Raw genomic sequence first — 219,373 nt, 5'->3', positions numbered from 1 at the left:
TCTGGGTAGAGCCCCTTTTTTAGCAGGCTTGCCGCCGTCCGGTGCGCCTTGAGGTGGGTGGCGTCGATCATCAGCTGATCGGGCTTTCCGCCCTTGGCGGCGAGCTGGGCAAAGATCCTGTTGAACACGCCCAGGCGGCTCCAGCGGATGAAGCGATTATAGATCGTCTTGTGCGGGCCGTAGCCGGCAGGCGCATCACGCCAGCGCAATCCATTCCTGATCACGAAGATGATACCACTCACAATCCGCCGGTCATCGACCCGTGGGATCCCATGCGACAACGGAAAATAGGGCTCAATCCGGCGCATCTGCGCCTCGCTCAACAACCACAGCCCGGACATCGGCAGCACCTCCTTGCTGCCGCTATTGAATCAATCGACTGCCGCCAGCGCAAGTGATTTAATGGGTCCTGAGCCTAGTTCAGGCCCCATGGCCTCGCTTGCTCCCTCGCATTCGATCTCGGTCGATCGGCACCACGCGGAACTGCATTTCGCGATCAGCGGGCTGTGGGCCAAGGCGAGCATGCAGGATTTCCTTGATGAGCTGCTGGGCAAGGCCAAGCCATTCCTGCGGGATCGCGCGCCATTCAGCGCGCTGGGCGACCTGCGCGACTTCGTGCCGCAGGACCGCGAGACCGCGCAGGTGATAAGGGATTCGATCCTTGCCGGGCGTGACAACGGCCTGACCCGCTTCGCCGTCGTCTCCTCCGCGCCGCTGGTGCGCATGCAATATCGCCGCATCGCCGACGGAGTCGAGGTCAATTTCTTCGACGCACCCGACGAAGCGCGGCGCTGGCTGCGCAGCGCCTAGCTCTCCGCCAGCCGGTCGCGGAAGGCATCGATCAGCCAGCTCGTCGCCGGACCCAGCCGGGCATTGCGCCGCCACAGCGCGCTCAGCCGGTAATGCGCGCCGGGCCGCTCGGGCAGATCGAGTTCCACCAGCCGCCCCCGTTCGAGATCGCCCGCCACCATCGCGCGCGGCATGTTGCCCCAGCCCAGCCCTTCGAGCAGCAGCGTGTGCTTAGCGCCGAGATCGCCCAATCGCCAGGTGAGCGGGCTCAGCACGGAGAATTCGCGCCCCTCGGTCAGTTTCGAACGGTCTGCCAGGACAAGTTGCAGATGATCGCGGCTCTCGTCCGGCCCCGCGCGGCCTTCGCGCGACAGCACCGCGAGCGGGTGATCGGGCGCAGCGACGGGGACCAGTTCGACCTCGCCCACCGCCTGCCGTTCGAGCGCGGGATGTTCACCGATGACGGGGCCGCCGATGGCAAGGTCCGCGTCCTCGTCCAGCAGGCAGGCCGCGACCGCGCCCAGCCCCTCGATATTCAGTGTCAGCGCCGAAGTCGGGAATATCCGGCGAAATTCGCGCAGCACGCCCGCCGTGACTTCGCCCGGCACCATCACGTCGATGACCAGCCGGACCGAGGACTCAAGGCCCGCATGCAGGCTTTGTGTCTTTGCCAGCAGCGCATCGACCCGGTCGGCGACGCCGCGCGCCTCGGCGAGCAGGCCCTTGCCCGCCTCGGTCAGGACCGGGCGGCGCGAACCTTCGCGTTCGAACAGGGTCACGGCAAGCTGCGCTTCGAGTTGCGCGATGCCATAGCTGATCGCCGAAACGGCGCGCCCCATGCGCCGCGCTGCGCCGCCGAAGCTGCCTTCCTCGGCAACGGAGAGAAAGATGCGGATCTGGTCGAGACTGGGTTCGCCGAGCTTCATCGCGGCTGTGTTCGATTTTTCCGAACATCTTTGCAAGTTTTATCGCACTTATCCGTCTGAACCGATCCCCCTATCTGCCGTTCCAACAGGCGAGCCCTCACCCCGGGCCCGCCGCGAACAGGAGAATGAGCAATGATCGAACTGCGCCCCTTCGAAAGCCTCGGCGCGGCCAATCACGGCTGGCTCGATGCACACCACCACTTTTCCTTCGCCGGCTATCACGACCCGGCGCGCGTCCACTGGGGAGCCTTGCGTGTCTGGAACGACGACGCGATCGCCCCCGGGACCGGCTTTCCCACCCACCCGCACAACGACATGGAAATCATCACCTATGTCCGCAAAGGCGCGATCACGCACCGCGATTCGATGGGCAATGAAGGCCGCACCGAAGCGGGCGACGTGCAGGTGATGAGCGCCGGGACCGGCGTGCGCCACTCCGAATACAACCTCGAAGAGACCGAGACGACGCTGTTCCAGATCTGGATTATCCCCGACACCCGTGGGGGAGAACCCGGCTGGGGCGCGCGGCAGTTTCCCAGGGGCGAACGCAGCGGCGCCTTCGTTCCGCTTGCGAGCGGGATGGAAGGCGACGGCGACAAGGCTCAGGGGGCCCTGCCGATCCGCGCCGATGCCCGCGTGCTGGGGGCGACGGTGAAGGCGGGTGACTGCGTCACCTACCGCCCCCGCTCGGCCGGGCGCCATCTCTACCTCGTCCCTGCCACCGGCAAGGTGCGGGTCGGGGACGTCGAGGCGAAGGCGCGCGACGGCATCGCGATCACCGCGATGGACGAAGTGAGCGTCACTGCGCTTGAGGATGCCGAACTCGTGCTCGTCGACGCGGCCTGACATTCCCACGGAGCCGGCCGGTCCCCCGCGGCCGGCTCCACCCCTCCATCCATTTTCCGGCAAAGGAGCCATCAAATGAGGAATATCCTGCACATCAAGGCCAGCATTCGCGGCGATGAAAGCATCTCGAACCAGCTCGGCGACCGGATCGTCGCCGGGCTTCGCGAAAAGGGCGACAGCCGCCTCGCCATCCGCGACCTCGCCGCCGAGGAATTGCCCTTCGTCAGTGCGGAGCGCTTCGCCGCGAACCTTGCCCCCGCCGACGAACGCACCGCCGGGCAGGCCGAACTGGCAGCGATCTCGGACCGGCTGATCGAGGAACTCGAGAACGCAGACACGATCGTGATATCGACCCCGGTCTACAATTTCGGCGTGCCGGCGAGCCTCAAGGCCTGGGCCGATCTCGTCGCGCGCGCCGGGCAGACCTTCAAATATACAGAGAACGGCCCCGTCGGCCTGCTGACCGGCAGGAAGGCCTATATCGCCGCCGCATCGGGCGGGACCAAGATCGGCAGCGAGATCGACTTCATGAGCCCGTGGCTGACCTTCTTCCTGGGTTTTCTCGGCATCACCGAAGTCGAAATCGTCGCCGCCGACGGGATCATGGGCGCAGACGGCGAAGCGGTGATCGCCGCCGCGCAGGAACAGGCAGAACGCATCGCTGCGTAATTCAGGGCTGCGTAACTCAGGGCTGCGTAATTCAGGGCTGCGTAACTCAGGGCTGCGTAACTCAGGGCTGCGTGATCCCCCGACCTAGCCGCGCCGTTCCCTCGGGACCGGCGCGGCGCTGTCGAACACCATCGCCGCCTCCGCCTGGCGGGCGTAATATTCCGGGCGGCGCGGATACCGGACCGCCAGCAGCAGCGCGAGAGCCACCGCGCAGCCCGCGCCCACGACGAGAAAGATCGAGGACAGACCGCCCATCGCGTCGGTGCGGCCCAGCATGAACGCGCCGAAGGATATGCCGAAATTCGACACCGCCATGTAGATCGTGAACTGGGTCGCCGCCACGCTCGGATCGCACAGCCGCATCGAAATCGGCAGGAGCGCCACCGTCAGCAGCAGGTCGAGCGAGACCCAGCCGATGACAAAGGCGGTGAATACGGCCGGATTGCCCCACAGACTTTGTGAGAAATACATCGCCGCCAGACCCGCAAGCTGGACGCACAGCCAGACGATCCCGATCCGCTTCGCCCCGAACCTGTCGCCGAGCCAGCCGCCCAGCGTCATCGCCAGCACGCCTCCGACAAGTCCCGCCATGGCCGTCAGGCTGGAAATCGCGCTCGTGTCCCATCCGGCGTAATTCGCACCGATCAGCGGCGTCGCCCCGGTCATCCCGCCATAAAGGATGCCGCGGCCGAACAGGACAGGCAGCCAGAGCAGGCTGACGAGCTTCGTCAGCGATCCGAAGGTCGATTTGAGCAGCGGGCCCCAGGCCTCGAGCTGGATCGCGAGATTTCGCTCATGCGAGCGCCCCTCGCTCCACGGCAGGCGCTGTTCCCCCTCGCGTTCGGCGAACGCGGCGATGTAGCCGCACAGCGCGGCAATCAGCGCGGCGATCACCATGAAGGCGGCGGGCGCGCCGTAATCCTCGATCACGAAACCGCAGATCGCAGCCGCAGCGGCGATCCCGATCGCCTGCCCGCCGAACATCATCCCCGCACCCCGCGCGCGCTCGTCCTCGCTCATGATGTCGACCGCGAGGCCATCGACGGCCACGTCCTGAAAGGTCGTAGCCATGTTCACGGCAAATCCGATCGCGGCGAGGAAGGCGACGTCGTTCGCCTCGGGCGCGATTCCGGCGGCGACCAGAAGGCTCGCGATCATCACCCCCTGCGCACCGAGCAGCCAGGCTCGCCTGCGGCCCATCGGCAGGTAGGTGTAGCGATCCATGATGAAGCCGTTCACCAGTTTCAGCGACCATGGCAGCGCGGTGAAGCCGGCGACCGTTCCGACATCTCCGGCCGAAGCTCCGTTCACCGCCATCCAGGCGGGGACGGCGAACCAGAACAGCCCGATCGGCATGCCCTGACCGACATAGAGGATGAAGAGAGTGAACAGCCGCAAGGGACGGCTGTGTTCGAGCACCAGCCCGGATGCGGGGTGTGCAGTGTCCATATGTTTCGCCCAACCGCAATTCCGTGCGGTCCGGGCGACCCGATGGGCGGAAGTGTAACGGCCTTGCGGCGGTATGCCAAATCGGGGGCAGCTAGAGCCTCGGGCGCACCAGCAGCGGTTTGAACAGCGCGCGGCTCGGCCTCAGCACGATGATCGCCACCCCGGCGAGCGCCAGCCCCGCGCCCACCAGCAGCCGCCAGCCGATCGCATCGCCCGTCAGCCACGCGCCGAAACCGATCGTGAGCAGCGGGGTGAGCAGCGTGAAGGGCACGATCATGTTCGCGTCATAGCGCTGAAACAGCCGGTAATAGCTCGAATGCGCGCCGACCGAGACGACAAGCCCCGCGAACAGCATGCAGGCCGCCGCCGCGAGCGGTTCGGCAGCGAGCGCGGCCCCCTGCCCGCTTTCCAGCGCGAAGGAGACCGGAAACAGCACGGCGACCGAGGACAGCCCGGCCCACGCCTGCATTTCGACCGCACCGATGCTGAGCCGCTTGAAGAAAACCGAGCCCAGCGCCCCGATCAGGGCCGAGGCAAAGACGAAGGCGAGCCCCCAGCCGCTTTCCAGACCCGATGGCGAACCGATCGCCACCGCCACTCCGATGAAAGTCAGCGCAATGCCGATGCCGCGCCGCCAGCGCACCTGCTCCTTGAGGAACAGGATCGCGAACAGGACGGTGAGCGGCGCGCCCGACAGGCTGACGATCCCGGCGGCGGACGGAGAGGCTGTCTGGAGGCCGATGAAAAGAAGCGCGAAGGACCCGCCGCTGATCGCCAGCCCCACGGCAAGCACGCGCGGCAGCTTTTCCGGCACGCGCCGCAGCAGGGGAGCGAGCGCGAGCACGACCAGCAGCGAACGCAGCGCGGCATAGAACAGCGGCGGCAGCGCAAGGTCATCGACCGCGATCTTCGAGACGACGACATTGAGCGCCCACAGCACGTTGCAGGCGACGAGGATCAGGACAGCGGAAAAAGGCAGCGAACCGGGCAGCTTGCTTCAGTCCCTTGCCGGAAAGGTGTCTTCGGGCAGGCTTTCGCGCAATTCCTCGACCCATACGTCCGCCACCGCATCGGACGGCGCGCGCCAGTCGCCGCGCGGGCTCAATGCACCGCCCGATGACACTTTCGGCCCATTGGGCAGCGCGCTGCGCTTGAACTGCGAGAAGCCGAAGAAGCGCCGCGCGAATTTCTCCAGCCAGTGCGCGATCGTCGCCAGGTCGTATTCGTTGCGGTTGTCTTCGGGGAAGGCGACCGGCCACTCTCCCTCGTTCCGGTCCTTCCACGCATGCCAGGCAAGAAAGGCGATCTTGGAGGGGCGCTGGCCGAAACGCACCGTGTGGTGGAGGAAGAAATCGTTGAGTTCGTAGGGGCCGATCATGTCCTCGGTCGACTGGATCGCGCCGTCCTCGCCCGCGGGCACCAGTTCGGGGCTGATGACGGTGTCGTGCACGGCCTGCAGCACCGCGTTGCATTCGCCGAGGAACTGCTCGGTCTGGATCGTCCAGCGGATGAGATATCGGATCAGCGTCTTGGGCACGCCCGCATTGACCCCGTAATGGCTCATCTGGTCGCCCACGCCATAGGTGCACCAGCCCAGCGCCAGTTCGGACAGGTCGCCCGTCCCGATCACGAAACCGCCATGCAGCCCTGCAAGGCGGAAGAGATAATCGGTCCTCAGGCCCGCCTGCACGTTCTCGAAGGTGACGTCGTAATGCGCCTCGCCGTCCGCAAAGGGGTGGCCCATGTCCTCAAGCATACGCTGCGCGGCGGGGCGGATGTCGATTTCCTCCGCCGTGATGCCGAAACTCTCCATCAGCTTCCAGGCATTGGCCTTGGTCTCTTCCGAAGTGGCGAAGCCGGGCATGGTGTAGCCGCGGATAGTGGTCCGCGGCAGGCCCAGCCGGTCGCACGCCTTGGCCGCGACGATCAGCGCGTGGGTGCTGTCGAGCCCGCCCGAAATGCCGATGACGAGGCTCTTCGCCCTGGTCGCCTGGATCCGCCGCATCAGCGCATCGACCTGGATGTTGAAGGCCTCGTAGCAATCCTCGTCCAGCGTCTTGGGATTGTTCGGCACGAAGGGAAAACGCCGCACCGGTCGGATAAGGCCGACATCGCCCTCGCTATAGGCATGCTCGAACACGATCCGGCGATAACGGTCCTCGGGCCGGCCATGCGCCTCGGCGGCATCGGCAAAGGTCTGGTTGCGCATCCGCTCGAGCGCGATGCGATCGGTGTCGACATCGACGACGCACAGCGCCGGTTCGAGATCGAAGCGCACGCTTTCGGTGAGCAGGTCGCCCAGTTCGTAGACCACCCCCTGCCCGTCCCAGGCGAGGTCGGTCGTGCTCTCCCCGTGCCCGCTTGCCGAATAGACATAGGCACAGATCGCGCGGCTCGACGACGAACGACAGTGGAGGTGTCGGTCGTCCGCCCGCCCGATCGTTATGGGAGAGGCGGACAGGTTGCACAGGATATGCGCCCCGGCGAGCGCGGCCATGTTGCCCGGCGGCAGCGGGGCCCAGTAATCCTCGCAGATCTCGACGCCGAACGTGAAACCGGGAAGGTTCGCCGCGCCAAAGACAAGATCGGTCCCGAACGGCACTTCCTCCCCGTTCACCGCGATCCACATGTCCTCGCAGCCGCGGCCATGCGCGAAATAGCGTTTTTCGTAGAATTCGCGGTAACTGGGCAGGTAGCTCTTGGGAATAACGCCGAGCAGTTCGCCCCCCGCGATGACGAGCGCGCAATTGTATATCTTGTCCCCTCGCCTCAGAGGCGCGCCGAGCACAAGGACGGGGGTGAAATCGTCCGATGCCTCGACCACTTCGGCGACCGCCTGCTCCACCCTTTCGAGCATGGCCTGCTGGAGGTGCAGGTCGTCTATCGCATAGGAAGACAGCGTGAGTTCGGGATAGACCACTAGGTCGACATTGGCTTCGTGCGCGCGCGCCGCCTCGGCCAGCACGCCGGCGGTATTGAAGGCGACGTCGGCGGTGCGTGTCGCAGGCGTTGCGGTCGCCACCCGGACGAGGCCGTGGGCATGCATGTCGAAGAAAGGATGCGTCGTGTCTGCCATGGTGGCGGTATCGTCCTTCGCCTGTTGCGGCCTCTTGCCTTGGCTCCTAGCCGCTCTCGCGCGCTCTTCCTAGGGATTGCGGGTGAAAGCGGTTCTATCCCCGCCCACAGGAAAGCCATGCGCCGAGGTGCTTGCGCTTGAAGAGACGCTGCGCCACTTGGAGCGGCGACAAATGGGCCCTGCCCGGCGCCGAAGGAGATGCGAGACATGGCCGACCCCACCTACACCCCGCCCAAGGTCTGGAGCCCGGACACCGTTTCTGGCGGACGCTTCGCCAGCATCAACCGCCCGACCGCCGGAGCGCGCGAGGAAAAGGACCTGCCCCAGGGCGAACATCCCTTCCAGCTCCACTCGCTCGCAACGCCCAACGGGGTGAAGGTGACGATCATGCTCGAGGAATTGCTCGAGAAAGGCCATGCGGGCGCGGAATACGACGCCTACACGATTAATATCGGCGACGGCGAACAGTTCACCAGCGGCTTCGTCGAGATCAATCCCAATTCCAAGATCCCCGCGCTCGTCGACCGCAGCGGGCCGGAGCCCTTCCGCGTGTTCGAAAGCGGCGCGATCCTCGTCCATCTCGCGGAGAAGTTCGGCGAATTCCTGCCGAGCGACCCGGCGAGCCGCGCCGAGGTTATGTCCTGGGTGTTCTGGCAGGTCGGCACCGGTCCCTTCATCGGCGGCGGCTTCGGCCATTTCTACGCCTATGCGCCGGAGAAATACGAATACCCGATCAACCGCTACGCGATGGAAGCGAAGCGCATCTTCGATGTGGCGGACAAGCGGCTCGCCGAAACGCGCTATCTCGGCGGCGAGGGCTACACGATCGCCGACATGGCAAACTGGCCGTGGCTTGCGCCCTTCGTGGCGGGGCAGATCTACAATGACGCGAAGACCTTCCTCGCGATCGACGAATACGAACATGTCGCCCGCTGGGCGCGCGAGATCGCCGCGCGTCCTGCGGTGAAGCGCGGGCGGATCGTCAACAAGACCTGGGGCGAGGACGACGAGAAGCTCCTCGAGCGTCATTCAGCAGCCGATTTCGAGGGCAAGAAACTCGACTGGAGCTTCTGAAGCGCCCCCTTCACATTCGGGAACAAGGCGCTATAGAGCGCCGCTCCTGCTGGGGTGTAGCCAAGCGGTAAGGCAGCGGTTTTTGGTACCGCCATGCGCAGGTTCGAATCCTGCCACCCCAGCCACCCTTCCTTTCCTGTCATCTTTCAATATCTTCCAGGGCGTTTGGTTGGCGCCGGGGGGGCGGTTTCTCCACAGAAACGGCTGCTTAGCTCCATCGCCCGCAGTTCCCGAAAGCCGTCGTAGCCGCCACGTCCCATGGGGTCTCTTTCCGAATTTCAGCTATACGGCTTTCAGGAGCCGTCATAGCCTTTTTTATGACTGCAAGTGATTAGTTTACCGACAAAAAATTGCGAAGACCCCGGTTGCGGCTTGGCGTTGATCGAGGCGGGTGGCCACCCGCCACCGCATGAACGGGTGCCGATGGCTACCGCGATGCTGCGGCTCGATCCCGAAACCAACTGGATGTATCGCGCGAAGCCTAGGAAGGCTCGACGCGGCCTGCGCGACGGAAAGAGTTTTGTCCCTCGCGGCAAGATGCTCGGTGGGTCCTTAAGAATGAGCTACATGGCCTATGTCTGCGGCCACCCAGGCGATTTTTACAAGTGAAGTCAATGGGTACAGCCAGCTGCTCTTACAGACAACGACGAAAAAAGGCCGCTGTAGCAGCACCTACCACGCTCTTGTCGAAGACGAGCCCGGAGCGCGCGCGATCGAGACGACCCATTCTCGCGCGCATCGCTACAAACGCGCAAGAAGGTCCGATCAGCGTTGCTGCGCCTTCGTCTTTTCCAGTTCTCGGCTAGCCTTCACGGTTTTACAGAGGCCAAAGGCCGGACCCGACCCGAAAATAATGAGATTGCGAAGAAACGTGGATTTACCCTTGCGGTTTCTAAGCCTTTTCTTGTGCACAAGCCGCGTATCGGCGCCGACGCAATGTGAGCCCTAGGGTCAGTCTTGCAACGATTCAAATACGACTATTAAATAGCTAATTCTAAGTCGGGCTCTCGCGCCGCAAGGCACGCCGGAACAATGAGCCAGACAGAGATCGCCTCCAGGAACGTATTTGAGAGTTTCTGAAGCCCGTGCGCGGGGCTTTCATTCCAGACCGTGATATGTAATCGGTCAGCACTTTGTGTTTTCCAACTTAAAACAACATAAATGCTAACAAGATATAAAATTTCATCTACGTACTTCCACGCGAAGTCGTCGCAATAATTTAGAATGGATCAGAAGCAAGCCTCTGATAAAGCAATCCTGTTCTATCAGACGGAAGTTCTTCCCGGCACTAGTTCCCCGAGGCAACAGCAAAATGATCCAACGCATCTCACCCGATCAAGCACGGCTCGGTATGTTTGTCACGAGCGTCGGCGGCTCGTGGCTCAGCCATCCCTTCTGGCGGTCCCGTTTCAAACTCACCTCGCAGCGGGAAGTCGATCGGCTCCGCACGAGCAGCGCCGAATTCGTCGAAATCGATACCGACCTAGGGTTTGGCCCGGTTGAGAAAGAAGCCACGCAGCTGAAAAGCGGAAGGGGCCGTGTGGGACGGATCGGAGAAAACGTCGAACGAAGTCTTCCGAGAAAGGCGCTCTCTTTCGCTGCGAACATGAACGCCGAATTCCGGGCTGAACATGCTCGCGCTAACCGCACAGTCGCGCGAGCGAAGAGCGTGGTTTCCGAGATCTTCAGTGCGGCAAGGCTTGGCAAAGACGTTCCCGTGGCTCAAGCGCTTGCGCTTGTTGCGGAAATCAATCGACTGTTCGATCGGGGAGAACACCTGCTGATCGAGATGGTGCGCATGAAAACCGCGGATGAATACACTCATCTGCATTCTGTTGCCGTATGCGCCTTGATGCTTAAATTCGCCCGTCACCTTGAGATGACGGAAGCCGAAATCCGGGAATGTGGATTGGCAGGCTTGATGCACGATGTGGGCAAGATGCACATCCCCAGCGCGTTGCTGCACAAGCCTGGAGCTCTCAAGGACGATGAGTTCGAGCTGATCAGGTCACATGTTACTAAGGGTCACTCAATCCTGAAAGGCGTTGCGAGCCTCCCGGCTGGAGCGGTCGAAGTTGCTCATTTGCATCACGAAAGGATAGATGGATCGGGTTACCCATTCGGCCTCAGCGGCGAGCAAATCCCGCAGATCGCGCGAATGGCAGCGATCTGTGATGTCTATGATGCCCTCACTTCAAACCGATCCTACAAGAAGGCTTGGTTGCCTGCGCAGGCGATGCAGGAGATGCTGGCACTGAACAATCACTTCGATGGCGAGCTTACGCAAAAATTTGCAGAGAGCATCGATATCTTCAATTCCCTGCCTCAGTCAGATCAAGACAGCGAGAGACTGGCAAAAGCACGCTAAGTAAGCTTGGCCCGCCGAGGGAAGGTGACGGTTGGATCGAGACCGAGGATAAGAAGCTCTTTAGGACAGCTGAAAATGGGCGCGCCGCCCTTCTTCAAAATTAACCAAAATCAAGAAGAAATTATGAACGAATAATCGCCATCTCAAATAAATCAAATCGGTTTGGGGCCTCTGCAATGTTGACGAACGAGCGCGCGTCCGAGGCAGTCGAAACCGAGCGAGAAGCGCCGGCGAGCGTTTGTGCGAAGGAAGCAGACAATTCAGGCACTCAGGGCGCTGTAACGCTTTCTCGGAACTCTGCCCTGATTGGCACAGCTGCTGCATTGTCGGCGTGCGGCGGCGGGGGAGGCAATTCAAATTCCTCCTCAGCGATAAACTTCGCGCCCCCCACTTCTCTTGCGAGGAAACCCCAATCGGATGCGGAGGCTGCCCGCTTCCTTCTCCAAGCCACTTTCTCGGCTAGTCCCGGTGCCATCAACCAGGTGATGAGCGAAGGATACGAACCGTGGCTTAATCGCGAGATGCGGCAGGCAAACGACTTCACTGCCCAACAATATTTCGAAGCCCGCGGGTTTGATCAGGTCGACGACAACCGGTTCTTCAACGGCACCTCGACCGGCGACTATATGATCTGGTCGCAGCTTCTGAGTGGCGGTAGCGCTGTGCGCAAGCGCTTCGCGCTCGCCCTTTCGGAATTCTTCGTTGTTTCACTCAATGATATCAACCTATCGTGGCGTGGACCAGCAATCGGAGAGTACTGGGACATCCTCAACCGAAATGCGTTCGGCAGTTTTCGTGCGCTGATCGAGGAAATCACTCTCAACCCGGCCATGGGGGTTTACCTGAATACACGCGGCAATCGCCGAGCGGATCCGCGAAGAGGGCGCGTGCCCGACGAGAACTTCGGCCGCGAAATCATGCAGCTGTTCTCGATTGGCCTGTTTGAGCTTAATCAGGACGGCACGCCCCGGCTCAATAGTGGTGAACTGATCGAGACCTACACGAATGACGATGTAACGGAGATCGCCAAGGTCTTCACAGGATACGACCTCGATTATTCGCAAACGACCTTCACACCTGATCCGGGCAATCCAAGCCGCACCATCGCGAGCGTCGATCACGTAAGGCGGCCGATGACGGCTGATCCGAGCAAATGGTCACGATCTCTAAATGACGGGTTTCACGCGACGGAAGAAAAACAATTCCTGGGGCTCACCATACCCGCTGGGACGAGCGCCGAGGAATCTCTTCGGCTCGCGCTTGATCACCTCGTTGACCATCCGAACGTTGGCCCGTTTTTCGCACGCCAGATGATCCAGCGACTGGTCACTAGCAACCCGAGCCCGGGGTACATATCGCGCGTTGCTGCCGTTTTCGCGAACAATGGGCGGGGCCAGCGTGGCGATCTGGGCTCCGTGTTCAAGGCGATCCTTCTCGACGAGGAGGCGCTTGACCCGGCCAAGGTGGCAGATCCCTCCTTCGGCAAGCTTCGCGAGCCAATGCTACGGTTCGTTCAGTTGGCGAGAACCTTCGGCGTGCGATCGGAAAGCGGCAACTTCGAAGTCAGGAATCTTTCAAATCCCGCCAATCAGTTGGGCCAGTCGCCGCTGCGTTCGCCTTCCGTCTTCAATTTCTTTCGCCCCGGATACTTTCCGACTGGATCGCAATCGGCAGCGAACAACCTCCTCGCGCCCGAGTTCCAGCTGGTCAACGAGACATCGGTCGCGGGTTACGTCAATTTTCTCGAGCGAGCCGTTGATACGTCGGCATGGTTTCTCCGCGATCTATCGCTCAGATACTCCGCTGAACTGCCGCTTGCGCATGATGCGGCAGGCCTGGTCGAACATCTCGACCTGGTCCTCACGGCGAACCAGCTTTCCGCCTCGGTCAAGGACACCATTCTCTCCGCGCTGGAGGACATCCCGGTGGAACAGAACAGCCCCGATACCGATAAGTTACGGCGCATTCATGCGGGCGTCGTGCTGGTTATGGCCTCCACCGATTACCTCGTTCAGAAGTAAGGCTGTTCAAGCATGCACATCAGCAGAGAACTCGAGCTTTCCCGCCGCGCCTTCCTTCGGCGTAGCAGCCAGCTTGCTGCTATGGGGGCAGCCTCCTCTTATGCGCTTGACCTTGCGGGTATCGGCGAGGCTGCAGCCTTCTCGTCGTCCGGCGGGTACAAGGCGCTCGTCTGCGTTTTCCTATACGGGGGTAACGATCACGGGAACACACTCATTCCCTTCGATCCGACGAACTATGCTAGGTATGCCGCGATCCGGGGAGGCATCGACGACCAGGGGGGCGGCATCGCGCTTCCCCGTTCCTCGCTTGCCAGTACAGTCCTAATGCCAGCGGGCGGCCAAACGGTGACTGACGACATCACCTATGCTTTGGCCCCGACCATGCCGCGCCTCAAGGCAAGGTTCGACCAAGGGAGCATGGCGCCTATACTCAACGTAGGTCCGCTGCTCGCGCCAATGACAAGAGCGGAGTATGACAACAGGTCAGTGCCGCGGCCTCCAAAGCTCTTTTCCCACAATGACCAGCAATCGACCTGGCAAAGTTCGCAACCTGAAGGCTCGCAGACCGGCTGGGGCGGACGGATGGGCGACCTTGCCCAGTCCGCCAACACCAATGCCATGTTCACTGCCATCAACGCGACGGGGAACGCGGTATTTCTGAGCGGTGAGCAAGCCCTCCCCTATCAGGTCTCTTCCTCGGGCGCGGTGCTATTCAGGCCTTTGGAGCGCGGCCGGTTGTTCCGGTCGGGTGCTGCAACGAGCGCACTCGAAACAATCTTAACGACTGGCTCTGGAAATATCCTCGCGGCCGATTACGCGACCATCAATGACCGGTCGATCAAATTCGGTTCGTTCGTCAACGATGCCCTGGAAAATGCCGCGATCAGCACAGATTTTGGAGACGGCAACCGGCTAGCGGATCAGCTCAAGGCGGTGGCCGGCATGATCGCTGCACGCGGCTCGCTTGGTGTCACTCGGCAGGTCTTCATGGTATCAATGGGGGGCTTCGACAATCATGACGGCCTGATTGGACGGCACGAAGGATTGCTTGCCGAACTCGATTTCGCTCTCGACGCCTTCTATCAAGCGACAATCGAGCTTGGCGTTGCAGACCAGGTCACGACATTCACCGCATCGGACTTCGGGCGCACTCTCGCTTCTAATGGAGATGGCTCCGACCATGGCTGGGGCGGGCATCATTTTGTTCTCGGTGGGAGCGTCAACGGAGGCCGTTTCTATGGCCGGGCGCCCCATGTTTCGGTCGATACGCCGGACCAGGTGGGGCGGGGCCGTTTGCTGCCGACAACGTCCGTGGACGAATATTCCTCGACCCTCGCACTCTGGTTTGGCGTTAGCCCTTCCGATCTACCCTCCATCGCGCCCAACATCGGGCGTTTTGCGTCCAGCGATGTCGGTTTCTTGCGCAGTTCGACAATGCATACCTGATCGCTACGCAAGCACTTTCTGATCTGTTGAAGGATGTACTTGCGAGAAGCGGGCGATGTCACCTTGAAATTCAATTGCGCGGTTCGTCCCGGCTCGAAACCGAAAACACGCTCTGGCAAGTACTGCTGCCTTCGCGCACTCGTTGCTTAGCGACCTTTTGAATTTCTAGCGAAGCGCGGTGATCCCAAAATCGGCCGCAACTTCCTAACGCGCTCGGTCTCTGGGCAATTAGCCCAAGAGCATTTGGCCAGGCTCCAGAGGGCATTTTCGCAGCGAGCCCGCGATTTCGAGCGGCCTCACTACGGTTATCGCTAAACGCGTTAGAAAGAGGGATGAGTCGAGGCTAAAAATTAACGCTTCTTTCGCGGTGCCAGCCCTAGGCATGCGCAATGTTGCGACTGATGGGATTTTTACTACCTACCAGCTCACCTTGGGAGCTGCGCGAGCAGGTGGTGGAGAATTTCAAAAATCTGCGCAAGCAAATCCCGCTCCTATATGCGGCAGCTCTGGTCAATCTGATCGGCTTGCATATCGCAACCGATGGACAGGACCTTACACCCTTCTCTGCGGTGAATTTCCTGACAGCGCTTTTGGCGTGGAGAATGACAGTCTGGATATTCTTTCAGCGCGATTCCGATGACTTCGATGAGATAGCCCCAAAGTTAATCACAACGGTAGTGCTCACTGTTGTCCAGTGTATCGGTTTCTCGATTTGGGCATTGTCACTGATCGATGGGCATCCGGACAAGGCAATTAGCATCGTCCTGTTCAGCATTCTGGCTGCCCTCGGAGCTGCTTATGGCCTCAGTAGCTTTCCCCGGGCAGCAATGGTGCCGTTGACGATCCTTGGGTTGCCCATGGCCATCAGGCTGCTGTTCATAAAGGATGCTGAGACCACAGGCATGGGGATCAGCCTGTTGCTCGTGATCCTGCTGCTGATGCGCCTGTTGCAAACGCATAGCGGCGTGATGGCAGAATTGGTCACAAGCCGGCTAGCTGTCGCGAAGGAGCGAAACCGCGCAATTTCTGCTGAGGTAGCTGCCATCAAGAGAGCTGACGAAGATTCGCTGACCAGGCTCGCCAACAGGTCGAGGATGTTCCGAGAAATCGAGCGCACGATGGTACAAGGGCCACCGGAGGGAGGAGGCAGCCTTGTCGCGATCAGCGATCTCGACGGCTTTAAAGCCGCCAACGATGTCTTTGGTCATGCTGCTGGCGACGCGATCCTTAAGACCTATGCTAGCCGCCTGCGGGAAGCGTTTGGGGATCGAGCCCTTGTCGCGCGGACCGGAGGCGATGAATTCGTCCTGTTTTGGCGCGACGGCCTCACCCGCACCGAAATTGAGGCTATCGGGCACGAGATCTGCAGGCTGGCCAGCGTTCCGATCGATTGGAAGGGGAAGCACCTCCATGTAGGAGCGTCTTGCGGCCTGACAGAAGCTGGCCCCCTGTCAGAGACTGTCAGCGAGTTCCTTCGCCAAGCGGATTCAGCCCTTTACCGGGCGAAAGCCCGCGGAAGAGGTGTCTGGCAAATCTACGATCATGGGTTGCTAGAACTGGACCAGCGCCGAGCTGGTCTGGAGAGAATTCTACTCAACCGCGAAAATTACGGTGAAATGACGGTAGAGTTTCAACCAATCGTTTGCCTCGATACGAATTCGACCGTGTATGCAGAAGCCCTTGCCCGTTGGAATAACCCTGGGTTTGGCTTTATTCCCCCGGACGAATTTATTCCAGTTGCAGAGCAACTTGGCGCGATCACCGAGCTGAATGGGGTTTTGCTGCGAGAAGCGGCAAACCTCGCAAGCTCTTGGCCGGTCGACCTTGGCGTTTCGTTCAACTTAAGCGCGCTGGAGATTAGCGAACGAGGATCCTCGATCCGGCTGCTGGGGCTGATCGAAAGCGCCGGCATCTCGCCAGGACGAATTCAGTTCGAAGTGACCGAAACCGCGTTTCTCGCAGATCTGTCGACGGCCAAGCAAGAGTTGGAGAGGCTCCGGGAAGCTGGCTGCATGATTGCTCTCGATGACTTCGGCTCAGGCCATGCATCTGTATCATATCTTCGTGATCTCGTATTCGACGTCGTTAAGCTCGACGGTTCATTAACGGCCGAGATCGAGTATAGTGACCGCTCGCGTCAGATTCTGCTCGGGCTCATCGACCTCTGTCATGCAACGGGAGCGAAATGCGTCGCCGAGCACGTCGAGACTTTGGAACAGTTGATGCTCATAAAAGCGATGGGCTGCGATTTCGCACAAGGCTATTACCTTGGAAGGCCAGCGCTTGGCATGCCCGATCTTGGCGGACAGCGGATGTCATCGCCGCGAACGTCGACCGTTCCAGCAACGCAAATTGGCGGCTCAAACAACTTGTTAAGGTAGGAACGCTGTAGACTTCGGTACGGCGATAGCATGCAATAGGCGAAAGGTCGCACTCTGTACGAAAGCCCAAGTTGGCTCTCCTTCATTACCGAGGCTCGGTGCTATCGCGCGCAGGAAGCAAGCGCCGCGACATCACGGGGGAGTAATCCGCGCTATCGATCAAGATGTGTTCGAAATGATCGGCGAGCGAAACGAAATCGCCCTCGGGATCGAGTACGACCTGCTGCACTTCACCGGCGCTTCCTCGAGCAGACGGCGCACGGTTTGTGATCTGCCTGAGCCCGAATTGCCCTGCACCGGTGGGCGCGGGGCACGCAATTCCTTGGGATCTATGGGTATGGTCAGCCGGCAGGAATCCCGGCCAATGTCGATTTGCGCTTTATGCTCCCAAGCCTAGGCGCAAAGACGAGAACCGCAAAGGCTATCAGCGAGTTTCGCCACGAAAGGGGATGTGAGCGTGGCCGCGTGTACCGCACCAAGTCACACCGTGCCAGCGACCGTCAGGCACTGTCCGGTCACCCATTCGCCTGAATCGCCGACGAGGTAGAGCACGCAGGCCGCGATATCGCGCGGCGTGCCTAGCCGCCCAGCGGGCAGATTGAGCTGTTCGAGTAGCGGGCCGAAATCCGCATCGGTCATGTCGAGCGCCTTCTTAACCGTATCGGTCGGCACGAAGCCGGGAAGGATCGCGTTCACGCGGATCCTCTTCTCACCGAGCTCGAGCGCGAGCGTCTTGGTGAGCATGTTCACTCCGGCCTTGGCCGCACTATAGTGGCCGCTGCCGGGAAACGGGTCGCGCCCCGCCATGCTGGATGTGTTAACTATGCTGCCGCCCTCGCCCATTTGCTTCACGGCCGCGCGCACGCCGTGAAAGACGGAGGAGAGATTGACCGCTAGCGTCCTTTCCCACTCCTCCGGATCAAGTTCGACGATTGGCGCGGAAACAAGCGATCCTCCGGCATTATTCACCCAGATGTCGAGCCGCCCAAATTCCTCCGCCGCGCGGGCCGCGAGCGCGCTCATCGCATCGGCGCTCGACACGTCGGTGACCTTCGCGATGGCGCGGCCGGGCGCGTCGGAGGCGTTGATCGCGGCGGCCACGCTCTCAATCTGGTCGGCCGAACGTGCCGCGCAAACCACGTTGGCGCCCGCTTCGGCGAGCAGGGTGGCGATCCCCTTGCCGATACCGCGCCCCGATCCGGTGACTACAGCGGACTTGCCCGATAGGTCGAAAAGGTCATGCATTGTCTCTTTCCCCGCAGCTCTCACTCGCGCGGGCTACGCGGCGCAGGGGCTGTGGGTCCACTAGCCTTTTCGCGGCCTCTCAGCCATGGACGAGCACGCTTTTGGCGAGTGCGAGGCCCGATAGGAATGCGCCTTCGACGCGGGGGGAATGCAGCCAGTCGCCCGCGATGCCGATACGCGCCTGCGCGTCATACCGGGCCGCTTCGCCGCCTAGGCTCGCCGGCATGGCGTAGAGCCAGCGATGCGCAGCGAGGTGGAGCGGCCTTGCGGACGCAGCGCCGCTTGTCACGAAAAAATCGGCGAGCAAGCGCTCGGCTACCTCTTCCTTTTCCGCCTCCAGCAATTCGCGGCTGCGGGCTGTGCTTGCATGGATCACCCAGTTCTCCGCACCGGTGCGGCCGGGTTTTGCTGAATTGCGCGCGGCCCAGGCGATCGGGCCATCCTCCCTGCGAAAAGTGTCAGCGGTGATGTCGAGCCTTTCAGCGAAGCCCGCCATTACCGCCCAGCACGGCTCGGAGACCACTTCGCTCGCCAGCCCGGCAAGGTGGGCGGCCGGCTCTGTCAGCAGGTCGACGGCCTGTTCTGCGGGGATCGCGACCAGCACGGTGCGCGCGGCAAAGGCCTCTTCCCCCGCCTCCACCCGCCAAGCATCGCCACCGCGCAGCAGGCTTGTCGCTCGCACCGACCAGCTGACAGACACCTTGCCCGCCATGGCCTTGATAGGGCCGTTCATGCCCGGCGTGCCGACGAAGGCGTCTTCGCCCGCTTCGGGCCAGCGCGCGGCGGCGCCAGCCGCTTCCCAGTCTGCCACGGCCTCGACGAAAACGGGGTCGCGGGCGGTGAAATATTGCGCGCCATGATCGAAGGAAACGGTTTCGCCGCCGATCTCTGCCCGGCGCGCGGCCATGCGCCCGCCGGGGCCGCGGCCCTTGTCGATCAGGGCGACCTCGCGCCCCGCTGCGGCGAGGCGCGTGGCGCAGGCGAGGCCGGCCATGCCGGCGCCGATGACGAGAATGTCGTGGGTGCGCGTGTTCATCCGAGCCCCAACGCGCGGTGCCGCACGGGGTTTCCGGCTTGTGGCACGCAATGCCTTTTCGTCACGGCGCGGAGCGCGTTTTCGTCACGGCGCAGAGCGCGGGGGCCGGGCTTCGGCGAGGATCATCGAGAAGCGCCCCTCCGCATCGAGCCAGCGCTGGACCGGCTCCCAGCCGCCGGCGAGCAGCAGCATGTTCGAAGTGCGGCGGTTGAACTTGTGGCTGTTCTCGGTGTGGATCGTCTCGCCCTTCTCCATCCCGAATGCCTCGCCGCTGACCGTGAAGCCGATCGCCTCCTCGGCGACGAGATGCATCTCGATCCGGGCATAGTCGTCGTTCCAGCGCGCTTCGTGGTGAAGCTTGTCCAGCGGAATGTCGCCTTCGAGTTCGCGGTTGATCCGCCGCACGAGGTTTGTGTTGAACTGGGCCGTCACCCCGCCCGCATCGTCATAGGCGGCGACCAGCACCTCCTCGTTCTTGATGAGGTCCATCCCGATCAGCAGCTGCGCTCCGGTGCCAAGCGTCTCGCGCATCGAGCGCAAGAGGTCCACAGCGGTGCGCGCGACCATATTGCCGATGGTCGATCCGGGGAAGAAGCCCAGTTTGGGCTGGTCCGCGACTTCGCCCGGCAATTCGACGCGGCGCATGAAATCGGCCTCGACCGGATGGACCGGCAGGGCCGGGAATTTCTCCGCGAGATCGGCAGCCGCCGCGCGCAGGAAATCGCCCGCAATGTCGAGCGGCACATAGGAGGCGGGCTCGATCGCGGAGAGCAGCAGCGGCGTCTTGACCGAGGAACCCGATCCGAATTCGACCACGGCCCGGCCCGATCCGATCATCTCCGCGAATTCCCCGGCGCGGGTCTTCAATATCTCGGTCTCGGCGCGGGTCGGGTAATATTCGGGGACCTTGGTGATGTCCTCGAACAATTGCGAGCCCGCATCGTCATAGAGCCAGCGCGCGGAGATCGCCTTGGGCGAGCCGCGGAGGCCTTCGAGCACGTCGGCGCGGAAGGCGAGATCGATCCCGCTTTCATCGCGTTCCACCAGCGCGAGGCCGGTCTTCGTGGCCCCCTTGTTCTTCGTCATGCCTTACAGATCCCTTGCGAGCCTCAACCCGGTGAATTGCCATTGCTGGTGCGGGTAGAAGAAATTGCGGTACGAGGCGCGCGAATGGCCGCGCACCGTGGCGCAGCTTGCGCCTTTCAATACGAACTGCCCGCTCATGAACTTGCCGTTGTATTCGCCCACCGCGCCGGCCGCCGGGCGGAAGCGGGGATAGGGCAGATAGGCCGAGCGGGTGAATTGCCAGCAATCGCCGAACAGCTCCTTGCCCCCGCGCGGGGCCGGCGCGGCGGCATCGTCGAGCTGGTTGCCAGCGCACGCATCGTGGGCCGTGGCACTGGCCGACCCGTCCTGCCCGCGCGCGATCGCTTCCCATTCGAATTCGGTCGGGAGCCGCATGCCTGCCCAGCTCGCAAAGGCATCGGCTTCGAAATAGTTGATGTGGGTGACAGGGGCGTGCGGGTCGCGCTTCTGCCAGCCGGCATGAGTGAAGGCCTCGCCTTCGCGCCAGTAGAGCGGTGCGCGCGCACCCGTTTCCCCGACCCAGGCCCAGCCGTCGGAAAGCCAGAGCGAGGCGGTATCATAGCCGCCATCGGCGATGAATTCGGCCCACTCGCCGTTCGTCACCAGCCGGTCCGCCAGCGCGAAGGGTTCGAGCAGCACGCGGTGGCGCGGGCCTTCGTTGTCGAAGGCGAAGGCCTCGTCGGGAGCCGACCCGTCATGGCCGACCAGCGCGATGCCGCCGGGGTGTTCGTGCCAGCCCTGCTCGCCTGCGGGCGCGGACGGTCCGGGTGCCGCATCCCACATCGCCGGGCCAAGGGGGTTGTGCCAAAGCGCGTGCTTGATGTCGGTGAGCAGCAATTCGATGTGCTGCTGTTCGTGCGCGATGCCGAGCCGGATGAGATCCTTGCAGGCCGGGTCGGAGAGCAGCGGCTCCATCGCCTCGTTCACCGCCGCGCGCCAGTCGAGCACCTCGCCCAGCGTCGGGCGCGAGAGCAGCCCGCGCGAAAAGCGCGCGATGCGCGCTCCTTCCGCCTCGTAATAGGAATTGAACAGGAACGGCCAGTCCGCGTCGTACCTTTCGTATCCCGGCACGTGGTCGCGCAGCAGGAACGTCTCCCAGAACCATGTCGTATGGGCGAGATGCCACTTGGCCGGGCTTGCATCCTCCATCGACTGGATGGTGGCATCGGCATCGGACAGCGGTTCGACCAGCGCCTCGCTCAGCGCGCGGGTGGCGGCAAAACTCTGAGCAAGAGGGGTTTCTTCGCTGCTTGCGGCGGGAACGGACGACGCCTCGGTCGGCATGGATCGGGTCAAGCGGGACCTCCTCGCATCGGCCGGGCCGCAGGTAAGAGGGCCCGTTCGGATGCCGACATGAAGCAAACGCGATTGGAATGAAAGGGTTGCAACAGCATCGAACGGCGAGATGCACCGTGCCTGCCATAAGCCGGATCGAGTGCGCGTGCCGGTCCGTCTATACGCCCCGATCCGCTCGCAGCGCCTCGAGCCGGGCCTCGATCTCGGCATGCATGCGCCGCGAACGTTCCCGCGCCGCGCGCGCTGCCGCGCGGGCTTCGCGGCGCGCGGCGAGGATCGGGCGCAGCGCACCGAGCGCAGCGCAGCCGATCGCGATACTGGCGGCAAGAAGGAACGGGTCGGCAGCAGGCATGGGGCGCGATCCTGCTCCGATCATGCCTTAACAAGGACGAACGCGCCCCCGAGCAGCTTTGCCTAGGCCGCGTCGGCCTTCGCACCTGCCCCGCGCTCGTTCGCCGCTTCGTTAAGCATTTCGGCGATGAGGAAAGCGAGTTCGAGCGATTGCTCGGCATTGAGCCGCGGGTCGCAATGCGTGTGGTAGCGATCGCCGAGCCGTTCCTCGGTGATCGCGACCGCGCCGCCGACGCATTCGGTCACGTCCTGCCCGGTCATCTCGATATGGATACCGCCGGGGTGCGTGCCTTCCTCGCGGTGGACCGCGAAGAAGCCCTTCACTTCCTTGAGGATGCGGTCAAAGGGCCGCGTCTTGAAGCCGGTGTCCGATTTCACGACATTGCCGTGCATCGGGTCGCAGCTCCACACCACCGGGTGCCCCTCGCGCTTCACCGCGCGCACCAGCCGCGGCAGGCCGTCCTCGACCTTGTCGTGGCCGAACCGGGTGATGAGCGTGATCCGACCTGGCTCGCGCTGCGGGTCGAGCGTGTCGAGAAGGCGCAGCAGGTCGTCGGGTTCGAGGCTGGGCCCGCATTTCATGCCGAGCGGATTGGCGATCCCGCGCGCCCATTCGATATGCGCGCTGCCCGGAAAACGGGTGCGATCGCCGATCCACAGCATGTGCGCGGAGGTCGCATACCACCGGCCGGTGAGCGAATCCTGCCGCGTCATCGCCTGTTCGTAGGGCAGAAGCAGGCCTTCATGGCTGGTGTAGAAGCTCGTGCCCTGCAATTGCGGCACGGTGGCGGGGTCAATCCCGCAGGCTTCCATGAAATCCAGTGCCTCGCCGATCCGGTCGGCGGTCTGGCTAAATTTCTCGGTCCACGGCGTGCGGCCCATGAAATCGAGCGTCCACTGGTGGACCTGGCGCAGGTTCGCATAGCCCCCGCCGGCAAAGGCGCGCAGCAGGTTGAGCGTCGCCGCCGCCTGCGAATAGGCGCGCAGCATGCGCTGGGGATCGTTGCGGCGCTGTTCGGGGTCGAAATCGATGCCGTTGATATTGTCGCCGAAATAGCTCGGCAGCGTCATGTCGCCGATCGTTTCCGTGGGCGAGGACCGCGGCTTGGCGAACTGGCCCGCCATCCGGCCGACCTTCACCACCGGGCGCTTGCTGGCGAAAGTCATGACGACCGCCATCTGCAGCAGCACGCGGAACGTGTCGCGGATGTTGTTCGGGTGGAATTCGGCGAAGCTTTCGGCGCAGTCCCCGCCCTGGAGCAGGAAACCGTGCCCGTTCGCGACATCGGCAAGATCGGCCTTCAGCGCCCGTGCCTCGCCCGCGAAGACGAGCGGCGGATAATTGCCGAGCGTCTGCTCGGCCGCGGCCAGTTCGCCTGCATCCTCGTAATGCGGCAGATGCCGCGCTTCATGGGCCTTCCAGCCGTCGGGTTTCCAGTCCTTCGCCACGTTCAACTCGTTCACATCCGTCATGTCACTTTGCCAAGGGCAGCGCGCCTAGGCCCGCGTATTCCATCTGTAAAGCCGCAAGGGGCCTTGCGACAACAATGTGTCGCGCCCGATTCAGGGCTCGATCACCGTCCGATCACCTGTACGCGCTCTCGCTGCGCCGCCGTCGGAGCGGGCGCCACGTCGGGGATCGCGCTTGCCGGGGGCGTTTCGGCGAGGTCCTGTCCTTCGGGGATGATCGCCAGCTTGAGCGGCGTCTTCTGCACGAAATACCGATCCGCGAGAAGCAGCATGATCTCGGGCGTTGTCTGCGAATAATCCGCCAGCAGCGAACGCAGGAACCGCACCCGCGCCGGATCGGTGGTCGCGCCTTCGAGATTGTAGAGCCAGAACTGGTTGCCGGTCGAGGCCCGCCGGATCCGCTCGGCAAGCGGTGCGGTGACGCGTTCGAGCTCGTCCTCGGTCGGCGGATTGGTCGCGAGATCATCGGCGATCTTGTCCGCCGCGGCGAAGAAGAACGGCACGAATTCCGGCTCGAGCTGAGCAAGCGCGGTGATCCGCCCGCCGCTCGAAAGGTCCTCGGGCCACTTGGAGAAGACCTGCGGTGAATAGCTGGCGCCGGCCTGCTCGCGCAGCGCGTCCATCAGACGGTTGTTGAACACCTGCGTCAGGATTTCGAGCTGGCGCGCCTCGCGGATCCGGGCCGTGCCGCCCGCGCTCGGCCAGGTGACGACCGCCGCGGCCTGGTTTTCATCGCCGCGATGAAAGCGCACCACCGGCTCGCCACCGGTGACCGGGAAATCGGGCACGCGCGCGGCAATTTCGGGCGCGATCGGCTCACGCTCGGGCAGCGCGCCAAAAGTCCTGCGCAGCTTCTCGACGATCGCTTCCTTGTCGAACTGGCCGAACACCAGCACTTCGACCGGGCCTTGGGCAAGCAGCGGCTCCCACACCTTGCGGAAACCCTCGGGCGTGACGCTTTCGAGTGCCTCCGGGTCGGGGGTCGCAAAGCGCGGGTCCATGTCGGTCTGGATATATTCGAGATCCCGGGCGAGGATCCCGCCGGGGCTCGTGGCGAAGGTGTTATAGGCAAGCTCGGCCGCGGCCTTGGCGCGCTTCACCGGGTCCGGGTCCCAGCGCGGCATGCCGAGCTTGGCGGCGAAGAGATAGAGCTGGTCGGCGACATCCTCCGACCGGGTCTGTGCGGTGAAGGTGAAGACCGCATCGTCGATGCCGAATTCGAAGCCGATCTTGCGCCCGGTCGAAATCCGGTCGAGCTCTTCCTGCCCCAGTTCACCAAGGCCCGAGCCGACCAGCGCGACTTCGCCCAGCGGGGCGTAGACCGCGCTTTCCTCGTCGAAAGCGCGGTAGCCTGCGCCGAAGCGCACGCGCACTGTCACCCGGCCCGGCTCCGCATCGTTCGCCCAGATCAGCGCCTTGACGCCATTGTCGAAATCGATCCGCTCGATCTCGAGCACGCCGAGCGGTACGCGGCTGACGATCGTGCCCGGCTCGCCGACCGGCGGGAGGTCGCCGAATTCGATGGTCTGCGCAGCGAGGCGGGCGCTGCCGTCCACTTCGACCTCGCTCGAAAGGGCAAGCTTGAAGCGACCCTCGTCGGCCTCGCCCAGTTCGGGCGTGACATAGACCGAACGGATCACGCTGCCTTCGAACAGGCCTCGCGTGCGTTCGAGCACTTCGGCCGGATTCAGGCGGTCCTTCATGCCGCGAAAGACCTCGAGCACCACTTCGGGCGCGGCGACGGTTTCGCGGATATCGACGGCATTGACGAGATTGTCGGCGAGTTCGCTGCCCGCCTGCACGCTGCGCTGTTCGACCTGGTTGGCAAAGACGACATCGAATTCGGCCGCCTCGCGGTCAATCTCCTCCTGCGTGGGCGGACTGGCTAGAGCATCGGCGATGACGGCGCGGACCTCGGCAAGCGCGGCCTGCCAGTCATCGGTGAGCGGCGCGAGGCTGACGAACGTCGCATCGGTCGAACGCGAGATGTCCTCCTGCCTGACCGCAGCGTAGAGGAAGCTGCCCCCGGCGCGTGCGCGCGCCTCGAGCCGCCGGTTGATGATCGCCTGCGCCACCGCGTCGAGCAGCAGGCCTTCATTGTAGACGATCGTGTCGTCGACCTTCCGCCACGGCCGCATCACGGCATAGGTGAGATTGCGCGGCAGGTCGGGTTCGGTCGCGATGCCGAGATCGCCGATCGGCGCGCTGAGCACCGGGCTGGCCTTGGCGCCTTCGGGGGCCGCGGGATCTCCAAAATCGGGCGGCGTTCCGGCTTCGCCCTTGCCCTGCCAGTCACCGAACCATTGTTCGACGAGGCCCGCGAGCACTTCGGGCTCGGCATCGCCAGCGACGACGATGACGGTGTTCTCGGGCCGGTACCAGCGATTATAGAAGCCCTGCACGCCTTGCGCATCCGCCGCTTCGAGAGTTGCCACCGTGCCGATCGGATTGCGCGTCGCAAGCCGCTGGCCGGCGAAGAAGGTCCTCCGCGTCAGGTCGGCGACGCGCTGTCCCGCCCCGCCCCGCTCGCGTTTTTCGGCAAGGACGATCCGGCGTTCAGCGGCCACGTTCTCTTCGCTCAGCACCGGCTCGCGGATCATGCCGGAAAGCAGTCTGAAGCTTTCGACCAGTTTCGCCTGGTCGATATTCGGGATGTCGAGCCGGTAGGCGGTATGCGTCGGGCTGGTCTCGGCATTGGCATCGCTGCCGAACGTCGCGCCCAGCCGCTGCCACGCCGCGATCGCCTCGGCCTGGCCGAGATATTTGCTCTCCCGGAACAGGAGGTGTTCGAGAAGGTGGGCGAAGCCCTGTTCGTCGTCGCGCTCATGCAGGGAACCCGCATCGATCCGCACCCGGATCGAAACCTGGCCGGGCGGCACGCCGTTGCGGCGCACCGCATAGCGCAAGCCGTTATCCATCGCGCCGAACAGCCATTCGCGGTCTACGGGCACATTGCTGCCTTCGTAGAGCCACGGCGTTTCATCGCCCGTCTGGATCGCGGTGGGCGCGGGAATGGCGATCTCTTTGGCCACGGCCGCCTCGGCCGGAGCCGCCTCCTGCGCGAAGGAAGGGGCGGCGAACGCGAGCGGGGCGAAGAGAAGCGAAAGGGCGGCACTGGCCCGGACGAGGACTTTCATGACTGTCCTATAGGGGTTCGGGCCATGAAGGACCAGTGAATGTCCCGTCATGCCGGCACGAAACTTCGCAAATCTCACAGTTGGCAGGGCCACGCGTCGATACTATATCTCAGTTATGTTCATCGAAACCGAAACCACCCCGAACCCCGCCAGCCTCAAGTTCCTGCCGGGCCGCACCGTCATGCCTTCGGGCACGCGCGAATTCGCTTCGCCCGAAGCGGCGGCCGCAAGCCCGCTGGCACAGGCGCTGTTCGACACGGGCGAGGTGGTGAACGTGTTCTATGGCTGGAACTTCATCACCGTCACCGCCGCGCCGGGCGCGGACTGGGGTGCGTTGAAGCCGCAGGTGGTCGCGATCCTGCTCGATCACTTCGTCTCGGAGGCGCCGCTGTTCCAGGGCGGCAGCGCGGACGGGATCGCGGTCCCGGCCGAGGACGAGCCGGTCGTCGAAGAGGACGAGGCCGATGCCGAAACCGTCGCGGCGATCAACGAATTGCTCGAAACCCGGGTGCGCCCCGCCGTCGCGGGCGATGGCGGCGACATCGCCTATCGCGGTTTCAAGGACGGCGTCGTCTATCTCACCCTGCAGGGCGCCTGTTCGGGCTGCCCGTCGAGCACGGCGACACTCAAGCAGGGAATCGAAAGCCTGCTGAAACATTACGTCCCCGAAGTCGTTGAAGTGCGAGCCGCCTGACTCTCGCTTTCATCTACCGGGGCCTTTCATGACCAAGCAGTTCCACGGGCACGTCCTTTCGGACCATGCGCTCGACCAGATCTTCAACGAAGCGCGCACGTATAACGGCTGGCTCGACAAGCCGGTCACCGACGAACAATTGCACGCAATCTGGAACCTCGTGAAGATGGCGCCGACTTCGGCCAACATGCAGCCTGCCCGCATCGTCTGGGCGAAGAGCGACGAGGCGAAGACGAAGCTCGCCGAATGCGCGATGGAGGGCAACAAGGACAAGATCCGCGCCGCTCCCGTTACCGCGATCATCGGCTATGACATCGACTTTCACGAGGAACTGCCTTGGCTGTTCCCGCACACCGACGCGAAGAGCTGGTTCGAGGGTGACGAGGAAAGCCGCAGGGAAGGCGCGTTCCGCAATTCCTCGCTCCAAGGGGCCTACCTTATCCTCGCCGCGCGGGCGGTGGGGCTCGATTGCGGACCGATGTCGGGTTTCGACGCCGAAGCGGTGAACAAGGCCTTCTTCGCCGACGAGCCGCGCCACCGGGCCAATTTCCTGTGCTCGATCGGATATGGCGACCCGGAAAGCATCTTCGAGCGCAGCCCGCGCCCCGATTTCGACCGGTTCAACCGCATCGCCTGATCGTCCTTTTCCGGGCGCTCTGGCATCTTGCGCCTAGTATCTTGCGAAGGCGCGCGGCTTGGGGCATCGGCTCACCCATGTCCGGGCCGTCACGCATCCTTGCCATCGAGACCGCGAGCGAGGCCTGCTCAATCGCCCTATTCAAAGGCGGTTTCGAGGACGGCGCGCTGCTCGCCCACGACCATGCCGTGCTCGGACGCGGCCATGCCGAACGTCTCGTGCCGATGATCGCGCAGCTTCCCGAAAGCGGCCGAGCCGGTCGGATCTGCGTCTCGCGTGGGCCGGGCAGTTTCACCGGGGTCCGCATCGGCATCGCCGCGGCGCGTGCGCTCGGCCTTGCCTGGGGCGCCGAAGTGCTGGGTTACCCCACCCTCGCCCTGGTCGCCGCAATGGCCCGCCGCGAGCATCCCGGCGAGCCGGTGACGGTGTGCATGACCGGCGGGCATGGCGAATGGTTCCTCGCCGATTTCGATGCCGACGGCCTGCCGCAGGGCGCGTTCGCTTCGCTCACCCCCGATGCCGCGCGCGAATGGCCCGCCCACCCGCTCGTTGCGGGCAGCAAGGCGCGCGAATTCGTCGCGGCGCGCAAAGGCGACACCAGCCGCGCGCTGGACCTGCTGCCCGATGCGCGCGCCCTGCCGGCGCTGCCGCCGGAACTGCTGACGCACGACGTCGGCGCGATCTACGGCCGCCCGCCCGACGCCACCCCGCAATCTCCCGCCAACCCAGACACGGGCACGCCGCGATGAGCCCACGCGACCAGCTCGTCGATCAGATCATGGAAGTGATGGAGGCCGCCTTCGACCCCGCTTTCGGCGAGGCGTGGAACCGGCGCCAGGTCGCCGATGCGCTGGTTTTGCCGAGCACCCATGCGCTCGTGCTCGACGCGGGCGGCAACATCATCGCATCGAGCGACCGGACCGGGCACGGCGAATGGAGCGCGCAGGACGACGCCGGATCGCCAGCGGGCTTCGTCCTCACGCGCCATGCCGTCGACGAGGAGGAATTGCTGCTGATCGGCGTCGTCCCCGCGTGCCGCCGGCGTGGGCTCGGCCAGATGCTGATCGACCGCCTGTTCGATGCCGCCCGGGCGCGCGGGGCAACGCGCATTTTCCTCGAAATGCGGCGCGGCAATCCGGCGATCAATCTCTATCGCAAGGTCGGCTTTGAGCCGATCGGCGAACGCCCCAACTATTACCGGCTCGCCAATGGCAACCGAGTGGACGCCATTACTTTCGGCCGTTCGATCTAATTTTATCTGACCCTGTAATTCGCACAATAAGAACGCTGCCTGCTTGCAATGCGGGCAAAGCTGCTTCATTGCGCAAAAATCGGCACGACGCCGGCAAAGGGGAAAACCCGATAAACAATGAGGAACTCATGCAGGATCTGGAAAACGACATGAAGGAAACACTGATCACGCTGACGAGCGATATTGTCGCCGCTCATGTCAGCAACAATGATGTCGCGGTGGGCGATGTCCCCGCACTTATCACGAGTGTCTTCGGCGCGCTTTCGCAGCTCGGACAGGAACAGGAAACGCAAACCGAACCGCCCGAACCAGCAGTTTCGATCCGCGCTTCGGTCAAGCCTGATTACATCGTCTGTCTCGAGGACGGCAAGAAGCTCAAGATGCTCAAGCGCTATCTGCGCACCAATTACAACATGACCCCGGAAGAATATCGCAAGCGCTGGAATCTCCCCTCCGACTACCCGATGGTCGCGCCCAATTACGCCGAAACCCGCCGCGATCTGGCCAAGAAGATCGGCCTCGGGCGCAAGCCGGGTTCGGGCCGCGGGCTCAAGAAAACGTCCTGATCGTCCGCTGACGGACCGCGAAGCGGGCGGGAGGTCGTCCTTCGGGTCGCACCGTCCTTCCGCCGCTTTCGGACCTGCCCTGCTTGAGCATTCTGCCCGGTCCCGGTAAGGTCTTACCCAGATAAGTCCGGGTGCGAGCCTTCTTGCAGGCGCGGCCTGCCCCGTGGCGAGGGAGATACGCTTGAACCAGAAAATCGATCTTGAACAATTGTGCGCGGAAAAAGGCCTGCGCATCACCGAACAGCGCCGCGTCATCGCCAGGGTGCTTTCGGAAAGCGACGACCATCCCGATGTTGAACTGCTCCACAGCCGGGCCAGCGCGATCGATCCCAAGATCTCGATCGCGACCGTCTATCGCACCGTGCGCCTGTTTGAGGAAGCGGGCATTCTCGACCGGCACGATTTCGGCGACGGCCGCTCGCGCTACGAACCCGTGCCAGAGGCGCATCACGATCACCTGATCGACGTCGAGACCGGCAAGGTCGTCGAATTCGTCGATCCCGAAGTCGAATCGCTCCAGCGCCAGATCGCCGAAAAACTGGGCTACCGCCTCGTCGATCACCGCATGGAGCTATACGGCGTTCGGCTCTCGCGCGATGACTGACGGCGATGACTGACAGCCATGACTGACGGTTCGTTCGAGGCCTATGCCGGTGCGTCCGGCGATGCGGCGCAGTGGGAATTGCGCCAGGCCGCCGCGCGCGGAGAGGCGACGCCGATCACGGCGATGGGCTGGGTGCGGATCGTGCTGCGCTCGATTGCGCTGCTCGTGCTGATGCTGGTCTTCGTGCCGCTCCATTACGCCTATCGCGTGTTCGCCTATGGCTCCCCTTTCCCGATGCTGTTCCTGCGCTATGCGGCGCGCGTGTCGGGGGCGAGGGTCGAGGTGGTCGGCACCCACCTGAAACGCGACGTTTTCTATGTCGCGAACCACGTCTCCTGGATCGACATCCTTGCGCTTGCCGGTGCCTGCGGAACGGCATTCGTCGCCAAGGCTGAGCTCGCGCAGGCGCCGCTGGTGGGCTGGCTCTCCTCGCTCAACCGCACCGTCTTCGTAAAGCGCGAACACCGCATGGGCGTCGCCGAACAGATCAATGCCCTCAAGGAAGCTCTCGCCGACAACTGGTCGGTCACGGTCTTCCCCGAAGGCACGACCACAGACGGGCAATCGCTGCTCCCGTTCAAGACGAGCATGCTGAGCGTGCTCGAACCGCCGCCGCCCGGCGTGCTCGTGCAGCCGGTGCTGCTCGATTACGGTTCGGTCGCCGAATGGATCGGCTGGATCGGCGAGGAAGGCGGGCTCAACAACGCCAAGCGGGTGCTCTCGCGCAAGGGCAGCTTTGTGCTGCGGATCGAGTTCCTCGAACCGTTCAGCCCGGAGGACTTCCGCGGCCGCAAGGCGATAAGCGTCGAAGCGCGCCGCCGGATCGAGGAGGCGCTGCGCGAGGCGCTCGGCAAGCCGCTGCGCGATTTCGCCCACGACGTTCCGCCGGTGCGTTACCAGGGCCGCCGCGAAGCGACCCCCGAAACGCTGCAATAGCGCCTAGAGCCCCGCGCGCACCAGCCAGTCGTGAAACAGTCGGACCGGCCGCATTTCGAGCGCGGTCGGCTTGCACACGAACCAGTAGGAATAAGGGCTCTGCACCTCGGCGCCCGGCAAGTTGGTGAGCCGGTTGTCCGCCGCCCGCCGCAGGTGGTCGTCGTGCATAATCGCAATGCCCAACCCCTGCGCCGCGGCCTCGAGCATGAGCTGGCCCGAATCGTAATGGTCGATCGCGGCCGGATCCATGTCTTCCAGGTCGTTCGCTTTCTTCCACGCGACGAAGCTTTCGGGCAATTCGTTATGGATAAGGAAGGTCTGGCGCGAGAGGCTTTCGGGCGTGATCGCATCGCCAATCGCATCGGCCACGTCCCTGGAGCAGATCGCATGGACGAGATTGTGGTCGAGCCGCACGGCGTGGAGCCCGCTCGCCGGCCCCCGCGACAGGATGATCGCGGCATCGAGCGTATCGCCCACACGGTCTTCGAGGTGCGGCGCGGTGTCGATATCGATATGAAGCAGCGGGTGGCGCTTTCTCAGTTCGCCGAGCCGCGGGAACAGGCGCTGGCTGCCGAACATCGGCAGGACGCCGAGGCGCAAGCGCAGCAGCGAGACATTGTCCGACTGGCTTTCGACCGCCCGCGCGAGTGCTTCGAGATGCGGGTTCACCGCTTCGTAGAAGGCCTGCCCCTCATCGGTTAGCTGCATCGACTGGCGCGCGCGCGTGAACAGCTTCTTGCCGACGAATTCTTCCAGATTGGTGATCCGGCGGGAAAGCGCCGATGGGCTCAATCCGATCTCCTCGGCCGCGGCGCGGGCGGAACCGAGACGGACAGTGCGCATGAACGCTTCGAGCGCACGAAGGGGAGGCAGACGGCGTGACGGCATGGACGAACTCCTTGGTGGGAGGAGATACGCATGTCGAGCGGATTGGATGCAAAAAATCGAAGCGAAATCGATTTTTCTGGTGGGAATGTGCGATTATTGCACGCCGGCCGGCTGGGGCAGAGGCTCGGTCGGGCGCGTATGCGGCGCATGGAGCCGGAGGCGCTTCACATGGGTGTCGTCGCCTTCGGTGACCTCAATGCGCCATCCGCTCGAATGTTCCAGCACCGCGCCGACCGGCGGAACCGCCTCGCCCAGCACGAAGGCGAGCCCGCCCAGCGTGTCGACCGATTCCTCGACCTCGGCAAGGCGCGGGTCGACATGTTCGGCGACATCGTCGAGCTCGGCGCGCGCGTCGCAATCCCACATGCCGTCGCCGATCGGAACGATCAGCGCCTCGGGCGTCTCATCGTGTTCGTCCTCGATTTCGCCGACGATTTCCTCGACGAGGTCCTCGATCGTTATGATGCCGTCCGTGCCGGAGAACTCGTCGAGAACGATGGCGAGATGGACCCGGCGCGCGCGCATGTCGGCAAGCACGTCGAGCGCGCCGCGCGCCTGCGGCACGTAGAGCGGCTGGCGCATCAGCACCGTCCAGTCGCGCGGCGGCTTCTTCCCGTTCGCAAGATAGCCGAAGACGTCCTTAATGTGGATCATGCCGATCACGTCGTCGAGCGTGCCGCGATAGACCGGCATGCGCGAGTGGCCGTGTTCGGAGAAGGTCGCGACAAGCTCGTCCCAGCCGATCCCCGCCTCGACCGCGACGATCTCGCCGCGCGGGACGGCGACGTCGTCGGCATCGTTGTCGGAGAAATGCAGGAGGTTGCGTAACATCTGCCGCTCGACCGGCGAGAGGTCACCATTGCCGCCCGCGGAGCTTTCGTGCTGTTCCTCGTCCTCGTTTTCGTCCTCGTGCTCGTCGATCGCCTCTTCGAGCTGTGCGCGCAGGCTGCGGTCGCCTTCGCCGAGTCTCAATGCTTTCCGGATCGCGGGCCCCAAATTGGACCACAATCCGCCGCTACTCTCCGCTTCTCCGGAGGGGGATGGGGAATCGGGCATGGCCCTTGCTCTAGGCTCCTTTACGCTCCTGGCGTTTCGCGATCCCCATATGGGTCCGCGATGCCCATTTTTGCAAGGGCTGCGATTTCCAGCGCCTCCATCGCCTCGGCCTGTTCGTCGGAATCGACGTGGTCGTGTCCGGCAAGGTGAAGCAGTCCGTGGACGATCAGATGCGCTGCGTGGGCCTCTAGACTCGCGCCCTTGGCCTCCGCTTCGCGCATGCAGACGCCGAGCGCCAATGCGATGTCGCCGAGGAGGACCGGCGGGCCGTCGGGCGCAAGGCCAAGCAGTTCGGCGCGCTCCAACATGGGGAAGGAGAGGACATTGGTCGGCTTGTCGCGCCCTCGCCATTCGCGGTTGAGTTCATGCACCTCCTCGTTGGAGGTGAACAGCACGCTCACCGCGAGTCGCGCATTGGCGAGTTCGCGGGCGACCTTCCCCGCCGCCCCGGCCGCGCGCGCGGCTAGTGCCTCCCAATCGCCCGCCGGCCATTCGTCGATGTCGATGTCGAGCTGCATGACGCGGGCCCTTAGCGCGGATCGGTCCCCGCCGGAAAGAAGGGAGTCGGAGAGGTGCGAGCCGTCAGGAAGGAGCGGGTAATCGACCGATGGCGATTGACCGGGCGTGGGTGCTCAGTGGACGATCAGGATTGCCGTGAATGTCCTGAACGAACCTTCAGAAGCGCCGGCTCAGCGAAAACCGACCCTGGACGTAGTTGTAGTTATCGGTTTGAACGGCATTGTTTCCAGGAGTGTCTGTGTAGATCACCTCGGCCGCCGCACGCCATGGTCCTCGCGCAGGGCCCTCCACCTTGAGTTCCGCGTAGTTCGCCTGCTGCCAATCCGAACCCGTGAAACGCTGCGCTCCGATCCCGCCTACCGCGAGAAACTGCCAGCCTCCGATGAAGCGGCGTAACTGCACCACGGGGAGGACCTGTCCAAAATCCCGGGGCGAGAAATAGTCGAACTCGCCCGGGGCGGTGCTGTGAAAATACCGGCCACGTAGCTGAACACTCAATCCGAGTTCGGGCTTGACGACGTGCACGAAATTCGCGCGAAGATGAACGCGTTCATTTTCGCCGGAAAACTCCTGCAATCCAGCAAGCACGGTGAAGATGTTCCTATCATTCACAGGCAGATCGACTGCCGCACCGCCGAACGTGGTATAAAGTTCGCGCTCGAGCCCGAGCGGGGTTTCAATGACGTCGCGCTCGATGAAAAACTCCTTGCGGAAGCGGGAGTCGTCATAAACCGACGCGGACCCTATGACATCGTCACCATCAGTGCCGACCCGCGCTGACCAGGTCCAGCCGTCCGAGCGGTCGCCAACTTGCAAGAACACACGCTGACGTTGTTCGGTCGGTTGCCCCAGCGGCTGATACCAAGCGTTCTCTATTCTGATGCCTAGACGCTTAGCATCGCCGTCATTCCGCAAGTCCAGATCAACCGCAGTGCGCACGATCGTATTTTCGTCGCTATCGTCGGAGACGAATATCTCTGTGCCGATAGCCGGTCCGGGGCCGTTCACGTCTTGCGCTTGGCCTGGCACGCCGACCGCCATTGCTCCGCTTACCAGCAGCATGCACTTCAGGCGGTTCAACCCCATTGCTTGGTCCTTCCGAAAAATTCCGAGATGTAACCCCAAACAGAAACCGGTTGCATCACGACAGGATAAAAGAATGCAAAAAGGACAAAGCCCAAAGCGCTCTTCTCCATCGCGATACCTTCTCGCTTCATCATGCGGGTCTGGATGCGATAGATGATGACATTCCACAGCGCTGCGAGGGGTAGCACGAACAACGTGATTGGCCCGGCAAGCCAGAAGATGCCAAGGAAGGCTAGCACGATCCCCGGCAGGAACGCGAAAGTGAAAGCCAGGTCGATCGCGATGAACAGCAGGTTCCAATAAATAAACATGGTCCCGAGCCTCGGCATGATCAAAAGGCGCTTGTGCAAATTGAGCGCCTCGATCATCCCTCGCGCCCAGCGCTTGCGCTGCCGGGCGAGCGCGGAAAAGCTCTCGGGCGCATGGGTCCAGGCGATCGCATCTTCGGCATGCCGCACCCGGTAACCCCGTCGCAGGAAGGACCAGGTAAGGACGATGTCTTCGCCGACGGTATCAGGCCAACCGCCGGCTTCGATCAGCGCCGCTTTTCGATAGAGCGAAAATGCACCTTGGGCGACCAGGGTCGAATTGAACATCCCCTGCATCCGTTTAACCGCCGCGATGCCGTGGAAATAATCCCATTGCTGAGCTGCTGTTACGAGGGTCGCCTTGGGGTTATCGACCAGCACGGTTCCTGCAATGGCGGCGGTCTGGGGCGGTGCGGCATAAAGGTGCGCAACGAGCGCCGAGATCGCCCCCGGCTCCAGACGAGTATCGGCATCAATAGTGATGACGAGATCGTGAAAGGCCTTTGCTAGCCCGAAATTCAGAGCTGCCGCCTTTCCACTGTTCTTGGCCAATCTCAGAGGAATCAGGGAAAAGTCGTCCCGCGCCTCGCACAGGCTCTGGCAAGAGGAGGCGACGGCGAAGGTGTTGTCTTGCGACCCGTCATCGATCACGATCACTTCCAGCGGTCCCTGATAGTCCAGTTCACTAAGAGAGCGCAGGGTCTGCGAGATCATCTCCTCTTCCTGGTAAGCGGCAATCAGGATTGAGATGCCCGGCCACACCGGAGGATCGGCGCGCAGCGACGAAGGGCGAAGCACGAGCGAAGCGAGCAGAAAGGCATTCATGAAGCCAGGGATGTAGGCGATGAACGTCAGGACCGTGATGGCGAGGGTCGGATGTGTCAGTTCGCTGAGATCGGCCAGCCAAGGAAGCGAAAGCCAAAGCGAAAAGAGCATCCAAACCAAGGCGAAGACCAGGCTCGTTGCGTATACGGCGTTTCGTCGCCGAGCCCGCCCGACCCAATAGGGACGTCCTCGCCGGAGACCGAAGTCCCGGCGTTCAGGCAGATTGTGCAGTGCAGCGGTCATTCCTGCCGCCTCCGGGTTCGTCATCGTATTACGCTTCAATGCTGATCGCCGCAGGTGCCGCGTGAGATGGGTGAATGGTGCGTTAAGACTATCCTGAAATCTCTTCTGAAAGGTTCAGCCGCCAGACCCTCTCTGCAACGATGGAGAGCTGCAAGATGGCGCAAGAGACTGTTACCCGTGCAATCGACTTCGCGCTGCTGATCAGCCTCTTCGCAGGCAAGGCAGCAGTCGCCCTCGTCGCGATTTAGTCGAGTAGGTTGTAAGCTTCAGGCCCGGGCGGCTGGATGATCCAGCCGCTATCGATAGCCGTCGAAAGCGCCTGCTCTACTCCGACGACCACGAATACGGCTGCCGCGGCGGCAAGAATGCCGATCGCGAGGACCGTGAGCTGGCTGTCAGCTGCGAAGTGATGGTCCTCAGTTGGCCCACTTGTTTGGGCGAAAATGGGGAGAATGTCTTCATCGCCCTCAATGGCGCGGAGCGCTTCGGGAGGATACGTTTCCTCACGCTGTCGCTCATCCCAAATCCTGACTTCTCGATACATATTCACGGGTCCAGAAAAGCCATCAAAAGGTTGAAATTTAGACAACGTTAGGGTTGCGCGATGATGCGCCGGCGGTGCTTAGCCGATAATGGCAGGACTACTACCTGAATGATGCGATCAGTCTGATCGATTTTATGCGCGGCTTGAGGACTACCGGCCTCGATCCGCGGGGCGTTCAGCAAAAGAGGAAGGATCGTGGGACAGTCAGCCGTGCGATTGCATGCCTTGCTACCGGTCAAGGGATCCGCATTTCGCCCTCAGCTTAGCCGGGCAGAGTCAAGCTTGACCGGATGGCCGGAACGGGATCGCAAGCGGTAAGACTGCTTATGGGTTCAAACCGGCGAAACCAGACATTCGCCTGCGGGCTTACGCCCCCTCGCCCTCATAGGCCTCGACGATCCGGCCCACGATCGGATGGCGCACCACGTCGGCGGCGGTGAAGCGGATCGTGCCGAAGCCGTCCACCCCTTCGAGCCTTCCGACCGCATCGTTCAGACCGCTCATGTTAGGGCCGCCCGGAATGTCGACCTGGCGCGGGTCGCCGCAGATCACCATCCGGCTGTTCATGCCGAAGCGGGTCAGAAACATCTTCATCTGTTCGCGCGTCGTGTTCTGCGCCTCGTCGAGGATGACGAAAGCATCGGCCAGCGTGCGCCCGCGCATGAAGGCGATGGGCGCGATCTCGATCTCGCCGCTCAAGATCCGCCGCTCGACCTGTTCGGGCGGCATGCAGTCGTAGAGCGCGTCGTAGAGCGGGCGCAGGTAGGGATCGACCTTGTCCTTCATGTCGCCGGGCAGGAAGCCGATCTTCTCGCCCGCCTCGACCGCGGGGCGCGAGAGGATCAGGCGCTGGACGCTGCCGGTCATCAGCTGGCTCACCGCCTGCGCGACGGCGAGATAGGTCTTGCCGGTCCCTGCCGGGCCCAATGCGAAGATGATGTCGTCGCGCGCAAGGGAGCGCATATAGGCGATCTGCGTCGCCGAACGCGGCACGATCGTCTTGCGCCGCGTGCGAATCATGATCGGCGGCTCGTTCGTCTCGCCCGAAATGATGCCTTCCAATGTCGGCTCGTTCGACATCGCAATGAGCGATTCGATCGCGCCCGCGTCGAGGTCCTGCCCCATGGCGAGGCGATCATACATGGTCTGGAGCGTGTCGCGGGCGCGGGCGACATTGTCCTCCGGCCCCTCGATCATGACCTTGTCGCCGCGTGCATGGATGAAAACGCCAAGGCGGTTTTCCACCTGGACGAGATTCGCATCGAACTGGCCAAACAGTGGGCCGAGCAGCGACTGGTTGTCGAAGGAAAGCTCCGCCTGCGCGCGCCGGGGGACCGCAGTGCGGGGGGGATCGGGCGAGATCGCCGGATCGGCTGCGCGGGATGGTCGTCGGCCCATATGCTCCTTCGCGGTTGGCCCTTTTGCGGTTGGCCGTTCCTCGACTCGTCAAGGTAAGGTGCGCGGGGCGCAAAGCAAGCGCGCCCCCTTTCCAAGACGGTGGAAAGTCACGGGAACGCCGCGGGTCCGTCGCGATTTCGTAACGGGTCGCAGCGTCAGGCGAGCGCGGTTTCCCGCAGGAGCCCGCGCATCGAATTGGGTCCGGCCTCGGCGAGTTCGACGCTCACGATGTCGCCGATCTGCGCGGCTCCCTCGAACCAGACGCTCTGCAGCCAGGGCGACTTGCCGAGCCACTGGCCGGGATGCTTGCCCTTGCGCTCGACGAGGACGGTGCAGGTCCCGCCTACGCTCGCCTCGTTGAAGGCGAGCTGGTCGCGATTGAGGCGCGCCTGCAGGCGCTGGAGGCGTTCGTCCATGACCTCGCGCGGGAGCTGGTCCGCCATTGTCGCGGCGGGCGTTCCGGGACGCGGGGAATACTTGAAGCTGAAGGCGTGGGCGTATCTGACGGCGTCGACGAGCGCGAGCGTTTCGTCGAACTCGGCCTCGGTCTCGCCCGGAAACCCGACAATGAAATCGCCCGACAGCGCGATGTCGGGCCGCGCTTCGCGAAAGCGTTCGAGCAGTTTGAGATAGCTATCGGCGGTGTGCTGGCGGTTCATCGCCTTGAGCACCCGGTCGCTGCCCGCCTGCACGGGCAAGTGGAGATACGGCATGAGCTTGCCGACCTCGCCATGCGCGGCGATGAGGTCGTCTTCCATGTCGTTGGGGTGCGAGGTGGTGTAGCGGATGCGCTCGAGCCCGTCGATTTTTGCGAGCGCGCGGATCAGGCCCGCAAGGCCGACCGCGCGGCCCCTGTCGTCCTCGCCGCGCCAGGCATTGACGTTCTGGCCGAGCAGGGTGATTTCCATCGCGCCCGCATCGACCAGCCTGCGCGCTTCCTCGCCCAGATCATGGAAGGGCCGCGAGATTTCCGCGCCGCGCGTATAGGGCACGACGCAATAGGTGCAGAACTTGTCGCAGCCTTCCTGCACGGTGAGGAAGGCATTGGGCGCGCGCCGCCTGCGTTTCGGCAGCGCGTCGAACTTGGCGATCGCGGGCATGTCGGTGTCGGTCGAGCGCTCGCCGCGCGCCGCCCGGTCGAGCATTTCGGGCAGGCGGTGATAGGCCTGCGGGCCGACCACCATGCTCACCGCCGGAGCGCGCGCCATGATCTCCTCGCCCTCGGCCTGCGCGACGCAGCCCGCGACCGCGATCATGGGCTTGCGGCCCGCTTCCTCGCCCGCCTTCACCAGCCTGCCGATGTCGGAATAGACCTTTTCAGCAGCCTTTTCGCGGATGTGACAGGTGTTGAGGACCACGAGATCGGCCTCATCCCCTTCGGCCGCGGGGGTGATGCCGCGCTCCGCCAGCAGCTCGGCCATGCGCTCGCCGTCATAGACGTTCATCTGGCAGCCGAAGCTCTTGACCCGGTAGGTCCTAGGGGGATTCTGCGGTTTCATGAGGCGCGCGCCTTAGCGCCGATGGACGGCGGGTTCAACAAGGCACACGCTCCCACGAAGGGGCCCCGACTTCGTGGGGCCCTGCCGGTTCATTCGCAAGATATCGTCAAGTCCGCCGAGATCTTCTGCTCACGGCCGAGCGGCGTATCGACCCGCACCGTGCTGCCATCGAAGGATTCGTAACTGACGAGGCCGTTGTAGATCGTCTCGCCATCCTTGCTGTATCGAAGGGCCGAGCGGACTTTGCCGTTCATGTTGACGACGTTCAGGATGAGATACTGCCCATCGCCCGTGGTGTCCCGCGCGTTGGCGAAATCGGTCCCGTCGGTCCAGAAATCGAACGATTGGGTCGAAGTCGCACAGACCCCTTCCGCTTCGACCGGATTGCCCGCGATCATGCCGGAAACAGAGCCCGGCCCCTTGCCCTCGCTCAGTTCGGGAAACGCCGCGTCGGCCCCGCTGCCTTCGCTCGCCTCGGGCGCGGATGCGTCGGTCTCCGCCCCGCTTTCGCCGCCACAGGCGGCAAGCGTCAAGGCTGCGCCCGCTGCAAGCGCGGTGATGCTGGGATTTCTCATGGTTCCTCCTTCGCAGGCTCCGTTCGTCTCGCCGGGCGGCGTGCTTGCGTTCAGGAAACGCTCGCCTTCACGATCTTGCCCGGATTGGCCGGCGGCTCGCCCTTGGGCAGCGCGTCGACGTGTTCCATGCCGCTCTGGACCTCGCCCCAAACGGTGTATTGCTTGTCGAGGAAGGTCGCGTCGTCGAACACGATGAAGAACTGCGAATTGGCGCTGTCCGGGTTGGGCGTGCGGGCCATCGAGCACACGCCGCGCACGTGCGGTTCGGCGCTGAATTCGGCCTTGAGGTCGGGCCTGTCGCTGCCGCCCGTTCCGGTCCCGGTCGGATCGCCGCCCTGCGCCATGAAGCCGGGGATCACGCGGTGGAAGACGACGCCGTCATAGAAACCCTCTTTCGCAAGCTCGGTGATCCGTTCGACATGGCCGGGTGCGAGATCGGGCCGCAGCTTGATAACGACATCGCCGCCCTCCCCGTTTCCGGTGTCGAGCGTGAGGGTAAGCGTCTGGTCTGCCATGCGTGAATCTCCCGTAATGGTTGGCGTGTCGGTATAGTGGCTTGAGCCGCCGAGTCACCCCTGAGTGCGCGCGCCCGGCTTGCTTTTCCTCGGCCCATCCCTAGACCGGGCGGCATGGTCGAACCCGCCGATAAGGACGCCGTGCTGCTTGCCGATGCGCTCGAGGACGACGTGCGTCCCGACGACCGCATCGACGACGAACGCCACGACGAGGAGAACCGGCTCAAGCCTGAATATGTGAGCGCGGTGCGCGAGGCGCTCGAAGAAGGCGAAAAGGGCGCGGTCTACGACCTGGTCGAGCCGCTCCACCCGGCCGACATCGCGGACCTTCTGGAACTGCTGGACCGCGACGAACGCGAGCAGCTTGCCACCGCCATCACCGACCTGATGACGGTCGATGTCATCGCCGAACTCAACGACTTCGTGCGCGGCGAGATGATGACGGCCCTGCCCGCCCAGGCGGTCGCGCTGATCGCGCAGCAGCTCGAAACCGACGATGCGGTGCAGCTTCTGGAGGACCTCGACGAGGAAGACCAGAAGGCGATCATCGCCAATCTGCAGCCCGAAACGCAGGTCGTGGTCAATTCGGCGCTGTCCTATCCGGAAGAGACCGCCGGGCGGCTGATGAACCGCCACGTCATGGCGGTGCCCGAACACCTGACGGTCGGCGACCTCATCGACTATCTGCGCGAGAACGGGGATTTCACGCACGATTTCCACGAGGTATTCGTGATCGACGCAGCGCATCACCCTGTGGGGTCGTGCGCGCTGAACTGGATTCTCACCGCCCCGCGCTGGGTCAGGCTCACCGACATCATGAAGCGCGACCAGACGCTCATCCCGGTCACGATGGACCAGGAGGAAGTCGCGCTGATGTTCCAGAAGTACGCCCTGATCTCCGCCGCCGTCGTGGACGAAAGCGGGCGGCTGGTCGGCCAGATGACGGTCGACGACGTCGTTCACATCATCTCCGAGGAAGCGGGCGAGGACGCGCTGCTGATGTCGGGCGCGGGCGACGGCGACATCAACGAACCGATCCGCGAGGCCTATTCGAGCCGCGTGCGCTGGCTGGTCGCCAATCTTGGCACGGCGGTGGTGGCCTCCGGCATCATCGCCCTGTTCGGCGCTGCGATCGAGGAACTGGTGGCATTGGCCGTGCTGATGCCGATCGTCGCCAGCATCGGCGGCAATGCGGGGACGCAGACCATGGCGGTTTCGGTCCGCGCGATCGCCACCAACCAGCTGACCCGCTCCAACACCAAGCGCATCCTGTGGCGCGAAATGCGCGTCGCGATGCTGAACGGGGTGACGGTCGCGGTGCTGATCGGGATCGCGGCGGGCCTGCTGTTCTCGCCGATGATGGGCGCGGTGATCGCAGCGGCCATGGTCATCAACATCGCGGTCGCGGGGCTTGCGGGCGTGCTGGTCCCGGTGATCTTCGAACGGCTCGGGCAGGACCCGGCGGTCGCCTCCAGCGTGTTCGTCACGATGATCACGGATTCGATGGGCTTTTTCGCCTTCCTAGGTTTGGCAGTGGCAAGCGGGCTCGCCTCGCTCTAGCTCCTTTCCCCGACAGGAAGAGGGAGAGCGGGAATGGGACGGGTTTCGGGCAAGGTCGTGCTGCTGACGGGCGGCGCCATGGGCCTTGGCAAGGCGGCGGCAAAGGCACTGGTGGCCGAAGGCGCACAGGTCGTCATCACCGATATCGACGAGGATGCCGGCCGGGCCACGGCGCAGGAGGTTGGCTGCAGCTTCATCGCTCAGGACGTGACCGACTGGGACCGCTGGCTCGCCGTGATCGCCGAAATCGAGCGTGACCATGGCCGGCTCGACGTGCTCGTGAACAACGCCGCGATCACCGTCTTCGGTTCGGTCATGGACATCAGCGTCGAGGATTTCCGGCGCTGCTACACCGTCGATGTCGATTCGATCTTCATGGGCTGCAAGGCGGCGATCCCGCTGATGGCCAGGTCCGGCGGCGGGTCGATCGTCAATTTTTCCAGCGCCGCCGCGAACAAGCCGAGCGCGGATCTAGCCGCCTACAACAGCGCCAAGGCCGCCGTGCCCATGCTGACCAAGTCGATCGCGCTGTGGTGCGCGCGCGAGAAGAACGGCATCCGCGTCAATTCGGTCCAGCCGGGGACGATCCTGACCCCTAATGTCGAAAGCGTCATCGCCGGAACGCCCGATCCCGACGCGACGCGCGAAGCGTTCAGCGTGGCCCAGCCGGTCGGCCACATGGGCGAGCCCGAGGACATTGCGCATCTCGTCGTCTATCTCGCCAGCGACGAAAGCAGGTTCGCCACCGGCGCGCCCTTTATCGTGGACGGGGGCCTGTCGATCGCTTGACCGCGCCGGGCGAGCCGCCACATTGGCAGGCATGCCGCTCCACATGACCAAGATCGCCTTCGGGGCGAAGAGCTATGCCGATCTCGCGGGCTGGTACGAAGGGCGCAAGCGCATCGCGCTGACCACCCGCTATTGCCCGAAGCGCCACGAGGAACTCGTCGGCGGGTCGCTCTACTGGATCCTCAACCACCAGCTTGTCGCGCGTTCGCGCATTCTCGGCTTCTCGGAGACGAGCGACGGGCGCTGGAACATCGATCTCGAACCGGAGTTGATCCGCGTCCACCCGGTGCGCAAGCGCGCGCATCAGGGCTGGCGCTATCTCAAGGGCGATCCTCCGCGCGACCTCGCCGAGGGCGAGGATATCGGCGACACCCTGCCCGGCAAGCTCGCGGCGAAACTCGAAAGGCTCGCGCTGATCTAGTCGCCGCTCACGCCCGAGCAGCAGACATAGGACACGCCCGAAAAGATCAGGTTGACGCCGACAAGGATGCCGAGAAACGCGATCGATATGCCGGTCGCCATGCCGAAGAACAGCATCACCCCGATCAAGAGGGACAACAGCCCCGATGCGAGGAACAGCCACCAGGCGCGCTCGGGCCGGATGCGCAAGGCGAGCATCAGCCGCGCGACCCCGTCGGCTGCGAAGAACGCGCCGAGCATGATCGCGAGCGTGAACAGCCCCGCGAGCGGATCGGCGAGGAAGAACAACCCGCCTGCCAGATAGAGCAGGCCGATGAGCGCGGTCAGCGCGCGGCCTTTCCAACCCTTGGCCCTGATCGCGTGGACAAGCGTGAGAATCCCGCCAACGAGCAGCGTGATCCCGACCAGCAGATTGACCGACAGCGCCATGGCAAGCGGGAATACCAGCGCGCCGGCCCCGGTCAGCACCAGCAATATGCCGAGCGCGATGAACCAGCCGCGGCCCAGTTCCCCCTGCGCGGGGATGACGCGGCTCGAATCGGGCATCGCACCGACCACGGGATCGGTGGTGTCGGTGTTCGGAACGGGCGTCGGCCCGCCTCGATTGGCGGCCGTGCCGTCCCTTGCATCGCTGGCGGTCGTGTTCATGGCTCTCCTCCCATGTTTTCGGCTCCGCGCGCTTTGTTGCGCGGTACGCGGCTATGTCTGCCGCTTGGCATATTTCCTGAACGCATGGACGCGGCGAATGTATCCGCGGCGATCGGCTTCGGAACATCGCCCCCGCCCCGCCCATTGGTCTGGTAAAGGAGAAACATCATGCCCAAACGCCAGAGCCGCCATCCCGACAACGACCTAATCGACCGCATGACCGAGGAAAAGACACCCTCGCAGCAAAGCTCTTCCGGGGGTGAGGTCAATCGCCGCGTGGGCAAGCGCGACGAGACGAAAAGCGCGACCGATCCCGACAATCGAGAGCCCGAGATCGGCTCCGACAATCCCGAAGACGATGCGCGCAAGGGTCCAAAAACGATGAACAAGATCAAGCAGGGCAAGCAGGACGGCTGACGCCGGACCGACGCCATGCTGCTCGCCCGGCTCTTGCTCACCGCGACGGCTCTCGGTTTCGGCCTTGCGCCTTTCGTGACCGACCTTTCGATGAGCCATGCCTTCAACGAGGCATGGCCGCCGCACGCCCGTTTCCACACGGTGTGGCTGGTGCTTGTGCTGGGCGCGCTGGCGCTTGTCATGCTGGTGATGACTTGGCGCGGCAAGCCCGCCGAGGCGCGCGTCAATCTCGCCGTTGCGGCCGCATTGGGCTGGGTCGCGCTCGCGCCCTTCGGGCTCGCCGCGCTGGCCATGCCAGGCTATGACGGATCGCTTTCGGGCGTCGGCCACGGAATCTTGATATTCGGCGTGAACAGCAATCTTGCAGGATTTGCCGCAGCGGCGGCCATGCTCGCCGCCGCCACCTTTCTCGTCATGCGCCGGAACTAGACACGGGTCGGGGGCTAAGGTATCTTATCCGCAAGGCGCGACCGGGAAGGAGCCGCGCCGCTCCTCCCGATCCCGCATTTCCGTCAAGCTCAGGTACCCGACTTTTTCTCCACCCACTCCGCAAAGCCCTTCGAATAGGCATCGCGCAGCTCTTCCTGCGCGGCCGCCACCATCGTATCGTCCTTGGGCGGGAAGTTCTCTAGCGGGTTCTTGACCTGTCCGATGCCTTTCGAGACCAGCCTGTCTCCATTGACCACGCGGTACTGCGCCGGATCGAGCCCGAGCCGTGTGACATAATCGAGCTTTTCGAGCTCGGCCAGCTGGATTTCCGGCCTGAGATACTCGCGCATCAGGGTCTTCACGTTGGTGACGCCCTTCTTGTTCGCCGCCAGGTCGGCGACTGCGCCGATCCCTCCGAAGCCGCTCAGAAGCCCCATCTTCACGCCGAGATAATTCTCGGTCGGCCAGACATGGAGTTCGCAGGGCTTGCCCGGCTCATCGGTCATAGCCTCGGCTTCGTGCTCCGGGGCGTCCGTGTCCTGTTCAAAGGCGGTCGGATGCAGAACGAACGCCGTCGCCACGACGCCGAGCGCGAAAAGATCAATCTTCATATGTTTTGATGTCCCCCGGGAGCGGACCCGCGAGATTGCGCCGCCCCGTGATCGGACAATCCGTCCGAATTGGGCGGCGCGCAAGCAAAATCCCGGGAAGGGCAACAATAATTTACTTTGGATTACTTTGCCTCGCAGTAATCGCGCGCCTTTCCCGTGCTGTCTATCCCGCTGCTCGGCTCTTCTCCGCCACCCGGCGCAGCGCGTTGACGTAGGTCTCGGGGGCCTGCGCGCCGGGGATCAGGAACTTGCCGCCCACGATCATCGCTGGAACGCCGGTGATGTTGAGGTCCCAGGCCTGCCGCTCCTCGGCGATGACGCGCGCTTCCAGATCGGCATCGTCCAGCGCCGCCTTCGCCGCCTCGCGGTGGAGGCCGACGCCAGCGGCAATATCCAGCAGCGTGTCCCGGTCGGAAAGGTCCGCGCGGTGATTGAAATGGGCCTTGAACAGCGCAAGCTTGAGCCGCGTCTGCACCTGCGGCCCCGCCTGTTCGAGCGCGAAGCCCAGCAGCTTGTGGCAATCGCGCGTGTTCCACATCATCGCGGGCGGCGCATCCCCCTCCCCTTCATAGGACAGCGAGACGCCTGCGCCCGCGGCAATCTCCTTCATCCGCCCGCGCATCGCCGCGCCTTCCTCCATCGAACGGCCGTATTTGCGCTGAAGGTGCGTTTCCTGCTCCTCGCCTTCGGACGGCATGTCGGGATTGAGCTCGAAGGGGCGCCAGCGCACCTCGGCCTCGATCTCTCCTTCGAGCTGCGCCAGAGCCTTCGTCAGCTGGCCGTATCCGATCGCGCACCAAGGGCAGACCACGTCGGAATAGATGTCGATGGTAAGTCGGTCGGTCATCTGTCGAGCCACCATGTGATGAGCCTGTGGGCGATCGCGAATTTCTGCGGGAAGATGAGCGTCTCGTTGCCATCGGGCCCGGCGCGGCGGGCGTCCTCCAGTTCCTCGCGGGTGAACCAGCGCGCATCGTCGAGTTCGGTCCGGTCGATTTCGAGTTCGGGACTGTCGGCAACGCTCGTGCAGCCGATCATCAGCTGGCTCGGGAACGGCCAGGGCTGGCTCGCCAGATAGCGCACGTCGCGCACGGTGATGCCCGCTTCCTCCTGCACCTCGCGCGCGACCGCTTCCTCGATCGTCTCGCCCGGTTCGACGAAGCCCGCGAGCGCGGAATACATGCGCGGGGGGAAACGCGGCTGGCGGCCCAGAAGCAGTCGGTCTTCGTGTTCGACCAGCATGATCGTGACCGGGTCGGTGCGGGGAAAATGCTGCGCGCCGCAATTGCCGCAATTCCTCTGCCAGCCGCCCTTGGCGATTGCAGTGGGCGACCCGCAATTGGCGCAGAAGCGGTGGCGCGCGTGCCAGTCGACGAGGCTCCTCGCCCCGCCATAAAGCGCGAGATCGTCAGGCTGCAGCATCTGCATCGCCTGCCACGCCCGCGGCATGGCCGGGCCCGAAGCGCCCTCCTGCGGGACGGGCGCGAAATGGGCCTTGTCGTCGAGCAGGCCCAGAAAGACGAGTTCGGTATCCTCGCCAACATCGGCCAGCGTGTGCCAGAGCAGGCGGCCCTCGTCGTCGAATTCGGGCAGCAACCCGTCGAGGTTCAGCACCCGAGCGCGCCAGTTCATCAGATTGCCGAGCGCTGCGGGATCGGTGCGGATGTGGTCGGCGCGGTCGATCGGCGAACCGGCAAAGGCGATCGGCGCGCCAGCGATCGATCGGGCGGGCGAACCGGCTTTTGCGGGATGGCTCATGTCATGGGCCATCAGGCCGCCTTGCTTTCGCGCATCCCGGCGAGATCGGCTTCGAGCGCGGCGAGGAATTCCTCGCGCACCGGATAGGCCTCGCTCGGCATGTACTGGGTGAAGAGCGTCGTGCGCAGCCCCATGCCGTAATCGACCGCGGCGAGAGTGCCGGCCGCCCCGCCCCAGCCAAAGGTGCGCCCCTGCACCCGACCGCCTGCGCCGTGGCCTTCATTCTCCGACCATGAGCCCTTCTTGTCGACCGTGGCGGGGATGAGGTCGGATGTGCCCACGCGCACGGCGAGTTCGCTCATCACCCTTTTGCCCTCGAAGACACCGTGGCCGAGGACCATGGCGAGAAACCGGTCGTAATCGCGCGGGCTGCTGACGAGGCCGGATCCGCCCCACAGGATCGGCGGCGCCTCGGTAAAGATCGAATTGCTCGCAAGGTCGAGCGGCAGCGGCATGCCGTTCAATATGCCGTAATTGGTGGTGAGCCGGCCGGCCTCGCTTTCGGGCACTTCGAAGAAGGTGCTGGTCATGCCCAGCGGTCCGAAGAAGCGCTCCTGGAGGAAAGCATCGAAGCTCTGCCCCGAGGCGACCTCGATCACCCGGCCCAACACGTCGAGCCCGAAGGAATAGCTCCATTTCGTCGCCGGCTGATACATCAGCGGGATTTCGGCCAGCCGTTCGGCGAAGGCTTCGAGGCCCGGCGCGGGGGTAACGTCGGGAAAGCCGGGGATCGGCATCTTGCTGACCCGCCCGCTGACCACGCCCGCTTCCTGGTAAGCCTTCTGCAGCGGCCCCTTGGAGACGATGTCATAGCCGAGCCCGGACGTGTGCGTCATAAGCTGGCGCACCGTCATCGGGCGGATCGCCGGTTCGACCTCGTCGAGCGGCCCGTCCGGATCGACCAGCACCTGCATGTCGCGGAATGCGGGGATGAGATCGTGAACAGGCTGGTCGAGACCGAGCTTTCCTTCATCGACCAGCATCATCGCCGCCATGCCGGTGATCGGCTTGGTCATCGAATAGATGCGGTAGAGCGAATCCGCATCGACCTCGCCGCGCGCGCCCACGCTCGGTGCGCCGCGCGCGATTATGTGGGCGTGTTCCTCGCGTCCCCAGCCGAAGGTCAGCATCATGTTCGCGACCTTGCCCTGCGAGACATAGCGTTCGGCGAGCGCGGCGACATTCGGCCAGGCCTCGGACACGTCATGCGCCATCAGGGCGCGGCCGAACGGCAGGCCAGAAAGCGCTGCCGCAGCGGCACCCAGGCCGCCGAGGCGCAGCAGCGAGCGGCGCGAGAAATCGGGGGTGTCGAGGTCGCGGAAAGCCATGGGCGAAAAATCTCCGGCAGATGGTCTGAAAGGGTCGGTTCGCTGTGTGCGTGACTTGGGCCGCAGGGTCAATCGGGCGCTTTGGCGTTGCGGGTTCTTGCAGCGGCAAAGTGTGCTATCTATATAACACACATGCTCAACGCTCTTGCCTATCTCGTCGGGCTTCTCAGCCTCGTCATCGTCATTCCGGCGCAGCTGCCGCTGCTCGGCGCCGCCAACTGGGTCGCGCTGCCGATCATCGTGATCGGCGTGGTGCTCGGCGCGCTCTCATCAAGGGACGGGGGACGCAATTTCTGCCTCATCGTGCTGCTGATCGCGGTCGTGCGCCTGATGCTGGGCGGCGGGATCCTCTAACTTTCCCGGGCCAGCGCGAGTCGCGCGGCCTTGGCATAGAGGGTAGGCAGCCCCGCCTCCTCCAGCCGTTCGATCGGCCACCATTCGCCCTCGCCCCCCGGTTCGCCCGAGATTTCGGCCCGCCTTAGGCCAAGGGTGAGATGCGCGTGGGTGAAGGTGTGGCGCACCGCGCCCAGGTCCTCCCACACGCCCGCCCACATGCCCTCCGGATTCCCTCCCCATGGCGCGGCACCCGAACCGTCATCGCGCGCCGACCAGCCGTCGTCCGGCAGCGCGCGCATCCCGCCTAGCATCCCGGTGCCCGGCCGCTTGACGAGCCAGACCTCGCGCCCCGGCCCGTTGATGCGCTCGATCCAGAAAGCGGTGCCGCGCCGCTCGGGCTTGGCCTTCTTCGCGGGCTTGATCGGCAGGCTTTCAGCGATGCCCTTTTCGCGTCCCTCGCAGTCGGACGAAAGCGGGCACAACAGGCAGCGCGGGGCTTTTGCGGTGCAGACCTGCGATCCGAGATCCATCATCGCCTGCGCGAAATCGCCCGCGCGCATTTCGGGCGTGATCGCCTCGGCCTTTTCGCGGATCGGCTTGCGCGCCCCCGGCAGCGGCTGGCGAAGCGCGAACAGCCGCGCCACCACCCGCTCGACATTGGCATCGACCACCACCGCACGGCGCCCGAAGGCGATCGCGGCGATCGCAGCTGACGTGTAGGCACCCAGGCCCGGCAACTCGCGCAGTCCGGCCTCTTCGGCGGGAAAGCCGCCCCGCGCCGCGACTGCGCGCGCGCATTTCACGAGATTGCGGGCGCGCGAATAATAGCCGAGCCCGGCCCATGCCGCCATGACGTCATCCTCAGGTGCCGCGGCAAGGTCCTCGACCGTCGGCCAGCGCCGGGTGAAGGCCTCGAAATAGGGTTTCACCGCCGCCACCGTCGTCTGCTGGAGCATCACTTCCGACAGCCACACGCGATAGGGCCACGCGGCGTCATCTGGCAGCGGCGCGCCGGGAGGATTGCGCCACGGCAGCGCGCGGGCATTGCGGTCATACCAGTCGAGAAGCGCGTCGGAGATGCTGGCGGTCACGCCACGCCTATGGCATGGCTCGGCGCGTCATGGGAACAGGCAGCGATAAACCGAAGTCGAGCGGCAGAGGCAAGAAGGGGACCGCCACGCCCTATCAGCGCCCGCGCGGCGGCGGGGCGAAGCCGATCGGCGATCTCATGCCCGAAATCGGCCGCACCGCATTTCGCCGCTTCGGCTTCGTGCAAAGCTCGGTCGTCACGCGCTGGCACGAAATCGTCGGTCCTCGGCATGCAAGGGTGTGCAGTCCCGAGGCGATCCGCTTTCCCCCCGGAGAGCGCGCAGAGGGGACGCTCCACCTCGTCGTCGCCCCGGCCCATGCCCCGCTTATCCAGCAGGTGACGCCCGAAATCATCGAACGGGTGAACCGCTTCTTCGGCTACCGGGCGCTTGCGCGGGTTAAGATCCGGCAAGGCGCGGTTAAGGCGCCGCCTGCTGACAGGCCCGCCAAGCCGCCGCCTTCGCTCAAGCCGATCCCGATGGAACTGGGCGACAGCTTGCGCGATATCGGCGATCCGGAACTGCGCACCGTGCTCGAATCGCTCGCACGCAGCTTCGACGCGCAGGAACAGACGAAAAAGGACGAGACGTGAGAACAGCATTCGTCGCGCTTTCGGCCGGCCTTGCCGCCGGCCTTGCCGTTCTGGCCGCCCCGGCAGCGGCGCAGAACCAGGACCTTTCCAATCCCGACAGCAATTTCGTCGACACGACTCCGACCAAGGTCTGGCAGGCGGAAATCGCGCAGACCGAGCGCGGCCACCTGATCGGCAATCCCGAGGCCGAGGCGCAGCTGATCGAGTTCATGAGCTACACCTGCCCCCATTGCGCCGAATTCGCCAAAGAAGCGGGGCCGTCGATGGACCTTGTGCTCATCGCGCCGGGCAAGCTCGGAGTGGAGGTGCGCCCGGTCATCCGCAACTGGCTCGACATGACGGTCAGCCTGCTTGTCCAGTGCGGCGATGTCGCGGGCTTCAAGGACCGCCACCGGCTGTTCCTCTACACCCAGGACGAATGGCTCGGCCGGGCGGCCAATGCGCCGCGCAGCCAGCAGGCCGCCTGGGCGCGCGGCGATGCGGCGGCGCGGCTGAGCGCGGCGCGCGCTCTCGATCTCGACGATACGCTGGCGAAGAAAGGCATGAGCCTGTCGGAGATCGATGCCTGCCTGAGCGACGACGCGGCGGCGAAACGGATCGCGCAAAACAGCCTCGCGGACAAGACGGACCTCGGCATTCCCGGCACGCCCAGCTTCGCGCTCGACGGCGAATTGCTCGACAAGGTGCACAGCTGGGGGGCGCTGCGCGGCGTGCTCGCGGCGCGCTACGCCCCCGCGGGAGCCCCCGCAGCGGGCGAATGACGCGCGCCCTGGCTGCGCCTGCCCACATATTTGTGCACAAGCACGCCCCGCGCGGCTATTGAGCCCCGGAACCGAGCCTGTAACTTCTCCCATCGATCCGAAGGACAAGACCGAAGATGATCCCGACCCGCTTTCGTTACGCATCGAAGCCCATGGCCGCGCTGATCGCAGCGCCGCTTGCCCTCGCCCTTTCCGCATGCGGGGGCGAGGAAGCCGATGTCACGACCGATGCGAGCGGGCCGATCGATCCGATCGCCGCGCCCGAAGGCACCTCGTGGACCGACACCGTCACCGTCTCGGAGGAAGGCGGTTACGTGCTCGGCAATCCCGATGCGCCGCTCAAGCTGGTCGAATACGCATCGCACACCTGCGGAGCTTGCGCCGCCTTCGCGATGCAGGGCAAACCGGAACTCAAGCAGGAATACATCTCGACCGGCACCGTCAGCATCGAACAGCGCGAGGTATTCCTCAATACGTTCGACGTGGTGCTCGCGGCCATGATCCAGTGCGGCCCGCCCGAACGGGTCCATGCGCTTTCGGACGAAGTCTGGGGCAATCTCGGCCAGGTCATGAACGGAGTCCAGCAGAACGGCGAGGCGATCCAGGCGGCAGGCAATCTGCCGATGGAGCAGCGCTTCGTACGGATGGCGGAACTGGCGGGGTTCATCGACTTCTTCGCCGCGCGCGGGCTTTCGGCGGACGAGGCGCGCACGTGCCTGTCCGATGCCGCCGCGATCGAGGACATGGTCAAGGGTGCCGATGCGCTCGCGCAGGAAGACGAGGTGACGGCCACTCCCACCTTCTTCATCAACGGCAGCAGGGTCGACGGCCCGCAATGGTCCTCCGTCGAGCCCGCGCTGCAGAACGCCGGCGCGCGGCCGGCCGAGTAAGCGGATACGCGCATGCAGATCAGCCGGCTCAAGCTCAGCGGATTCAAGAGCTTCGTCGAGCCGGCCGAACTGCGCATCGAGCCGGGCCTGACCGGGGTCGTCGGCCCGAATGGCTGCGGCAAGTCCAACCTGCTCGAAGCGATCCGCTGGGTGATGGGCGAAAACAGCCCCAAATCCATGCGCTCGGGCGGAATGGAAGACGTGATCTTCGCGGGGACCTCTACCCGTCCGCCCCGCGCCTTCGCCGAGGTCGTGCTCCACGCCCATGACGAGGATGGCGAGGATCTCGTCGTCACCCGCCGGATCGAACGCGGCGCGGGCAGTGCCTACCGCGTCAACGGGCGCGACGTGCGGGCCAAGGACGTGGCGCTGACCTTCGCCGATGCCGCGACCGGTGCGCATTCCCCCGCTCTTGTCAGCCAGGGCAAGATCGCGCAGGTGATCGCCGCCAAGCCCGCCGAACGCCGCGCCATGCTGGAAGAGGCAGCCGGAATCGCCGGGCTGCATGTGCGGCGCAAGGATGCCGAAAGCAAGCTGCGCCAGACCGAGGCCAATCTCGCCCGGCTCGAAGACCTCATGGCGGGACTCGATGCGCAGATGAATTCGCTCCGCCGGCAGGCAAAGCAGGCCGAGCGCTACAAGGCCCTGACCGACGAAATCGGCACCGCCGAGGCGCGGCTACTCTTCGCCCGCTGGCGCGATGCGGCGCGTTCGGCCAAGGAAGCGCGCGCGGCGGCCGAAGGGGCCGAGGCGCGCGTCGCCGAAGCGCAGGCCAAGGTCGCCGAGGCGCAGAAGGAACAGGCCGCAGCGGCCAAGACGCTTGCCGCGGCGCGCGACGAGCTTGCCGATCGCCGCGACGATGCCAGCGCGCACGGGCACCGGATGGCGGCCCTGTCGGAAAAACTCGAAGCGGCCGAAGCGCGGCTCTCCGACCTCACTCGCCAGCGCGAGCGGCTCGAGGCCGACCGCGAGGATGCCGACCGGCTCACGACCGATGCGGTCGACGCGCTCAGCCGCCTGTCGCGGGAACTCGAAGCGAGCCGCAAGGCGGTGGAAGAGGCCGAGAAGGAGCGCCCCGCGCTCGCCGATGCTGCCGAGAAGGCCGAACGCGCAAGCCGCGCCGCCGAACTCGCTCTGGCGAAGGCGACCGCCGACCATGCCGGGGTCGAGGCCGAATGGCGCGTGGCCGAGGCCGCGATCGAACAGGCCGAAGCGCGTCTTTCGCGGCTGACGGCGGAACGCGAACGGCTGGAGCGGACCCGCGCCGAGCTTGAAGAAGCACAGGATACCGAGGCCGCTGTCATCGCCGCGCGCGAGGCTGCGCAAGAGGCGGCGGGAGACGTGGCCCGGCTGCGCGAACGGCTCGAGACCGAGCAGGCGCGCAAGGCCGAACTGCAATCCGCCCGCGACGAAGCGTCGGCACAGCTGGCGGGCGCGAAGGCCGAACTGGCCGGGATCGAACGCGAATACAACGCCCTCGCCCGCGACCGCGATGCTCGCGAGAAGCGCGAGAAGGGCCGCCACGGCCTGCCTGCGGCGCTCGACCGCGTGAGCGTCGCCAAGGGCTATGAACGCGCGCTTGCCGCGGTGCTGGGGCGCGATGCGAAATCGCCGCTCGGCGCGCCCGAAGCCGGAGCCGAGGGACGCTTCTGGAGTGGAAGCGAGACGCCGCGCGAATTGCCTGACAGCCTCCTTGCCCATGTCACCGATTGCCCCGCTGAACTGCGCGCGCGCCTCGCCCTTGTCCATGTCGCCGAGGAGGATGACGGGCGCGACCTCGCGCCGGGCGAATGGCTGGTGACGAGCGCCGGGCATCTGCGCCGCTGGGACGGCTTTCTGGCGCGCGGCGAAGGCTCCGCCGAGGCGGCGCGGCTCGAAGCGGCCAACCGGCTGGCGGAACTCGAAGAACAGCTCCCCGCCCTGCGCGCCGCCGCCGGGAACGCCGCCACGAGCGAGACCGCCGCGCGCGAGGAACTCTCCGCACTGCAGACCGCCCTCGTCGCGCTCGAACGCGAACTTGCAGGAACCGTCGAGACCGAACGCCAGGCATGGCGCGCGCTCGACCAGGCCGAGGCCGCGAGGGAGCGGATCGCTGCGCGCCTGGCAGAATTGTCGGACAGCGAAGACGATCTCGCCGAACAGCTCTCCGCCGCGACAAGCGACCTTGAAGCCGCAAAGGCGAAACGCGCCGAACTTCCCGCCCCCGATGCGGGCCGTGCCGCGCTAGAGGCGGCGCAGGCGAAGAACGAGGCCGCCCGCTCGGCGGTGCAGGCAACGCTCGCCGAACTCGCCTCGCACGACCAGTCCCTCGCCGTCGCGCGCGAACGGCTTGCGGCGCAGAAATCGGACCATGCGGGCTGGCAGGCGCGCTCTTCCGATGCCGAGCGGCGCATGTCGGAAGCGGCGAGCCGGCTCGAGGAAATCGAGGAGGAGCGCGCGATCCATGCGGCCAAGCCGGCCGCGCTGATGGCCGAGATCGAACAGGGCGACACGCTGCGTGAGCGGCTGGCGAAGGAGCTCGCCGAAGCCGAGCAGACGATGCAGCTGGCGCAGGACGCCCTCGGCGATGTCGAACGCGTGCTGGCCGAAGCGACGGAGACGCTGGCCCAGGCGCGCGAGGGGCGCGCTACGCTGGCCGCGCGGGCCGAGAACGAGGAATCGCGCCGCAGCGAAATGGCGCGCGTTTCAGGTGAACGCTTCCAGTGCCCGCCCCCGCTGCTTTCCGAACGCTTCGCTTTCGCCGAGGACGAGGTGAAGCCTGCCAGTGAGGAATCCGAAGCGCTCGACAGGCTCACCGCCAGCCGCGAGCGGATCGGCCCGGTCAATCTCGTCGCCGCCGACGAGCTCGCCCGGATCGAGGAGGAGCACGGCACCAATGCGAGCGAGCAGGCCGAACTCGCCGAAGCGGTCGCGCGCCTGCGCGGATCGATCGGCAATCTCAACCGCGAAGGCCGCGAACGCCTGCGCGCCGCTTTCGAGGAAGTGGACGGGCATTTCCGGGTGCTGTTCACGCGGCTGTTCCAGGGCGGGCAGGCGCATCTCGCGCTCGTCGATTCGGACGATCCATTGGAAGCGGGGCTCGAAATCTATGCCCAGCCGCCGGGCAAGCGGCTGCAATCGCTTTCGCTCCTGTCGGGGGGCGAACAGGCGCTGACCGCGACCGCACTGATCTTCGCGCTGTTCCTGACCAATCCTGCGCCGATCTGCGTCCTCGACGAGGTCGATGCGCCCCTCGACGATGCCAATGTCGAACGGTTCTGCGACCTGCTCGATTCGATGGTCCGCACGACCAGCACGCGCTATCTCATCGTCACTCACAACGCCGTCACGATGAGCCGGATGCACCGCCTGTTCGGCGTGACCATGGCGGAAAAAGGCATCTCGCGCCTCGTCAGCGTCGATCTCGGCGAGGCGGAACTGATGGCGGCAGAATAGCTTTCAGGCTTCCAGCGCGCGGGCGAGCCTGTCGCGCACCCGTTTCAGCCCGGCCAGCGTTTCGGCGAGCCTGCGCGCGCGTTCCGTGGCATTGCCGGGCGCGGCACTGTCGGCTGCATCGACGCGGCGGTCGCCTGAGCGGCGCTCCCCGCTCAGGCGCCGATCGTGTTCGGATTTCGCCTCGGCCCGCAGTACCGTTTCGGCGCCCTTCAGCGTGTAGCCCTCATGGTTCACCAGCCGGTCGATCCGTTCGACAAGGGCGATGTCGCTGGAGCGGTAATAGCGCCGCCCGCCGCTGCGCTTGAGGGGTTTGAGAAGGCTGAATTGCTGTTCCCAGTAACGCAGGACATGCGGCTTGATATCGAGCGCCTCGGAGACTTCGCCGATCGTGCGCAGCGCGCCGTCGTCCTTGCCGTCGTCGAACTGCGCCATCGCGATCAGGCGCCTTTCGCGATCCGTTCCTTGAGCAACTGGCTCGCCCGGAACGTCATCACCCGGCGCGGGGTGATCGGGACCTCTACCCCGGTCTTGGGATTGCGGCCGATCCGTTCGTTCTTGTCGCGCAGCACGAAGCTGCCGAAGCCCGAGATCTTGACGTTCTCGCCATCGGCGAGCGCATCGCACATCTTTTCGAGAATGGCCTCGACAAGGTCGAGCGATTCCGCCCGGCTCAATCCCATCTTGCGATTGATCGTTTCAGCCAGATCGGCGCGGGTAAGGGTGCCCACCGAACGCATCATGCCCAAACTCCTCCGCGGCGCGACCCTGACGAGCGTTGTATCATAAAGGTTCGCGCGGTTTTGGCAATGCAGGCGCCGCCGCCGGCACGGCGTTATAGCCGGACGAGACTCGCCCCCCAGGTGAACCCGCCGCCCATCGCCTCGAACATGACCAGATCGCCCGGCTTGATGCGCCCGTCCCTGCGCGCCGTATCGAAAGCGAGCGGGACCGAGGCGGCCGAGGTATTGGCGTGTTCGTGAACGGTGACGATCACCTTTTCGCGCGGAATGCCGAGCTTCTTCGCCGTTGCATCGAGAATGCGGGCATTGGCCTGGTGGGGCACGACCCAATCGATGTCCTCGGCAGAAACCTTCGCTTCTTCAAGCACTTCCTTGAGGACATCGGACAGGTTCACGACCGCATGGCGGAACACTTCGCGGCCTTTCATGCGCAGGTGTCCGACCGTCTGCGTGGTCGAGGGACCGCCATCGACATAAAGCAGGTCGTGGCTTGCCCCATCGGCATGAAGCCGTGTCGCGAGCACGCCGGGAGCCTTGTCGCCTTCGCTTGCCTCGCCCTGAGCTTCGAGGACCACCGCACCCGCGCCGTCTCCGAACAGAACGCAGGTCGTGCGGTCGCTCCAGTCGAGAATCCGGCTGAAGGTTTCCGCCCCAATCACCAGAGCGCGCCTGCCCATCCCGGTGCGCAGCATCGAATCGGCAACGCAAAGCGCATAGAGAAAGCCCGAACACACCGCCGCCACGTCAAAGGCGATCCCGCCATTGCAGCCCAGCGCATGCTGGACCTTGGTCGCGGTGGCGGGAAAGGTGTTGTCGGGCGTCGCGGTGGCAAGCACGATGATATCGATATCGGCGGGCCCGAGCCCGCAATCGGCCAGCGCCGCGCGCGCCGCATCGGTCGCGAGGGTCGCCGTGGTTTCGCCCTCGCCCGCGATGTAACGCTGGCGGATGCCGGTACGCTCGACGATCCATTCGTCGCTCGTATCGACCCGGGCGGCGAGCTCGTCATTGGTGACGACGCGCCGCGGCAGGGCCGAGCCCGAGCCGAGCAAGCGCGAACCGATCACGCAGCCGCCTCGTCCGGACTGTCCTTGCCCGTCGACTGGCGGCCGTTTTCGCGCCCGTTTTCCTTAAGCGCATCCTCGCCCATCGCGGCAAGGTCATGGGCGATCCGTTCGGTCAGCTTGTTCTCGAGCAGGCGCGCGGCGACCGCTACCGCATTGGCGACCCCGCCCGCAGTCGCGCTGCCATGGCTCTTCACCACCACACCGTTGAGGCCGAGAAAGACCGCGCCGTTGTGGTTGTTGGGGTCGAGATGGTGCTTGAGCAATTCGGTCGCCGGGCGCGAGACGAGAAACCCGATCTTCGAACGCAGCGAGGAGGTGAAGGCCTGTTTGAGCAGGTCGGTGACGAAGCGGGCCGAACCCTCGATCGCCTTCAATGCGATATTGCCCGAAAAACCGTCGGTCACGACGACATGGGTTTCGCCCCGGTTGATCTTGTCGGATTCGACGAAGCCATCGAATTCGAGGGCGAGATCGCTGTCCTCGCGCGCTGTGGCGGCGGACAGGCGGGCGGCGGCATCGCGCAGCGCATCGGTGCCCTTGATCTCCTCGGTGCCGATATTGAGCAGGCGCACTCGCGGTTTTTCAAAGCCGTTGACGATCCGCGAATAGGCTGCGCCCATGACCGCGAACTGGACGAGATTGCGCGCATCGGCCTCGGTGTTGGCACCGAGGTCGAGCATCACGACGTCGTGTTCCTGCAAAGTCGGAAGCAGCGCGGCGAGTGCCGGGCGGTCGATGCCGGGCAGCGTGCGCAGCGCGATCTTGCTCATCGCCATCAGCGCGCCGGTATTACCGGCGCTGACCGCGGCCCCCGCTTCGCCCGATTTCACAGCGCCCACGGCCAGGCCCATGCTGGTCGTCTTGGCGCGGCGGATCGCGCGGCTGGGCAATTCGTCGCCGCCGACCACGTCCTCGCAATGGAGGATTTCGGATGCGCCGGCCATGCCGGGATGGTGTTCGAGCGCCTGTTTGATCCGGCCTTCATCGCCGACCAGCAGGAACTGGAAATCCTTGTGCCGACGGCGGGCGATGGCGGCGCCCTCGACCATGACGCGCACGCCTTCGTCGCCGCCCATCGCGTCAACGGCGATACGCGGGAGGCTCATGCGCTTGATCCTTCAGTCAAGGGTGGGTCAGATGCCCTTGGGCACCATCACTTCGCGGCCGTTATAGAACCCGCAGTGACCACACATGTGGTGCGGACGCTTGAGCTCGCCGCAATTCGGGCATTCGTGGAACGCCTCGACCTTGAGCGAATCGTGGGCCCGGCGATTGCCGCGGCGATGGGGCGATACTTTTCTCTTGGGGACAGCCATGGCTACGCCAATTCCTCAGGTAAAATCGTGTCTTGCGCAGGTTCTGCGCCGTTTGTTCAGCTGCCGCCCTTACGGCAAGGCGCGCGCGCGCACAAGCATGCCGAGCGCGCGGGTCCTCGCTGAAATGGCGGGAAGGCGCGCGCTATAGCGAATATCTCGGGCGTTGCAAGCCTTGCGCTGTGGCCCTAGCACGGCGGGAACAGGACAGGGGATCGGTTCATGACAATTCTACCCGTGACGCTCGCAGCCTGCGCGGCGGCGGCCGTGCTCAACATCTGGCTTTCGATCCGCATCGGAGCAATCCGGCAGGCGGCGGGGATCAGCGTCGGCGACGGCGGCAGCGAACCTCTCGAGAGACGCATGCGCGCGCAGGCGAATTTCGTCGAGAACACGCCCTTCGTGCTGCTGCTGGTGGGCTTCATCGAGCTGGCGGGCGCGGGCAGCTGGTGGCTGCAATGGGTCGCGGGGGTCTACATCGTCGGCCGGATCGCGCACGGCTTTGGCATGGACGGCGGCTCGAAGCAGGCCGGGCGCATGCTCGGCACGCTCGTGACGATGCTGACGCTGCTCGGGCTTGCGGTGGTGGCGGCGCTGGTCGCGGCGGGAGTGCTGTAGGCCGGATCGCGCGACCCGGCGGCGGAACAACCCCGACGACTTCGCTCCAGCAGGCGAACCCACCCGACAACCGGCGCAGCCGCAAGCGCGACCGCGCGCCCGCAGGTGCCCCGAAGCGAAGCGGAGGGAACAGCACCGAGGAGTTCGCCCGGATGGGCGAACACATCAAGACAAAGCGTAATCGCTCACGAAGGCGTTGGTCTTGCGCTCGATCCCGAAGGTGCTGGTGGGGCCGTGTCCGGGGATGAAGGTGACGTCCTCGCCCAGAGGCCAAAGGCGCTGGGTTATCGAATCGATGAGGTCCTGGTGATTGCCCATCGGGAAATCGGTCCGCCCGATGCTTCCCTTGAACAGCACGTCGCCCACGATCGCGAAGCGGCTGGGCCGATGGAAGAAGACGACATGGCCGGGCGTGTGGCCGGGGCAGTGGATGACATCGAGAGTCAGGTCGCCCACCGTCACCGTGTCGCCGTGCCTGAGCCAGCGGGTCGGCTCGAAACTCGCCGCCTCCATGCCGAAGCGGCCGCCATCCTCGTCGAGGCGCGCAATCCAGAAGCGGTCATCCTCGTGCGGGCCCTCGATCGGGAGGCCGAGTTCCTCGGCGAGCATCCCGGCCTGCCCGCAATGGTCGAGATGGCCGTGGGTGATGAGGATCTTTTCCAGTTCGACGCCCGCCCTGGCGACGCCGTCCTTGAGCTTGTCGAGATCGCCGCCCGGATCGATCAGCGCGGCCTTGTTCGTGGCGGTGCACCAGATCAGCGAGCAATTCTGCTGGAGCGGTGTCACGGGAAGGATCGCGGCCTTCATCGGCGGAGTCTTGGGAGCTTCGGTCATGGTGAGAGATGTGCCGCTCGCGCGGGCCGATTGCAAGTGGCGCGGAGCGCGCTATCGCTGGGGCCATGCAGGGCCTAGCCATCCGCGACGCGCGCGAGCGCGACCTCGATTTCGTCACCGGCCTGATCACCGACGATGCGGTGGCGGTCGCTCGCGATACCGTCACGGGCGAAGAACAAGCGTACCAGCGCGAGGCATTCGAGGCGATCGCGGCCGATCCGTGCCACCGCCTGCTTGTCGCGGAACTGCACGGCGAGAGGGCCGGCAGCTTCCAGCTCAGCTTCATCCCCGGCGTCGCGGTCGGCGGAGCATGGCGCGGGCAGATCGAATTCGTGCGCGTCGCAAGCCCCCTGCGCGGGCGCGGCATCGGCGAGGCGATGATGCGCTGGGGAATCGAGGAATGTCGGCAGCGCGGCTGCTACCTCGTCCAGCTGACCAGCGACCACCAGCGCCCGGCCGCGCACCGGTTCTACGAACGGCTCGGCTTCACCGCGAGCCATGCGGGGTTCAAGCTGCGGCTTTGAAGTGCGCGGTTTTGCCGCGTCGGAACGCGTCCGGTGACAGCACGGCGAACAACACCGCTGTGACCGCGCCCATGGCAGCGGTGAGCGCCATTGGTTCTGGCGTCCATGCGAACATCAGCCAGCCCACAGTTCCGCCGGCGAAGACGAAGGCCACTTTCGCCGCGATACCCTGCACCCGTCGCGGGATCGCGAAGGACATGACCGCGGCCAGGAGGCTTAATCCAAAGGCCGTGACGATGAAGACGAAGAACCAGACCAACAGGATTTCACCGAGGCGCCAGTAATTCGGGTCGACCAAACCATCGCCTCCCGACACCCAAACCGCAAGCAGCGCCATGTTCCCCAACGACGCCGCGAAAGCGACAAGAAGGATGCGGCCGGCGTTCTGCATGGCGCGCGAGGCTAGATCCGCCCCCCCTTCCACACAACCCGGCCGATGATCTCGACATCCTCCGCCGCCACGCTGACCGGAGGATAGGCGAGGTTCTGCGAGAGCAGCGAAAGCCGCCCTCCCCCGGCGCTCGCAACGCGTTTCACCATCAGCGTGTCGCCCATCCGCACGACGTGGATGCCGTCGCGAAAAGGCAGCGATCGGCGGTCGACGAGGATTTCGTCGCCGTCATTGAGGAGCGGCTCCATCGAGTCCCCCTCGACCGTCATCGCGGACTTCGACGGTTCCGAGGCAGTCCGGGCGGGCGAGGAATTCATCGACGAACTGCCCGACCACGAATTCCGCATCCCCGGCCAGCTCGTCGCCGACGCGACCGTGCGCGAGGTCGACCACCGCTTCGGCGCGGATGAGCGAATGGTGGTGACGGCGGTCCTGCTGCTGCTGGAGGAGGGTTGAGGACACGGCGCGCGAGTACCGGCCGCTCTGCGGCCGGCAAGCGCGACCGCGCGCCCGCAGGTGCCCCGCAGCGAAGCGGAGGGAACAGCACCGAGAACACGGGCCCGGATGGGCCCGTGCAAATCAGGAAGTGCGCCGCACCACCAGATTCCGGATCTCGCTCATGTCCTCCATCGCGAAACGGATGCCTTCGCGGCCCAGCCCCGAATCCTTGACCCCGCCATAGGGCATGTTGTCGACCCGGTAGCTCGGCACGTCGTTCACCACCACGCCGCCGACATCGAGCCGGTCCCACGCGTCGAGCACCTGGAACAGGTCGCGAGTGAAGATGCCCGCCTGCAGGCCGAATTTCGAATCGTTCACCGCGTCCAGTGCCGCGCCGAAATCGTCGAATGGCGCAAGGATCGCGAGCGGTCCGAAGGCTTCCTCATTCCGGGCCGCGCAGTCGTCGGGGACGTTCTCGAGCAGGGTCGCCTCCAGCATGTTGCCGTTCGTGAGGCCCCCACCGACGAGCAGGCTCGCCCCCGCGTTGACCGCCTCGTCGATCCAGCCCTTGAGCCGGCTTGCCTCCTTGTCGGAGATCATCGGGCCGATGAAGGTTTCGCGGTCCTTGGGATCGCCCGCCTTCAGCGTCTTCGTCTTCTCTACCAGCATCGCCTTGACGCGCTCGTAGACCTCGGAATGGATCAGGATGCGCTGGACCCCGATGCAGGACTGCCCCGACTGGTAGAAGGCGCCGAAGATCACCCGTTCGAGCGCGTCGTCGAGATCGGCGTCCTTGTCGATCACCACCGCCGCATTGCCGCCGAGTTCGAGCACGACCTTCTTCTTGCCCGCCTTGGCCTTCAAATCCCAGCCGACGCCCGGCGAGCCGGTGAAGGAAAGCAGCTTCAGCCGATCGTCGCAGGTGAAAAGGTCCGCCCCGTCGCGGCTGGCGGGCAGGATGGAGAACGCGCCTTCGGGCAGGATATCGCATTCCGCCAGAACCTCGCCCATGATGATCGCGCCCAAGGGCGTCTTGGAGGCGGGCTTCATGACGAAGGGGCAGCCGATTGCAATGGCCGGCGCGATCTTGTGGGCGGCGAGATTGAGCGGGAAATTGAACGGCGAGATGAAGCTGCACGGCCCGATGGGCACGCGCTTCCACATTCCCATGTAACCCTTCGCGCGGGCCGAGATGTCGAGCGGCTGGACCTCGCCGTAATTCCTCACCGCTTCCTCGGCCGCGATGCGGAAGGTGTCGATCAGCCGCGTGACCTCGCCCTCGCTGTCATTGATCGGCTTGCCCGCCTCGACGCAAAGCGCATAGGCAAGCTCATCGAAGCGTTCGCGGAAGCGCGCGACGCAGTGCATCAGCACGTCCTGGCGTTCATAGCTCGCGAGCTTCGCCATACCTTCGGCCGCGCGCACGGCCCCGGCGATGCCCTCCTCGATGACGTCCGGCGTCGCCAGAGCGGTGCGGAAGGCGACCTCGCCGGTGAACTTGTCGGTCACTTCGAGATCGGTGTTGGGCTGCGCCGCCCTGTTGTTGAGGTAGAGCGGGTAGGTGTCCTTGAGCTCGGGCATCTCTCTCTCCTGTCGAAGGGGCTCTACAGCTCGGCGCTCAACCGCTTGATGTCGTGATTGAGGATCTGGTCGTTCTCGCTGTAATCGACCGGGCAGTCGATCAGGTGGACGCCCGGCGTATCGCGCGTCTCGGCGAGGACGTCGGCGAGGTGTTCGGACGAGGTCACGCGGTGACCCTTCGCGCCGTAGCTTTCGGCATAGGCGACGAAATCGGGATTGCCGTAGGTGAGTCCGAAATCCTTGAAGCCCATGTTCGCCTGCTTCCAGCGGATCATGCCATAGGCATCGTCACGCAGGATCAAAACGGTGAGATTGAGGCCCAATCGGACGGCGGTCTCCATCTCCTGCGAGTTCATCATGAAACCGCCGTCGCCGCAGATCGCCATGACCTTGCGCTCGGGATAGAGCATCGCGCTCATCATCGCCGAGGGCAGCCCCGCGCCCATCGTCGCAAGAGCGTTGTCGAGCAGCACGGTGTTCGGAAGATACGCCGTATAACCGCGCGCGAACCAGATCTTGTAGACCCCGTTGTCGAGGCAGATGATGCCGTCTTCCGGCATGCAGTCGCGCACCTGTTTCACCAGATGCGGCGGGAAGATCGGGAAGCGCGCATCGTTCGCCAGCGGCTCGGTATGGGCGAGCTCGGCCTTGCGGTATTCGAACATGCGGGCGAAGTCCCACTTGCCCTGCGGAACGATGTCCTCCTTGATCTGCCAGATCGCGTTGGCGATGTCGCCGATGACCTCGACCTGCGGAAAGTAGACAGGGTCCACTTCGGCGGTTCGGTTCGAAACGTGGATCACCTTGGGCGGGCTGTCCGAGCCTATCGGGCCTTCCTCGTCATTGTGCATGAAGAAGGGTGGTTTCTCGATCACGTCGTGGCCGACATTGACGATGCAGTCCGCATCCTCGATCGCCCGGTGGCAGAAATCGCCCGCGGACAGCGCCGCGCAGCCAAGGAAAAGCGGGTGGCGTTCGTCGATCACGCCCTTGCCCATCTGCGTGGTGACGAAGGGAATTCCGGTTTTCTCGATGAACTGGTGGAGCATGCGCCCCGTCATCTTGCGGTTGGCCCCTGCGCCGATGACGAGGATCGGGCTCCTCGCCTCCTCGATCGCGCTCACTGCCTGGCGCACCGCCTTGGGCTCTGCCGATGGGCGCCGCGCGAGCGAGGGCGCGATCGGGCGGCTGGTGGTCTTTTCCTCGGCGATGTCCTCGGGAAATTCGAGATGGACCGCGCCCGGCTTCTCCTCCTCGGCCAGCCTTATCGCCTCGCGCACGCGGCTCGGTATGTTGTCGCCGCTGGCGAGCTGGTGGGTGAATTTCGTGATCGGCCCCATCATGTCGACCACGTCGAGGATCTGGAAACGGCCCTGCTTCGATTTCTTGATCGGCTTTTGCCCGGTGATCATCAGGATCGGCATTCCGCCAAGCTGGGCATAGGCGGCCGCGGTCACGAAATTGGTAGCGCCCGGGCCCAATGTCGCGATGCACACGCCGGTCTTGCCGGTATGCCGGCCATAGGTCGCAGCCATGAAGCCCGCGCCCTGTTCGTGGCGGGTGAGGATCAGCTTGATCTGTTTCGAACTCGACAGGCTTTCGAGGAAATCGAGATTTTCCTCCCCCGGTACGCCGAAAATATATTCGACGCCTTCCGCCTCGAGACACTCGATGAACAGGTCGGATGCCTTTTTCGTATCGCTCATGATCGCTTTCCCCCCAGATGGCGGCGTGCCGGTCCCCGCGTCACCGCCGATAGCGCCACCTTATGACCGCCCCGTGATGCCGCACAAGGGCGGGTTTGGATTGCACGAATGCGCCAGATGCGCCCGACCGGCCGGTCGCAGGGGCGAATAAACGACGTTCCGGGATGCGGCTCAGTAACCCCGGCGCGGATCGAAGATCGGGGAAAGCGGCTTTCCCGCGCGGTAGTTCGCGAGGTTTTCGAGGAAGCGGTCGGCGCTGCGGATGAACATCTTGTCCTGCGAGCGGCCCGAGACGTGCATGGTGATATGCGCGTTATCGAGTTTCCAGAGAGGGTGCTGCTCGGGCAAAGGTTCGGGCGTTGTCACGTCGAGGAAGGCGGCATGGATCGCCTTCGCCTCCAGCGCCTCGATGAGAGCCGGCTGGTCGACCACGCTGCCGCGCGCGATATTGACCAGCACCGCCTCGCGTTTCATCGCCGCGAGTTCATCGGCACCCATCATGCCTTCGGTTTCGGGCGTCGCGGGAACGGCCAGGATCACCCAGTCGAACTCACCCAGCCGCGCGCGCCATTCGTCTGGGCCAAGCACGGCCGCCTTGCCCATGGCTCCACCCCCGGAACGGCGCACGACGCTGACCTCGACGTCGAAGGCTTCGAGCCGGGGCTGGATCCGCTTGCCGATCGCGCCATAGCCCAGCAGCAGCGCGCTGGAGCCTGCCAGTTCGCGCTTGCCCGGGCTGTCGGTAAGCCATTCGTAGCGGTCCTGCGCGCGCACGACCTCGCGATAGCCCTTGGCGATGTTCAACATCCCCATGACGACATATTCGGCGATGGCGACCGCGTTGATTCCCGCCCCGTTCGTGACAGTGATCCCGCGCTCGATCAGCAGGTCCATCGGCAGGAAATCGAGCCCGGCATAGATCGAATTGAGCCATTTGAGATCTTTCGCCTCGCGCAATGTCGCGACCATCGCATCGGTATCGTTCATGTCGAACCAACCGATTTCGGCGCCCTTCACCGCCTCGATCGCTTCGTCGTGGGTCATGAACCAGCGCACGTCGATATCGCCGGGCAGGCGCGGTTCGAGCAGCGGGCGGATGAGGCCGGATATGGCGAGAATCGTCTTGTGCGTGGTCATGCCTGTTCCCCCAGTGTCCACTCCCAGCCGAGCGGGTCGCCGTCCATCACCTCGACGCCCCTTGCAGCGAGCCGATCGCGGATCGCATCGGATCGCTCGAAGTCCTTCGCGGCGCGCGCCTCCCTGCGCTCGGCAAGCTCGGCTTCGATCTCTTCCTCGGTGATCGCGGCGGAGGCGGGCCGCAGGCGCAAATCCCTGCGGGTGAGCGCGAACAGGCCGAAACCGAGCACAGCGTCCATGCGCTCGATCACCGCGCGCTTGATCGCGGGGTCGACCTTCTTCACCGCCAGCGCATCCTCCAGCGCGGTGAGCGCGATGGGAGTATTGAGGTCGTCCGAGATCGCCTCGTCGAACTTGGCGAGCACTGGCGCAAATTTCGGGTGATCGTGCGCGGCGCCTGCGGGCGCATCGGAAAGCTGTTCCACCGCCATCACCATGCGCTTCAATCGGGTCAGCGCTGCTTCCAGCCCCTCCCACGAGAATTCCAGCTCGCTGCGGTAATGCGCCTGCAGGCACATCATCCGGTAGGCGAGCGGGTGATACCCCTTCTCGATCAGCAACGGCAGGCGCAGGAATTCGCCGCTCGACTTCGACATCTTGCCGGAGCGTTCGACGAGGAAGTTGTTGTGCATCCAGATGCGCGCGCCCGAATGGGTCGCCTCGTCGAGCGAACCGCACCCGCAGAAGGCTTGGTTCTGGGCGATCTCGTTGGGGTGGTGAATTTCCCTGTGGTCGATCCCGCCGGTATGGATGTCGAAGGGAAAGCCCAAAAGCTTCTCGCCCATCACCGAACATTCGAGATGCCAGCCCGGCGCGCCTCGCCCCCAGGGCGAATCCCATTCCATCTGCCGCGTCTCGCCCGCGGGCGTGGTGCGCCAGATCGCGAAATCGGCGGCGTTGCGCTTGCCTTCGACCGTGTCGATCCGGCCCTCCCCGTCTTCGGTCACCGCCCGCGCAAGCCGGCCATAGTCCGCGACCGTGGAGACGTCGAAATAAAGCCCGCTTTCCAGTTGGTAGCAGTGCTTGTCCGCGATGCTTTTCGCAAAATCGATCATCTCGGCGATGTAATCGGTCGCGACCGACCAGCGCGCGGGCTGACGGATGTTGAGCGCCCTCACATCGGCCTTGAACGCATCGGTGTAATGCGCCGCGATTTCCCAGATCGAACGCTGCGATCCGGCCGCCGCCTTTTCCAGCTTGTCCTCTCCCGCATCGGCATCGTCGGTAAGGTGGCCGACATCGGTGATGTTGATGATGTGGGTGAGGCCATAACCCTTCCAGCTCAGCGTCCGGCCCAGCACGTCGGCGAAGACATAGGCGCGCATATTGCCGATATGGGCGTAATTGTAGACCGTCGGCCCGCAGGTATAGACCCGTGCTTCCCCGGGGTGGACCGGAACGAAGTCCTCCTGTGCCCGGTTGAGTGAATTGAACAGTCTGAGCGGACGATCGGTCATGGCGCGCCCATGCGACAATCCGGGAAAAGGCGCAACCGGGACGAACGGGAGGGACAGATCTTCGATACGAGCGAGAGCGGCAGCATTCCGAGAGTCCTTGGCGGGATCGTCATCGCCGGGTGCTTGACAGCGATCGTGCTCGACCTCGTCGGCCTCGGCCTGTCGGACCGGGTCGGCATGATCCGCGACACGATCAGCAATCTCGCGGCGAAGGAGGGCGATAACACCCCGGTCGACGAGCTTGCCGATACCGGCCTCTACGCCTTCGCAGCTGCGGTGCTGGCGACGACCGCGGGGCTGGCGCGCTGGCGGATCGACCGGCTCGACTGGAAGATCGGCGCCGTGCTGCTCGTCGTGGTGGCGGTCTGCGTCGCGCTGATCGCGGGCTACGAAGCCTATACGAGCGGCGAGGGAACGGTGATCCATTACCGGCTGGTCTACGTGCTGGGCGGAGCCTTCCCGCTGACCGTGCTGCTCACCGCCGGGCAATTCTACGAAATCCGCAGATGGCTCGGAATCGCGCTCTATGCAGGCGGCGCGGTGTGGGCGATCGCAGCGCCGTTCCTGTTCCTTGTCCCGACCGCGTGGGACGGAGGCTATGAACGCCTGCTCGCCGCCCTCATGCTCGGCTGGTTCCTGACGATGGGAGTTATGATCTGGCGCGATCCCGACACGAAGCGGCACATCCCCGAGGACGAACGCAGCTAGGCGGTCTCCTTCGCCTCTTCCCACCCCATGAAACGCACCTGTTCTTCAAGCGGCACGCGCTCGCGCTCGAAATTGTTGAGCGGCGCATGCGGATCGCGATAGCCGATCGCCATGCCGCAGAAGAACATCGTCTTGTCATGGTCGAGCCCGAGGAAATCACGGATCACGTTGGCATAAAGCGCCATGAATTCCTGGTAGCAGGAATCGAGCCCCTCCTCGCGCAGCAGCAGAGCGACGGTCTGGAGCCACATGCCGGTGTCCGACCACTGCGCCTCCTTCATGAAACGCGGGAAATAGCACAGCAAGAGGGCGGGCGCGTCGAAGCTGGTGGCGTTCCTCGCCATCGCCTTCATGCGCCCTTCCTTGTCCTCGCGCGCAATGCCCATCGCGCCGAACATGCCCTTCGAGACGCCATTGAGCCGCTCCTTGTAGCAATCGACATTGCCGGGCGCGGTCCAGTCGTACTCGGCCTCCTGCGGCGGGGTGGTGGTGATTTTCGCCTGCAGGTCCTTGAGCGGCTGCCCGGTGAGGATCGTCGCCTCCCATGGCTGGTAATTGCACCCCGAAGCGGCCCAGCGCGCGGTGTCCATGACGCGGCGGATTTTCTCGAACTCGACCGGCTTGTCGAGAAACGCCCGGATCGAGCGGCGGGTGGTGACGGCTTCGGTAACGTTCATGAAGGTTTCCCAGTTTTCCTGTGGGCGAGCGCGGAGCCGACCTGTGCGGCCGCCATCGCCGGAAGCGCCAAGAAGGCAAGAAGGATGACGCCGAGCACGATCAGCGGACCGACGCCTGTTGCGACGAGCATGACCGGCAGCATGGCGAATATGACCGCGGCGCCCGCAAGCCAAGCGAGCCGCTCGGCAAAGACCCCGAGCATCGCGGACAGCGCGAGTGCGGTCACGTAAAAAATCCAGAAACTGCGCCCGTCCCACGGCTCGCGGACACCGTCGACGAACCCCGCGAGCGTCCACAGCACGACGCCGAGCGCAAGCGCGAGGATCGACAGGAGGCTGGGCTTCATCGTGCAAACCCCGCGAACATCGCAGCAATTCCGAGCGCCAGCCCGGCCGCTCCGAGAATGCGAAGCGTGCGGTGAGAAAGGTCGAAGCGCGGTGGGTATGCTTCGAGTTCGCGACGCTCCTCGAAAAAGGCCTCCGGCGCGCCCGCGTCGAGTTCACGCAGGCGGGCATCGCGATTGCTGCGCGATTCCTTCACGAGCAGGTCCGGTCGAAGGATCGCGCCCAGCGAGGTTCCGGCCACCATCAGGCCCAGCCCCAGCATCAACCCGTCGACATCGCTCACCGCCGCCGCGCCCCCCGCTTCGGCCCCTTCTCGTCCTCGAATAGTTCGGCGAGCTGTTCCATGATCGTGCCGCCGAGCTGTTCCACATCCATGATCGTCACTGCACGGCGATAGTAGCGGGTCACATCGTGCCCGATGCCGATGGCGACCAGCTGGACGGGCGAGACCTTCTCGATCCAGTCGATCACGCCGCGCAGATGCGCCTCGAGATATCCCGCCGAATTCACCGAGAGCGTCGAATCGTCGACCGGCGCGCCGTCCGAAATCACCATCAGGATGCGCCGTTCCTCGGGCCGGCCCATCAGGCGCGAATGCGCCCATAACAGCGCCTCGCCGTCGATGTTTTCCTTCAGCAGCCCCTCGCGCATCATCAGCCCGAGATTGCGGCGTGCGCGTCGCCACGGCTCATCGGCCTGCTTGTAGATGATGTGGCGAAGATCGTTGAGGCGCCCGGGGTTCTGCGGCTTTCCGTCGGCGAGCCATGCCTCGCGGCTCTGCCCGCCCTTCCATGCGCGGGTGGTGAAGCCGAGGATCTCGGTCTTGACCCCGCAGCGCTCTAGCGTGCGCGCGAGGATATCGGCGCTGATCGCGGCGATAGAAATGGGCCGGCCGCGCATCGAGCCCGAATTGTCGATCAGCAGCGTGACCACCGTATCCTTGAACTCGATGTCGCGCTCGACCTTGTAGCTCAATGCCGTGCCGGGCGAGACGATCACGCGCGACAGGCGGGCTGCGTCCAGCACGCCTTCCTCCTGGTCGAAATCCCAACTGCGGTTCTGCTGGGCCATCAGCCGCCGCTGCAGCCGGTTGGCGAGCCGCGTCACCACGCCCTGAAGCCCCGTCAGCTGGCTGTCGAGATAGGCGCGCAGCCGGTCCAGTTCCTCGGCGTCGCACAATTCGGCCGCCTCGGTGATCTCGTCGAATTTCTCGGTAAAGGCCTTGTAGTCGAGACCTTCCGGAATGTCGGCCTGCGGGCGGTTGGGCTTTACCGGGGCGTTCGAGGCATCGCCCTCCTCGCCCGGTTCGCCGTCCTGCATTTCGTCCTCGGCCGAAAGCTCGCTCTCGGCCTCGCCCTCGCCTTCGCCCTCCGCCATGTCGCCGGCCATTTCGGTCGACTGCGGCTCGTTCGAGCCGTCCTGCTCGTCCTCGCCTTCCTGGTCCTGCTCCTCGCCCTCGTCGTCCTCGCCGTCCTCGTCCTCGTTGTTCTCCGGCTGGTCGGTCGGGCGGGTGAGGTCGAGATCGCGCAGCATGTCGAGCGCGAGCTTCTGGAAGGCTTCCTGGTCGGAGAGGCTGTCGGACAAGGCGGCGAAATCATTGCCCACCTTCTCCTCGACGAAATCGCGCACGAGATCGACGCCGGAGCGCGCCTTTTCGGGGATCGCCTCGCCGGTCAATTGTTCGCGCAGCATCAGCGAGAGCGCGGTCTGGATCGGGACCTCGGAGGAATTCTGGGCGCGCACGATCTGGTCCGACGCGGTGCGCATCTCGGTCGCGGCGTCGAGATTGCGCCGGATCCCGTCGAAACGGTTCGCGCCCAGCGCCTCCCAACGGACCTGCTCGATCGCGTCGTAACAGGCGCGCGCGACCGGTTCGGGCGGAGCGCCGGTCGCGTGCAGCCCGGCATCGTGATGTCGCAGCTTGAGCGCGAAACTGTCGGCAAACCCCCTCGCCTCGGTAACCTGGTCGGGCGGCAGGTCGCGCCCCGGCAGGGGCACGCGGAAGCGGTTGCCGCTCTGGCCCGGCACGTCGGCGCTCCAGGCGACTTCGACTTCGGGGTCCTTTGCGATGGCGCGCGAGGCGCCGGTCAGCACCTGCTTGAAACGATCGAGGGGAGATTCTTCGGACATGAACGCGCCAGATAGGGATTACAGGATCGGCATTACAGGATCGATTGGCCGGTCTTTTCCCAATCCTTGAGGAAACCCTCAATCCCCTTTTGCGTGAGGACATGGTCGAACAGCGCGAAGATCACCTTGGGCGGCGCGGTCATCACGTCAGCGCCGATCCGCGCGCTTTCGAAGACGTGGGTGACGTGCCGCACGCTCGCGACGAGGATTTCGGTATCGAAGGCGTAATTGTCGTAGATGAGGCGGATGTCGCGGATCAGGTCCATCCCGTCCGTGCCGTTGTCATCGTGGCGGCCGACGAAGGGCGAGATGAATGTCGCCCCCGCCTTCGCTGCGAGCAGCGCCTGGTTGGCGGAAAAGCACAGCGTGACGTTGACCATCGTTCCATCGCCCGTAAGCGCCTTGCAGGTCTTGAGCCCGTCGACCGTCAGCGGCACCTTGATGCAGACATTGTCGGCGATGCGGCGGAGCTTTTCGGCCTCCTTCATCATCGTCTCGTGATCGAGCGCGACGACCTCGGCCGAGACCGGCCCGTCGACAAGATCGCAGATCTCCTTCGTCACTTCCATGAAGTCGCGCCCCGATTTCGCGATCAGCGAGGGGTTGGTCGTCACCCCGTCGAGCAGCCCGGTCGCGGCAAGCTCGCGGATGGCATCGATCTCGGCGGTATCGACGAAGAATTTCATGGGTTTGTCCTTTTCGATTGTCCGCCCGCAACAAACAAATGATGGTGGTCTTGCGACCCGGCGGAGCCTAAGCGCCCCGCCCATGAAACACCTGCCTATGGAACGGGCCCGTATACGTGTCGCCGCGCTGATTGCCTGCTGCGCTGCCGCTTGGCAACCGTCGATCGCGCGGGCCGCGGACGAGAACACGCAGCTCTGGCTGATCGGCGCGGTGCGGACCGATCTCGGCGAGGATACGCATGCCACGCTCGACGGTTCGCTGCGCCTGCGCGAGGATGCACGCGGCGGGGACGAAAAGACCATCCGCCTCACGCTCGAACAGGAAGTCGCCGACAATGTCCTTGCAGGGGGCGGCGCAGGGGTGTGGGACACCGAGACCGGCGAAACCGAGGTGCGGATCTTCCAGCAGCTGACGATAACGCGCGGCGCGTTCGCCGCCCGCACGCGGCTGGAGGAACGCATCTTCGACGGCGCCGACCGGGTCGAGCTGCGCTTTCGCCAGAGGATGCAATACACTCTCGAACTTTCGGGCAGCGTGAGCGCGAGCCTCGACGGCGAATGGCTCCACCTCGTCCAGACGCGCGACCGGCTCGGCCCCCAATATCGCGACCAGTTCCGCAGCCGGGCGGCAGTGACCGCGGACCTCGGCAACGGCCTCACCGCAGGGATCGCCTATCTCGCGATATACGACCAGCGCGGGGCGGCACGCGATCGCTATGCCCATGTCCCGCAGGTCTCGCTCGACTGGCGCTTCTGACGCGTTAACGCGCGCGCCGCGTTTTCCGGCACAGCCCACAGGTCCGCGCTGACGGCCCGTTCGCCCCCCGGCGGCATAGGGGAAGGCGCCGGGCTTCTACCTGCCGCTTTTCGCGTCATCGGGCGCGAGGGCTGCGGGCGAGTTGGGCCAAGGGAAGGGAAAACGACAATGATAAGAACGATTCTCGCGTGGCTGCCCGCGCTGCTCGCCGCCGCGCTCTGGCCCGTTGCCGCCTCGGCGCAAGAGGAAGACACACAGCTCTGACCCAGCACCAGCGCGCGCGGCACGCTCGACACCAGGACCTTCGTGACGCTCGATGCGAGCCTTCGCCTGCGCGATGACGCGGTGCGCGGCGGGGACGAACGCCAGGCGCGCATCACCCTTGAGCGCAAGATCGCCGACGGCGTCTTTCTCGGTGGGGGTGCCGGCGTCTGGGAAGGCGACGGCGGCTTCACCGAGTTTCGCCCGCACCAGCAACTGATCGTCATTCGCGAGCCCCTGCTCACCCGAACCCGGCTCGAACAGCGCGTGTTCGACGGCGCCGACCGGGTCGAGATCCGCTTTCGCCAGCAGGTCCAGCTGGCGCAGGGCGTTGCGCCGCGCACGCAGGCGGTCGTCTCGGGCGAATGGCTGCGGCTGCTGCAGAAGCGGTGTGACGATCCGATGCTTTTCCGCACCGAATGGGCCGGACGCGCGGCGCTGGTGACGCAGGTCGGCGAACGCATGTTCCTGGGCGCCGCCTATATCGCGATCCTCGAGCCGCGCCGGGGCTTTCCCGACCGGCTCGCCCATGTCCCGCAGGTGACGGTGGATTTCGTGTTCTAGCCCGTCACACGCGGCCGCCCGCGCCGAACACTCCGATCAGGACCGGCTCGCCCGTCGCACCCGGATCGGCGCGAATCGCGGCTTCCTCGTTGCCGATCTCGGCCCAGATCGCCGCGTCGACCTCGCCTGCCAGCCGCTGCGCCACGCCGCCGATGTCCGTCCCGGTCGCGGCGTTCAGCAATTCGGCGACGAGCGGATCGGAAGCGACGCGGATCGCCTCGCCCAGTTCGGGGACCATTTCCTCGATCAGCCTGCCGCCGAGTTCACCGCGCAGCGCCTGCGTTGCGGCGCGCGGCCCGCCGCGCACGAGATCGACCGCATTGGCGATCCCGATCACCCGCACCGCATCGGTCACGATCGGCGCGGCGCGGAAAGAGGCTTCGATGGCGAGGTCGGCAAAGGCATCCTCGAGCCGCCGCTTGAACAGGGTCGAGGTGAGGATGCGGGTCAGCACGTCGCCGCGCACGCCAAGCGTATCGCCGAGCCCGGCGCTCGCGATCCGTTCGTCCCAGTATCCGCCCGGCTCGGTCAGGCGATAGAAGGCGTTCTCGCTCGCCTGAAGGAGCAGCCTGCGGACTGCCTCGGTCAGGCTGTAGCCGGGATAGGTGGCGCAGGCCGGCAGCACCAGCGCGAGCGCGGCGACGCCGCCTGCGCGAAGGGCGCTGCGGCGCGACAGGTTGGTCGAGGGGGCAGAGACCATGGACAAGTTCCTTTCGCATTGTTCCGAATGAGAACGAGCGCGTCTATGCTTGGCTCCAGATGAACCGCGTCCGTATCCTCGTCCTCAACGCAGCGCTCGGCCCGCTCGACTATACCGTGCCCGAAGGCGTGGACGCGGTGCCGGGCAGCGTGGTGATCGCGCCATTGGGGCCGCGAAGGGTGACGGGGATCGTGTGGGACGAAGGCCGTCTTCCGGGAACGGAAGTCCCGGCGGAGAAATTGCGCCCGCTGCTCGGCCTCGTGCCGGTCCCGCCGCTCGCCGAGCCGCTGCGCCGCCTTGTCGAATGGACCGCCGATTATTACTGCGCCGCCATGGCGAGCGTCGCGCGCATGGTGCTTTCGAGCGGCGGGGCGCTGGGCGGGCCGACGACGACGACCGAATACCGGCTGGCAGGTGGCGAACCGGCGGGAAGGCTTACCGCCCAGCGCAGGCAGGCGCTCGACAGGCTGGCAGGAGAACAGGGCACGATCCGCGAACTCGCGAGCGCCGCCGAAGTCTCCGAAGGCGTGCTGCGCGGCATGGTGGGCGCCGGGCTGATCGAACCGGTCGAAGTCGCGATCGACCGCCCCTACCCCCTCGCCGATCCCGACCATGACGTGCCCAGCCTCTCCCCCGACCAGAGCGAAGTCGCCGGGCGGCTGGTCGAAGCGGTGCGCGCGCAGGCATTCGCTCCCTTCCTGCTCGACGGGGTCACGGGTTCGGGCAAGACCGAAACCTATTTCGAACCCGTCGCCGAGGCTCTGCGCATGGGCCGGCAGGTGCTCGTCCTCCTGCCCGAAATCGCGCTCACCGAAAATTTCCTCGCCCGGTTCGAGGACCGTTTCGGCGCGGCCCCGGTGCTGTGGCATTCGTCATTGAAATCGACAGAGCGCCGCCGGGCATGGCGCGCGATTGCGCAAGGGTCCGCTCAGGTCGTCGTCGGCGCACGTTCGGCTCTGTTCCTGCCCTATGCCGATCTCGGCCTGATCGTCGTCGACGAGGCGCACGAGATCAGTTTCAAGCAGGATGACGGCGTGCGCTACAACGCCCGCGACGTGTCGGTGATGCGCGCCCGGTTCGAAGGCCTGCCCGTGGTCCTCGCCAGCGCCACGCCCGCGCTCGAAAGCCTGCACATGGCGGAAATCGGCGTCTACGAGCGCCTCGAATTGCCGAGCCGGTTCGGCGGCGCGCAATTGCCCGACATCCACATCCTCGACCTCACCCGCGAAAAGCCGCCGCGCGGGCGCTGGCTGGCGCAGCCGCTGGTCGACAGGTTGGCGCAGCGGCTGGAGCGCGGCGAACAGTCGCTGCTGTTCCTCAACCGCCGCGGCTATGCCCCGCTGACCCTGTGCCGCAATTGCGGGCACCGTTTCAAATGCCCCCATTGCAGCGCGTGGCTGGTCGAACACCGCCTGTCCGCGCGCCTTGCCTGTCACCATTGCGGGCTGGAGACGCAGGTGCCCGAGGCCTGCCCCGAATGCGGCGAGGGCGATTGCCTCGTCGCCTGCGGGCCGGGGGTGGAGCGGATCGCCGATGAAGTGGCCGAGCTGTTCCCCGAAGCGCGCGTCGCGGTCGCGACCTCCGACACGCTCGGTTCGCCAGAACGCGCAGCGCAATTCATCGCCGAGGCGGAGGCGAAGGCGATCGACGTGATCGTCGGCACGCAGCTCGTCACCAAGGGGTTCCATTTTCCCGACCTCACGCTGGTCGGCGTGGTCGATGCCGATCTCGGCCTCGAAGGCGGAGACCTGCGAGCGGCCGAGCGGACCTATCAGCAGGTAGCCCAGGTCGCCGGGCGCGCCGGACGCGGGAGCAAGCCGGGCGAAGTGCTGATCCAGACCCGCCACAAGGACGCGCCGGTCATCGCCGCGCTGGCGGACGGGGACCGCGACGCATTCTACGCCGCCGAGACCGAGGCCCGGCGCGATGCGGGCGCCCCGCCCTTCGGTCGCTGGGCAGCGATCATCCTGTCTTCGGAAGACGAGAAGGAAGCGCGCGAGGCCGCGATCCGGCTCGGCGACGTTCGCCCGCATCAGGGGGACCTCATGATCCTCGGCCCTGCCCCCGCCCCGCTCGCGCTGCTCAGGGGCCGTTATCGCTACCGTTTCCTCGTCAATGCATGGCGCAGCGCGAACCTGCAGGCGGCGCTGCGCGACTGGATCGGGCGGGCCGAATTCGCCCCCGGCGTGCGGGTCGGCATCGACATCGACCCCTATTCCTTCGTCTGAAGGCACCAATCGCGCGTTCGGTCATTGTCGCCGTGATGCCCGAACCACACGACCAGCCGATCCTCGTTCCCGTCCTCGGCGACCAGTTGACCCGCACCCTCGCGAGCCTGCGCGGCCGGACCAAGGACGACACTGTCATCCTGATAATGGAGGTCTGGGACGAGGCGACCTATGTGAAGCACCACAAGCAGAAGATCGTCCTCATTTTCTCGGCCATGCGCCATTTCGCGAAGGAGCTGCGCGAGGCCGGATGGACGGTCGATTACGTGAAGCTCACAGATGAGGGCAATTCGGGCAGCTTCACCGGCGAGGTCGCCCGCGCGGTCGAACGCCATGATCCGCGCGCGATCCATGTCACCGAGGCGGGCGAATGGCGGGTCCAGCAAGGCATCGAGGAATGGCCGGACAAGTTCGCCTGCGAGGTCGAGATCTTTCCCGACGACCGATTCCTGTGCCCCATCGCCGATTTCCGCGACTGGGCCGAGGGGCGCAAGCACCTCACGATGGAGCATTTCTACCGCGAGATGCGGCGAAAGACCGGGCTGCTGATGGGCGAGGACGGCAAGCCCGTGGGGGGCGACTGGAACTATGACAGCGAGAACCGCCAGCCGCCCAAGGAGGGCATGGACCCGCCCGCAGCCCCCGATTTCGAACCCGATGCCATCACCCGCGAGGTGATCGAGCTCGTCGACGAGACCTTCGGCGACCATTTCGGCGATATCGAACCCTTCCGCTGGCCCGTCACCTCCGACGAGGCACAAAAGGCCGCCGACGCCTTCTTCGCCCACAGGATCGAGAAATTCGGCCCCTACCAGGACGCGATGGTGCACGGGCAGGACGACCTTTATCACTCGATGCTCTCGACCAGCCTCAATTGCGGCCTGCTCGATCCGCTCGAGATGTGCCGCCGCGCCGAGCAGGCCTATGAGGACGGCCGCGCACCGCTCAATTCGGTCGAGGGCTTCATCCGCCAGATCATCGGCTGGCGCGAATATGTTCGCGGCTTCTACTGGCTGCTGATGCCGGGGCTTGAAAGCGACAACGCCCTCAATGCCCAGCGCGCGCTGCCCGAATTCTTCTGGACCGGCGAGACCGACATGCGCTGCCTTGCCGACTGCATCCGCTCCACCCGCGAGGACGCCCATGCGCACCACATCCAGCGGCTGATGGTGCTCGGCAATTTCTGCCTGCTTGCAGGGATCGATCCGCGCGCGGTGCAGGACTGGTATCTCGTCGTCTATGCCGACGCCTATCAATGGGTCGAACTGCCCAATGTCTCTGGCATGATCCTTTATGCCGACGGCGGCAGGCTCGCGACCAAGCCCTATGCGGCGTCGGGCAATTACATCAACAAGATGTCGGATTACTGCCGCGAATGCCGCTATTCGGTCAGCAAGAAGACCGGCGAGGATGCCTGCCCGTTCAACCCGCTCTACTGGCATTTCATGGACCGCTACCGCGAACGGCTGGAAAGCAATCACCGCGTCGGGCGGATCTATGCGACCTGGGACCGGATGGGAGAGGACAAGCAGCGCGCCTATCTCGATACCGCACAGGGCTTTCTCGACAGCCTGACCCCGGCGCGAAAGGGCTGGGCGCGGGCCGACGACTGATTCGGCCCCGATTCGCGCCAACCGTCGCTGGGCGAGAACGCTGCGGCGAATTCAGCGGAAATTCATGCCGGCCAAATGCGACGGCGCGCGCCGGTCAACCGGGCAGGACGTTGCCCGAACGCGACGAAACCGGCCCCGGATTCAGTATGGGTTAAGGCATCAAGTGAGTGTTGCAAGCAACTGAACATAATATGCAATTTCCTTACACTGCTTCCGGCATCGGGCGCAATGTGATACATACTTTCCCCGGAGCGCTCCTACCTTTCCACCCCCTCACGTAGGAGTATCAAAGTGGCCTTACCTTCATCCCGGTTCACCGCCGGGCTAGCCGCCGCTGCGCTGGCCGCGACCGCCGCGCCCGCCCATGCCTATGACTTTCCGTGTTTCGAGGACGGGATGGTCGAATCCGCCCGGATCCACGACCTGCGCGTCATGCTGATGGTCTCCGCGCTCAAATGCCGGTTCGACAATCCGCGGACCCTGCGCGAATATACCGGCCTGCTGGAACAGCGCGAGGCCGAGTTCAGCTTTCACGGCCAGCGCGTGCGCGAGGATTTCATCGACCGGCTCGGCGCGGGTCGCGGCAATTCCGAATTCCAGAGCTACAACACGCGGCTGTCGAACTACCATTCGCAGGTCCAGCCGACCCGCGAATTGTGCGCGGATTCGAGCGCGTTCATGCGCCTTGCCCGACGGGCGAACAATACCGAGCTTGCGACCCTGTCGAAGCTCGTGACCAATCGCGCGGTGCCGACCTGCGCGGTCCCCGCTAGAGGCGCCGAGGCGCGTTTTGTCCCTCCGGCGCGCGAAAGCGACCCGTTCGCCGATGTCCCGGCCCCGCGCTGGGAACAGGCAGCGCCCGTACCTGATGCCGAAAGCGCGCCGGAAATGATGGACGGCGTGCCGACCTACACCGCGCCCGGCGCCATGCGCGAAACCCGGCCCGAACCGCTCGAGACGGTCGACGTCCCGGCACAGTCGGACAATGCCCGGATCGCATCGGCCGAGGATGCCGCGAACGTGGCCGCCGATGCCGCCGCATCGGGCGATGATGCCAAGATCGACCAGGCGATCGCCGCGCTTTCCGCCGCGGCAGAGGCACTGCGCGAGCTCAAGACCGCGCCGTGACGCGGCCATGCGCCCAAGGGTCCATGGTGGAGGACCCCGGGCGGCGCGCGGGCCACAGGCTCCCGCAAAAGGGCCGGCCAAAGCGAAGACTGGATGCAAGGGGGGTTGGTGGCCCTCTTTTTTTCGCCCCTTTTCTTGCGGCTTTTCCTTTTCCAATCCCCCCTGCCTGCCCTAGGACGGCGCGCGAGCGGGCCTCGGCCCAAGGGGAGACACACCATTCTTACGATCCATCACCTTCGCATCTCGCAATCCGAACGCATCGTCTGGCTGTGCGAGGAACTGGGGCTCGACTACGAGCTCAAGCTTTATGACCGTGATCCCGAAACGCGGCTCGCCCCGCCTGAATTGAAAGCGATCCATCCGATGCAGATCGCGCCGGTGATCGAGGACGGCGACGTGAAACTCGGGGAAAGCGGGGCGATCGTCGAATACATCGTCGGCAGATACGCGCCCGACAGCGATCTTGTCCCCGGCCCCGACGACCCGGATTTCGCCGATCATCTCTACTGGTTCCACTTCGCCAATGCGACTTTCATGACCAATGGCATGATGCAGATCGCGGTCGGTTTCGTCGGGGCAGAGATGCCCGCGCCGCTGATGAAGCGGGTGACCAATGCGTGGGACCAGATCGAGCGGCGGCTGGGCGAAGCGGACTATTTCGGCGGCCGCCGGCTGACGACGGCCGACATCATGATGGTCTTTCAATTGACCACCAGCCGCGCCTTTCGCGAACAGCCGATCGACGACAGGCCCAATCTCAAGGCCTATCTGAAGCGCATCGGCGCGCGCGATGCCTACCAGCGGGCAATGGCCAAGGCAGAGCCGGGTTTCCCGCCCAAGCTCGATTGAGCGGGCCGGCCGGACGGGAACGCTCCGGCGCGCAAACCGTCGGTCCTGCATGACCTATTCCTTCGACACGCCGTGCCGGGTCGAGCAGCAGGTCCGCGCGATCGCCGATTACCAGATCGGCGCAGCGCTCGGTGAGCTGGATCGGGACGAGGAAGACCGCGAGGACATCGTCCATGACGTGCGCCTGCGGTGCAAGAAGCTGCGCGGGCTCATCCGCCTCGTGCGGCCCGCCTTCGCCGGTTACAAGGCCGAGAACGCCGCCTTTCGCCACATCGCCCACCTGTTCGAGGACATGCGCGATGCCAAGGTCATGCAGGACACCTATGATGCGCTGATCGCCGCCTTCGAGGACCAGGTCGACCGCAGCGCCTTCGCCAGCGTGCGGCGCGAGATGACGAGCCGGCGCAAGGCCGTGCTCGCCCGCGCGGACTGGGATGCGCTGCGCGGCAAGGCGCGCGAGGCCCTTGTCGAAGCGCGCGATCGGGCGCGCGGCTGGAGCCTTGAGGCCGAAGGGTGGGACGCGATCGAAGACGGGCTCGCCAAGACGCACAAGCGCGCGGTGAAGGCGATGGACAGGGCCGTGCGCGATCCCACCGGCCCCAACCACCACGAATGGCGCAAGCGGGCGAAATACCACTGGTATCACACGCGCCTTCTCAAACATGCCTTCCCGCAGGCGCTCAAGCCGCGCGCGGCGACGATCAAGGACCTGTGCGACATGCTGGGCGACCATCACGACATGCATGTCTTCATCGAGACGCTCGAGGGCGAACCGGGCGCATTCGGCGAAGCGGAGACGATCGCGCTGCTTCGCGCCATGGCCGAGCGCCGCAGCGAGGAACTCGAAAACGAGGCGCGGGCGCTCGGCGACAGGCTGTTCGCCGAAGGAACGGGCGCCCTCACCGCGCGGATTGGTGCGTATTGGTCGGCCTGGGAAACGCAGGCGCAGCCGGCCGACGCCGCCTGAAACCGGCGAGGCCGGTATGCCGCCCGCTATCGACTAACAAAAATCATCATTATCAACACTTTGCCAATCCTACCTCACGGCTCGTCGGAACATGCGGAGGAATTCGGAACGGATCTCCCCCCGCATGACTTTCATGAACCAAACCCCGGACGAAAAAACGAGGAGAGGATGAACATGACCGACCACACGACCACTGGCACCAACCGCACGCAGGAAGCAGGCGGCGTCAAGCACACGCTCAACAAGGCCGTCGATGCGGCCGGCGGAATGGTGGGGCAAGCGGGAGCCGCGACCACCGACAAGGCGCCCGATTTCGTCGAAAGCGCCGCGATCAGCGACATGTACGAAATCCAATCGAGCCGCATCGCGCTCGATCGGACGCAGAACCCGGCCGTGCGCGAAGCGGCGCAGAAAATGATCGACGATCACACCGACAGCTCGGCCAAGCTCGAGACCGCGGTGCAGCAATCGCCGAAGGTCGAAACGTCGAACGTGCCGAACGAACTCGACAAGCGCCGCGAGAAGATGATCGAACACCTGCGCGAGGCGCCCGCCGATGCATTCGACCGGACCTATCTCAAGCAGCAGGTCATGGCGCACGAAGAGGCGACGAAGCTGATGCACACCTATCGCGACGACGGCGATTGCCAGGTCCTGCGCAGTTTCGCGACCGAGGTTTCACCGGTGATCGAGAGCCATCTCGACCACATGAAACGGCTGGAGACCAGTATGCCGCGCTGATCGGCGAACCGAATGAAAGAGCGCAAGGGCGCGGACCGTCGAACGGCGTTCCGCGCCCTTTTCGCATGAATCAATCGCCCCGTTCGCGGCGCAGCAATTCGCGCTTGATCGCCTCGCCATAGGCATAGCCGCCAAGGCCCCCGTCGGCCGCGATCACCCGGTGGCAGGGGATCAGCACCGCGACCCGGTTTGCTCCGTTCGCCCCGCCCACCGCACGCGCCGCGCCCGGCTGGCCCAGGGCAGCGGCGAGTTCGCCGTAGGAGCGCGTTTGGCCCGGCGGTATTCGGCGCAGTTCCTCCCACACACGGTGCTGGAAAGCGGTGCCATGCACGTCGAGCGGGATCGAGCGCGCGTCTTCGCCGGGCTGGTCGATCGCGGCCACGGCGCGGTCGAACAGCGCGCGCTCGCGCGCACCGGCTGGCATGAGCTGCGCTCCCGAAAAGCGGCGTTGCAGGCCGTTTTCGCTGTCTTCGAAAGCAAGGCAGCAAATCCCGTTTTCGCTGGCGGCGAGCAGCACCGGCCCGAGCGAGGTGGAGCGCACCTGCCAGCCGATCGACCGGGATCGCCAGTGCCGTGTCACTGCGGCGAGATCGCGTTCGCCACGCCGCGACTGCGCGCCCGGAGCGCATCGACGCTCTCCCCGTCGGGGCGGTAATCATGGGTGTGAACCGCGAAGCTCGCCGTCCCAACAAGCGTTATGCAGCTTCCCGCAAACGTCGTGGCCATCTGCTGCCCGGCAGCGACGTCGAGCGTCCCGGACATGTAAGCGCAATCCTCGTCGTAGCCGGCATAGCCGTAATTCCTGCCATCCACCTTGAGCTTGCCATCACTCATGGTTTCGACGTCGCGCGCGCCGACCTGCTTGCCTTCCTCGACCGCATCGCCGTTGAGCTGTTCGGCAATGAGCCTGATGAAGGTCGATTTCGGCAGGTTCATGGCGGGAACTGCCCGCGGGGTCTTGATCAGGATGTAATGGCCGGACGGCTCTTCGCAGTTCCTGAGATGGAGCACGGTTTCATTCTGCGAATCGCCTGCGGCCATCTGTTTCGACATCGCCTGATATTCCTTGCCGGGCAGGCAGAACCCCTCGGGAATGGCGAGCGAATAGGCCTTGCCCTGCCATGCGAACTCGGCACTTTCGGCCTCCTCGACTGATTGAGCCGCGGCAGGCAGCGGGGCGGCGGCGATCGCGAGGATTGCGGTCAGCATGCCAAGTCTCATGAACGGTTCCATGTTGCATCGTAGCGGAAGAAGGAGGAAGCGCCGTATGTGCCTCTGAAGGCGACATTCCATCACGGCCCTGGCGAAAGCAAGGCTGCAGACAGGCGAAGCATGCTCTACCGCGCGACCATGAACGATTCTCTGGCCATTTCCCGCCTGCTGCGCCGCGCCGCGACGGCGTTTGCAGCGCTCGTGCTGGCCGCTGCGCTCGCCGTGCCCGTGGCGCCTCTTTCAGCCCCGGCCCGCGCCGATGCCGGGGACATCGAAGCCGCCGCCCGCGGCGTCGTGCGGGTCGTGCTGATCGCGCGCGACGGGGAAGAGCTCGTGCCGGTCACCCATGGCAGCGGCTTTGCCGTCACGCCGACGATGATCGTCACCAATGCCCATGTCATTCGCGAAGCGCTGCAGGACGACAGCCTGCGCATCGGCATCGTCCCGAGCGAAGGCGATGACGGGGCCTATGCCCGCGCCGTCGCCGTGTCCCCGCGCAACGATCTCGCGCTGGTCGAAATCGTCGACGGCTCGCTGCGCCTGCCGCCGTTGACCCTGTCGGGCGAAGCGCAGCGCGGGCTCGGCGAGGTTTCGGCGGTCGGTTATCCGATGAATGTTGACCTCGCGCAGGGACTTGAACTGGGCGACATCTTCCGCGCCCAGCCGCCGGTCAAGAGCCGCGGCTTTCTATCGGGCGAACGACCGAGCAGGCAGTTCGACACGATCCTCCACACCGCCCCGATCGCGCGCGGCAATTCGGGCGGGCCGCTTCTCGATGCCTGCGGGCGGGTTCTGGGGGTGAATTCCTTCGGCGCGGATTCGAACGGGTCGGATGCGGAATTCTACTTCGCGGTCTCGCTGCGCGAACTCATCCCCTTCCTGCGCGCGAACGAGATCGACCCCCGGGTCAATGCCCTGCCCTGCCGCTCGATCGACGACCTGAACGCGGCAGAGCGCGCCCGCTTCGACGCCCAGCGGGCCGAGGCACGGGCGAAACTGCAGGCGCGCGAGCAGGAGCTGCGCGAAACCCGTGACAAGGCGCGGATCGCCGCGCTGCTGGCGGTGAGCGAGGAACGCGAGAACGCGATGGCGATCGCCGCGGTGCTGCTGCTCATGGGCGGCGGCGCGGGCTTCATGGCGGCGCAGTTCCGGCGCAGGGCGCTCACCGGCGAAGCCAGCCAGACCCCGGCGCTTCTCGTCGCCGGCCTTGCGGGTGCCGCGCTGATCGGCGCGGTGCTGGTCTGGATCACGCGCCCCGGCTTCGCGGAGGTCGAGGACCGCGTCGCCGCGGCGATGGAGGCGCAAGGCGCCGCTTCGGGCGCGGGGGAAGATGAAGGCGCCGGACCGCCCGCCAGCCTCGCGCGCGACGGGACGCTGATCTGCTCGCTGGTCCCGGACCGCAGCCGCATCGTGACCGCGCGCACCGACGACGTACAGTTCGACTGGGCCGGCGACGGCTGCGTCAATTCGCGGACGCAATATGGCCTGATGGATGGCGAATGGACCCGCGTCTTCGTTCCCGATGACGAGGAAGCGGTCGCGATCAACATCTACGATCCCGACAGCCGGACCTTCCGCACCGACCGCTACCTCCTAGGGCGCGAGGCGATGGCCGAAGCGCGCCGGGTGCGCGACGCCTACGACCCGCCGGCCTGCGGACTGACCGATTCCGGGCGGATCGTCGCCGAGCAGCAATCGGCGGTGATGGCGCTCCTGCCCGACCGCCCGAACGAACGGCTGATCTTTTCGTGCAGGCCCAAGGGCGCCGGCGGCTCAAACACCGGCGGGTAAGGCGGCTGCCCGGCTTCAAGCTGCTGTGATTGCACGCCCTGCAATCTGTTCACCGGCGCAAATCGTGGTATGATGTCACATCCGGGGGCCAACCTTGGAATAAGGAGAGCTTGACCATGAAATTCGCCTCCAGCCTGCTCATCGCCGCTGCCGCGCTCGGTCTTTGCGCCCCGCCCGCAGCCGCCGCTCAGCAAAGCGAAGATGCGAAGCGCAGCAGCGTCAACCTGCGCACCGAGGGTGTAGGCGAGCCGATCGTCGTCGTCGGCGACCTCGAGCTCGAAGAGGATCGTGTGCGCGACGCGGTGCGCGACATCGCGATGCGCGGTCGCTCGTTCGACGAACCGCTCATGAAATACCAGGATCCGCTTTGCGTGACCGTGGCGGGATTCGGCGCGGTGCTGGGTCCTCGGATCGAGGAACGGATCAGGATGCAGGCGCGGGTCGTCGGCGCGAAGGTCGCCGAGCCGGGCTGCGCGCCCAATGCGACGGTGATCATGGTCGACCGGCCCAAAGTGCTGATCGAGCGGATGCGACAGCAGCGGCGCGACCTTTTCTCCCCGGGGGCGCTCCGCCAGATCGACACGGCGCTTAACCGGGGCGATCCGGCGATCCACTGGTTCGTTGCCGAACGCCGCAATCTGTATGGCGACGCCATGGAGAATTTCGCCGGTGTGGGCGGTCTCGGCGCGCCCGGCATCGCGGGCGAACTTCTCTTCCAGCGCGACGCCCGCTTCGCCTCGCGGATCGAGGTGCCCTTCAGCATCGCGCGGACTGGCTCGGTCGTCGTATTCGATGCCTACAAGCTCGACAACGTTCACCTCGACCAGGTCGCCGATTACGCGGTCATGCGTATTCTCGGCCACCCGCAGCCGCAGGCGGCGCTGGCAGAGGATCAGCCGGACACAATCCTCAACCTTTTCCGGATGGACCCGCTCGAAGCCTCGCACGGCCTTACGCTCATGGACCTCGCCTATCTGCGCGGCCTTTATGCCATGAAGCCGAACGAATCCTCCACCCGGCTCGAAAACTTCACCATCGCGGCCTATCGCGACCTCGTCGAGCTCGGCTGCGAGGAGGCGGGCAATTGCGAAACGGAGCGCGAGCCGGGCTGATGCGGCGAAGGCGGTGGCCATGAAAACGCGGCGGAGGCGGCACTCGAGCAGGAACCTGAGGACATGAAAACTACCTGCGTCTTTCTCGTGGCTGCGATCGCGGCGCTCCTTTCTGGCGCCGGATCCGAAGCCTACGCGCAGGATCGCAGTGCGCCCCGGTCCGGGGACGTCAGCATACGCACCGATGGTGTCGGGGAGCCGATCGTGGTGGTGGGCGACCGCAAGCTCGATGAGGACCGCGTTCGCGAGGCGTTGCGTGACATGGCCAAGCGCGGACGCTCCGCCAGGGAACCGCTCGGGCGTTACCACGATCCGCTCTGCGTGACGGTGGCAGGCTTTGGCGACGTTCTGGGGGCACGCATTGCCGAACGCATCGCCGCGCAGGCACGCATCGTCGGTGCGAACGTCGCCGAACCCGGCTGCACGCCCAATGCGACGGTGGTCATGGTCGACAAACCCGTAGTCCTGCTCGACAGGATGCGGCGCGAGCGGCCGGGCCTTCTTGATGCCGACAGCCTGCGCCGCATCCGCGCAACGCTGCGCAGCGGCCATCCCGCGATAAGCTGGGCTTCGACCGAAAGGCGCGACCAGTTCGGCCGCCAGCTTGCGCCGGGCAATCCCTTGAGCGGATACGAACAGGACAGCCTGTTCAATGAGATGATGTTCGCACGCGACAACCGCTTCCCGTCGCAACTCAACGTCGATTTCAGCATCGCGCGCTCGGGCGCGGTCGTCGTGTTCGACGCCTACAAGATGGACGGCGTCCATCTCGACCAGCTCGCCGATTATGCGGTGATGCGTATCCTCGGCGACCCGCGGCCCGGAACCGATCCCGCGGCGGAGGGGCCGCGCACGATCCTCGACCTTTTCCATGCGGGTCCCGACGCTGCCCCGCCCGGCCTGACACTGGTCGATCTCGCCTACCTCAGGGGAATCTACACCATGAGTCCGACCGAGCCGGCGAGCCGCTTGGAGAGCTTCGCGCTGACCGCCTACGCGGAATTGGCAGGTGACAGTAAGGAAGCGGAGGATGACTGTGCCGAGGAACCGGATGACGCCTGCATTCCGGGCTGAAATCCCGCTGGACCTCTAGTGTGACGCTGCCGGTAGTGTGATGCTGCCGGCGGCTCGGACATCAGGATGGTAGGGCTCGTCTTGGCCATGGCGGCCACAAACCGTCCACTGCGCCGGACCACCGTTTTCGAATGGGCCGACTGGCCTGCGTGTCTTCTTCGTCGTGCGAAAAGAGCGAGACGCCGATCTCGACGCTGCAATTCGGGGCCATCGGGCGCATCTCCATCGATCCCCCCGCATCACCCGGCGCAATGGGGCGTTTTCGCCTTGCCGGGGCAGCCGGCCGCTTGTGCGAAACGCTGTCCAGAGAATCGCCGCCCCATGCTTGCAACATCCCACCCCCGGTGCTAGGCGCGCGCCAGCCTTGCGGCAGGGGTCATCGACGCCCCCTTTTCGCGCGAGGCGCAGCATCGTTTTCTCGGACCTCCAAGAGGATCTCAAGCGCGTGGATATTTCCGCCGGTATACAGGCCAGCCTAGCGGGGCGTTATGCCGCTGCCCTTTTCGAACTGGCGAGCGAGAATGGCACCGTCACCGCCGTCGAGCGTGATCTCGAAACGCTCCGGCAGGCGCTCGCCGAATCGCCGGAGCTGCGCGGAGTGACCAGCACTCCGCAGCTCTCGCGCGGGGCACAGGGCGAAGCGATCGCGGGCGTCGCGAAGTATCTCGGCCTGTCCGATCTCACCACGAATTTCCTCGGCGTGCTGGCGGAAAACCGCCGCCTCTCGAAGCTCACCGACATGATCACCGCGTTCAAGGCCATCGCCGCCGCCCAGCGTGGCGAAGTCAGCGCCAAGGTCACCAGCGCGCATCCGCTTTCGGACGAACAGCTCGCCAGGCTCAAGGATAAGCTGACCGCGCGCGAAGGCCGCACAGTCATGCTCACCGCCGACGTCAATCCGGACCTGCTCGGCGGTCTCGTCGTCACGATCGGTTCGCAGCGCATCGACGCCTCGATCCGCACCCGTCTCAACTCGCTTTCGCAGGCCATGAAGGCCTAACCAGACAGCCATAAGGGCTCAAAGGAACACGAAACATGGAAATCCGCGCCGCAGAAATCTCCAAGGTCATCAAGGACCAGATCGCCAATTTCGGCACCGAAGCCGAAGTCAGCGAAGTCGGCTCCGTGCTCAGCGTCGGCGACGGGATCGCCCGCATCCACGGCCTCGACAAGGTGCAGGCCGGCGAGATGGTCGAATTCGTCGGCACTGACGGCGCAGCCAGCATCCAGGGCATGGCGCTCAACCTCGAAGCCGACAATGTCGGTGTCGTGATCTTCGGGTCCGACAGCACGATCAAGGAAGGCGACACGGTCAAGCGGACCGGCACCATCGTCGACGTGCCCGTCGGCAAGGGCCTCCTCGGCCGCGTGGTCGATGCGCTGGGCAACCCGATCGACGGCAAGGGCCCGATCGAAGCCGCCGAACGTCGCCGCGTCGAAGTGAAGGCGCCGGGCATCATCCCGCGCGAATCCGTTTCCGAGCCGGTGCAGTCGGGCCTCAAGGCGATCGACGCGCTCGTGCCCGTCGGCCGCGGTCAGCGCGAACTCATCATCGGTGACCGCCAGACCGGCAAGACCGCCGTCGCGATCGACACCTTCATCAACCAGAAGGGCATCAATGCGGGCGACGACGAGGGCAAGAAGCTCTATTGCGTCTATGTCGCCGTCGGTCAGAAGCGTTCGACCGTCGCGCAGATCGTCAAGCAGCTCGAGGAAAACGGCGCGATGGAATATTCCATCGTCGTTGCCGCGACCGCTTCGGAGCCTGCCCCGCTGCAATATCTCGCGCCCTATACCGGCTGCGCGATGGGCGAATTCTTCCGCGACAACGGCATGCACGCCGTGATCGTCTATGACGACCTTTCCAAGCAGGCCGTCGCCTACCGCCAGATGTCGCTCCTGCTGCGCCGTCCTCCCGGCCGCGAAGCGTATCCGGGCGACGTGTTCTATCTCCACTCCCGCCTGCTCGAGCGCGCCGCGAAGATGAATGCGGACAACGGCTCGGGCTCGCTCACCGCGCTGCCGATCATCGAAACGCAAGCGGGCGACGTGTCAGCCTACATCCCGACCAACGTGATCTCGATCACCGACGGCCAGATCTTCCTTGAAACCGACCTGTTCTACCAGGGTATCCGCCCCGCGATTAACGTCGGCCTTTCCGTGTCGCGCGTGGGCGGTGCGGCCCAGACCAAGGCGATGAAGAAGGTCTCGGGTTCGATGAAGCTCGACCTTGCTCAGTACCGCGAAATGGCGGCCTTCGCGCAGTTCGGCTCCGACCTCGACGCCGCGACGCAGAAGCTGCTCAATCGCGGCGCGCGCCTGACCGAGCTGCTCAAGCAGCCGCAGTTCTCGCCGATGCCCTTCGAGGAACAGACCGTGTCAATCTATGCCGGCACCAACGGCTATCTCGACAGCGTGCCGGTCGACCGCGTGACCGATTACGAAGAGCAGATGCTCGCCTATATGCGGTCCGAACACGGCGCCGTGCTGGAGGAAATCCGCACCACGCAGAAGTTCGAGGATTCGACGCGCGACAAGGTTGTCGCCGCGCTCGACGCCTTCGCCAAGCAGTTCGCCTAAGGAGCGCGCCAGGTGGCCAGCCTCAAGGAACTCAAGGGCCGGATCAACTCGGTCAAGTCGACCCAGAAGATCACCAAGGCCAAGCAGATGGTCGCGGCGGCCAAGCTGCGCCGCGCGCAGGCCGCGGCCGAGGCCGCGCGTCCCTATGCCGAGCGGCTGGCGGGCGTCATGGCGAGCCTCGCGGGGCGCGTGTCCGGCGACAACGCGCCGAAGCTGCTCGCCGGGACCGGATCCGACCGGCGCAACCTGATTGTCGTCGTCAACACCGACAAGGGCCTGTGCGGCGGTCTCAACGCGAACCTCGTCAAGGCTGCCAAGGCCAAGGCGCGCGAATTGCTGGCGCAGGGCAAGGAGATCGAATTCTACCTCGTCGGCAAGAAGGGCCGCGCGCCCTTGAAGCGCGATTTCGCCAAGCAGATCGGCGGCGGCTTCGACACGAGCGAGGTCAAGACGCCCGGTTTCGAGGAAGCCGACGCGATCGCGGCCGAACTGATCGAAATGTACGAAGCGGGCAAGTTCGACATCGCGCATCTCATCTACCCGACCTTCAAGTCGGCACTGGTGCAGGATCCGACCGTCAACCAGCTCATCCCGGTCCCCTCGCCCGACAGCGCGAACACGGACGAAGCCATGGTCGAATACGAACCGGGCGAGGAGGAAATCCTCGAGGAACTGCTCCCGCGCTACGTCAAGACGCAGCTCTTCGGCGCGCTGCTCGAACGCGAGGCGTCGGAACAGGGCGCCTCGATGACCGCGATGGACAATGCGACGCGCAATGCGGGCGAGCTCATCAAGGATCTCAACATCGAGTACAACCGCAGCCGCCAGGCCGCGATCACGACCGAGCTGATCGAAATCATCGCCGGCGCGGAGGCATTGTAATGCGCATCACCCCTTCCCTCTTCATCGCCCTCGCCGTGCCGCTGGCCCTCGCCGCGTGCGGCGACCCGGTCGATCCCGACAAGCTCGAGGAAGTCGCCGCCGAGCCTACGACGCCCTCGATCCTCGAAGCGGAACCGGGTGAGGAAGAGGCGCTCGGCGAGACCGCCGAACTCGAAGCGGACGAGAACGTCCCGAGCCTCGCCGAGGTCCAGCTCGCCCTCGCCCAGTGCGAATACGAGGACGAAGTGATCGAGGCGACCTGCACCACCGGCGACAATGCCGAGCAGTTCACCTGCCGCTACAAGCTCGAAAGCGACCTGCCCGAAACCGACCGCGAGCTCACCATGGCCGCAGACGGCACGTCCTACAGTCTCGTCGAAGTCCCCGAAGACTGCCCCATCCAGTAATTAAACAGCCATAGGAATTCACGAAATGGCCACCGCCCCCGCATTGAACCAGACCACGAACGGCACGATCAGCCAGGTCATCGGCGCCGTCGTCGACGTCCAGTTCGAAGGTGAACTGCCGTCGATCCTCACCGCTCTCGAAACGAAGAATGGCGACACCACGCTCGTCCTCGAAGTCGCCCAGCACCTCGGCGAGAACACCGTGCGCACCATCGCGATGGACGGCACGGACGGCCTTGTTCGCGGCCAGGAAGTGGTCAACACCGGCCGGCAGATCAGCGTGCCCGTGGGCCCCAAGACGCTGGGCCGGATCATGAACGTCGTTGGCGAAGCGATCGACGAGCGCGGCCCGATCGGTGCCGACCAGACCATGCCGATCCACGCTCCGGCTCCCGAATTCATCGATCAGTCGACCGAAGCGAGCATTCTCGTCACCGGCATCAAGGTCATCGACCTCCTCGCCCCTTACGCCAAGGGCGGAAAGATCGGCCTGTTCGGCGGCGCGGGCGTCGGGAAGACCGTGCTGATCCAGGAACTCATCAACAACATCGCCAAGGGCCACGGCGGCGTGTCGGTCTTCGCGGGCGTCGGTGAACGCACCCGCGAGGGCAATGATCTCTACCACGAATTCCTCGACGCGGGCGTCATCGCCAAGGATGCCGATGGCAACGCGACGAGCGAAGGCTCCAAGGTGGCGCTCGTCTTCGGCCAGATGAACGAGCCTCCGGGCGCGCGTGCCCGCGTGGCGCTTTCGGGCCTGACCATGGCCGAATATTTCCGCGACCAGGAAGGCCAGGACGTGCTCTTCTTCGTCGACAACATCTTCCGCTTCACGCAGGCGGGTTCGGAAGTGTCGGCGCTGCTCGGCCGTATCCCGTCCGCGGTGGGCTATCAGCCGACGCTGGCGACCGACATGGGGAACCTGCAGGAACGCATCACCTCGACCACCAAGGGCTCGATCACCTCGGTCCAGGCGATCTACGTGCCTGCGGACGACCTTACCGACCCGGCGCCCGCCACCTCCTTCGCGCACCTCGATGCGACCACGACGCTGTCGCGCGCGATTTCGGAGCTGGGCATCTACCCGGCGGTCGATCCGCTCGACTCCACCAGCCGCGTTCTCGAACCGCGCGTCGTCGGCCAGGAGCATTACGAGACCGCTCGCCGCGTTCAGGAGACGCTGCAGAAGTACAAGTCGCTCCAGGACATCATCGCCATTCTCGGCATGGATGAACTGTCGGAAGAGGACAAGCTGACGGTCGCGCGCGCGCGCAAGATCCAGAAGTTCCTCTCGCAGCCCTTCCACGTGGCCGAAGTCTTCACCAACATCCCGGGCGTGTTCGTCCAGCTCGAAGACACGGTGAAGAGCTTCAAGGCGGTCGTCGAAGGCGAATACGACCATCTGCCCGAAGCGGCCTTCTACATGGTCGGCGGGATCGACCAGGCCGTCGAAAAGGCCGCCAAGCTCGCCGAGGACGCATAAGCGCGATGGCACTCCACTTCGAACTCGTCACTCCGGCCAAGCTGGTTCGCTCCGAGGACGTCCACATGGTCGTCGTGCCCGGGGCAGAAGGCGAATTCGGCGTGCTCGAGGGCCACGCGCCCTTCATGTCGACGATCCGCGACGGCGAGGTGCGGGTCTACAAGAGCGAAGGCGCGGCGCCCGAGACGATCGAGGTGCGCGGCGGTTTCGCCGAAGTCGGCGCGAACGGCCTCACCGTGCTCGCGGAGCATGTCGAGGGCTGAGCGCTCGATCCAGCGAATGAAGAACCAAAGGGCGGCCCTGCAAGGGGTCGCCCTTTTTTGATTCTTCCCCTTCACATCGAGGCGGCATCCGGTCACATCTGCGTCAAGCAATTCCGTTCAGGAGAGGACACTTGAAGCTTGTATCAACCCTTCCACTGGCAGCCGCGATGACCCTGACCTCGATGACCGGCGCGAACGCGCAGAGCAATTCCGAAACCGCCCCGGGCGTACCCGGTCCCGAAGAGGACCCTTACATCTGGTTGGAGGAAGCGCGCTCGGAGACGGCGCTCGAATGGGTCGAAAAGGAAAACGAGCGCACCCTCGCCGCTCTCGAAAGCGACCCGCGCTTCGAACAGTTAAAGGCCGAAGCGCTCGCCATCTATGACAGCGAGGACCGGATCCCCTACGTCTCCTTCCGACCGGACGGGCTGTACAATTTCTGGCAGGACAAGGAGAATCCCAAGGGGCTCGTCAGGCGCACCACCCTGGAGAGCTATCGCAGCGACGAGCCCGAATGGGAAACCGTGCTCGACATCGATGCGCTCGCCGCCGCAGAGGGCAGGGAATGGGTCTACAAGGGTTCGACCTGTCTGCCGCCCGCTCTCAACAAGTGCATGATCGCGCTCTCCGACGGAGGCGAGGACGCCACCGTGATGCGCGAATTCGACACTTCGACCAAGACCTTCGTCGAAGGCGGCTTCGTGCTCAATGAAAAGAGCCAGGGCGGCATCTCGTGGATCGACGAGAATACCCTGCTGGTGAACCGCGATTTTGGCGATGGCACGCTGACCGAGAGCGAATATCCCTTCACGAGCCGCGTCTGGAAGCGCGGCACCCCGATTTCCCAAGCCGAGGAAATCTTCCGCGGCGAGCCCTCCGACGTGTGGGCCGGCGCTAGCCTGTTGCGCGATGCCAGCGGCACGATCCAGGCGCGCACGGCGTTCCGCGGCGTGAGCTTCCACGAAAGCGTCTATTACGTCTGGAAGGACGGTGAATGGCTAGAACTCGACATCCCGAAAAAGGCCTCGCCCTACGGCATCGTTGACGGGCACCTGCTGTTCTCGACCGATGTCGAATGGGAGACGCAGGGGCAGAGGTTCCCGGCCGACAGCCTGATCGCGGTCGATCTCGAGGAGTGGAAGGCCGATCCCAATGGCGCCGCAAGGACGCTGGTGTGGGCACCCGGCGAGCGTCAGACCAAGCGTGGCGGGTCGGTCACCGCGCAGGCACTCTATGTCGGCCTGCTCGACAATGTCGTCGGCAAGGTGCTCAAGTTCAATTACGCAGACGGTGCATGGATCAGCGAGGAAGTCGACCTGCCTGACAACGCGACGGTCGGGATCGCGGCGAGCTCGAACGAGACCGACCAGGTCATGTTCACCGTCACCGATTTCCTCAACCCGACGACGCTCTATTACTCGGACGGCGATAGTGCTCCCGAGATCATCAAGACCTCGCCCTACTATTTCGACAAGGCGGGCATGGAGGTCGAACAGCATGAGGCGTCGAGTGCGGACGGGACGAAAATTCCCTATTTCATCGTCAAGCCCGCAGGGATGAAACTGGACCGCGCGACTCCGACATTGCTGACCGGCTACGGCGGCTTCCAGATTCCGCGTCTGCCCGGCTATCTCGGCACGACCGGCAAGCTGTGGCTCGAACGCGGCGGGGCCTATGTCCTTGCGAACCTGCGCGGCGGAGGCGAGTTCGGACCCGGCTGGCACCAGAGCGCGATACGCGAGAACAAGCAGCGCACGTGGGATGATTTTCTCGCGGTGGCCGAGGACCTTGTAGAGCGCGGCTTCACCAGCCCCGACCATCTCGGCATCCAGGGCGGCTCGCAGGGCGGCCTTCTGGTCGGGACCGCATTCACCCAGCGACCCGACCTGTTCGGCGCGGCGATCGTGCAGATCCCGCTGTTCGACATGCTGCGCTATCACCTGATCGGGCGCGGCGCTTCGTGGATCGGCGAATATGGCGACCCGCGCATCCCCGAACAGCGCGCCTGGATCGAAGGCTATTCGCCCTACCAGATGATCGCCGAGGAGGAGGACTACCCTGCCCCCTTCCTGTGGGCATCGACCGCCGATGATCGCACCCACCCCGCCCATGCGAGAAAGGGCGCGGCCAAGCTGAAGGCGCAGGGGCACGATTACTATTATTTCGAGGACATGACCGGCGGCCATTCGGGCGGGGTCGACAATGAACAGCGCGCCAAGCTCGAGGCGCTCCAACATGTCTACCTGATGCAGCGCCTGATGGACGACCGCTCGGGCGGCTGATTCGCCCGTCCGCATGAAGCGCCAAAGGAAGGGCGGCCCGCTTCATTGCGGGCCGCCCTTTCGCTTTCTTCCGCCGCCTTTGTAAGGCATTCCGACAATCGCTCTTCGCTTCGTCGCAGATGGCGCACGAGGGGTGTCGGCAACGCTGTCTTAACCACCTTTCGAAAGTCGGGCTTAAGCCTGAGAGCCGCTCTCTTGCGTCACACAGGGGCGAGAAGGGAGTGAGACATGGCTTATCCGAAAGACATTTCCATCGCCGAGGCGATCAAGCGTTACGGCCTGCCGCCGAGCCACCGGGTCCATTGGTCCCCCGCGCGCAAGGCGGGCGTGGTGCGAGCCGTGCGCGAACAGGCGATCAGCTTCCACGAAGCGCGCGAGCGATACCTGCTCAGCCGCAGCGAATTCGAACAATGGGAACGCGATTTCGTGGGGACGAGCGCGCGCGAAAGCAACCTCGAAGAGGCGTGATCGCCTATTCGCGCGGTTCCTCGACTTCGATCATGACCTCGTTCCGGCGCAGGGGCCCGGGCACCATCGGGGCATCGTAGAAAGCGTATTCAAAGGTGCCCTTCGACCGCAGTCCCTGCGCCTCGATCCATTCGGCGAGCATCTGCTCCATGTCAGCAAGATCGGCTGCCGACCCGTTTCCGGCAAAGCGCACCGCTGCCATGCGGCGGGCCGGGATCTCGGTCAGGGTGATGTCGGAGGGCGGTTCGGGCAAGGTGCCCAGCGTGTACTTCGCGGGCATCACGAAGCGCATGCGCCAACTGTCCTTGGCGACCTGTTCCTCCATCACCGGCGCGGTCATCGCGATCTTCTCGTCCTCGGCAACGCGGTCCTGCAGCACGGGCGAGGTCATGGCGATCCGCTCGCCCCCGGCCGGCCGATCCTGCGCGAAGATATAGGCGGCAAGGCGGCGGAAGCTGCGCGAACTCGCCGCCTGGCGGGTACCGATATGGGTGATCTCGGCCACAACGAGCGCCGGATAATCGCGCAGTTCGAATGCCCCGTCGACAGCCACTGAGGCATAATCGGGCTCTTCGGTGTCGCGATACTGGGCGTAGGCCATGGCGGCTCCGGCAAGGGCGAGCGCGCTGCCCGCGGCGATCCAGAATGTCTTTCTCATGCCGGTAAAGCCCCCTGGGACTGCGAAGGTTCCCGCGCCCGCTTCACGTCCGCGTCGGCGCGTGAAAATCGGGCGGCCTGGTGCTGATCCAGCGCACGAACTTCGCGATTTCCGGCTTCGCGCGGATCAATTCGGGCGCATCGCCGATCCGGGCGAGTTCGGCATTGGTGAAATTGGCGTGGATGGTCTTGTGGCAGATCGGATGAACCGGGACGGTGGTGCGCCCCTTTTTCGACCTCGGCACGGGGTGATGCCACTGGATGCGCGTCGCGAAGGGACGACCGCAAAGCCAGCAGACGCGATCCTCGCCCGCGCTCAAGCCGCTAACTGGGTCAGCGACAGTGTGTTGCCGTCGGGATCTTTCATCCAGCAGACCCTGGCCCCATCGGGAGCCGTCCAGACATCGCGTTCGTCCTGGTCGAGGAAATCGAAACGCACGAAGCGGGCGCCGCGATCGTACAGCCGGTCGCGTTCGGCCGCGATATCCTCGACCAGCCAGCCGATCGCGGTGAAAGGGTGCGGCTCGAATGTCTCGACCTTCTGGACCCGCAGCATCGTGCCGCCGGCATCGAATTCGATCGAGAAGGGATTGTCGTCCTTCAGCGCGAAGCCCATCACGTCCGCGTAGAAGGCCCGCGCTTCCTCGGCGCGGGCAGTGGCGATGAACAGGATCGGGGCCACGCTCACTTCTCCCTTTTCGATCCTTCCTTCTTCTTCTTCATCGTATCATGGAATCGGTCCGCCCAGCCGGGTTTCATCAGCTGTTCGGCGCGCACCATGCGCAATTCGCCCGCCGCCACGTCGCGACTGACGGTGGAGCCGGCGGCGACGATCGCGTCGGGGCCGATATTGACCGGAGCGACGAGAGCGCTGTTCGATCCGATGAAGGCGCGTTCGCCGATATGGGTCTGGTACTTGAAATAGCCGTCGTAATTGCAGGTGATCGTGCCCGCACCGATATTGGCGCCCGCACCCACGGTCGCATCGCCGATATAGGAGAGGTGGCTGGCCTTGGCGCCCTTGCCCAGGACGGCCTTCTTCATCTCGACGAAATTGCCGACGAAGCTGCCCTCCTCCATCACCGCGCCCGGGCGCAGGCGGGCGAAGGGGCCGACCGATGCGCCGCTTGCGATGGTCGCGCCCTCGATATGGCAATAGGCCTTGATGTGGACGTGATCGGCTACGCTCACGCCGGGGCCGAACACGACATGCGGTTCGATCGTCACGTCGCGGCCGATCTGGGTGTCCCAGCTGAAGAACACCGTGTCGGGCGCGATGAGTGTCGCGCCGTCGGCCATTGCCCGTTCGCGCCGCACGGCCTGCCAGCGCGCCTCCACGCGAGCGAGTTCCGAGCGCGAATTGATGCCGGCGACCTCGTCCGGATCGTCGGTGATGACGACCGCGCAGACCCGCCCGTCGGCAATCGCGATGTTGACGATGTCGGGAAGGTAATATTCGCCCTGCGCGTTGTCATTGCCGACCCGGGCGAGCAGCGCGAACAGATCGCCTGCCTTCGCTGCCATCAGGCCCGAATTGCACAGGTGGCAGGCGCGCTCGCCTTCATCCGCGTCCTTGTATTCAACCATCTTGATGATCGCGCCGTCATCGTCGGCGATGACGCGGCCATAGGCGAGCGGATCATCGGGTTCGAAGCCCAGCACCACCACGGCGGGCGCATCTGGTTCGTTCAGTCGTTCGAGCATCGCGCGCATCGTTTCTGCGCGCACGAACGGCACGTCGCCATACAGGACGAGCGCGTCGCCATCGAATCCGTCAAGCAGCGTTTCGGCCTGCTGCACCGCGTGACCGGTGCCGAGCTGCGGTTCCTGCAGGCAGGTTTCGGCCCTGCCCTCCACCGCTTGCTCGATCTGGTCGCGCCCCGCGCCGACCACGACCACCTGCCGAGCCGCGCCCAGTTGATCGACCGCGGCCATGAGATGACCGAGCATCGGCCTCCCGGCGATCGGGTGGAGCACCTTGTGAAGGTCGCTCTTCATGCGGGTGCCCTTGCCCGCGGCGAGGATGATGGCGGCGAAATCGTGCATGCGTCCCCCTTAGGATGGAGCGTGCCTGCCCGCAAATGCTTGCGATTTGAAGTCGTCTCGCGCCGCGTGTCCATGTATGGGAGCGGGCATGACGGATTTTCGATTTTCGGCGGTCGGATTCGACCTCGACGGCACCCTTCTCGACACGTTCCGCGACCTTGGCGCAGCGGTCAATTACGCGCTCTCGCTGGGCGGTTTCGCGCCGGTCCCGGTCGGCAGTTCGAAGGACCTGATCGGCGGCGGGGCAAAGATCATGCTGGCCCGGGCGGTGCAGGCACAGGGCGGGCTCGCCGGGGGTCTGGAGGGCGACGATTTCCGCGCGCTCTACAAGGCGATGCTGCAATATTACGCCGACAACAATGCGGTCCACACCGAGCCTTTCGACCATGCCCGCCGCGTCGTCGACGAGCTCGCCGCCAAGGGCGTCAAGATGGCCGTCGTAACCAACAAGTTCGAGGAATTCGCCCGTTCGATCCTCACCCAGCTCGATTTTCTCGACCCGTTCGAAACGGTCATCGGCGGCAATTCGATCGGCAAGGGCGAAGACGGCAGATACATCTCCAAACCCGATCCTGCCCCCGTCATCGAGGCGCAGAAGCGCTGCGGGATCGAGGATCCCGACCGCTTCGTCTTCATCGGCGATTCGACCTATGACGTGAAGGCCGCACGCGGTGCGGGCGTGAAGGTGGTCGCGGCCGGGTACGGTTATTGCGACCGCCTGCCCGGCGATCTTGGTTCGGATGCGGTGATCGATTCGCTCGATGAACTGATCCCCGCGCTTCAAGCGCTCTGACCGGACTGCCGCTACGGCACGGCTGGAGGCCCTGTTCCCCCTACCGAGGCGGTTGCAAGCCCCGCGCAAAAGTGCCACGCAGCGCGCGCAATCGTGAGTTTACGCGCGCGTCAAGCTGGCGCGCACTCCCAACCAGAGAGGACACACCCATGAGCATCGATTTCAAGGACAAGGTCGCCATCGTCACCGGCGCGGGCGGCGGGCTCGGCAAGGCCTATGCGCTCGAACTGGCGAAGCGCGGGGCGAAGGTCGTGGTCAACGACCTCGGTGGTTCGCGCGACGGCACCGGCACCTCGGACGCGGCGGCCGCAGTCGTCGAGGAAATCGAGAAGGCCGGTGGCGAGGCGATGGCCAATGGCGGCTCCGTCACCGAATACGAACAGATGGAAAAGATGGTGGCCGACGCCAAGCAGAAGTGGGGCGGCGTCCATGTCCTCATCAACAATGCGGGCGTGCTGCGCGACAAGACCTTCGCGAAGATGGACCCGGCCGATTTCGAATTCGTATTGAAGGTTCACCTCACCGGTTCGGCCTTCGTCACCAAGGCGTGCTGGGAAACCTTCCGTGAGCAATCCTATGGCCGCATCCTCATGACCGCATCCTCGACCGGCCTTTTCGGCAATTTCGGCCAGGCGAACTACGGCGCGGCGAAGCTCGGCCTTGCGGGGCTGACCAAGACGCTCCAGCTCGAGGGCGCGAAGTACAACATCAAGGTCAACACCCTGTCGCCGGTCGCCGGCACCCGCATGACCGAAGACCTCTTCCCCGAGGAAGCCTTCAAGCTCTTCGCCCCGGAAAACGTGGTCCCGGCGGCGCTCTTCCTCGTCAGCGAGGACGCGCCGACCAATGCCATCGTCGGCGCGGGTGCGGGCGGTTTCCACTCCTCGTGGGTGGTGATGAACGACGCCGTCTGGCTCAGGGACGAGGACCGCACGGTCGAAGGCTTCGCCGCGCGCTGGGAGGAGATCAATTCCTTCACCAATCTCCAGGCCCCGCAGAGCGGCTCGGAGCAGTCGGGCAACATCCTCAAGGCCATGCAGAAGGTCACCGGCACCGGCCCGAGCAGCGCGCGCGGGTGAGCCGCCCTCTCGCGACGCAATTCGGCAAGGCCCGCCCTCGCAAGGGGGCGGGCCTTTTCGCATTCAAGCGGACAAAGGTTACACCCTGTCAACTTTCCAACGCCTCGAATAATTGCTTTATACCAGATGTTTAGCACCCGTTTCGCCCACCGGACGGACAGGGGGAGCGGAGGCTTTTAGGGAGCGAAGGTCCGCGCGCGGTGTGGTCGACGATGCGAAGGAGCGGCGCGAAGTTTAGCGGGCTCGCCGGATGTAGGAAACGGCAGCGGCAGGTTTTCGGGGAACGCTACCGGAAGCGGACCGACCGTTAACGACCCCTTTCCGGTCAAATTACAAAATGCTAGACTGCTTTCTATGGGCCAAGATGCAAGAAACTCGATTTACGCGTGGCTGACCGTAATAAGTATGTTCGGCTTCGCTTTCGGCTTCGTTTGGGTCATCCACGAATTCGGCGTTACCGGGTTGCTCGGTGAGAATTTATCGGGGTGGCTTTTTTCTTCGCTAGGGATCTTGGCGGTAATCAATTTTTTTCGATTCTGCTCGGGTCTATGGCAGCGGCGGGCCACTAACCAACGAAATCTGCATCTAGACTAGTTTCTAGTCTCCACCCAATTCCAGCCATCGGAACAGGCGGTTCGAGCGTTCCAAAGCTGCCACTTCCGCTGCCGGAGCGTGGGAGCGCGCCTTGTCGGGCCTAGTCCTCGACCGCCTTCACCAGCCGCCGCTCCATCGGCGCGAGTACATTGGCAAGATCGTGGCCGCGCTTCATCACCTGACCGTGTTCTCCGAAAAGCGTCCACATCCCCTGCTTGTTCCTTAGCGCCGGGCGCTTTTCGAGCCGCGCCTGCGGGCGTTCGGCGGTGCGGCGGAAGGCCGCGAAGGTCGCGCATTTCGAATCGAAATCCATCGCGTAGTCACGCCATTCGCCGGCCGCGACCATCCGGCCGTAAAGGTCGAGAATGCGCTGCAACTCCTCGCGTTCGAAGCCGACCTGGCCGGCGGCCCCGCGCGCCGGAAAGGCGACGATCTGTCCGGGGCCGGAGCCGCTGCCGGCCATCAGTCACCCGTCCCGCTCTTGCGGCCGAAATCGAGGCTCGCCTGCCGCGCCGCTTCGTCCGTGCGTGCACGGGCCTGTTCCGCCTTCAAATCCGCGATTTCGGCCTTGAGAAGGTTGAGCTCGTTCTCGAGCTTCTCGATGCAGTCGCTGCGCGGTTCGCACGGATCATCGGACGGCGTGCCATAGGGAATGAATTCGCGAATCCATTCCTCCGCCGGGACCAGCGTCGAGCGTGCCTTGAGGCCGACCATGGTAGCGCCGGGCTGCACGTCCTCGGTCACCACCGCATTCGCCCCGACACGGGCGCGTTCACCCACGGTGATCGGGCCGATGATCTGCGCGCCCGAACCGATGATGACATTGTCCTCGAGCGTCGGGTGACGCTTGCCGCCCTTGCCGTTGGTGGGGTTCGTCCCGCCCAGCGTCACGCATTGGTAGATCGTGACATTGTCGCCGATCTCCGCCGTCTCGCCGATGACGGTGAAGCCGTGATCGATGAAGAAGTTCCGCCCGATCGTCGCGCCCGGATGGATGTCGATCGCGGTGAGCGCGCGGGAGACGTGGTTGACGACGCGGGCGAGGAAATAAAGCTTCGCTTCGAACAGCCAATGGGCGACGCGGTGGAATCCCAGCGCCCAGACGCCCGGATAAAGCAGGATCTCCCAGCGCGAACGCGGTGCAGGATCGCGCGCTCTGATCGAGTCCAGATAGGCCTTGAGCTTATCGAACATGGCTCTTTTACCCTTCCACCAATCGGCGCCTTTTGCAAATCCGCCGCCCGCATGAGCGTTCCCGCCCGCTAGATCAGCCGTCCCTGTTCAGGCCCGTGCATCGCCTCCAGCGCAGAGCGCCAGACCGACATGGTGGCGGGGACCTGCCGTTCAAGGCTGATCCGGTCGATGGTCTCGACCAGCTGTTCCAGCCCGGTAAAGCTGCGTTCGGCCCGGGGAACGAGGTAGTCGGCCGCGCCCTCGGCGAGCGTAAGGCCGCGCTGTTCGGCCAGCGCCTCGATCAATTGCGCCGCCATTGCATCGTCCGGAACGCCGATCTCGAGCTGAAGAGACCCACCGAGACGCGAGGCGAGATCGGGGAGCGCGATGTGCCATGGCTGGCTGTCCGCGATCAGAAGCAAAGGTTCACCCGCCCGCGATCCGCCCTCCTGCCCCGCATTCCAGCGGTGGAACAGCGCGTCCTCGTCCCACTTGTCGGCGCCATCGATCACCGCGATCCCGCGCCCTTCGGCCCATTCGCCGATCAGCGACTTGCCCGAGCGCTGCGGCCCGGTGAGGATGGCCGTGCCAAAGGGCCAGCGCGACGGTTCGGCGAGCGCTTCGATCGCGTGCGCATTGGCGTTGCCGATCACGATCCGACGCGGCGCGCCACCCGCTCCGGGGACCAACGGAAGCGCGATCTGCGAAGGGGAATCGGCGGCTCTGCCCACGGCGCGCGGCCCGGTCAGCGGCTGATGGCGAGAGCGCCCGCCCCGCGATTGACTGCAAAGCCGCGCTCGACCAGCGCTTCGGCGAGTTCGTCGAGGCTCCCGGCATAGCGCACGCTCATCACCGAAGTCCCGCCCATCGCGGTGCTGGTGACGGCAAGCCCGCGCACGCCCGGCACGCCGCGCACGGCGGAAAGCGCGGCATCGAAGGTCGCCGCATCGGGGCTTGCGAACTGGACCGTGATAGCGCGCACCGGCGCGGCGGTTTCGGCCGGGTCGGGGGTTTCCTGCGCCTCTGCCGGGTTCGTCTCCGGCTGGTTCGGCGCCGGGCCTCTTTCCTCGCGTGCCAGATCGCGCTGCTGGATTGCGCGGCCGATCTCGATGAGGCGGCGCAGGGCCGGGTCCATCTCGCCCGAATCACCGCCCTGCAGGGTCGGATCGGGCGTGAGCTTGCCCTGCTCGAGGGCGGTCTCGAACATCCGATCGAACCGGCGCACCGCCTCGGCCAGCATGCCCGGCATCTGTTCGGGGCTTTCGGCGGAAAGCTCGAAGCCACCAAGCAGGGTGCTGTCCGGGCCATAGCGCGCGGTGAAGATGCCGCGCGCCGGGCCACCGGGGAACTGGTAGTCGATCCGCGCGATCGGAACGAGCGCATCGGCCGCGCCATACTGGTCAAGCGTCGTGCGCCACCATGCCCGACTGCGCCTGCGCGTCTGGCCGAAATTGATGAGCAGCGAATCGCCGCCCGCCCCGCTCGGCCTGACATAGTCGATCCGGCTCGTGCCGGGATTGAATTCGGCCCAGGCGCGCTGCCATTCATTGCGCCGCTCGAACGTGGTGTAAGCCCCGCCGCTCGCCATGATCGGGATCAGGAGCATCGGGGCCGACGAACGCTGCTGCGACTGACCGCCGAGATAGCGCCCTGCGCGCTGCCGATCGAACACGACGCCCAGCCTCGCAATATAGCGTCTTGGAGCGATGCTCTCGCGCTCAATCACGATCGCGGAGACCATCGCGGAAAGCTCGCTGTCCGAGACATCGGGGCCGTCGACCTTCTCCCACGCCTTGCGCTGGGCTTCGCGCCAGGCCTGCTGCCGCGCTTCCTCGGCCGAATCGGCCGTCACGTCGACTGCGATTCCGCGCACCTCGATATCCGCGCTCGAAGCGGTGGGCGCGATCCCGCGTTCACCCGAAACCTGAGCGAGGACCAGCGCATAGCCGCCGCCGAGCAGCGCGAGCGCGCCGAGAGCGGCTGCGCCATGGCGCAGCCAGCGCCGCGGCGGGAGCGTGGTCCCGGCTTCGGGCCGGTGCAGGGTGGGAAAAGACGCGGTCATCGTGGAAAGCCTGCGCGCTTTTGCCCAAAGGTGAGTGGAATTCCAAGCGCGAAAGGCTAAGGACGCGGGATATGAACGACCCTCGCCAATCTTCGTCGGGCCCCTATACCTACGAACAGGCCGGCGTCTCGATCGAGGCGGGCAACCGGCTCGTCCGGGCGATCGCCCCGCTCGCGAAAGCGACCGCGCGGCCCGGCGCGACCAGCGAACTGGGCGGCTTCGGCGGGTTCTTCGACCCGAAGGCGGCGGGCTATTCGGACCCGCTTCTGGTCGCTGCCAATGACGGGGTGGGGACCAAGCTCAAGCTAGCGATCGAATACGACCGCCACGACAGCGTCGGCATCGACCTCGTCGCGATGTGCGTCAATGACCTCATCGTTCAGGGCGCAGAACCGCTTTTCTTCCTCGACTATTTCGCCACCGGAAAGCTTGAGGAGGGCGTCGCCGAGCGCGTCATCGCCGGGATAGCCGAAGGCTGCAAGCACGCCGGATGCGCACTGATCGGCGGCGAGACGGCGGAGATGCCCGGCATGTATGCCCCAGGCGACTATGACCTCGCGGGGTTCTGCGTCGGCGCGGTCGAGCGCGGCGAGCAGTTGACCGGCGATCGAGTGGCGCCAGGCGACGTGCTGGTCGGCCTCGCCTCCTCCGGCGTCCATTCCAACGGGTATTCGCTGGTCCGCCGTCTCGCCGCCGATTTCGGCTGGAAGATGGACCGGCCAGCCGTCTTCGATCGCGACCGCCTGCTGATCGACGCTCTGATCGAGCCGACGCGGATCTACGTCGAAAGCCTGCTCCCGCTGATCCGCGAAGGCCATGTGAACGCGCTCGCCCATATCACCGGCGGGGGGCTGCTCGAGAACATACCGCGGATCCTTCCCGAAGGCGCGCATGCGCACGTCGATGCGGACAGCTGGCAGCAGCCGCGCCTGATGGCCTTCCTCCAGGCGCAGGGAAATATCGAACCCGAGGAACTGGCCCGCACCTTCAATTGCGGCGTGGGCATGGTGCTTGCGGTCGCCCCCGATCGGGCAGGCGCCGTCTTCGAGCGGCTCGGAACGGCCGGCGAAACCGCCTTCAGGGTCGGCGAAATCGTCGAGGGGCCGCGCGGCTGCACCGTTCGCGGCAGTCGCGGCACGTGGAGCGCGCGCGAGCCTTTCGAAGCGGTCCACAATGGCTGATACGCCCCGGCCCCGGGCGAAGGTCGCGATCTTCATCTCGGGCGCGGGGACCAACATGGCCGCGCTGCTCTATGCGAGCCGCCTGCCGGGCGCCCCGTATGAGGTGGTGCTGGTGGCAAGCAACGATCCCGCAGCGGAAGGACTGGCGCTCGCCCGGCTCGAAGGCACTCGCACCTTCGCTCATTCGCACAAGGGCATAAGCCGCCAGGCGCAGGACGAGGCGATGGAGGCCGCGGCGCTCGAAGCGGGGGCTGACCACATCGTACTCGCCGGTTACATGCGGATCTTGTCGGAGGAATTCGTGCAGCGCTGGCAGGGAAGGATGCTCAACATCCATCCCTCGCTGCTGCCGAAATACAAGGGACTCGATACCTATGCCCGCGCGATCGAGGCAGGCGACAGCCATGCGGGGGCAAGCGTGCACCTGGTCACGAACGAACTGGATTCGGGCGAAGTGCTGGCACAGGCGCGGGTCGCGATCGCGCCGGAGGACTCCCCCGAGAGCCTCGCCGCACGGGTCCGCATCGCCGAGCACCAGCTCTTCCCCCGCGCGCTGGCCGATTATGTATCGCGCGGGAGCGATCCTGAACACCTGCTCGCACGCGTGCGCGCGCTGGCGCTCGCCCTGCCCGAAACGCACGAGCGCGAAAGCCACGGCGCGCCCGGGTTCAGGGTCGGTCCGGATAAATCGGGCAGGTTCTTTGCCCATTTCAACGATCGTCATCACGGCAGCGGCCATGTCGCGCTGCTCGTCAAGACGAGCGGGATGGACGAATTGCTGAACCTCGTCGAGACGCAGCCGCAGGCCTATTTCAAGCCCGCCTATTACGGCGCGAGCGGATGGGTCGGCCTGATCCTCGACCGGCCGGGGCTCGACTGGGCACATGTCGGCGGATGGCTCGAGCGCAGCTGGCGCAGCGTCGCGCCGGCGCGGCTGACCCGGCTGCACGATGCGGCGGACATGTTCTGATGAAGGTTCCGCCGCGCGAACATCCCCTCGCCCGCGCGCCGCTCGCCGAACGCGCCAGCGCGCTGCTCGGAAATGCTTGGGAAAAGGGACGCCTGCCCGAGCCCTCGCTCGATCCCGATATGATGTGGGAAATCGCCGCCCGGCCGCTCGGCGCCGCTGCCGAGGCTGCGCAGCATGCAGGGCGCGGGTCGGAGGAGGTGGCAGATTTCCGCGAGCGGTTCGAGAGGCTTTCGGCTGCCGTGCGTGAGGAAGCCGATCTCAACCCGCTCGGCCGGGCAATGGCGCATGGCCAATTGGTGCGGGCGGTGCGCAATCGCCTGCGGCTCGGCGCGCTGTGGGCTAAGCGGCCCGAAATGGCGCGAACGCCGCTTGCCGCGCCGATCGTCGTCATCGGCCACATGCGTTCGGGCACGACCCGCATTCACAAACTGCTCGCCGCCGACCCGGCCCATTCGCACACCCGCTATTGCGATGCCTATCACCCGGTCCCCTCGCGCTTCGGAATGAACCGGGCGAAAAGCGCGCTCGACCTTGCGCTTCTCGGTGCGCTCAATCCGTGGCTGCAATCGATCCACCCGATGGCCCCCGCGCGGGCCGAGGAGGAGCTGGCATGGATATCGGCCGCGCTGCACCATTCGATCTACGAATCGCAGTGGCATATCCCGGGCTATTCGGCCTGGAGCGAGGCCCGCGATCCTGCTTCGATCTACCGTGAGTTCGCACGCATGCTGCGGACCGATGCGGCCCATCGCGGCAATGCGGGCCGGCCGCGGGTGATGAAGGTTCCCGCATTCGCCGAGGATCTCGCGACACTCCTGTCCCAATTCCCCGATGCCCGGCTGGTGATCGCCCAGCGCGACCAGGAAGCGGTGCTCAAAAGCGCCATTTCGCTGGCGGCGAACCAGATGGCGATCCAGTCGGATTCGTGCGACCTCGCGCGGATCGAGGCGGTCTGGAGGCACAAGATCGAGCTGCGCGAAGCGCGCATGGCCGAGGCGCTTCGCGACTGGGACGGACCGGTCACGCGGCTCGATTTCGATGCGCTCAACGCCGACTGGCAGGCCGAGATCGCGCGAACCTATGCCGAACTGGGCCTGTATCTCACAACGCAGGCGCTGGCCGCGATGCGCGCGGAAATGGCAAGCAGCGAGCGCGGCACGCATCACGCCCATTCCGACCAGCTCGCCCGGTTCGCCGAACCGCAGGCAAGCTGAAGCGGAAACGAAAAGGGCCGCCCCGGCAGGGACGGCCCTTTCAATTCAATGGCTGCGGGGCGATCAGCCGACAATCTCGTCTTCGCTGAAGAAGAATTCGATCTCGATCTTCGCGTTCTCTTCGCTGTCCGACCCATGGACCGTGTTCTCACCGATCGAAAGCGCATATTCCTTGCGGATCGTGCCGTCGGCAGCTTCTGCCGGATTGGTAGCACCCATCACGTCGCGGTTGCGCTTGACCGCATCCTCGCCTTCGAGAACCTGCACGACAACCGGATCGCTCATCATGAATTCGACCAGTTCGCCGAAGAAGGGGCGTTCCTTGTGGACCGCATAGAAACCTTCGGCCTGCTCGCGCGACATGCGGATGCGCTTGGAGGCGACGACGCGAAGGCCGGCGTCTTCCAGCATCTTGGTGACCGCGCCGGTCAGGTTGCGCTTGGTCGCATCGGGCTTGATGATCGAAAAGGTGCGGGTGACCGCCATGTCTGATGTTCCTTGATCTAGAAAAAGGGGCGCTACTTAGCGCTGCGGGGAAGCGTGGCGCGGAAGGGACTCCCGGCCGGGTTCGTCGCGCGCGCGCTTAAACCCGGCGGCGCGCCAGTTCAAGCCTGATGGCTGGCTTACGCGTTCGATCGCAGTCTATTCGGGCATGCGTCCGATGAAGAGCTGCCCGGTCGTAGTGCCGTCCGCGCCCGTCGCGCTCACCTGGAAGGCGATGGCGTCGGCCTCGTTCTCGCCCGCCACCATCACGCTTTCGCCCATTTTCGCATCCATCTGAAGTTCGATCCCGGCGGCCTCTGCCTGCTTGCGGTAATGGGCGATGATGTCTTCGGGGGTGGCGTCGGCCTCGAACAGGATCATGCTTCCGGTCCGCTCGCCCTGCTCGATCACCGAATTGGACGTCACGCGCGAGCCGGGATAGAGCGAAAAGCCGCCGGGCAGGTCGATCGGCACGTCCTTGCCCGAACGCAGCGTCGCCGTGCCTTCCTCGGTCTCGAGCGACATGCGGGTCTCCCCCGTTTCTCGGTCGATCGTGTATTCGCCCTGCGCGCCGTCCTCGGTGGTGAATTCGCCGTTTTCCTCCTGGCCGCCGCAGGATGCCAGAAACAGCGCGGCGCCAAGCCCCGTCGCGCTCGCGATAATGCGCATGGATTACCCTCCCCTCGCTCCGTCTGCCCGGAAGCATCGCCAATGCACGGGAGGAGTTCAAGCGTTCAGGCGATCTTTGTCCATTTCCCGTCGTCCTGACGGAAGAAGGAGCGCTCGATCCCGTCCCGCCCGTCTAGCGAACGCCAGGTTCCGCGCGCAGCTTCGAGGGTGTCCTCGCCGAACAGCAGGAAGAGCCGATCGAATCCCTCGGCATCGCGATAGGTGCCGTCGGCGAAGACGACATGGTTGGCCCCATTGGGCGCGGCGCATTCGGCGGAAAGCAGGATCGGCTGGCGTTCGTCCCCGGCAGATCCGGCGTGGGCGTTGGCAAGGAAGCTGTCCGGAGCAGCGCTCCACAGGGCATTGGCGATCATCTGGCGCTGCTCGGCATCGTCGCTGACTACGAGCAGCCTCTCGCCCTGCGCCAGCACGCGTGCGGCGATGAGCGCGACGACGCGCGGGGCAGGATCGCGAGAGAGCTGCCAGAAATCGACCTTCATGTCGCTTGGCTTCCCTGCCCCTTGCTGCGCCTGCACCGTTCGGAACAATAGCGCACGTTTTCCCAGTCCCGCTCCCACTTCTTGCGCCAGGAAAAGGGCAGGCCGCAGGTCGCGCAGGTCTTCGACGGCAAATCGGCTTTCCTGCGCATCCTGGCCAAGCCGGGTTACTCCACGTTTTCCTTGACGAAGCGGTCGAGCAGCCGCGCGCCGTAGCCGGTCGCGCCCTTGTCCCAGCTATGGCCGGGCTTGGTCGACCAGACCATGCCGGCGATGTCGAGATGCGCCCAGGGCGTGCCCTTCTTTACGAAGCGCTGGAGAAACTGCGCCGCCGTGATCGAGCCAGCCTCGCGCGGGCCCACATTCTTCATGTCGGCAATCGGGGAATCGATCAGCTTGTCGTATGCGGGCGCCAGCGGCAGGCGCCAGAGCTTGTCGCCCACCCCTTCGCCCGCACAGGCGAGCTGGCCTGCGAGTTCATCGTCATTGGAGAACATCCCGCCATGCTCGTTGCCGAGCGCGATGATCATGGCGCCTGTCAGCGTCGCGAGGTCGACGATCCGCGCGGGGTCGAATTCCTCCTGCGCCCAGTGCAGCGCATCGCACAGGACGAGCCGCCCTTCGGCATCCGTGTTGAGCACTTCGACTGTCTGCCCGCTCATCGTGGTGACGATGTCGCCGGGGCGCTGCGCCTTGCCGTCGGGCATGTTCTCGACGAGGCCGACGACGCCGATGACGTTCGCCTTCGCCTTGCGCCCGACAATCGCGAGCATCGCGCCCGCGACAGCGCCCGCGCCGCCCATGTCCCACTTCATGTCCTCCATGCCGGGCGGCGGCTTGAGCGAGATGCCGCCTGTATCGAAAGTCACGCCCTTGCCCACGAAGACGGTCGGCTTGTCACCATCCGTGCCGCCGTTCCAGCGGATCGCGAGCATCCGGCTCGGCCGCTCGGAACCCTGCCCGACGCCGAGCAGCGCGCCCATGCCGAGCTTTTCCATCGCGTCGTCATCGAGCACGATAAGTTCCGCGCCTGTCCCCTCGAACGCCTTTTCGCACAGCGCGACGAAGCTTTCGGGATAGAGCTTGTTGGCCGGTTCGGTCACCAGCGTCCGGGTGAATTCGACGCCCCGGGCGATCGCCTCGGCCTCGGTCCAGGCCTCGTTCGTGCCCTCGGGCGCGCCGACGACATGGATGGTCTCGAGGCTCGGCCGTTTGTCGGCGGGAAGCTTCGTGCGGTAAGTGTCGAGCCGCCAGGACCGCAGGCGAAGGCCGAACAGCGCGGCGGCCGCCTCCACGCCCGAAAGGTCCGCATGGCCGAGATCGAGCACCATGTCGCTCTCGCCCGAGAGAAGATACTTTGCCGCGAGCGCCGCCCCGGCCTTTTCGATATTGAGCCGACGCCCGGTCGCATCGGTCTCGCCCGCGCCGGCAAGCGCGATCCAGCGAAGTCCGTCATCCTGCATCGCGAACGTCTCGAAGACCTGACCGGCGCTGCCCTTGAAACGGGCCGCATTGGCCCCGTCGACCAGTGCGGCATCGAGGTCGGAAGGCATGTCCCCCTGGTTGAGGATCCGGGCATAGAGCCGGACATTGGCGGGCGGGCTGTCACTGAAACCGATCTTCATGGGGTCTCCCGGTTTGGCTGTCCCGGATGGCTCCGGACGGGGGGAATTGCAATCAGGGCTCGGCCGGTCGAACGCATCAAACGGCTGATCGCTCCCGCTCGCGGACACCTTTACTAAGGCGCATCGACGGGCGGATCGGGCGGTCGGACCGGGCCATGAATGGCGATTGCGATTAGGCCCGAGCGGTGCAATAGGCAAGGCATGACGGCAGGTTTCACGGGGCCTTCGCGCAATCTCGCGCCCGGCGCGATGCGCGCATTCCTGCGCCGTGTCGATTCCCCGCTCGTCTCGGCTCGCGCACTCGCGATCTCGGCATTCGCTCCGGCGGCCCTGCTCGAGGCGGCTCCGGCACACGCGCTCGAACCTATCGCAGGCCCCGTTCTCGCCGCCGCCCTGCAGGAAATCGACCCCTCGCTCGATGCGCCCGGACCGCTCGCGGAACGCGAGGAACTGGCCGGCGAAGACCGCATCCTCGACTTCGAGGCGGACGAACTGGCCTATGACAGCGAAGCCGAGATCGTCACCGCGCGCGGCGATGTCGTGCTGCGCAGCGAAGACCGCTCGGTGCGCGCCGACGAAGTCGTGTGGTACCGCGAAAGCGGCCGGATCGTGGCTTCGGGCAACATCCGTTTCGTGGACGAGACCGGCAACCAGCTGTTCACCGACCAGATCGAGCTGACCGATGAATTCGAAGCCGGCGCGATCGAGGAACTGCTCATCGCCCTTAGGGCAGGGGGCCGACTCGCGGCACGATCGGCGAGCCGGGAGGAAGACGGCACGATCCTGCTCGACCGCGCGGCCTATACCGCCTGCCCGGTGGTCGGCGAGGATGGCTGCGCGAAAGACCCGAGCTGGCGCATCACCGCCGACCGCGTGATCTACGATCCGGACGAGGCGCGGGTGCGGTTCAAGGGCGCGATGCTCGAATTGTTCGGCCAAAGGCTGCTGCCGCTTCCGGGCCTCGCTCTCAACACCGACGGCGAAGCGGTATCAGGCTTTCTCGTCCCCAATATCCGGGTGACGCAGGTCAACGGGCTCGAACTGTCGGGAGATTATTACTGGCGTCTCGCCGACAACAAGGACCTGAGGCTGGGCGCGTATGTCTTCTCGGCGGTGGCGCCGATGGTGAGCGCGGAATGGCGCCACCTGACGGGGAACGGCGCTTATCAGGTGACCGGCTATCTCACCCAGAGCAGCCGCGTCGCCGATCTGACCGGGCAGGCCACGACCGAGAGCGACCCGCGCGGATATCTGTTCGCCAACGGACGCTTTCAGTTCACGGAGAACTGGAGTCTGACCGGCTCGGTCCGCGCGGCGAGCGACCGCACCTTCCTGCGCCGCTACGACCTGAGCCGCGACGACCGGCTTCGTTCCACGATCAATCTCGAACGGATCGACGAGGATTCCTATCTCAGCCTCGCCGGATGGGCGACGCAGACGCTCAGGATCAACGCCGACCAGGGGCAGATCCCGGTCGCCCTCCCCGCCTTCGATTATCGCCATATCCTGGATGACCCGGTGCTGGGCGGCGAGATCCAGCTCCAGGCGAACACGCTCGCGCTGCTGCGGACCGACGGGCAGGACACGCAGCGCGCCTTCGCCGGAGCGCGCTGGGACCTGCGCACGCTGACCGGGCTCGGCCAGGTCGTCACTTTCAGCGCGCTCGTGCGGGGCGACATCTATCACACCTCCGACACCGGCTCGACGCTGACCGAGATCTATCGCGGCAATGAAGGCTGGACCGGTCGCGGAATCGCGATCGGGGCGATCGACGTCGAATGGCCCTTTGTCGGCGAAGCCTTCGGCGGCACACAGGTCCTCAAGCCCCGCATCCAGTTCGTCGCCAGCCCGCCGATCGAGAATCTCGCCGTCCCGAACGAGGATGCGCGCGCGATCGACCTCGAGGATTCGAACCTGTTCGCGCTCAATCGCTTTCCCGGCTACGATCGGGTGGAGGACGGCGCCCGCATCACCTGGGGACTCGACTGGGAGCTGCAGAAGCCCGGCTGGCGGGTGAAGACCACGGTCGGCCAGTCCTACCGGCTCGAGGACAAGCAGGACATCTTCCCGGTGGGAACCGGCCTTTCGGAGCGGGTATCGGATTTCGTCGGGCGAACCGAGGTGCGCTATCGCGATTTCCTCGCCTTCACGCATCGCTTCCGGCTCGACAAGGACAACCTCGCCTTTCGCCGCAACGAGATCGATGCCGCGATCGGATCGCGCCGGACCTATCTCGAAGTTGGGTATCTGCGGCTCGACCGGAACATCCAGACCGTCGAGGACCTTCAGGACCGCGAGGAATTCCGCGCCGCCGCGCGGGTCGCCTTTGCCAACAACTGGGCGGTGTTCGGTTCGGGCGTGTTCAACCTGACGAGCGCGGAGGAAGACCCGGTCTTCGCGCCAGACGGGTTCGAGCCGATCCGCACCCGACTGGGCGTTTCCTACCAGGACGATTGCCTCGAATTCGGCTTCACCTGGCGGCGCGACTTCATCACCGCAGGCGACGCGGCGCGGGGAAATTCCTTCCAGCTCTTCTTCGCCCTGCGCAATCTCGGGTTCCGCTAGACGCGTGCGAATTGGCAGCGGGCCAAAAAGGGGCTACACGGCCCGCCAATCAAACGGGTGGGGCCGCGATCCGGGCCGACCGATTTTCACTCAGCGCAGGTTCAGCCCGGCTCCGGCAGGGTGAACGACCGGCGAGAACGGGCGTGAAAACGGGTGTGGGGCCGCCTCTCGCCGACGAATCAGGACGGAACGAACGAGTGACTTCGACGAACATGATGAAGACAATCTGCGCCGGTATCGCATCGGCCGCGCTGGTCGCCGCACCGCTCGTGCCGGCAGCCGCACAGACGGTGGCCGTGCCGACCGCGGACAATCCCTTCGGCATCCCCGACGACATCCAGATCCTGGGCAAGGAGAATCCCGACACCCGTACCGCGACGGCGGTGGTCAACGGATATGTCATCACGGGCACCGATATCGACCAGCGCGTCGCCCTGGTGACGTCCGCGTCCGAAACCGAGGTTTCCGACCAGGAGCTCGAGCGGCTGCGGGTCCAGGTGCTGCGCAACCTGATCGACGAGACGCTCAAGATCCAGGCCTCGCAAGCGCTCGAAATGCCGGTCAGCCAGGGCGAGGTCGAGCAGACCTATGCCCAGCTAGCGACGCAGAATTTCGGGCAGGAGCCTGAAAAGATGGCCGAATACCTGATCTCGATCGGCTCCTCGCCCGCCGCGCTCAAGCGCCAGATCGAAGGCGAAATCGCGTGGGAGAACCTCCTGCGGCGCAACATCATGCCGTTCGTCAACGTCTCGGCCGAAGAGGTCAACGACGTGCTCGAACGGCTCGAGGAAGCGCGCGGGCAGGACGAATACCGCGTCGGCGAGATCTACCTTTCCGCCACCCAGGAAAACCGCGCCGCGGTGCTCCAGAACGCGCAGCGCATCATGGAGCAGTTGCGCCAGGGTGGCAGCTTCGTCGCCTATGCTCGCCAGTTTTCGGAAGCGACGACGGCGGTCGTCGGCGGCGATCTCGGCTGGATCAGGCTGGGCCAGTTGCCGCCTGCGCTCGATGCGCAGCTCCAGCAGATGCAGGCGGGCCAGCTGAATGGCCCGATCGAGATTCCCGGCGGTTTCTCGATCATCTACCTCATCAACAAGCGCAAGGTGGCGATGGCGGACCCGGCCGATGCCCTTCTCAGCCTCAAGCAGATCGCGATCAGCTTCGCCCCCGACGTGACGCAGGAAGCGGCCGAGGCGAAGGTCAACCAGTTCGCCGATTTCGTGAACAACCTTCGCAGCTGCGCCGATGCCGAAACGGCACGCGATGTGCTGGGGGCGACGGTGGTCTCCAACGACCAGATCCGCGCCGCGAACCTGCCCGAACAGCTGCGCGCGATCATCCTCAACATGCAGATCGGCCAGACCACCCCGCCCTTCGGCTCGCCGCAGGAAGGCGTGCGCGTGCTGATGCTGTGCGGACGCGACGATCCGGAACAGATCGGTGGCCCGAATTTCGACGAGATCATGGACCAGATCGAGCAGGAGCGGATCAACAAGCGCGCCCAGCGCTATCTGCGCGACCTGCGCAACGACGCCTATATCGAATACAACTGATCCGGCTGGCGGGACCTGCGAGCGTTGACACCCGAAGCTCCGATTGCGCTGTCGCTTGGCGATCCTGCGGGTATCGGGCCCGAAATAATTGCCGAAGCCTGGGTCCAGCGTGACAGGACCGCGCCGACGGGAGGCGATCCGCCGCCCTTCTTCGTCGTCGGCGGGCCTGAAGTCCTCAGGGCAGCGATCGAGGCGCGCGGGCTCGATTGCCCGGTTGTGCCGATCGCGGATCCCGCAGAAGCACTGTTCGCCTTTTCCGCCGGGCTTCCGGTGATGGCGGGGCTCGATGCGCCCTATGCGCCGGGCGCGCCGAGCGAGGCGGGAGCGAAGCTCGCGCTCGCTTCTCTCTCCTATGCGACCCGATTTACCATGGGAGGCGTTGCGGCCGCGCTCGTCACCGGGCCGATCGCCAAGAGCGAGCTGGCACGGATCGGCTTCGACGCGCCGGGCCAGACCGAATTTCTCGCCGATGCCTGCCGCCTGCCCTATCGCGACGCGGTGATGATGCTTGCCGGGCCGAGTCTGCGCACCGTCCCGCTGACGGTGCATTGCGCACTCGCCGAAGTGCCCGCGATGCTCACCAGCGATCTCATCGTCCACAAGGCGCGCATCGTTGCCGGCGCTCTCGCGCGCGATTTCGGGGTCGAGCGCGCGCGCCTCGCCGTGGCCGGGCTCAATCCGCATGCGGGCGAAAATGGAAAGTTCGGCGACGAGGAAGCGCGCATCATCGAACCGGCGATCCGTACGCTGCAGTCGGAGGGGTTCGATGTGTTCGGCCCGGTGCCGGGCGATGCGCTTTTCACGTCGCGCGTTCGCGAGACCTATGATGCGGCCCTGTGCATGTATCACGATCAGGCACTGATCCCGCTGAAGGCGCTCGAATTCGACGAAGGCGTGAACGTCACGCTGGGCCTGCCGATCATCCGGACCTCGCCCGATCACGGCACCGCCTTCGACATTGCGGGCAAGGGACTGGCCGATCCGGGCGCGATGTGTGCTGCGATCCGCATGGCGGGCGAATGCGCGGCGCTGCGGGCGGCCGCGTGACCGACCTTCCCCCGATCCGCGAGGTCATCGCGCGCCACGGCCTTTCCGCCTCGAAGGCGCTCGGCCAGAACTTCCTGCTTGACGAACAATTGCTGGGCCGCATCGCCGCCCTGCCCGGCGATCTTTCGGGCAAGGCGGTGCTGGAAATCGGCCCCGGCCCTGGCGGGCTCACGCGCGCGGCTTTGCGCGCCGGGGCAAGGGTGACCGCGATCGAGATGGACCGCCGCTGCCTTCCCGCCCTTGCCGAACTGGGTGAAGCCTTTCCGGGCCAGCTCACAGTGATCGAGGGCGACGCGATGAAGCTCGACCACGCCGACATCATGCGCGGCGAGCCCTTCGCCGTGCTTTCCAACCTGCCCTACAATGTCGGCACCGCCCTGTTCGTGAGATGGCTGTCGGGCGAGGCCTGGCCGCCCGCATGGACCTCGCTCACGCTGATGTTCCAACGCGAGGTGGCCGAACGCATCGTCGCCGAACCGGGGAGCGGCGCCTATGGACGGCTCGCCGTCCTCGCCCAGTGGCGCAGCACCGCGCGGCTCGCGATGAAAGTCCATCGCAGCGCTTTCACCCCGCCGCCCAAGGTGATGAGCGCGGTGGTCCACGTGACGCCCGCCGTCATGCCAGAAGGCGTATCGGCGCGCGTCATCGAACGGATCAGCGAATCCGCATTCGGCCAGCGCCGCAAGATGCTGCGCCAGAGCCTAAAGGGCGTGCCCGGCGCGCTCGAGGCGCTCAGCCGCCTCGGCATCGACGAAACCCGCCGCGCCGAAACGCTGAGCGTCGGGGAATTCACGGAGCTGGCGCGCCGATTGACGGGCTGATAGCGAATCTGGTGGCGCGTTCTGACCGCGCGCCGTATTTTGCCGCGGCCGCCTTTCGGCCCGGAGACCCTTCACATGAAGACTGCTACAGCCTGCGCCCTCCTTGCCTCAGCCCTGCTGTTTTCGAACAATCCGCTTGCCGCCCAGGCCGTCAGCGAACCGGGGGTCACCGAGCCCGTTCCCGGTGTCCGGGTGATCGACGGCAGCAAGGTCAGCCAGCGCCCGGTCAGCTCCAGCGCGCTGCTGACCGCGATCGCGGCCGACCCCGGTTTCAAGGGCATCGCCAAGCTGCTTGGCGGCAAAGGTATCGAAAGCCCCGGACCGCAGGGAACCGTCACCCACATGTACAAGATCCGCGAAACCGACAGCGACACCGACAAGGTCGTCGTGCTGTTCGTAAAGGGCGGCAAGGTGGTCGAACACCTGATCACCTGATCGCGGCGGCAGCGCGCTGGCCCGGCTGATCACTGCCTGAAAGTCTCGCCCCAGATCGTGTAGATGAAAGTCGCCGACCAGGTGATCAGCATGAAGCCGGAAAGCGACAGCATCATCACCATCAGCCGGATCGGACCGTGCGCCGACATGCTCGTATAGCCGAGCGTCGAAAAGGAAATGCCCGCGAAATAGAGATAGTCCGCCGCATCGCTGCCGTTCATCCCGTCGCTCAGCATGCCGTAGGCCGGATTGCCCAGCAGCAGCGCGATGACGGAGGCGGCGATGCCGATCTCGATCATGTGCAGCAGGGCCAGGCCCCAGAACGTCAGCAGCAGGCCGAACGGGCTGTGCTGGTGACGCTTCGGCTTGAGCCAGCGGATAAGCTCGAGTCCGGCGAGATGGATCGCGCCGAAAGCGAACAGCAGGGCGATGCCCCAGACGAGGACGTGGATTTCCGCTTGCGTCATCAGGCGAGACAACGGGCCGCGCGGCGCGGTTGTTCCGATTGCAGGCCTGCTTGCGAAAGGCCCCGTCGACCCGCTGGCTCAGCCGGCCTTCGCCACCTGCCGCCATTGGTGCAGCAGCGGCTCGGTATAGCCTGATGGCTGCTCCACGCCCTTGAAGATGAGATCCCTTGCCGCGCTGAAGGCGGGTCCGTCCTCGTTTCCGATGAGCGGTCGATAGAGCGGGTCATTCGCGTTCTGCCCGTCGACCTTGGCCGCCATCCGGCGAAGCGAATCCATCACCTGATCCTCGCTCACCACGCCGTGATGGAGCCAGTTCGCGATATGCTGCGAGGAAATGCGCAAGGTCGCGCGGTCCTCCATCAGGCCGACATCATCGATGTCGGGAACCTTGGAACAGCCCACGCCCTGATCGATCCAGCGCACGACATAGCCCAGCAGTCCCTGGCAATTGTTGTCGAGTTCCTCGCGCAGCTCGTCCTCGGGCCAGTTGGTGTTTTCGGCTAGCGGGATCGTCAGCAGCGCATCGAGGCCTGGCGCCTCGGGCAGGGTCGCCTGAATCTCGAAGACGTTCTCGCGGTGATAATGCAGCGCGTGGAGCGTCGCGGCCGTGGGCGATGGCACCCAAGCGGTGTTGGCACCCGCGCGCAGGTGACCGATCTTCTCCTCCATCATCGCCGCCATCCGGTCGGGCGCGGCCCACATGCCCTTGCCGATCTGTGCCTTGCCCGACAGGCCGTGCTTCAGGCCGATCGCGACATTCCTCGCCTCATAGGCGCGGAGCCAGGCCGAGCCTTTCATCGCGCCCTTTCGCATCATCGGCCCGGCGCGCATCGAGGTGTGGATTTCATCGCCGGTCCGATCGAGGAAGCCGGTGTTGATGAAGACGATCCGGTCCTTCACCGCGTGGATGCAAGCGGAAAGGTTCGCCGAAGTGCGCCGCTCCTCGTCCATCACGCCGACCTTGATCGTGTGGCGGGGGAGGCCGATGAGGTCCTCGACCCGGTCGAACAGGTCATTGGTGAACGCGCATTCCTCCGGCCCGTGCATCTTGGGCTTGACGATGTAGATGCTGCGCGCGCGGCTGTTGCCGTATTCCGCGTGGCCCTCGACATCCAATGTGCTGATCGCGCTGGTGAACACCGCGTCCATCAGGCCCTCGGGGATCTCGCTGCCATCGGGCAGGCGGATCGCCGGATTGGTCATCAGATGGCCGACATTGCGCACGAACAGCAGGCTGCGGCCCGGCAGGCTGTGCTCGGAACCGTCGGGGGCGGTGTAGGACTTGTCGCCCGCCAGCCTGCGGGTGAGCGTCTTTCCGCCCTTGTCGAAGCTTTCCTCGAGATCGCCGCGGATCACGCCGAGCCAGTTGGAATAGGCGAGAAGCTTGTCCTCGCCATCCACCGCCGCGACCGAATCCTCGCAATCGGCAATGGTGGTCAGCGCGCTTTCGATGACGATGTCGGAAATGCCCGCCTTGTCGGACTTTCCGACCTGCGTCGTGGAATCGAACACGACTTCGACATGGAGGCCGTTGTTGACGAACATTCGGCCCTTTTCCGACCGGCCGACATAGTGCGTTTCATCGACCAGCGCGATGTCATCGGGGCCGGTGATGTCGCTCCAGCTGCCTTCTTTCAGCGCGAACGTCGCATCGAGAAATTCACGGCCCCGTGCGATCACTGCCGCACCGCGTTCCTCGTCATAGCCGCCAGGACGGGCGGGTGGCGCGTCGAGCGCGTCGGTGCCGTAGAAGGCATCATACAGGCTTCCCCAGCGCGCGTTGGCGGCGTTGAGCAGGAAGCGCGCGTTCAGGATAGGCACCACCAGCTGCGGCCCGGCCATCGTAGCGATCTCGGGATCGACGTTCTGCGTGCCGATGGTGAATTCGCCCGGCTCGAGGACGAGATAGCCGATCTCCTCTAGAAAGGCGCGATATTCGGCCTGGTCGTGCGGCTGGCCGCGGCGTTCCTCGTGCCAGGCATCGATTGCGCTCTGCAGTTCCTCGCGCTTTTCCAGAAGCGCGGCATTTCGCGGCGCGAAATCGGCAAGCAGCTTCGCGAAGCCCTGCCAGAACGCCTCAGGATCGCGTCCGAGCGGCTTGAGCACCTCGCGTTCGAGGAAATCCGCCAGCCGCCCGTCGACCGTCAGGCCGGCGCGGGTGATCATCTGTGCCATTGTATTCGTGTCCTCATGACTCGCTTGAACGGGCCCCGGGGAGGAGGACGGCAGGCGCTATGGCGAAGCGCTCCACCGATTGCAACGGCGCGGTGGCGAAAGCGGTTCCGCGCGGGTTGGAACAGGACGGGCCAGCGTCTAGGGAATTGTCATGGACATGCGAACTTCCCCAGCGATCGATGCCGCCGCCATGCTCGAACAGGTCGAGGCGTGGAGCGCGATCAACACCGGCACCGGCAATCTCGAAGGGCTTGCAAAACAGGCGGATGCGCTTGCGCAGGCGTTCCGCGCACTGCCCGGAACCGTCGAACTGGTCGAACCGGCACCCGTCACCGCGATCGCGGGCGATGGCAGCGAATACGAAAAGGCGAATGGAAAGCATCTCGTCGTGCGCGTCCGGCCCGGGGCCAACCGCCGCATCGTGCTGACCGGGCACATGGACACGGTGTTTCCGCCCGACCATCCCTTTCAGGAGCAGCGCTGGCTCGATGATCAGACGCTCAACGGGCCGGGCGTCGCCGACATGAAGGGCGGGATCGCGGTCATGCTCCATGCCCTGCTCGCCTTCGAGCGGACCGCCTCGGCCTCGAGCCTGGGCTATGACGTGCTGATCAATTCGGACGAGGAGACAGGTTCGCTCGCGAGCGCTGCGCTGATCGCCGAACTCGCACAGGGCAAGCTCGCTGCCCTCACCTACGAGCCCGCCGCGCTTCCCGACGGTACGCTTGCACATGAACGCGGCGGGACCGGCAATTACTCGATCACGATCCGGGGCAAGTCCGCCCATGCCGGACGCAATCCCGAGGACGGGCGCAACGCGATCGTGGCGGCGGCCGACCTGATCGTGCGGCTGAAGGCGATGGAGCGCGCGGATATCACCGTGAACCCGGCGAAACTCGAAGGCGGCGGGCCGAACAATGTCGTGCCCGACCATGCCCTGCTGCGCTTCAACATCCGGCCAAGGTCGACCGAGGCGATGGAGAGCTTCGATGCCGCGCTGGACGACGTGCTGGCCGAAATCGGTTCCGCGCACGAAGTGACGGTGCACCGCCATGGCGGCGTCACACGTCCGCCCAAACCGGTCGATGCGCGCGCGCAGGCGCTGTTCGATCTCGTGCGCGAATGCGGGGCGGAACTGGGTCAGGACATTCGCTGGAAATCGACTGGCGGGGTGTGCGACGGCAACAATATCGCCGCCTGCGGCGTGCCCGTGGTCGACACGATGGGCGTTCGCGGCGGGTCGATCCACTCCTCGGACGAATTTCTGATCGTCCCCAGCCTCGCCGAACGCGCGGCGCTGTCGGCAAGGGTGATCGAGCGGCTTGCCGAAGGCGCGCTGGCGGAGCATGGGGCGCGCGAAGGAGAAACCAATTGACCTTTCGCCTGCGCGCAGCGCGCCCCGGGGATCTTGAACATCTCTACGAGATGGCGAAGCTGACCGGCGGCGGTTTCACCAACCTTCCCCCGGATCGCAAGGCGCTTTCCGCAAAGCTGGACGCCGCGGCCAAGGCCTTCGCGAACACCTCGAACGACCTCACCGCCGAGCAATTCGTGCTCGTGCTCGAGAACCATGAAACCGGCGCGGTCAGGGGGACCAGCCAGTTGATGACGCAGGTCGGACAGCGCTGGCCGTTCTATTCCTACCGGCTCAACACGCTGACCCAGTATTCGAAGGAGCTCGACCGCACGGTGCGCGCCGAAATGCTGAGTCTCGTCACCGATCTCGAGGGCGCGGCGGAGGTCGGCGGGCTGTTCCTTCATCCCAATGAACGCGCAGGCGGCCTCGGCCTTCTGCTGGCGCGCTCGCGCTATCTCTTCATCGCGATGCACCGTGCGCGCTTCGCCGACAAGGTGCTCGCCGAACTTCGCGGCATCATCGACGAGCGTGGCGGTTCGCCTTTCTGGGACGGGGTCGCGGGGCGTTTCTTCGGGATGAATTTCCAGGAAGCGGACTATTTCAACGCGATCAACGGCAACCAGTTCATCGCCGACCTCATGCCCAAGCACCCGGTCTATGTCGCGATGCTCGACGACGATGCGAGGAGCGTGATCGGCGTGCCCCACCCGACAGGCCGCGCGGCGATGCGAATGCTTGAGAACGAGGGCTTCAGCTACGAAGGCTATGTCGACATCTTCGACGGCGGGCCGACCATGATCGCCCGCACCGACGAGGTTGCCAGCGTGAAGAACAGCGTGCGCGCGGTCGTCGAGGATGTGGACCTTGCCGAGGGAGAGCGCGCGATTCTCGCCACTGGCCGGCTCGAGACCTTCCGCGCCTGCTATGGCGCACGGGCCCTTTCGGGCGACGCGGAAACCGGCTTCACCATCGCGATCGACAGTGCGGCAGCGGACGCGCTCGATGTCGGCGAAGGCGACGAGGTATGGAGCGTCGCGCGATGAGCAAGCTGGTCGAGATCAATTTCGACGGGATCGTCGGGCCGAGCCACAATTACGCCGGGCTCAGCCTCGGCAACATCGCCAGCGCGAGCCACAAGGGCGATCCCTCCTATCCGCGCGCGGCGGCGCTTCAGGGGCTCGCCAAGATGCGGGGCAACCTTGCAAGGCTGGGCGTGCAGGGCTTTCTCCTGCCGCTGCCTCGCCCGAACGGCGCGCTCGCCGATCGTCTCGCGCTCGACGGGAGCGAGGACCCCGCCCTGCGGGCGGCGCCGTGGTCGGCATCGAGCATGTGGACAGCCAACGCCGCGACCGTCTCCCCCTCCCCCGACACAGCGGACGGTCGCTGCCATCTGACCCCTGCCAATCTGGTCACCATGCTTCACCGAGCGCAGGAATGGCCGGATACGAAACGCCAGCTCGACCTCGCCTTCGCCGACACGGCGCATTTCGCGGTCCACGATCCCGTGCCGCCCACTTTCGGGGACGAGGGCGCGGCCAACCATATGCGCCTGTGCGAGGGGCATGGGTCGCCCGGCGTCGAGGTCTTTGTCTATGGTCGCCCCGGCGGCCGCTTTCCCGCGCGCCAGCACGAACAGGCCAGCCGCCTCGTCGCTCGCGCGCACTCTCTTGATCCGGCACGATGCATCTTCATCGAACAGAACCCGGAGGCGATCGAGGCTGGGGCGTTTCACAATGACGTCGTCGCGGTCGCCAATGAGCGGGTGCTGTTCACGCACGAAGCAGCCTTCGCCGACCGGGAACGCGCCTATGAATCGATCCGCTCCGTCTTCCCCGCGCTCGAATTGGTCGAGGTGCCCGCGAGCGAGATCAGCCTCCTCGAGGCAATCCGCACCTATCTCTTCAACGCCCAGCTCGTCACCTTGCCTTCGGGCACGATGGCGCTGATCGTGCCCGAGGAATGTCGCGAAAGCCCCGCAGTCTGGTCCTGGTGCGAGAGCATGGTCGCATCGAACGGCCCGATCGGTGAGGTGATCCCGGTCGATGTCCGGCAAAGCATGGCCAATGGCGGGGGGCCGGCCTGCCTCCGACTGCGGGTCGCATGCGATCCGTCAACGGTCGATCCACGCTTTCTCCTTGACGAAGCGAAGGCAGATCGGATCGAGCGTGTCATCGCAGAGACCTGGCCCGAACAGATCGATCCAGCCGATATCGGAGGCAATTCCCTCGCCAAGGACGTGGCCGCCGCGCGCCATGCACTGCTCGCCGCGCTCGATATCTCCGAACTGGCCTGATCATGGTTAACGCGTTTGCATGCCCGCGTCGGGTGGGCTTACACTTGGGTCACCATTAACCAGTCCGGCCCGCGCACGCCCGTTCATGGCACGCTGTTTGCAGGAAGCTCCGTTAACGCGAGGGAGAGATCATGCTGCAGAAGATCGGAAGGCTTTTCGTAATCAAGACCAGGTTCGAAGCCTTCGTGATCATCTATGCGCTCGCCCTTGGTGCGATGACCCGCGGCACGGCCTATCTTTCCGAATATCCCGGCATTTTCGGTCAGCTGCTGTTCCTCGCCACAAGCGGGGCGGTATTCCTTGGCGGAGCGAAGATCCTCGACTGCCTCAGGCTAGAGAAGGAACTGGCCGAAGCCCGCGGAGATAAACCCTCAGATACGCGCTCCGCCGACTAAGGCAGCTTGTCTCTCGCAGTCACATGGCGCGGCGCAAATACGAAAAGGCCCCCGCACAGCAAAGTGCGGAGGCCTTTTTTCTCGGGAACCGGCGGCCTTATTCGAGCTCGTCGGCCACCTCGTTTATTTCGTCGGCAGCTTCATCGCCGATATCGTCGATTTCCTCGGCGCGCTCGTTGAGCATGTCCTCGCGCGCATCGGTCTCCGCCTCGTCGGCGCGTTCCTCGAGCGCTTCGGCGCGGTCATTGCCGACGTCCTCGATCGCGTCGGCGCGCTCTTCCATGCGGTCACCCATTTCCTCTCGCGGGGAATCGGGGCCGCAGGCGGCAACCATGGCGAGGGCCGGAAGGGCGGTGAATGTCAGCAGTTTCTTCATATCTAGCGTCTCCTCCATTGCGCCGCCCTTCGCAGCTCACCCGAAGGCGGATGCGTGGCGGCTAGCACCCCACCAACGGGCCCGGGCACGCGAAGTTTCAGGAAAGTTTGGCGACCCTCATCAAGGTGCAGCCGGTTCGCCAATTCGCGGGGGAACATCGAACTCGAATTCGCCGTCGACGATCGCCTCGCCGTTCTTGTCGAAGCGCGGCAGGATCACGATATCCTCGGCTCTGGTCAATTCGATGAAGAGTTTCTTGCGGCGACGGTCTCGCACGGCACCGTCGAAAGCAACCTCCAACCGGGGTTGGCCGCGCACCACAATCACGCGATCGCGGAACATCGAGCGCAGCTTACGGAGCGTCGGCTTGCTGAAATAGCGCATCCTATCGCGTGCAACGACGATATCGCCGTTTTCGTCAACATAGGCTTCGCCCTGTTGCACCGTTCCAGGAACCGGTACGTTTAGCAGATCGAAGAACACATCCGGCTCCATCTCGACAACGATCTCGTCCGGGCCGGTGACCGGGCGATAGGTCAGGGGCGCGCGCTGACCAATCTTTTTGAAGGTAGACGGTCCGCGGCCAGCAACGAGCAAAAACTTGCCGTTCCAGCGGCCTACGAATCCGATTGGGAGCACAGCCGCGACGTGCGAATCTTGCTCACGATCGCCGAAGCGGACAGCGCGCAGTAATGGACGCGGCGCGAGGCAATCTGAGGCACAAATCGCCTTCAACCGTGCGAGCCATGACTCATAAGGCTCCGCGACCGCAGAAGAGGTAGGCGCAAGCAGGAGCGCCGCGCCAGCGAGAAAGCCGAAGAGCATGAAGCGCACATTCACCTCCTGCCAAGACCGCAGGAGACAATATCTGCTTGAAATGGTTGAATCAGTGCTGAACGTGCGGCTCGATACGAAACGAGTCGGGGATGTCGCGGGATGGGTGGGGGATTCTGTTGCTAGGCTCCCCCGGGCCCCCGGAATCCGCTTCTGTTGCCCGGTGGGTCCAACCGCGCTTTAGCTTTGTAAATTCAGGCCGTTAGGCCTTAAAATTACGCAGCGAGAGCGAGTGCTTCGTTATCGTTGGCACTTATGGGTTTTGAGCCTTTAACGGGTTACTCAGCCCGGACGAAAACAACGCTTTTCAGCCCACGTCGATCCTGGTTCGGCCCCGTCAGAACCCCCGGTTTCCCGGGGTTTATGGTGGAGCCGCCGGGTACTGCCCCCGGGTCCGTTGTGCCTATTGCACGCTGCAATTTATCGTCATAGTCGGATCGCTCCGACGCATCCGATATAGGCGTTCTGCGCTTAATGTGAAGTGTATCACTTCTTAAGCGCATCCCGGATCTCGGTCAGCAGCTCGATCTCGGTCGGGCCGGCGGCTTCCTCGGGCGCGGTGACCTCGTCCTTCTTCTCGAAGCTCTCGATCACCCGGTTGGTGTAGCGCACCAGCAGGAAGATAATGAAGGCGAGGATCACGAAATTGATCACCGCAGTCGCGAAGGCCCCATATCCGATCATAGCCGCGCCCACTTCCTTGAGAGCGGCGTAATCGGTCATCGAACCCTCGTATCCCTCGGGAACGGAGAGAAGCACGAAATATTTCGAGAAGTCCGCCCCGCCGAAGATCGCGCCGACCACCGGCATGATGATCTCGTCGGTGAGCGATTTCACGATCACCGCGAAAGCACCGCCGATGATGACCGCGACGGCGAGCTGCATGACATTGCCCTTGGCGATGAATTCGCGGAATTCCGACAGCATTGACTTGTCCCCTGTTTATCCGTGATGCCCCACCTGTCTTGCCCCCTCGCGGACCGCCTGCCAAGCGTCCCGAGAGGCCCTTCCCCCGCTTGAATGGGCGCAGGGGTGTGCTATATCCGCAATACAGGAACATTATGCGCGCCCCGCTTTCCGGTCGGCGCGCCTTTCGGAGGGATTTCGATGACGCTGACCACGCTTTTCCGGGGCGCTCTCGCCGCCATGGCCGCGCTGAGCCTTGCCGCCTGCGGGATCAATTCGGTTCCGGCGGCCGAGGAAACCGCCAAGGCGAAATGGGCCGATGTCGAGGCGCAGTTCCAGCGCCGGGCGAACCTCATCCCGAACCTCGTCGAAGTCGCGCAGGGCGCGGCCGAGAACGAACGTGGCATCCTCACCGAAGTCACCGAGGCCCGGGCCCGCGCGACCAGCGTCAACGTGACGGCAGACGACCTTAACGACCCCGCCAAGATGGAACAGTTCGCCGCCGCGCAGGGCCAGCTCGGCCAGGGCATCGGCCGCCTGCTCGCCAGTTTCGAAGCCTATCCGCAGATCCAGTCGAACCAGAACTTCCTCGCGCTGCAGAGCCAGCTCGAAGGGACGGAGAACCGCATCGCGGTCGCCATCCGCGACTACAACGAGGCGGTGCGCCAGTACAATACGACGATCCGCACCTTCCCCGACACGATCGGCGCGAACATCATCCACGGCGCGGAGCCGCTGGTGCCCTATTCGGCGGTAACCGAAGGCGCCGAAGTCGCGCCTGAAATCGACATGACGAGCAACTGAGCGGGGCGTGGCCCGCTCGACCGACCTTGTCGTCGCGCTTGTGGGAGCGCTGCTCGCACTGCTTGCAGCGCCCCTCGCCGCGCAGGAATTCCCGCCGCTGACCGGGCGCGTCGTCGACCAGGCGGGTATCATCCCGCCCGACGTCGAGGCGCAGCTCACGCAGAAGCTTGAGGTGCTTGAGGCGCAATCCCAGCGCCAGCTGGTCGTTGCGACGGTCAATGATCTCGAAGGCTACGACATCGCCGATTATGGCTACCAGCTGGGGCGCGAATGGGGCCTTGGCGATGCGGAGCGCAATGACGGGGCGCTGCTGCTCGTCGCTCCGAACGAACGGCGCGTCCACATTGCGAGCGGCTATGGCGTCGAAGGCTGGCTGACCGACGCCGTCTCCAAGCTCATCATCGAAAACGCAATCGTGCCCGCGTTTCGCGACGGCGATTATGCAGGCGGGATCGTTGCAGGGACCGATGCGATTGTCGACGTCCTGATGCTGCCCCCGGACGAAGCGGCCCGGATCGCGAAGGAAGCGGGCGAGGCGCGCGAAAAGGACAGCGGCTTTCCGATCGGAATGCTGTTCTGGCTGCTCTTCATGTTCGTCTTTTTCGTCCTGCCCATCATCCGCTCGGGGAAGCGTCGCAAGTATCGCGCGCGCGGCAAGGGTCCGTGGGGCAAGCGCGACGACGACGATGACGATTATGGCGGCGGCTGGGGCCGCACCGCGCGCGACATCATCCTGTGGGAAGTCGGCACGGCAATCGCTCGCGGCGCGATGGGCGGTGGGCGCGGAGGCGGCGGCTTTGGCGGCGGCGGTTTCGGGGGCGGCGGCTTTTCCGGCGGCGGCGGTTCATTCGGAGGCGGCGGCGCCTCCGGGGGGTGGTAGAAATGGCCTATCTCGACGAAGCCGGCCACAAGCTGGTGAGCGATGCGGTCGCCGAGGCGGAGATGCAGACCTCGGGCGAAATCGTGACCGTTCTCGCTGACCGTTCGGACGGCTACACCGATATCGCCCTGCTATGGGCGGCCGGAGCCGCCTTCACCGCGATGAGCCTGTTCGCCGCGCTCCCCCAGCCTTTCCTCGACCTGTGGGACGGCCTTGTCGGAGGGTGGAGCCACGAATGGACCACCGGCGAACTCGCCAGCATGACGATCGCGCTCGGCCTGATCGCCTTTGCCGCGACCTGGGCGGCGCAATTGTGGGAGCCGGTGAAATGGCTGCTCGTGCCCGGCCCCATCCGCACGGCGCGGGTCCATGCCATGGCGCAGCGCCAGTTCAAGGTCGGTGCCGAGGGCCGTACGCATGGCCGCACCGGGGCCCTCATCTACCTTTCCATGAGCGAACACCGCGCCGAAATTGTCGCTGATCGTCCGATTGCCGAAAAGGTCGACGCCGAAGTCTGGGGTGAGGCGATGGGCGACATGCTGGGCCACATAGCGGCTGGCCGCATCGCGAAAGGCCTCGCCGTGGGTGTGCGCGATGTCGGCTTCGTCCTTGCTCAGCACTTCCCGCGCGCCGAAGACGACGAGAACGAGCTTCCCGACCGGCTGATCGAAGTCTAGGCCCCGTCCGCATGACGGACGAAGATCAAGACGGATTCGCCGGTTTCGAGCGCGACAGGGACGCCGACCTGCCCGAGGAAACCCGGTGGGAAGGCCGCTTCATCACCGCCAAGACGCGGGGCCGTTGGGAGTATGTCGGGCGCGCCCGCGGCATCCGCGCCGCCGCGATCCTTGCGCTCGACGAGGATGCGGACGGCATGCGCCACGTCATCCTCGTCAGCCAGTACCGTGTTCCCCTCTCGCGCTTCTGCCTCGAGATCCCCGCCGGGCTCGTCGGCGACGATGCCGGCAGCGAGGACGAGGGCGCGCGCGACGCGGCCGCGCGCGAACTGGAGGAGGAAACGGGTTATCGCGCAGGCAGGCTCGAGGTGCTCGGCGAATTCTATTCCTCGCCGGGCATGGTCTCCGAGGCGTTTACGCTTCTGCGGGCGACCGAGCTTACCAAAGTCAACGAGGGCGGCGGCGTGTCCGAGGAAAGCATCACCGTCCACCGCGTGCCGCTCGCGGGGCTTGCCGATTACGTTGCGAAATGGCGCGAGGCCGGCCATGCGGTCGACGTTCGCATCGCGATGCTGATGACACCGGGATTTCTGGGAGAGAGACTGACATGACGAAACGTTGCGAGGGCAAGCTGGCCCTGGTCACCGGCGGGGCGCAGGGCCTTGGACGGGCACATTGCATCCGGCTCGCACAGGAAGGCGCGCGGGTGCTCGCGACCGATATCAACGGCGCGGGCGCGCAGGAGACCGCCGACATCGTCAATGCCGAAATGGGCGACGGGACCGCTTTCGCGATCGCCCATGACGTGACCGACCCCGCCCAGTGGGAAGCCGCCGTGGATGCCGCGCGCGAACAGCTCGGCGGCCTCAACGTGCTGGTCAACAATGCCGGGATCGGCGTTGCGGGCAATATCGAGGATTGCACGTTCGAGGACTGGAAGCGGTGCTATTCGGTCAATGTGGATTCGATCTTCCACGGCTGCCAGAAGGCCCTGCCGCTGATGCGCGAACACGCGCCCGGCTCGATCATCAACATCTCGTCCATCGCAGGCCTGATCGCCAGCGACACCATGCCGGCCTACAATTCTACCAAGGCGGCGGTGTGGATGCTGTCCAAGTCGATCGCGCTTCATTGCGCCAAGAAGAACATGCAGATCCGCTGCAATTCGGTCCATCCGACCTTCGTCGACACGCCGATCCTCGACGGGACGGCAACGGCGCATGCGCTCGACAAGGACGTGCTCTTGGAAAAGCTCGCGCGGCAGATCCCGCTCAGATTCGTGGGCGAGCCGAACGATATCGCCAATGCGGTGGTCTATCTCGCCAGCGACGAGAGCCGCTTCATGACCGGAGCCGAGATCAAGCTCGACGGCGGTATATCGGCAATGTGATTTCCAATAAAGAGAGGGCCGAACTGGCCCCTCCCGGTTTCGTTTCGGATGATCGACCTCGCGGCCCCATGAAAACCGGGAGCCGCTTTTCCTGCCGCGAGGTCAGTCGGCGATCAGCGCGATAGCGAGATAGATCAGCGCGGCCGTGCCGAGGCTGAAGAAGGCCCCGAGAACGAAGGCGATGCGGACGATCGTCACGTCGACATTGGCGTAGTCCGCGATGCCGCCGCACACACCGGCGAGCTTGGCATTGCGCTTGTCGAGGTGGAAGCCCGGCTGGCCTCCGCCATTGTTGCGGGTGATCTTGTTCATGCGAGGGCTCCTGTGATGAGGGGGGTGGAAGGGCTGGCGGGCACCATCGCCGAGGCCATCAGGACAACGGTGATGATCAGCGACCCGGCCACTGCTAGAGCGCGCTGGGTGCGGCATCCGGCCTGATCGAAGAACGAGTACATTTTTCCTTTTCCTTCTGAACGGGGTTTCGGGGGCGTTTCAAGCTCTGGCGCGATCAGGCGAGGCCGGGGCTGGCCGGGACGATCGCATAGGCGAGGAACGAGGCCGACAGGATCACCGAAAAGGCGGCTGCGGCGAGCTGGTTTGCGAAATTGCTGCGGAACATGAGGGTGTCTTTCATCATCGGGGGTTTGGCGGTGCGCGATCAGGCCATCAGCGTGGGGCTGGCGGGGATGATCGCATAGGCGAGGAAAGCGGCCGTCGCGAACAGCGAGAAGGCGGCGGCAGCGAAGCGGTCATAGGTGTCGGCAAACATTTCGTGTCTCCTTGATTGGTGTTTCGTCTCGTCCCGTTCGGGACATCCGATACTTTGCAGGAGCTATGCCAAACTCGAAAAATGGCGAAATTCCGGGCTTTCACGACTCGCAGCCGGAAGGGGCTTCGTTCATCTTACCGAAAGCTTGGGAAATTTTCCCATCTCTTGGGATCGGGTAATTGCGAAGCTCGCTATGGCCTTTGCCCGCGCCCATGGTAAGCGCGGCCCACACCCATGCCGCTCGCTAGGATCACCCTTCAGGATTTCCGCAACCACGCCCATAGCGAGCTGGTGGAAACCGCGCATTTCAATCTGCTGGTGGGCGCGAACGGGGCCGGCAAGACCAACGTGCTGGAAGCGATTTCCCTGCTTGCGCCCGGCCGCGGGTTGAGACGCGCGCAGCTGACGGAACTGGCTCGGCGCGAACGGCCCGGCGAACCGCCCTCCCCCTTTGCCATCGGCGCAAGTCTTGTCGAACAGGGGCAGGTCTCCGCTCGGCTCGGCACTTACACCAGGCCCGAACAGCCAGGCCGCAGGCTGGTGCGGATCAACGGGGCCGAGGCGAGCGCTGCGGCGCTCTCCGAATGGCACGCCGTCAGCTGGCTGACCCCGGCGATGGACGGGCTGTTCACTGACAGCGCGGGAGCGCGGCGTCGCTTCGTCGACCGGATGGCGCTGGCGATCGAACCTGCGCATGCGCGGGCGGTAAGCCAACTCGAGGGCGCCCTGCGCGAACGCAATCGCCTGCTGGAGGACAATCGGGAGCCGCGCTGGCTCGATGCGATCGAGGCGCAGCTTGCCGAAGCGGGCGCACGAGTTGCCGAAACGCGAGCCCTGCTGGTGAAACTGCTCGGCGAGGAGCTCTCTGCCCTCCCCCCCGAGCCTTTCGCCCGGCCGATCCTCACCTACTGCGCCGGAGGGCCGACCGGACCCGAGGAGCTTGCCGCCACTCTCGCCCGCGAACGTGCACGGGACCGGGCCGCCGGCCGGGCGCTGACAGGTCCGCATCGCGATGAACTGGAAGTCGTGATGATGCGCCCCGACGGCTCACCGGGACAGCTTGCCGCTGCCTGTTCCACGGGCGAGCAGAAAGCCATGCTGATCGCGATCACGCTGGCCCACGGCATCCTCGCCGCCTCGGGCCGGCCGAGCGTTCTGCTGCTCGACGAGGTGGCGGCTCACCTCGACCCGGTCCGCCGGGCCGAACTGTTCAGGCGGCTCGCGGCAGGCCGTGCACAGGTCTGGATGACGGGAACCGAGCTCGCCCCCTTCAGCGAGATCGCGAGCGAAGCGGCGGTGTGGCGCGTGGCGAATGGCGCGCTGGAACCGCTCTAGCCTTCGTCCGTCTCGGGAAGAGCCGCGCGGACGTCCGACAGCGTCGCCTCGACCAGTTCTTCGATCCCCTGCTCTGTCGGATGGATCCGGTCGGCCTGGAACAAATTTTGCTGCTCGTAGATCGATTCGAGCCAGAAAGGCACCAGGTCGGCGCTGTATTCCTGCGCGAGATCGGCATAGATCGCATCGAAATCACGCTGGTAATCCGGCCCGTAATTGGGCGGCGCGCGCATCCCCATGAGGAGGACGGGAATGCCACGTTGCTTGAGCTCTTCGAGCATAGCGGCAAGATTGGCGCGCGTTTCGGCCGGCGAAAGCCCGCGCAGCATGTCGTTACCGCCCAGTTCGAGAATGAAGAGGTCGGGCTTTTCCTCCTGTGCGTCGAGCGTGAAGGCGAGCCGCAGGCGTCCCGCTGCGGTCGTATCGCCCGAAACGCCGGCATTGACGATATCGGCATTCACCCCCTTTGCACGCAGGGCCATTTCAAGCCGGGCGGGATAGCTTTCGCCCTCTTCCAGCCCGTATCCGGCGAACAGGCTGTCCCCGAAGGCGAGGATATTGCGCTCCGGCCCCATGACCGGGATCGGGGGTGGCCCCTCGGCCCCGAGCGTACGAGCTGCGCCGGAAGCAGGCGGGACGGTCGTGTCCTCGGCCACGTCCCCGCCGCATGCGGCGAGCGCGAGCGCCAGCAGTCCCACGCCCGCATTCCTTCCGATCCTGCTTAGAAGCATCATTCCGCCGTGCCCTCGCGTATCTTGTGTGCCCCATCCACCTATGCCATCGAGCCCGCGTGACAAGCCCTTCCCTCGCCCTCACCGCCCGCAATCTCACTTTGACACTCGGTTCCGACCGCAAGCCGGTCGAGATCCTGCGCGGCATCGATCTCGACATCGCGCGCGGAGAGGTCGTCGCGCTGCTCGGCCCCTCGGGGTCGGGCAAGAGCTCGCTGATGGCGGTTCTGTCCGGACTGGAGCGGGCGAGCGGCGGAAGCCTCACCGTTGCCGGGGCCGATTACACCGCATTGGGCGAAGACGGCCTTGCCGCCGCGCGCCGGGGAAGGATCGGGATCGTGCTCCAGGCCTTCCACCTGCTCCCCACCATGACCGCAGCGGAAAATGTCGCGACTCCGATGGAACTCGCCGGGGCGCACGACGCGCGCGAGCGGGCGATTGCCGAACTCGAAGCGGTCGGGCTCGGCCATCGAACCGGCCATTACCCGACCCAGCTTTCGGGCGGCGAACAGCAGCGCGTCGCGATCGCCCGCGCCACTGCGCCGCGCCCGGAACTGATTTTCGCCGACGAACCGACCGGAAATCTGGACGTGGCAACCGGCGAGGAAATCATCGACCTGCTCCTTGCCCGCCGCGCGGAAACCGGCGCGACGCTGCTCATCATCACCCATGACGAAGCGCTCGCGAAACGCTGCGAGCGGGTACTGACGATGGCCGACGGAGTGATCGTCTCCGACACCAAAGCCGCCGCGAAAGGCAAAGCGGCGTGAACGAGGCGGCAGGCCTCTCCTGGGGCGCGGCATGGCGGATCGCCCGGCGCGATCTCAACGCGCGCTTCAAGGGGCTGCGCCTGCTGCTGGTCTGCATCTTTCTCGGCACGGCGGCGCTTGCCGCGATCGGCACGCTGACCGCCGCGATCGAACGAGAACTGGCGGCGAGCGGGCAGGAATTGCTCGGCGGAGATCTCGAAATCGAGGTCTGGCAGCGCGATCTTTCGGAAGAGGAAAAGGCCGCCCTTGGGGAATACGGCACGATTTCGGGCGGCACGAGGCTGCAGGCGATGGCGAGCGCCGGAGAGAATGCGGCGCCGGTCGAACTGAAGGCGGTGGACGCGCGCTGGCCGCTCTACGGCACGCTCACGTTGGAAGAGGGCCGCGAAGCGGGCGCGCCGTCGGGCAATCGGGCATGGCTTGCGCGCGGAGCGATGGACCGGCTCGATATCGAAACCGGCGACACCTTCACCATCGGCACCGTCGAACTGACCGTCGCAGGCGTGATCGAGAACGAGCCTGACAGGTTGTCCGAGGGTTTCCAGCTCGGGCCGACCGTCATCGTTGCCGAGGACGTGCCCGGGCGCGCGGGGCTCCTGCAACCGGGCGCGCTCTACCAGAGCAAGTACCGCGTCGCCTTCGCCGATCAGGGCAGCGATCCCGAAGCCGTCGAGGAATCGCTGACCGAAGCCTTCCCCAATGCCGGCTTTGATTTCCGCACCCGCGACCGCGCCTCGCCCGGAGCGGATCGGTTCGTCGCGCAGATGAGCGATTTTCTCACGCTGGTCGGGCTCGCAGCGCTCGTCATCGCGGGTATCGGCATCGCGGGCGGCGTTTCCTCGTATCTCGACCAGCGCCGCACCAGCATCGCCACCTTCAAGGTGCTGGGCGCATCCTCGCGCGACATCGTGCGGATCTATGCCTTGCAGGTGGCTTTCGCTGCGCTCGTCGGCAGCCTTGCGGGGCTGGCAGTGGGCGTGCTCGTCACACCGCTACTGGGAGCGGCTCTCGAAGGGCTGCTGCCGGTGCAAAGCGGCTTCATCATCGAGCCGGCGCCGCTCCTGCTTGCTGGTTCCTATGGCTTGCTCGTCGCGTTTGCCTTCGCCGCGGCGCCGTTGCTGCGTGCGCGCAGTTTCCCGGCCATGGCGCTGATGCGCTCGCGCGTCACGCCGCTTTCGCGCGACCGCCGTGCGCTCGGCGTGACCGCGGCGGGATTGGCCGCGATCTGCGCGCTCGCGCTTCTCACCACGGCCGAGCCGCGTCTGTCCGCCGGATTCCTGGCCGGGGCGGGCGTGGCGCTCGCCCTGCTCGCCGGGCTTGGCTTCGCTATCCAGGCCGCCGCACGCCGGTTGCCGCGCCCTTCCAATCCGATCCTCAGAAGCGCGCTTGCCAATATCCACCGCCCCGGCGCACCGACCGGCGCCCTCGTGACCGCGCTCGGCTTCGGGTTGGCCGCCTTCGTGCTGCTGGCCGCGATCCAGACTGCGATCGAGGGCAATATCGACAGCCGCGTGCCACGCGAAGCGCCGGACTATTTCGTGCTCGACGTGCCCGTGGCCAAAGAGGCGCGCTTCATCGAACTGGTGGAGGAGCGTTTTCCCGAAGCCGGCCTGCGCCTGGTCCCGACCCTGCGCGGCGCTGTGCTCGCCTATGGGCCCGAGGGCGACATGGTGCGCGTGTCCGAGCTCGAGGAATTGCCCGAAGGCGCGTGGGGCCTGCGCGGCGAGCGGGGCCTCACCTACGCCGACCGCCTGCCGCAGGGCAACCGCGTGGTCGAAGGCGAATGGTGGAGCCCGATGCATTCGGGCGAACCGCTCGTCTCGATCGATGCCGAGTTTGCACGCGCGCTCGATCTCGATGTGGGCGATTACCTCACTGTCGGTATCCTCGGCGTCGAACGGACCGCACGTATCGCGAACCTGCGCGAAATCGACTGGGAGAGCATGGGATTCAATTTCCTGATCGTCTTCAGCCGCAACGCGATCAGCGATGCGCCGCACAATCTCGCCGCCACGATCGACCTGCCGGACGATGCCGGTTCGGGACCGAACCGCGAGGCGCGCGGCCAGCTGCTGCGGGCGCTGGTGCGCGAATTTCCTTCCTCTTCGGTGGTCGAGGTCGGCGAAGTGCTGGGCGAGGCGCGCACGATCCTGCGTCAGGTCGGCCTCGCAACGCTCGCCGCGGCGGCGGTCGCGGTCCTCGCCGGGTTAGCCGTGCTGATGGGCGCAATCGCTGCCGCGCGCGCTTCGCGCACCTATGACACTGTCGTGCTGAGGGTTCTCGGGGCAAGCCGTAAGCAGATCCTGCTGATGCAGCTCGCTGAATACGGCCTGATCGCCGCCGCGCTCGCTTTCGTGGCGCTCGGGCTAGGCAGCCTGCTCGGCTGGGTGGTCATCACCCAATTGTTCGAATTCGACTGGCTGCCCGACTGGGGCGCGGTGCTGGGCGTGCTCGGCCTCGGCCTCGTCATGGTGCTGGCCTTCGCGCTGGGCGGTTCGCTCCCGCTCCTGCGAGCGAAACCGGCCCGCGCCCTGCGCGAACTCTGATACTATTCGAAGACGCTCGGGTCGTAGCCGACCATTCCCGGCTGCCCCTTCACCACGAGTGTCGAAGCAAGCAGATCGTGCAGCCCCTGCTTCTTTTCGGTAAAGGCCACCATGATGTAGCCGATCAGCAGGATGAGGCCCGACAGGATCTTGCCGAAATAGCGCCCCGCCGCCCGTGCATAGGATATGCGTTGCCCCTGCATGTCCGTGACGATCAGGCCAAGGGCCTTCTTGCCCGGCGTCGCCTGCATTTCCGAAGCTTCGAAGCCGATGAAATAGGCAAGACCGATGATGAGGCCGAGAAAATCGGTGATGCCGAGCGTTTCCTGCGCTTCGATGTCGATGATCGCCCCGCCGGAGAGCAGTGCAAGCAGCATTCCGACGACGCTGAGGATTACCGCGTCGATCAGATAGGCAAGAACGCGAATCCAGAAACCGGCATAATCCATGGTCGAATTGTCCCCCATAGGCTGGGCGACATGCCCCGCTCTTTGATGCCTAGCATGACGCTGGCATCGCATAATTCAACTGCAATACTTGCAGATCCCAAAGAAAAGGGCCCCGTGCAGCGGAGCACGGAGCCCTTTCATTGCCCTTCAGGGAAGACGAGGAATCAGAAGCGGAAGCGAACCACTCCGCCATAGGTGCGCGGCGGGCTGGGATAGCCAAACACCGTACCGGACTGGGCCACACCGTCTGCGACCGTCAGGATCCAGCGATCGTCGAACAGGTTCCGAACGAAAGCCCCGATTTCGAGGCCGTTGTTCAAAGCGAGTGTCGTCGATGCGTTCACCGTGTTGACCTCTCGTCGGAAGATTTCCGTCTCACCGCGGGCGAAGTTGAACGTGGGCAGGCCGTTGTTCACGTTCGTATTGCTTTCGTGGTTGTAGTCCACGCGCGTGATGATCCGCGAACCGCTGTCGAATTCATGGGTGTAGGTCGCCGAAGTGGCGATCGCCCAGGCCGGAATACCGCCGGGGCGCTGACCTGTAAGGTCGCCCAAGACCGGGTTCGGGAAGCTATCGAACAGCGGATCGAGATGGGTGACCGCGAACGTCAGCACGAGCCCGTCTGTCGGGTTCGCAGTAGCGTCGAATTCGAAGCCGCGAACAGATTGTTCGCCCGCATTGAGCAGCGTGAAGCCGAGCCCGGTGAAGATGAACGCCTGGAAGTTTTCGATCGTCTGGTCGAACACCGCGAGGTTGAAGCCGAAGCCGTCCCACTGCCCCTTCATCCCGATCTCGTAGACCGTCGCCTCTTCCGGGTCGGCGACACGCGTCCCGTTGCTGAGGTTGGGGGTGGCGATTCCGGCATCGATGATCGGTGAGTCCGGCGCGAGGAAGGTCGATCCGCGGAAATTGTTGCTCCCGTCGGGCGCGGGACGCGGACCGACCCCCGGCTCGAACAGGATGGCGGGCGGGCGACTGTCGCGCGACAGGTTCACCGAGCTCGCCTTAAAGCCCGTCGCATAACTCGCGTATACGTTGAGTTCGGGGGTCACCTGATAGGCAGCGCGCAGGATGTAAGTGAAATCATCGTCGCGCGTCCGGCCCGGTTCGACCGGGTTCGGCACATCAAGAAAGCCTGTCTGGAACTGCAGATCCGCAAGCGGAAGCAGCGGATTCTGCAAGGGATCAAGCGCTGCGGCCTGGAGCTGCTGCTGAACCGCAGCCGGCAGGGCCTGGAACTGCTCTCTCGAGGTAATTGTCGGCAATCCCGGGTTGAGCGCGGTCGCCTGGGTGATGAACTGGTCAATCACGTTGAAGGTTGACAGCGGATCGCCCGGGGTCGTCTGGATCGCGAAGTCCTTGCGGTCGTCGGTGTAGTTGAACCCCGCGGTGAAAACGAGACCATCGACCGGCTCGAAATCGACCGTGCCGAAGACCGACCATGACCGGTTGTCGAGCGTAAAGCGTTCGCGGCTCAGGAAATCGCCGCCCAGCACGCTGCCAACGGGCAGGCCAAGCTGCTGATCGACCTGTGCGAGCAAGGCCTCGCCGGCCCCGATCTGCTGTGCGGGCGTGAGGCCGGGTACGAGCGCACCGGAATTCAGGCGACTTTGCGGCGACGTGGGATCCGGGCTGTTGTAAAAGCCTCCGCTGACTGCGCTGAATGCGGCAAAGTCGCGGAAATCCTCTCCGATCGAGAGCGAGCTATCCTGCTCGATCTGCTCGTCGAAATAATACCCGCCCAGAAGGAAGTTGAGAGGCCCGTCGAAATTCGACGTGATCCGGAATTCCTGGGTGAAGGTATCGACAGACTGGTCGCGCGATTCAGTGGTGAGGTCGGCGCTTGTGAAGTCAACGTCCTGCGCGAAGGAATTGCGCAGCTCGCGATAAGCTGTGATCGAGGTGACGGAGATGTTTCCGAGATCCCAGTCGATCTGGCCCGAAAAGCCGTAGTTCTCGTTGCGATTGCGAGGAACGACATTGAGGAAGTTTTCATCCGCGAAGAAGTCCGTGCCGAACTGTCCGCCCACGGCAGTGATCGCGTCGCGCGTGGTCGGGCCGATCTCGAGATTGCCCGTCTGGCAGCACACCTCATCGATATTGGCATAGTCGGCGATGAGGCGGATCTTGAGGTCGGTCGTCGGCTCGATCAGCAACTGGCCACGAAGGCTGTAACGGTTGCGATCGTTGATTTCCTCGTTGAGATTCACGATCTCGCCGAAGCCGTCGCGCTGCTGATAGCTGCCGTCGAGCGAGAAGGCGATGCTGTCGGTGATCGGACCGGTAATGTCGCCGCGCAGGAAGACCTGATTGAAGTTGCCATAGACCGCTTCGATGTTGCCGCCGAAATCGAACTGCGGCTCACGCGTAACGACGGAAATCACGCCCGCGCTCGCGTTCTTGCCGAAAAGGGTCGATTGCGGGCCGTTCAGGACCTCGATCCGCTGGACGTTGGCAAGATCATTGAGGGCGGACGCGGAGCGCGAGCGGAACACGCCGTCGATGAACACGCCAACCGACGGCTCGACGCCGAAATTGTTGTCGCCATTGCCGAAGCCGCGAATGATGAAGGTCGAAGCTGACGAGGTCTGGAGCTGGCTCACGCGCAGCGAGGGAGTCACTGTCTGGAGATCGAGCACGTCGCGGATCTGCGCAGCCTCGAGCGTTTCGCCGCTGGTCACTGAGACCGAGATGGGCACTTCCTGAAGGGTCTGTTCGCGCTTGGAAGCGGTCACGATGATCTGGTTGTTTGACTCCGGTGCGCTGGGGACGTCGTCCTCCAGAATGAGCTCGTCGGCATCGTCGGAATCGGGCACATCCTGCGCATTTGCCGCGCCGTGCGCGCCCATCGCGAAGGCAGCGGCGCCTGCAAGCAGGGTGAATCGGTACGAACCGGCAGAGCCGGACATGATCGAACGCATGGAAGTTCCTCTCTCTTGAACCCTCTCAGGCCCGGCCTGTTGCTGGAATACGCGTCCCAAACCGCGCTTCCGCCGAGCTGATGGGCAAGGCTGATAGGCGAGCACGGGTGTCGCGACAAGCAGGAACGCCTTCACTTCCCCGGGCAAATCGGGAAATTGTTGCAGGCGAGTCACACTTTTCCATGCGCGGCGCATCACGGCGCCAGCCCGGTTTCGTTTGCTTTTGCCCCGTGCGCTGCCTAAGGCGCGCGAACAAGGGCAAGGCCAGCGCATGACAGCAGGCCGGCCCGCCTCCAGACCCTCTTCGAAAGCCCATTTCCATGTCCGCCTCTCCCACCGGCCCCCGGTCCCTCAGGAACGTGGCGATCATCGCCCATGTCGACCACGGCAAGACGACGCTCGTGGACCAGCTGTTTCGCCAGTCCGGCACGTTCCGCGAGAACCAGCGTGTGGACGAACGCGCAATGGATTCGGGCGATCTCGAAAAGGAACGCGGGATCACCATCCTCGCCAAGTGCACCAGCGTCGAATGGACGCCGAAGGGCGGCGGCGAGACCACCCAGATCAACATCGTCGACACGCCCGGCCACGCCGATTTCGGGGCTGAGGTCGAGCGCATTCTCAGCATGGTCGACGGTGTCATCCTGCTGGTCGACAGCGCCGAAGGCGCGATGCCGCAGACAAAGTTCGTGACCGGCAAGGCGCTCGCTCTCGGCCTCAAGCCCATCGTCATCGTCAACAAGATCGACCGGCCCGACGGCCGCCCGCAGGAAGTGCTCGACGAGGTCTTCGATCTTTTCGCCAGCCTCGATGCCTCCGACGAACAGCTCGACTTCCCCTCGCTTTTCGCGAGCGGGCGCGATGGATATGCGAGCCCGGACGAGAATGCTCGCGAAGGCAGCCTCGAGCCGCTGTTCGAGCTGATCGTGAGCCACGTCCCCGCGCCCGATCTCGATACCGGCGGCAAGTTCAGCTTCCTTGCGACCTTGCTCGACCGGGACAATTTCATGGGCCGCGTGCTGACCGGCCGGGTCCAGTCGGGCACGATCAAGGTCAACGATCCGATCCACGCGATCGACCGCGAAGGCAATGTCGTCGAAACGGGCCGCGCGACCAAGCTGCTTTCCTTCCGCGGGCTCGAACGCGTCCCGGTCGAGAGCGCGAAAGCCGGCGACATCATCGCCCTTGCGGGGCTGGAGAAGGCGACCGTCGCGAACACGATCGCCGATCCGGCAGTGAGCGAGCCGATCGCTGCCCAGCCGATCGATCCTCCGACGCTCGCCATGCGCTTTGCGGTCAATGACAGCCCGCTTGCCGGACGTGAGGGCGACAAGGTGACGAGCCGCCTCATTCGCGACCGCTTGATGCGCGAGGCCGAGACCAATGTCGCGATCCGCGTCACAGAGAGCGAGGACAAGGACAGTTTCGAAGTCGCCGGGCGCGGCGAATTGCAATTGGGCGTCGTCATCGAGACGATGCGCCGCGAAGGTTTTGAACTGGGCATTTCCCGCCCCCGCGTGCTGTTCCGCGAGGAAGACGGGCAACGCATGGAGCCCTATGAGACCGTCGTCATCGACGTCGACGACGAACATTCCGGCACGGTCGTCGAGAAGATGCAGCGCCGCAAGGCCGACCTCACCGAAATGCGCCCCTCGGGGCAGGGCAAGACCCGCATCACCTTCTCCGCGCCGTCACGCGGGCTGATCGGCTATCACGGCGAATTCCTGTCCGACACGCGAGGGACGGGGATCATGAACCGGTTGTTCGAAAAATACGGCCCCTACAAGGGCCCCATCGAGGGCCGGATCAACGGCGTGCTCATCTCGAACAGCGACGGCGAGGCCGTGGCCTATGCTCTCAATGCGCTCGAGGAACGCGGCGAATTGTTCATCGCGCCGCAGACGCGGATCTACGAAGGCATGGTGATCGGCGAAAACGCCAAGCCCGACGACCTCGAGGTCAACCCGCTGAAGTCGAAGCAGCTCACCAATATCCGCAGCTCCGGCAAGGACGATGCGATCCGCCTTACCCCGCCGCGCCGGATGAGCCTCGAGCAGGCGATCGCCTATATCGACGACGACGAAATGGTCGAAGTGACGCCGAAATCGATCCGGCTGAGGAAGGCGATCCTCGACCCGCACGAACGCAAGAAGGCGCGCCGCAAGAAGGACGCCTGAGGCACCTTCGCCGCTCGGGCCGTCCCGCCTAGGCCACGGAGCATCTCTTCGCAGGCGCAGCATAGTTTCCCGAAAGGGGTGCGCTGTGAAACATTTTCAGCGTCTTGCCGGTCCCTGTTGGCAATCCTTGCGAATTTGACTGCTGCTGTGGCCATGACGCAGCGGGCTTGTTACGCACCTGCAACATGGAAACCGCAACGCTCGCTTCACTCGCCGTCTATTTCATCGCGATGCTCGGCATCGGCCTCTACGCGTGGAAGAAATCGACCGAGGATTCGGAAGGCTATCTGCTCGCCGGACGCAACCTGCCCCCCGCTGTCGCCGCGCTGTCGGCAGGCGCTTCCGACATGTCGGGCTGGCTGCTGCTGGGCCTGCCGGGCGCGCTCTATGCCGCAGGGCTGGTCGAGGCGTGGATCGGGATCGGTCTCTTCCTCGGCGCTGTCGCCAACTGGATCATCGTCGCCCCGCGCCTGCGCGAACAGACCGAGAGCTACGGCAATGCGCTGACAATTCCGCAATTCCTCGCCAATCGCTTCCCGAGCCAGGGCACTACCCTGCGCGTCGTCTCGGCGATCGTGATCGTGGTCTTCTTCACCGTCTACACCGCTGCGGGACTGGTCGGCGGAGGCAAGCTGTTCGAGACCGCCTTTGCCGGGCTGCTGCCGAATGTCGGCATGAGCGACTACATGCTCGGGATCGTCATCACGGCCGGCATCGTGCTCGCCTACACGATGATCGGCGGATTTCTCGCGGTCAGCCTGACCGATTTCGTACAGGGCGTGATCATGATGGTCGCGCTTGTCGTCATGCCGCTCGTGGTGATGTTCGGCAGCGGCGGCGATGGAGGCGAATCGCTTTCCGAAGTGCCGGTTGAAGGCTTCCTCAGTCTTACCGAGGGGCTCACCTTCCTCGGCTTCATCAGCGCGGTGACATGGGGACTCGGCTATTTCGGACAGCCCCACATCATCGTGCGATTCATGGCGATCGATACGGTCGAGAAGGTCAAGACCGCGCGCAATGTCGGGCTGACCTGGATGGGCATCTCGCTGGCAGGCGCGCTCGGCATGGGATTGGCCGGGCGAGCCTATGCGGAGCGCAACGGGCTGGTGGTCGACGATCCCGAGACGATCTTCATCGTCCTCGCCGACCTGTTGTTCCACCCGGCCGTGACGGGCTTCCTGTTTGCAGCGCTTCTTGCCGCGATCATGAGCACGATTTCCTCACAACTTCTTGTCTCGTCCTCGTCCCTGACCGAGGATTTCTACCGCCTTTTCCTGCGCAAGAATGCGAGCGAGCGGGAGGCGGTGAACGTCGGCCGGATCTGCGTTGCGCTGGTCGCGGTAGCGGCCATCGTCATCGCCAGCGACCCGACCAGCGAGGTGCTCGGCCTAGTCGCCAATGCCTGGGCCGGGTTCGGTGCCGCTTTCGGTCCGCTCGTCATCCTTGCCCTTACGTGGCGCGGGATGACAGGAGCAGGCGCGGTCGCCGGTCTCGTCACGGGCGCCGTGGTCGCGGGCACATGGATCGCGCTGGAATGGAATGCGAGTTTCCTTGGTGGCGAAGGCCTGTACGAGATCGTTCCCGGCTTCATCGCCGCATGGATCGCGATTGTCGCGGTCAGCAAGGCGACCACGCAAAGCGCCGAAACCCGCGCCCGGGCCCCGGCCGAATAGCACCTGTGTCCCGGGCGCCTGTCGGGCCGGGCCGCAACGCGCCCTTCCCAAGCAGCCATCCGTCATGCACTCTCTCCTCCACGGACAAGACGGGAGGAAAGGATGAGCGATAAGGGCGAAGCGCGTGTGACGGGCCTTGGCGGCGTGTTCTACCGGGTTAAGGATCCCGCGGCGACGCGCGAATGGTACCGCGAGGTGCTGGGGGTCGACGGGCCCTATGGGCCGCAATTCGACTGGGAGGCCGAACCGATGGCGCATCCCTATTCACTGATCAGCCATTTCGAGGACGACAGCTACATTAAGCCGGGAAAGAATGGGTTCATGATCAACCTAAGGGTTCACGATCTCGACGGCTTCCTCAAGAAGCTGGAAAAGGCGAAGGTGAAAGTTCTCGACAAGGCGGACGAGGGTTACGGCAAGTTCGCCTGGATACTCGACCCGAACGGGGTGAAGATCGAACTGTGGGAGCAGGTCGAGGACCGGCTGCCCTGAATCCATCCCACCTCGTCGCAGACCGCAGCGCCGAAGACGCGAGAAATGGTAACGCGGGCATTAACGATGCCCCTTCGGCCTACATTAAGCTCATCTGGGCGATAGTTTTTAATGATGAATCGCAAGGTAACCCTGACCCGGACGATGGCGGTCGCGCTCTGTGCATTGGCCCTTGCCGGATGCGGATCTCTGGTACCGTCGCCAGGCGGTGCCGCTTACGGCGCCAAGAGCGGGCCATCACGCGCCAGGTCACCTTCCCCCATCGATCGGTCCTCGAACCGGCTGGCCTCGACCCCGCGCGGCTATCGCAGTGAGGGAGAGGCGGCGGGCTGCCTTGCCGATCTGGGAGAGACGGGGACCCGTTTCGACCCTCTGCCAGATACCTATGCCGGCCCCGGTTGCCATCAGCTCGGAACCGTCCGCCTTTCGGCGCTGTCGGGCGACGACGGCCTTTTGAGTGTCAGCAATCTTGGGCCCGTTAAGTGCGGGACTGCCAAGGCATTCAGCGAATGGGCGCGGTTCGGCGTCGACCGCGCTGCCCGGCAGATTCTTGGCAGTCCACTCGCCCGGATCGAAACCATGGGTAGCTATGCCTGCCGCAATGTCGCGGGCACCGATCGCCGTTCGGCCCACGCCCGGGCCGAGGCGATCGACGTTTCGGGATTCGTGCTGGAGGATGGCCGCAGGATCGTGCTGGACCGCGACTGGGACGGCGGAACGGCCGCCGAGCGCGAATTCCTGAGGATCGTCCACCGCAGCGCCTGCAAGAGGTTCGGCACGGTGCTTGGCCCGGAATACAACGCCGCCCATCGCGACCATTTCCACCTTGAAGGAACCGGCCCCCGCTTCTGCCGCTAGGCTTCCGGCCAAAAGGCCAGCCGCCCTGGGATGAAGGCGGCGGGCTATGCCGGTCGGCAATTCCGCCTTCGACCCCAAGTCGGATGCACCGGCGCGCAAACGGCGCCCATCCTTCGATCACTACACCTATCCGCCCGCTCGGGAAGAACGCCCGGAAAAAGGCGGCCAGATCGAAACCGGCGGGCCAATCTCAACCCGCTCGGGTCGGGGCCGTCGGACAGGCCTGGAGAGATGGCCTGGGGACGGACGAAGGCCCCCATCGTCCGCACCTGCATCGCCTTGAGGGGGAGCTGCGAGGCACGTGCGGCTCCGGACGGTCAGGCGCGAATGCGTGGCTCCAATTTGGCCTCGAGGTTCAGCCGCACCGCTTCGGCGGAGTGACGGGCGCCGAGTTTGCTCATCATGTTGGCCCGATGGATCTCCACCGTGCGCGGGCTGATGTCGAGCTCGCGGGCGATCACCTTGTTGCTGGATCCCTCGGCCAGCCAGTCGAGCACTTCGCGCTCGCGCTGGGAAAGGCTCGCGATGCGATCCCGCGCTTCTATCATGCGGCGCCGCTGGGCTCCGAATACCTCGGCCTCCTTCTCTATCCGGGTGAGACAGCGGGCAAAGCGTTCGGGGTCGAGCGGAAGCGAGAGATAGTCGAGCGCACCTGCCTTGATCGCCTCGACGATGCGGCCCGGTCTCGGCTGGAAATCGACCGCGATCAGCGGGAGCCAGATCCCCAGCCGGCTCAATCGTTCGAGCAGCATCGCCACCCCGCCCTCTTCGGCGGTGTCGCGGGCTATGATGATCCCTTCGCGCGGCGGGTGGACGGAAAGCTCCGACATGTCGCCGTACACCTCCGAATGGTGGCCGAGCGAAAACCCGACCCGGGCCAGTTCAGCGCGGTGTCGGCTGGAGGAGTCGATGAAGTGGAGTGAGGCTTTGCGTGTCATGGCCATCGTGATTGAACAGACCGCCCGGTATTTCACGCGAGACCTACCCCGATACGGAGCAATACCGGCTTAACCATACGCCGAAACCATGCAATTCCGCCCTCCAATTCATCCGAAACGAATACGATATCGCCGTTTCATGGTGAATGAGGGGGCTAAGCGAAGTCCCTAATCGACATCGCGGTCACGTTCGGAGCCGCCTGGCGAATCAAAACTGTAGGACGGCAGCGCGTCGAGCGCGGAGCGCAGCGCTGCCCCCCAGCTCGACGAGATCGTCTCGAAAAAGGCATCGTCACCCGTCACCCGGTACTGGTGAAGCGGGGCGAATTCGTCCTTGCCGATCACCAGCAGGTCGAGCGGAAGGCCGACCGACAGGTTCGCTTTGATGGTCGAATCGAAGCTCACCATCAGCAGCTTGACCGCGTCCTCGAAACGCATGTCGCGCTCATAGCCGCGCAGGATGATGGGGCGACCGTACTTCGTCTCCCCGATCTGGAAGAAGGGCGTGTCCCAGCTCGCTTCGATGAAATTGCCCTCGGGATAGATCATGAACAGGCGCGGCTGCATGCCCTTGATCTGTCCGGCGAGGATCATCGAAGCGGTGAAGCGGCCCTTGCCCGCCTCCCCGTTGCTGCGCTGCGCATCTTCGATGGTCGACCGAAGCAAGCGCCCGATCTCCGTCGCGACGTTGAACATGGTGCGCCCGCGGATCAGCGAATTGTCCCGCTCGTCGGGCTCCTTGGTGCGCTCTTCGAGCTGGCTGATTACGGCCTGTGTCGTGGCGAGATTGCCCGCGCACATCACCGCGATCACGCGTTCGCCCGGCACCTGCCAGTGGAACATTTTGCGAAAGGTCGAGATGTTGTCGACGCCCGAATTGGTGCGGGTGTCGCTCATCAGGACAAGGCCGCGTTCGAGCACCATGCCGACGCAATAGGTCATTCAAGGGGTCTCCGTTGTCGAGGAGGGGCGGTTAGCGCAGATCGCGCAGCCTGTCTCTACCGGTCGGTGTTCCCACCGATGCGCGGTCCTACTGCTCGTCTTGCTTCTGCTGTTCAACCGCGACATTGACCGTGAGCAATTCCTCGGTCGATCCGAAGCTGATCCCCGTCAGCGGTGCGGCGTCGCGATAATCGCGCCCCGTCGCGACCCGGACATAGCGCGGATCGGGGCTGATCCCGTTGGAGATGTCAAAGCCGACCCAGCCCAGCCCCTCGATATGCGCCTCGGCCCAGGCATGTGTCGCGTCCTGTTCGATCCGGTCGTTCATCATCAGGTAGCCGCTGACATAGCGCGCCGGAATGTCCGCCGCGCGCGCGGCACCGATGAAGATGTGGGCATGATCCTGGCACACTCCGAAACCGTGGGCGCTGGCTTCCTCGGCGGTGGTGATCGCGGTGGTTGCGCCGGTCTGATAGGACACTTCCTCTCGAATGCGGTTCGACAATGCGTGGAGGAAGGGCAGCCGGTCGTCTTCGCCGGGCGCCGGAAGATCGCGTATCAGGGCGCGCACTTTCGGGCCGGGCCGGGTAAGCGGGGTCTGCCCCATGAAGCTCCACAGCGGAAGATGTCCGGCATGATGGCCGATGACACCGGAATGGTCCTGCGTCTCGACCGCACCTTGGCAGGTGACCGTAACCGTGCTTGCGCCCGGTTCGACGGCAATCAGGGTGACGTGGTTGAAATTCTGATCGTCGTAGTGAAGTTCGGGATGGGCGTTGTCGTATTCCATGTCCCAGTGCAGGATCTGCTGGCCCTGCGTTTCCTTGGGGGTGAGGCGCAGGCGCTGCAAGGCATGCACCACCGGCTGGCTGAAAGCGTAGTGAGTCGTGTGCCGGATCGAGAGACGCATGGGTGCAGCCTAGGCCAGAAAGCGGTAGTCGTCGATGATCGCCTCGGCGATCGCGGCATTGCGGCGCATGAAGTCGACGAGGAATTCGTGCAGCCCGCGGTCGAACACGTCATCGACCGTGAGCGCCTCGAACCGCGCCTCGGCTTCGGCCATCAATTCGTCGCTGTGCCCTTCGCGGCCATGCATCCGGGCGAGCGCCGACAAGGTGCGGCGCAGGGCGAGCCGGCAGAAGGCAAGGCTGCGCGGGAAACGCTCATCCAGCACCAGGAACTCGACGATGCCGCGGGCATCGATGTTTCCGGCATTGAGCCAGCTGTATGCACGCGCCCCGGCGACCGAACGCAGCACCTGATCCCATTGCCCGGAATCGAGGCTCGATCCGACATAGGAAAGCGAGGGCAGCAGCAGGAAATATTTCATGTCGAGGATGCGCGCGGTCGATTCCCCACGCTCCACGAACGTGCCCGCGCGGGCGAAATGGAAGCCCTCGTTCCTGAGCATCGAGCCGTCCACCGCCCCGTGAACCTGCGCCCCCGAGCGGCGGATCAGCGTGACCACGTCGCCAAGCGCGCCCTGGCTGACCGGGCGGGCAAGCATCCGGTCGAGTTCCATCCAGCTTTCATTGACCGCTTCCCAGACCTCGCTCGAAATGCAGGTCCGCGCCGCGCGGGCATTGTTGCGCACCGCCCCGAACATGGCCCGCACGCTCGCCGGGTTGGCCCGGTCGCGCAGCACGAAATTCCAGACCCGCGGGCCGTCATATCCGTCGTGCTCCATCTCGTAGAGCGCGGTCAGGCCGAGCGTCGCGATGACCGATCGCCATTCCTCCTCAGCCGTGGCGAAATCCTTGGTCAGCGCCATGCGCAGCGCCGCCTCGATCAGGCGCGCGGTGTTCTCCGCCCGCTCGAGATAGCGGAACATCCAGAAGGAGGCGTTCGCCATCCGGCCTAGCATGCGCGCGGATCTCCCTTCATCGGCCCCATCAGTCCTTCAGCACCCAAGTATCCTTGGTCCCGCCCCCTTGCGAGGAATTGACCACCAGCGACCCCTTCTTCAGCGCGACGCGGGTGAGACCGCCGGGCGTGATCTCGACCCCGTTCGGGCTGACGAGCACGAAAGGTCTAAGATCGACATGGCGCGGGGCCAGACCCTTTTTCGTGTAGATCGGACACGTCGACAGCGAGAGCGTCGGCTGGGCGATGTAGTTGTCGGGCGCAGCCTCGAGCTTCTTGCGGAATTCCGCCACCTCTTTCCTGGTCGCGGTCGGGCCGATGAGCATGCCATAGCCGCCCGAACCGTGGACCTCCTTGACCACAAGTTCCTCGAGGTTGTCGAGCACGTAGGCGAGGCTGTCGGGATCGGCGCAGCGCCATGTCTCCACATTCGGCAGAAGCGGTTTCTCACCGGTATAGAATTCGACGATGTCGGGCATGAAGGAATAGATCGCCTTGTCGTCGCAGATCCCCGTGCCCGGCGCATTGGCGATGGTGATCCCGCCCGCGCGATAGACGTCCATGATGCCCGGCACGCCCAGCACGCTGTCGGGATTGAAACTGAGCGGGTCGAGGTAGTCGTCGTCGACCCGGCGATAGAGCACGTCGATCGGCTTGTAGCCGCGCGTGGTCCGCATCTGCACCCTGCCCTCGACCACGCGCAGGTCGCTGCCCTCGACCAGTTCGGCGCCCATCTGGTCGGCGAGAAAGGCGTGTTCGAAATAGGCCGAATTGAAGATGCCGGGCGTCAGCACCGCGACCGTCGGCTTGCCGCCCGGTCCGCTGCCCCGGCCGTGGGGCGCGCAGGCGGCGAGGCTGCGGGCGAGGCGGCGCGGATAGTCGGAGACGGATTCGACCGGAACCCGGCTGAACAGGTCCGGGAACATGGCCATCATCGTTTCGCGGTTCTCCAGCATGTAGGAGACCCCGGACGGCGTCCTCGCATTGTCCTCCAGCACGTAGAACTCGTCCGGCCCCGTGCGCACGAGATCGATCCCGACGATATGGGTGTAGATCCCGCCAGGCGGGGTAAAGCCGACCATGTTGGGCAGCCACGCCTCGTTATGGCGGAACAGGCTTTCGGGCACGCGGCCTGCGCGCACGATCTCCTGGCGGTGATACATGTCGTAGAGAAAGGAATTGAGCGCCCTGACCCGCTGTTCGATCCCGCGGCTGAGGCGGCGCCATTCGGCCGCCGTGATGATGCGCGGGACGATGTCGAACGGGATCAGGCGTTCTTCCGCCTCATCCTCACCGTAGACGTTGAAAGTGATCCCGGTGCGGCGGAAGGTGTCGTCCGCCTCCTTGTCCTTGCGGCGCAGCGAGGCCTGTTCCTGCCCCAGATACCAGTCACAATAATCGCGGTAGGCTTCGCGCGTATTGCCCTCGGCATCGTGCATCTCGTCGAAATGGACGGATTGTTGCTGCGCCTCGGCCGTCATTCACCCCCCGGATGGATCTTCGATCGGGCAGGCGCGCAATCATGCTGCGCCCGCGAAGGTCAGTGTAGCCTCACCCAGCGAAAAATAAAGGGCGCTTGGGAATTCCCGTGCCGGAGCGCTCAGTCGGTGCGGCGCAATTCCGCTAGCACGGTGCGGATTGCTTCGGGCGAATAGGTGTAGCCCATATGGGTGCAGCGCAGCGCGATGGCGCGGTCGCGCTCGCCGGGAAAGCCTGCGGCGCTGCGCGGGGCGATCGCGCCGTCATTGGGGCTCCAGATGGCTACCGTCTCGACCGGGGGCTTGGCCTGGAGATCGACGTCGATCGGCGGCTGATCGACCCGGTGCCCGGTGATGAACTGATAGACCCGCCACATATTGTTGGCCCTTGGAGACCCGGAAAATGGCGAACCCATCGTGATGACCTTGGCGACCGCGTGCGGGTGGCGTTTGGCAAGCTCGCGCGCGAACAGCCCGCCGAGGCTCCAGCCGAGCAGCACCACGGGTTCGCCAGCACGCTCGTGAAGGTCGAGAAGGCGCTTTTCTAACCGCTCGAACTTGGCCTCGTTCGGCCCCCAGTTGAAACCGAGCCCCCAGCGCTTGGCGGTGTGGCCGGCCCGCTCGAGATGCTGCGCCATGTAGCGCATGCGCCGGGGCTGCGTGGCGAAGCCGGGCAGGATCATGACCGTGCGAGGGCGATCGCATGGCTCCACCGGGATCGTGCGCACCATTCGCCGGAACGGCTCGGCAAGAAAATCGAACTCTCCCAGGAGCCGTGCGAGCGGGGGCTTGCCATGCTCCTCCTCGGGATAATCCTCCCGCGCAAGCGCGATCCGGCGCGCCAACTCGCTTTCGGGAAGGGTCAGCCGCCATTCGCGGTCGGCGTCCTGCGCCCCGTTCTCGCCCGCCATGCGCGAGGCGATCTTGTGAAGACCATCAAGAAGGGCATTCGATTTCATGCAAGCTTCATACCTCCACCGACTGAATGCCCGGTGAAGCGTTTGGTTTCGGTCATCGAAGCCTGCCGGGTCAGCCCGCCGAGCAGTCGCCGATCCGCTCGCTCGTCTGCTTCATCGTCATCGACCCTTCGCCGGTCCCGCCGAGATCGCCGGACATCCGCATCGTGAATTCGGAAGAGGTCTCGCGCCCGGTGCCCTGCATCGAGATGTTGACCGTCCCGCCGCCCGGATTGGTGCAGCTCATCGCGGCATCGATCTCGCCGCCATCGACGTCGAACTTGTTGAAGCTGCAATCACCGCCCTGCGGCTGGCTCGCGAGCTGGCGGAAACCTTCCTCGACGTCCTCTTGGGTGAGGCAGAATTCGGTTGTCTGCGACATCTGCCCGCGCATCATCTCGGCAGCCTGCGGCGGCGCACCGGGTATGTCGAGATCGACCAGTTCGACCTGCGAGCGGTATTGCCCGGGCTGCGGGCGGACCGTGCCTTCGCGGGCGCGCTCGGCCACCTCGGCCATGCTGAGATCGCCGCCGCTCGCCGCATCGTCACCTGCCGAGGAGCCTTCGGCGGTGTCCGTGCTGCCCTCGGTTTCCCCGCCGCACGCTGCGAGCAGCGCCGCGAGTGACGCTGCAATTACCGCTTTTCTCATACTTCCATCCTCCCTCGTGAATGCGCGCCGGCTCAGCACGGGCCAAGCCGCCTGTGGAGCACGCGCATCCGGATCGATCCGGGCCCCACGCCCATGTCGCCCTTCATCGTCATCGTGATGTCCGAAGAAGTGGGCGTCCCGGTTCCCTCCATGTTCATCGTCATGGTGCGACCGTCCACGCGGCACGTCATCTGCGCGTCGAGTTCGCCGTCTTCCATGCTGAAGCGATCATAGGTGCAATCCTCGCCGCCTTCGCCCTGCGAACGTCGGGTGATGGCGCGGTAGCCTTCCTCGACGTCCTGCTCGGTCAGGCAATAGGTCGTCTTCCGGCTCATCATCCTTGTCATCATGCCCGCCATTTGCGGCGGGGCGCCGGGAATATCGACCTCCTGCACGGTGATGTCGGCGCTGTACTTACCTGTCTCCGGCCGCATTTCAGGCGGATCGACCTGGGCGAAAAGCGCGTCGGGCAAAGTGATCGCCGCGGCGAGGCCCAATCCTGCGGCGGCAATCGCAAGGCTGTTGAGTTTCATGTCCTTAATCCCCCCTTTCAGCACCGGCACCCGGCGCGTTTTTCCAACCTCGCAAGGCTAGAAGCATGGAAGCCACTTCACAACCTGCCTCGCGCTCCGCATATCGTGGGCATGAGCCAGCTTGTCATAAGAAGGGGCCTCGACGAACCGGAAACCGGCGAGGACTTCACCCCGCACCGCCCCGCTCGCCCCGAAAAGTCGATGCCGGGGCGCAAGTTCAAGCTCGTCTCCGACTACGAGCCGGCGGGCGACCAGCCGACCGCGATCCGCGAACTGACCGAGGGTGCGCGCGAAGGGGAAAAGACACAGGTACTGCTTGGCGTGACGGGCTCGGGCAAGACCTTCACCATGGCCAAGGTGATCGAGGAATTGCAGCGGCCCGCGCTCGTGCTCGCTCCGAACAAGATCCTCGCGGCCCAGCTCTACGGCGAATTCAAGAGCTTCTTTCCCGAAAACGCGGTCGAATATTTCGTCAGCTATTACGACTATTACCAGCCCGAAGCCTACGTGCCGCGCTCCGACACCTATATCGAAAAGGAATCGAGCGTGAACGAGGCGATCGACCGGATGCGCCATTCGGCCACGCGCGCACTGCTCGAACGCGACGACGTGATCATCGTCGCGAGCGTTTCGTGCCTCTACGGCATCGGCTCGGTCGAGACCTATTCGGCGATGATCTTCGACATCAAGAAGGACGAAAGCGTCGACCAGCGCGAACTGATCCGCAAGCTCGTCGCCCTGCAATACAAGCGCAACGACGTCGCCTTCGCGCGCGGGTCCTTCCGGGTGCGCGGCGACAGCCTCGAGATCTTCCCCTCGCATTACGAGGACACGGCCTGGCGGGTCAGCTTCTTCGGCGACGAGATCGAGGAGATCAGCGAATTCGATCCGCTCACCGGCAAGAAGGGCGCGAGCCTCGACAAGGTGCGGGTCTATGCCAATTCGCACTACGTGACGCCCGGCCCCACCATGAAGCAGGCGATGGAGGCGATCCGCTTCGAACTCGCCGAACGGCTCAAGGAGATGGAAGCCGAAGGCCGCCTGCTCGAACACCAGCGGCTGGAACAGCGCACCAATTTCGACCTCGAGATGATCGCTGCCACCGGATCGTGCGCAGGCATCGAGAATTACAGCCGCTTCCTCACCGGCCGGCTGCCGGGCGAGCCGCCGCCCACCCTGTTCGAATACCTCCCCGAAAACGCCCTGCTGTTCGTCGATGAAAGCCACCAGACGGTGCCGCAGATCGGCGCGATGGCGCGCGGTGACCACAGGCGCAAGCTGACGCTCGCGGAGTATGGCTTCCGCCTGCCTTCGTGCATCGACAACCGCCCGCTGCGCTTCAACGAATGGGACGCGATGCGTCCGCAGACCTTCTGCGTTTCGGCAACGCCCGGCCCGTGGGAGATGGAGCAGACAGGCGGCGTCTTCGCCGAACAGGTGATCCGCCCGACCGGCCTCATTGACCCGCCTGTCGACATTCGCCCCGTCGAGGACCAGGTCCAGGACTGCATCGAGGAATCGAAGAAGGCTGCGGCCAAGGGCTACCGCACGCTCGTCACCACGCTGACCAAGCGCATGGCCGAGGACCTCACCGAATTCATGCACGAGGCGGGCGTCAGGGTCCGCTACATGCACTCCGACGTCGAGACGCTGGAGCGCATCGAGCTGATCCGCGACCTGCGCATGGGCGTCTATGACGTCCTCGTCGGCATCAACCTTCTGCGCGAGGGGCTGGACATTCCCGAATGCGGGCTCGTGTGCATTCTCGATGCCGACAAGGAAGGCTTCCTGCGTTCGGAAACCTCGCTGGTCCAGACGATCGGCCGCGCCGCGCGCAACGTGGACGGGCGTGTGATCCTCTATGCCGACCGGATCACCGGCAGCATGGAACGCGCCATGGCGGAAACCGACCGGCGCCGCGAAAAGCAGAAGGCCTTCAACGAGGAACACGGCATCACCCCGCAGACGATCCGCCGCCAGATCGCCGATATCGTCGCGCATACGGCTTCGCAGGACGGCGTGACGGTCGATACCGGCGACGATGAGGTCAACAATCTCGTCGGTCACAACCTGCGATCCTACATCGAAGACCTCGAAAAGCGCATGCGCGATGCCGCAGCGAACCTGGAATTCGAGGAAGCGGGGCGCCTGCGCGACGAGATCCGCCGGCTCGAAGCGGACGAACTCGGCCTGCCCGACGAAGAAAAGAAGGCGCCGCGCGTCGGTCGGTCGAACGAGGGCAAGCCGGGAACGCGCAAGACCCGATACGGCAAGACCCGTTACAAGAAGATGGGCGGCAAGCCGTAAGCGGTTCGTCGATAGCGGCTTTCCGGGCACTTGAAGCCATGCGTCAAGCCTGCCAACACGCAGCCCCATGACAATCAAACTCATCGGCGCGCTCGCTGCCGCCTCGCTTCTCGCCCTTTCCGCTCCCCTAACCGCGCAGGACGATGGCGCCACGCCCGAAGCCGCGCAGATCGACCCGCAGGTCAAGACACGCAAGCTTTCCGGCACTTTCGGCGGGCAGCGGATCGATTACACCGCGACCATCGGCGAAACGGTGCTCGCGTCGGACGACGGCAAGCCCGAGGCGGTGATCGTCACCACCTCATACGTCAAGGATCCGAAGGACACCTCGCGCCCCGTATTCTTCATCTACAATGGCGGGCCGGGTTCGGGCTCCGTCTGGCTGCAGATGGGTGCATTCGGGCCGAAGCGGGTGGCGATACCCTCCGATGCGCGCGACGACGGGGCACCGCCCTATCCGATCGTCGACAATCCGGACAGCCTGCTCGACGTCGCCGACCTTGTCTTCATCGACCCGCCGGGGACGGGCTATTCCTATCTCACCAAGGGCACCGACCCGGAGAAATATTATGGCCTCAGGCAGGACGCGCGCGCCGTCGCCGAGGTGATCCGGCGGTGGATCAACGACAATGGGCGCTGGAACAGCCCGAAATATCTCGGCGGGGAAAGCTATGGCACGACCCGCACGGCGATGGTCGTCGATGAACTCGAAGGCTCGACCTACAACGATGTCGGCCTCAATGGCCTCATCCTGATTTCCACCATTCTCGATTTCGCCATGCGCGAGCCGACGCCGGGCAATGAACTCGCCTATGTGGTGACGCTGCCCAACATGGCGGCGGCGGCCCATTATCACGGCAAGGTCGAAGCGGAATCGGTCGAAGCGATCGCCGAAGAGGCACGCCGCTTCGCGATCGGTCCCTTCGCCACCGCGCTGCTCAAGGGTCAGGACCTGCCCGAAGCCGAACGCGCCGCCGTGCGCGCGGAGCTTTCCCGCCTCACGGGCCTTTCCGAGCAATATCTCGAACAGGCGAACCTGCGCGTGACCAGCCAGCGTTTCTACAAGGAGCTGCTGCGCGACCGCGGGCTCACCATCGGGCGGCTCGATGCGCGCTATACCGGCGAGGATTACGACAATGCGGGCGAATATCCCGACAACGACCCGAGCTTCTACGGCATCGATGCAGGCTACACCGCCGCGATCAATTCCTGGGCGCGCGAGACGCTGGGCTTCGAGACCGACCGGCAATACAATTCGATCGGACGCGATCCGGGCCGCTACTGGGACTGGAGCCTCGGCGGGCAGGGGCGCGGGGCCTATCTCAACGTCGCCCCGCTGATCGGAAAGGCGATGCGTCAGAACAGCGAATTGCGCCTGTTCAACGCGCAAGGGTGGTACGATTTCGCAACGCCTTTCTTCGGCGCGGAATATTCGCTCAACCGGCCCGGCATCCCGCAGGATCGGCTGACCTTCCGCTATTACGATGCGGGCCACATGATGTATGTGCGCGACGAGGATCGCGGCAAGCTGTCGCGGGACCTGCGCGCGTTCATCCGGGCCCGATGAAAGGAGCGCTCGCGCTTGGCCTGCTCGCGGCGTTCTGTGCCGCCTGCAAGCCGCCGCCGACCGACGAGACGCTGACGCGCTCGGCCCCCGAGAGCGAGCCGAGCTTCGCGTCCACGCCCCTGCCCTCGCCCGAGACCGAGGGCGCGGTGTGGGCACCCAGCGACAGGGCCGAAGAGCGCATCGTGTACGGCGTGCCGGGCGAACCCGCTCTGATCGCACTCGCCTGCGATGCGGGCGCAGGCACCCTGTCCATCACCCGTATCAGCCCGGCCGACGAGGGCGCGCAGGCGATGTTCGCGCTCGTCGGCAACGGCCATGTCGGCAGGCTCCCGGTCGATGCGACCGAGGCCGGCAATCGCCGCATCTGGCAGGGCACGCATGACGCGCAAAGCGAAGAATGGGAGCCGCTTTCCGGGCCGCGGCGCCTGATCGCGACATTGCCCGGCGCGGGCACGGTCGAAATCAATCCGAGCCCGCTTCCGATGGAACTGATCGAGCGCTGCCGCTCGAAGTCCGGCTGAGCGCCGCGCGCTCCACGAGGCTGCTGGGGCCGAGCACCTGCGGCAATTGTTCGGGCTCGGCAGCGCCCGGTTCGTACCACAGGTAGAGCGGTACGCCGGCAGCGCCGCGATCCGACAGGAATTGCGTGATCGCCTCGTCGCGCACGGTCCAGTCGCCGACCATCGGGACGACGCCCGCGGCCTCGAAGGCTTCGCGCGTCGCCTCGCGCTCGATCGCGACGCTTTCGTTGACCTTGCAGGTGACACACCAATCGGCGGTGAACCAGACGAACACGGGATCGCCCGAAGCCCGGGCCGTGGTCAGCGCCTTTCGCGAGAACGGGACGGGATCGAGCACGCTTTCGGCCATGCGCTCAGTGCGCGGTTCGTAGCCCGCCGGAAGCGCGAAAGCGCCGAAGATCAGGAACGGCGCGGCAACGAGGCCGAAAGCGGGCCAGGCCATCTTGCCTGCCTGCTGCAGCCGGCCCACGACCCACAGCGCGAGCACCACGCCGAACACAGCGATGAGCGCAAACAGGCCGAAACCGCGCCCGCCGAGTTGCACCGTGAGCCACACCAGCGCGAGCGCGGTCAGCCCCATCGGGATCGCCATTACACGCCGGAAGGTGTTCATCCACGCCCCCGGCTTCGGCAGGCGCCGCCGCAGTGCGGGGACGAAGCCGAGCAGCAGGAACGGCAGCGCCAGTCCAAGCCCCAGCATCGCGAACAGCACCAGCGCGATCGGCGCGGGGAGCAACAGGGCCGCACCGAGCGCCGCGGCCATGAACGGCCCGGTGCACGGCGTCGCGGCGAAGGCGGCGAGCAGCCCGGTGGCAAAGGCTCCCCCGGCTCCCTTGCGTGCGCCCGCCCCGGTCGAGATGCTCGGCAATTCGAACACCCCGGCGAAATTGGCAGTGATGACGCTTGCAAGGAGGAGCAAGGCGACGACCACGCCCGGCTCCTGCAGCTGGAAGGCCCAGCCGACCTGCTCGCCCGCCGCGCGCAGGGCAAGCATGACCGCGCCGAGCCCGACGCAGGCGATGACCACGCCCACCGTGTAGGCAGCGCCTTCGATGCGCGCCGCGGCTTCGCTCTCGCCCGCGCGGGCGAGGCTCAGCGCCTTCAGGGAGAGGATCGGAAACACGCAGGGCATGATGTTGAGGATCAGCCCCCCGACGAGCGCGCCGAGAACGAGCGTCCAGAGCGGCGGGGTCGCAGTCTCGACCGAACCAGCGACGAGCTCGCCGCCAGCGGGCACCGCACCGGGTTCGGCCTCGAAGCGAACCCCCGCCCCTGCTCCGAAAGCGAGGATGCCGGAGACGGTATCGCCCGCGCCCTCCCCATAATCGTCGAGCGGGATTTCCGCGATCAGCATGTCGTCCGTGCGCCGCAATGTCTGAGACGCGGCGTAATCGACTAGGCGTTCGTTGCCGATGAAGACATGCGGCTCGGGCAGATCAACCTCCGCGGGCAGCGGGACGCCGATTCGCAGCGCCCCCGCCGACATTTCGAAGCGCGCCCGAGCATCGATCAGGGGCGCGACTTCGGCCCGCCAGCGCGCGAAATCGCCGCCCGTGCTCGCTTCGACCAGCGCGTCCTGCGGCACGCAGACCCGGTCGGTGCAGGCGAGGAATTCGACCTGCGCGCGGACCTGCGGCATGCCCCCGGCAGCAGCTTCCTCCGGCACGCGCACCGGAACCAGCACGGCATAGCGCCCCTCGTAGATATGGTTCATCAGCCCGCCGATCACGAGTGTCTCGGGTACCGGATAGAGCGCGTCGCCCGCCTCCCAGCCATCCGGCAGGTCGAGCCTCAGGGTCATCCCCTGCCCGGCATCGCCCGGATTGCGCCAGTAACCGTGCCACTCCTTCGAGCGCGGGGTGAAGCGCAGCGCCAACATCCATTCCTCGCCCGGCTCGGGCAGGCCATCGGCGAAGAGTTCGACCGCGATGTTCTCGTCGCCAAAGCGCGGTGCGGCGAGCGGTTCGTCCTGCGAGGCAGACGAGGCCGCGTACAGCGCCAGGCACAGCGCGGCGAGCGCCTTCAGCCATGCAACAGCGGCAATACGGGGTGCAGCGAACAATCTTGCCTCTTCATGGCGCTTACCCCTAGATGCCGGGGCGCGTGCGGGCGAGATAGGATGCGCGCGGGCTAAAGACAAACGGCCAGACACAAACCGCTTCGAGAGGTTACGACGACGATGAGCGCTGACGACGAAACCCGTGACCTCCTGATCCTCGGCGGCGGCCTTGTCGGCATGACGCTGGCGCTCGCCGCGGCGAAGAAGGGCCTCTCGAGCCATATCGTCGACCGCGCCGACCCGGCAGAGCTCACCGCCGAGGGCTTTGACGACCGCGCGACGGCGATCTCGACCGCGAGCTGGCACCTGTTCACCAATATCGGGATCGCCGAGGGGCTCGAGGAATTCGCCTGCGACATCTCCTCAATCGCGGTGACCGACCAGAATCGGCCCGGCAGGCTCGATTTCCAGCCCGAACCGCACGAGGGCACCTTGGGCAGGATGTTCCCCAATCGCCGCCTGCGCCTTGCGCTGTTCGAAGCGGCCGCGGCTGAGCCGCTCGTCAACTGGGTCGCGAAGGCCGAGGTGACGAAGCGCGAGCGCAGCGAATTCGGCGTCGCGGCGGGCCTCGCAGACGGGCGCAAGCTGAAGGGGCGGCTGATGGTCGCCGCCGAAGGTCGCGGCTCGCCCACGCGCGAGGACGCCGGCATCACCATTGCCAAGTGGGATTATCACCACCGCGCGATCATCGCCGGGCTGACCCATGAAAAGCCGCACGACAATGTCGCCTGGGAAATCTTCTATCCCGCAGGTCCCTTCGCGCTGCTGCCGATGCAGGACGATGCCGACGGAACGCACCGCTCCTCGCTGGTCTGGACCGTGTCGGAGGAGGACGGCAAGGGCGTCATGAAGCTGGGCGAGCGAGCCTTTCTCGCAGAGGTAGAAAAGCGCATGGGCGGCGTGCTGGGCAAGGTGCTCTCTGTCGGGCAGCGTTCGAGCTGGCCGCTGGGCTTCCACCACACGGCCAAGATCACCGACGAGCGGCTGGCGCTGGTCGGCGATGCGGCGCACGGCATTCACCCGATCGCGGGGCAGGGGCTCAATCTCGGGCTGCGCGATGTCGGCGCATTGGTCGAAGTGCTCGCGGACGGGGCCTCGATCGGACTCGACCCGGGCGATCCGCAGCTCTTGAAGCGTTACGAGAACTGGCGCGGGCTCGACAGTTTCATGGTCGCGCTCGCGACCGATGGGCTCACCCGGCTGTTCGGAGTGCCAGGCGCGGCCGCTTCCGCGGTTCGGCGGCTCGGCATGTCGGCGGTTCAGCGCACCCCGGCATTGAAGACCTTCTTCATGGACGAAGCGCGCGGTGTCTCGGGCGATCTTCCCGAGCTCCTGCGCGCCTGAGCGCTAGTCGTCGGAGCCGGGGTCGGCCGGGCTCCGCTGGTTGACCGGATTGCCCTCCCGGTCGCGCAGGCCGCGCTGGTCGAGTACCGCGGCACGTTCGATGTTCTCGAGCGCGATCATCACGTCGCGATAACGCTGTGCATCCTCGATCCAGGCCTCGGCGCTCGCTGCGCCCGGCATGTTCTTCACTTCCTCGATCGCGCTGTCGATCCGTCCCTGTTCGAGCGCCCAGCGAGCCCGTTCTAGCCGCCTCGTGGGCTGCGGCGAAGGCGTGCTTTCGCGCCGGATCACGAACAGCTGCGACAGTTCGCGGCTGAACCGCTCCCATGACGGCCCCTCTTCGTTGTTGCGCAATTGCGGAGCCAGACCGTCGAGCCGCGCGATCAGCGTGTCGAGCCGGATCGGCTGGTCGCGGCGCGAGAAATTGATGATCGTGTTCACCGCGTTGGGCCGCTCATCGCCGAAGCGCAGCCGCAGCTGGTCGGCGAGATAGCCGAGTTCATCGCCGCGTTCGATCAGTCGGCGAGTGGCGAACGCGATCAGCAATGCCTCGGCCCGTGCGGCATTGCCGGCCGCCGCCTGCGCCTGCAGGTCGAGCCGGGTAAGGCGCTGCTCGGCGGCGGCGAGGCGCTGATCGATCCCGCCCTGCTGCTCGGCCACGCGGGTCACGGCCTCGACGGCGCGTTCGGCGTCCTCGCTTTCGAGCGCCTCGGCCAGCGGGCTCGGGCTCGGCGAGAGCGGTGCGCTCGGCAGGCCGCTGGGGCCGGTCGCAAGCGTCGGGTCCGCGTCCGGCGACGCGGTGGCTTCGGGAAAGCTCGCGGCGAGCTGTTCGCGCGAGGCGTCCATGTTGTACCAGACGACGTAGCCCGCGAGCAGCGCGCCGAGGATGAAGGCCGCCAGAGCGCCCAGCAGGATGCTCCTGGTGGGCGAAGTCTTGCGGCGGCTCCCGTATTTCGATTCCATTCTATCGCGTCCCTTGCGCCCGGTGCTTCGCGGCCTCGATGCGGCTCACAGCCCCGCGCAGGTTTGGTGCATCATATGCACGGGTCATTCGCATATGTCATGCCACCATGTCGCGCACCAACTGGAGGAGCGCGGCATCGCTCGGCTCCGGCGCAACCCGGACGGCGCGCCAGCCCCCGCCCGCGGCCTCTGCGACGCGCGGGGCGAGCGCGGCGAGCGCGATGTCGGTGCGGGCAAGGCCCAGCCTTTCGCATTCGGCGGCGAAATGGCGGGCCGCCTCGCCCGAATGAAGCAGGACGAGCCCGCCGCCGAGGAGTCGTTCGCCAAGGCACGTCGGCATCGGCATGGCTGCGCTCTCATAGGCGATGACGGTTTCGATCTCGACGCCGGGCCGCGGATCGAGCGGAACGTGCTTCGCCCCGGCTATCCGCAGCAGGCGGGTCGGCGCCGCGATCCCTTCGAGCACGAACTGCAATCCTTTCGTCCCGATCGTCCTTACGGCAAAGCCCGCGGCGCGAGCGGCCCCGGCGGTCTTCTCGCCGACCGCATGTACCGGCTTGTCCGCGAACCGGGCCAGCGCCGCCCCGCCATGGGCGAAGGCATTGGCGCTGCCGACCAGCAGCGCGTCGATCGTGGCAGGGTCCGGCGCCGTCCATGCGCAGGGGCGAATTTCGAACAGCGGCGTTCCGTGCGCTTCGATCCCCATCTCGCGCGCCAGCGCCAGCGTCGCGGCTAGCCCCGGCTCGGGCCGGACGGCGATGACAGGACGCCTCATGCGTTCTGGCGAAAATGCTCGGTGATCGCGGGGCTGGCACGCTTGAGCAGGTCTTCGGCGAGCGCTGCCACCGGGCCATGATCGGCGCGTGCGAAATTGGCCTTGCCCTCGACCCGCTCGCTTCCGTCCGGGCTGAACAGCGCGGCGCGCATGGCAAGGGCATCGCCATCGGCTTCGCATAGCACCGCGACCGGCGAATGGCACGTTCCGCCAAGCGCGGCGAGCAGAGCGCGCTCGGCCTCGAGTTCGGCGCGGGTCGGCGCGTGGTCGATCGCGCCGAGCATCGCGGTCACCTCGGGCGCATCGGCGCGGCATTCGATCGCAATCACACCCTGCGAGGCAGCGGGGATCCATTCCCCGGTCTCGAGCGGGTGGCCGACCGCGCTCTGGCCGAGACGTTCAAGGCCCGCAGCGGCGAGGAAGGTAACGTCCGCCTCGCCCGCATCGAGCTTACCCAGCCGCGTCGCGACATTGCCGCGGAACATGACCACGCGGCAATCGGGCCTGAGATTGAGGAGCTGCGAGGCGCGGCGCGGCGCGCTCGTCCCGACTGTCGCGCCCCGGGGGATCGCGGCGATGCTCTCCGCCCCGACGAGGCTGTCGCGCCGGTCCGCACGCGGCAGGAAGGCGGCGAAGTGGAATTCGCGCGGCCGAATCGTCTCGACATCCTTGGCCGAATGAACCGCGGCGTCGATCCGCCCCTCGCCCAGCCATGCGTCGAGTTCCTTGGTCCACAGCGCCTTCCCGCCGATTTCGGCGAGCGGGCGGTCGAGCACCTTGTCTCCGCTGGCGACGACAGGGACGATTTCGACCTCGTTTTCGTCCCAGCCGTGCGCGGCGCACAGGCGCGCGCGGGTCTCGTGGGCCTGGGCCATGGCGAGCGGGGATTCGCGCGTACCGAGGCGGATGCGATAGGCGCCGGGGGCGCTGTCTTGCGGTGATTGGCTCATGGCTGTGCTTGCTCTAGCCCCGACAAGGCTTAAGTGGAAGCGCCATGACCGACCTGTCCCCCAACCCTGCCCGCCCGTTCGCGCGGCCCCTCGTCCTGGGGATCGAATCGAGCTGCGACGAGACCGCGGTCGCGCTGGTCGCTGCGGACCGGACGATCCTTGCGCAGGCCATCGCCTCGCAGGAAGCCGAGCACGCGCCCTATGGCGGGGTCGTTCCCGAAATAGCCGCGCGCGCCCATGCCGATCGGATCGCACCGATGGTCGAGGCGGTGCTGGCCGATGCCGGATTGACGCTTGCCGATGTCGATGCCGTGGCCGCCACGGCAGGGCCGGGACTGATCGGCGGAGTCATGGTCGGCCTCGTCAGCGGCAAGGCGCTGGCGATGGCGGCGGACAAGCCACTGCTCGCGGTCAACCATCTCGAAGGCCATGCTCTCTCGCCGCGGCTCGCCGACGCGAGCCTCGATTTTCCCTATCTCCTGCTGCTCGTCTCGGGCGGGCATTGCCAGATCCTCGCCGTCGAGGGCGCCGGGCACTATCGCCGCCTTGCGACGACGATCGACGATGCGCTGGGCGAAGCTTTCGACAAGACCGCGAAGATCCTTCGGCTCGGCTATCCCGGCGGCCCGGCGGTCGAACGGCTCGCGCGCGAGGGCGATGCCTCGAAGCTGCGCCTGCCCCGCCCGCTCGCGGGATCGAAGGAGCCGCATTTCTCCTTTGCCGGCCTCAAGAGCGCGGTTCTGCGCGCCCATGAAAGCGGCGAATACGCGCCCGCCGACATCGCCGCCGCGTTCCAGCAGGCGGCGGTGGACTGCCTCATCGACCGGCTCGAACACGCGCTTGCCCTGATCGACCGGATGCCCGCGCTCGTCGTCGCGGGCGGGGTCGCGGCGAACCAGGCGGTGCGCGGCGCGCTCGAGGCGCTCGCTGCACGCCGCGACATGCGCTTCGTCGCCCCGCCGCTGGCTCTGTGCACGGACAATGCCGCGATGATCGCCTGGGCGGGTTGCGAGCGGATCATGCTGGAAGGCGAAGCGTGGATCGGGGCGGCGGGCGACCCGCTCGACATCAAGGCGCGGCCGCGCTGGCCGCTCGACCCGGAAGCCGAAGCGGTGCGCGGTGCGGGAGTGAAGGCATGAGCGGTAGACCCGAAATCGCCGTGATCGGCGCGGGCGCATGGGGCACCGCGCTTGCCCAGCTGGTCGCGAGCGACGGCAGGAACGTGCTGATCTGGGCCTATGAGCCGGAAGTGGTCGAGGCGATCAACACCGATCAGGCCAATCCCGCATTCCTCAAAGGCACCGACCTCGCCTCCTCGATCCGCGCGACCGGGGACCTCGCGGATCTTGCAGGTATTCCCATCCTCCTTGCTGTCACGCCCGCACAGGTCCTGGCCAAGATCCTCTCCGGCCTCGCCGATGCTCCGCGCGACCTAGTACTTTGCTCGAAGGGCATCGAGGCGGGCACGGGGCGCCTGATGAACGACGTCGCGCGCGAAGCCTGCCCGGCGAGCGAGATCGCGGTCCTGTCGGGGCCCACCTTCGCGCACGAGGTCGCCGCCGGGCTCCCCACGGCCGTGACCCTCGCCTGTTCGGGCGGAGAGGCGCAGTGGGAGCGGCTGATGCCCGCCATCGCGCGCCCGACCTTCCGGCCCTATTACTCGGACGACGTGACAGGCGCTGAGATCGGCGGGGCGATCAAGAATGTCCTCGCCATCGCCTGCGGGCTGGTCGACGGGCTAGGCCTTGGCCAGAACGCGCGCGCCGCGTTGATCGCGCGGGGCTATGCCGAGATGCTGCGGTTCGGCGAGGCGCTCGGCGCAAGGCCGGAAACGCTCGCGGGGCTGTGCGGGCTCGGCGATCTGGTGCTCACCTGCTCGTCCACCTCGAGCCGGAATTTCTCGCTCGGCATTGCGCTGGGTGAAGGCAAGCGCGCAGACGACCTGATGGTGGACCGGACGACCGTCGCCGAAGGCGCCTTCACCGCGCCCGTCCTTGCCGCTCTCGCCGAAGACCGGGCGATCGCCATGCCAATCGTCGCCGCCGTAAACGCCATCCTCGAAGGCGAGCCGCCCCGCGAAGTCGTCGCGGCGCTGCTCGCCCGCCCGCTCAAATCCGAGCAGGAACGAAGGCCGTGAGCGAGACCACTCCGCCCGTCCAGCGCGCTTCCTCGCCGACACCCGATGTGACGGGGTCGGATGACATCGCGGCGCTTGCCAAGGGCGGGCGAACCAACACTCTGGGCTTCGTCATCCGGGCGCTGGGCGGCATCCCCTTCCTCTTCCTCGGCTACCGACTCTACGGGGTTGAGGACATGGGCCGGTTCGCCTCGGCCTTCGTTATCGTCGAGATCGTCGCGCTCATCTGCGCATTGGGCGAGAAACGAGGCCTTGCCCAGCGCCTGACCGATGGGGCGGACGAGGAAGGGACGAGCGCGGTCAATCTGGTGTTCGACGGGATGCTCGCCTCGATGCTGGTTTCGGCAGCGATCTGCTCGGTTCTGCTGCTGTTTCCCGAGGTGATGTTCCCGAACGGCACGAACAGCGATCTCGACATCTGGATGATCGCCGCGATTCCGGCCTTCGCGCTGACCGAGATCCTGCTCGCGGCGCAGGCCTATCGCTATGACATCGCGACCACGGTGCGCGCGCGGGCGATCGTCGAACCTTGGACCCGGTCCATCGCAGCGGTTGCGTTCTTCTACATCGCGGCGATCAGCGAGGCGGGGCTCGCCATGGCATTCCTCGCCTCGATCTACGCCGCGCTCGCCACTGCCCTGTGGTCGTTCCTGCGGACCTATGGCCTGCCCAAGGGATGGCGCCCGCGGCCGCGCTATCTCGCCCGGATGACCAGCCGCTCGCTGCCGCTGGTGGGTGCGGACGTGATCGAGCGCGGGACGCGGCTCCTTGATGTCTTCCTGCTCGGCCTGTTCACCTCCTCGGCCGCGGTCGGCATCTACTTCTTCGCCCAGCAGATCGCGAGCCTGCCGCAGAAGCTGAAAACGAGTTTCGAGCCGATCCTCTCGCCCGTCATCACGAAGAACCTGAAGACCGGCAATTACGGCGCGATCGCAGCGCAGGTGCGACAGGTCGGCTTCTGGATCATCGCCCTGCAGGGCGGGATCGCACTGGCGCTCGGGATCCCGGGGGAGGCTGTCATGGGCCTTGGCGGGCCTGCCATCGTCGGGGGCACGGGCGCGCTCGCTCTGCTGCTTGCCGCAGAAGTCGTCGCATCAATGGCGGTCGTGTCAGAAAGCGTGCTCGTCTATATCGCGAGGAAGCGCAATCTCGCCATTTCGATCGGGGTGATCGCCCTGCAGGGCGCGCTCACCATCGGCCTCATCAAGGCGTGCGAAGCGCTCGGGCTCGACGAGGGGTTCAAGGCGGCGGGCGCGGCACTCGCGCTGGTTCTTGCGCTCGCGACCTCGAGCCTCGTCAAGGCGATGGTCCTCAAGACGCTGCTCAAGGCACCGGTCTCGAACTGGCGCTGGGCGCTGGTTCATGCGGCCGCCCCGGCAGTCGTGGTCGGCTTTGCCTTCACCCTGCTGCCCGAATGGATCGAACTTGTCGTCGGCATACCCGCGATCCTCGCGACTTACGGATTCGTGGTGTGGAAGCGGGGCTTCGACGAGGACGACAAGGTTCTCTTCCGCCGCAACGTGACACCGAAGGGCGACGGCGAAACGGCGTGATTCCAGTGCCTTGAAGTGCACATTTCACCGCCCCGACAGCACGTTCAGTCGCTATTCACGGCTCCGGCGGCCTCATGCGGGCGGGATGCACGAGCGGGGAGAATTCACGATGCGACACGGGAAGTTGACGGGCGCGCTGGCGCTGGCGCTGGTTCTTGCAGGCTGCGCGGCGCAACAGGACGGCGAAATGGCGAGCACCGGCGGCACGGCCTCCGACAGGACTGGCGAAGAGGCGCCTCCGCCCCCGCCGCCTCCCCCGCCTCCGGCCTACGCGCCGCAGGAGATCGTCAGCGTCACCGGCTCGCGCAATCGCACCGGCGCGATGCGGGCTCCCAATGCCGAAGCGTATGTCCCGCCCGTCCGCGTGGCGACCGATCCGGGCCGCGAGCAATATGAGGGCGAGGAAATCTCGCCGGTCAAACTGGTCCAGTCCGAGCCGGTCTCCACCTTCTCGGTCGATGTCGACACCGGCGCCTACGCCAATGCGCGGCGCTTCCTCACCACCGGCATGATGCCGCCCAGGGCCGCCGTCAGGACCGAGGAGATGATCAACTATTTCCGCTATGATTATCCCCGGCCCGAAACCCGCGATGTCCCCTTCAGCGTCACCACCGATGTCGCCAGGAGCCCGTGGAACGAGGACACCTATCTCATGCGGATCGGCCTTCGCGGCTACGACATAGAGCGTGATGAGCGCCCGCCCGCCAATCTCGTGTTCCTGATGGATGTCTCGGGCTCGATGAACAGCCCCGACAAGCTCCCGCTGGTCAAGACCGCGCTGGCGGGCCTTGCAGGCGAACTGGGCGAGGACGACCGCGTCTCGATCGTCGTCTATGCCGGCGCTGCGGGCCTCGTGCTCGAACCGACCAACGATACGGGCAAGATCCGCCGCGCGCTCGACAGCCTGTCGGCAGGCGGCTCGACCGCCGGCGGCGCAGGGCTGCAGCTCGCCTACAACATCGCCCAGGACAATTTCATCGAGGGCGGCGTCAACCGCGTCATCCTCGCCACCGACGGCGATTTCAACGTCGGCGTTTCCGACCGTGACGCACTCGTCGAGATGATCGAGGCGAAGCGGGATTCGGGGATCACGCTGACGACGCTCGGCTTCGGCACCGGCAATTACAACGAGGCGATGATGGAGCAGATCGCCGGTCATGGGAACGGCAATTACGCCTATATCGACAGCGCGCTGGAAGCGAAGAAGGTGCTCAGCGACGAGATGAGTTCGACCCTCTTCACCATCGCCAAGGACGTGAAGATCCAGGTCGAATTCAACCCCGCCGTGATCTCGCAATACCGCCTTGTCGGCTACGAGAACCGGGCGCTGCGCGAGGAGGATTTCGACAATGATGCGGTCGATGCCGGCGATATCGGCGCGGGCCACCAGGTCACCGCGATCTACGAGGTCGTGCCCGCAGGCGCGAAAGGCTGGATCGCGCCGCGGCGCTATGAAGACCGTCCGTCGACCGAGGCGGAGCTGCGCATGGCGGAGGCGGCCCATGTCAAGCTGCGCTACAAGCTGCTCGGCGGCGACACGTCCAGGCTGATCGACACGGTCGTGATGAGCGACGACTTCCGTTCGGCCCGCCTACCACGCGGCGATTTCGCCTTCGCCGCCTCGGTCGCGGCCTTCGGCCAGATCCTGCGCGGCGACACGCTCATGAACGGCTTCGACTTCGCCGATGCGCGCGCTCTGGCGGGACCGCAGCGGGACTACTGGAGGCAGGAATTCGTCAAGCTCACCGAGCTCGCCGATGCGATGAAGGGTGGCTGACGCGTCGGCGCTTGCCCTGAAGGGTTGCAGAAGGCCGGTGGGACATCCCCGCCGACCTTTTTCGCGCTCGCCGCAGCCCGGCTTGCGTCCAACCCCCTTGGGCATGACGGGCGGGCGCTGCTAAAGGCCTGTCCACGCCGATTCCGCCAATGACAGGAAAGACCGCTGCCCATGTCCGATAGCTTTGCCTCTGCCCTTCCGCTGATCCTGATCGGCCTCGTCCTGCTCGTGATCGCGATCATGCTGTTCATGCGCGTGAACACCAAGACGAAGGTAGTCGGGGCCGAGGATTCCGAAAAGCGCGACGTGCTCGATGACGGGGCGGAGCGTCCTCGCCGAAACGAAGCGCTGATCAGCAGTCCGCGTGCGGTCGAGAAAACAATGGGCGAGACCTCGGCCAAGGCGAACGCGCACGGCATTGCCACGGCAGGCGAAAGCGCCGATGCCGAAGCCGGCGTGAGCGTCGCCCCGACGGTGGGCGATCCGGTGCCCGAGCCGAAGCCCGAAACCGCGCCCGCTCCTGCACCGGCAGCCGCGTCGGCACAAAGCGATGATCTGTCGCGCATCAAGGGCGTAGGGCCCAAGCTCGTGACGATGCTGCACGAACTGGGCATCACCCGATTCGAACAGATCGCCGCCTGGGACGAAGCGGAGATCGAACGCGTCGATTCGCAGCTCGGCCGCTTCAAGGGCCGCATCCGCCGCGATCAGTGGGTCGAGCAGGCCAAGCTGTTGGTTTCGGGCGACAAGGACGCATTCGAAGCGAAGTTCGGCCGGGGCGCCTGACCCCTTCCGCACTGTCCGCAGCACCCTTGCGCAGCGCTGCGTATTGCCCCCTCCTGCATTAACCGGCGATCCGTGTTACACTCTGCCGGCAATCACAGGAGGACATTCATGACGCAGAGCATTCTCGTCGCCGAAGACGAGATGATCGTCGCCTACGACCTGCGCGATACGGTCGAGGAAGCGGGCTACCGCGTGGAAGGTCCCCATGCCGGGATCTCCTCGGCGATGTTCGCTTTCCAGAAGGAACGGCCCGACCTTGCCATTCTCGACATCCAATTGGACGATGGCATGGTCTTCGAATTCGCCGAAAAGCTCGCCAGTGAAGGCGTGCCGATCATCTTCCATTCGGGCCACCACACGCGCGAGGAGATCGCGGAACGCTTTCCCGGCGCGCGGACGCTGGAAAAGCCCTGCCCGCCCGCGGACGTGATCGAGGCGGTGAACAACGCGCTCGAGGCAGCAGCCTAGAGGGGCGCCCGGCGCGATTGATCTTTCCCCCGCCGCAGGCCATGGTCTTGCGGGCAGAACAGAGGGAAAGTCATGACAAACGCGATCATCCGCGCTGCCGCGCTCGCGCTCGCTCTTGGCGCATTTCCGGGAGCGCCCGCCTCGGCGCAGGAAGACTATCTCGGCAAGGTCATCACCGTCGCGGCCAATTTCTGCCCGCGCGGCACGCTGCCCGCCGACGGGCGGCTTTTGCCGATTGCGCAATACACCGCGCTGTTCTCGCTGCTGGGCACGCAATATGGCGGCGACGGGCGCACTACCTTCTCCCTCCCCGATCTCGCCGGCGCCACTGCCTCGGCCAATGGCCGCGCGCTGAAGCATTGCGTGGTCGGCGAAGGGATCTATCCCTCGCGGTCATGAGTGAAATGCATGGGGGAGTTCCCCGCACGGCCTTGCGGAGGGTCTCCACACCTGCAAAAAGGCCAAACAAGTTTCAGGAGTAACCATATGCACGGCCCCGCCCCCGAAAAGCCCTCTAGCGGTATAGTCCCGTTCAACTGGGAAGATCCCTTCGACCTCGACAGCCAACTGACCGAGGAAGAGCGGATGATCCGCGATGCGGCTAAAGGCTTCGCGCAGGGCCAGCTGCAGCCGCGCGTGATCGAGGCATTCCGGGGTGAAGTCGATGCTCCCGAACTCTTCCCGATGATGGGCGAAGCCGGCCTCCTCGGCGCGACCGTGCCCGAGGAATATGGCGGTGCCGGCGCGAGCTATGTCGCCTATGGCCTGATCGCGCGCGAGATTGAACGGGTGGACAGCGGCTATCGCTCCATGGCGAGCGTGCAGTCCAGCCTCGTGATGTATCCGATCTACGCCTACGGCTCGGAGGAGCAGCGTCAGAAATATCTCCCCGGCCTTGCGAGCGGCGAACTTATCGGCTGTTTCGGCCTTACTGAACCCGATGCGGGCTCCGACCCCTCGGGCATGAAGACCGTCGCGAAGAAGAACGGCGATGGATACGTCATCTCCGGTTCCAAGACGTGGATTTCCAATTCGCCTTTCGCCGATGTCTTCGTCGTCTGGGCCAAATCGGAAGAGCATGGCGGTGCGATCCGCGGCTTCGTCCTCGAAAAGGGGATGGAAGGCCTCTCCGCACCCAAGATCGAGGGCAAGATCTCGCTTCGTGCATCCACGACCGGAATGATCATGATGGACGAGGTGAAGCTGCCCGCCGAGGCGCTGCTGCCGCATGTGGAAGGGCTCAAGGGCCCGTTCGGCTGTCTCAACCGCGCACGCTACGGGATTTCGTGGGGCGCGATGGGCGCGGCGGAATTCTGCCTCCACGCCGCGCGGCAATACGGCCTCGACCGCGAGCAGTTCGGCCGGCCCCTCGCTGCGACCCAACTGTTCCAGAAGAAGCTTGCCGACATGATGAGCGACATCGCGCTGGGCCTACAGGCAAGCCTGCGCGTCGGCCGGCTGATGGATGAGCACCGCTTCAGCCCCGACATGATCTCGATCGTGAAGCGCAACAATGTCGGCAAGGCGCTCGACATTGCCCGGATGGCGCGCGACATGCATGGCGGGAACGGCATTTCCGAGGAATACCAGGTGATCCGGCATGCGGTGAACCTGGAAACGGTCAACACCTACGAAGGCACGCATGACGTTCACGCGCTGATCCTCGGCCGCGCGATCACCGGCATTCCGGCCTTCGCCTGACGCCAGGGCCGCATGAAGCTCCACGGATATTACCGCAGCTCGACCAGCTACCGCCTCCGCATCGCGCTCGAGTTGAAAGGGCTCGCTTTCGAAAACGTGCCCGTCAACCTGCTCGAGAGCGCTCAGAAGGATGCGGCCTTCACCAGCCGCAATCCCTTCGCGAGCGTGCCGATGCTCGAAGCCGACGGGCGCGATCGGGCGCAGTCGATGGCGCTGATCGAATGGCTCGACGAGGCCTATCCGGCAAAACCCCTGCTGCCTGCCGATATCGAGGCCCGCTACACCGCGCGCGAACTCGCCTATGCGATCGCGACCGAATTGCACGCGCCGTTGAACCTGCCGGTGCTGAAATATCTCAAGGAAGAATACGGCAAGTCGCCAGGCGAGATCGGCGAATGGTATCGCCACTGGCTCGCGCGCACGCTGGTCCCGGTTGAACAGCGGCTCGAGCAGCTTGGTACCGGCGATTTCCTGTTCGATGCGCCCGGCCTGTTCGAGACCGTGCTTGTCCCGCAGCTCTACAATGCGCGCCGGTTCGAATACGACCTGTCCGCCAGCCCTCGCATGACACGGATCGAGGCAGCCTGTCTCGCGCTTGAACCGTTCAGGCGCGCGCACCCCGACAACCAGAACGACAACCCGCAAAGGGAGACATCATGAAGCTCGCAACCCTCAAGGACGGCACGCGCGACGGCAGGCTGGTCGTGGTCTCGAAGGACCTCACCCGCTGCTGCGCCGCCGACAACATCGCCCCCACGCTGCAACATGCGCTCGACAACTGGGCCGAGATCGCGCCGAAACTGGAAGTGCTCGCCCGCGATGTCGAGCACGAGGCGGTGCCGTGCGAACGCTTCCACGAACGCGACTCCCATTCGCCCCTGCCGCGCGCCTACCAGTGGGCCGACGGCAGCGCCTATATCAACCACGTCGAACTGGTGCGAAAGGCACGCGGGGCCGAGGTTCCGGAAAGCTTCTATCACGATCCTCTGATGTACCAGGGGGGGTCGGATGGCTTCCTGCCGCCGCGCGGAGACATCCCGCTGGGTGACACCGCCTGGGGCTGCGACATGGAAGGCGAAGTCGCCGTGATCGTCGACGACGTGCCGATGGGTGTCAGCGCCGAAGACGCTGCCGGTCACATCAAGCTCGTCATGCTCGTCAACGACGTGTCCCTGCGCGGCGTCATCCCTGGCGAACTCGCCAAGGGCTTCGGCTTCTTCCAGTCCAAGCCGGCGAGCGCTTTTTCTCCCGTCGCCGTCACGCCCGACGAACTGGGCGAGGCGTGGAAGGACAGCCTCGTCCACCTGCCGCTGATGGTCGATTACAATGGCGAACCCTTCGGCCGGGCCGAGGTCGGCGTGGATGCGACCTTCAACATGGCGCAGCTTGTCGCCCATGCCGCGAAGACGCGTTCGCTGTGCGCGGGCTCGATCATCGGTTCGGGCACGATCTCGAACCGCGATCCCGACGGCGGTGCGGGCAAGCCGGTTGCCGACGGCGGCCTCGGCTATTCCTGCATCGCGGAAATCCGCATGATCGAGACGATCCGCGACGGCGAGCCGACGACGCGCTTCATGGCGCCGGGCGACACGGTGCGGGTCGAGATGCGGGATGCGGACAATCACTCGATCTTCGGCGCGATCGAGCAGAAGGTGGTGCAGGCCTAGGCCTTCAGCCGCTCGGCGTGCCAGGCGACGTGTTCGGCCATGAAGGTCGAGACGAAGAAGTAGGAGTGGTCGTAACCCTCCTGCATCTGGATCGTCGCGGGCATGCCAGCGGCCTCGCAGGCCTCGGCGAGCAGGTGGGCCTTCAACTGCTCGCCAAGAAAAATGTCCGCGGTTCCCTGATCGACGAGAATGTGATCGTGGCGGGCCCCGTCCTCGATCAGGGCGACCGCGTCATGTTCGCGCCACTTGTCGCGGTCCTCACCCAGATAGCGCGGGAACGCCTTCTGCCCCCATGGCACAAGTGACGGCGCGACGATCGGGCTGAAGGCGCTGACCGAACGGAACCGCGCGGGGTCGCGCAACGCCGCAGTCAGCGCGCCGTGGCCGCCCATGGAATGGCCGGTGATCGACTGACGCTCCATGTCGGCAGGAAAGTGCTCGGCGATCAGATCCGGCAGTTCGGCTTCGATATAGGAGCGCATGCGATAGTGCTTCGACCACGGTTCGCGCGTCGCATCGAGGTAGAAGCCGGCGCCTTTCCCGAAATCGTATTCCTCTGCCGCATCGGGCACGTCATCCCCGCGCGGGCTTGTGTCGGGTGCGACGAGGATCACGCCATGCTCAGCGCACGCCGCGCGATATTCGCCCTTCTCCATGACGTTCGCATGGGTGCAGGTAAGGCCCGAAAGGTACCATAGCATCGGCAGCTTCTCGCCCGGTGCATGCTCGGGCACGAAGACCGCGAAGGTCATGTCGGTCCCTGTCTCGCGCGAAGCATGGCCGTAGACCCCCTGCATCCCGCCATGGCTGCGGTTTTCGGCAACGGTCTCCATCAATAGACCACGACCGAACGGATGCTTTCGCCCGAATGCATGAGGTCGAAGCCCTTGTTGATTTCATCAAGCGTCAGGGTGTGGGTGATCATCGGGTCGATCGCGATCTTGCCGTTCATGTACCAGTCGACGATCTTCGGCACGTCCGTGCGCCCCTTCGCCCCGCCGAAAGCCGTGCCGCGCCAGTTGCGTCCGGTAACGAGCTGGAAGGGCCGCGTCGCGATCTCCTTGCCCGCTTCGGCCACGCCGATGATGATGCTGGTGCCCCAGCCCTTGTGGCAGCATTCCAGTGCCTGGCGCATCACGTCGGTGTTGCCGGTGCAGTCGAAACTGTAATCCGCGCCCCCGTCGAGCATCTCGACGATATGCGCGACCACGTCCGAGGTTTCCTTCGGGTTGACGAAGTCGGTCATGCCGAACTTCTCGCCCCATTCCCGCTTGGCCGGGTTGATGTCGACGCCCACGATCCTGTCCGCGCCTGCCATCTTCGCCCCCTGGATGACGTTGAGGCCGATCCCGCCCAGCCCGAAGACGACGACATTGTCACCCGGCTCGACCTTGGCCGTGTTGACCACCGCGCCCACGCCCGTCGTCACCCCGCAGCCGACATAGCAGCTGGTTTCGAAAGGCGCGTCCTCGCGGATCTTCGCGACCGCGATCTCGGGCAGGACGGTGAAGTTCGAGAAGGTCGAACAGCCCATGTAGTGGTAGATCGTCTCGCCCCGGTAGCTGAAGCGCGATGTTCCGTCCGGCATCAACCCCTTGCCCTGCGTCGTGCGGATCGCGCTGCACAGATTGGTCTTGCCCGACAGGCACATTTTGCACTGGCGGCATTCAGGCGTGTAGAGCGGGATCACGTGATCGCCCGGGACGACGCTGGTCACACCCGCGCCGACCTCGCGCACGATGCCTGCGCCCTCATGGCCGAGAATGCTGGGAAAGATGCCCTCGCTATCGAGCCCGTCGAGCGTGTAAGCATCGGTGTGGCAGATGCCGGTCGCCATGATCTCGACCAGCACCTCGCCCGCTTTCGGACCCTCCAGATCGAGTTCGACGATCTCGAGCGGCTTTTTCGGTTCGAAGGCGACGGCGGCTCTGGTCTTCATGGGGCGTGTCTCCGTTCTGGGTTCAGAAGCCGAGGCTTTCCGCGACGGCGGCGTTCACGATCCGGCCCTGATGCACATTGAGGCCGGGCGCAAGGTACGGGTCCTCCTCGCACGCCGCGATCCCCCTGTTCGCGAGCGCAAGGCCGAAAGGCAGCGTCGCATTGCCGAGCGCATAGCTCGAAGTGAGTGGCACTGCGCCGGGCATGTTGGCGACGCAGTAATGGATGATTCCGTCGACCTCGTAGGTCGGGTTTTCGTGCGTGGTGGCGTGGCTGGTTTCGAAACAGCCGCCCTGGTCGATCGCGACATCGACGAGTACCGAGCGGTTCTTCATCAGGCCGAGCATCTCGCGGGTGACGAGATGCGGCGCACTTGCGCCCGGGATCAGCACGGCGCCAACGACCACGTCGGCATCGCGGATCGCCTGCTCGATCGTACCGGTCGTCGAAAAGCGCGTCGCGACGCGGCCCTGGAACATCTCATCCAGCTGGCGCAGGCGCGGGATCGAGCGGTCGAAGATCTCGACATTCGCGCCGAGACCCACCGCCATGCGCGCCGCCTGGGTGCCGACGACGCCGCCGCCCAGCACCACGACCTTGGCCGGAAGGACGCCCGGCACCCCTCCCATCAACGTGCCGCGCCCGCCATTGTTGGCGCGCAGCGCATGCGCACCCGCCTCGATCGAGAGCCGGCCTGCGACCTCGCTCATCGGGGCGAGCAGCGGCAGGCCGCCCCCCGGCCCGGTGACCGTCTCATAGGCGATGGCCGACACGCCGGATTCCATCAGGCCCTTCGCCTGATCTGGGTCGGGGGCGAGGTGGAGATAGGTGAAAAGGATCTGCCCCTCGCGCAGCTGCACCCATTCGTTCGGCTGCGGCTCCTTGACCTTCACGATCATGTCCGCGCGGGCGAAGACTTCCTGCGCCGTGTCGACGATCTCCGCGCCGATCGCGCGATATTCCTCGTCGTCCTTGCTGATGCCCGAACCGGCGCCCGTTTCGACCAAGACCGAATGGCCCGCACCGATATATTCGCGCGCGGCTTCGGGTGTCAGCCCGACGCGATATTCGTGATTCTTGATTTCCTTGGGGACGCCGACAAGCATGATTCGCTCCTGGGGATGAGTTCGAGGCCCCCGCTAAAGAATGCGCAACAAAGTTACAATCGGGGCAAGTATGGTTGCAAAGCGCTCGCGGGTTTGAAAGGGGCGCAGACGAGACGAAACGCGAAAAAGGAGAGCCGCATGACCACCTATCCCGAAGTTCGCATGCTGATCGGCGGCGAATGGATCGCCGAGGGCGGCCAGGGCGCGATGCAAGTGGTCAACCCGGCGACCGAAAAGGCGATCGGCAGCGCGCCCAAGGTGTCGAAGGAGCAGCTCGACGCGGCGCTCGCCGCCGCCGACAGCGGGTTCGCGGTGTGGCGCGATACGCCCGCGATCGAACGTTACCGGGTCATCCGCCGCGCCGCCGAACTGCTGCGCGAACGCGCCGAGACCATTGCGCGGGTCGTGACGCTCGAGATGGGTAAGCCCCACGCTCAGGCGCTTGGCGAAACGACGGGCGCAGCCGACCTGATCGATTTCCTCGCCGAGGAGGCCAAGCGCCAGGGCGGGCGGATCGTGCCCGCGCGCAGCCATGCCATCCTGGAACAGCGCGTTACGCAGGAGCCGGTCGGCCCGGCGGTGCTTCTCACACCTTGGAATTTCCCGATCAACTTGCCGGCCAAGAAGATCGGCGGCGCGCTGGCGGCCGGATGCAGCGCGATCCTCAAGCCTGCCGAGACCACGCCCGCAAGCGCGCAGATGCTGGTGGAATGCTTCGTCGATGCGGGGCTTCCCGACGGCGTGCTCAACCTCGTCCATGGCGACCCGGCGATGATTTCGGAGCATCTCATCGCCTCGCCCGTCACGCGCAAGGTAAGCTTCACCGGATCGACTGCGGTGGGCAAGCAATTGGGTGTGCTCGCCGCGCAGGGAATGAAGCGCTTTACCCCGGAACTCGGCGGGCATGCGCCGGTCGTGATCGGCGAAAGCGCCGATTTCGACCGCACCGTCGCGGCGTGCGCGGCGACCAAGTTCCGCAATGCCGGCCAGGTCTGCGTCTCGCCGACGCGCTTCCTCGTCGCGCGCGGGATCTACGACAGGTTCGTCGCCGAATTCGCGGCGCGTTCGCAAAAACTGAAGGTCGGGGATGCCAGCAGCGACGAAAGCGTCGAGATGGGCCCGCTCGCCCATGCAGGGCGAGTTGCGGCGATGACCGAGCTCATGAAATCGCTCGGCGGCGAAAAGGGCGAGATCGTCGCGGGCGGCTCCGCAATTCAGGGGCCGGGCCATTTCTTTCAGCCGACCGTCATTGCAGCGCCCTCGCTCGACAGCAGGCTGATGGTCGAGGAGCCATTCGGCCCGGTCGCGGGGATCGTGCCCTATGACGACATCGAGGAGGCCGTGCGCATCGCCAATTCGCTGCGCTACGGGCTCGCGGCCTATGCCTTCACCGCAAGCCTGGACGAGAGCCATTATCTCGGGCGGAGCCTGCGCGCAGGGATGGTCGCGATCAACCATTTCGGCGTGGGCTCGCCCGAGACGCCTTTCGGTGGGACAGGCGACAGCGGCTTCGGCTCCGAAAGCGGGGTCGAGGGCTATCTCGGCTACACCGAGACCAAGCTCGTCACCGTCGCGAAGGCGGGCGCGTAAGCCGACGGCAGTCCGGCCGGGAAGCCGGCCGGATCAGGAAAGGGGAATGAAGCGCGCGAGGATCGAACGGAGCGAACCGGATTCACCCATTGGCTGGATGCGTCCGTAATGGGCCCGGCGGGCACGCTCGTCATGAGTGCAGACGGTGCGTCCCATGGCATCCGGGCCACTGGACCATATTGTCGGTCGTTCCATTGATCGCGTCCCCGATTCGCTTTTATTAGCAAGCGCAGTCTAACAGGAAAGCTGTGGAAAAGTGAACCGGAATTGATCGCGCGCGCAACTTTTCGCGCTTCCGGTCAAGCCCGTAAGCGCGTTTCCTTCGTTTTTCGATCCGGGTCCGACCTTTTCGCACCCCGCTGTGTGCGCATTTGCAGCATGCCCGATCAGCGATCGGTACGCACCGCGCCGGCTGATCGCACATCGGCAAGCGTGGGATAGCCGTTTACCGCCATGAGCAGGTCCGCCTCGGCGAGAATCGAGCGCAGCACCCATGCCGCGCCCTGATCCCCGCCAATCGCCAGGCCGTATGTATAGGGACGGCCCACCCCGACCGCTCTAGCCCCCAGCGCCAGCGCCTTCACCGCATCGGTGCCCGAACGCACGCCGCTGTCGAACAGGACCGGCACCTCGCCTGCCGCCTTGACCACATCGGCAAGCAGGTCGATCGTCGCGATCCCGCCATTGGCCTGCCGCCCGCCATGGTTGGAGCAGTAGATCGCATCCGCCCCGGTATCGACCGCGCGCCGCGCATCGTCTGGATGGCAGATCCCCTTGAGAACGATCGGCAGCTTCGTCACCGACTTGAACCATTCCATGTCATCCCAGGTCAGCACCTGTCCGAAAGTCGCCGCCCAGGTGAAGATCGCCGCTGCCGGGTCCTCTTCCGGCGGCTTCGCCAGCAGCGAGCGGAAGACCGGATCGGTGAAATAGTTCTGCAGGACCTTGCCGCGCAGCTGCGGGAAATTGGATGCATTGAGGTCGCGCGGCCGCCAGCCGGTCACCCAGGTGTCCAGAGTCACGACGAGCGCGGAATAGCCCGCCTTCTCGGCGCGGCGGATGAGGCTTGTCGCCAGTTCGCGGTTGCGCGGGGTATAGAGCTGAAACCATGCGGGCGTGTCGCCACAGGCCGCCTTCACGTCCTCCAGCGGGTCGTTGGAGAGCGTCGAGGCGCAGAACGGCACGCCCGTCATCGCCGAGGCGCGCGCGGCTGCCATGTCCCCGTGGCGGTCCCGCGAAGCTTCGCCGTTGAGGCCGATCGGCGCCATGAATAGCGGCGTTTCGTAGCGGTGCCCGAACAGTTCGATCGACAGGTCCCGTTCGGAACAGTCGACCATCATGCGCGGGACCATGCCCCAGTGGTGAAAGGCCGCCGCGTTCTCGTCCTGCGTGTGTTCGTCGCCGCAGCCGCCTGCGACGTAATTGGTCAGCATTGGGCCGAGCGCCTCGTGCGCGCGCTTTTCCAGCGTGGCGAAATCGACCGGGTAATCGGGCAATATACCTTTCAGACCGGCATTGTAGATTTCGTTCTGCATCGCACCGAAATGGCTCATCGCGGGTCCTCTCCTCTTTTCCCGCGCCCGTTCCAGCCGATGGAGCGGCGCGGGGCAAGAGCGAATGTGGAGGCTTACGCGAAGAAGCGCTGGAGCCGCGGCCGGACCTTGAGAAACTGACGATACGCCGCCTCGAGCAGGCCCAGCAACGGCCGCCAGCGCGCGGCAAGGCCGAGCGGGCGCAGCAGCGGGATCGCCCGCCACATCGCGGCGAAGGCCGCAGCACCTTCGAGCAGCACGCCGTCCTCTTCTGCATGGAACCGCTCGAGCAGGCGCGTTCGGTCGATCGGGCAGGATGCTGGCTCGCCCTTGTCAGAGACGTCGACGAAGCGGATCGCCCCGCGCCGGTCCAGCCGCCGCATCAGCGCAATCTCGCGCAGGCAGAGCGGACAGGCGCCGTCATACCAGACGGTGACTTTCTCTAAGGGATCGTTTTCCATGAATAACAAATGCTAATCCCCGTCTCGCGTTCCGAACGGAGCGCCGCGCCTTGCTGCGCTGCAACAATTCGCTTGGCAGGGACGGACGCTGCGTTACAAAGGTGCTGGTGGGCGACACTGCATCCCTGACCTTTGCCATTCCGGTACTGCTTGCGGTCGGTGCGGGAGCTGGCTTCGCCGCCGGCCTGTTCGGCATAGGCGGCGGCTTCGTGGTCGTCCCCGCGCTCGTCTTCATCTTCCCGCTGCTGGGGGTCGCGACCGACCAGGTCCCGCATATCGCGGTCGGCACCAGCCTTGCGACGATCATCTTCACCTCGGCCCGCTCGACCCAGAGCCATGCCGCGCGCGGATCGGTCGATTTCGGCATTCTCAAAAGCTGGGCGCCGTGGGTCGTGCTCGGCACGGTCGCGGGATCGATGATCGCCGACCGCATTTCGGGAGCGACGCTGGCGGTGGTCTTCGGCCTCGGCGTGCTCGGCTTCGCGGTCTATTTCCTGCTGCCGCGCCGGAATGAAGAGCCGGTACTCTCGGCCATGCCCGCCGGTGTGGCGCGGTTCGGGCTCGCCGGATCGCTCGGGGCGATTTCGGCGCTGCTCGGGATCGGCGGCGGGACGATCGCGACGCTGACCATGACGATGTGCGGCACGCCCATTCACCGCGCGATCGGGACGGCGGCGGGAATGGGCGCGATCATCGCGGTCCCGGCCAGCATCGGCTTTCTCGTCATCGGCATGGGCGAGCCGGACCTGCCGTGGGGCTCGCTCGGCTATGTCAACGTGCCCGCGGCCTTCGTCATCGTGCTCACGTCGGTCGTCTTCGCCCCGCTCGGCGTGGCGACCGCGCATCTTCTTTCGCCTGCCCTGCTGCGGCGGGTTTTCGGAATCTACCTCATCCTCGTCGGGGCAACCATGATCGCCAAGTACTGACCACCCAAGCCAAGGAGCCGTTCCATGCACAGCAATCGCAGATCGTTTCTCGCCGGCGCCAGCCTGTCGGCCGGTCTTGCACCTCTCGCCGGAGCAGGGTTCTCCCCGCTGGCCGCCGCGACGAGCGCGATGGACGCTCCCGATTTCGGGCCTATGCCGGGCGAGGCGCTGCTCAGCCGCAACGAGAATCCCTACGGCCCCGCGCCCTCCGCGCTCAAGGCGGTCGCCGAAAGCGCGCGGATGGGCTGCTATTATGCCGATCGCGGGCTTGACCGGCTCGCCGACATGATCGCCGAACGCCACCGGGTCTCGCCCCGGCAGGTGGTCCTCGGCAGCGGCTCGACCGAGATCCTGTGCGCGATCGCGCTCGCCTGGGGGGCGAAAGGCAAGGTGCTGTGTCCTGACCTGTTCTGGGACACGACGGTTGTCTACGGCGAACGGCAGGGGGTCGAATCGGTCCGCGTGCCGCTCGGCTCCGACATGGGCGTCAACCTTGCCGCCATGAAGGCAAAGCTCGAGACGGGGGTTTCGCTGGTCCAGATCTGCAATCCCAACAACCCGACCGGCATGCTGATCCCCGCGGCGGACCTGCGCGCTTTTGCGGATACGGTCACGCCGACGGCGACCCTGCTGGTGGACGAAGCCTATAACGAGCTCACTGATGCACCGGGCGACAACACCCTGATCGATCTTGCGCGCGCCGGACGCGACGTGATCGTGTGCCGCACCTTCTCCAAGATCTACGGCATGGCAGGGATGCGCGTGGGTTATGCGATCACGACCGAGGAAAACGCCGACCTCATCCGGGGCTACCTGATGAGCTTCGGCGGGAATGTCGCAGGCGTCGCCGCCGCGATCGCGAGCTACAGCGACACGGGCTTCCTCGCACAATCGCGCCTTATGGTTCTGGAAGGGCGCGAGATGATCCTCGATGCGGTCGCGAAGTCGGGCCTTACCGCCCTGCCCTCGCAGACCAATTTCGTTTACGTGAAGGTCCCCGATGCCGATGCGGTGCAGGTCGCCATGGGAAAGCGCGGGATCCGGATCCGCGGCGCCTACGGGCCCTGGAAGACATGGTCGCGCGTCAGCACCGGCCGGCTCGAGGACGTCGAGCGCTATGCGAAAGCGCTTCCGGAGATTATCGGATCGCTCAACGCATAGATTCACCCACCGGGAGAGGAACACATGAAATCAGCCATTCTCGCGCTCGCAGGCGCGCTCGCCCTCATGCCCGCCGCCGTGCAGGCCGACACGCTGGTCGAGGTCGAAAGCGCTCGGGTGAAGGAAGGCGTGCCGCTTCCAACCTTCAAGGCCGATGCGAGCTGGCCCGCGCTGCCCGATGACCTGATCCTTGGCCAGGTCCCGGGCCTTGCGGTGGCGAAGGACGACACGGTCTGGGTTCTCACGAGGCCCAATTCGCTCAATCCGACCGAGGCGGGCCTTGACCGCGACCCGCCGCTTACCGTCGCCTGCTGCAAGTCGCCTCCGCACGTCCTGCAATTCGACCGCGAGGGCACGCTCCTGCGCGCCTGGGGCGGGCCTGAACTCGCGCCGGGGGAAAGCACTGTCACCGGCGAGGGCCGTGAGGCTGTCGAGGAAGGCGACGAGCAATGGCCCGCCAACGTCCACGGCCTCTTCGTCGACGAGGCGGGCACGGTCTGGATCGGCGGGAATGGCGGCGGCGATCATGTCGTGCTCAATTTCACGCCCGATGGTAAATTCATCCGCCAGATCGGACGGCGGCAGATGACCGAGGGCAATCTGTCCGAAAGCTATCTCGGCAATCCCGCCGACATCGCCCATGACGGAAAGAGCGTGCTGGTCGCCGATGGCTACACCAATACCCGCGTGATCGCGTTCGCAAGCGAGGATCTCTCGTTCGAGCAGCTCTGGGGCGCCTACGGGACCGAGCCGGGCTCGGGTACGCGCGGCGGCGCTTTCGACCAGTCGATGGCAACCAGCACCGCCGAGGGCGCGCCAGACCCGCAAGCGGGCGACTTCGAGCCGATGGTCCATTGCGTCGTGCGCGGACCCGAGAACACCGTCTATGTCTGCGACCGGCGCAACAACCGGGTGCAGGTCTTCCGCGAAGGCCCCGAAGGCATCGAATTCCTCGAGAATGTCGTGATCGCGCCCGAAACCGGCGGAACCCGCACCGCGAGCGATGTCGCCTTCAGCCCGGACGGCACCTATGTCTATGTCGCCGACATGATGAACGGCAGGGTCTGGATCCTGACCCGCGCGGACCACGAGATCGTCGGCTGGTTCGGCCGCAACGGGCGCTATCCCGGGCAGTTCATCTGGCTTCACAGCGTCGATGTCGACAGCGAAGGCAACGTCTACACGACCGAGGTCAACACCGGCCGCCGCGTCCAGCGTTTCGTCTTTCAGGGCTACGAGGACTGATCGTGCGCGCAGCGCGTGCAAACGCGGCACAGGCGTGCCCGGCCGACACGCTTGACCTCGGGGCGTGATTGCTTGAACGCTCGGCGTTTCGAACGAGAACAGTCGGGGACATCGAAATGGTCGGTATCTGGCGCCGCGTCGCAGCGGCATTCGCAGCTATGCTCTGCATATTCGCAATGGGCGGCAGCGCGCTTGCCCAGTCATTCCTCGATGCCGAATTCGATCCCGCAATCCCCACGCTGAGCGAAGTCGTCGGGCACGAACCGGGGCAGAGGATCACCTCCCCCGAAGAAACCGAAAGCTATCTCAGGGCTCTGGTCGAGGCTGCTCCTGAGCGGGCGCGCCTCGTTCGCTATGCGACGAGCTGGCAGGGCCGTCCGCTGCATTACCTGGTGCTCACCGCCCCTCAGAACATGACGCGGCTGGAAGCGATCCGGGCCGACATGGCCAATATCGCCGCCGGGCGGGCCAGCAATGGCGACGCCCTGCCCGTTACCTGGCTCGCCTACAGCGTCCACGGGAACGAGGTCTCCTCGACCGACGCGGCGCTGATGACGGCGTACCATCTGCTCGCCGCGACGGGGGATGAGCGGGTGGAAAGGATCCTGTCGGAGACGGTCGTGATCCTCGATCCGCTCCAGAACCCCGATGGTCGCGCCCGCTTCGTCCACCATTTCCGCGGCGCGCTCGGCACGGTCCCGGCAGGCGACCGGCAGGCGGCGGAGCATGACGAGACCTGGCCGAGCGGCCGCGTGAACCACTACATGTTCGACCTCAACCGCGACTGGTTCACCCTGAGCCAGCCGGAAACGCGCGGCAAAGTCGCGGCGATCGGGGAATGGAACCCGGTCGTGGTCGCCGACCTGCATGAAATGAGCGGCGACGACACCTATTTCTTCGCCCCCGCCGCCGACCCGGTCAATCCCAACATCACGCCCGAGCAATTGCGGCTCTACGAACTGATCGGCCGCAGCAATGCGGGCTATTTCGACCGGATGGGCGAACCCTATTTCACCCGCGAGGTCTACGACCTGTTCTATCCCGGCTATGGCGACACCTGGAACACCCATCAGGGCGCGATCGGCATGACCTATGAACAGGGATCGCCGCGCGGGCTCGTCTGGGAACGCAGCGACGGCACGGTGCTGACCTATGCGGACGCGGTGCGCAATCACTTCGTCGCGAGTATTTCGACAGCGGAAACGGTGGCGACGAACGCGGACCGGTTCCTTGCCGATTACGCCGCCTACCGCGCCGGCAATGCGCGCGGAAAGGCCGGGTCGGGCGCCTATGTCGTCGACCTTGCGAGCCGCCGCTGGAACGCGGAAAGCCTAGGCCGCCGGCTCGCCGCGCAGGGGATCGAGGTGCTCCGCCGGTCCGGCCCGGTAAGCGCGTGCGGGCGCTCGTATCCGCAAGGGTACATCGCGGTTCCGCAGGCCCAGCCCGCCGCCAAGCTGGTGCGCAGCCTGCTCGACCGCGATACCGAACTGCCCCGCGGTTTCATCGCCGAACAGGAAAGACGGCGGGCCGAGGACCTCCCCCACGAACTCTATGACGTTACCGCCTGGTCCGTCGCGCTGATGTCCGGCGTGAACGCCGAACTGTGCAACGCAGCCGTCTCGGGAGAGCCGCTTTCGGCAGGCGCCCCGATCGCGGCGCTTACCGGCGGCTCGGGCGAATTCGCGGTCGCTGTGCCGTGGACCGATAGCGGGCAGGCACGCCTCGTCGCTCTCGCCCTGCGCGAAGGGATCGAGGCGCGCGTGACAGACGAGGCCTTCACCAAGGACGGCCGCACATTCCCACGCGGGACAGTGCTGTTCCCGGCGGCGCTCAACAGCCCGGACAAGATGCAGCGGCTGCGCGTGCTGGCGAGCGAAGCCGGGGCCGAGACGGTCGCACTGGCCGACAGCTGGGTCGAGGAAGGGCCGAATCTCGGCAGTGACGCCTTCGTGCGGTTGACCCTGCCCCGGGTCGCGCTTGCCTGGGACGAAGGCATTTCCCAGCTCAGCGCCGGGGCGATGCGCTTCGTGCTGGAGCAGCGGCTGGGGCTACCGGTCGTGCCGATCCGCACGAACCGCTTCGCCCGCGCCGATCTGTCCGACTATGATGTTGTCGTCGTGCCGGACGGCTCACCGCGCGAACAGTTCGGCGACAGCGGGCTTCGGACCTTGAAGGGTTTCGTGAAGCGCGGCGGCGTGCTGGTCGCGATCGAAGGCAGCCTCGGCGCCTTTTCGGGCGGGGATGACCCGTTCCTGTCGATCAGGCGCGAGGCCGCTCTCGGGCGGACCCCGCAGGAGGCCAAAGACGACGAGGAAGGAAAAGGCGGTCTTGCCGAAGCGGTCGAGATCGCGGACGAAGAGACCTATCGGGGCGTGATCGCCGATCAGGAAGCGCTGCCCGACACGCTGCCGGGTGCGTTGCTCAACACCGTTGCCGATCCCGAGAATTTCCTTTCGGCAGGCTATGATGACGGGGCCGTGGTGCTGGCGAGCGGATCGCGCATCTTCACCCCTCTTGGCCGTGATGATGGGTCCAATGTCCTGCGCTTCGCCGCCGCCGACAGCCTGATCGCGAGCGGCTATGTTTGGGACGAGAACCGCCGCCAGCTTGCCTTCAAGCCCTACCTGATGGCGCAGCCGAGCGGCGACGGGCTCACGATCGGCTTCGCCTACGATCCCTCGGTCAGGGCCTATCTCGACGGGCTCGACCTGCTGATCGCGAATGCGGTGCTGATCGCTCCCTCTCGGGTGCGCTGAGGATCGCCGCAGCGGCGGGCGGCCCGTTCATGCGGGCACGAAAAAGGGCGCGGGCGGAATATCCGCTCGCGCCCTTTTCTTGCGCTGCCCGATACCGGGCGGCATGGCTCAGAAGCTACCGGACACGCCGAGGAAGAAGAACCGTCCGCGCGGACCGACCGGGCGGGCGAGGCTGCCGAGGAAAGGTTCGATGTCGAACAGGTTGTTGACGCCGCCGAACACCTCGATGTCGTCGGTGAAGCGGTAGCTGACATTGATGTCCTGTTCGAAACCGGTCCCGGTGGTGAGCTGCGACGGATCGGCCAGACCTTCGTTCGGCGTGACGACGACCGCCCCATCGACGATCTCGACATCGGTCGCTTCCGCGTTCGAGAACTGGAGCGCGGAATCCTCGAAACGGCCGCGCCAGCCGATGCTCAGCCGGTCCATCGTCCAGTTGACCCCGAAATTGACGATCCAGTCCGGGTTGCCGATCACGCCGAGCAGGTCGCTGACGGTTGCCTGGCTCTTGATCAGCAATTCCTGCTGGAGCGGATCGGTTTCGTCAGCGATCGTCTGGCCGATGATGGGATCGCTTTCGGTGAACCGCTCGAGGAAGTGCGTGCCCGCGGCGCGCAGTTCGAAGAAGCCCCAGTCGCGATTGCCGCCGAACGGCGCATCGAAGCGGTAGCGCGCTTCGAAGTCGATGCCCCGCGCACGCAGTACGGCGAGGTTGATGTTACCCGAGGTGAAGCCCGAGATCGCCCCGCCATTGTTCGGATCGCGCTGGATCGAGTCGCAGAACTGGTTGTCTGTCGAGGGAAGGTCGACGCAGGCCTCGGCGATCTCGGCACCGGTCAGGCTGCCGACGGCATCCTCGATCTCGATGTCGTAATAGTCCGCGATCAGGACCAGCCCGTCGAGCGCGCCGCCAAGAATGCCGCGCGGTTCGAAGATCGCGCCGATCGTGAAGCTGTCCGACGTTTCCTCGGTCAGGTCAGGGTTGCCGCCCGTGGTCCCGGTGACGAATGCCGTCAGGAAGTCGGACGAATCGAAGCCGGGAGCGACGAACTGGAGGCAGTTGTCGGGTCGGTTGGTGCTACCGTTGTTGATGTTGCCTTCGTCGCACGGGTCGGCATCCACGCCGATGAACGCAGCGCCCTGCGGCGCGAAGAGTTCACCGATATTGGGCGCGCGGACCGCGCGCGAATAGGTGCCACGGAAGGTCAGCCATTCGACCGGCGAATAGATGCCGCCGAACGAATAGGTCTCGGTCGATCCGATCGTGTTGTAGTCGGAAATACGGCCCGAGGCGGTCACTTCCAGCAGGTTGACGAAGGGCATGTCCGCAAGCAGCGGCAGACGGATTTCACCGAAGCCTTCATACACGCTGATGCCCTGCCCGTCGGTCGGCGAATTGAACAGCGGGACGCTGTTGTTCGTGATGACATTGGGTTCGATCGAGAAGAAGTTGGCCCGCGTGAACTGCGATTCGTCGCGGCGATATTCGAAACCCGCCGCAAAGCCGATCGGCCCGCCGGGCAGTTCGAAGAAATGGCCGGTATCGCCCGAAAGGACAGCGAGGAATTGCTGCTGTTCGATCACGGTGTTGTCGAGCAGGTCGACGAAAGCGAAGTCAGCGCCAGCCCCGCCGATCGAGTTGGGCCCGAGAATGTTGATCGGTGCACACGAGCCATCGCCGATCTGGAACGTCACCGGGCGGGTGAGGTCGCTAACATCGGTTCCGTTGATGATCGTTCCGGGAGCGTAAAGCGGCGGACCGCCGACGAACAGCGCGGCGGGCGAGGGAAGCCCGGTCAGCTCGGAACGGCAGACGATGTCGCCGATCTGCGCGGTGCCCGAAGTGATCTCGATGTCCTGGCCGTCGCGGATCGCGTTGAGCGTGCCGACGCCGCCCGGGCCGAACGCGACGTTCGGATTGGTCCCGTCAAGGTCGGCGGCAGTCAGGGCGACTGCATCGATCGCCGTGAAATAGCGGTCATTGAGGCGTGCATTGCGGAACGTGTCGTCGACTTCGGTCCGGCCCCAGGCATAGAAAGCCTCGAACGAGATGTTGCTTCCCGGCGCTTCCCAGCGCAGCCCGCCGGTCGCGCGGATCGTCGAACGCTCGAGGCTGGTCCCCGAATTGGTTTCCGACCCGACATTGTCGCGCGCGACGAAGATGCTCGGCGTCTCGCCGGGCAGAAGCGCATCGAGTATCGGGATCTGGTTCTGGATCGCGGTCGGCAGGAACGGGTTGTCGAGCGCAATCGGGATGTCGTCGGAGAACGGAATGCCCGAGACATCGGATGTCTCGGTATAGGAGAATTTGGCATCCGCGAAGAAGGTGAGCGTCGGCGTGATCTCATAGTCGAAGCCCGCCGCCGCGGTCACCTGCGTCACTTCCGGGATCAGGGTCAGCCCCGGCGCGGTTTCTCCGATGAAGATGCCGTCCCCGCCGATCGCGTTGAAGGCACCGGTCGAAATGCCGGGATTGAAGGCGCGCACATTGCCGTTTTCGTCGATCACCTGCAGCACCGGAATGTTCGTGCCCGGAATGTTCGGGACGGTATCGGTCGCCGGATTGAAATTGTTGACGAAGGAAAGGAGCTGGCCGAACGGGAAGGCGAACGGCGTCGGATCGACAGCGATGGTCGATCCCGCGCTCGAAACCGGGAGCCTGCGGTCGGGAACGAAGGCCTGCTCCGCATTGGGATCAAGGCCGAGGATCTCGTTCAGGAAGGGATTGCTCGGATTGAGCGATGAGAAGCCCGGGCCTGCGATGTTCGGCCTATCGCCGTTCAGGACCGCAGTCGAATGCGAGTATTCGACCGCGAAGACCGCGCTGCCGCGGCCGTCCTGGAAGGTTCCGCCACCCGCGATCGAGCCGTAGAATTCCTCCGCATCGCCTTCATCGCTGATCCCGCTCTGGAGCCGGTATTCAAGCCCGTCGAAATCGCGGCCGGTGCGCATGACGTAGTTGACGACGCCCGACACCGCGTCCGCACCGTAGACCGCAGACGCGCCGCCGGTGAGGACTTCGACGCTGCCGATGAGCGCCTGAGGGATCGAGCCGACATCGACCGTCGCGGTGCCGGCGATGCCCGGAACGTGACGACGCCCGTCCTGCAGCACGAGCGTGCGGTTCGTGCCGAGCTGGCGCAGGTTGAGCGTGCTCGCCCCGGTCAGGGCAAGGCCCTGCGCGCTGTCGAGCGTGGCGGGGTCCGAACCCTGAAGCGCGGGAATTTCGCGCAAGGTCTGGGCTACGTTGATCTCGCCCGAATTGCGGAACTGTTCGGCGGTAATGACCTGCACGGGGCTGGCCAGAGACGTTGTCGAATCCGTCGCGATGCGCGAGCCGGTCACGACGATCGCATCGCCCCTCGCTCCGCTTTCGCCGGGCTCCCCGTCGCTGTCGGGAGCCTGCTGGGCAAGCACTGCCTGTGGCAGAGCGCTCGCCGCGGCGAGAAGAATCGCGTGGGAAGAAAGCTTGAAGAGTGTCATGGCTGCCCCTGTTTTTGCTGCACTGCGTCAGGATTGATGCGGGCGCGAAGGCTGTCAAGGAGGTTTCGCCATATTGTAATTACCCAGACATAATGCGCGAAAGATTGTTGCAAATTTGCCAGCCCCAAGATCGGATGCGGCTGTGCACCGTCTCTACCGCGCCGCCCTTTGCGGGCCACGGCGGCATCGCTGCTGCACGTGCGAAGGCCTCCGCGCGGCACGGCTTCGGCGTTCGACGGGCAGCCATTCCCGCGACAGGCAGCGCCCCGGTCTGCAATCGTGGCGGAACTCGTTTCCTGGCCCGTTTCCTAGGGCTGCCGACAGATTACCAGCGCAGCAGAGGCGGCACCATCAGGCGCCCCGCCAGCGCCGCGCTTCCCACCGATATGCCGTACCACAGCGCAACGTAGTGGACCGAATTGCTCGGACAGCCGAGATTGTAGACGAAGGTGCCGAGCGCCCCGGCAGCAAGCCCGGTGAGCCAGCCCGCGCGGCGCAGTTCGGTGACGGCCCCGCGGCGCAGCCAGGCGGTCAGCAGGCCGCCGATCGCAAGCGCGCTCGATAGGCTGAGACCGATGCAGTAGGGAACGCTTGAAGCGGCAAGAATTTCGAGCGGATAGGGCGCGCCGCCAAGGATCAGCAACCCGCTGGCGGCAGGGAAAAGCAGCATCGCGCCGAGCGCCCAGCGCCACCCCTCGCGGCGCGAACCGACGCCGGGCGATGCGCTTGCGGTGACGGCCAGCGCAGCTGCGATCCCCGTCAGCAGCAAGGCACCCGAACGCAGCAGCACGATCTCGGCCGGATTCATCGCAGCGAGATCGGGCCGCAATCCGAAAACCGGAGCGCTTAGGGCGATAGCCAGCAGCGTTGCGGCCGCGACAACCAGCAGTCCCGTCCGCTTCCTTACCCGTCGCACCGGGGCAAGGCTGACGACGAGGTCGTCGATCCGGTCGGCACTCGATACATTCATGACGCTATTCGCTTTCGACATGTTCGGCGAGTTTCCTCAATCCGCGATGGATGTTCACCTTGACCAGCGATACGGACTGCCCGGTCCGCCTGCTGGCCTCGGCGATGCTCAGGCCTTCGATCTTGACGAGGCGGATCGCCTCGCCCTGCCCCTCGGACAGCCGCGCCAGCATCCGGTCGATGCTGATCCGCGCGACCACGTCCGCCTCGTGATCTCCCTCGGCTAGGGTCTCGTCGAGCTCGGTTTCGCTGCGACGGTAGGTGCGGCGCAGACGATCGACCCAGCGATACCGCGCGATCGCGGCAAGCCACGGCAGGAAAGGGCGCGAAGGATCGTAGGTCGCGCGCTTGGCATGGATGGACATCAAGGTCTCCTGCACCAGATCGTCCGCGCCCGCAGGATCGATCCGCCCGCGATAGAACCGGACGAGCCAGTCCCGGCTGTGTTCGAGCACGGCGCGATAGGCCTCGCGGTCGCCGGCCTGCGCCTTGCTCATCAGAGCGGACAGGCTGGCGTCATCGGCACGCATCAGAACATCGTCGTCAGGTCGATGAGCCAGGCAGGACCTGTCTCGACCAGCAGGGTTTCGAAAATCTTGTCGAGCCCCGTGAGGACGAAGGCGCCCGCCACGATCATGCCCCCGCCCAGCAGGAACTTGCCCGCCCTGCCCGCAGTCCCGAGGCTCCCCGTCAGCCGCGCCATATGCGGGCGCAGCACGGTCCCGATCAGCAGCAGGGGCATCGCCGCCCCGATGCCGAATACCAGCATGGTGATCGCCGCCGCGCCGATTTGTTCGCCCTGGCTCGCCAGCAATGTCGCCGCTCCCAGCGTCGGGCCGACACACGGGCTCCACACCGCACCGAGCAGCAGCCCCAGGCCGAACTGTCCGTCGAGACCGCTCCGATCATGCGCACCGCTCCGCCGCGATCCCCAGTCGGCGATGGGGCCCATCGCGGTCTGCACGGCATACTGGGCGCGAGGAACGACGAGAAGCGCGCCGAACACGATCAGCAGTCCCGCCGACACGATACGAAACAGGTCGGGATCGAGCCCGAGCGAGAAGCCGATCGTGGCGATGAACAGCCCGACCGCAGTGAACGAAAGGGCGAGCCCCGCCGCCAGAGCCGCCGGCCCGAAACGATGTTCATTGGCCGATGCTCCGAACACCAGCGGCAGGATCGGCAGCACGCAAGGGTTGAGGAAGGTCAGCAGCCCGGCGAGCAGCGCGGCAGCAAGGGCCAGCAAGTCCATCGCCGCTTCCTCAGCCGCGGGTCGAGGCGATGAGTTCGGCGATCGCCCCGGCATCGGTGGAACCCAGCAGGCGCCCGGTCTCGCGCTTGCCGTCGAAGGCGATCAACGTGCTCTGCCTGGTGACGCGGAACTGGCGCTGTTCGGCCTTCTGATTGTCGAAGTCGAGCCTGAAGACGACGAGATCCCCGTTCGCCGGGTCTTGGGCGGCGCGCTCGATCAGGGGCTGCTGGCGGGCGCAGACCGGGCACCAGGGCGCGTGGACGTCGATCAGGATCGGCCGCCCCTCGGCCTGCGCCGCGGCGAAGGCGGCGTCGGAATAGGGCCTGAACTCGGCAGCATGGGCGGGCTGCACGATTGCAACGGCCGCGAAGGCGCCGAGGGCGAGACCCGGTAAGCCAATGTTGCGCATGGTTGTGTTCCTTCTTCATCGCGGACGCCCGAGGCGGCGTCCAACGACATTTTCGCTCGAACCGGCGCCCGGGTTACACTCGGCACACAACTTCCCAGGGCCAAGACCGGGATCGCCTCCTTCCTTGAGAGGTCCCGTTATGCCGTAACCAGCGCAGAAACGTGAAGGCGGCTATTGGAAGAAGGCCGGAGATCGGCAGGCGGCAAAGGGCCCCTGCAACCGCCCGCCTGACGCTTTCGCTGGAAATTGGCCCGCGCAGCGGCGTTTGCGCGCCCGTCGGCGCGGTCCGGCAAAGCAAGGAGAATAAAGGGCGATCAGCTGGCGGAGAGGGAGGGATTCGAACCCTCGGTACTCGTGAGAGCACAACGGTTTTCGAGACCGCCCCGTTCGACCACTCCGGCACCTCTCCGACGGCTGCTGCGGGCGCGTCGTGCGGGCAAACCCGCCTGATCCGCACCATGCTCCGATCCGCCCCTTCGCGTCGGTCGAACGCATCGGCGGGGCAATCGGGAGCGCGCCCGTTAGCCCATGGCCCACGCCTTGCCAAGTCCCGATTGTCGACAATTTCGGTGCATATCTCGCATCCGCAGCACACCTGCGCCTTGCCATGCCGCTGAAAGGCCCCATATTCTTCGAATTATGGAACGTGCTCAGTTCTTCTCGATGCAGGCCGGGCGCACGATCTACGCCCCGCTTGAGACCCGCACCCGCTTCGGCATCGGCGACGTTGTCCGCCACCGCCTGTTCAGCTTCCGCGGGGTAATCTTCGATATCGATCCGGTCTTCGCCAACAGCGAGGAATGGTACCAGTCCATCCCCGAAGATATCCGCCCCGACCGCGATCAGCCGTTTTACCACCTCCTCGCCGAAAACGAGGATTCGAGCTATGTCGCCTATGTCAGCCAGGGTAACCTGGTGGCCGATGCGACCGGCGGGCCGATCGACCATCCGACGGTGCCGCAGCTGTTCGAAGGGTTCAAGGACGGCCGTTACCGCATGCGGCGCTCGCTCACGCACTGACCTTGGGGCAGCCATGCTGCCGACCGCCCATGTCCTTGCGCCTCTTGGTGCTCGGGGTGGCCGGTCGACCCAGCCGAGCCTTTGGCGCGGTTCAGCGCTCCATCGCGGGCGCGGGGCGCTAGCTCTTCAGCTTCCATCCGCTGCGCAGGATCACATAGACGATCAGCGCGAGCACAAGGTTGAACACCCCGATACCCGCCGCCGCCCATGCGACGTCGCTCGCCCGGCCGATATCGCTTTCGCCGAGAAAGCCATAGCGGAAACCCGAGATCACGTAGAAGAAGGGGTTCGCCCGGCTCACCGCCTGAAACGCGGGCGCAAGATTGTCGATCACGTAGAACGTACCCGACAGCAGCGAGAGCGGAGCGATGACGAAATTGGTGATCGCGGCATTGTGGTCGAACTTCTCCGCCCAGATCGAGGTCGCAAGCCCGAACAGCGCTAGCATGACCGAACCCATCAGCCCGAACCAGACGATAGCCCATACATGGGCGATGTGGAGCGTCACGCCCGGCCAAAGCACCATGGCGAGCCCCACCGTGCAGCCCACCGCGACCGCGCGCGTAACCGCCGCGCCGACGATTCCCGCCATCAGCTCGCCCGGCGAGAGCGGCGGCATCAGCAGGTCGATGATCGTGCCCTGAATCTTGCCCGACAGCAGCGAAAAGCTCGAATTGGCGAAGGCGTTCTGCATCATGCCCATCACGATGAGGCCCGGTGCGACGAAGCTCGCGAACTCGACCCCCAGGACTTCGCGGCCCTCGCGCCCGAGCGCGACCGAGAAGATCACCAGAAACAGCAGCGTCGTGACAGCCGGGGCCCAGATCGTCTGGGTCTGGACCTTGAGAAACCGCCTCACCTCCTTCATATAGAGGCTGTAGAGCCCGACGCGGTTGATCCCGGTGATGACCGGTTGGCCGCGCGGGGTGAAACGGGCGCCCCCGCCCGTCTCGGCATTTCCGGGGGCGACGCGCGCAGATGCGAGCTGCTTGCTCGTGGTGGGTGCTTGATCGGCCATGCCTCAGCGCCTACGTCCTTGGCGTAGCGCTGGCAACACCCGCGCAGGGCAACCCCGCGCGACCATCAGGAACGGAATCGAACACCTATGAGCTGGACTGACGAGCGCATCGCAATGCTCAAGAAGATGTGGGAAGGCGGCGCCACGGCGAGCCAGATCGCCGAGGAACTCGGCGGCGTCAGCCGCAATGCGGTGATCGGCAAGGCTCACCGGCTCGGCCTCAAGTCGCGTCCTTCGCCGGTCAAGGCGAACGACAAGAAGAAGCCCGCAGCCAAGAAGCCCGCAGCCAAGGCAGCGCCCGCCAAGAAGGACGCGGCGCCCGCAAAGCCGGCGGCAAAGGCCGAGACGAAGCCCGCAGCGAGCGCCGAGCCTGCGGCGCAGGGTTCGGGCAAGCCCGCTTCCTCCGCCGCTTCGCAGCAAGCGGATGCGGGGCCGAAGGCGGCCCCTGTGCAGATGGACCAGCAGAACCTGCCCAAGATCGTCTCGGTCGGCCCGGGCGGTTTCCTCAGGCAGGGCCCGGGCGACCAGCAGGCCCCGATCCCGCCCGCTCCGCCGCGGCGTCTCGTCCCGGCCAAGCCCAGCCCCGAGATCGCCGACAAGACCAGCCTGCTCGATCTGTCGGACAAGGTCTGCCGCTGGCCCATGGGCCATCCGGGCGAACCCGATTTCCATTTCTGCGGACAGCAGGTGAACCCGGGCTTCCCCTATTGCGTGGAACATTGCGGGCGAGCCTATCAGGCGCAGCTTCCGCGCGGTTCGCGCAAGCCCCCTCCCCCGCTTCCCTTCGGCGGCCCGCGGGTACGCTGACCGTCTGCGAAAGGGCGCCGGACGACCTCGAGGAAGTCGCGCCGGACGGTGGGGTGGAAGACGCGGCTCGCGCTCGCTAAGGCGGGGCGAATCGCTCATGCCGGGCGAACAGGGGAATCTCATGCCGCTCACGCTTCACGCCGCCTTCGTGCCCACCTGCGAACAATTGCTCGGAGGGATGCGCACGATCATCGACCGCGCAGAAGCCCACGCCCGGGCCGAGGGGATCGAGGATACCGATCTCATCGGCGCATCGCTCGCGCCCGACATGTGGACCCTGCCGTGGCATGTACGCGCCTGCTGGGTCCATTCGGGCTATGCGCTGGGCCTGATGCCGACGGGCGAATTCACCCCCGACTTCACCGCCATTCCCGAAAGCTGGGACGCCATGCGCGCAATGGTGGACGAGGCGAGCGCGACGCTGACAGGCGTGGACGAAAACGATCTCGAACGCATCGCCGAAGACAGGGTCGTGTTCGTGCTTGGCGGCAGGAAGTTGATGGAAGGGACCGTCTCGCAGTTCCTGCTCGGCTTCAACCAGACCAATTTCCAGTTTCATGCCGCGACCTTCTACGACATCCTCAGGATGAAGGGCGTCAAGCTCGGCAAGATGGATTACATGGGTCCGATGCAGATGACGCGCCAGGACGCGGCGGGGGCGTGAATTGATGCGGATTTACCCCGCTTGCCTCGCGCTCTCGCTCGGCACGCTCGCCCTGCCCGCGCCTGCCTTTGCCGACCTGCCGGCCCCCGTGCGCGCGATGATCGACGCGGCGATCGACACCGGCGATGAGGACAAGGTCCGCACCGTAATCGAGCTCGCCCGCGCGACCAATCCGGACGAATCCGCGGAAATCGACGCGATCCTCGCCGCTTACGAAACCGATCTCGCCGCCGCTGCCGAGGCCGAAGCGGCTGCCGAGCAGGAACGCATCCGCAATGCCGGCCTCTTCGACAACTGGAGTGGCAAGGGCGAACTGGGCGGCTTTCGTTCGACCGGGAACGCGTCCAACACCGGGATCACCGCCGGGCTTTCGCTGGTGCGCGAAGGCATAAACTGGCGCCACAACCTGTCGGGCCGCGCCGATTACCAAGAAACCGAAGGCATCGTTACGCGCGAGCAGTTCCTCGCCGCCTACGAACCCAACTGGAAGATCAATGACCGGCTCTATGCCTATGGCCTTGCGCGCTATGAACGTGATCCCTTCCAGGGCTTTGCCGCGCGCTATTCGGTCTCGGGCGGCCTCGGCTACGATGTCCTGAGCGGCGAGGGCATGACGCTGACGGTCAAGGCCGGTCCCGCCTGGCGGCGCACCGAACTGGTCGACGGCAGCAGCAGCAGCAGCCTTGCCGGACTCGCCGAACTCGATTTCGACTGGCAATTGCTCGACACGCTGACGTTCACCCAGAATGCGAGCGCGTTCGTGCAGTCGGGCTCGTCGACCTTCATTTCTGACAGCGGCATCGTGGCGCGGGTCGCAGGCGATTTCTCGCTGCGGCTGTCCTATACGGTGGAACACGACACCGATCCGCCCGCGGGCGCGGTGAAGACCGATACGCTGAGCCGGGTGACGATCATCTACGATTTCTGATCAGCGCGCCGACTAACCCTTGCGCGCGAACCAGATCATGTGACGCGGACCCTTGTTGTTCGGGCGGGCGCGGACCTCGCGCGCCTCGACGTCGAAACCAGCATCCTTCAGCCGTCGGGTAAACCTGTGGTCAGGTGCGGCCGACCAGATCGCGAGCACGCCGCCGGGGGCCAGCGCATCGCGCGCCTTGCCGAGACCCGTGCGCGAATAGAGCCGGTTGTTCGCATCGCGCACGATCCCGTCCGGGCCATTGTCGACGTCGAGCAGGATCGCGTCATATTTCTCGCAGGTCCCGTCATTGGCATCGTCGATCAGCGCGGAAACGTCGCACAGGCGGATATCGCCGCGCGGATCGTCCAGACTGCCTTCGGTTAGATGCGCGAGCGGCCCCTTCGCCCAGTCGAGAATCTCGGGCACGATCTCCGCGACGCGAACGACGCCGCCTTCCGGCAATTTCGACAGCGCGGCGCGATAGGTGAAGCCCATGCCGTAGCCGCCGATCAGAACGCGCGGGCGCGGCGCATCGATCTCGGCGAGGGTGAGCACGGCAAGCTGTTCCTCAGAGTACTGCATCCGGGTGCCCATGAGCTCGCCGCGCCCGAGCATGATGATGAAGTCGCGCCCGTGGCTGACGAGGTTCAGTTCTTCCTCTCCGCCCGGAATGGCGGCTGATGCGATGGTCTTGCGTTCGAGCATGTTCCTACCGTTCAAAAGCGAAAGGGCCGCCCGGCCTTGCGGCGGGCGGCCCTTCCTTCATGTATCGCCTGTGCGATCAGTCCTTCAGGAAGTCGGGCATCGCGGCCGGGGCGTTGTCGCCCCCATTGCCGCCGTCATCGCGATTGCCGCCGCGCGGGCCGCGTCCGCGACCGCCGCGACGATCACCGCCGCGATCACCGCCGCGTCCGCCGCGATCGCCACCACGGCCACCCTTGTCGCCGCGCGGTTCACGCGGCGGGCGGGTGTCTTCCAGCTCTTCGCCGGTTTCCTGGTCGACGACGCGCATCGACAGGCGGACCTTGCCGCGCTGGTCGATCTCGAGCACCTTGACCTTCACTTCCTGGCCTTCGGACACGACATCGGTCGGCTTTTCCACGCGCTCGTTCTTCATTTCGGAAACGTGGACGAGACCGTCCTTGCCGCCCATGAAGTTCACGAACGCACCGAAATCGACGATGTTGACGACCTTGCCGGTGTAGACCTTGCCCACTTCCGGCTCTTCGACAATGCCGAGGATCCAGTTCTTGGCTGCCTCGATCTCGTCGAGATTGCTGGATGAGATCTTGATCACGCCTTCGTCGTCGATGTCGACCTTGGCTCCGGTTTCGGCGACGATCTCGCGGATGACCTTGCCGCCCGTGCCGATGACGTCGCGGATCTTCGACTTGTCGATCTGCATCGTCTCGATGCGCGGCGCGTGCTTGGAAACCTCGCCCCGGGCCGAACCCAGCGCCTTGGTCATTTCACCCAAGATGTGCGCACGCCCGGCCTTGGCCTGTTCGAGCGCCTTTTCCATGATCTCGCGAGTGATCCCGGCAACCTTGATGTCCATCTGGAGCGAGGTGATGCCCTTTTCGGAGCCGGCCACCTTAAAGTCCATGTCGCCGAGGTGATCCTCGTCTCCGAGGATGTCGGAAAGGACCGCGAAATCGTCGCCTTCGAGGATCAGGCCCATCGCGATCCCGGAAACCGGACGCTTGAGCGGGACGCCCGCATCCATCATCGACAGCGCGCCGCCGCAAACGGTCGCCATCGAGGACGAGCCGTTCGATTCGGTGATGTCGGAGAGGACCCGGATCGTATAGGGGAAATCTTCCGTGTCGGGTAGGACCGGGTGCAGCGCGCGCCAGGCGAGCTTGCCGTGACCGGTTTCGCGGCGGCTGGTGAAGCCGAAGCGACCCACTTCGCCGACCGAATAGGGCGGGAAGTTGTAGTGCAGCATGAAGTTCGAGTAGCTCAGCCCCTCTAGCCCGTCGATCATCTGCTCGGAATCCTTGGTGCCGAGCGTGGTGGTGCAGATCGCCTGCGTCTCGCCGCGGGTGAACAGCGCCGAGCCGTGGGTGCGCGGCAGCAGGCCGACAACCGCCTCGATCGGGCGGACCTGGTCGAGCTTGCGTCCGTCGATGCGCTGGCCGTCCTTGAGGATGGCGCCGCGCACGATTTCCGCCTCGAGCTTCTTGACCGCCTTGTTGGCGACCATCTGCGTCTGCGGTTCTTCCTCGGCGAAGGCTTCCTTGGCCTTGGCGCGCGCTTCGTTGAGCGCGTCCGAACGGGCCGACTTGTCGGTCAGCTTGTAGGCGGCGGCGATGTCGTCGCCGACGATGCCGCGCAGCTTTTCCTTGATCGCGGAGGTGTCGTCGGTGGTGTCGATTTCCCAGGGCTCGTTCGCGGCCTTCTCGGCGAGATCGATGATCGCGTCGATGACCTTATTCGATTCCTCGTGAGCGAACATGACCGCGCCGAGCATTTCGTCCTCGGTCAGTTCCTTGGCTTCGGATTCGACCATCATCACCGCGTCCTGCGTCGCGGCGACGACGAGGTCGAGCCGGCCGTCTTCGCCCAGGGCATCCGAAATGCTGGGGTTGAGGACGTAATCGCCATCGTTCGTGAAGCCGACGCGCGCGGCGCCGATCGGGCCCATGAAAGGCACGCCCGAAATAGTGAGCGCAGCCGAGGCGGCGATCATCGCGAGGATATCGGGCTCGGTCTCGCCATCATAGCTGAGAACCTGGCAGATCACGTTGATTTCGTTGTAGAACCCTTCCGGGAAGAGCGGCCGCACCGGGCGATCGATCAGGCGGGAAGTGAGCGTTTCCTTCTCCGTCGCGCGGCCTTCGCGCTTGAAGAAGCCGCCCGGGATACGGCCCGCGGCGGAGAATTTTTCCTGGTAGTGGACGGTGAGCGGGAAGAAGTCCTGGCCTTCGCGAACGCTCTTGGCGGCGGTCACGGCGCACAGCACCACGGTCTCGCCATAGGTGGCCAGCACGGCGCCGTCGGCCTGACGGGCAATGCGGCCGGTTTCCAGAGTGAGGGTTTTCCCGCCCCACTCCAGCGATACGGTTTTCGTGTCGAACATGTAGATTCCTTCTGAACCCGCTGCGCCCTATTGCGAAGCGGGGCCTCTTTGTGCCGGGGAAGATTGCCGTCCCGGTCCGGTGCGGGGCCGATTGCGCCCCTCCAGCCCCTTCACCGGAATGTGAAGGAAAGCCAAAATGGTTGCGCGCCCTGTCTTGCACGGGCGCATTTCAGGCCGGAGACATTCGGTTTCCGGCGCGCAGCTCTCTTAGACGAGTTTGCCGCGACTTGATAGCGAAACGGCTCCCCGCGGGGAGCCGTTCCTGAAAGCTTACTTGCGAAGACCCAGTTTCTGGATCAGCGCGTTGTACCGCTCGACGTCCTTCTTCTTGAGATAGGCGAGCAGGTTGCGACGCTTGTTGACCATCATCAGAAGGCCGCGGCGCGAATGGTTGTCCTTGTGGTGACCCTTGAAATGCTCGGTCAGGTTCTTGATCCGCTCGGTCAGGATCGCGACCTGAACTTCGGGACTGCCCGTGTCGTTGTTGCCCTGGGCGTTGTCCTTAATGATCTTCTGTTTGGTTTCGGCGTCGACCGACATTTCGTTTCTTCCTTACTCAGCGACATCGGGCAGGTTGAAGCCCCTGACGACCTTCGCCGTCCCATCCGTCACTTCCATCAGCGCGACCGGGGCATTGCCCAGTTTCGCGAAATAAAGCCCGGATGATTGGGGCATCCCGGAAAGGACCCGGCCCTGGCGGACCGCCTGCGCGCTCTCCGGATCGAGGGATAGGGCCGGGATGTCGTCCAGCCCCGCCTCCAGCGGCAGGATGAGGTCGTGAAGTGGCGGCCCATTACCTGCTTGCGCAGGAAAGTCCAGCGAAATCGCCTGTTCCTCAAGGAACGGGCCGGCCTTCGTCCGCCGGAGATAGGTGACGTGGCCGCGCGTTCCAAGGGCAAGCGCAATGTCGCGCGCAAGAGAGCGGATATAGGTGCCTTTCGAGACATGCGCGGTGAGCGTCACCGGACCCCCGGCTTCACCCGAAAGCATTTCGAGCGCATGGATCGTCACCGGCCGCGTCTTGAGCGCGACCTGCTCGCCGGCGCGGGCGCGGTCATAGGCGCGCTTTCCGTCGACCTTGATCGCGGAATACGCCGGGGGGACCTGTTCGATCTCCCCGGTAAAGCGCCCCAGCACCGCCTCTATTTCGGCCAGCGTTGGCCGCACCGCGCTGGTCGCGACAACCTCCCCCTCGATATCCAGCGTCGAGGTCTCCTCGCCAAAGGAAATCGTGAAATCGTAGATCTTGCTGGCATCCAGCATCCGCCCGGCTAGCTTGGTCGCCTCGCCCAGCGCGATCGGCAGCACGCCCTCGGCCAGCGGATCGAGCGTGCCGCCATGGCCGACCTTCGTCTTCGCATACCCGCCCTCGCGCAGCAGCCGCTTGACCATACCCACGGCCTGCGTCGAGCCGAGCCCGCGCGGCTTGTCGAGCACCAGCCAGCCATGCAGCGCGGGTTTGACGTGATCGTTCATGCGCGCCCCCTAGCCAAAGCGGACACGAACCGCCAAGTCTTGTGCCCATGACTTCGGGCGAAACCGATCACTTCGACCTCCTCATCATCGGCGGCGGGATCAACGGGGCCGGCATCGCGCGCGATGCGGCGGGGCGCGGCCTGTCCGTCTGCCTCGTCGAGAAGGACGATCTTGCCGGCCACACCTCCTCGGCCTCGACCAAGCTCGTCCATGGCGGCCTGCGCTATCTCGAACATTACGAATTCCGCCTCGTGCGAGAGAGCCTGATCGAGCGCGAACGGCTGCTGGCAATCGCGCCGCACATCATCTGGCCGCTGCGCTTCGTGCTGCCGCACGACAAAGGGCTGCGCCCGAAATGGATGCTGCGCCTCGGCCTGTTCCTCTACGATCATCTCGGCGGGCGCAGGCTGCTGCCGCCGACCCGGAGCGTGGACCTGCGCAAGGCCCCGCACGCATCGATCCTCGAGGACAGGCTCGTGCGCGGGTTCGAATATTCGGATTGCTGGGTCGAGGATTCGCGTCTCGTCGTGCTCAATTGCATGGATGCGGCCGAACGCGGGGCCGATATCCGCACCCGCACCGAATGCGTCGGCCTTGATCGCGGGGAGGATCGCTGGACGGCGCGGCTCTTGCACAGGGGCGAGGAAAGCACCGTCACCGCCGCGCGCGTGGTCAATGCCGCGGGGCCGTGGGTCGACCAGTTGCTTGGCCGCGCCCTGCCGGGTGAGCGCCACCAGAACCTGCGGCTCGTGAAGGGCAGCCACCTCATCTTCCCCAGGCTGTTCGAGGGCGAGCATTGCTACATCTTCCAGAACCGCGACGGGCGGATCGTCTTCGCCATCCCCTATGAGCGCGACTTCACCCTGGTCGGCACCACCGATGTCACCTTTGAGGGCGACCCCTCGCAAATCGAAATCAGCGACGAAGAGGCGCGCTATATCTGCGATGCGGCGGACGAATATCTCGCCCGCGACGTAAGCCCCGAGGACGCCGTCGCCTCCTATTCGGGGGTGCGCCCGCTCTATGACGATCGTTCGGCGAAGAATTCGACCGTGACGCGCGACTACCAGTTCGAACTCGACGCGAACGGCCCTGCGCTGCTCTCGATCTTCGGGGGCAAGATCACGACCTATCGCAAGCTCGCCGAACACGCGCTCGATGAACTGGGCGTCGGGGCGCGGGGCTGGACCGCCGACGAAGCGCTTCCGGGCGGCGACATCGATCCGATGCGCTTCGATGCGTTCGTGAGCCGGCAGGCCGAACGCTACCCCTTCCTCGCCCCCGCGACCGTGCGCCGCCTCGCCCGTGCATACGGCACGCGCATGGACGAGGTACTCGGCGATGCGAAGGGGACGAACGATCTGGGCCAGCATATGGGCGGCGATCTCTATGCGGCGGAGCTCGAATATCTCGTGGCTCGCGAATTCGCCCGCAACGCCGAGGACGTGCTGAGGCGCCGCTCGAAACTCTACCTGCATCTGGACGAGGACGCGCAGGGCCGCGTCGCCGCGTGGTTCCACCAGCGCGGCTAAAGCCCCGAGACGATATCGGCGAGGTGCAGGAACAGCCCCATCGCCAGACCCAGCGGCGGCAGCAGCAGCGTCTCGAGCCAGCCGGTCCCGAACAGCCAGCTATAGGCGATCACGCCCACCAGCAGGAAGATCCCCACCTGCTGCAGCCGCGCCCAATGAAAGCGCAACCGGTCCGGCAGCAGCCCGCCGACGATGTGCGATCCGTCGAAGGGCGGGATCGGCAGCAGGTTGAACAGGCCAAGGAAGATGTTGATGAGCAGGAACATCGTCAGCACCGTGCCGAAGACATTGCCCTCCACAAGGATGCTGGCTTCGTTGATCGCGCTCAGCACGCCGATCAGGATTGCGCCCAGGGTCGCCAGCACGAAATTGCTCGCCGGCCCGGCAAGCGCGACCGCCATCATGCCGTAGCGCGGATTGCGCAGGCGATACTGATTGACCGGGACAGGCTTTGCCCAGCCGAAGGCGGGCGCCCCGGCCAAGAGCAGCGCGCCCGGGACGAGCAGCGTGCCCACGGGATCGACATGGCGAATGGGATTGAGCGTCAGCCGCCCGCGCTCGCTCGCCGTGGGATCGCCAAGCAGCATCGCGACATAGCCATGCGCGACTTCGTGAAACACGATCGCGACGATCAGGCAGGGGATCAGCAATGCGATAAGAGTGACGGTGTCTTCCATTGCCTGTCAAATAGGAAGCGCGGCGCCCCCGCGCCATATGCCTAGCGCGCGAGAGCCCGGGAAAAGTGCCGCCGGCACAAGGCGACATAGCTTTCATTGCCGCCGATCGCGGTCTGCTCGCCCTCGCGGATCGGATCGCCCGCTTCATCGACGCGCAGGTTCATCGTCGCCTTGCGCCCGCAATGGCACACGGCCTTGAGTTCGACGAGCGCGTCCGCAATGCCAAGCAGCGCGGCGGAGCCGGGAAAGAGTTCGCCCTGGAAATCGGTTCTCAGGCCATAGCACAGCACCGGGATACCGACTTCGTCGCAGATGCGGGCGAGCTGCCAGACCTGCGCGGGTGTCAGGAACTGTGCCTCGTCCACCAGCACGCAGTCGAGCCCCTTGCTGCCGAATTGGTTCGCATCCTCGTGCTCATGTGCGACCGAGATCGCGCTGAAGAGGTCGGTATCGTGCCCGAAACGATGCGCGCCGGCCTCCAGCCCAATGCGGCTCCTCACCATGCCTTGCGAGCGCGTATCGAGCGCGGCGGTCCACAGCATCGTGTTCATGCCGCGCTCGCGATAGTTGAAATCGGCCTGGAGCAGCGAGGAGCTCTTCCCCGCATTCATGCTCGAATAATAGAAATAGAGCTTCGCCAAAGGGCCCTCCCATGCGCGTTTTCGTCCTAGCGGGGGAGCAGGGGGCGCGCCAGACGGGCGTGGAAAGCATTCCCCGGACGAAACCTTTTGCGCTATCATGGGTTAGGTTCGCGAAGGGACGCACATAGAATGCATGGCCTCCGACTTTTCCTGCTGTCGCTCGTCGCGCTGTTCGGCGGGCTTGCTGCGCTGGCGCAGCAACCCGGCTCCGGCGCGCTCAACTATCGGCTCGATTCGAGCGCGAGCGACGTGTCGGCCCGCGTCCCTTTCTTCGGCCTCGCCAGCAAGACCGCGCGCTTTCCCCGGATGGAAGGCGCGGTCACGATCGTCCCAGATGCGCCCGAACGCGCGGTGATCGACGTGACCTTCGATGCCGAGGCGATCGAGGCGCCCGACCGCGTGACCCTGCGGCGCCTGCGGGGGGAGAAGTTCTTCTGGGTGGACCGCTATCCCAAGATCCGCTTTGTCGGACGCTCGCTCAGGATGTCGAACCCGCTCGAAGGCACGCTCGAGGGGATGCTGACCGCACGCGGGGTCAGCAAGCCGCAAACTCTCGCCGTCAGGTTCGACAGCCCCCCGGCCAAGGCGGTGGGCGCGCCGATCAGCTTTACCGGCAAGACGACGATCGACCGGCGCGACTACGGCATGAAAAGCTACCAGCTGATCGTCGGCAACGAGGTCGACATCGAACTGCGCGCGCGGATGGTTCCGCGCTAGGCTCTATTCCTCTTCGCCATCGAGGTCGCGCGCCACCTTGGGATCGCGCAGCAGCGCCTCTATGCGGTCAGCCTCGGCAAAGCTTTCATCCTTGCAAAACCTGAGCTTCGGCGCGAACTTGAGGCCCAGCCGCTTGGCCACCTCGCGCTGGAGAAAGGCGGTGTTCTGCCTCAGCGCGGTCACGATCTCGTCCTCGCCCTGCCCCAGCAACGGCTTCACGTAAGCGGTCGCATGGCGCAGGTCCGGGGTCATGCGGACTTCGGTCACGGAAATGTTCGCCGCGCTCACCGTCTCGTCATGCACTTCGCGCCGGGCGAGCAGTTCGGACAGGATATGCCGCACCCGCTCGCCCACCTTGAGGACGCGGACCGAATGCTGTTCGGCGGTGTATTCCTGCTTGCGAACCATCACAGCATTCCTGTCGATTCCGGCGAAGGGCGCGGGGTAGGCAACGCGGTCGACGTCGCGCGGGCCATCAGCTTGCCGTCCTCGGAATAGAGTTCGCCTTCGAGGAAGACGACCTTGCGCCCCGCCTTCACCACCCTGCCCGTGGCGATCAGCGGGCCTTCGGGGATGAGCCGGATGAGGCTCATCGAAAGGTCGAGATTGAGCGGCGCCTGCTCGCCCCCGGTAGCGGCGACATAGGCATAGCCCATGACATCGTCGAGATAGCCCGCGACCAGCCCGCCCTGCACGCCGCCGCGCCAGGTGGTCATCTCACGCTTCACGGTGAAGCGCATGGTCGCGGTCTGCGTCGCCTCGTCCCAGCCCACGAATTCCGAGCCGAGCAGCGCGGTATGAGGCGAGGTGTGATGATCCTCGGGGAAAAAGCCAGCTTCGCTCATTCAGCGCTCCGCTAATCAGAACTCGAGCGTCCGCTCGCGCTCCTCGACGGAGAACACTTCCAGATTGTCGCCGGCCTTGATGTCGTTCGTATCCTCCAGCACCACGCCGCATTCGAGCCCTGCGCGGACCTCGTCCACGTCATCCTTGAACCGGCGGAGCGAGGCGATCTTGGTCGCGGAGACGATGACATCCTCCCGGGTGAGACGCGCGAACAGGCCCTTGCGGATGACCCCGTCGATGACGAGGAGGCCGGCGGCCTTGTCCTTCTTGCCGGCCGGGAAGACCTGCTTGACCTCGGCGCGGCCGACGACCGTCTCGATCCGTTCCGGACCGAGTTCGCCCGCCATTTCCTTCGCGACCTCCTCGGTGAGGTGGTAGATCACGTCGTAATACATCATCCGCACGTTATCGCGCTTCACCAGGTCGCGCGCCTTGGCATTGGGGCGCACGTTGAAGCCGATGATCGGGGCACCGGACGCCGCCGCCAGCGACACGTCGGTTTCGGTGATCGCACCGACGCCTGCGTGAAGAACGCGCACCTTGATCTCGTCGTTCGAGATGTTGTGGAGCGCGTTGACGATCGCCTCGACCGAGCCCTGCACGTCGGCTTTCACCAGCACCGGCCATTCGATCACGTTCGCCTTCAGATTGTTGAACATCGTGTCGAAATTGGTCGGAGCGAGCGCGGTGCGCTTTTCCGTCGCCTTTTCCTGGCGATATTCGGCAACTTCGCGGGCGCGCTGTTCGTTCTCGACCACGGTGAGCTGGTCGCCCGCCGACGGCACACCGCCAAGGCCGAGCACTTCGACCGGCATGGAGGGGCCGGCTTCCTTGATCTGCTTGCCGCTGTCATCGACAAGTGCGCGCACGCGGCCGCTTTCGGTGCCGACGACGAAGGTGTCGCCGCGCTTGAGCGTGCCGCGCGTCACCAGCACGGTTGCGACCGGGCCGCGGCCCTTGTCGAGCTGCGCTTCGATCACGGTCGCCTCGGCATCGCGGTCGGGGCGCGCCTTGAGTTCGAGCAGTTCGGCCTGGAGCGCGATCGCCTCGAGCAGTTCGTCGAGGCCAGCACCGGTCTTGGCCGAGACTTCGACATCCTGCACGTCACCCGACAGCTTCTCGACGATGACCTCGTGTTCGAGCAGGCGGTTGCGCACATTGTCGGGTTTCGCCTCGTCCTTGTCGACCTTGTTGATCGCGACGATCATGGGGACGCCCGCGGCCTTTGTGTGATTGATGGCCTCAATCGTCTGCGGCATGATCCCGTCATCGGCCGCCACGACGAGCACGACGATGTCGGTGACATTCGCCCCGCGCGCGCGCATTTCGGTGAAGGCGGCGTGGCCGGGCGTGTCGAGGAAGGTGATCTTGTCCTTGTTCTTGGTCGTCACCTGGTAGCTGCCGATGTGCTGGGTGATGCCGCCGGCCTCGCCCTTGGTCACGTCGGTTCCGCGCAGCGCATCGAGCAGGCTGGTCTTGCCGTGATCGACATGGCCCATGATCGTGACCACCGGCGGGCGCGGCTTCAGCGTATCTTCCGGATCGTCGTCCTCGGTCGGGATGATGTCGATATCGGCTTCGGACACGCGCTTGATGTTGTGGCCGAATTCCTCGACCAGCAGCTCGGCTGTATCGGCGTCGATGGTCTGGTTGACCGTCACCATCATGCCCATGTTGAAGAGCGCCTTGACGAGGTCCGCACCCTTTTCGGCCATGCGGTTGGCGAGCTCCTGCACCGTGATCGCTTCTGGCACGACGACGTCGCGGACCTGCTTTTCACGCGGCTTGGAAGAGCCGCCGCCCTGCATCCGGCGTTCCTTCTCACGCGCCCGCTTCAGTGCGGCGAGGCTCCGCGCACGGCGTCCCTCGTCCTCGTTCAGAGCGCGGGTGACGGTGAGCTTGCCCGAACGGCGCTTGTCCTTGCCGCCGGTGCTGGGGGCAGGACGCTTTTCTTCCTTCTTCTTCTTTTCCGGACGCTTGGGCTCGGGCCGGGCGACCGGCGTGAACTTGCGCGCTGCGGGCACGGAATCCTGCTTTGCAGCGGGCGCGTCGGCAGCGGCGGGTTCCGCAGCCGGGCTCTCGACCTCTGCAGGAGCCTCGGCCTCGGCCTTCGCTTCCTCGGTGGCGCGCTTTTCGGCGTCTTCCTGCGCTTTCTGGTTCGCTTCGGCGCGGCGCTTTTCCTCTTCGGCGGCCTTGCGCGCCTGTTCGTCCTCGCGCTTTCTCGCTTCCTCGGCGAGGCGCAGGCGTTCTTCCTCGGCCTCGCGCTGCAGCCGCTTCACGCGTTCCTGCGGGGTTTCGCCGGCCGGAGCCTTCGGTTTGGCGGGAGCAGGCGCGGGCTTCTTCGCCGCGGGAGCCGGGGCGGGAGCGGGCGCGGCCTCGGGTTCGGGCGCGGGAGTGGGCGCAGGCGCGGCCTCGCCCGGCTTCACAAGCTTGCGGCGGCGCTTCACCTCGACCGCGACCTTGTTCGTGCGGCCGTGGCTGAAGGTCTGCTTGACTTCGCCAGCGTCCACCGCGCGCTTGAGGCCCAACGGCTTGCGGGTGCGTTTTTCGTTATCGTCGCTCATTATGGCTCGTTATTCCTTCACGTATTCCTTGTGCCGACGCCCGATGCATCGGCGGTCCCGGCGGATAGTGCATGCGCGCCGGATCGCTCCGCTGCGCCCGCCATGTAGTTCGAAAGGCGGCTTGCCGCATGTGCAACCCGCGAGGCCGGCGAGGAACCGCCTGCCCCCTGTCCGCGGGGGTGGGAAACCCCCAAATGGACGACATTGTCGCGGCCCAATGCCACAGAGAGCGCCGCGCGGTCCAGTGGCAAGACCTCCCCGCGCAGCCCCGAGCCTTCCGCATCGCTCCCGACGCGCCAGGCCTGGTCGAGCCGTTTGCGCCCGTCCTCGCTGCTGTCGCGGGCATGGAGCAGGAGCTCGATCCGCCCCGCCCTCGCCTGTTCCTCGATCCGCGAGGAGCCGAGCACGACATGCCCGGCACGCAGTTCGAGCCCCAGCCGGTCAGCGAGGCTGCGCGAAAGCGCCGCCTCGATGCGGCCGGCGAGATCGTCCGGAATGGCCAGTCTCGACCCCCGGAACGCGCGCAGCAACGCTCGCTTCAGATGGCCCTCTTCGAGCGCGCTTTCAAGCGCTTCGCGGTCGGGCACGATCCACGCACCCCGCCCCGGCGCCTTGGCGCCCGGATCGGGCAGGACGTGGCTGAGCCCGTCCGCGTCCGGCGGAGAGACGGCAAGGCGCAGCAGATCCTCGCGCGGGAAGGTCTTTCCCGACAGGATGCAGCGCCGTTCGCTCCCGGAAGCGCCGGAAGCAGGGCCCTCGTCGATGTCGTGCGTCAGGCGCTCATTGGTCGGAGTCCGCATGGGCGGCCTCCTGGGTGTCGGGCTCGCTCGCGGCCGGTTCCTCGTTCTCGGACCCGGACGGAGCGGCCTGAGGCTCTTCGTCTTCGAACCAATGGGCGCGGGCGGCCATGATGATCTCGTTGCCCTGCTCTTCGGTCAGACCGTATTCGCCGAGTACCCCGCCCTTGTCCTGTTCGCGCTGCGGGCGACGCATCGGCGGGCCGTCCGCATTGTTGTTGCGGCGACGCGGAGCCTCTCGCTTCTTGGCGATCAGTTCGTCGGTGGCGAGATCGGCAAGATCGTCCAACGTCTTGATCCCCGCCTTGCCGAGCGTGACCAGCATCGCTTCGGAGAGATGCGGGAGTTCGGCGAGATCGTCTTCGACGCCGAGTTCGCGGCGGGCGGCACGGTGACCTTCTTCCTGCCTCTCGAGCGCTTCGATCGCGCGGCTCTGGAGTTCCTCGGCGAGTTCCTCGTCGAAGCCCTCGATCGCGGCGAGTTCGGAGAGTTCGACATAGGCGACCTCTTCGAGTTCGGCGAAACCTTCGGCGACGAGCAGTTGCGAAAGCGTTTCGTCGACGTCGAGCTCCTCCTCGAACATCTTGGAGCGTTCGGCGAATTCCTTCGAGCGCTTCTCGGAGGCCTCTTCCTCGGTCATGATGTCGATCTGGTGACCGGTCAGCTGGCTGGCGAGACGCACGTTCTGGCCGCGCCGCCCGATCGCGAGGGAAAGCTGGTCATCGGGCACGACGACCTCGATCCGGCCCTCTTCCTCGTCGAGAACGACGCGGCTGACGGTGGCGGGCTGCAATGCGTTGACGACGAAGGTCGCGGTGTCTTCTGACCAGGGGATGATGTCAATCTTTTCGCCCTGGAGTTCCTGCACCACCGCCTGGACGCGGCTGCCCTTCATGCCGACGCAGGCGCCGACGGGGTCGATCGAGCTGTCATAGCTGATCACGCCGATCTTGGCGCGGCTGCCCGGGTCGCGCGCGGCCGCCTTGATGTCGATGATGCCGTCGTAGATTTCGGGCACTTCCTGCGCGAACAGCTTGCGCATGAAATCGGGCGCGGCGCGCGACAGGAAGATCTGCGGCCCGCGATTGTTGCGTTCGACCTTGGTGATGAGCGCGCGCACGCGCTCGCCCACGCGGGCGGCTTCGCGCGGGATCTGCTGGTCGCGGCGGATGACGCCCTCGGCCCGGCCGAGATTGACGATCACGTGGCCGAATTCGACCGACTTGATGACGCCGGTGATGATTTCACCCGCGCGATCCTTGAACTCCTCGAACTGGCGCTCGCGCTCGGCATCGCGGACCTTCTGGAAGATCACCTGCTTGGCCGACTGCGCGTCGATCCGGCCGAGATCGACCGGGGGCAGCGGGTCGACAATGAAATCGCCAAGCTGCGCGCCGGGCTGGAGCTTCTCGGCCTGCTTCAGGTCGACCTGCTTGAAATAGTCCTCGACCTCCTCGACCACTTCGACGACACGCCAAAGCGTGAGGTCTCCGGTCTGGGGATCGAGCTTGGCGCGGATGTCGTTTTCCGCGCCATAGCGGTTGCGCGCGCTCTTCTGAATCGCTTCTTCCATCGCCTCGATCACGATCGACTTGTCGATCATCTTCTCCGAGGCGACCGCATTGGCGATCGCGAGCAATTCGGCCTTGTTCGCGGAAATGGCACTGGCCATCAGTCGTCTGCCTTCTCTTCTTCAAGTTCTTCGATGAGTTCGTCCGCCCCGCTCGTGTCGAGCGGGCGCGTCGCCGCGATCAGCGCGTCGGTGAGGACGAGCTTGGCGGAGTGGATTTGCTGGCGCGGCAGGCGCGTTTCGCCCGCCTTCGTATCGTTGATGACGACCGTTTCGCCCTCGATGCCGACAAGTTCGCCCTTCAAGGTGCGCTGTCCCTCATAGCCCTTGACCATGACGATCCGGGCTTCGTGCCCGGCCCAGTTGACGAAGTCGCGCACGCGCGTGAGCGGGCGGTCGATGCCGGGGCTGGAAACCTCAAGGTGGTAGGCGCCTTCGATCAGCACCTCGCCCGCTTCCTCGGCCACGTCGATCGCGTTGGAAATGCGCCGCGAAAGCGCAGCGCACTGGTCGATCACGAGCTGGCCCGTCGCCGGGTCCTCGGCCATGACCTGCAGCGCCTGCCCGCCGTCGCCAGCTTCGGACGGCATCATCTTCACGCGCACGAGATCGAATCCGAGCGCTTTCGCCTCGGGCTCGATGATCGCGGTCAGACGCTCGATGTCGGCCAATCCTATTCCTCAGCTTCGCCGGGCTCGTGAGCCCCAGTGATGACAAAACGTGTTCCGCGCCGGCCCCCGGAGGCGCCAGCCTTGTGAGAGTCTCGACGATGTCGGGATATGCGGGAGGTAATCGCGGCGGAACGATTTGGCAAGAGCAAAGGCGCCGGGCGATCGGGACGGCTCCGACAGGCGCTGTTTGCGGCCGCAGCCGCTAGCGCCCGCCGGTCACCCAGTTGTGCGCGGCCTGCCGCAGAGCGCTGGTCGGGTCGCCCGCCAGCCTTTCGGCATGGCGGCGCACGGCGAGCACGTCGCCCTCGGCCAGCCTCTCCTCGAAGGCGAAGGCGATCGCAGAGGAGTCGCGGCGCACGACCTCGCCGAACGCCTCCAGCCCCGCGACCCGCAGGAGAGCTCCGTCGCCCGGCGCGAGCAGGTCATCGAGCGCGTTCGTAAGCGCGACCCGCGCCCCGCTGCACGACAGGTCGACGAGGTCGCACCGCTCGGTCCCGCCGAGCGTCACCAGCCCCCCCCGGGATGCCGAGCCGCACCCCGGCGCCCGGTCGTAACGCCGGACGCAGCCGGCGAGCCGGGACGGCAGAACCCGGGATCATCGAACGGACGGAAGGAAGAGGACGCGGCCATCGCGCCGCTTTAGGCCTGCGTGTGAAAGCGCCTTGTGCGGCGGCCTACGCAGGAATCCCTAAGGTGTACGGGCCGGGAATTGCCGACGCGGGCGGCGCGTCATTTCAAGCGTTCATCGCCGCTTTCGCCCGTCACCCAGTCTCGCACCGTGTCGACGAGCGAGCGCCGCTCGCGCTCCTCGAAATTGTCGTAAAGGCGCCGGATGGCAATCACCTCGGCTTCGCTTATCAGGTCATCGAAGCGCATGGCATAAAGCCCGCCATCGGCGCGGACCACTTCGCCGAACGCTTCGAGCTCGGCGCAGCTGAGCACCGCGTTCTCGCCCACGCGCACCGGACCTTCTACCGCAACCATCGCCCCGGTGCGCGAAAGGTTCACGAGCACGCAGGCGCGTTCGCCCTCGATCGAAATCAGCCGCGCGGGAAGGCTGACGCGCAGGCGCGCAGCGGAGCGGCGACCGGTATTGGCAATGGGCGGAAGTCCCGCTGCGGCTTGATCCGCGCCGTCCCTGTCGAATCCGCCAAGGGCAGCGTCCGGCCCGCGCCCGGAACCGACCGGGCGTGCGCCTTCGGCCGCGTTCGGTTCTTCAGGCCTGTCTTCAGGATCCGCCAAATCGCGCCCTCATCCCGGTCGGGATGGCGCCGCTGCCGGCGCGCACCCGCACTGCTATGGAACCAAACAATACAGGGAAAAGCAATGGTTTGCAAAAGATGAACGTTAACAGGGAGATGCGCCCGCGAAAGGAGGTGCGCAAGCATGCCTATTCGGCCCAGCCGCCGATCTCTTCCTCGCCCGCGCGCCGACGCCGCTCGACATCGGGATCCGGCCCATAGCCTGCCGCCGCATCAGAGCCGGTCGAGGCGTTGTAGCCCCAGCCATCGCGCGCCAGTTCACGCGCGCGCACGGCCTCTAGCCGCGCCTCTATCGCCTTCTCGCTGACTTTCTCGGCGCGCTCGGCGAAGTCCCCGGCCACCTGCGGAGCGACCACCGAAGCCCCGAAGGTCATCATCCCGCCGAAACCCAGCACGCACAGGGTGATGAGGCCCGCAATCAGGCGCACGGTGCTCGAAAGGTGGTCCATCATCTCCGAAAGCAGGCGCATCGTGGCTCCCCGGCAGGCGCTGTGTCGCGTCGTGCTAGCGTGAAATCCTTGCGGGAAGGTTGCCCTTGCAGCGTCCGGTCCGGGGTCAGTCCGCGCTTTCGCTTTCCATGAGGCCGTGCTTCTTGATGCAGTGGCGCAGCTGGTCATAGGTCAGGTTCAGCGCGCGGGCGGTCTGGCGCTGGTTCCAGCGATGCCTGCCCAGCGCATGTTCGACGATCGCGCGCTCATGCGCGTCGACCGCGGCGCGCAGGTCCTCGATCTCGTCGAAGCAGGGGGCGGATGAGGCGAAGTCCTCGGCCCGCGGCGCGGCCTGCGCGGCGCCGCCAGTGGCGGAAGCGGTCCGGTGAGAGGGCGCGCGCGGCTTCCACGGGCTGTCGAACGGGTCGAACTGGACATGGGCGATCGGCATCGAGGGATCGTCCCAGCGATAGACCGCGCGCTCGACCACGTTGCGCAGTTCGCGCACATTGCCCGGCCAGGCGTAATTCTCGAGCTGGTCCATCACGTGCGGGGCGAAGCCGGGCCAGCCGAGCCATTCGATCTCGGCCGCCATGCGCCGCCCGAAATATTCCGCGAGCACACCGATATCGCCTTCGCGCACGCGCAGCGGCGGCAGGGTGATGACCTCGAAGGAAAGCCGGTCGAGCAGGTCGGCACGGAATTCGCCGCTCTCGGCGAGCGCGGGCAGGTCGTCATTCGTGGCGGCGACGATGCGGACATCGACCCTGACGGGGCGCGAGGCACCGATTCGCGTGACTTCACCATATTCGACCGCCCTCAGCAGGCGTTCCTGCGCGCCCATCGAAAGCGTGCCCAGTTCGTCGAGAAACAACGTCCCCTTGTCGGCTTCCTCGAACCTTCCGGTGCGCGCCTTGGTAGCACCGGTGAAGGCGCCCGCCTCGTGGCCGAACAGTTCAGCCTCGATCAGGGTTTCGGGCAGCGCCGCGCAGTTCATCGTCACCAGCGGCTCGTCCCAGCGGGTCGAGAGGCGGTGGAGTCGTTCGGCGATGAGTTCCTTGCCGGTCCCGCGCTCGCCGATGACGAGAACGGGGCGGGAGAGCGCGGCGGCGCGACTGGCGCGCTCGACCGCGTCGAGAAAGGCGCCGGACTGGCCGATGAACTGGTTTTCGCGCTCCATGACCGAAATATAGTGAAAAATCCCAATGCTTGGCAACAGAAACCAACACAGGAAAGGAAGGGCACCCGCAAACCCCCGGAATCCCGGGATTTTTGTGGTTTGGCACAGGGATTGCAAAACATCCGGCACAACCTGCGAACCGGGCGGCATGGGGCCGCACGGACACGCAAATCGGGAGGACCCGCCAGATGTTGAAGAGCCTGATCAATCCGAAAGCGCCGCTTGCGAACGAGTTTCTCGGCAGCAAGCTCGGCCAGGCCGCGATCGCCAGCACCTTCGCCATGGCTGCGATGGTGGTCCTGACCACCCAGGTCGGCGAGGCAAGCGCGGCGAGCGTCGCCGGTGCCGCCGTCAGCGCGCCCGTCAGCGCGCTCGTCGAGATCGCCTGATCGCCAACGCCATGACCGACCACAACGACAAGACCTCTTTCAGACCGGAGCGAAACGAGCCCGCCACCCGCACAGGCGATCCCGCCGCCGGGGCGAGCGCGTCGCAGACCCGCGACGATGGCGGCCTTTCTCCGGTCCGGAACCCCCGCGGATCCGGTGGCCGGGAATCGGATGAGCGGGAATCGGGCGGAAAGCTTTCGCGGCTCGACGCCGAAATCGAGGCCTTGCGCACCAGCCCCACCCCGACGCAGAACCCGCGCGGCGGGCGCGGCGAACGGGGCGGCAGCCAAAACGACGCCTCGCGCGCCCGGCCCCGCAGCAATTCGTTCCTAGATGGAGTAGCCTTCATGGGCATTTTCAGCCGAACCCGCGACATCATCGCGGCCAATTTCAACGACCTGCTCGACAATGCCGACGACCCGGCGAAGATGATCCGCATGATCATCCTCGAAATGGAGGAGACCCTGGTCGAGGTCCGGGCAAGCGCGGCGCGCACCATCGCCGACCAGAAGGAAATGCACCGGCACTGCGTCAAGCTCGACAAGCTCCAGGCCGACTGGGCCGAAAAGGCGCAGCTTGCGCTGTCGAAGGACCGCGAGGACCTCGCCCGCGCGGCGCTGGTCGAGAAGAAGAAGGCGGCCGACACCGCCGACCAGCTCAAGGCCGAGATCGCCGTGCTCGACGATGCCCTGCGCGCCTATGAGGACGACATCGCCAAGCTGCAGCACCGCCTGCGCGAAGCGCGCAGCCGCCAGAGCGCGATCGCCGCCCGTCTCGAAAGCGCGGAGAACCGCGTCAAGCTGCGCACCTTGATGAGCACCGAACGCACCGACGAGGCGCTCGCCCGGTTCGACCAGCTCGAACGCCGGGTCGATTACGCCGAAGGGCGCGCCGACGCGCTGCGCATCGCGGAAGGCGGCAAGCCCACCCTTTCGGACGAGATCGCCGCGCTTGCCGGCGACGATGCGGTCGATGACGAACTCGAACAGATGAAAAAGGCGCTCGGCAAGGACGCGCCGAAGAAGGAACAATAAGTCATGGAAGACATCCTCGTCCCGTTTATTCTCTTCGGGTCGATCTTCATCGGCCTGCCCTGGATCATCCTGCATTACGTGACCAAGTGGAAAACCGCCGCGACCATCACCTCCGACGACGAGGTGCTGCTGGAGGAACTCTACAGCCTCGCCAGGCGGCTCGATGAACGGATGGACACGGTCGAGCGTCTCGTTGCCGACGACGATCCGTCCTTCACCCCGGTCAAGCGGCTCGTCGCCGACCAGGAAACCGACAACCAGAAACTGCGCGAACTCGACCGCATGATGGCCGAGAAGAAAGGAGCCCGCCCGTGAACAGCCCTCGCACCAAGCTTTACCGCGACAAGCACAATGCCAAGCTCATGGGCGTGTGCTCCGGCATCGCCGACTATACCGGCGTCGATGCGGTCTGGATCAGGCTGGGTCTCGTTGTCCTGTCGATCACGCTCGGCTGGCCGATCCTCGCCTATTTCGTCGCCGGCTTCATCCTCAACAAGAAGCCGCCGCATCTCTACCGCGACGAAGGCGAACAGAAATACTGGCAGCGCGTGCGCCAGAGCCCGCACCGCACCGCCCGCGAGATCCGCGCGCAGTTTCGCGACATCGACCGCAGGCTCGCCAATGTTGAGGCGCACTACGTGAGCAGCAATCCGCGCCTCACCGCCGAGATCGAGCGGCTGCGCTGATCCGGCTCGACGACAAGAGAGGGGACTTGAGCAATGGGTGAATTCATAGGCCTTGTCGCGGTCATCATGATCTTCGGCATACCGAGCCTCGCGATCTGGACTTCGCACCGCCAGAAGATCGCGAAGATGGAAGTCGAGGCGACCGCCAGCAGCACCGCCGAAAAGGCAGCGCAATACGCCTCCAAGGTGCAGCAGCTCGAGGACCGCGTGAAGGTGCTCGAACGCATAGTTACCGACCGCGGCTACGACATCGCCACCCAGATCGAGGCGCTGCGCGACACCCGCAGCGTCGAGGACAGAGATGCGGGCGTGCCGCTTGGCCTCGAAAGCAGGGAGAAGGCGTGATGGACTGGCTGCAGGGAGGCCCCGGCTTCGTCATCGCCATCATGGCGGTCAGCTACGGCGCATGGGTCATCAACAACTGGATCCGTGCCAGGCACGGCTACGAGCTCGAGGATGAATGGGGCGGCAAGACCGCGCCGAAAACAGCCGGGGCCGACAGCGCCGAGACGAAGCGGCTGCGCGAGGAAAACCGCGCGCTCCACGACAAGCTCGACGCGATGCAGGACCGCATGATCGTGCTGGAAAGGATCGTCACCGATCGCGGCTATTCGCTCTCCGAGGAGATCGAGGCGCTGAGGGATAACCGCAAGGATGCAGGCGTGCCGCTGAACCTTGCAAGCAAGGAGACACGCTGATGCTCGATGCAATCACCACCGAAGCGCTTGTCGCCATCGCCCTTGCGGGGACCGCCGGATGGGTCTTCACCACCTGGCTGCGCGTCAAGAACGGCTATCCGCTCGAAGGATCGTGGGGCCAGCAATTGAAGCCCGTCACCGACAACGAGGCGAAGCGGCGCGTCACCCTGCTCACCCAGGAAAATGCCGAGCTGCGCGCCGAACTCGGCTCGGTGAAGGACCGCCTCGCCAATGTCGAACGGATCGTGACCGATGGCGGCTACCACCTGTCGGGCGAGATCGAGAAGCTGCGCACCGACGCGCTTGAGAACCGCAAGGACGAAGGGACCGCCTGATGTTCGGACCCGATACCGCGCTGATGATGGACGGCCTGGTCATCGCCGCACTGGCTGTGGCGGCAGGCTCCGGCATCGCCTTTCTCTGGTTGCGGCGCGCCCGCATCGCCCGCGAAGACACCGGACCGCAAGGCAGGCCGGGCGATCTCGAACAGCGTGTACGCGTACTGGAGCGGATTGCCACCGACCGCTCCGCCGACCTCGCCGAGGAAATCGAGGCGCTGCGCGCCGTCCCTGCGCAGGCGAATGGAGGGGCCACGAAATGAGCTGGCTCAGCATCTTTGCCGTCATCTTCCTCATCCTGTGGCTGCGCGAGCGTCATCTCGGCAAGCAGATCGAGCAGGAAAACGAGGAACTGCGCCGGCGCCTCGGCGAAGGCGGCGCGCCCTCCCGCTCGCCCGTCCAGCACGATGACGCGCTCGACAATCGCGAGCTCGAGGAACTGCGCGAGCGCATCCAGGTGCTCGAACGCATCGCCACCGACAACAACAGTTCCGAAGCGGTGCGCGCCCGCGCCATTGCCGCGGAGATCGAGAGCCTGCGGGGCGATATCGCGACCCGCGCCGCGCGGGAGGACCGCCCGGACAGGAACACGGAGGACATGGACAGGTGATGGACCCCGTAATCGTTATCGCAGCGAGTTGCCTCGTGGGCCTCGCCGTCGTCGCCTTTGCCCTGCTGCGCGCATGGCACGAATGGCTCGACTACAAGCGCCAGGAGCTGGAGCGGTCCCGCAATGCCGCGCGCCTGTCGATCGACACGCCGGAGGACCAGCGCGGCGCGGTCGGCGCGGCCCGTATCGAACTCGCCGACCTGCGCGAGCGGATCCGCAAGCTAGAGGCGATCGCAAGCGGGGTCGAACTGTAAGCCTCGCGGGCAAAGGCAGGGTGGACACAGCCGCCAGTCCCATTAAATCCGGCCCCATGCGATCTCTCGACGACATTCTCGAAGAATACGAATTCCTCGAAGGCGACGAACGCTATGGCCTCCTGATCGAGCTTGGCCGCGAGCTTGAGGACATGCCCGATGCGCTCAAGACCGATGCGACCCTGGTGCGCGGCTGTTCGGCCGCCGTGTGGGTCTATCCGACCGGAGGCGACGAAGCAGGCCGTCTGCATTTCCTTGCCGACAGCAATGCCGCGATCACCAAGGGAATCGTCGCGCTCGTCATTTCCGCGGTGCAGGACAGGCCAGCGCGCGAAGTCGCCGGGATGGACGTGACCGGCGCGCTCGCCCCGTTCGACCTGAAGAACCAGCTTTCGAGCAACCGCACGCAAGGGGTGCCGAACATGATCGCGCTGGTGAAGGAACACGCCGCGCGGATCGCCGCCGCCTGAGCCGGTGCGCCCGCTCTATCTTGCGGGCGGATTGCTCTTTGCAGCGCTCGGCGCGGTGGGCGCCGTGCTGCCGCTATTGCCGACCGTTCCCTTCCTGCTGCTCGCCGCCTTCTGCTTTGCGCGCAGCAATCCCGAATGGGAAAAGCGCATTCTCGACCATCCCACCTGGGGCCCGCAGATCCTCGACTGGCGCGAACGCCGCGCAATCTCGCGCCGCGCCAAGGTTACCGCGATAGCGACCCTGGTCGCCGGCGTCGCTTTCACCTGGGCGACGATCGGCTTTCCCTGGGTGTGGTTTTCGGTCGGGGCTCTGGTCCTCATCGGCGGCTGGATCGCCACCCGCAAAGAATAGGTCTCAGGCCGCGCCGCGATCCGGCGTCGCGCTTTCGCGGACCTTGGCGATGCCGGCTTCCTTCTGCGCCTTGAGTTCGGCTTTCAGCACCTGCGGATCGCGCGCGAAGACGAAGCCGAAGCTCACCCCGCCCTCCTTGCCGATGGTGGCATGGTGGAGCTTGTGGGCCTGGACCAGCCTTTTGGCATAGCCTTTCTTGGGCACCCACTTGAAATAGCGCTGGTGGACGAGGCCATCGTGGACCAGCGTGTAGATCACCCCGTAGAGCGTGATCCCGACCGCGAACCACCACAGCGCGTCCCAGTAGAGCGCGCCGTAGATATACATGGCGGCGTTGATCGTGCCGAAGACGACCGCGAAAAGATCGTTCTTTTCCAGCGCATTGTCATGCGGCTCGTGGTGATCGCGGTGCCAGCCCCAGCCCCAGCCATGCATGATGTATTTGTGCGCGTACCATGCGAACAGTTCCATGCCGATCAACGCGGCAAGGACAGTGAGGCCCACTTCGAGCCAGGTCATTTCGAAACTCCTTCTCCCACGCCCGCCCGGCGCGCGCCCGGCAGGGCCCACCATGGCACGTCGGGCCTGCGGTGATGTTCGAGGTGATAGCCGAAGTGGAAACAGGAGGCCAGAGAGGCAAGCGTGCCGAAACGGTCGCTGCGGGTGTTGTGGCGGTCGGCGAAAGGCTTTCCGGGCGCGTGGTAATGCGGGCGGAACGTACCGAAATAGAAAAGCTGGAGCGAGGACAGCAAGGCGGGCGCGCCATAGAGTGCGAAGATCTGGATGAAGGAAATGTCCAGCACGAACCAGTAGATCCCGACGACCGTGTGCACGAACAGCAGGCTCTGCCAGCCGAAATAGCGTTTGAAGAACGTCCAGTACCAGTTAAGGAAGCTCGAGGGATGCTCCTCATCGAAATCGGGATCGCCCGCGCGGCCCGACATCTTGTGATGGGTAAAATGGGCATCGCGCATCTTCCTCCACGCAAAACCCGCATAAAGGAACAGCAGCGCCGCGCCGATCGCCTGGTTGATGCGAGGCTTGCCGGGGGCGAGACTGCCATGCATCGCGTCGTGGCAGACGATGAAGACCCCCACCGAAAGCCAGCACTGCGCGGCCGCCATGACGAGCGCGAGCGGCCAGTTGTCCCACGTCAATTCAAAGACATACATGGAATAGGCATGGATCCCCAGCCACGCGCCCGCAATGGCGGCGGCAAGCGCGAGGCCAATGGCCCCCTGCTCGGTGCGTCCGGGGAGGGAAAAATGGCGCGTGGTCACGGGTGAGATACGCATGAACCTTTCACGCGGTTGCGATAAACCGCCGCCGGGGGCAGCGCAATTGCAAGCTGGCGAAACGGTATTGCGCGCGCGGAGCGATGCGGGAGGGTTCAACCTGCCTCGCGCTCATCCACCGGACGGACGCTTTCGTGTCCGTCGCTATCGGGTTCGGGAAAGAAGAATTCGCGCAGATGCTCCCCGATCCGGGCCGGGCGCAGGGTCTTGGCATCGATGCAGCACCAACTCGACCTGACCTCGGCGAGCACGTCCTCCCCCCGGTGAATCACGGTGTGATAGAA

General features: G+C 65.3%; 228 protein-coding genes, 2 tRNA genes and 1 other RNA gene (2 of these 231 cut by a window edge). 114 read left to right on the top strand and 117 right to left on the bottom strand.

Annotated features, from left to right (window positions below):
- A protein-coding gene (locus Ga0102493_RS15690; protein ID WP_150132387.1) for an IS5 family transposase occupies positions 1–341 on the bottom strand; the annotation gives its coding sequence in 2 pieces (ribosomal slippage) (positions 1–8 and positions 8–341; 762 coding nt in all) (it extends 420 nt beyond the left edge of the window).
- Positions 342–429: 88 nt separating this feature from the next.
- Between Ga0102493_RS15690 and Ga0102493_RS05765 the strand changes: the two genes are divergently transcribed.
- Positions 430–810 (top strand): STAS/SEC14 domain-containing protein, encoded by a 381-nt coding sequence (locus Ga0102493_RS05765; RefSeq protein WP_034903818.1) that lies wholly within the window; start codon positions 430–432, stop codon positions 808–810.
- On the opposite strand, the gene Ga0102493_RS05760 is transcribed toward Ga0102493_RS05765, so the two are convergent.
- A complete protein-coding gene (locus Ga0102493_RS05760) occupies positions 807–1,715 on the bottom strand; it encodes a LysR family transcriptional regulator (protein ID WP_034903820.1) in 909 nt (302 codons plus the stop codon). The genes Ga0102493_RS05765 and Ga0102493_RS05760 overlap by 4 nt on opposite strands.
- Positions 1,716–1,847: 132 nt before the next feature.
- Here Ga0102493_RS05760 and Ga0102493_RS05755 point away from each other — a divergent pair, with 132 nt between their 5' ends.
- From Ga0102493_RS05755 to Ga0102493_RS16605, 3 genes are all read left to right on the top strand, one after another.
- Positions 1,848–2,561: a pirin family protein gene (locus tag Ga0102493_RS05755; RefSeq protein WP_034903821.1), complete on the top strand. Its 714-nt coding sequence runs from the start codon at positions 1,848–1,850 to the stop codon at positions 2,559–2,561.
- Positions 2,562–2,636: 75 nt separating this feature from the next.
- Positions 2,637–3,230: an FMN-dependent NADH-azoreductase gene (locus tag Ga0102493_RS05750; protein ID WP_034903822.1), complete on the top strand. Its 594-nt coding sequence runs from the start codon at positions 2,637–2,639 to the stop codon at positions 3,228–3,230.
- A complete protein-coding gene (locus tag Ga0102493_RS16605; RefSeq protein WP_150132516.1) occupies positions 3,223–3,318 on the top strand; it encodes a hypothetical protein in 96 nt (31 codons plus the stop codon). Before Ga0102493_RS05750 ends, Ga0102493_RS16605 begins: the two co-directional genes overlap by 8 nt.
- Here the strand turns inward: Ga0102493_RS16605 and Ga0102493_RS05745 are convergent.
- The 3 genes from Ga0102493_RS05745 to Ga0102493_RS05735 form a co-directional block, all read right to left on the bottom strand.
- Positions 3,315–4,679: an MFS transporter gene (locus Ga0102493_RS05745; RefSeq protein WP_069297471.1), complete on the bottom strand. Its 1,365-nt coding sequence runs from the start codon at positions 4,677–4,679 to the stop codon at positions 3,315–3,317. The genes Ga0102493_RS16605 and Ga0102493_RS05745 overlap by 4 nt on opposite strands.
- Before the next feature lie 91 nt (positions 4,680–4,770).
- A complete protein-coding gene (locus Ga0102493_RS05740; RefSeq protein ID WP_236922308.1) occupies positions 4,771–5,619 on the bottom strand; it encodes a DMT family transporter in 849 nt (282 codons plus the stop codon).
- Positions 5,620–5,676: 57 nt separating this feature from the next.
- Positions 5,677–7,755, bottom strand: coding sequence for an NAD(+) synthase (locus Ga0102493_RS05735; RefSeq protein WP_034903833.1), 2,079 nt, complete (start codon positions 7,753–7,755; stop codon positions 5,677–5,679).
- 207 nt (positions 7,756–7,962) lie between these two features.
- Between Ga0102493_RS05735 and yghU the strand changes: the two genes are divergently transcribed.
- From yghU to Ga0102493_RS05700, 7 genes are all read left to right on the top strand, one after another.
- A complete protein-coding gene (gene yghU, locus Ga0102493_RS05730; RefSeq protein ID WP_034903834.1) occupies positions 7,963–8,829 on the top strand; it encodes a glutathione-dependent disulfide-bond oxidoreductase in 867 nt (288 codons plus the stop codon).
- A gap of 50 nt (positions 8,830–8,879) precedes the next feature.
- Positions 8,880–8,954, top strand: a tRNA-Gln gene (locus tag Ga0102493_RS05725).
- A gap of 298 nt (positions 8,955–9,252) precedes the next feature.
- A complete protein-coding gene (locus Ga0102493_RS15905; RefSeq protein ID WP_069297470.1) occupies positions 9,253–9,438 on the top strand; it encodes a hypothetical protein in 186 nt (61 codons plus the stop codon).
- Between the two features lie 703 nt (positions 9,439–10,141).
- The gene (locus Ga0102493_RS05715; RefSeq protein WP_051697973.1) at positions 10,142–11,197 is read left to right on the top strand and encodes an HD-GYP domain-containing protein; all 1,056 of its coding nucleotides are present in this window, start codon (positions 10,142–10,144) and stop codon (positions 11,195–11,197) included.
- 485 nt (positions 11,198–11,682) lie between these two features.
- Positions 11,683–13,218 (top strand): DUF1800 domain-containing protein, encoded by a 1,536-nt coding sequence (locus Ga0102493_RS05710; RefSeq protein WP_236922306.1) that lies wholly within the window; start codon positions 11,683–11,685, stop codon positions 13,216–13,218.
- Positions 13,219–13,230: 12 nt separating this feature from the next.
- Positions 13,231–14,664: a DUF1501 domain-containing protein gene (locus tag Ga0102493_RS05705; protein ID WP_034903836.1), complete on the top strand. Its 1,434-nt coding sequence runs from the start codon at positions 13,231–13,233 to the stop codon at positions 14,662–14,664.
- Positions 14,665–15,053: 389 nt separating this feature from the next.
- Positions 15,054–17,045, top strand: a complete 1,992-nt coding sequence (locus Ga0102493_RS05700) for a putative bifunctional diguanylate cyclase/phosphodiesterase (protein ID WP_034903837.1) — start codon at positions 15,054–15,056, stop codon at positions 17,043–17,045.
- Positions 17,046–17,525: 480 nt separating this feature from the next.
- Here Ga0102493_RS05700 and Ga0102493_RS05695 read toward each other — a convergent pair whose 3' ends face one another.
- From Ga0102493_RS05695 to Ga0102493_RS05665, 7 genes are all read right to left on the bottom strand, one after another.
- Positions 17,526–18,290: an SDR family NAD(P)-dependent oxidoreductase gene (locus Ga0102493_RS05695; protein WP_034903838.1), complete on the bottom strand. Its 765-nt coding sequence runs from the start codon at positions 18,288–18,290 to the stop codon at positions 17,526–17,528.
- A 79-nt stretch (positions 18,291–18,369) separates the two neighbouring features.
- Entirely contained in the window at positions 18,370–19,326 is a 957-nt protein-coding gene (locus Ga0102493_RS05690; protein ID WP_034903839.1) for an NAD(P)/FAD-dependent oxidoreductase, read from the bottom strand.
- An 84-nt stretch (positions 19,327–19,410) separates the two neighbouring features.
- Positions 19,411–20,412, bottom strand: a complete 1,002-nt coding sequence (gene egtD / locus Ga0102493_RS05685) for an L-histidine N(alpha)-methyltransferase (RefSeq protein ID WP_034903840.1) — start codon at positions 20,410–20,412, stop codon at positions 19,411–19,413.
- 3 nt (positions 20,413–20,415) lie between these two features.
- Positions 20,416–21,696 carry an ergothioneine biosynthesis protein EgtB gene (gene egtB, locus Ga0102493_RS05680; protein ID WP_034903842.1) on the bottom strand — a complete coding sequence of 427 codons (1,281 nt, stop codon included), beginning with the start codon at positions 21,694–21,696 and terminating at the stop codon, positions 20,416–20,418.
- A 169-nt stretch (positions 21,697–21,865) separates the two neighbouring features.
- Positions 21,866–22,060, bottom strand: a complete 195-nt coding sequence (locus Ga0102493_RS05675; protein ID WP_034903844.1) for a hypothetical protein — start codon at positions 22,058–22,060, stop codon at positions 21,866–21,868.
- A 62-nt stretch (positions 22,061–22,122) separates the two neighbouring features.
- Positions 22,123–23,532, bottom strand: coding sequence for a class II 3-deoxy-7-phosphoheptulonate synthase (locus Ga0102493_RS05670; RefSeq protein ID WP_418251656.1), 1,410 nt, complete (start codon positions 23,530–23,532; stop codon positions 22,123–22,125).
- A 101-nt stretch (positions 23,533–23,633) separates the two neighbouring features.
- Complete coding sequence (locus tag Ga0102493_RS05665; protein ID WP_051697974.1) at positions 23,634–26,666, bottom strand: M16 family metallopeptidase; 3,033 nt, start codon at positions 26,664–26,666, stop codon at positions 23,634–23,636.
- 115 nt (positions 26,667–26,781) lie between these two features.
- Between Ga0102493_RS05665 and Ga0102493_RS05660 the strand changes: the two genes are divergently transcribed.
- The 7 genes from Ga0102493_RS05660 to Ga0102493_RS05630 all read left to right on the top strand — a co-directional run bounded on the left by Ga0102493_RS05660 (position 26,782) and on the right by Ga0102493_RS05630 (position 31,355).
- On the top strand, positions 26,782–27,360 hold the full coding sequence (locus tag Ga0102493_RS05660) for a NifU family protein (RefSeq protein WP_034903846.1): 579 nt from the start codon (positions 26,782–26,784) through the stop codon (positions 27,358–27,360).
- Between the two features lie 28 nt (positions 27,361–27,388).
- Positions 27,389–27,997 (top strand): malonic semialdehyde reductase, encoded by a 609-nt coding sequence (locus tag Ga0102493_RS05655; RefSeq protein WP_034903847.1) that lies wholly within the window; start codon positions 27,389–27,391, stop codon positions 27,995–27,997.
- 77 nt (positions 27,998–28,074) lie between these two features.
- Complete coding sequence (gene tsaB, locus Ga0102493_RS05650; protein ID WP_034903849.1) at positions 28,075–28,746, top strand: tRNA (adenosine(37)-N6)-threonylcarbamoyltransferase complex dimerization subunit type 1 TsaB; 672 nt, start codon at positions 28,075–28,077, stop codon at positions 28,744–28,746.
- Positions 28,743–29,249, top strand: a complete 507-nt coding sequence (locus Ga0102493_RS05645; RefSeq protein WP_034903850.1) for a GNAT family N-acetyltransferase — start codon at positions 28,743–28,745, stop codon at positions 29,247–29,249. Before tsaB ends, Ga0102493_RS05645 begins: the two co-directional genes overlap by 4 nt.
- Positions 29,250–29,377: 128 nt before the next feature.
- Positions 29,378–29,815 carry a Ros/MucR family transcriptional regulator gene (locus tag Ga0102493_RS05640; RefSeq protein ID WP_034904097.1) on the top strand — a complete coding sequence of 146 codons (438 nt, stop codon included), beginning with the start codon at positions 29,378–29,380 and terminating at the stop codon, positions 29,813–29,815.
- 181 nt (positions 29,816–29,996) lie between these two features.
- On the top strand, positions 29,997–30,419 hold the full coding sequence (locus Ga0102493_RS05635; RefSeq protein WP_034903851.1) for a Fur family transcriptional regulator: 423 nt from the start codon (positions 29,997–29,999) through the stop codon (positions 30,417–30,419).
- Between the two features lie 18 nt (positions 30,420–30,437).
- Positions 30,438–31,355 (top strand): lysophospholipid acyltransferase family protein, encoded by a 918-nt coding sequence (locus Ga0102493_RS05630; protein WP_034903852.1) that lies wholly within the window; start codon positions 30,438–30,440, stop codon positions 31,353–31,355.
- A gap of 3 nt (positions 31,356–31,358) precedes the next feature.
- Here Ga0102493_RS05630 and Ga0102493_RS05625 read toward each other — a convergent pair whose 3' ends face one another.
- From Ga0102493_RS05625 to Ga0102493_RS05580, 10 genes are all read right to left on the bottom strand, one after another.
- Positions 31,359–32,243 (bottom strand): LysR substrate-binding domain-containing protein, encoded by an 885-nt coding sequence (locus Ga0102493_RS05625; protein WP_081845646.1) that lies wholly within the window; start codon positions 32,241–32,243, stop codon positions 31,359–31,361.
- A 93-nt stretch (positions 32,244–32,336) separates the two neighbouring features.
- On the bottom strand, positions 32,337–33,299 hold the full coding sequence (locus Ga0102493_RS05620) for a hemolysin family protein (protein ID WP_051697976.1): 963 nt from the start codon (positions 33,297–33,299) through the stop codon (positions 32,337–32,339).
- 20 nt (positions 33,300–33,319) lie between these two features.
- The gene (gene ybeY, locus Ga0102493_RS05615) at positions 33,320–33,817 is read right to left on the bottom strand and encodes an rRNA maturation RNase YbeY (protein ID WP_034903857.1); all 498 of its coding nucleotides are present in this window, start codon (positions 33,815–33,817) and stop codon (positions 33,320–33,322) included.
- Positions 33,818–33,974: 157 nt separating this feature from the next.
- Positions 33,975–34,898 carry a hypothetical protein gene (locus Ga0102493_RS05610; protein ID WP_150132426.1) on the bottom strand — a complete coding sequence of 308 codons (924 nt, stop codon included), beginning with the start codon at positions 34,896–34,898 and terminating at the stop codon, positions 33,975–33,977.
- Positions 34,895–36,280 carry a glycosyltransferase family 2 protein gene (locus Ga0102493_RS05605; RefSeq protein WP_081845655.1) on the bottom strand — a complete coding sequence of 462 codons (1,386 nt, stop codon included), beginning with the start codon at positions 36,278–36,280 and terminating at the stop codon, positions 34,895–34,897. Before Ga0102493_RS05605 ends, Ga0102493_RS05610 begins: the two co-directional genes overlap by 4 nt.
- 244 nt (positions 36,281–36,524) lie before the next feature.
- Positions 36,525–36,824 (bottom strand): hypothetical protein, encoded by a 300-nt coding sequence (locus tag Ga0102493_RS05600; protein ID WP_034903860.1) that lies wholly within the window; start codon positions 36,822–36,824, stop codon positions 36,525–36,527.
- Positions 36,825–37,190: 366 nt separating this feature from the next.
- Positions 37,191–38,222, bottom strand: coding sequence for a PhoH family protein (locus Ga0102493_RS05595; RefSeq protein ID WP_034903865.1), 1,032 nt, complete (start codon positions 38,220–38,222; stop codon positions 37,191–37,193).
- Positions 38,223–38,377: 155 nt separating this feature from the next.
- A complete protein-coding gene (gene miaB, locus Ga0102493_RS05590; protein WP_034903870.1) occupies positions 38,378–39,721 on the bottom strand; it encodes a tRNA (N6-isopentenyl adenosine(37)-C2)-methylthiotransferase MiaB in 1,344 nt (447 codons plus the stop codon).
- Positions 39,722–39,810: 89 nt separating this feature from the next.
- Positions 39,811–40,296 carry a hypothetical protein gene (locus Ga0102493_RS05585; protein WP_034903872.1) on the bottom strand — a complete coding sequence of 162 codons (486 nt, stop codon included), beginning with the start codon at positions 40,294–40,296 and terminating at the stop codon, positions 39,811–39,813.
- 50 nt (positions 40,297–40,346) lie between these two features.
- Positions 40,347–40,811: a peptidylprolyl isomerase gene (locus Ga0102493_RS05580; protein WP_034903874.1), complete on the bottom strand. Its 465-nt coding sequence runs from the start codon at positions 40,809–40,811 to the stop codon at positions 40,347–40,349.
- Positions 40,812–40,925: 114 nt separating this feature from the next.
- Here Ga0102493_RS05580 and mgtE point away from each other — a divergent pair, with 114 nt between their 5' ends.
- The 3 genes from mgtE to Ga0102493_RS05565 are packed head-to-tail and all read left to right on the top strand — an operon-like array spanning position 40,926 to position 43,581.
- A complete protein-coding gene (mgtE, locus tag Ga0102493_RS05575) occupies positions 40,926–42,371 on the top strand; it encodes a magnesium transporter (protein WP_034903875.1) in 1,446 nt (481 codons plus the stop codon).
- Between the two features lie 33 nt (positions 42,372–42,404).
- A complete protein-coding gene (locus tag Ga0102493_RS05570) occupies positions 42,405–43,160 on the top strand; it encodes a glucose 1-dehydrogenase (RefSeq protein WP_034903876.1) in 756 nt (251 codons plus the stop codon).
- Positions 43,161–43,191: 31 nt separating this feature from the next.
- Entirely contained in the window at positions 43,192–43,581 is a 390-nt protein-coding gene (locus Ga0102493_RS05565) for a DUF1489 family protein (protein ID WP_034903878.1), read from the top strand.
- Here the strand turns inward: Ga0102493_RS05565 and Ga0102493_RS05560 are convergent.
- Entirely contained in the window at positions 43,578–44,228 is a 651-nt protein-coding gene (locus Ga0102493_RS05560) for an HdeD family acid-resistance protein (protein ID WP_034903879.1), read from the bottom strand. The genes Ga0102493_RS05565 and Ga0102493_RS05560 overlap by 4 nt on opposite strands.
- 168 nt (positions 44,229–44,396) lie before the next feature.
- On the opposite strand from Ga0102493_RS05560, the gene Ga0102493_RS05555 reads away from it, so the two are divergent.
- Positions 44,397–44,645, top strand: a complete 249-nt coding sequence (locus tag Ga0102493_RS05555) for a hypothetical protein (protein WP_034903880.1) — start codon at positions 44,397–44,399, stop codon at positions 44,643–44,645.
- A gap of 15 nt (positions 44,646–44,660) precedes the next feature.
- A complete protein-coding gene (locus Ga0102493_RS05550; RefSeq protein WP_051697978.1) occupies positions 44,661–45,074 on the top strand; it encodes a DUF6640 family protein in 414 nt (137 codons plus the stop codon).
- 89 nt (positions 45,075–45,163) lie between these two features.
- Here Ga0102493_RS05550 and Ga0102493_RS05545 read toward each other — a convergent pair whose 3' ends face one another.
- The 4 genes from Ga0102493_RS05545 to Ga0102493_RS05530 form a co-directional block, all read right to left on the bottom strand.
- On the bottom strand, positions 45,164–45,685 hold the full coding sequence (locus Ga0102493_RS05545; RefSeq protein ID WP_034903881.1) for a hypothetical protein: 522 nt from the start codon (positions 45,683–45,685) through the stop codon (positions 45,164–45,166).
- A 163-nt stretch (positions 45,686–45,848) separates the two neighbouring features.
- A complete protein-coding gene (locus tag Ga0102493_RS05540) occupies positions 45,849–46,532 on the bottom strand; it encodes a DsbA family oxidoreductase (protein ID WP_034903883.1) in 684 nt (227 codons plus the stop codon).
- Positions 46,529–47,443, bottom strand: a complete 915-nt coding sequence (gene nudC, locus Ga0102493_RS05535) for an NAD(+) diphosphatase (RefSeq protein WP_174544552.1) — start codon at positions 47,441–47,443, stop codon at positions 46,529–46,531. Before nudC ends, Ga0102493_RS05540 begins: the two co-directional genes overlap by 4 nt.
- 11 nt (positions 47,444–47,454) lie before the next feature.
- Complete coding sequence (locus Ga0102493_RS05530) at positions 47,455–48,771, bottom strand: serine hydrolase domain-containing protein (protein WP_034903885.1); 1,317 nt, start codon at positions 48,769–48,771, stop codon at positions 47,455–47,457.
- Between the two features lie 132 nt (positions 48,772–48,903).
- On the opposite strand from Ga0102493_RS05530, the gene Ga0102493_RS05525 reads away from it, so the two are divergent.
- Positions 48,904–49,125: a hypothetical protein gene (locus Ga0102493_RS05525; RefSeq protein ID WP_034903887.1), complete on the top strand. Its 222-nt coding sequence runs from the start codon at positions 48,904–48,906 to the stop codon at positions 49,123–49,125.
- Here the strand turns inward: Ga0102493_RS05525 and Ga0102493_RS05520 are convergent.
- A complete protein-coding gene (locus Ga0102493_RS05520; RefSeq protein WP_034903889.1) occupies positions 49,122–50,198 on the bottom strand; it encodes an A/G-specific adenine glycosylase in 1,077 nt (358 codons plus the stop codon). The two genes, Ga0102493_RS05525 and Ga0102493_RS05520, sit on opposite strands and share 4 nt — an antisense overlap.
- A gap of 29 nt (positions 50,199–50,227) precedes the next feature.
- Between Ga0102493_RS05520 and Ga0102493_RS05515 the strand changes: the two genes are divergently transcribed.
- From Ga0102493_RS05515 to Ga0102493_RS05500, 4 genes are all read left to right on the top strand, one after another.
- Positions 50,228–50,788 carry a DUF721 domain-containing protein gene (locus tag Ga0102493_RS05515; RefSeq protein WP_081845647.1) on the top strand — a complete coding sequence of 187 codons (561 nt, stop codon included), beginning with the start codon at positions 50,228–50,230 and terminating at the stop codon, positions 50,786–50,788.
- A complete protein-coding gene (locus Ga0102493_RS05510) occupies positions 50,785–51,549 on the top strand; it encodes a thioredoxin domain-containing protein (protein ID WP_051697979.1) in 765 nt (254 codons plus the stop codon). Before Ga0102493_RS05515 ends, Ga0102493_RS05510 begins: the two co-directional genes overlap by 4 nt.
- 116 nt (positions 51,550–51,665) lie before the next feature.
- Entirely contained in the window at positions 51,666–52,439 is a 774-nt protein-coding gene (locus tag Ga0102493_RS05505) for a thioredoxin domain-containing protein (protein WP_034903895.1), read from the top strand.
- A 12-nt stretch (positions 52,440–52,451) separates the two neighbouring features.
- Complete coding sequence (locus Ga0102493_RS05500) at positions 52,452–55,874, top strand: AAA family ATPase (protein WP_034903901.1); 3,423 nt, start codon at positions 52,452–52,454, stop codon at positions 55,872–55,874.
- 3 nt (positions 55,875–55,877) lie between these two features.
- Here the strand turns inward: Ga0102493_RS05500 and Ga0102493_RS05495 are convergent, their stop codons facing one another.
- From Ga0102493_RS05495 to rpmF, 5 genes are all read right to left on the bottom strand, one after another.
- Positions 55,878–56,306 carry a MerR family transcriptional regulator gene (locus Ga0102493_RS05495; protein ID WP_034903904.1) on the bottom strand — a complete coding sequence of 143 codons (429 nt, stop codon included), beginning with the start codon at positions 56,304–56,306 and terminating at the stop codon, positions 55,878–55,880.
- 5 nt (positions 56,307–56,311) lie between these two features.
- Positions 56,312–56,614 carry an integration host factor subunit alpha gene (locus Ga0102493_RS05490; RefSeq protein ID WP_172800992.1) on the bottom strand — a complete coding sequence of 101 codons (303 nt, stop codon included), beginning with the start codon at positions 56,612–56,614 and terminating at the stop codon, positions 56,312–56,314.
- A 92-nt stretch (positions 56,615–56,706) separates the two neighbouring features.
- Positions 56,707–57,681, bottom strand: a complete 975-nt coding sequence (locus Ga0102493_RS05485) for a beta-ketoacyl-ACP synthase III (protein WP_034903905.1) — start codon at positions 57,679–57,681, stop codon at positions 56,707–56,709.
- Positions 57,678–58,787, bottom strand: coding sequence for a phosphate acyltransferase PlsX (gene plsX / locus Ga0102493_RS05480; RefSeq protein ID WP_034903907.1), 1,110 nt, complete (start codon positions 58,785–58,787; stop codon positions 57,678–57,680). The genes Ga0102493_RS05485 and plsX overlap by 4 nt, the downstream gene beginning before the upstream one ends.
- A 27-nt stretch (positions 58,788–58,814) precedes the next feature.
- Complete coding sequence (gene rpmF / locus Ga0102493_RS05475; RefSeq protein WP_034903908.1) at positions 58,815–58,997, bottom strand: 50S ribosomal protein L32; 183 nt, start codon at positions 58,995–58,997, stop codon at positions 58,815–58,817.
- 219 nt (positions 58,998–59,216) lie between these two features.
- On the opposite strand from rpmF, the gene Ga0102493_RS05470 reads away from it, so the two are divergent.
- Positions 59,217–59,612, top strand: coding sequence for an MAPEG family protein (locus Ga0102493_RS05470; RefSeq protein WP_034903911.1), 396 nt, complete (start codon positions 59,217–59,219; stop codon positions 59,610–59,612).
- Between the two features lie 165 nt (positions 59,613–59,777).
- Here Ga0102493_RS05470 and Ga0102493_RS05465 read toward each other — a convergent pair whose 3' ends face one another.
- Positions 59,778–60,419, bottom strand: a complete 642-nt coding sequence (locus Ga0102493_RS05465) for an MBL fold metallo-hydrolase (RefSeq protein WP_034904115.1) — start codon at positions 60,417–60,419, stop codon at positions 59,778–59,780.
- 92 nt (positions 60,420–60,511) lie between these two features.
- On the opposite strand from Ga0102493_RS05465, the gene Ga0102493_RS05460 reads away from it, so the two are divergent.
- Complete coding sequence (locus Ga0102493_RS05460) at positions 60,512–60,970, top strand: GNAT family N-acetyltransferase (protein ID WP_034903914.1); 459 nt, start codon at positions 60,512–60,514, stop codon at positions 60,968–60,970.
- Here the strand turns inward: Ga0102493_RS05460 and Ga0102493_RS05455 are convergent.
- Positions 60,954–61,361 carry a hypothetical protein gene (locus Ga0102493_RS05455; protein WP_034903917.1) on the bottom strand — a complete coding sequence of 136 codons (408 nt, stop codon included), beginning with the start codon at positions 61,359–61,361 and terminating at the stop codon, positions 60,954–60,956. The genes Ga0102493_RS05460 and Ga0102493_RS05455 overlap by 17 nt on opposite strands.
- Before the next feature lie 11 nt (positions 61,362–61,372).
- Positions 61,373–61,609 carry a S24 family peptidase gene (locus tag Ga0102493_RS05450; protein ID WP_335660995.1) on the bottom strand — a complete coding sequence of 79 codons (237 nt, stop codon included), beginning with the start codon at positions 61,607–61,609 and terminating at the stop codon, positions 61,373–61,375.
- Between Ga0102493_RS05450 and Ga0102493_RS05445 the strand changes: the two genes are divergently transcribed.
- Positions 61,593–61,817 carry a VHS/ENTH/ANTH domain-containing protein gene (locus Ga0102493_RS05445; RefSeq protein WP_174544522.1) on the top strand — a complete coding sequence of 75 codons (225 nt, stop codon included), beginning with the start codon at positions 61,593–61,595 and terminating at the stop codon, positions 61,815–61,817. The two genes, Ga0102493_RS05450 and Ga0102493_RS05445, sit on opposite strands and share 17 nt — an antisense overlap.
- A gap of 123 nt (positions 61,818–61,940) precedes the next feature.
- Here the strand turns inward: Ga0102493_RS05445 and Ga0102493_RS05440 are convergent, their stop codons facing one another.
- The 4 genes from Ga0102493_RS05440 to cysS all read right to left on the bottom strand — a co-directional run bounded on the left by Ga0102493_RS05440 (position 61,941) and on the right by cysS (position 67,683).
- Entirely contained in the window at positions 61,941–63,383 is a 1,443-nt protein-coding gene (locus Ga0102493_RS05440) for an aldehyde dehydrogenase family protein (protein ID WP_034903919.1), read from the bottom strand.
- A gap of 23 nt (positions 63,384–63,406) precedes the next feature.
- A complete protein-coding gene (locus tag Ga0102493_RS05435) occupies positions 63,407–65,089 on the bottom strand; it encodes an acetolactate synthase large subunit (RefSeq protein ID WP_034903922.1) in 1,683 nt (560 codons plus the stop codon).
- A 171-nt stretch (positions 65,090–65,260) separates the two neighbouring features.
- The gene (locus Ga0102493_RS05430) at positions 65,261–66,226 is read right to left on the bottom strand and encodes a D-2-hydroxyacid dehydrogenase (protein ID WP_034903924.1); all 966 of its coding nucleotides are present in this window, start codon (positions 66,224–66,226) and stop codon (positions 65,261–65,263) included.
- Entirely contained in the window at positions 66,223–67,683 is a 1,461-nt protein-coding gene (gene cysS / locus Ga0102493_RS05425; RefSeq protein WP_034903926.1) for a cysteine--tRNA ligase, read from the bottom strand. The genes Ga0102493_RS05430 and cysS overlap by 4 nt, the downstream gene beginning before the upstream one ends.
- 9 nt (positions 67,684–67,692) lie before the next feature.
- Here cysS and Ga0102493_RS05420 point away from each other — a divergent pair, with 9 nt between their 5' ends.
- Positions 67,693–68,391, top strand: coding sequence for a DUF998 domain-containing protein (locus Ga0102493_RS05420; protein ID WP_081845648.1), 699 nt, complete (start codon positions 67,693–67,695; stop codon positions 68,389–68,391).
- Here the strand turns inward: Ga0102493_RS05420 and Ga0102493_RS05415 are convergent.
- The 5 genes from Ga0102493_RS05415 to fsa are packed head-to-tail and all read right to left on the bottom strand — an operon-like array spanning position 68,388 to position 72,229.
- On the bottom strand, positions 68,388–69,068 hold the full coding sequence (locus Ga0102493_RS05415) for a nitroreductase (RefSeq protein ID WP_034903929.1): 681 nt from the start codon (positions 69,066–69,068) through the stop codon (positions 68,388–68,390). The two genes, Ga0102493_RS05420 and Ga0102493_RS05415, sit on opposite strands and share 4 nt — an antisense overlap.
- A complete protein-coding gene (locus Ga0102493_RS05410) occupies positions 69,065–69,415 on the bottom strand; it encodes a hypothetical protein (RefSeq protein WP_034903932.1) in 351 nt (116 codons plus the stop codon). The genes Ga0102493_RS05415 and Ga0102493_RS05410 overlap by 4 nt, the downstream gene beginning before the upstream one ends.
- A complete protein-coding gene (locus tag Ga0102493_RS05405) occupies positions 69,412–69,696 on the bottom strand; it encodes a hypothetical protein (RefSeq protein ID WP_034903935.1) in 285 nt (94 codons plus the stop codon). Before Ga0102493_RS05405 ends, Ga0102493_RS05410 begins: the two co-directional genes overlap by 4 nt.
- Positions 69,693–71,543, bottom strand: a complete 1,851-nt coding sequence (cobT, locus tag Ga0102493_RS05400; RefSeq protein WP_034903937.1) for a cobaltochelatase subunit CobT — start codon at positions 71,541–71,543, stop codon at positions 69,693–69,695. The genes Ga0102493_RS05405 and cobT overlap by 4 nt, the downstream gene beginning before the upstream one ends.
- A gap of 32 nt (positions 71,544–71,575) precedes the next feature.
- Positions 71,576–72,229, bottom strand: a complete 654-nt coding sequence (gene fsa, locus Ga0102493_RS05395) for a fructose-6-phosphate aldolase (protein ID WP_034903938.1) — start codon at positions 72,227–72,229, stop codon at positions 71,576–71,578.
- A gap of 82 nt (positions 72,230–72,311) precedes the next feature.
- On the opposite strand from fsa, the gene Ga0102493_RS05390 reads away from it, so the two are divergent.
- Positions 72,312–72,986, top strand: a complete 675-nt coding sequence (locus Ga0102493_RS05390) for a DUF2490 domain-containing protein (RefSeq protein ID WP_161490045.1) — start codon at positions 72,312–72,314, stop codon at positions 72,984–72,986.
- Between the two features lie 306 nt (positions 72,987–73,292).
- The gene (locus Ga0102493_RS05385) at positions 73,293–73,811 is read left to right on the top strand and encodes a DUF2490 domain-containing protein (RefSeq protein WP_051697983.1); all 519 of its coding nucleotides are present in this window, start codon (positions 73,293–73,295) and stop codon (positions 73,809–73,811) included.
- 4 nt (positions 73,812–73,815) lie between these two features.
- Here Ga0102493_RS05385 and Ga0102493_RS05380 read toward each other — a convergent pair whose 3' ends face one another.
- The gene (locus tag Ga0102493_RS05380) at positions 73,816–74,511 is read right to left on the bottom strand and encodes a DUF4197 domain-containing protein (protein ID WP_034903947.1); all 696 of its coding nucleotides are present in this window, start codon (positions 74,509–74,511) and stop codon (positions 73,816–73,818) included.
- A 59-nt stretch (positions 74,512–74,570) separates the two neighbouring features.
- On the opposite strand from Ga0102493_RS05380, the gene Ga0102493_RS05375 reads away from it, so the two are divergent.
- The 6 genes from Ga0102493_RS05375 to Ga0102493_RS05350 all read left to right on the top strand — a co-directional run bounded on the left by Ga0102493_RS05375 (position 74,571) and on the right by Ga0102493_RS05350 (position 82,037).
- On the top strand, positions 74,571–76,739 hold the full coding sequence (locus Ga0102493_RS05375) for a primosomal protein N' (RefSeq protein WP_034903949.1): 2,169 nt from the start codon (positions 74,571–74,573) through the stop codon (positions 76,737–76,739).
- 35 nt (positions 76,740–76,774) lie between these two features.
- On the top strand, positions 76,775–78,352 hold the full coding sequence (locus Ga0102493_RS05370; protein WP_034903952.1) for a cryptochrome/photolyase family protein: 1,578 nt from the start codon (positions 76,775–76,777) through the stop codon (positions 78,350–78,352).
- Positions 78,353–78,643: 291 nt separating this feature from the next.
- Positions 78,644–79,480 carry a hypothetical protein gene (locus Ga0102493_RS05365; RefSeq protein WP_150132423.1) on the top strand — a complete coding sequence of 279 codons (837 nt, stop codon included), beginning with the start codon at positions 78,644–78,646 and terminating at the stop codon, positions 79,478–79,480.
- Between the two features lie 135 nt (positions 79,481–79,615).
- Positions 79,616–80,329, top strand: a complete 714-nt coding sequence (locus tag Ga0102493_RS05360; RefSeq protein ID WP_236922305.1) for a glutathione S-transferase family protein — start codon at positions 79,616–79,618, stop codon at positions 80,327–80,329.
- Between the two features lie 49 nt (positions 80,330–80,378).
- Complete coding sequence (locus Ga0102493_RS05355) at positions 80,379–81,296, top strand: CHAD domain-containing protein (protein WP_051697985.1); 918 nt, start codon at positions 80,379–80,381, stop codon at positions 81,294–81,296.
- Positions 81,297–81,470: 174 nt separating this feature from the next.
- Positions 81,471–82,037, top strand: coding sequence for a DUF4142 domain-containing protein (locus Ga0102493_RS05350; RefSeq protein ID WP_161490044.1), 567 nt, complete (start codon positions 81,471–81,473; stop codon positions 82,035–82,037).
- A 70-nt stretch (positions 82,038–82,107) separates the two neighbouring features.
- Here the strand turns inward: Ga0102493_RS05350 and Ga0102493_RS16455 are convergent, their stop codons facing one another.
- Positions 82,108–82,617, bottom strand: coding sequence for a methylated-DNA--[protein]-cysteine S-methyltransferase (locus tag Ga0102493_RS16455; RefSeq protein ID WP_081845651.1), 510 nt, complete (start codon positions 82,615–82,617; stop codon positions 82,108–82,110).
- On the bottom strand, positions 82,614–83,258 hold the full coding sequence (locus tag Ga0102493_RS05340) for a hypothetical protein (protein WP_150132422.1): 645 nt from the start codon (positions 83,256–83,258) through the stop codon (positions 82,614–82,616). The genes Ga0102493_RS16455 and Ga0102493_RS05340 overlap by 4 nt, the downstream gene beginning before the upstream one ends.
- Positions 83,259–83,387: 129 nt before the next feature.
- On the opposite strand from Ga0102493_RS05340, the gene Ga0102493_RS05335 reads away from it, so the two are divergent.
- The 11 genes from Ga0102493_RS05335 to Ga0102493_RS05285 all read left to right on the top strand — a co-directional run bounded on the left by Ga0102493_RS05335 (position 83,388) and on the right by Ga0102493_RS05285 (position 95,591).
- Positions 83,388–85,040, top strand: a complete 1,653-nt coding sequence (locus tag Ga0102493_RS05335; protein WP_069297593.1) for a S1 family peptidase — start codon at positions 83,388–83,390, stop codon at positions 85,038–85,040.
- 116 nt (positions 85,041–85,156) lie between these two features.
- Positions 85,157–86,152 carry a hypothetical protein gene (locus Ga0102493_RS05330; protein ID WP_034903960.1) on the top strand — a complete coding sequence of 332 codons (996 nt, stop codon included), beginning with the start codon at positions 85,157–85,159 and terminating at the stop codon, positions 86,150–86,152.
- 63 nt (positions 86,153–86,215) lie between these two features.
- On the top strand, positions 86,216–87,226 hold the full coding sequence (locus tag Ga0102493_RS05325) for a hypothetical protein (protein ID WP_069297465.1): 1,011 nt from the start codon (positions 86,216–86,218) through the stop codon (positions 87,224–87,226).
- 445 nt (positions 87,227–87,671) lie between these two features.
- Positions 87,672–88,226, top strand: coding sequence for a F0F1 ATP synthase subunit delta (locus tag Ga0102493_RS05320; protein ID WP_034903962.1), 555 nt, complete (start codon positions 87,672–87,674; stop codon positions 88,224–88,226).
- A 35-nt stretch (positions 88,227–88,261) separates the two neighbouring features.
- Complete coding sequence (atpA, locus tag Ga0102493_RS05315; RefSeq protein WP_034903964.1) at positions 88,262–89,806, top strand: F0F1 ATP synthase subunit alpha; 1,545 nt, start codon at positions 88,262–88,264, stop codon at positions 89,804–89,806.
- A 12-nt stretch (positions 89,807–89,818) separates the two neighbouring features.
- Complete coding sequence (locus Ga0102493_RS05310; RefSeq protein WP_034903966.1) at positions 89,819–90,688, top strand: F0F1 ATP synthase subunit gamma; 870 nt, start codon at positions 89,819–89,821, stop codon at positions 90,686–90,688.
- Positions 90,688–91,095 carry a hypothetical protein gene (locus Ga0102493_RS05305; protein ID WP_034903968.1) on the top strand — a complete coding sequence of 136 codons (408 nt, stop codon included), beginning with the start codon at positions 90,688–90,690 and terminating at the stop codon, positions 91,093–91,095. The genes Ga0102493_RS05310 and Ga0102493_RS05305 overlap by 1 nt, the downstream gene beginning before the upstream one ends.
- Positions 91,096–91,120: 25 nt before the next feature.
- Entirely contained in the window at positions 91,121–92,578 is a 1,458-nt protein-coding gene (gene atpD / locus Ga0102493_RS05300) for a F0F1 ATP synthase subunit beta (protein ID WP_034903970.1), read from the top strand.
- A 5-nt stretch (positions 92,579–92,583) separates the two neighbouring features.
- Positions 92,584–92,841 (top strand): ATP synthase F1 subunit epsilon, encoded by a 258-nt coding sequence (locus tag Ga0102493_RS05295; protein ID WP_034903975.1) that lies wholly within the window; start codon positions 92,584–92,586, stop codon positions 92,839–92,841.
- A 131-nt stretch (positions 92,842–92,972) separates the two neighbouring features.
- Positions 92,973–95,123: a prolyl oligopeptidase family serine peptidase gene (locus Ga0102493_RS05290; RefSeq protein WP_034903980.1), complete on the top strand. Its 2,151-nt coding sequence runs from the start codon at positions 92,973–92,975 to the stop codon at positions 95,121–95,123.
- 228 nt (positions 95,124–95,351) lie between these two features.
- Positions 95,352–95,591 carry a DUF1153 domain-containing protein gene (locus tag Ga0102493_RS05285; RefSeq protein ID WP_034903983.1) on the top strand — a complete coding sequence of 80 codons (240 nt, stop codon included), beginning with the start codon at positions 95,352–95,354 and terminating at the stop codon, positions 95,589–95,591.
- 4 nt (positions 95,592–95,595) lie between these two features.
- Here Ga0102493_RS05285 and Ga0102493_RS05280 read toward each other — a convergent pair whose 3' ends face one another.
- From Ga0102493_RS05280 to glmU, 4 genes are read right to left on the bottom strand one after another with little or no spacing between them, the layout of a single operon-like run.
- Positions 95,596–96,249 (bottom strand): SOUL family heme-binding protein, encoded by a 654-nt coding sequence (locus Ga0102493_RS05280; RefSeq protein ID WP_034903986.1) that lies wholly within the window; start codon positions 96,247–96,249, stop codon positions 95,596–95,598.
- 43 nt (positions 96,250–96,292) lie between these two features.
- Positions 96,293–96,568, bottom strand: coding sequence for an HNH endonuclease (locus tag Ga0102493_RS05275; protein ID WP_034903987.1), 276 nt, complete (start codon positions 96,566–96,568; stop codon positions 96,293–96,295).
- Complete coding sequence (locus Ga0102493_RS05270; RefSeq protein WP_034903990.1) at positions 96,565–96,936, bottom strand: VOC family protein; 372 nt, start codon at positions 96,934–96,936, stop codon at positions 96,565–96,567. Before Ga0102493_RS05270 ends, Ga0102493_RS05275 begins: the two co-directional genes overlap by 4 nt.
- Positions 96,933–98,294, bottom strand: a complete 1,362-nt coding sequence (gene glmU / locus Ga0102493_RS05265; protein WP_034903992.1) for a bifunctional UDP-N-acetylglucosamine diphosphorylase/glucosamine-1-phosphate N-acetyltransferase GlmU — start codon at positions 98,292–98,294, stop codon at positions 96,933–96,935. The genes Ga0102493_RS05270 and glmU overlap by 4 nt, the downstream gene beginning before the upstream one ends.
- 88 nt (positions 98,295–98,382) lie before the next feature.
- On the opposite strand from glmU, the gene Ga0102493_RS05260 reads away from it, so the two are divergent.
- Together Ga0102493_RS05260 and Ga0102493_RS05255 are read left to right on the top strand one after the other, a co-directional pair.
- The gene (locus tag Ga0102493_RS05260; RefSeq protein WP_034904138.1) at positions 98,383–99,087 is read left to right on the top strand and encodes an HAD-IA family hydrolase; all 705 of its coding nucleotides are present in this window, start codon (positions 98,383–98,385) and stop codon (positions 99,085–99,087) included.
- Positions 99,088–99,236: 149 nt separating this feature from the next.
- Positions 99,237–100,166 (top strand): SDR family NAD(P)-dependent oxidoreductase, encoded by a 930-nt coding sequence (locus Ga0102493_RS05255; protein ID WP_034903994.1) that lies wholly within the window; start codon positions 99,237–99,239, stop codon positions 100,164–100,166.
- 694 nt (positions 100,167–100,860) lie between these two features.
- On the opposite strand, the gene Ga0102493_RS05250 is transcribed toward Ga0102493_RS05255, so the two are convergent.
- The 4 genes from Ga0102493_RS05250 to Ga0102493_RS05235 form a co-directional block, all read right to left on the bottom strand.
- A complete protein-coding gene (locus Ga0102493_RS05250; protein ID WP_051697994.1) occupies positions 100,861–101,223 on the bottom strand; it encodes a DUF2794 domain-containing protein in 363 nt (120 codons plus the stop codon).
- Complete coding sequence (epsC, locus tag Ga0102493_RS05245) at positions 101,223–101,954, bottom strand: serine O-acetyltransferase EpsC (protein ID WP_034903998.1); 732 nt, start codon at positions 101,952–101,954, stop codon at positions 101,223–101,225. The genes Ga0102493_RS05250 and epsC overlap by 1 nt, the downstream gene beginning before the upstream one ends.
- A gap of 68 nt (positions 101,955–102,022) precedes the next feature.
- Entirely contained in the window at positions 102,023–102,664 is a 642-nt protein-coding gene (locus Ga0102493_RS05240) for an HdaA/DnaA family protein (protein ID WP_034904001.1), read from the bottom strand.
- Positions 102,665–102,678: 14 nt separating this feature from the next.
- The gene (locus Ga0102493_RS05235) at positions 102,679–103,995 is read right to left on the bottom strand and encodes a hypothetical protein (protein WP_081845652.1); all 1,317 of its coding nucleotides are present in this window, start codon (positions 103,993–103,995) and stop codon (positions 102,679–102,681) included.
- Positions 103,996–104,066: 71 nt separating this feature from the next.
- Between Ga0102493_RS05235 and purM the strand changes: the two genes are divergently transcribed.
- Genes purM through Ga0102493_RS05220 form a run of 3 tightly spaced genes read left to right on the top strand, consistent with a single transcriptional unit; the run spans position 104,067 to position 107,360 of the window.
- The gene (gene purM, locus Ga0102493_RS05230; RefSeq protein WP_034904003.1) at positions 104,067–105,176 is read left to right on the top strand and encodes a phosphoribosylformylglycinamidine cyclo-ligase; all 1,110 of its coding nucleotides are present in this window, start codon (positions 104,067–104,069) and stop codon (positions 105,174–105,176) included.
- Positions 105,169–106,146, top strand: a complete 978-nt coding sequence (gene purN / locus Ga0102493_RS05225; RefSeq protein WP_034904006.1) for a phosphoribosylglycinamide formyltransferase — start codon at positions 105,169–105,171, stop codon at positions 106,144–106,146. The genes purM and purN overlap by 8 nt, the downstream gene beginning before the upstream one ends.
- Complete coding sequence (locus Ga0102493_RS05220) at positions 106,146–107,360, top strand: sulfotransferase (RefSeq protein ID WP_034904008.1); 1,215 nt, start codon at positions 106,146–106,148, stop codon at positions 107,358–107,360. The genes purN and Ga0102493_RS05220 overlap by 1 nt, the downstream gene beginning before the upstream one ends.
- 63 nt (positions 107,361–107,423) lie before the next feature.
- Here the strand turns inward: Ga0102493_RS05220 and ndk are convergent, their stop codons facing one another.
- The 5 genes from ndk to Ga0102493_RS05200 form a co-directional block, all read right to left on the bottom strand.
- Positions 107,424–107,846 carry a nucleoside-diphosphate kinase gene (gene ndk, locus Ga0102493_RS05215; RefSeq protein WP_034904010.1) on the bottom strand — a complete coding sequence of 141 codons (423 nt, stop codon included), beginning with the start codon at positions 107,844–107,846 and terminating at the stop codon, positions 107,424–107,426.
- A gap of 156 nt (positions 107,847–108,002) precedes the next feature.
- Positions 108,003–108,512 (bottom strand): hypothetical protein, encoded by a 510-nt coding sequence (locus tag Ga0102493_RS05210; protein ID WP_034904012.1) that lies wholly within the window; start codon positions 108,510–108,512, stop codon positions 108,003–108,005.
- Between the two features lie 65 nt (positions 108,513–108,577).
- Entirely contained in the window at positions 108,578–109,012 is a 435-nt protein-coding gene (locus tag Ga0102493_RS05205; protein WP_034904013.1) for a DNA polymerase III subunit chi, read from the bottom strand.
- Positions 109,009–109,161 (bottom strand): DUF2256 domain-containing protein, encoded by a 153-nt coding sequence (locus Ga0102493_RS15685; RefSeq protein WP_150132513.1) that lies wholly within the window; start codon positions 109,159–109,161, stop codon positions 109,009–109,011. The genes Ga0102493_RS05205 and Ga0102493_RS15685 overlap by 4 nt, the downstream gene beginning before the upstream one ends.
- A 15-nt stretch (positions 109,162–109,176) precedes the next feature.
- Positions 109,177–110,634, bottom strand: a complete 1,458-nt coding sequence (locus Ga0102493_RS05200) for a leucyl aminopeptidase (RefSeq protein ID WP_034904014.1) — start codon at positions 110,632–110,634, stop codon at positions 109,177–109,179.
- A gap of 201 nt (positions 110,635–110,835) precedes the next feature.
- Between Ga0102493_RS05200 and Ga0102493_RS05195 the strand changes: the two genes are divergently transcribed.
- The 5 genes from Ga0102493_RS05195 (at position 110,836) to Ga0102493_RS05175 (ending at position 117,055) form a co-directional block, all read left to right on the top strand.
- Complete coding sequence (locus tag Ga0102493_RS05195; RefSeq protein WP_236922304.1) at positions 110,836–113,199, top strand: LPS-assembly protein LptD; 2,364 nt, start codon at positions 110,836–110,838, stop codon at positions 113,197–113,199.
- 197 nt (positions 113,200–113,396) lie between these two features.
- Positions 113,397–114,752, top strand: a complete 1,356-nt coding sequence (locus Ga0102493_RS05190) for a peptidylprolyl isomerase (RefSeq protein WP_418251655.1) — start codon at positions 113,397–113,399, stop codon at positions 114,750–114,752.
- Between the two features lie 24 nt (positions 114,753–114,776).
- Entirely contained in the window at positions 114,777–115,799 is a 1,023-nt protein-coding gene (pdxA, locus tag Ga0102493_RS05185; RefSeq protein WP_034904016.1) for a 4-hydroxythreonine-4-phosphate dehydrogenase PdxA, read from the top strand.
- Entirely contained in the window at positions 115,796–116,620 is an 825-nt protein-coding gene (gene rsmA / locus Ga0102493_RS05180; RefSeq protein WP_034904148.1) for a 16S rRNA (adenine(1518)-N(6)/adenine(1519)-N(6))-dimethyltransferase RsmA, read from the top strand. The genes pdxA and rsmA overlap by 4 nt, the downstream gene beginning before the upstream one ends.
- Before the next feature lie 75 nt (positions 116,621–116,695).
- Positions 116,696–117,055, top strand: coding sequence for a hypothetical protein (locus Ga0102493_RS05175; protein ID WP_034904019.1), 360 nt, complete (start codon positions 116,696–116,698; stop codon positions 117,053–117,055).
- A 29-nt stretch (positions 117,056–117,084) separates the two neighbouring features.
- Here the strand turns inward: Ga0102493_RS05175 and Ga0102493_RS05170 are convergent, their stop codons facing one another.
- Positions 117,085–117,522 carry an ion channel gene (locus Ga0102493_RS05170; RefSeq protein WP_034904020.1) on the bottom strand — a complete coding sequence of 146 codons (438 nt, stop codon included), beginning with the start codon at positions 117,520–117,522 and terminating at the stop codon, positions 117,085–117,087.
- A 78-nt stretch (positions 117,523–117,600) separates the two neighbouring features.
- Entirely contained in the window at positions 117,601–119,697 is a 2,097-nt protein-coding gene (locus Ga0102493_RS05165; RefSeq protein WP_034904022.1) for a malate synthase G, read from the bottom strand.
- Positions 119,698–119,854: 157 nt separating this feature from the next.
- On the opposite strand from Ga0102493_RS05165, the gene Ga0102493_RS05160 reads away from it, so the two are divergent.
- From Ga0102493_RS05160 to Ga0102493_RS05145, 4 genes are all read left to right on the top strand, one after another.
- A complete protein-coding gene (locus Ga0102493_RS05160) occupies positions 119,855–121,072 on the top strand; it encodes a hydrolase (protein ID WP_236922303.1) in 1,218 nt (405 codons plus the stop codon).
- Positions 121,069–122,097, top strand: a complete 1,029-nt coding sequence (locus Ga0102493_RS05155; protein ID WP_034904028.1) for an arginine N-succinyltransferase — start codon at positions 121,069–121,071, stop codon at positions 122,095–122,097. Before Ga0102493_RS05160 ends, Ga0102493_RS05155 begins: the two co-directional genes overlap by 4 nt.
- Complete coding sequence (locus tag Ga0102493_RS05150) at positions 122,094–123,347, top strand: N-succinylarginine dihydrolase (RefSeq protein ID WP_034904030.1); 1,254 nt, start codon at positions 122,094–122,096, stop codon at positions 123,345–123,347. The genes Ga0102493_RS05155 and Ga0102493_RS05150 overlap by 4 nt, the downstream gene beginning before the upstream one ends.
- Before the next feature lie 131 nt (positions 123,348–123,478).
- Positions 123,479–123,742, top strand: coding sequence for a hypothetical protein (locus Ga0102493_RS05145; RefSeq protein WP_034904032.1), 264 nt, complete (start codon positions 123,479–123,481; stop codon positions 123,740–123,742).
- A gap of 97 nt (positions 123,743–123,839) precedes the next feature.
- Here the strand turns inward: Ga0102493_RS05145 and Ga0102493_RS05140 are convergent, their stop codons facing one another.
- From Ga0102493_RS05140 to mscL, 4 genes are all read right to left on the bottom strand, one after another.
- Complete coding sequence (locus Ga0102493_RS05140; protein WP_236922302.1) at positions 123,840–124,136, bottom strand: hypothetical protein; 297 nt, start codon at positions 124,134–124,136, stop codon at positions 123,840–123,842.
- A 102-nt stretch (positions 124,137–124,238) separates the two neighbouring features.
- Complete coding sequence (locus Ga0102493_RS05135) at positions 124,239–124,952, bottom strand: hypothetical protein (protein WP_150132420.1); 714 nt, start codon at positions 124,950–124,952, stop codon at positions 124,239–124,241.
- 142 nt (positions 124,953–125,094) lie between these two features.
- Positions 125,095–125,437, bottom strand: a transfer-messenger RNA (tmRNA) gene (ssrA, locus tag Ga0102493_RS05130).
- 1 nt (position 125,438) lies between these two features.
- Positions 125,439–125,879, bottom strand: a complete 441-nt coding sequence (gene mscL / locus Ga0102493_RS05125) for a large conductance mechanosensitive channel protein MscL (RefSeq protein ID WP_034904038.1) — start codon at positions 125,877–125,879, stop codon at positions 125,439–125,441.
- A 180-nt stretch (positions 125,880–126,059) separates the two neighbouring features.
- On the opposite strand from mscL, the gene Ga0102493_RS05120 reads away from it, so the two are divergent.
- From Ga0102493_RS05120 to Ga0102493_RS05100, 5 genes are read left to right on the top strand one after another with little or no spacing between them, the layout of a single operon-like run.
- Entirely contained in the window at positions 126,060–126,662 is a 603-nt protein-coding gene (locus Ga0102493_RS05120) for a LemA family protein (protein WP_034904041.1), read from the top strand.
- A gap of 7 nt (positions 126,663–126,669) precedes the next feature.
- The gene (locus tag Ga0102493_RS05115) at positions 126,670–127,542 is read left to right on the top strand and encodes a TPM domain-containing protein (protein WP_181443739.1); all 873 of its coding nucleotides are present in this window, start codon (positions 126,670–126,672) and stop codon (positions 127,540–127,542) included.
- Positions 127,543–127,544: 2 nt separating this feature from the next.
- Positions 127,545–128,219, top strand: a complete 675-nt coding sequence (locus Ga0102493_RS05110) for a TPM domain-containing protein (RefSeq protein WP_034904043.1) — start codon at positions 127,545–127,547, stop codon at positions 128,217–128,219.
- 11 nt (positions 128,220–128,230) lie between these two features.
- Positions 128,231–128,830, top strand: coding sequence for an NUDIX hydrolase (locus Ga0102493_RS05105; protein WP_051697996.1), 600 nt, complete (start codon positions 128,231–128,233; stop codon positions 128,828–128,830).
- On the top strand, positions 128,827–129,609 hold the full coding sequence (locus tag Ga0102493_RS05100) for an SDR family oxidoreductase (protein WP_034904046.1): 783 nt from the start codon (positions 128,827–128,829) through the stop codon (positions 129,607–129,609). Before Ga0102493_RS05105 ends, Ga0102493_RS05100 begins: the two co-directional genes overlap by 4 nt.
- A gap of 102 nt (positions 129,610–129,711) precedes the next feature.
- Here the strand turns inward: Ga0102493_RS05100 and Ga0102493_RS05095 are convergent, their stop codons facing one another.
- The 4 genes from Ga0102493_RS05095 to Ga0102493_RS16280 are packed head-to-tail and all read right to left on the bottom strand — an operon-like array spanning position 129,712 to position 130,378.
- On the bottom strand, positions 129,712–129,921 hold the full coding sequence (locus Ga0102493_RS05095; RefSeq protein WP_034904048.1) for a PspC domain-containing protein: 210 nt from the start codon (positions 129,919–129,921) through the stop codon (positions 129,712–129,714).
- Positions 129,918–130,064: a hypothetical protein gene (locus Ga0102493_RS16120; RefSeq protein WP_161490043.1), complete on the bottom strand. Its 147-nt coding sequence runs from the start codon at positions 130,062–130,064 to the stop codon at positions 129,918–129,920. Before Ga0102493_RS16120 ends, Ga0102493_RS05095 begins: the two co-directional genes overlap by 4 nt.
- A gap of 53 nt (positions 130,065–130,117) precedes the next feature.
- Positions 130,118–130,246, bottom strand: a complete 129-nt coding sequence (locus Ga0102493_RS16285; RefSeq protein ID WP_236922301.1) for an enoyl-CoA hydratase — start codon at positions 130,244–130,246, stop codon at positions 130,118–130,120.
- A gap of 21 nt (positions 130,247–130,267) precedes the next feature.
- Positions 130,268–130,378: an enoyl-CoA hydratase gene (locus tag Ga0102493_RS16280; RefSeq protein ID WP_194294725.1), complete on the bottom strand. Its 111-nt coding sequence runs from the start codon at positions 130,376–130,378 to the stop codon at positions 130,268–130,270.
- A 234-nt stretch (positions 130,379–130,612) separates the two neighbouring features.
- Between Ga0102493_RS16280 and recF the strand changes: the two genes are divergently transcribed.
- Positions 130,613–131,713, top strand: coding sequence for a DNA replication/repair protein RecF (gene recF, locus Ga0102493_RS05090; protein ID WP_034904050.1), 1,101 nt, complete (start codon positions 130,613–130,615; stop codon positions 131,711–131,713).
- Here recF and Ga0102493_RS05085 read toward each other — a convergent pair.
- Positions 131,710–132,411 carry an arylesterase gene (locus Ga0102493_RS05085; RefSeq protein WP_236922300.1) on the bottom strand — a complete coding sequence of 234 codons (702 nt, stop codon included), beginning with the start codon at positions 132,409–132,411 and terminating at the stop codon, positions 131,710–131,712. The two genes, recF and Ga0102493_RS05085, sit on opposite strands and share 4 nt — an antisense overlap.
- A 92-nt stretch (positions 132,412–132,503) precedes the next feature.
- Here Ga0102493_RS05085 and Ga0102493_RS05080 point away from each other — a divergent pair, with 92 nt between their 5' ends.
- Both Ga0102493_RS05080 and Ga0102493_RS05075 read left to right on the top strand, forming a co-directional pair.
- Entirely contained in the window at positions 132,504–133,214 is a 711-nt protein-coding gene (locus tag Ga0102493_RS05080) for an ABC transporter ATP-binding protein (RefSeq protein ID WP_034904053.1), read from the top strand.
- On the top strand, positions 133,211–135,760 hold the full coding sequence (locus Ga0102493_RS05075) for an ABC transporter permease (RefSeq protein ID WP_034904055.1): 2,550 nt from the start codon (positions 133,211–133,213) through the stop codon (positions 135,758–135,760). The genes Ga0102493_RS05080 and Ga0102493_RS05075 overlap by 4 nt, the downstream gene beginning before the upstream one ends.
- A gap of 2 nt (positions 135,761–135,762) precedes the next feature.
- Here the strand turns inward: Ga0102493_RS05075 and Ga0102493_RS05070 are convergent, their stop codons facing one another.
- Both Ga0102493_RS05070 and Ga0102493_RS05065 read right to left on the bottom strand, forming a co-directional pair.
- Entirely contained in the window at positions 135,763–136,227 is a 465-nt protein-coding gene (locus Ga0102493_RS05070) for an RDD family protein (RefSeq protein WP_034904057.1), read from the bottom strand.
- 146 nt (positions 136,228–136,373) lie between these two features.
- Positions 136,374–139,130: a TonB-dependent receptor gene (locus Ga0102493_RS05065; RefSeq protein ID WP_034904059.1), complete on the bottom strand. Its 2,757-nt coding sequence runs from the start codon at positions 139,128–139,130 to the stop codon at positions 136,374–136,376.
- A 320-nt stretch (positions 139,131–139,450) separates the two neighbouring features.
- Here Ga0102493_RS05065 and typA point away from each other — a divergent pair, with 320 nt between their 5' ends.
- From typA to Ga0102493_RS05045, 4 genes are all read left to right on the top strand, one after another.
- Positions 139,451–141,307 carry a translational GTPase TypA gene (gene typA / locus Ga0102493_RS05060; RefSeq protein WP_034904062.1) on the top strand — a complete coding sequence of 619 codons (1,857 nt, stop codon included), beginning with the start codon at positions 139,451–139,453 and terminating at the stop codon, positions 141,305–141,307.
- Between the two features lie 185 nt (positions 141,308–141,492).
- The gene (gene putP, locus Ga0102493_RS05055; protein ID WP_034904064.1) at positions 141,493–142,980 is read left to right on the top strand and encodes a sodium/proline symporter PutP; all 1,488 of its coding nucleotides are present in this window, start codon (positions 141,493–141,495) and stop codon (positions 142,978–142,980) included.
- 102 nt (positions 142,981–143,082) lie between these two features.
- On the top strand, positions 143,083–143,472 hold the full coding sequence (locus Ga0102493_RS05050) for a VOC family protein (protein WP_034904067.1): 390 nt from the start codon (positions 143,083–143,085) through the stop codon (positions 143,470–143,472).
- Between the two features lie 111 nt (positions 143,473–143,583).
- Positions 143,584–144,330: an extensin family protein gene (locus Ga0102493_RS05045; protein WP_150132418.1), complete on the top strand. Its 747-nt coding sequence runs from the start codon at positions 143,584–143,586 to the stop codon at positions 144,328–144,330.
- A gap of 317 nt (positions 144,331–144,647) precedes the next feature.
- Here the strand turns inward: Ga0102493_RS05045 and Ga0102493_RS05040 are convergent, their stop codons facing one another.
- The 8 genes from Ga0102493_RS05040 to Ga0102493_RS05005 form a co-directional block, all read right to left on the bottom strand.
- Entirely contained in the window at positions 144,648–145,268 is a 621-nt protein-coding gene (locus Ga0102493_RS05040; protein ID WP_034904163.1) for a response regulator transcription factor, read from the bottom strand.
- Between the two features lie 168 nt (positions 145,269–145,436).
- The gene (locus Ga0102493_RS05035) at positions 145,437–146,210 is read right to left on the bottom strand and encodes a proteasome-type protease (protein WP_051697998.1); all 774 of its coding nucleotides are present in this window, start codon (positions 146,208–146,210) and stop codon (positions 145,437–145,439) included.
- 88 nt (positions 146,211–146,298) lie between these two features.
- Entirely contained in the window at positions 146,299–147,120 is an 822-nt protein-coding gene (locus Ga0102493_RS05030; RefSeq protein ID WP_034904070.1) for a transglutaminase family protein, read from the bottom strand.
- 9 nt (positions 147,121–147,129) lie between these two features.
- A complete protein-coding gene (locus Ga0102493_RS05025) occupies positions 147,130–148,074 on the bottom strand; it encodes an alpha-E domain-containing protein (protein WP_034904073.1) in 945 nt (314 codons plus the stop codon).
- A 28-nt stretch (positions 148,075–148,102) separates the two neighbouring features.
- The gene (locus Ga0102493_RS05020) at positions 148,103–149,554 is read right to left on the bottom strand and encodes a circularly permuted type 2 ATP-grasp protein (protein WP_034904074.1); all 1,452 of its coding nucleotides are present in this window, start codon (positions 149,552–149,554) and stop codon (positions 148,103–148,105) included.
- Between the two features lie 119 nt (positions 149,555–149,673).
- Positions 149,674–150,462, bottom strand: coding sequence for an esterase/lipase family protein (locus tag Ga0102493_RS05015; protein WP_150132510.1), 789 nt, complete (start codon positions 150,460–150,462; stop codon positions 149,674–149,676).
- Positions 150,463–150,580: 118 nt separating this feature from the next.
- Positions 150,581–151,156, bottom strand: coding sequence for a DUF3617 domain-containing protein (locus tag Ga0102493_RS05010; RefSeq protein WP_051697999.1), 576 nt, complete (start codon positions 151,154–151,156; stop codon positions 150,581–150,583).
- Between the two features lie 32 nt (positions 151,157–151,188).
- On the bottom strand, positions 151,189–151,689 hold the full coding sequence (locus Ga0102493_RS05005) for a DUF3617 domain-containing protein (RefSeq protein WP_034904076.1): 501 nt from the start codon (positions 151,687–151,689) through the stop codon (positions 151,189–151,191).
- Positions 151,690–151,800: 111 nt separating this feature from the next.
- On the opposite strand from Ga0102493_RS05005, the gene uvrB reads away from it, so the two are divergent.
- The 3 genes from uvrB (at position 151,801) to Ga0102493_RS04990 (ending at position 156,084) form a co-directional block, all read left to right on the top strand.
- Positions 151,801–153,996 (top strand): excinuclease ABC subunit UvrB, encoded by a 2,196-nt coding sequence (gene uvrB / locus Ga0102493_RS05000; protein WP_034904078.1) that lies wholly within the window; start codon positions 151,801–151,803, stop codon positions 153,994–153,996.
- Between the two features lie 67 nt (positions 153,997–154,063).
- A complete protein-coding gene (locus Ga0102493_RS04995) occupies positions 154,064–155,563 on the top strand; it encodes a S10 family peptidase (protein WP_034904080.1) in 1,500 nt (499 codons plus the stop codon).
- Positions 155,560–156,084 carry a hypothetical protein gene (locus Ga0102493_RS04990; RefSeq protein ID WP_034904081.1) on the top strand — a complete coding sequence of 175 codons (525 nt, stop codon included), beginning with the start codon at positions 155,560–155,562 and terminating at the stop codon, positions 156,082–156,084. Before Ga0102493_RS04995 ends, Ga0102493_RS04990 begins: the two co-directional genes overlap by 4 nt.
- Here the strand turns inward: Ga0102493_RS04990 and Ga0102493_RS04985 are convergent.
- On the bottom strand, positions 156,026–158,146 hold the full coding sequence (locus Ga0102493_RS04985; protein ID WP_051698002.1) for a protein-disulfide reductase DsbD family protein: 2,121 nt from the start codon (positions 158,144–158,146) through the stop codon (positions 156,026–156,028). The genes Ga0102493_RS04990 and Ga0102493_RS04985 overlap by 59 nt on opposite strands.
- A gap of 117 nt (positions 158,147–158,263) precedes the next feature.
- Here Ga0102493_RS04985 and Ga0102493_RS04980 point away from each other — a divergent pair, with 117 nt between their 5' ends.
- Complete coding sequence (locus tag Ga0102493_RS04980) at positions 158,264–159,487, top strand: FAD-dependent monooxygenase (RefSeq protein WP_034904082.1); 1,224 nt, start codon at positions 158,264–158,266, stop codon at positions 159,485–159,487.
- A gap of 3 nt (positions 159,488–159,490) precedes the next feature.
- On the opposite strand, the gene Ga0102493_RS04975 is transcribed toward Ga0102493_RS04980, so the two are convergent.
- The 3 genes from Ga0102493_RS04975 to hemC all read right to left on the bottom strand — a co-directional run bounded on the left by Ga0102493_RS04975 (position 159,491) and on the right by hemC (position 162,100).
- Positions 159,491–160,450 carry a hypothetical protein gene (locus Ga0102493_RS04975; RefSeq protein WP_034904084.1) on the bottom strand — a complete coding sequence of 320 codons (960 nt, stop codon included), beginning with the start codon at positions 160,448–160,450 and terminating at the stop codon, positions 159,491–159,493.
- A 97-nt stretch (positions 160,451–160,547) separates the two neighbouring features.
- Entirely contained in the window at positions 160,548–161,225 is a 678-nt protein-coding gene (locus Ga0102493_RS04970) for a uroporphyrinogen-III synthase (protein WP_069297463.1), read from the bottom strand.
- Positions 161,222–162,100, bottom strand: a complete 879-nt coding sequence (hemC, locus tag Ga0102493_RS04965) for a hydroxymethylbilane synthase (RefSeq protein WP_034904522.1) — start codon at positions 162,098–162,100, stop codon at positions 161,222–161,224. The genes Ga0102493_RS04970 and hemC overlap by 4 nt, the downstream gene beginning before the upstream one ends.
- 119 nt (positions 162,101–162,219) lie before the next feature.
- On the opposite strand from hemC, the gene tsaD reads away from it, so the two are divergent.
- The 10 genes from tsaD (at position 162,220) to Ga0102493_RS04915 (ending at position 172,264) form a co-directional block, all read left to right on the top strand.
- Complete coding sequence (gene tsaD / locus Ga0102493_RS04960) at positions 162,220–163,314, top strand: tRNA (adenosine(37)-N6)-threonylcarbamoyltransferase complex transferase subunit TsaD (protein WP_051698015.1); 1,095 nt, start codon at positions 162,220–162,222, stop codon at positions 163,312–163,314.
- On the top strand, positions 163,311–164,312 hold the full coding sequence (locus Ga0102493_RS04955) for an NAD(P)H-dependent glycerol-3-phosphate dehydrogenase (RefSeq protein WP_034904194.1): 1,002 nt from the start codon (positions 163,311–163,313) through the stop codon (positions 164,310–164,312). Before tsaD ends, Ga0102493_RS04955 begins: the two co-directional genes overlap by 4 nt.
- On the top strand, positions 164,309–165,865 hold the full coding sequence (locus Ga0102493_RS04950; RefSeq protein ID WP_418251653.1) for a lipopolysaccharide biosynthesis protein: 1,557 nt from the start codon (positions 164,309–164,311) through the stop codon (positions 165,863–165,865). Before Ga0102493_RS04955 ends, Ga0102493_RS04950 begins: the two co-directional genes overlap by 4 nt.
- Positions 165,866–165,974: 109 nt before the next feature.
- Positions 165,975–167,642: a vWA domain-containing protein gene (locus Ga0102493_RS04945; protein ID WP_034904526.1), complete on the top strand. Its 1,668-nt coding sequence runs from the start codon at positions 165,975–165,977 to the stop codon at positions 167,640–167,642.
- A gap of 171 nt (positions 167,643–167,813) precedes the next feature.
- Entirely contained in the window at positions 167,814–168,428 is a 615-nt protein-coding gene (locus tag Ga0102493_RS04940) for a helix-hairpin-helix domain-containing protein (protein WP_034904196.1), read from the top strand.
- Positions 168,429–168,536: 108 nt separating this feature from the next.
- Positions 168,537–168,896, top strand: a complete 360-nt coding sequence (locus tag Ga0102493_RS04935) for a response regulator (RefSeq protein WP_034904198.1) — start codon at positions 168,537–168,539, stop codon at positions 168,894–168,896.
- Positions 168,897–168,968: 72 nt separating this feature from the next.
- A complete protein-coding gene (locus Ga0102493_RS04930) occupies positions 168,969–169,295 on the top strand; it encodes a phage tail protein (RefSeq protein WP_034904200.1) in 327 nt (108 codons plus the stop codon).
- An 87-nt stretch (positions 169,296–169,382) separates the two neighbouring features.
- A complete protein-coding gene (locus tag Ga0102493_RS04925; protein WP_174544533.1) occupies positions 169,383–170,597 on the top strand; it encodes an acyl-CoA dehydrogenase in 1,215 nt (404 codons plus the stop codon).
- A gap of 12 nt (positions 170,598–170,609) precedes the next feature.
- Positions 170,610–171,257 carry a maleylacetoacetate isomerase gene (gene maiA, locus Ga0102493_RS04920; RefSeq protein WP_034904202.1) on the top strand — a complete coding sequence of 216 codons (648 nt, stop codon included), beginning with the start codon at positions 170,610–170,612 and terminating at the stop codon, positions 171,255–171,257.
- A complete protein-coding gene (locus Ga0102493_RS04915) occupies positions 171,254–172,264 on the top strand; it encodes a fumarylacetoacetate hydrolase family protein (protein WP_034904205.1) in 1,011 nt (336 codons plus the stop codon). Before maiA ends, Ga0102493_RS04915 begins: the two co-directional genes overlap by 4 nt.
- On the opposite strand, the gene fghA is transcribed toward Ga0102493_RS04915, so the two are convergent.
- Genes fghA through ald form a run of 3 tightly spaced genes read right to left on the bottom strand, consistent with a single transcriptional unit; the run spans position 172,261 to position 175,308 of the window.
- Complete coding sequence (gene fghA / locus Ga0102493_RS04910; protein ID WP_034904207.1) at positions 172,261–173,097, bottom strand: S-formylglutathione hydrolase; 837 nt, start codon at positions 173,095–173,097, stop codon at positions 172,261–172,263. The two genes, Ga0102493_RS04915 and fghA, sit on opposite strands and share 4 nt — an antisense overlap.
- Positions 173,097–174,203: an S-(hydroxymethyl)glutathione dehydrogenase/class III alcohol dehydrogenase gene (locus tag Ga0102493_RS04905; RefSeq protein WP_034904209.1), complete on the bottom strand. Its 1,107-nt coding sequence runs from the start codon at positions 174,201–174,203 to the stop codon at positions 173,097–173,099. Before Ga0102493_RS04905 ends, fghA begins: the two co-directional genes overlap by 1 nt.
- A gap of 22 nt (positions 174,204–174,225) precedes the next feature.
- Complete coding sequence (ald, locus tag Ga0102493_RS04900; RefSeq protein ID WP_034904212.1) at positions 174,226–175,308, bottom strand: alanine dehydrogenase; 1,083 nt, start codon at positions 175,306–175,308, stop codon at positions 174,226–174,228.
- A 138-nt stretch (positions 175,309–175,446) separates the two neighbouring features.
- Between ald and Ga0102493_RS04895 the strand changes: the two genes are divergently transcribed.
- Entirely contained in the window at positions 175,447–176,898 is a 1,452-nt protein-coding gene (locus Ga0102493_RS04895; protein WP_034904214.1) for an NAD-dependent succinate-semialdehyde dehydrogenase, read from the top strand.
- A 386-nt stretch (positions 176,899–177,284) separates the two neighbouring features.
- On the opposite strand, the gene Ga0102493_RS04890 is transcribed toward Ga0102493_RS04895, so the two are convergent.
- Together Ga0102493_RS04890 and Ga0102493_RS04885 are read right to left on the bottom strand one after the other, a co-directional pair.
- Positions 177,285–178,451, bottom strand: coding sequence for an alpha-hydroxy-acid oxidizing protein (locus Ga0102493_RS04890; RefSeq protein WP_034904217.1), 1,167 nt, complete (start codon positions 178,449–178,451; stop codon positions 177,285–177,287).
- Between the two features lie 74 nt (positions 178,452–178,525).
- Entirely contained in the window at positions 178,526–178,891 is a 366-nt protein-coding gene (locus Ga0102493_RS04885) for a thiol-disulfide oxidoreductase DCC family protein (protein ID WP_034904220.1), read from the bottom strand.
- 104 nt (positions 178,892–178,995) lie between these two features.
- Between Ga0102493_RS04885 and Ga0102493_RS04880 the strand changes: the two genes are divergently transcribed.
- From Ga0102493_RS04880 to Ga0102493_RS04865, 4 genes are all read left to right on the top strand, one after another.
- The gene (locus Ga0102493_RS04880) at positions 178,996–179,817 is read left to right on the top strand and encodes a sulfite exporter TauE/SafE family protein (protein ID WP_051698093.1); all 822 of its coding nucleotides are present in this window, start codon (positions 178,996–178,998) and stop codon (positions 179,815–179,817) included.
- 24 nt (positions 179,818–179,841) lie between these two features.
- Positions 179,842–180,978, top strand: a complete 1,137-nt coding sequence (locus tag Ga0102493_RS04875) for a pyridoxal phosphate-dependent aminotransferase (protein WP_034904222.1) — start codon at positions 179,842–179,844, stop codon at positions 180,976–180,978.
- Positions 180,979–181,002: 24 nt separating this feature from the next.
- Positions 181,003–182,223 carry a beta-propeller fold lactonase family protein gene (locus Ga0102493_RS04870; RefSeq protein WP_034904224.1) on the top strand — a complete coding sequence of 407 codons (1,221 nt, stop codon included), beginning with the start codon at positions 181,003–181,005 and terminating at the stop codon, positions 182,221–182,223.
- A 158-nt stretch (positions 182,224–182,381) separates the two neighbouring features.
- Complete coding sequence (locus Ga0102493_RS04865; RefSeq protein ID WP_236922298.1) at positions 182,382–184,979, top strand: M14 family metallopeptidase; 2,598 nt, start codon at positions 182,382–182,384, stop codon at positions 184,977–184,979.
- Between the two features lie 108 nt (positions 184,980–185,087).
- Here Ga0102493_RS04865 and Ga0102493_RS04860 read toward each other — a convergent pair whose 3' ends face one another.
- The 6 genes from Ga0102493_RS04860 to Ga0102493_RS04835 form a co-directional block, all read right to left on the bottom strand.
- Positions 185,088–188,462: a TonB-dependent receptor domain-containing protein gene (locus Ga0102493_RS04860; protein ID WP_034904229.1), complete on the bottom strand. Its 3,375-nt coding sequence runs from the start codon at positions 188,460–188,462 to the stop codon at positions 185,088–185,090.
- A gap of 325 nt (positions 188,463–188,787) precedes the next feature.
- Positions 188,788–189,432 carry a DUF1109 domain-containing protein gene (locus Ga0102493_RS04855; protein WP_069297462.1) on the bottom strand — a complete coding sequence of 215 codons (645 nt, stop codon included), beginning with the start codon at positions 189,430–189,432 and terminating at the stop codon, positions 188,788–188,790.
- A 4-nt stretch (positions 189,433–189,436) separates the two neighbouring features.
- Positions 189,437–189,961, bottom strand: a complete 525-nt coding sequence (locus tag Ga0102493_RS04850; RefSeq protein ID WP_034904231.1) for a sigma-70 family RNA polymerase sigma factor — start codon at positions 189,959–189,961, stop codon at positions 189,437–189,439.
- On the bottom strand, positions 189,961–190,683 hold the full coding sequence (locus tag Ga0102493_RS04845) for a cytochrome c biogenesis CcdA family protein (protein WP_034904234.1): 723 nt from the start codon (positions 190,681–190,683) through the stop codon (positions 189,961–189,963). Before Ga0102493_RS04845 ends, Ga0102493_RS04850 begins: the two co-directional genes overlap by 1 nt.
- Before the next feature lie 10 nt (positions 190,684–190,693).
- Complete coding sequence (locus Ga0102493_RS04840) at positions 190,694–191,092, bottom strand: thioredoxin family protein (protein ID WP_034904236.1); 399 nt, start codon at positions 191,090–191,092, stop codon at positions 190,694–190,696.
- 319 nt (positions 191,093–191,411) lie between these two features.
- A tRNA-Ser gene (locus Ga0102493_RS04835) sits at positions 191,412–191,501 on the bottom strand.
- Between the two features lie 230 nt (positions 191,502–191,731).
- Here Ga0102493_RS04835 and hspQ point away from each other — a divergent pair.
- Complete coding sequence (hspQ, locus tag Ga0102493_RS04830) at positions 191,732–192,112, top strand: heat shock protein HspQ (protein ID WP_034904238.1); 381 nt, start codon at positions 191,732–191,734, stop codon at positions 192,110–192,112.
- Between the two features lie 118 nt (positions 192,113–192,230).
- Here hspQ and Ga0102493_RS04825 read toward each other — a convergent pair whose 3' ends face one another.
- Positions 192,231–193,130, bottom strand: a complete 900-nt coding sequence (locus Ga0102493_RS04825) for an ABC transporter permease (RefSeq protein ID WP_034904240.1) — start codon at positions 193,128–193,130, stop codon at positions 192,231–192,233.
- A gap of 87 nt (positions 193,131–193,217) precedes the next feature.
- Between Ga0102493_RS04825 and Ga0102493_RS04820 the strand changes: the two genes are divergently transcribed.
- From Ga0102493_RS04820 to Ga0102493_RS04810, 3 genes are all read left to right on the top strand, one after another.
- Positions 193,218–193,937 (top strand): GcrA family cell cycle regulator, encoded by a 720-nt coding sequence (locus tag Ga0102493_RS04820; RefSeq protein ID WP_034904243.1) that lies wholly within the window; start codon positions 193,218–193,220, stop codon positions 193,935–193,937.
- 121 nt (positions 193,938–194,058) lie between these two features.
- On the top strand, positions 194,059–194,601 hold the full coding sequence (locus Ga0102493_RS04815; protein WP_161490042.1) for a DUF1993 family protein: 543 nt from the start codon (positions 194,059–194,061) through the stop codon (positions 194,599–194,601).
- 4 nt (positions 194,602–194,605) lie between these two features.
- Positions 194,606–195,529 carry a DUF481 domain-containing protein gene (locus tag Ga0102493_RS04810; protein WP_034904536.1) on the top strand — a complete coding sequence of 308 codons (924 nt, stop codon included), beginning with the start codon at positions 194,606–194,608 and terminating at the stop codon, positions 195,527–195,529.
- Between the two features lie 12 nt (positions 195,530–195,541).
- On the opposite strand, the gene Ga0102493_RS04805 is transcribed toward Ga0102493_RS04810, so the two are convergent.
- From Ga0102493_RS04805 to truB, 4 genes are all read right to left on the bottom strand, one after another.
- On the bottom strand, positions 195,542–196,225 hold the full coding sequence (locus Ga0102493_RS04805; protein ID WP_034904248.1) for a spermidine synthase family protein: 684 nt from the start codon (positions 196,223–196,225) through the stop codon (positions 195,542–195,544).
- A gap of 76 nt (positions 196,226–196,301) precedes the next feature.
- Positions 196,302–198,602, bottom strand: coding sequence for a polyribonucleotide nucleotidyltransferase (gene pnp / locus Ga0102493_RS04800; protein WP_034904251.1), 2,301 nt, complete (start codon positions 198,600–198,602; stop codon positions 196,302–196,304).
- A gap of 270 nt (positions 198,603–198,872) precedes the next feature.
- Complete coding sequence (gene rpsO, locus Ga0102493_RS04795; RefSeq protein WP_034904255.1) at positions 198,873–199,142, bottom strand: 30S ribosomal protein S15; 270 nt, start codon at positions 199,140–199,142, stop codon at positions 198,873–198,875.
- A gap of 12 nt (positions 199,143–199,154) precedes the next feature.
- The gene (gene truB, locus Ga0102493_RS04790) at positions 199,155–200,078 is read right to left on the bottom strand and encodes a tRNA pseudouridine(55) synthase TruB (RefSeq protein ID WP_034904256.1); all 924 of its coding nucleotides are present in this window, start codon (positions 200,076–200,078) and stop codon (positions 199,155–199,157) included.
- A gap of 47 nt (positions 200,079–200,125) precedes the next feature.
- Here truB and glpD point away from each other — a divergent pair, with 47 nt between their 5' ends.
- Positions 200,126–201,610 carry a glycerol-3-phosphate dehydrogenase gene (gene glpD, locus Ga0102493_RS04785; protein ID WP_034904259.1) on the top strand — a complete coding sequence of 495 codons (1,485 nt, stop codon included), beginning with the start codon at positions 200,126–200,128 and terminating at the stop codon, positions 201,608–201,610.
- Here glpD and Ga0102493_RS04780 read toward each other — a convergent pair.
- On the bottom strand, positions 201,607–202,287 hold the full coding sequence (locus tag Ga0102493_RS04780; RefSeq protein ID WP_034904261.1) for a site-2 protease family protein: 681 nt from the start codon (positions 202,285–202,287) through the stop codon (positions 201,607–201,609). The genes glpD and Ga0102493_RS04780 overlap by 4 nt on opposite strands.
- Positions 202,288–202,328: 41 nt before the next feature.
- Positions 202,329–202,928, bottom strand: a complete 600-nt coding sequence (locus Ga0102493_RS04775; protein WP_034904264.1) for a thymidine kinase — start codon at positions 202,926–202,928, stop codon at positions 202,329–202,331.
- A gap of 129 nt (positions 202,929–203,057) precedes the next feature.
- On the opposite strand from Ga0102493_RS04775, the gene Ga0102493_RS04770 reads away from it, so the two are divergent.
- Positions 203,058–203,645, top strand: a complete 588-nt coding sequence (locus Ga0102493_RS04770) for a YceI family protein (RefSeq protein ID WP_034904267.1) — start codon at positions 203,058–203,060, stop codon at positions 203,643–203,645.
- Between the two features lie 3 nt (positions 203,646–203,648).
- On the opposite strand, the gene rbfA is transcribed toward Ga0102493_RS04770, so the two are convergent.
- The 10 genes from rbfA to pspF all read right to left on the bottom strand — a co-directional run bounded on the left by rbfA (position 203,649) and on the right by pspF (position 212,963).
- Positions 203,649–204,053: a 30S ribosome-binding factor RbfA gene (gene rbfA / locus Ga0102493_RS04765; protein WP_034904269.1), complete on the bottom strand. Its 405-nt coding sequence runs from the start codon at positions 204,051–204,053 to the stop codon at positions 203,649–203,651.
- Positions 204,053–204,490 carry a PaaI family thioesterase gene (locus Ga0102493_RS04760; RefSeq protein WP_034904272.1) on the bottom strand — a complete coding sequence of 146 codons (438 nt, stop codon included), beginning with the start codon at positions 204,488–204,490 and terminating at the stop codon, positions 204,053–204,055. The genes rbfA and Ga0102493_RS04760 overlap by 1 nt, the downstream gene beginning before the upstream one ends.
- Positions 204,491–204,505: 15 nt before the next feature.
- A complete protein-coding gene (gene infB / locus Ga0102493_RS04755) occupies positions 204,506–207,055 on the bottom strand; it encodes a translation initiation factor IF-2 (RefSeq protein ID WP_034904275.1) in 2,550 nt (849 codons plus the stop codon).
- A gap of 17 nt (positions 207,056–207,072) precedes the next feature.
- Positions 207,073–207,855, bottom strand: coding sequence for a DUF448 domain-containing protein (locus tag Ga0102493_RS04750; protein WP_069297461.1), 783 nt, complete (start codon positions 207,853–207,855; stop codon positions 207,073–207,075).
- Entirely contained in the window at positions 207,836–209,524 is a 1,689-nt protein-coding gene (gene nusA, locus Ga0102493_RS04745; RefSeq protein WP_034904278.1) for a transcription termination factor NusA, read from the bottom strand. The genes Ga0102493_RS04750 and nusA overlap by 20 nt, the downstream gene beginning before the upstream one ends.
- A complete protein-coding gene (rimP, locus tag Ga0102493_RS04740) occupies positions 209,524–210,093 on the bottom strand; it encodes a ribosome maturation protein RimP (protein WP_034904281.1) in 570 nt (189 codons plus the stop codon). The genes nusA and rimP overlap by 1 nt, the downstream gene beginning before the upstream one ends.
- A 202-nt stretch (positions 210,094–210,295) precedes the next feature.
- Positions 210,296–210,601 (bottom strand): hypothetical protein, encoded by a 306-nt coding sequence (locus Ga0102493_RS15900; RefSeq protein ID WP_034904283.1) that lies wholly within the window; start codon positions 210,599–210,601, stop codon positions 210,296–210,298.
- A 221-nt stretch (positions 210,602–210,822) separates the two neighbouring features.
- Entirely contained in the window at positions 210,823–211,335 is a 513-nt protein-coding gene (locus Ga0102493_RS04730) for a PilZ domain-containing protein (protein ID WP_034904285.1), read from the bottom strand.
- A 148-nt stretch (positions 211,336–211,483) separates the two neighbouring features.
- Positions 211,484–211,825, bottom strand: a complete 342-nt coding sequence (locus Ga0102493_RS04725) for a hypothetical protein (protein ID WP_034904288.1) — start codon at positions 211,823–211,825, stop codon at positions 211,484–211,486.
- 85 nt (positions 211,826–211,910) lie between these two features.
- Complete coding sequence (gene pspF / locus Ga0102493_RS04720) at positions 211,911–212,963, bottom strand: phage shock protein operon transcriptional activator (RefSeq protein ID WP_034904289.1); 1,053 nt, start codon at positions 212,961–212,963, stop codon at positions 211,911–211,913.
- Between the two features lie 188 nt (positions 212,964–213,151).
- Between pspF and Ga0102493_RS04715 the strand changes: the two genes are divergently transcribed.
- The 12 genes from Ga0102493_RS04715 (at position 213,152) to Ga0102493_RS04660 (ending at position 217,794) form a co-directional block, all read left to right on the top strand.
- On the top strand, positions 213,152–213,352 hold the full coding sequence (locus Ga0102493_RS04715; protein WP_034904290.1) for a hypothetical protein: 201 nt from the start codon (positions 213,152–213,154) through the stop codon (positions 213,350–213,352).
- Between the two features lie 224 nt (positions 213,353–213,576).
- Positions 213,577–214,386, top strand: coding sequence for a phage shock protein PspA (gene pspA, locus Ga0102493_RS04710; protein ID WP_051698094.1), 810 nt, complete (start codon positions 213,577–213,579; stop codon positions 214,384–214,386).
- Positions 214,387–214,389: 3 nt separating this feature from the next.
- The gene (gene pspB, locus Ga0102493_RS04705; RefSeq protein WP_034904291.1) at positions 214,390–214,701 is read left to right on the top strand and encodes an envelope stress response membrane protein PspB; all 312 of its coding nucleotides are present in this window, start codon (positions 214,390–214,392) and stop codon (positions 214,699–214,701) included.
- Positions 214,698–215,072, top strand: coding sequence for an envelope stress response membrane protein PspC (gene pspC, locus Ga0102493_RS04700; protein ID WP_034904292.1), 375 nt, complete (start codon positions 214,698–214,700; stop codon positions 215,070–215,072). Before pspB ends, pspC begins: the two co-directional genes overlap by 4 nt.
- A 33-nt stretch (positions 215,073–215,105) precedes the next feature.
- On the top strand, positions 215,106–215,417 hold the full coding sequence (locus Ga0102493_RS04695) for a hypothetical protein (protein WP_034904295.1): 312 nt from the start codon (positions 215,106–215,108) through the stop codon (positions 215,415–215,417).
- Positions 215,417–215,770 (top strand): hypothetical protein, encoded by a 354-nt coding sequence (locus tag Ga0102493_RS04690; protein WP_034904296.1) that lies wholly within the window; start codon positions 215,417–215,419, stop codon positions 215,768–215,770. Before Ga0102493_RS04695 ends, Ga0102493_RS04690 begins: the two co-directional genes overlap by 1 nt.
- Complete coding sequence (locus tag Ga0102493_RS04685; protein WP_034904298.1) at positions 215,770–216,105, top strand: hypothetical protein; 336 nt, start codon at positions 215,770–215,772, stop codon at positions 216,103–216,105. Before Ga0102493_RS04690 ends, Ga0102493_RS04685 begins: the two co-directional genes overlap by 1 nt.
- Entirely contained in the window at positions 216,105–216,371 is a 267-nt protein-coding gene (locus Ga0102493_RS04680; RefSeq protein ID WP_034904301.1) for a hypothetical protein, read from the top strand. The genes Ga0102493_RS04685 and Ga0102493_RS04680 overlap by 1 nt, the downstream gene beginning before the upstream one ends.
- Positions 216,368–216,718 (top strand): hypothetical protein, encoded by a 351-nt coding sequence (locus tag Ga0102493_RS04675; RefSeq protein WP_051698023.1) that lies wholly within the window; start codon positions 216,368–216,370, stop codon positions 216,716–216,718. The genes Ga0102493_RS04680 and Ga0102493_RS04675 overlap by 4 nt, the downstream gene beginning before the upstream one ends.
- On the top strand, positions 216,715–216,972 hold the full coding sequence (locus Ga0102493_RS04670) for a hypothetical protein (protein WP_034904304.1): 258 nt from the start codon (positions 216,715–216,717) through the stop codon (positions 216,970–216,972). The genes Ga0102493_RS04675 and Ga0102493_RS04670 overlap by 4 nt, the downstream gene beginning before the upstream one ends.
- 56 nt (positions 216,973–217,028) lie before the next feature.
- Positions 217,029–217,442 (top strand): SufE family protein, encoded by a 414-nt coding sequence (locus Ga0102493_RS04665; RefSeq protein ID WP_034904306.1) that lies wholly within the window; start codon positions 217,029–217,031, stop codon positions 217,440–217,442.
- Between the two features lie 4 nt (positions 217,443–217,446).
- Positions 217,447–217,794, top strand: coding sequence for a YbaN family protein (locus Ga0102493_RS04660; protein ID WP_034904309.1), 348 nt, complete (start codon positions 217,447–217,449; stop codon positions 217,792–217,794).
- Between the two features lie 3 nt (positions 217,795–217,797).
- Here Ga0102493_RS04660 and Ga0102493_RS04655 read toward each other — a convergent pair whose 3' ends face one another.
- From Ga0102493_RS04655 to Ga0102493_RS04645, 3 genes are all read right to left on the bottom strand, one after another.
- Positions 217,798–218,313 carry a sterol desaturase family protein gene (locus tag Ga0102493_RS04655; protein WP_034904311.1) on the bottom strand — a complete coding sequence of 172 codons (516 nt, stop codon included), beginning with the start codon at positions 218,311–218,313 and terminating at the stop codon, positions 217,798–217,800.
- Positions 218,310–219,089: a fatty acid desaturase gene (locus Ga0102493_RS04650; protein ID WP_051698026.1), complete on the bottom strand. Its 780-nt coding sequence runs from the start codon at positions 219,087–219,089 to the stop codon at positions 218,310–218,312. The genes Ga0102493_RS04655 and Ga0102493_RS04650 overlap by 4 nt, the downstream gene beginning before the upstream one ends.
- A gap of 95 nt (positions 219,090–219,184) precedes the next feature.
- Positions 219,185–219,373, bottom strand: partial view of an acyl-CoA thioesterase gene (locus tag Ga0102493_RS04645; protein WP_174544532.1) — the 3' end only. It continues 261 nt past the right edge of the window; the window shows 189 of its 450 coding nt (coding positions 262–450); the start codon falls outside the window, past its right edge; it ends in the stop codon at positions 219,185–219,187.

The organism is Erythrobacter litoralis (assembly GCF_001719165.1).
GTDB classification, from domain to species: domain Bacteria; phylum Pseudomonadota; class Alphaproteobacteria; order Sphingomonadales; family Sphingomonadaceae; genus Erythrobacter; species Erythrobacter litoralis.
Note: the sequence above shows the minus strand (reverse complement) of the source record. Positions and strands in the feature narration are given on the sequence as shown.

Bases quoted from the DNA above. Each gene is read 5' to 3' on its own strand.
- Ga0102493_RS04980 (WP_034904082.1), top strand. From the start codon at position 158,264: ATGAGCGCTGACGACGAAACCCGTGACCTCCTGATCCTCGGCGGCGGC.
- Ga0102493_RS05165 (WP_034904022.1), bottom strand. From the start codon at position 119,697: ATGGCACAGATGATCACCCGCGCCGGCCTGACGGTCGACGGGCGGCTG.
- Ga0102493_RS05655 (WP_034903847.1), top strand. From the start codon at position 27,389: ATGACCAAGCAGTTCCACGGGCACGTCCTTTCGGACCATGCGCTCGAC.
- Ga0102493_RS05560 (WP_034903879.1), bottom strand. From the start codon at position 44,228: ATGAACACGACCGCCAGCGATGCAAGGGACGGCACGGCCGCCAATCGA.
- rpmF (WP_034903908.1), bottom strand. From the start codon at position 58,997: ATGGCTGTCCCCAAGAGAAAAGTATCGCCCCATCGCCGCGGCAATCGC.
- Ga0102493_RS04970 (WP_069297463.1), bottom strand. From the start codon at position 161,225: ATGAGGCGTCCTGTCATCGCCGTCCGGCCCGAGCCGGGGCTAGCCGCG.
- Ga0102493_RS05760 (WP_034903820.1), bottom strand. From the start codon at position 1,715: ATGAAGCTCGGCGAACCCAGTCTCGACCAGATCCGCATCTTTCTCTCC.
- Ga0102493_RS05095 (WP_034904048.1), bottom strand. From the start codon at position 129,921: ATGAACAAGATCACCCGCAACAATGGCGGAGGCCAGCCGGGCTTCCAC.
- Ga0102493_RS05040 (WP_034904163.1), bottom strand. From the start codon at position 145,268: ATGACACGCAAAGCCTCACTCCACTTCATCGACTCCTCCAGCCGACAC.
- egtD (WP_034903840.1), bottom strand. From the start codon at position 20,412: ATGACGAAGAACAAGGGGGCCACGAAGACCGGCCTCGCGCTGGTGGAA.
- Ga0102493_RS05670 (WP_418251656.1), bottom strand. From the start codon at position 23,532: ATGACGGATGTGAACGAGTTGAACGTGGCGAAGGACTGGAAACCCGAC.
- Ga0102493_RS05105 (WP_051697996.1), top strand. From the start codon at position 128,231: ATGACGGACGAAGATCAAGACGGATTCGCCGGTTTCGAGCGCGACAGG.
- Ga0102493_RS05415 (WP_034903929.1), bottom strand. From the start codon at position 69,068: ATGAACGTTACCGAAGCCGTCACCACCCGCCGCTCGATCCGGGCGTTT.
- Ga0102493_RS04895 (WP_034904214.1), top strand. From the start codon at position 175,447: ATGACCACCTATCCCGAAGTTCGCATGCTGATCGGCGGCGAATGGATC.
- Ga0102493_RS05455 (WP_034903917.1), bottom strand. From the start codon at position 61,361: ATGCAGAACGCCGGCCGCATCCTTCTTGTCGCTTTCGCGGCGTCGTTG.
- Ga0102493_RS04935 (WP_034904198.1), top strand. From the start codon at position 168,537: ATGACGCAGAGCATTCTCGTCGCCGAAGACGAGATGATCGTCGCCTAC.
- Ga0102493_RS04990 (WP_034904081.1), top strand. From the start codon at position 155,560: ATGAAAGGAGCGCTCGCGCTTGGCCTGCTCGCGGCGTTCTGTGCCGCC.
- Ga0102493_RS04770 (WP_034904267.1), top strand. From the start codon at position 203,058: ATGCATGGCCTCCGACTTTTCCTGCTGTCGCTCGTCGCGCTGTTCGGC.
- Ga0102493_RS04925 (WP_174544533.1), top strand. From the start codon at position 169,383: ATGCACGGCCCCGCCCCCGAAAAGCCCTCTAGCGGTATAGTCCCGTTC.
- Ga0102493_RS05015 (WP_150132510.1), bottom strand. From the start codon at position 150,462: ATGGCGGGCGAGAACGGGGCGCAGGACGCCGACCGCGAATGGCGGCTG.
- Ga0102493_RS05595 (WP_034903865.1), bottom strand. From the start codon at position 38,222: ATGGGCCGACGACCATCCCGCGCAGCCGATCCGGCGATCTCGCCCGAT.
- Ga0102493_RS04860 (WP_034904229.1), bottom strand. From the start codon at position 188,462: ATGACACTCTTCAAGCTTTCTTCCCACGCGATTCTTCTCGCCGCGGCG.
- Ga0102493_RS05335 (WP_069297593.1), top strand. From the start codon at position 83,388: ATGAACGATTCTCTGGCCATTTCCCGCCTGCTGCGCCGCGCCGCGACG.
- Ga0102493_RS04840 (WP_034904236.1), bottom strand. From the start codon at position 191,092: ATGCGCAACATTGGCTTACCGGGTCTCGCCCTCGGCGCCTTCGCGGCC.
- Ga0102493_RS05175 (WP_034904019.1), top strand. From the start codon at position 116,696: ATGAAGACTGCTACAGCCTGCGCCCTCCTTGCCTCAGCCCTGCTGTTT.
- Ga0102493_RS05660 (WP_034903846.1), top strand. From the start codon at position 26,782: ATGTTCATCGAAACCGAAACCACCCCGAACCCCGCCAGCCTCAAGTTC.
- cobT (WP_034903937.1), bottom strand. From the start codon at position 71,543: ATGTCCGAAGAATCTCCCCTCGATCGTTTCAAGCAGGTGCTGACCGGC.
- putP (WP_034904064.1), top strand. From the start codon at position 141,493: ATGGAAACCGCAACGCTCGCTTCACTCGCCGTCTATTTCATCGCGATG.
- Ga0102493_RS05715 (WP_051697973.1), top strand. From the start codon at position 10,142: ATGATCCAACGCATCTCACCCGATCAAGCACGGCTCGGTATGTTTGTC.
- nudC (WP_174544552.1), bottom strand. From the start codon at position 47,443: ATGAGCCATCCCGCAAAAGCCGGTTCGCCCGCCCGATCGATCGCTGGC.
- Ga0102493_RS05620 (WP_051697976.1), bottom strand. From the start codon at position 33,299: ATGCCCGATTCCCCATCCCCCTCCGGAGAAGCGGAGAGTAGCGGCGGA.
- Ga0102493_RS05525 (WP_034903887.1), top strand. From the start codon at position 48,904: ATGCTCAACGCTCTTGCCTATCTCGTCGGGCTTCTCAGCCTCGTCATC.
- hemC (WP_034904522.1), bottom strand. From the start codon at position 162,100: ATGGCCCAGGCCCACGAGACCCGCGCGCGCCTGTGCGCCGCGCACGGC.
- Ga0102493_RS05750 (WP_034903822.1), top strand. From the start codon at position 2,637: ATGAGGAATATCCTGCACATCAAGGCCAGCATTCGCGGCGATGAAAGC.
- cysS (WP_034903926.1), bottom strand. From the start codon at position 67,683: ATGACCGATCGTCCGCTCAGACTGTTCAATTCACTCAACCGGGCACAG.
- Ga0102493_RS05545 (WP_034903881.1), bottom strand. From the start codon at position 45,685: ATGAAGATTGATCTTTTCGCGCTCGGCGTCGTGGCGACGGCGTTCGTT.
- Ga0102493_RS04810 (WP_034904536.1), top strand. From the start codon at position 194,606: ATGCGGATTTACCCCGCTTGCCTCGCGCTCTCGCTCGGCACGCTCGCC.
- Ga0102493_RS05065 (WP_034904059.1), bottom strand. From the start codon at position 139,130: ATGCGTTCGATCATGTCCGGCTCTGCCGGTTCGTACCGATTCACCCTG.
- Ga0102493_RS05120 (WP_034904041.1), top strand. From the start codon at position 126,060: ATGACGCTGACCACGCTTTTCCGGGGCGCTCTCGCCGCCATGGCCGCG.
- Ga0102493_RS04680 (WP_034904301.1), top strand. From the start codon at position 216,105: ATGTTCGGACCCGATACCGCGCTGATGATGGACGGCCTGGTCATCGCC.
- Ga0102493_RS05330 (WP_034903960.1), top strand. From the start codon at position 85,157: ATGAAATTCGCCTCCAGCCTGCTCATCGCCGCTGCCGCGCTCGGTCTT.
- fsa (WP_034903938.1), bottom strand. From the start codon at position 72,229: ATGAAATTCTTCGTCGATACCGCCGAGATCGATGCCATCCGCGAGCTT.
- Ga0102493_RS05705 (WP_034903836.1), top strand. From the start codon at position 13,231: ATGCACATCAGCAGAGAACTCGAGCTTTCCCGCCGCGCCTTCCTTCGG.
- maiA (WP_034904202.1), top strand. From the start codon at position 170,610: ATGAAGCTCCACGGATATTACCGCAGCTCGACCAGCTACCGCCTCCGC.
- rbfA (WP_034904269.1), bottom strand. From the start codon at position 204,053: ATGGTTCGCAAGCAGGAATACACCGCCGAACAGCATTCGGTCCGCGTC.
- ybeY (WP_034903857.1), bottom strand. From the start codon at position 33,817: ATGCAGCTCGACATCGACATCGACGAATGGCCGGCGGGCGATTGGGAG.
- typA (WP_034904062.1), top strand. From the start codon at position 139,451: ATGTCCGCCTCTCCCACCGGCCCCCGGTCCCTCAGGAACGTGGCGATC.
- Ga0102493_RS04825 (WP_034904240.1), bottom strand. From the start codon at position 193,130: ATGGCCGATCAAGCACCCACCACGAGCAAGCAGCTCGCATCTGCGCGC.
- hspQ (WP_034904238.1), top strand. From the start codon at position 191,732: ATGGAACGTGCTCAGTTCTTCTCGATGCAGGCCGGGCGCACGATCTAC.
- Ga0102493_RS05645 (WP_034903850.1), top strand. From the start codon at position 28,743: ATGAGCCCACGCGACCAGCTCGTCGATCAGATCATGGAAGTGATGGAG.
- Ga0102493_RS04725 (WP_034904288.1), bottom strand. From the start codon at position 211,825: ATGCGCCTGCTTTCGGAGATGATGGACCACCTTTCGAGCACCGTGCGC.
- purM (WP_034904003.1), top strand. From the start codon at position 104,067: ATGAACGACCCTCGCCAATCTTCGTCGGGCCCCTATACCTACGAACAG.
- atpA (WP_034903964.1), top strand. From the start codon at position 88,262: ATGGAAATCCGCGCCGCAGAAATCTCCAAGGTCATCAAGGACCAGATC.
- Ga0102493_RS05150 (WP_034904030.1), top strand. From the start codon at position 122,094: ATGAGCAAGCTGGTCGAGATCAATTTCGACGGGATCGTCGGGCCGAGC.
- truB (WP_034904256.1), bottom strand. From the start codon at position 200,078: ATGAACGATCACGTCAAACCCGCGCTGCATGGCTGGCTGGTGCTCGAC.
- Ga0102493_RS05430 (WP_034903924.1), bottom strand. From the start codon at position 66,226: ATGACCACGCACAAGACGATTCTCGCCATATCCGGCCTCATCCGCCCG.
- Ga0102493_RS15685 (WP_150132513.1), bottom strand. From the start codon at position 109,161: ATGCGCAGGAAAGCCGATTTGCCGTCGAAGACCTGCGCGACCTGCGGC.
- Ga0102493_RS05435 (WP_034903922.1), bottom strand. From the start codon at position 65,089: ATGAGCGATACGAAAAAGGCATCCGACCTGTTCATCGAGTGTCTCGAG.
- fghA (WP_034904207.1), bottom strand. From the start codon at position 173,097: ATGGAGACCGTTGCCGAAAACCGCAGCCATGGCGGGATGCAGGGGGTC.
- Ga0102493_RS04930 (WP_034904200.1), top strand. From the start codon at position 168,969: ATGACAAACGCGATCATCCGCGCTGCCGCGCTCGCGCTCGCTCTTGGC.
- Ga0102493_RS04870 (WP_034904224.1), top strand. From the start codon at position 181,003: ATGAAATCAGCCATTCTCGCGCTCGCAGGCGCGCTCGCCCTCATGCCC.
- Ga0102493_RS05325 (WP_069297465.1), top strand. From the start codon at position 86,216: ATGAAAACTACCTGCGTCTTTCTCGTGGCTGCGATCGCGGCGCTCCTT.
- Ga0102493_RS04760 (WP_034904272.1), bottom strand. From the start codon at position 204,490: ATGAGCGAAGCTGGCTTTTTCCCCGAGGATCATCACACCTCGCCTCAT.
- Ga0102493_RS16285 (WP_236922301.1), bottom strand. From the start codon at position 130,246: ATGATGAAAGACACCCTCATGTTCCGCAGCAATTTCGCAAACCAGCTC.
- ndk (WP_034904010.1), bottom strand. From the start codon at position 107,846: ATGGCGGTCACCCGCACCTTTTCGATCATCAAGCCCGATGCGACCAAG.
- Ga0102493_RS04850 (WP_034904231.1), bottom strand. From the start codon at position 189,961: ATGCGTGCCGATGACGCCAGCCTGTCCGCTCTGATGAGCAAGGCGCAG.
- Ga0102493_RS05205 (WP_034904013.1), bottom strand. From the start codon at position 109,012: ATGAAGGTCGATTTCTGGCAGCTCTCTCGCGATCCTGCCCCGCGCGTC.
- nusA (WP_034904278.1), bottom strand. From the start codon at position 209,524: ATGGCCAGTGCCATTTCCGCGAACAAGGCCGAATTGCTCGCGATCGCC.
- glmU (WP_034903992.1), bottom strand. From the start codon at position 98,294: ATGCACGATTTCGCCGCCATCATCCTCGCCGCGGGCAAGGGCACCCGC.
- Ga0102493_RS04650 (WP_051698026.1), bottom strand. From the start codon at position 219,089: ATGCGTATCTCACCCGTGACCACGCGCCATTTTTCCCTCCCCGGACGC.
- Ga0102493_RS05690 (WP_034903839.1), bottom strand. From the start codon at position 19,326: ATGAACACGCGCACCCACGACATTCTCGTCATCGGCGCCGGCATGGCC.
- Ga0102493_RS05020 (WP_034904074.1), bottom strand. From the start codon at position 149,554: ATGACGGCCGAGGCGCAGCAACAATCCGTCCATTTCGACGAGATGCAC.
- Ga0102493_RS05460 (WP_034903914.1), top strand. From the start codon at position 60,512: ATGCAGGGCCTAGCCATCCGCGACGCGCGCGAGCGCGACCTCGATTTC.
- mgtE (WP_034903875.1), top strand. From the start codon at position 40,926: ATGGTCGAACCCGCCGATAAGGACGCCGTGCTGCTTGCCGATGCGCTC.
- Ga0102493_RS04945 (WP_034904526.1), top strand. From the start codon at position 165,975: ATGCGACACGGGAAGTTGACGGGCGCGCTGGCGCTGGCGCTGGTTCTT.
- glpD (WP_034904259.1), top strand. From the start codon at position 200,126: ATGACTTCGGGCGAAACCGATCACTTCGACCTCCTCATCATCGGCGGC.
- Ga0102493_RS05160 (WP_236922303.1), top strand. From the start codon at position 119,855: ATGCGAACTTCCCCAGCGATCGATGCCGCCGCCATGCTCGAACAGGTC.
- Ga0102493_RS04815 (WP_161490042.1), top strand. From the start codon at position 194,059: ATGCCGCTCACGCTTCACGCCGCCTTCGTGCCCACCTGCGAACAATTG.
- Ga0102493_RS05700 (WP_034903837.1), top strand. From the start codon at position 15,054: ATGTTGCGACTGATGGGATTTTTACTACCTACCAGCTCACCTTGGGAG.
- Ga0102493_RS05420 (WP_081845648.1), top strand. From the start codon at position 67,693: ATGCGACAATCCGGGAAAAGGCGCAACCGGGACGAACGGGAGGGACAG.
- Ga0102493_RS05500 (WP_034903901.1), top strand. From the start codon at position 52,452: ATGCAGATCAGCCGGCTCAAGCTCAGCGGATTCAAGAGCTTCGTCGAG.
- Ga0102493_RS05630 (WP_034903852.1), top strand. From the start codon at position 30,438: ATGACTGACGGTTCGTTCGAGGCCTATGCCGGTGCGTCCGGCGATGCG.
- Ga0102493_RS04750 (WP_069297461.1), bottom strand. From the start codon at position 207,855: ATGCGGACTCCGACCAATGAGCGCCTGACGCACGACATCGACGAGGGC.
- miaB (WP_034903870.1), bottom strand. From the start codon at position 39,721: ATGAAACCGCAGAATCCCCCTAGGACCTACCGGGTCAAGAGCTTCGGC.
- Ga0102493_RS15905 (WP_069297470.1), top strand. From the start codon at position 9,253: ATGGCTACCGCGATGCTGCGGCTCGATCCCGAAACCAACTGGATGTAT.
- Ga0102493_RS05140 (WP_236922302.1), bottom strand. From the start codon at position 124,136: ATGGAGGAGACGCTAGATATGAAGAAACTGCTGACATTCACCGCCCTT.
- mscL (WP_034904038.1), bottom strand. From the start codon at position 125,879: ATGCTGTCGGAATTCCGCGAATTCATCGCCAAGGGCAATGTCATGCAG.
- tsaB (WP_034903849.1), top strand. From the start codon at position 28,075: ATGTCCGGGCCGTCACGCATCCTTGCCATCGAGACCGCGAGCGAGGCC.
- Ga0102493_RS04655 (WP_034904311.1), bottom strand. From the start codon at position 218,313: ATGACCTGGCTCGAAGTGGGCCTCACTGTCCTTGCCGCGTTGATCGGC.
- rpsO (WP_034904255.1), bottom strand. From the start codon at position 199,142: ATGTCGGTCGACGCCGAAACCAAACAGAAGATCATTAAGGACAACGCC.
- Ga0102493_RS05470 (WP_034903911.1), top strand. From the start codon at position 59,217: ATGACAATTCTACCCGTGACGCTCGCAGCCTGCGCGGCGGCGGCCGTG.
- infB (WP_034904275.1), bottom strand. From the start codon at position 207,055: ATGAGCGACGATAACGAAAAACGCACCCGCAAGCCGTTGGGCCTCAAG.
- Ga0102493_RS05340 (WP_150132422.1), bottom strand. From the start codon at position 83,258: ATGAGACTTGGCATGCTGACCGCAATCCTCGCGATCGCCGCCGCCCCG.
- Ga0102493_RS04690 (WP_034904296.1), top strand. From the start codon at position 215,417: ATGGACTGGCTGCAGGGAGGCCCCGGCTTCGTCATCGCCATCATGGCG.
- Ga0102493_RS05250 (WP_051697994.1), bottom strand. From the start codon at position 101,223: ATGGCCGGCAGCGGCTCCGGCCCCGGACAGATCGTCGCCTTTCCGGCG.
- Ga0102493_RS04855 (WP_069297462.1), bottom strand. From the start codon at position 189,432: ATGAATGTATCGAGTGCCGACCGGATCGACGACCTCGTCGTCAGCCTT.
- Ga0102493_RS04820 (WP_034904243.1), top strand. From the start codon at position 193,218: ATGAGCTGGACTGACGAGCGCATCGCAATGCTCAAGAAGATGTGGGAA.
- tsaD (WP_051698015.1), top strand. From the start codon at position 162,220: ATGACCGACCTGTCCCCCAACCCTGCCCGCCCGTTCGCGCGGCCCCTC.
- Ga0102493_RS05695 (WP_034903838.1), bottom strand. From the start codon at position 18,290: ATGCATGACCTTTTCGACCTATCGGGCAAGTCCGCTGTAGTCACCGGA.
- Ga0102493_RS05005 (WP_034904076.1), bottom strand. From the start codon at position 151,689: ATGAAACTCAACAGCCTTGCGATTGCCGCCGCAGGATTGGGCCTCGCC.
- Ga0102493_RS04885 (WP_034904220.1), bottom strand. From the start codon at position 178,891: ATGGAAAACGATCCCTTAGAGAAAGTCACCGTCTGGTATGACGGCGCC.
- recF (WP_034904050.1), top strand. From the start codon at position 130,613: ATGCCGCTCGCTAGGATCACCCTTCAGGATTTCCGCAACCACGCCCAT.
- Ga0102493_RS05735 (WP_034903833.1), bottom strand. From the start codon at position 7,755: ATGGCAGACACGACGCATCCTTTCTTCGACATGCATGCCCACGGCCTC.
- Ga0102493_RS05025 (WP_034904073.1), bottom strand. From the start codon at position 148,074: ATGCTAGGCCGGATGGCGAACGCCTCCTTCTGGATGTTCCGCTATCTC.
- Ga0102493_RS04890 (WP_034904217.1), bottom strand. From the start codon at position 178,451: ATGAGCCATTTCGGTGCGATGCAGAACGAAATCTACAATGCCGGTCTG.
- ald (WP_034904212.1), bottom strand. From the start codon at position 175,308: ATGCTTGTCGGCGTCCCCAAGGAAATCAAGAATCACGAATATCGCGTC.
- Ga0102493_RS05030 (WP_034904070.1), bottom strand. From the start codon at position 147,120: ATGCGTCTCTCGATCCGGCACACGACTCACTACGCTTTCAGCCAGCCG.
- Ga0102493_RS05540 (WP_034903883.1), bottom strand. From the start codon at position 46,532: ATGACCGACCGACTTACCATCGACATCTATTCCGACGTGGTCTGCCCT.
- Ga0102493_RS05550 (WP_051697978.1), top strand. From the start codon at position 44,661: ATGCTGCTCGCCCGGCTCTTGCTCACCGCGACGGCTCTCGGTTTCGGC.
- Ga0102493_RS05255 (WP_034903994.1), top strand. From the start codon at position 99,237: ATGAGCATCGATTTCAAGGACAAGGTCGCCATCGTCACCGGCGCGGGC.
- Ga0102493_RS05490 (WP_172800992.1), bottom strand. From the start codon at position 56,614: ATGATGCGTTCGGTGGGCACCCTTACCCGCGCCGATCTGGCTGAAACG.
- Ga0102493_RS05035 (WP_051697998.1), bottom strand. From the start codon at position 146,210: ATGACCTATTGCGTCGGCATGGTGCTCGAACGCGGCCTTGTCCTGATG.
- Ga0102493_RS04805 (WP_034904248.1), bottom strand. From the start codon at position 196,225: ATGCTCGAACGCAAGACCATCGCATCAGCCGCCATTCCGGGCGGAGAG.
- Ga0102493_RS04845 (WP_034904234.1), bottom strand. From the start codon at position 190,683: ATGGACTTGCTGGCCCTTGCTGCCGCGCTGCTCGCCGGGCTGCTGACC.
- egtB (WP_034903842.1), bottom strand. From the start codon at position 21,696: ATGCCGACCGAGGCGTCGTCCGTTCCCGCCGCAAGCAGCGAAGAAACC.
- Ga0102493_RS05220 (WP_034904008.1), top strand. From the start codon at position 106,146: ATGAAGGTTCCGCCGCGCGAACATCCCCTCGCCCGCGCGCCGCTCGCC.
- Ga0102493_RS05450 (WP_335660995.1), bottom strand. From the start codon at position 61,609: ATGGAGCCGCTCCTCAATGACGGCGACGAAATCCTCGTCGACCGCCGA.
- Ga0102493_RS05375 (WP_034903949.1), top strand. From the start codon at position 74,571: ATGAACCGCGTCCGTATCCTCGTCCTCAACGCAGCGCTCGGCCCGCTC.
- Ga0102493_RS05465 (WP_034904115.1), bottom strand. From the start codon at position 60,419: ATGAAGGCCGCGATCCTTCCCGTGACACCGCTCCAGCAGAATTGCTCG.
- Ga0102493_RS04905 (WP_034904209.1), bottom strand. From the start codon at position 174,203: ATGAAGACCAGAGCCGCCGTCGCCTTCGAACCGAAAAAGCCGCTCGAG.
- Ga0102493_RS04685 (WP_034904298.1), top strand. From the start codon at position 215,770: ATGCTCGATGCAATCACCACCGAAGCGCTTGTCGCCATCGCCCTTGCG.
- purN (WP_034904006.1), top strand. From the start codon at position 105,169: ATGGCTGATACGCCCCGGCCCCGGGCGAAGGTCGCGATCTTCATCTCG.
- Ga0102493_RS05390 (WP_161490045.1), top strand. From the start codon at position 72,312: ATGAAACACCTGCCTATGGAACGGGCCCGTATACGTGTCGCCGCGCTG.
- epsC (WP_034903998.1), bottom strand. From the start codon at position 101,954: ATGTTCGATAAGCTCAAGGCCTATCTGGACTCGATCAGAGCGCGCGAT.
- pnp (WP_034904251.1), bottom strand. From the start codon at position 198,602: ATGTTCGACACGAAAACCGTATCGCTGGAGTGGGGCGGGAAAACCCTC.
- Ga0102493_RS05170 (WP_034904020.1), bottom strand. From the start codon at position 117,522: ATGACGCAAGCGGAAATCCACGTCCTCGTCTGGGGCATCGCCCTGCTG.
- Ga0102493_RS05710 (WP_236922306.1), top strand. From the start codon at position 11,683: ATGAGCGAAGGATACGAACCGTGGCTTAATCGCGAGATGCGGCAGGCA.
- Ga0102493_RS05505 (WP_034903895.1), top strand. From the start codon at position 51,666: ATGATCCCGACCCGCTTTCGTTACGCATCGAAGCCCATGGCCGCGCTG.
- Ga0102493_RS05285 (WP_034903983.1), top strand. From the start codon at position 95,352: ATGGCTTATCCGAAAGACATTTCCATCGCCGAGGCGATCAAGCGTTAC.
- Ga0102493_RS16120 (WP_161490043.1), bottom strand. From the start codon at position 130,064: ATGTACTCGTTCTTCGATCAGGCCGGATGCCGCACCCAGCGCGCTCTA.
- Ga0102493_RS05765 (WP_034903818.1), top strand. From the start codon at position 430: ATGGCCTCGCTTGCTCCCTCGCATTCGATCTCGGTCGATCGGCACCAC.
- Ga0102493_RS05295 (WP_034903975.1), top strand. From the start codon at position 92,584: ATGGCACTCCACTTCGAACTCGTCACTCCGGCCAAGCTGGTTCGCTCC.
- Ga0102493_RS05260 (WP_034904138.1), top strand. From the start codon at position 98,383: ATGACGGATTTTCGATTTTCGGCGGTCGGATTCGACCTCGACGGCACC.
- pspB (WP_034904291.1), top strand. From the start codon at position 214,390: ATGGAAGACATCCTCGTCCCGTTTATTCTCTTCGGGTCGATCTTCATC.
- Ga0102493_RS05045 (WP_150132418.1), top strand. From the start codon at position 143,584: ATGATGAATCGCAAGGTAACCCTGACCCGGACGATGGCGGTCGCGCTC.
- yghU (WP_034903834.1), top strand. From the start codon at position 7,963: ATGGCCGACCCCACCTACACCCCGCCCAAGGTCTGGAGCCCGGACACC.
- Ga0102493_RS05755 (WP_034903821.1), top strand. From the start codon at position 1,848: ATGATCGAACTGCGCCCCTTCGAAAGCCTCGGCGCGGCCAATCACGGC.
- Ga0102493_RS05195 (WP_236922304.1), top strand. From the start codon at position 110,836: ATGACGGCAGGTTTCACGGGGCCTTCGCGCAATCTCGCGCCCGGCGCG.
- Ga0102493_RS04780 (WP_034904261.1), bottom strand. From the start codon at position 202,287: ATGGAAGACACCGTCACTCTTATCGCATTGCTGATCCCCTGCCTGATC.
- Ga0102493_RS05675 (WP_034903844.1), bottom strand. From the start codon at position 22,060: ATGCCTGCTGCCGACCCGTTCCTTCTTGCCGCCAGTATCGCGATCGGC.
- uvrB (WP_034904078.1), top strand. From the start codon at position 151,801: ATGAGCCAGCTTGTCATAAGAAGGGGCCTCGACGAACCGGAAACCGGC.
- Ga0102493_RS05145 (WP_034904032.1), top strand. From the start codon at position 123,479: ATGCTGCAGAAGATCGGAAGGCTTTTCGTAATCAAGACCAGGTTCGAA.
- Ga0102493_RS05515 (WP_081845647.1), top strand. From the start codon at position 50,228: ATGGGAACAGGCAGCGATAAACCGAAGTCGAGCGGCAGAGGCAAGAAG.
- Ga0102493_RS04975 (WP_034904084.1), bottom strand. From the start codon at position 160,450: ATGGAATCGAAATACGGGAGCCGCCGCAAGACTTCGCCCACCAGGAGC.
- Ga0102493_RS05370 (WP_034903952.1), top strand. From the start codon at position 76,775: ATGCCCGAACCACACGACCAGCCGATCCTCGTTCCCGTCCTCGGCGAC.
- Ga0102493_RS04995 (WP_034904080.1), top strand. From the start codon at position 154,064: ATGACAATCAAACTCATCGGCGCGCTCGCTGCCGCCTCGCTTCTCGCC.
- Ga0102493_RS05605 (WP_081845655.1), bottom strand. From the start codon at position 36,280: ATGACCGCTGCACTGCACAATCTGCCTGAACGCCGGGACTTCGGTCTC.
- Ga0102493_RS04865 (WP_236922298.1), top strand. From the start codon at position 182,382: ATGCTCTGCATATTCGCAATGGGCGGCAGCGCGCTTGCCCAGTCATTC.
- Ga0102493_RS05100 (WP_034904046.1), top strand. From the start codon at position 128,827: ATGACGAAACGTTGCGAGGGCAAGCTGGCCCTGGTCACCGGCGGGGCG.
- Ga0102493_RS05050 (WP_034904067.1), top strand. From the start codon at position 143,083: ATGAGCGATAAGGGCGAAGCGCGTGTGACGGGCCTTGGCGGCGTGTTC.
- Ga0102493_RS05070 (WP_034904057.1), bottom strand. From the start codon at position 136,227: ATGGGGGACAATTCGACCATGGATTATGCCGGTTTCTGGATTCGCGTT.
- Ga0102493_RS04940 (WP_034904196.1), top strand. From the start codon at position 167,814: ATGTCCGATAGCTTTGCCTCTGCCCTTCCGCTGATCCTGATCGGCCTC.
- Ga0102493_RS05280 (WP_034903986.1), bottom strand. From the start codon at position 96,249: ATGAGAAAGACATTCTGGATCGCCGCGGGCAGCGCGCTCGCCCTTGCC.
- Ga0102493_RS16280 (WP_194294725.1), bottom strand. From the start codon at position 130,378: ATGTTTGCCGACACCTATGACCGCTTCGCTGCCGCCGCCTTCTCGCTG.
- Ga0102493_RS05110 (WP_034904043.1), top strand. From the start codon at position 127,545: ATGGCCTATCTCGACGAAGCCGGCCACAAGCTGGTGAGCGATGCGGTC.
- Ga0102493_RS05350 (WP_161490044.1), top strand. From the start codon at position 81,471: ATGACCGACCACACGACCACTGGCACCAACCGCACGCAGGAAGCAGGC.
- Ga0102493_RS05745 (WP_069297471.1), bottom strand. From the start codon at position 4,679: ATGGACACTGCACACCCCGCATCCGGGCTGGTGCTCGAACACAGCCGT.
- Ga0102493_RS05440 (WP_034903919.1), bottom strand. From the start codon at position 63,383: ATGCCCGAGCTCAAGGACACCTACCCGCTCTACCTCAACAACAGGGCG.
- Ga0102493_RS05585 (WP_034903872.1), bottom strand. From the start codon at position 40,296: ATGAGAAATCCCAGCATCACCGCGCTTGCAGCGGGCGCAGCCTTGACG.
- Ga0102493_RS05565 (WP_034903878.1), top strand. From the start codon at position 43,192: ATGCCGCTCCACATGACCAAGATCGCCTTCGGGGCGAAGAGCTATGCC.
- Ga0102493_RS04915 (WP_034904205.1), top strand. From the start codon at position 171,254: ATGAAGCTCGCAACCCTCAAGGACGGCACGCGCGACGGCAGGCTGGTC.
- pspF (WP_034904289.1), bottom strand. From the start codon at position 212,963: ATGGAGCGCGAAAACCAGTTCATCGGCCAGTCCGGCGCCTTTCTCGAC.
- Ga0102493_RS05600 (WP_034903860.1), bottom strand. From the start codon at position 36,824: ATGTATCGAGAAGTCAGGATTTGGGATGAGCGACAGCGTGAGGAAACG.
- Ga0102493_RS05625 (WP_081845646.1), bottom strand. From the start codon at position 32,243: ATGCCGTCACGCCGTCTGCCTCCCCTTCGTGCGCTCGAAGCGTTCATG.
- Ga0102493_RS04715 (WP_034904290.1), top strand. From the start codon at position 213,152: ATGTTGAAGAGCCTGATCAATCCGAAAGCGCCGCTTGCGAACGAGTTT.
- Ga0102493_RS05665 (WP_051697974.1), bottom strand. From the start codon at position 26,666: ATGAAAGTCCTCGTCCGGGCCAGTGCCGCCCTTTCGCTTCTCTTCGCC.
- Ga0102493_RS05235 (WP_081845652.1), bottom strand. From the start codon at position 103,995: ATGACCGCGTCTTTTCCCACCCTGCACCGGCCCGAAGCCGGGACCACG.
- Ga0102493_RS05495 (WP_034903904.1), bottom strand. From the start codon at position 56,306: ATGGCGCAGTTCGACGACGGCAAGGACGACGGCGCGCTGCGCACGATC.
- Ga0102493_RS05380 (WP_034903947.1), bottom strand. From the start codon at position 74,511: ATGGTCTCTGCCCCCTCGACCAACCTGTCGCGCCGCAGCGCCCTTCGC.
- Ga0102493_RS05570 (WP_034903876.1), top strand. From the start codon at position 42,405: ATGGGACGGGTTTCGGGCAAGGTCGTGCTGCTGACGGGCGGCGCCATG.
- Ga0102493_RS04675 (WP_051698023.1), top strand. From the start codon at position 216,368: ATGAGCTGGCTCAGCATCTTTGCCGTCATCTTCCTCATCCTGTGGCTG.
- plsX (WP_034903907.1), bottom strand. From the start codon at position 58,787: ATGAGCCTCCCGCGTATCGCCGTTGACGCGATGGGCGGCGACGAAGGC.
- Ga0102493_RS04955 (WP_034904194.1), top strand. From the start codon at position 163,311: ATGAGCGGTAGACCCGAAATCGCCGTGATCGGCGCGGGCGCATGGGGC.
- Ga0102493_RS05355 (WP_051697985.1), top strand. From the start codon at position 80,379: ATGACCTATTCCTTCGACACGCCGTGCCGGGTCGAGCAGCAGGTCCGC.
- Ga0102493_RS04665 (WP_034904306.1), top strand. From the start codon at position 217,029: ATGCGATCTCTCGACGACATTCTCGAAGAATACGAATTCCTCGAAGGC.
- Ga0102493_RS05210 (WP_034904012.1), bottom strand. From the start codon at position 108,512: ATGCGCATTATCGCGAGCGCGACGGGGCTTGGCGCCGCGCTGTTTCTG.
- Ga0102493_RS05200 (WP_034904014.1), bottom strand. From the start codon at position 110,634: ATGAAGATCGGTTTCAGTGACAGCCCGCCCGCCAATGTCCGGCTCTAT.
- Ga0102493_RS05010 (WP_051697999.1), bottom strand. From the start codon at position 151,156: ATGAGAAAAGCGGTAATTGCAGCGTCACTCGCGGCGCTGCTCGCAGCG.
- Ga0102493_RS05410 (WP_034903932.1), bottom strand. From the start codon at position 69,415: ATGAAGCCCAGCCTCCTGTCGATCCTCGCGCTTGCGCTCGGCGTCGTG.
- Ga0102493_RS05555 (WP_034903880.1), top strand. From the start codon at position 44,397: ATGCCCAAACGCCAGAGCCGCCATCCCGACAACGACCTAATCGACCGC.
- Ga0102493_RS05580 (WP_034903874.1), bottom strand. From the start codon at position 40,811: ATGGCAGACCAGACGCTTACCCTCACGCTCGACACCGGAAACGGGGAG.
- atpD (WP_034903970.1), top strand. From the start codon at position 91,121: ATGGCCACCGCCCCCGCATTGAACCAGACCACGAACGGCACGATCAGC.
- Ga0102493_RS04695 (WP_034904295.1), top strand. From the start codon at position 215,106: ATGGGTGAATTCATAGGCCTTGTCGCGGTCATCATGATCTTCGGCATA.
- Ga0102493_RS05530 (WP_034903885.1), bottom strand. From the start codon at position 48,771: ATGGCTTTCCGCGACCTCGACACCCCCGATTTCTCGCGCCGCTCGCTG.
- Ga0102493_RS05305 (WP_034903968.1), top strand. From the start codon at position 90,688: ATGCGCATCACCCCTTCCCTCTTCATCGCCCTCGCCGTGCCGCTGGCC.
- Ga0102493_RS04875 (WP_034904222.1), top strand. From the start codon at position 179,842: ATGCACAGCAATCGCAGATCGTTTCTCGCCGGCGCCAGCCTGTCGGCC.
- Ga0102493_RS05640 (WP_034904097.1), top strand. From the start codon at position 29,378: ATGCAGGATCTGGAAAACGACATGAAGGAAACACTGATCACGCTGACG.